Genomic DNA, 230,686 nt, shown 5'->3' with positions numbered 1-230,686 from the left:
GGATTCGGCCGTACCGTTCCGTTGGCGGGCTGCACGAAAATATCCGGAACCCCAACCGTGGCCAGACTGGCCGGCCGGCCGCCACGGTCAAGGTCATTACCCAGTACCGCAATCGTTACCGGCGTTCCGGAGGCCGTCGTCGCTGCATCCGGAACGGCCAGCGGCGGGGCTGAACCCACCACAACAACAACCAGTGCCGAATCGCACAGACTACCATCGACCGGGTCGCAGATGCGGTATACCAGCGTATCCGGTCCGGCAAAGGCGTCCAGCGGATCGTACACCACCGTACCGTTTGGCCGGACAATCACCGTGGCGCTCGCCGGTTGCCGTACAATTACCGGCCCCGTAACGGTTGACACACTGGCCGGCTGACCGGCGCGGTCGAGGTCATTGGCCAGCACGTCGATGGCAACTGTACTGTTAAAAGGCGCAGTCACGACATCCGTATTGGCCACGGGCGGCGCCGAACCGACAAAAACAACGACCAGTGCCGAGTCGCACAGCGTCGTATTCACGCCGTCGCAGATGCGGTATACCAGCGTATCCGGTCCGGCAAAGGCACCAATCGGGTCGTAGACGACCGTACCGTTCGGCCGGACAATCACCGTGGCGCTGGCCGGTTGGGAAATAATGACCGGCAGGGTCACCGCCCCGACCGTCGCGGGCTGGCCGTTACGGTCAAGGTCATTTGCCAGTACATTAATGGCTACGGTTGTGTTAAACGGCGTTGTAGCCTGATCGGGATTGGCTACCGGTGGTGCCGATCCGACATTGATCACCACGATGGCCGTGTCGCACAGAATCGGATTCACCCGGTCACAGATGCGGTAGCGCAGGGTATCGGTTCCGGCGAAACCGGTCGTTGGCGCATACGTGATGCTGCCGTCGGCATTGACCTGCGCACTGCCGTTGACCGGTCCGCTGACCAGGATCGGCGCCGTTACAAACGACAGACTCGCCTGACCCGACGTACGGTCGGTATCGTTGTTCAGCACATTGACCGTTACCGTCGTATTGAACGGGGTCGATGCTACATCCTGAATAGCATTCGGCGCTACCGACCCGACGTTGAACGTTACCGTAGTTGAGCTGCATTGTGTGGGATCAACTACATCGCAGATCCGGTACTGGAGCCGGTCAATACCGGCAAACGCGGTGGCCGGCGTGTAGGTAATACGCCCGTCTGCGTTAATTACCGCCGTTCCGTTGGCTGGTGGAACGATAATCTGCGGCAGGGTTACCGTCAGCAGATTGGCCGGTTGGCCGGCTTTGTCGGCGTCGTTGGCCAGAATGGATGCCGTAATCGTGCTGTTAAACGAAACATTGACCGCATCCGGTGTCGCTACCGGCGGGGCCGACAGCACAAGGATGGTAACCAGTGTCGTATCACACAGCGTCGCATCGTCAATGTCGCAGAGGCGGTACATCAGCGTGTCGCGGCCGGCAAACGTATTGTTCGGATTGTACAGGATACGTCCGTCCGGCTGAACCGAGGCAATGCCGGAAGCGGGTTGTTGCAGGATAACCGGCGCCACTACATTGGTCAGATTCGCCGGCTGACCGGTTTTTGCCGTGTCGTTCGCCAGAACCACAATCTGCACATCCGTATTAAATGTGGTCGTCACTGCATCCGGACTGGCGACCGGCGGGGCCGAGTTCACCCGGATGGTTACCAGCGCCGTATCACAAAGGGAGGTGTTTACCCCGTCGCAGATGCGGTAGGTCAGCGTGTCGGTTCCCGTAAACGTATCATTCGGGTTATAGAGCAGGGAACCATCCGGATTGATACCGGCGGTTCCGCGTGTTGGCGGTACCAGAATCTGCGGCAGCGTAACGCCGCCCGTCGGTGTAAGCGTCAGGCTCGCGGGCCGGCCGCCACGGTCAAGGTCATTGGCCAGAATCGGGATGAGTACATCGGTGTTGAAGGCCGTTGTGCTGTTATCCTGAATGCTGACCGGCGGTCGGGAGGTTATGGTAATGGCAACAAACGAGGTATCGCACAGCGCCGGATTAATCAGGTCGCAGATGCGGTAGCGCAGCGTGTCGGTGCCTGCGAAGCCCGGCGCGGGTATAAACGTAAGAGTGCCGTCCGGATTGGCAATGGCCGTTCCGCTGGCAGGCTGCTGCACAATTTCCGGTGGACTGACACTGGTCAGCGAGGCCGGATTACCGCCTTTGTCGAGGTCATTGCCCAGAATCGGTACCGTCAGCGGTGAGCCATACCCGGCGTTGTAATTGTTCGGTGTCGCCACCGGCGGGGCCGACAGCACCAGAATCGTAACCAGTGCTGTATCGCAAAGTGCCGGATCAACGATGTCGCATAACCGGTAAATCAGGGTATCACGTCCCGCAAAATTGTCATCCGGATTGTAGAGCAATGAGCCATCTGCCTGAACGGTAGCCACGCCGTTGGCAGGTGTCCTGGTAATAGCCGGCAGGACAACCATGCTGGCCATCGTCGTGCTGAAAACAACCGGATTGCCGTTGCGGTCGGAATCGTTCGCCAGAATCGGGATGATTACGCTAACATTAAAGCCGGTGATGGTATCATTCCGTACAGCCACCGGCGGGGCCGATCCGATCCGGATAATGACCTGTGTTGTATCACAAAGCCCTTGATTGACCCCGTCACAGATGCGGTAGGTTAAGGTATCCGGTCCGGCAAAACCGGTGGCGGGGGTATACGAAAGGATTCCTGATGCATCAATCGTGGCCGTCCCATTCCGCGGGTCGGTTAATTTCTGCGGCACGGTCACCATACCCAGCGTGGCCGGTTGTGCGTTTCGGTCAGTGTCATTGGCCAGCACACTGACCGAAACCGGCGTGTTAAACGGCGTATCGGCCAGATCAGGCAGTGCATTCGGTGCCGACGAGCCAACTACCAGCGCCACCAGTGTAGTATCGCACAGCACTGGGTTAAACAGATCGCAGATGCGGTACCGAACCGTATCCGGACCGGCGTATCCGGCCGTTGGCGTATAACGCAGCGATCCGTCCGTCAGAATGACTGCCGTCCCGTTGAGTGGTACACCGGTTATCTCCGGCAGGGTTACGTTGGTCAGCGATGCCGGGCGTGATGCCTTGTCGCTGTCGTTCAGCAGCACCGGAACGACCACACTGGTATTAAACGGCACGTTAAATCCGTCGGCCACGGCCACCGGCGGGGCCGAGCGCACATTGATCGTTACCAGCGCCGTATCGCACAAGGCCGGATCGTCGATGTCGCACAAGCGGTAAATCAGCGTATCGCGGCCGGCAAAGGTGCTGCCCGGTACGTAGTTCAGCACGGCCACCGATGCACTCACCACCAGCGTTGCCGTACCATTTGTTACCTGCCGGATAATGACCGGTGTTGTGACATTCCGGGCGACGCCGCTGAGGCTGGCCGGGTTACCGTTCTTGTCGACGTCATTGGCCAGAATCGCCAGGCTGACCGGCGTTCTGAAAGCCGTTGTCGTGTCATTCCGGACGGCTACCGGCGGCGCTGAGCCAATCCGGATAATGACCTGTGCCGTGTCGCAGAGTACCGGGTTTACAGCATCGCAGAGGCGGTAAAGCAGGGTGTCGCGCCCGGCATAGCCAGTGGACGGGGTATAGCTCAGCACACCATCCGGCAGGATCGTGGCCGAGCCGTGGCGTGCCGGTTCAACGAGTTGCGGCAGTACCACACTGCCCACCGGTGTCAGCGTCAGCGAAGCGGGCCGGTTGGCGCGGTCCACGTCGTTGGCCAGAATTGTCAGGCTGACCGGGGTGTTGAAGGCTGTTGTGGTCTGGTCGTCAATTGCCACCGGCGGAGCCGACCGGATGATCAGCCGCAGAACGGTGGTGTCGCACAAAACCGGAGTAAACGTGTCACAGATGCGGTACCGCAGCGAGTCCGGTCCGGCATAGCTGTCGTCCGGATTGTAGGTAATCGTCCCGTCCGCATTCACGAGTGCCGTGCCGTTTTGTGGTCCGTCTACGATAGAGGGCAGGGTCACGTTGGTCAGCGCGGCGGGGCGGCTGGCTTTGTCGGTGTCGTTGACCAGTACGGGAACCGTAACCGTCTGATTAAACGAAATGATCCGGCTGTCCGGATTGGCGACCGGCGGCGCTGACCGTATCGTGATGGTAACGAGCGCCGTATCGCAGAGCGTTGGGTTAAACGTATCGCAGAGGCGGTAAATCAGGGAGTCGCGGCCGGCAAAGGTATTGTTCGGATTATAGGTTAACCGGCCGTCCGGCAGAACAGCGACCTGACCGTTGATCGGCTGGGCAATGATCTGCGGGATCGTGACGTTGGCGGTAACACTGGCCGGGCTGCCGGTTTTGTCAATGTCGTTGGCGAGAACAAAAATGTCCAGCGTCGTATTAAACGGCGTACTAACATCCTCCCGGTTCGCGACCGGCGGTGCCGACAGCACGGTGATGATGACGTCCGTGGTGTCGCAGAGAGTCGGGTTAAACGGATCACAGATCCGGTAGCGCACCGTATCCTGACCGGCAAACGTGCTGACCGGCGTAAAGCGCAGCGTTCCGTCGGCGTTGATAATGGCCGTGCCGTTTTCCGGCAGCGTGACCAGTTGCGGAGCCGTCACCAGCGTCAGGTTGGCCGGCCGGTTAGCACGGTCAACGTCATTAGCCAGAATGCTGATCAGCACAGACGTGTTAAACGGCGTGGTCACCTGATCCGGATTGGCGGTCGGGGCGGCTGAACCAACGTTGAGAATAACCCGTGCGGTGTCGCAGAGCGTCGGGTTGTAGCGGTCGCAAATCTGGTAAAACAACGTATCGCTGCCCGCAAAGGCATTATCCGGATTATAGGTGATTGTCCCGTCAGGGTTCACCGTTGCCACGCCGTTGGCCGGTGGCGCGATGAGTTGTGGCAGGGTAATGTTCGCTGATGCACCGGTGGCAGACGCCGGGCGACCGGCTTTGTCGGTATCGTTGGCCAGTACCGGAACCGTTACCGTGATATTGAACCCAACCGAAAACACATCATTAGCGGCTACCGGCGGTGCCGACAGCACATTGATGGTCACCTGCGCCGTGTCGCAGAGAGCCGGATTGACGTTGTCGCAGATTTGGTAAATCAGCGTATCAATACCCGCAAAGGTATTGTCCGGATTATACAGCAGCGTCCCGTCAGGATTCACCGTCGCCACGCCGTTGGCCGGTTGGCGGATAATCGTCGGGGCGTTGACCAGCGTCAGGTTGGCCGAGCGGTTGGCGCGGTCCACGTCATTGGCCAGCACCGGAATCGTCACGTTGATGTTGAACGCCGTTGTCAGGTCATCGGCATTGGCCGTTGGCGGCGCTGATTGCACGAGCAGGCTAACCAGGGCCGTATCGCACAGGGTAGGAGTAATGTTGTCGCAAATCCGGTAGACAAGCGTATCGCGGCCCGCAAAGGTGTTGTCCGGGTTGTACGTAATTGTCCCGTCGGCGTTCACCGTAGCCACGCCGTTGGCCGGTTGGTCAATAACCACAGGTGCCGATACGTTGGTCAGGGCGGCGGGGCGGTTGGCTTTATCAACATCGTTGGTCAGCACCGTGACAGTAACGTCGGTATTGAACGGCGTTGTGGCAGTATCATCCTGTGCTGTTGGCGGCGCCGACTGCACCGTAATGGTTACCTGCGCCGTTGCACATTTATTCTGGTCCACTACATCACAGATGCGATAGGTCAGTATATCAACGCCGGCAAACGTATCATCCGGATTATACACCAGTACCCCGTTCAGAATGATAGCCGAGCCGTTGGCCGGACCGCTGAGAATAACCGGTGCCGTTACCAGCGTCAGGTTAGCCGGTGTGCCCGCCTTGTCGGTATCGTTGGCCAGAACAGAGATGGCTATGTCGGTATTGAACGGCGTACTGCGTACGTCGTTGGTCGCATTAGGAGCGGCCGACCCGACGTTATATGTCACAAGGGCTGTATCGCATTTCGCCGGATCAATCAGATCGCAGATGCGGTATACCAGCTGATCGGTACCGGCAAAGGTATCGTCCGGGTTATAGGTAATTGTCCCGTCGGCATTGACAACAGCGGTCCCGTTGGCCGGTTGGGTCACGATGACCGGTGCCGAGACATTCGTCAGCGCGCCCGGACGGGCTGCCTTATCGACATCGTTAGCTAGTACCGGTGAGGTTATGGTCTGATTGAAGGCGAGGTTAATATTGTCCGGATTCGCCACCGGCGGGGCCGACAGAATCTGCACCACGACCCGGGCCGTGTCGCACTTTGACGGATCAATCAGGTCGCAGATGCGGTAGACAAACACGTCCTGTCCGGCAAAGGTGTCATTCGGGTTGTACGAAATCGTCCCGTCCGCATTCACCGTTACCGCACCATTGGCGGGCTGTACCACAATCACCGGCTGTGATACCAGCGTCAGGTTTGCCGGGCGAGCCGCCTTGTCCACGTCATTGGCCAGCACCGTCATCAGCACGTCGGTATTGAACGCCGTCGTGTAACTATCAGGGTTGGCCACCGGCGGGGCGGACAGAATCTGCACCGTCACGAGCGCCGTGTCACACTTCGAGGGGTCAATGAGGTCGCAAATCTGGTAGATAAAGGAATCCAGCCCGGCAAAGGTATCGTCCGGGTTATAGGTAATTGTCCCGTCGGCATTCACCAGCACGGTCCCGTTGGCTGGCTGACCCGTAACCGTCGGGGCCGAGACATTGGTCAGGGCCGCCGGCCGACCGGCTTTGTCGACGTCATTGGCCAGAATCGGGATGGTAATGTTGGTGTTGAAGGCCGTCGAAACATCGTTGCGGTTGGCTACCGGCGGGGCGGAAAGGATCTGTACCGTCACGAGCGCCGTGTCACACTTCGAGGGGTCGATGAGGTCGCAAATCCGGTAAACAAAGGAATCCAGCCCGGCGAAGGTGTCGTCCGGATTGTAGGTAATGGTCCCGTTGGCGTTGACCAGGACGGTGCCGTTGGCCGGCTGGCTGAAAATAGTTGGTGCCGAGACATTGGTCAGGGCTGCAGGCCGCGCGGCTTTGTCAACGTCATTGCCCAGCACCGTCATCGTCAGGTTTGTGTTAAAGGCTGTCGTATAACTGTCCAGATTCGCCACCGGCGGGGCTGAGCCGATCTGCACGACCACCAGGGCCGTATCACACTTCGAGGGGTCGATGAGGTCGCAGATCCGGTAGACAAACGAGTCCTGCCCCGCAAACGTATCATTCGGGTTATACGTAATCGTTCCGTCGGCGTTAACCAGGACGGTTCCGTTGGCCGGCTGGCTGAAAATGGTTGGTGCCGATACATTGGTCAGGGCCGCCGGCCGACCGGCCTTGTCAGTATCGTTAGCCAGTACCGGAATGGAGATGTCGGTGTTGAAGGCTGTTGTTACGTCGTTGCGGTTCGCCACCGGCGGGGCCGAACCAATCAGTATGGTGGCCAAAGCCGTACTGCAAAGCGATGAGGTAATGTTATCGCAAATGCGGTAGGTCAGCTGGTCTGTCCCTGCGTAGGTATCGTCCGGATTGTACGTAATGGTTCCGTTGGCGTTGACGATGGCAGTCCCGTTGACGGGTTGCACCACAATAACCGGAGCCGAGACGTTGGTCAGCGCGGCAGGTCGGGCAGCCTTATCAACATCATTACCCAGTACGCCCATCGTACTATTCGTGTTAAAGGCCGTCGTATAACTGTCCGGATTGGCCACCGGCGGCGCTGACTGAATCAGAATCCTGACCAGCGCCGTATCGCAAAGCGCATTGTTGATGTTGTCGCAGATGCGGTAAATAAACGTGTCCTGCCCGGCAAAGGTGTCATTCGGATTATAGGTGATGGTCCCGTCGGCATTGACGACAACCACCCCGTTGGCCGGATTCTGGGTGACAACAGGAGCGGTCACATTGGTCAGGGCTGCGGGCCGTGCGGCCTTATCTGCGTCGTTGGTCAGTACCGCAATCGTCATTGTGACATTAAAATTAATGGTCAGGCTCTCCGGATTCGCCACCGGCGGGGCCGACTGAACCGTGATGGTAACGAGATTATTGCTGCACAGGCTGGTATTCACGTTATCGCAGATGCGGTAACGGATGGTATCGACCCCGGCAAAGGTGTCATTCGGGTTATAAGTCAGCGTACCGTTGGCGTTAATAATAGCCGTTCCGTTGACGGGGCCGTACAGAATCTGCGGGAGGGTGACCGTCGACAGGCTGGCCGGTTGCGACGCCCGGTCGGTGTCGTTGGTCAGAATGGTTACCGTCACGTTCTGGTTAAACGGCGTAGACGTGACGTCTGCCCCGGCCGTAGGCGCATTGGAACCCACATTGAACGCAACGTAGGTTGTGGCGCATAGGGTGCCCGAGAACGTATCGCAGATGCGGTAGTACAGCGTATCGAGTCCGGCAAACGTGTCATCGGGGTTAAACGTGAGCGTACCGTTGGCATTGATCATGGCTGAACCATGCTTCGGCTGCACCACAATGACCGGAGCGGTCACGTTGGTCAGCGCCGCGGGCCGTCCGGCTTTATCCACGTCATTGGCCAGGATAGTGACCGTCGTAGTGACGTTAAACGCCAGGTTAACCGTTTCCGGGTTGGCCACCGGCGGGGCCGAGTTCACCCGGATCGTCACCAGCGCCGTATCGCAGAGACTGGAATTGACATTGTCACAGATCCGGTAAATCAGCTGATCGGTGCCGGCAAAGGTGTCGTTCGGGTCATACGTAATCGACCCGTCCGCATTGACAACCACCGCGCCGTTGGCCGGGTTCTGGGTAATGACCGGGGCCGACACATTGGTCAGCGCCGCCGGCCGGCCGGCTTTATCGACGTCATTGGCCAGAATCGGGATGGTAATGTTGGTGTTAAAGGCCGTCGAAACATCGTTGCGGTTGGCCACCGGCGGGGCCGACTGGATGGTGATAAACACGAGCGCCGTATCGCAGAGACTGGTATTGACATTGTCGCAAATCCGGTAAATCAGCTGGTCGGTCCCCGCATAGGTATCATTCGGATTGTAGGTCAATAGCCCGTTGGCGCCGATGGCAATGGTGCCGTTGGCCGGTTGTGTAATCACCGAAAACGAACTGACATTGGCCGATGCACCCGTCAGCGAAGCGGGGCGGTTGGCCTTATCCACGTCATTGGCCAGCGTATTAATCTGGACATTTACGTTAAACGGCGTGGTGACGTTATCGCGGTTGGCCACAGGTGGCACCGACTGAACGGTAATGGCAACCAGGGCGGTATCGCAGAGGCTGGTATTCAGGTTGTCGCACAGCCGGTAAATGACCGTATCCCGGCCCGCAAACGTGCTGCCGGGCCGGTAAACCAGCACGCCGTTGGTCAGCGTGGCCGTCCCGTTTTTAGGTTGGGTGAAAATCGTCGGTGCCGAGACATTAGTCAGTGCGGCCGGCCGGAAAGCACGGTCGGTGTCATTGGTCAGCACATTTACGCTTACACTGGTGTTAAACGGCGTGGTGACAGCCTCGCGGTTGGCCACCGGCGGATAGGCCTGATTGATCGAAATCGTTACCTGGCCGCTGACCTGATCATTGAGGTTATCACTGTAGGTGACACGGTTGGTTACGGTCGCATTAGCCACCAGCGGGCGCTGGGCAACTACCCGGAAAGAAAGCGTATCCCGTTGCGCCAGAATCAGGTCCCCCAGATTATAACCGGTTTCATCCAGCGGGAACACCGTATTGGGGCTGGTCTGGTCGGGGATAACGGTGGTCCGGTTTCGGCGCGTACTGTTCGCAATATACGTAAAGCCCGCAGGGATCGTATCCGTGATCGACACCACATTACGAGAGCGCAGGGATGCATTCTGCACCACAATCCGGTAGGTTACCTCATCGCCGGGGTCCACGATGCCCGGCTGCCCGTTATCCACGGATATAGCGGCGAGTTTGGACACAATAATTTTCCGGTCGGGAGTAACGGTAGTGCCCAGATCGAGAAATGGAAGACCAGGGCCGGCCGTGGCTGCATCCTCGCCCCAGGCTACGGCGATGAGCGTACCATCGAGCGTATACACGCGCATACCGGTCTGGTCACGGTCATTATTGTCGAAAATACGCAACGACTGATCGGCAACAACCTGATAGGCTACATCATATTTTCCGCCGTTGGGGTCGGTCAGCGGGCCGGTAGTCGGATCGCCGTCGAAATCAGCATAGACGGTTGTGGCGTTGATCGCCAGTACCCAGACCGGACTACCATTACCGGTATTGCTGACCGGATCAGAGGTTCCCGGTCCATAGCCCACCACCGCGGCTGTTGTCAGAAAGACTTCCGGCAGGAGCGAAAAACCCCAGTCCCAGGTCGATTGCTCGGTCACGTCAGCGTCATGTACCCCGACGGCAAAGAACCTGTCGCTTTCGTTGGTTGTATAGAAGTGAGCACCGGAGTTATCGGGCATATTGTAGCGGTAGGTGGCTTTCGGGCCAACCGTAAAGCTGGAAACACCGCCGGTGGTGCGGGCGTTGATGGTCAGTGAGGACGGGCCGGGGTTAAAAATAAAGGCATTAACGTCGGCATTGACCGTCGTTCGCCCGACCGGGTTATAGTAGCAGTTGTCCCAGAGCGCCGTCGGATACATGGCAAATGTCCTCGATTCATAGGCAGCGCCGATGTCACCGGTTACCAGATCGACCTGCACCGGTTTATTCGCCCGGACAGCTGCCCCCGCCACCACATCGCCGACACTGCTGCCGTTGAAGTGATAGCTTTCCCCCTGGTTCAGGGTTGCCGTTGTTTCATAGGTGCCATCGGCATTGGCATCAATTTCGATGGTGGTAGCATCTTCGCGGGCCATCACAAAGATGGACGTGTATTCAAACAAGCAACAGTTTGAACCCGCGTTCAGATCAGACGTTTCACCGATCGGCAGCTGAAAAGCGCGGTCGTACACCGTTGTATCGTAGACTTCCACGGATGAGCCAAGCACCGAGCCAGGCGATGTCGGCACGCCGATCCGGGTAACGGAGAGGTATTTGGTAGAGGCAATTTTATCGCGGCCGTCATAAACGATGGTGCTGGTACTGCGGGGAAGCGAAACGTTGTTGACGAGGTTAATCCGGTCACCGGCGTTGATTTTATCAACCGAATACCCGGGAGGCATCCCGTTGGAAGGGTCATTGTCGCCCCAGATCTGGGTACTGCTTTGTTTGGTGCCGGAAAAATTAGCCTGGTACCCATCCTCCCAGTGGTCATAGTAGATCACCGTATTGTTGTTGGTAGAGACAATGGAGATCGTTACCAGAATGGTATTACTGATCACGTTTGTTGTGGCAGGGTTCGTGGTCAGGTTTTTAAAGGCTGTTTGCAGCTGAGGCTCCGGAAGCGGAATATAGTAAACGTTATCGGGTACAACCTGTGCGTAAAGTCCGGCCTGAAAAGTGCAGCAGAGCGCCAGTAAAAAAAGTTTCTGAAATGCTGAGTATAAACGTTTCATTAAAGCAATGTTTACTTTATGCTCTAATGAATGACAATTAATATACCATTTGGCTTAAAATGGTTAAAAGTAGATGGTTGTTATAAGTAACTCTTTGGTAAGGATTGTGAATTTAAGCTGTTTAGATTGTTGGAAAAAAAGTAAGCCGTATGGTATTGTTTACTTATGTGTAAGTATGATAATTGAAATGCAAAAAGCGGGCCATGTTTCTAATGACGGCCCGCTTTTTTAGCCTGAAAAAGCGCTTTACAGCGTTATACGGGCGCCGATAGACACGTAATTAATCCAGGTGAAATTATAAATCTGATCAACATTGGCACCACCCTCCACCACACGGTAACCTGCTTTCAGACTGACTGTAGGATTGATGGTATAGGTTGCACCCAGAAAGATATCTTCTGCCCGGCCTTGTTTCGAGCCCAGTGCGTCGCCTTCCAGCACCGCGTGCCACTGATTGGCCAGCTGGTATCCGGCATAAAAATTCAGCAGCGGAACAAAGCCTACATTGCTGAAATTTGTCGTACGCTGATCACCGCTGATTTTGATATCGGCATCCCGGATTTTAGCCGTGAGGCCGAGACCCAGCCGGAGCTTGTCGGTACGGATAAAATCATAGCGGTAGGTCAGCCGGTAGGAGTTAAAGCGGTATTTTGCCTCAATCGGCTGGCTGGCCAGGAAAAACTCCCCGTTAAACTGCACCGGCTGGCTGAAGGCACCCTTGTAGGTAACGGTCAGCGGCGCATACAGTACCGAAATGGTATGCCGGTCAGCAATGGTATACCCCAGCCGGATCCGGTAAAAAGGCTTTGCGTCCGGTTTCAGGTCTTTGCCAATATCGAAGGTGGTGCCGCCCATGGTAGGCCGGCGGATGGTGTTATAAGGTGTTCCAAGGACCAGACCCGTCTCCAGATCGGCAAAAAACTGGCCGTACGTCGGCATGGTCAGGCCGGATAAGAGGCATAGTAGTGCGATTGTCTTTTTCATAACGTTGTTTTAGGGTAAGTACGCACGTCTGCGGCAGGTTGTTCAGGAAACCTATTTAAGCGGCGGTTGCACGATAGAGGTGGTGCAGACCGGCAGACCGGTATACAGCAGTAAGTGGGAGCAGGTCAGGAAAACGCACACTTGTTCGTAAAACAGTGCCATTTGTTATTTTATGCTGGAAAAAGTGCAGCCTGAACTGTAGATTGCCGGACATGAAATATCTGTGCCGTATTGCCTTATTGCTGATGATTGGGTGTGCCCCCGCATTCGGGCAGCTCTATCCGGTCAGGCACTATACGGTGCGGGAAGGGCTGCCGAATATGCAGATTGCCAGCAGCCTGCTCGACTCAAGAGGCTATCTCTGGCTGGGTACGACCGACGGGCTGGCCAAATTTGACGGCGATCAGTTTGAGCAGTTCGACCGGCATGACCTGTCGCTCGGGTCAGCCTATATACAGGGCATCGGCGAGGACAGCCGAAAACACATCTGGATCATGACCCGGGAGGGCCTTACCTCGCTTGACGGAGCCTCGTTTAAGCACTTCCCCTTTCCGGATCACCTGACGTTAAACAATACCCCGCTACAGATTGACGATCAGGACCGGATTTGGTTTGTGGCTTCAGACCGGCTATACCTGTTTCAGCATGGTACCTACCGGAAGGCGGCTCAAACCGTGGCGGGTGTAGATTCGCTGGTGGTCACAAGCCTGCGGTGGGATAAGACCGGGAAACGGTTGTGGCTTACCGCAGGTCCTGAATCCGGAGGGTTATACTTTATTGTCGCTAACCGGTGCTTCCGGATCAGCGATTATGCGCCGCCTGCGGGGTTTCAGGCCCATCTGATGCAGGGGTATACGCAGGTAATCCTGCGGGAGGCTAATCAGCTTGGAGCGTCCCGGTACCTGACTGCCGAACCAGGACAGACACCTGTCCCTTTTCTGGCAATAAACAGGGGTACCGGACAGGCGCTGGCGCCGTTTTCAGGGGATTTTTACTGCCTGGATAATCCCTCCGGATCTTTTTTCCGGTATTCGGGCGGGAGCCGGACGGTGACCGTCATCCACCGTTCACCCGGAAATCTGGCATACACGGCTCCGGTTGTCCGGAACGGGAAAGTGTATTTCGGGACCGATAAAGGGCTGGTCGAAGTCTTCGATAACGGACTCCGCTATTTCGATGAGCAGCAGGTGCCTTATGTCTGGAGTGTCGCCGAACGGCCGGACGGCAACATATGGCTGCTGAATTACGGTACGCCGCCGCAGCGCTATAGCCGGACCGGCGAGGACAACGGAATGGTCAGTCCGTTACAGGCGCCCTGGCTCCTGAAAGCCTTGTCGGCCGGCCGGCCCGATAAGCAGACGCTCTGGGACCGGTACTATTACCATCCTGTTCAGGATCACAGCGGCTTGCTGTATCTGCCTCACGAAACCGGTCCGTTGGTGTTCGATGGCAGGGACGCTCATTTTCTGACCCGTCCGGAAGACGGTACCGCCCTGTTTTTTTACCATGATCCCCGCACGGACCGCGTTTTCGTTGGGATGCCCGGTGGCTTCCGGGTGTACCGGCAAGGCCGGCTGATCCGGAAAATTACGGCAAAACAGGGGCTGCACTCCTGTCTGTACGGCCTTAGTGCGATTGCCGCCAATGAGCCTGATGTGTACTGGCTGGGTACAGGAATGGGACTGGCCCGATATCACTTCGGCACGCAGCAGGTGGTTAATTATACGGAAACGCAGGGGGTAAAACCGGCTATGGCCGTCACCGACCTGTGTGAAGATACCCGCGGAACCATCTGGCTGGCAACACGCGACGGATTTGGCTACATTGACCGTTCGACACGGCAGGTTGTCCGGATAGCCGCCGGGACATTCCGCAGCAAGGCAGCGTTTGTCGGCATGCTGACCGACTCGGTGCTGGCCATCGGGGAAACCAGGGGTGTTTTTCTGTTCGATCTGGCAACCTGGTACCGGCAGAAGAAGGTTGTTTTACAGTTGCTGAATCACCGGACAGGGTATCCGGGAATTCAGCCCGGGCAGGCCGGATTTTATAAGGACCGGCAAGGCAGGGCCTGGATCACGTCGGGAACCGTGCTGTGTTATATTGACACCAAACGCTTTGCCCGGCGTCCGGAACCGCTGCTGCCGGTAATCCGGAAGCTGAACGGACAGCGTTTGCCGTTTTCGTACGGCGACACCGTGTTTTCCCTTACCGGCAGGCAGCATGGGCTTACCGCAGAACTGGAAGTACTGGGTGATAACCGGCCGGCACAGACGCAGTATGCCTGGCAGCTGGATGACCAGCCGTGGTCAGACTGGCAGACGGCTCCGGTTATTCAGCTTCATGAGTACGGCAGCGGAGCGCATACACTGCGGGTAAAGGCGAGAACGGGCGGTCTCCATGAGGTTCATGAACAACTGACTGCCCTGCATTTCCAGGCAGACATGGCATTTTATGAAACGCCCGTGTTCCGGAAAATCATACCGTATCTTCTGGCCGGGGCTTTACTGACAGGTGGCCTGCTGCTCTGGTTTGTTATCCGCGGGCGGCAACAGGTGAGTCTGGCAAACCGGCAACTGCGTGAACGGGAAAAGGAAAGCCTGTTTCTGAGCGTTCAGACCATACAGGCCCAGCTCAATACCCATTTTATGTTCAATGTGCTGGTACCTTTGCAAAACCTGATTCTTAAAAATAAGCCTGACGAAGCGGCCGGCCTGCTGGTTGAGTTTTCGAACCTGGTCCGTGGGTTTCTGAATACGTCGGCGGTAACCGGCAGCCGGCGGCGGAACCAGCGCCTGGCCGAACGGGAAATAACGCTGGCCGAAGAAATGAACCTGCTCAGCAGCTATGTGCGCTTCGAACAGTTGTTGTACCGTGATAAAATTACCGTACATTTCGACGCCGGCAGCCTCGACGGGAAGCTGAATCCGGAAACGGTAACCCTACCGCCAATGCTGATCCAGCCGTTTGTCGAAAATGCAATCAAACATGGTCTGGTCCATAAAACGGGCCCCGGTAATCTGTGGATCCGGTTCATTGGCCTCGGTGAAACCCTGGTTTGTATTGTGGAAGACGATGGCATCGGCCGCGAACAGATGCGGCAGATTCATCAGTATTCACAGAGAGCCTACCGCTCGCTCGGGGCCACGCTTGTGCAGCAGCGCGTTGATACGCTCAACCTGCTGGGGTACAGCATTAAGGTGCAGACTGATGACCGGCTGGCAGGCGGAACGGTTGTGACGATAACCATTGCCCGGAGTGAAGACCGATGAATCGCATAGTATTAACCTGTTATCCGCATGAAAACTGTTGCTGTAGTTGAAGATACTATTGATAGTCTGGAGGTTATCCGGTATTTTCTGGAAAGGGATTATCCGCACCTTCAGCTTGCCGGTGAAGCAAGAAGCGTAGACGAAGCCTATGCGTTGCTGGTGCGCCGGCAGCCCGATATTGTACTGCTCGATATTCAGATTATGGGCGGTACCTCGTTTGATGTGCTGGCGCGGCTGGATGCAGCCGGTCATCCGTTGCCGCAGCTGATCTTTATCACAGCCCACGGCGTACTCGAAAATGCAACGAAAGCCCTGCGCTATACAGCCCTTGATTTTATCATGAAACCCGTCAATGAAAGCCAGTTACGGGCGGCGATCGACACGGCTGTTCAGCGACTGGAAGCGCATGATACCATGCTGGAAGAGGTCAGGGCCATGCTGGAGCAGCAACGGCAGGGTGACCGGTTCGACCGGATTGCCATCCGGTTGCTGGGCGGTGTCCGGCGATTGGTGGCCGTACAGGAAATCGTCTATTTTCAGGCCGACCGGGAAATAACAAAAGTATTTCTGAAAGGGGAAAAGGAGCCGCTGACCGCCACAATCAACATCGGTCATTTTACGCGCACCCTTCAGGATGACTATGATTTTCTGCTGATCCATCAGAGTTTACTCGTCAATGCAATGTATATCCGTGAGTTTAATCAGCGTGCCAGCGAAGTCACGCTGACCACAGGGCACCGGCTGGCTACCTCACAGCGCGGAAACATGCTGATGAAAGAGTATGTCAGGCAGCGCGAAAACGGTACGGTAATGTCCTCCGGTCTGCGCCGGAATCTGCGGGGACTGCTGAATGCCTGGCTGCGGGGAATGCGTGGTACCGGTATCCACCTATATTAAACGAACCTGTGTATTTGTGCGAAATAACCGCCGGGTTGTTAGTTTTTGATTGGTAAGATATTGTGAACTACCTAGTTTGGTCATGCAGAAAGACGACTTTCCGACATATCCCCGAACGTATTTTTTATTCACGATGCCGAGCACTACCACTGACGAATTCATCATGTTTGACAAACGGCAGATCTTTGCCGATGCCATTTTGTGGATGGAGGGTGACTGGAATTACACCCGCATTCATACGGTTGATAACGTGACCCTGTTAAGCAGCTATACCCTGAAATGCTACCAGCAGCAGCTGCCAGGTTTCTGGCGAATCCGGAAAGATGCCATGGTGAATGCTGCGTACGTATTTTCGATAAAGCGCGTAGCCAATGATCCGAAAAAACTACAGGTGACGTTAACAAACGGCGTACAGATTATGGTGGCGCGGCGCCGTCAGTTTCAGCTCCGCCACCACTGGGCACAGCATACCGGACGGTTTCGGTTCGAGCGGGAAGCGCCGGTTTCGTAGCCAGGCAAATCCGGAACTGCCCCGGGGAGCGTATCGTCCGGTTAGCGGGATTTTTGCAAATTGCGCCCGAACCAGTTTGCACTTCATCCCATGCTATCTGAAAACAACACACAGATTCCGGCCGATCTGGCCGAAAAGCTACAGCAGCTTTCCCAAAAATATGCCGCGATGGGGCAGGACATGGCGTCCTACCTTGAAGGCCTGCTGCAGGCCGACTACCTGACCTACTGGGACTATATTCACCTGGAAACCTTGCTTTCCCTGCAAAATCCGCGCACGGCCTATCCCGACGAGCTGATTTTTATTACCTATCACCAGATCACCGAATTATACTTTAAGCTCGTCAAACACGAAATCGCCCAGATTGCCGGCCGCGTACCGGAAGGCTCATCCGCCGGTTTTATTGAATTCTTCACGCAACGCGTGGCGCGAATTAACCGGTATTTTGAGATACTGGAAAACTCGTTTACGGTCATGGTCGAAGGCATGGACAAAGACCAGTTCCTCAAATTCCGGATGGCGCTTTTGCCGTCGAGCGGGTTTCAATCAGTGCAGTTCCGCGAAATTGAGATCATGGCCACCGATTTTTCCCTGCTGCTCGATGATCCGCAGGGGGAGGTCGCCGACGCGCCGGTCAGCCGGCAATACGATCGGATTTACTGGAAGCGGGGCGCTACTGAGCTGTCCAGCCAGCAGAAAACCCTGACCTTACGGCAGTTTGAAGCGCAGTATTCAGACCGGCTCGTGCGGCTGGCAACAGACTATCAGCGTACCAACCTGCGGCAGGCTATGCTGATGCTCCGGGAGCAGGGGCTGCTGACCGGTGAGCTTACTGCCGGTTTACGGGCCTTCGACCAGCGGGTCAATGTACGCTGGAAGCTGATGCACCTGCGGTCGGCAGTACGGTATCTGCACAAGTCGCCCGAGGCCATTGAGGCGACCGGCGGTACAAACTGGCAGCGCTACCTGCCGCCTGCCGGTCAGAAGCGGGTGTTCTTCCCGGAGCTTTGGGCAGATACTGAGATTGATAGCTGGGGAAGGGAAGTATAACGTATTACAATTCATTCCGTAAAATAGGCAGTTAAACCACATAAGCCGGCATTTCCGTGCTCATACCAGTGGTTTACCTGTAGTTATGCCTCGTAAACACCAGTGAAAAACAATGCTATAATTGGTAATCGGGTAAATAACGGAACCATTTAGCCATCAATCAAACCTTTTAACTACAAAAAAGTGGGCTGAATAGTAGGTTGGGTTATATTTGTTTATCGCCAAAACCGTACCCAACTACATGCAACTAACTATTCAAAACCTTTCCAAGACGTATTCAAACGGGGTAAAAGCCCTTGACAATGTTTCTCTGACTATACCGACCGGTATGTACGGCCTGCTAGGGCAGAACGGTGCCGGTAAGTCAACGCTGATGCGGACACTGGCTACTTTACAGGATGCCGACAGCGGAACCGCTTTTCTGGGAAATTCCGAGGTCGACAGCATCGATGTCCTGAACGATAAGGAAGGTATCCGGCAGGTGCTTGGGTATCTGCCGCAGGAGTTCGGGGTGTACCCGAAAGTGGCCGCCACTGACCTGCTCGATTACCTGGCCGTGCTGAAAGGCATTACCAGCAGCAAGGAGCGGAAGGAACTGGTGGATGCCCTGCTGCAGCGGGTAAACCTCTACGAACACCGCAAAAAGGCAGTCAGCAGCTATTCGGGTGGGATGAAACAACGCTTTGGCATCGCTCAGGCCCTGATCGGCAACCCGAAACTGATTATTGTGGATGAACCAACGGCCGGCCTCGATCCGGGCGAACGCAACCGGTTCTACAACCTGCTGTCTGAAATCGGAGAAAATGTGATCGTTATCCTGTCGACGCACATCGTACAGGATGTCATGGAACTGTGCCGGAACATGGCCATTATTCACCGTGGCAATGTGCTCTACAGCGGCTCTCCGCTCGACTCGGTTACGATGCTGGACGGTAAAATCTGGCAGAAATCCATCGAAAAAGCCGAACTCGCCGGATATGCTGAACAGTATTCGCTGATTTCGAACAAGCTGGTTGCCGGCAAACCGCTGATTCACATCTACAGTGAAGATGTACCCGCAAATGGCTTCGAACTGGCTCAGCCTGACCTCGAAGACGTCTTCTTCTCGACTATTTCTAATCATGCGTAATCCATAACCCGCTCTGGAACAACATGTTTAGATATCTATTTACCTTTGAGTTGCGCTACTGGCTGCGACAGCCGATGGTGTACGTGTTCATGCTGGTTAACGTGCTGATGTTCGCCTGGGCATCGGCGTCCGATGATGTGTCGATTGGCGGGTCGTTCGGCAATATCTACAAAAATGCGCCGTATGTCGTTCAGAATCAGTTTGGTGTGTGGTGCCTGTTCGCCCTGCTGATGACAACGGCCTTTATTCAGAACGCTGCCATCCGCGATTTCAATTACAAAACCAACCAGATCGTCTTTTCGTCGCCGATTAAAAAGCTGGATTATCTGGCCGGGCGGTTTCTGGGTTCGTTTATCGTGTCGCTCATTCCGTTTTTAGGGATCTCGCTGGGTATCATGCTGGGGACGCTCATCGGGCAGACAACCGGTTCGGTGGATGCCGAGCGGTACGGGCCGACGGAGCTGATGTCGCACGTAAACAGCTTTCTGGTGTTTGCCATTCCGAATACCTTCATCAGCGGGGCCATCATTTTTGCGCTGGCAGCCCTAACGCGTTCTACCATTATTTCGTTTGTCGGTGCCATTCTGCTGCTGGTAGCCTACGGGATTTCGAGCAGCTTCCTGAGCGACGTGGAAAATGAGCGGCTGGCGTTCTTCGTTGATGCCTTCGGTGCCCGCCCGTTTGAACTAATCACCAAATACTGGACCGTCAGCGAAAAAAATACCCTGTCGGTGGGCCTCAGTAACCCGGACATGCTCATGAACCGGCTGATCTGGACGGGCGTCGGGGTCGGTATACTGGTCTTTACCTATTTCCGGTTCTCGTTTGCCGAGCGCAACGCCGTCAACCGGAAAAAGAAAAAAGACCATATTCAGGAGGACAGCCCGCGGCCATTGTTTATTCCGTTGCAGCCGCTACCGGTCATACATCCGCAAAAAGGCACTTCGGTTGCCTGGCAGCAGATGATCCGCATCGCCCGGCTGGAGTTTTGGGGCATTATCACCGGCACGGCGTTCATCGTCATCCTGCTGGCGGGGATGCTCAACATGGGGTTCTCGCTGCAATATTCAGATCGCTTCTACGGGTTGATGTCCTACCCGGTAACCTATCAGGTGATTTCCACGATCCGCGGAACGATGTATGTCTTCCTGATTGCGATTATCGTCTTTTACTCGGGCTCAGTCATCTGGAAGGAGCGGGAGGCGGATATGGATCAGATTTATGATGCCATGCCGAACCGGACATGGACCGTTTTTATGGGTAAGCTGCTGGGCCTGATTGGCATGGTGGCCGTGATTCAGGCGGTCTGTATTCTGGCCGGTATCGTAACCCAGTTGCTGAAGGGGTACACGACGCTTGAACTGGACCAGTACCTGATTGAGTTTTTTGCCATTGACCTGATCCGGTTTATTCCCCTGATCGTACTGTCGATGCTGGTGCATACGCTGGTGAATCAGAAGTATGTCGCATTTTTTGCCTTCATCGTGGTATTGATTACCAACGCCTACATCTGGGGACCATTGGACGTAAGCAGCAATATGGTTCAATTCAACGCCTCACCGGATTATACCTATTCGGATATGAACGGCTTCGGCCCGTTTGTGAAGTCGTTTGTCTGGTTCCGGATTTACTGGACGCTGGTAGCCGCCCTGCTGGGGATGAAAGCGATCCTGTTCTGGGTACGCGGCCGTGACAGCAGCTGGGCCAGCCGGTTCCGGACGGCACGGCTCCATTTTTCGGGCACCAACGCAGCCATCACAACAGGGTTGTCCGGTGCGCTGATTCTGTGCGGCGGTTTTATTTTCTACAACACGAAGGTGATTAATAGCTTCGAGTCGGACGATGACCAGGAAGAGCGGCAGGTCAGCTATGAGCAGAAGTATAAAAAATACCAGGGCATTCCGCAGCCGCGCATCAGCAATGTTAAGTACACCATTGATGTGTATCCGGAAGAGCGTAACCTGTCCGTGAAAGGCGATTTTGTGCTCGTAAACCGGTCGAGCTTCCCGATTGATTCGGTGCACATTGTGTATCCAAACGAACGGAAATACACACTGTCGATTGACCGGGCCAAACTGGCCATGAACGATTCGGTGCTGCAGTACCAGATTTACAAACTCAGTCCGGCGCTTGCTCCCGGGGACTCGGTACACCTGCGGTACACCATGCTGAAAGAAACCAACGGGTTTGAAAACGAGGTTACGTTTACCAAACAGATTAACCAGAACGGTTCGTTTTTCGACAACAGCGACATTGCGCCCATGATCGGCTATCAGGATGGCTTTGAGATCGGGGATAAGAATAAGCGGAAAGAACATGGCCTGAAGGAAAAAGACCGGATGCCGCAGTTAGCCCGCAACTGTACGGATAAGTGCATGAACACCTACATCAGCAATAACTCTGACTGGGTGATGGTGGAAACGGTGATCAGTACGTCCGGTGATCAGATGGCAGTGGCCCCGGGCTCGCTGCTGAAAGAATGGACAAAAACCGAAAACGGCCAGACGCGGAAGTATTACCACTACAAACTCGATCATCCGTCGCTGAATTTTTACTCCTTTATTTCGGCGCGTTACGAAGTCGCCCGTGAGAAATGGAACGGCATAGATGTCGAGGTGTATTACGATAAGAAACACCCGTACAACGTCAAAAACATGCTGTCGTCGGTGAAAAAATCGCTGGCCTACTACACGCAGAATTTCGGCCCGTATTACCACAAGCAGGCCCGGATCATTGAGTTTCCGCGCTACGCCAGTTTCGCCCAGGCCTTTCCCGGAACCATGCCGTACTCAGAAGGTATCGGCTTTATCGCCAAAATTGATCCGGAAAAGGATATTGATATGGTGTATTACGTGGTTGCGCACGAGATGGGGCATCAGTGGTGGGCGCATCAGGTCGTGGGGGCTGACATGCAGGGAGCCACGATGCTATCCGAAACCATGGCCCAGTATTCGGCGCTGATGGTGATGGAAAAGGAATACGGCAAAGACCGCATGAAAAAGTTCCTGAAGTACGAAATGGACCGCTACCTCGGGGATCGCGGAACGGAGTCGGTGAAGGAAGTGCCGCTGGAAAAGGTCGAAAATCAGGGCTATATCCATTACCGGAAGGGTAGTGTAGTCATGTACTATCTGAAGGAGATGATCGGCGAAAAGGCGGTAAATAACGCCCTCCATGAGCTGGTGCAGAACTACGCCTACCGCCGGCCGCCGTACCCGAATGCCTATGCGCTGGTGGATTTGTTCAAGAAAAATACGCCGGATTCGCTGCAGTACGTCATCACGGACCTGTTCGAGGAAATGACGGTTTTCAATAACCGTGCCCTATCGGCGTCATACAAAAAACGGCCCGACGGACAGTTTGAGGTGACGGTAGCGGTCCAGAGCGAGAAATTCCGTGCCGACCAGTACGGGAACGAAAAGCCGGTGACGCTCAATGACTGGATTGATGTCGGCGTCTATGGGCGTCCGGCCGACGGAAAGGATCAGGGCAAGTTGCTGGCGATCCGCCGCGAGAAAATGAAGAAAAAGGATAGCACCTATACCTTTGTCGTGAAGGAAGAACCCTATCAGGCCGGTATCGACCCGATCAGCTTCCTCGTTGACCGCGTACCGGACGACAACCTGAAAAAAGTAGAGAAGCTATAATTGTTTACAGGACAAGGAGGTTTTACCACATAGTTACATAGAATACAAAGATTGTTAATCATCTTTGTTTCTCTATGTGGCTATGTGGTATTTTTTAATAGGTAATGCTGAAATAGCTGAACAAGGCCGGTTCGCTGCCCTGTTGCAGCAAGCCCGGACGCGGGCTGCGGTCCCATGGCGGGAGGAAATCGGCATTATAGGTAGCCCCCTGTGTTTTTACTTCTGTCCAGCCGCCCTTGCCGTCGCCCCGGAAAAAGCGGCACAGATACCCTTTCTCCACCTGAATTTTGAGTGTCAGCGGCTTTGTCGTGCCGACGGCTTCTTCATGAGCAACGGTCGTCTTGTTATTTTTAACCTCCTGGATTTGCAGCATGGTACCTTTCACCCCGATGCTAACCGACTGGCCGGCATCGCCGTACAGCACCAGCCCTTTCAGCGATTCGTTGTGATTGGCGACTTCAGTGGTAATGGTATAATCACCGCTCAGCGGCCGGACCGTAAGGGCGGTGCCGGTGGAGTTTTTCGCATCCGGTGTGCCCGACAGCGCCAGGTTACCGCCGGATAGTTTCCAGGCCGGTTTGGTATGGCGGAAATCCCATTGCCAGTCGCCGGCGAGTGCCGGTTTCGTAAAGTCGTCGCGGAAATTCTGAATGGCAGCGGCTTTAGCCCCCATCGGGTGGAGCGAAGGCCAGCCTCCTGGCTGGTCCCAGCGCAGTTCACTCAGCATGCCCTGCCGGCCGGTATACACATTGTCTGCTTTGTTGTAGGCGTGATACAGATAATAGTCCTTGCCGTCTTTGCCGGTAACGACGGTGCCGTGGCCGGCGCATTTCCATTCGTCCGTTTCAGCCAGTACCGGGTTACCGGTGAAGCGGGTATAGGGTCCCTGGATAGCCGTTGCTCTGGCAACTTCAACCTGATAGGTACAGCCCCGGCCACAGCAGGCACCTAGCGAATACAGCAGGTAGAAGTAATTTCCTTTCTTAACAATGCACTGGCCTTCAATGCCTTTTTTGTCGTCGTCGCGCAGCAGCATGAAGGGTTCACCCTCCAGTTTCATGCCATCTGTCGACAGGCGGCTGCCCAGGATTTCGATAGGTCGTTTGTCGAGGCCATAGGCTTTCCAGGTCATGTATAGCTGCCCGTCGACGTCAATTACGAACGGGTCGATGGCTTCCTTACCGAATTCGAGCATGACCCCGTGATCAGTGAAACCTTTGGCCGGGTCTTTCGCGGTGGCCACACCGATGCAGGAAATGCCGTCGCTTTTCCGGCGGGCGACGTAATACACAAAGTAGGTACCGTTGCGGTAGAACAGCTCCGGTGCCCAGAAGGAGGCCGAGGCCCACGAAGGTGTCTGGTTAAATACGTATCCGAGGGGCTTCCAGTGGATCAGATCCGTTGAGGTGAAAAGCGGGTAATGCGGTGCCCATTCGGAGGAGGTACCGGTTGCATAGTAGGTGTTGCCGCGTCTGATCAGCGAAGGGTCGGCGAAATCGCCGGGAATGACCGGGTTCTCCTTAACCGAACCGGAATGGGCTGTCCGGGTAACAACAGCTGTCGTTTCATGGACCACAGGTTTATTTATGGTACTGAACGCATAAAGTCCGGACAGAAACAGGAGTGCGTTTGTAAATTTAATCATGTCAGGTTTGGGTGAAAATGAGTAGCGCATGGCTTGCTGCACTACTAATAGAGTCAGAAAAGGGCATGTAACCCCTGACCTGAAAAGAAAATTTACGTTGGTTATACTTTTATAAACGCTTGTTATGAAGCTATAACTGGCCGTTATCAGCTCCTATGGCTTTTTCTGCCACCTTTGTATAACCCAAACGGCAGAAAGACAACCCATCCGGGACGTACGATGACGGATGGGGCGCGGCAGCCGAAAAGCGTATCGAGTAGGCAATTAACTCAACCATTTATTGTTATGAAAACGCTGAATCTGGATCAACTCGAAGTACAGGAAATGAATAATCAGGAAATGATTGATGCACAAGGTGGCAGTTTCCTGAACCTGGCAAATGTGACTGAAATTTTTGACTTCGCGGCCATTGGCACAAGCCTGTCAATTGGTGGCAATAATGATTGATAATAAGTAAAAGCCATCGCCGGTTCTTTAACTCCCGCGACTGTGCTTGACCAAAGAAGCCCGGCAATTTGCCGGGCTTCTGTTTTTTGTGCCTAGTTGAGCCGGAGTCCGTAAAGTGGTACACACTGTGGCCTGATTTCCTGAATAATGAGCGGACAGCACGATGGATAACTACAGTCAGGACTGGCCGAAACCGGCAGAACCTGGTCTGGTATGACCTGGTCTGGTATGACCCGGTCTGGTATGACCCGATACGTGCCGGGGGATGTGGCTGTGTACGTACGTTGCGGACCCTGGTAGATGACCTCGTTGCCGCGATAAAACGTATAGGAGGAAAAGCCTGTCGGACCTTCCACGGAGATGGCATATTGTTGGCCGGCACAAACCACGTATGGAATGGTGGTGCAGACCCGTGCAGTATCGTCCGGGATGGTGGCTGTATTGATCGCCAGACCCGCTCCGATAACACTAACGGAGTAAGTTAATGTGGCCGTTGCATTGGCCGGCAGACTGGCAATGGTCCAGGTAGATGGATTGCCGGTCACGAACGTCCCGGAAGAGGTTTGGGCGGTACCGGCAAAGTAGGAAAGGTTGGTACTCAATACGTCCTGCACGACAATACCAAAGGCATTCCCCTGACCGGTATTGCTGATCGTGACTGTATAGGTAAGTACCTCTCCGACGCGTGCCTGGGTGGTACTGACTTGCTTTGACAGGGCAAGGAGCGGGGCGGGTGCAAAGCCGATGTCGATCGTATGATCACTTTCGCCGGAGTTGCCGGTTAGCACGTTAGCGACGATTAAGCCATTAGCCATCACGCCGTTATTATCCCTGATCTGGTTTTCGCCGAGCGGGGCGTCCACGAACGCCCGTGCCTGAGAGGGAGTCGGTATTGTCATGCCGGTCAGTGGCCCGAATCCCTTTTTATTGAACTGACTGGCAGCCACGCGGATGGTGTAGGCCGTTTCAATCTGGGGGCCTGGCCGGTTGGGCCGGTTCACGCCGACTGTATCCAACACGTTTATACTATTAAACACATAGTGGCCGGATGCATTGGTGGTCGAACGGCCAACCAGTTGCCCGTCAGCATTGTACAGCTCAAGCTGAACGCCCTGGATAGGCGGTTCACCGGCATCCTGAATGCGGTTCAGGTTTTGGTCGAGCCAGACCAGATTGCCGATCTCAATCGGTTTGGGTAAACACAGGACCTCAACGCCACCCAGACCGGATGCTTTGCCGAACTCATTATTCCCGTTGTTTGCCGGGATATCATTCAGGAGCGAGAAGCCACGTAGTTCTTTACCGGTTGTGTTAGACAATACCTTAAACCCGTTGGTAAACACTTTGCCGTTATTTCGCTCGCTGATCGGATCGAAAGCCGCCACGATGAGCTCGCCACTACCCGGTACCAGCCCCAGCGAACCGATGGCGGTTTCAGTATGGCTGTCGTTATTATAATTGTCACCGGTATAGTATTCATATTCAGGATTTTCGTAGGTGGCTTCCACAAACTGACCACCGCCCGGAGAACCGCATTTTCCGAGCGATTCGACGGCATAAACGGGCCTCGAGAGGGTGCCGGTATTACAGATACGGATAACGTCGCCGGCTGCCCGCGGATCAATTTTGACAAAGTGCCCGTCAACGGCTGAGCCAGCCGGGTCGGGGCCGTGATAAATCGACTGATGCCCGAACCGGTCCATGAACCCCAATACCAATGCACCGTCGTCGTCAAAGACAATATCAGACAGCAGTGGTTGCGAACACAGCACCTCAGGTCTGGTACTGAAACTGAACACCTCCCCAATGGCCGAATTATCGTTGTGCCAGTCGGGATCGCTCGTCCACGGTTGCCAGCTATTCATCTCCCTGGTAAACGTCATACCGGCGACATTACCCCGCTGATAATCCAGCGGAAAATTAATGACTTCAGAAAAGCTGTTAGTCAGTGTGTTAAGCTTATAGACAAACGCCCGGAGGTCAGACCGGTTTTTGGACGTACCGGCATCACAGGTGACCCCGACAAATACATCATCGCCCCGGACACCGAGCCCGAAAGGACGCGCCTGTCCGCCACTACAGCGTGGATCAGGGATGTCAAACGCCAGAACATCGGCCGCCGTGGGGTTGGTCAGGGGGTTCTTGTCGCTGTCGATGAGGATGCGGTACAGGCGTTTATCGTACAGGTTAACCACATACAATGCTTTGCCGTCGCTGCTCATGTCCATGTCGCCAAGTGAAATTTTTCCCACTGAATCGGCGGGGTTTAGTCCATCGTGGATAATATCGGCAGTGTAGTTGGTTGTCAGGTGCGGGTCTTGTCCTGTGCGGATAGTGATCTTCCCGCCTGCAACGTGGTTTACGGTCAGTCCGTTGAGGTTAATAAACTGGTAGGAAGCTGATTTGGCTGCATCGCGCGGACTGGTCGTCACGTAGATGGCGCCCGTTCCGGCGGTACCAAATGCCGTATGCCGCCGCATGAACGAAGCGAGAAAAAGCCGGTCTGTTTCGTTCTGGTACGAAGAGCCCCAGACCGCGCCGACACTGGCACCTGGTGCTTCGGGATGGCCGACCACCGACCCGTCGACCCCGGTTGCGTTGACCGGAACCGTGGCCAGCAGGTTACTGCCAATGGTGGTGCCACTGCCGATGATAAAGCAGACAATTGAAACCGGTGGCCCGGCTTCGCAAAAGTCAATGGCCCGGTTGATGCCGAAATTAAGGCTGGTGGCCGCTCCGGTAGCGAATTGAACAGATGTCCCGTTGTTGCCTGCACCGTCAGCCATTGCCGCCGGGAAAAATGCCTTCAGCGAGTCAGGGATAGAAAACTCGACCCGAACCGGTTCATTGGCAGCAGGGGCCGGCGACAGGGTATACTGCCCCTGGGCATTGGTCACGGCTGTTCCGAAGACCACACTCCCCGATTTAAACGACTGAACGGTAATGCCGGCAACGCCTGATTCTCCCTTATCCCGGATGCCGTTATTATTAAAATCGCGGAATACTGTGCCGGATTTTGCCAGAACGCACGTAACATTGACTGTAAAAAAGACCGTAATGATGAGTTTAGCAGCGCATTTGTAAAGGTAATTTTCCATACACTATTCCTTGTTGACAGTAAGATGCCGGAACGTATGGCAAAAAAGATACCTGTGCTGTAAACTGTAGCTGGTTATGAATAAGATGATACGTTAGAGTCTATAAACGTTTCATTGGTGTAAATGGTAAAGGATACTAATCCGTTTACCGGTAACCACTCATTGGCAGGGTCAAAAGATATGCCAACACAGATTAAATACTATCGAACGGTTGCGTACAAAACAAGAAAAAGCTATCCTCAGCCTGATGTGAGAATAGCCTTACTACTTTGCTACGAAAAAGCTTATTGATCCGCTTCAGCTGGTAAAACCAGCCGGATGGGCGGAAGCGGGGTAGCCGGACTGTACTGGGCGTCCAGCGCTTCCTGGATTGATTCCTGTAACTCCGGAATTGTGTCTCCCTGGGTCAGAATACCTTCTTCAAGGGAGTAGGCCTGAAATCCTCCGGACGTATCAGACTCCACATAAAATACTATTTCGGTTAACATACCGGTAAAATTATCGGGCTGATTCGGGTTTGTCAACACATCCTGTAAAACTTAATATTAGGATGGTACGATAGCCGGAAATTATAACACAATGCGGGGTTTAGCCTGTTTATTGACCTTTTTTGACCGGAAATGGTAGTATCTGATCCTAAGCTGGCCATTTGTTCAGGGGATAATAATAGCCTGTCGGGCATTATCCGTATGTTAACGGGTTTTTGCTATCATTGCAGTATGACGAGCAAAAGCTTTACTCCATCAGCAAATCGCCGGACTGAAATGCTGGCGGGTGTTTCGACGTTCCTGGCGACGATGTACATCATCGTGGTCAATCCGGCCATTCTGAGTCAGGCCGGTTTGCCGTTTAACGGTGTGCTGACCGCTACCATTCTGCTGTCATTTTTCTGTAGCCTGATGATGGGGCTGTATGCAAAGAACCCGATCGTCGTGGCACCTGGCATGGGGCTGAATGCGTTTTTTACCTTTACGGCCGTAAAAGGCATGGGGTTATCGCCTGAAGTAGCGCTGGGCGCGGTATTCTGGGCGGGTATTCTGTTTCTGATACTGTCGGTCCTGAACCTGCGGGCGGCTATTGTACAGGCCATTCCGAAGCCCGTCCGCTATGCTGTTTCTGCCGGCATCGGCTTGTTTATTACACTTATCGGTTTCGAAAATGCCCGGTTTATCGTGGCCCATCCGGCAACGCTGGTCAGCATGGCGTCGCTGCATGATCCGGTTATGATAACCTTTGTGGCCGGGCTGTTGCTGACGGCTGTTCTGGTGGTGCGTCAGGTGCCGGGCGGGATCATTATCGGCATTATGCTGACTACCCTCGCGGCCATTCCCATTGGCCGGTGGTGGGGCGATGCCTCGGCGGTTAACATGGGGCTGAAAACGCTCGTCAATTTTCAGGGAGTACTGGCGGCTCCGGATTTCAGTCTGATTGGTAAACTGGATCTTGTCAATTCCTTCCGCTGGTCGTTGTGGCCGGTAATCTTTGCGTTTGCCTTCACCGATCTGTTTGATAGTTTGTCCACATTTGTGGGGGTAGCCGAAGCCGGTGGGCTGCACGATGACGCCGGTGAACCCCGCAACCTGAAACAATCCTTACTGACCGATGCCGTAGCGACGACGCTGGCCGGCATGCTGGGGACCAGCCCCGGTACCGCCTACATCGAATCCGCAGTGGGCATTGCACAGGGCGGGCGTACGGGACTGACCGCTATCGTAGCCGGGAGTCTTTTCCTGCCGTTTCTGTTTCTATCCCCCTTGTTGTCGGTAATTCCGGCGGTTGCAACGGCCCCCGCCCTGGTGCTGGTCGGGGCGTTTATGATGCAGCCCGTCACTAAAATCTGCTGGGAGCAGCTGGACGATGCCATTCCGGCCTTTCTGGCGCTGGTGCTGATTCCGTTCAGCTATTCCATTACCCACGGCATTATCTGGGGCTTTCTGTCCTGGACGGTTATTAAACTGGCCGTTGGAAAATCAAACGAAGTGCCGGCAGGGTTATGGGTGGTCGACGGCTTTTGCCTGCTTTCGCTGGTATCTTCCTGATGTTTGGCCGGTGGTTTACCAAACTACTGTATTCCGGTTCAGGACTGAGCTTTTTTACAAAGTAACATTGAGCTTTTTTACAAAGTCAGTTCGTTTTGACGCCTTTACCTTTGCTGCATAAAACAGGAAAGCAATGAGAAAGGTAAATAAGATTTATAGTAATGGTGAATTTATAACACCACATGGTACTGAGGTTTTTACATTGATAAATCCGGCTACCAATAACGTGATCGGCGAATTAACGCTTGCGGATGAAACAGATACCCGGGTTGCGATTGCAGCGGCCAAAGACGCATTCCGGCTGTTTTCCCTGACAACTGTACAGCAGCGGATACAGTATCTGGAAAAACTTAGGGATGCCGTTCAAAACCGGGAGCAGGACTTTATCGACACCATGATCGAAGAATACGGTGGAACGTACCGGTTTTCAACGTTAAGTAATAAGTATACGGGAAGCTGGTTCGACAGCATGATCGAAACGCTTCGTCATTTTGAATTCGAAAAAACAATTAACACCTCGCGGGTAAGGTTACAGCCGGTTGGTGTGGTCGGTATCATTACGCCCTGGAATGCAAGTAACAGTTCGGTCTGTAGCAAAGTAGCAACGGCAATTGCTGCCGGGTGTACGGTTGTTATTAAACCGAGTGAGCTGAGTGGTTTGCAGACACAGGTCCTGATGGAGGCGTTTCACGATGCAGGTTTACCCAAAGGTGTCATCAATGTTGTGACAGGGTTGGGAACTGTTGTGGGTACTGAACTTACGGATAATCCTGATGTGGCTAAGATTTCCTTTACCGGCTCGACAGCGGTAGGCAAATTAATCGCGAAAAAGGCAGCAGACAGCATGAAGCGTGTAACGCTGGAATTGGGCGGGAAATCACCGAATATTATTCTGGACGATGCTGATCTGGCGCAGGCCGTTCCGATGGCTGTCTACGGAGCATATATGAATAACGGCCAGGCTTGTATTGCTCCGACAAGGCTTTTGGTACCGGAGAGTAAGCTGGAGGAGGTCAATGCCATCGCTAAGGCAGTTGCCGGACAAATTGTTGTGGGCCCGCCTTTGCAGGAGCTCACCGACGTAGGGCCGATGGTCAGTATAAGGCAGTTTGAGAAGGTTCAGGGGTACATTGAATCCGGGCTTCAGGAAGGGGCCACGTTATTGACCGGCGGGACTGGAAAACCCGCCGGACTGGAAGCCGGAAACTTTGTAAAACCGACTATTTTTACGAATGTACGGAACGATATGCGGATTGCCAGAGAGGAAATTTTTGGCCCTGTGTTAGCCATTATTCCCTATAAAACGGACGAAGAAGCCATTGCGATCGCCAATGATACACCCTATGGCCTGGCTGCCTATATCAGCACATCGAACCCTGACCGTGCGCAGTATGTTGCCGAACGGATCGACGCGGGAAGGGTTTGTATCAACGGTTTCAGCCATGATCCGATGGTGCCGTTCGGAGGCTTTAAACAGTCTGGCATCGGAAGGGAGTACGGAGCCTTTGGTCTGGAAGAGTACCTCGAAACGAAAGCAATTCTGAAGTAATGATGATATTGGAAAGTGCTGTAAGGACAAGACAGCGCTTTCCGAATAAAAATTATGGACAGCGCAGAAACGTCTGATATCGTTTATTCCTGCTATCATAGCATTAGCCGAAAAGGCGAAAATTTTATTCCTCAGCACATTCTGTCGTATCAGATGGCGGGGAGTTTTATGCTGGCAGATGGCAGGGAGATTTATAAGGCTGAAGCAGGCGCTCTTACCCTGTTACGGAAAAATCAACTGGTAAAGTTTACCAAGTTCCCTCCGGAAAACGGCCGTTTTGAAAGTCTGAATATCTATGTAAGCGAACGTAATTTACAGCAGATGGCCGGCGAATATAGTATACAAGCTGATCATAGAAGTAGCCTGGCATCGATGATTCCTGTCGGGATGACCATGCTTCTCCGGAATTATATTGATTCCTTAAAAGCGCTCATTGATAGTAATAGCCTTGGGAATAAGCCGTTGATTGATTTGAAAATAAAGGAACTGATTCTGATTCTGCTGGATGCGCAACCCGGTTTAAAACAGGCTTTATTTGACTTCTCAGCGCCGCACAAATCGGATCTGGAAGCATTTATGAACCAAAATTACCGGTACAATGTCAAACTCGACCGTTTTGCGTATCTCACGGGAAGAAGCCTGGCTACATTCAAACGGGATTTTGAGAAGGTATTTCATACATCACCCCACAAATGGCTATTACAGAAGCGCCTTGACGAAGCTTATTTTCTGCTTAAAGAGCAAGGGAAATCTGCATCGGACATCTACGTTGATCTTGGTTTTGAAGATCTTTCCCATTTTTCATATACGTTTAAACGGCAATTTGGGTACAGCCCCGCCAAACTTAAGGCGTTCTGAAAACTGTCCGTGATGCCGGCTTACTTCCGAGGGATGAGGCACATGCATTATTTCGGCAGTTTCAGGTCCCAGTCATCGGTACGGAAAGGGATAAGGGGTAATCCTTCCTTGCTGAATACGTTCGGCTCCGGCGCATCCCGGAAGGCAAACCGAACGGCATAGGGGACCTTTACCTCGTCAGACCAGACATCGATCATATTGCCGCGGATGCGGGCTTTGGCCGGTACAAATACCTTGTCGGCGCCGGCGATGGTGAATTCGCTGAGTTCTTTACCCTTACTGATCAGTCCTTTAGGGGCGTTCAGGAAGCTTAAGCGGAGGATATGGCCTTTTTTGCCGGTTACCTTCATCGACTGATATTGCGGACTTTTTGCCGCAATCGTTTTCTGCTCATACGTGGCTGCCAGTACCAGATTGGCTAACCTGTTGCCTACTTCATGCTTATAGGCCGGATGAATATCTTTCAGATTATCGACCAGATCGGTGGTCACCACCATGCCTGATTTAGGGATGTCCATGGCCTGTGTCTGGGCTTCGCGGACTGCCGCTGTCTGGTGTTCACCATTGTAGATAAACGGTGCAATCTGAACATAGTAGAACGGAAAATCTTTTTGCCACATCCCCCGCCAGTGATCAACCAGCAGGTGCATCAGGTGGTAATATGCCTGCGGGTAATGCCGGTTCGACTCCCCCTGATACCAGATAGCGCCCGCAATGGTATAGTGAATAACCGGTGCAATCATGGCGTTGTAAATGGAGCCGGGCTTGCTTGGCCAATGGGCCGCTTTGGTCATACGGGCCGCTGAGGTGCGGGTATCCGGATAAAGCTGCGTCACTGTCACCGGCAGCCAGCTGTCGATGTAGGAGCCACCCCAGGCTACATCGATCAGACCAATGGGCACATTCAGCGTCTGCTGAATTTTCTTGCCGAAAAAATAGCCGACTGCACTGAAGGTCCGCAAACTGGCGGAATCACACAGGACCCAGCTGCCCTTGGTGTCTGTCTGGGGAGCATCAGCCGTTAATTTGGGCATTTTAAAAAAACGGATCAGGTTATTCTTTGCCGTTGGCAGTTCAGCAAGAGCATCTTTAACACCCCTGTTGGCACTCCATTCCATATTTGACTGCCCCGCACAGACCCAGACTTCGCCAACCAGTACGTCGGTCAGCACAATGGTGTTCCGGCCGGAAATCGTGATGGAGTAGGGGCCACCGGCGGCGGGCGTCGGCATGGTCAGTTTCCAGACCGCATGATCGGTTGTTGTCGTTGAAACCGGCTGGTTATCCCATCCGGGGGTTACGGTAACTACCTCGCCGGGTTCGGCCCAGCCCCAGACCCTGACGGACTCCTGTTGTTGTAAAACCATGTGATTGGCGACAAGGGCGGGCAAAATAACGTCGGCGTAAGCGGGTAAGGCACAAAGGAAAAAGAAAACGTAAACCAGTTTTTTCATGAACAACAACCAAATCAGCTAATCTGAATACGAAAAATACGGCAATCCCGATGTACCGCCAAGCAGAAACCGTCATGTTAGACCGGAACAGGTAATCCCGAAGACAGAATACCTTCATTATCAGTAATAAAGCCTGTTGCCGGTTACTAAAAGAAACTTTTCCGGTGCAATTTACCCTTTGCCAGTAAACGATTGCGTGATAAGTACGCGGGAGCGAACAGCGGAGGTAAATTATGAAACAGTGGATTCTTGTAACAGGATTAATGATCGGGCAGCTGGCCGGTTGTAAGGGGCAGTCGGTTCCGTCTGCGGTCGCTGACCGGTTTGCAAAGGGAGCCGATGTGAGCTGGATCACACAGCAGGAAAAAGAAGGCTTCCGCTTTTATCAGTCAGACGGAAAACCGGCTGATATTTTCAGTGTCCTGAAAGAGAAGGGCATGAATACCATCCGGCTGCGGGTCTGGGTAAATCCGCAGGGTGGCTGGAACGGAATAGATGACGTATTGAGTAAAGCAAAACGCGTTCAGGCGGCGGGTATGCGGCTGATGATTGACTTTCACTACAGCGACAACTGGGCCGACCCCGGCAAGCAGACAAAACCGGCGGCGTGGCAGGGCCTGTCGTTTGACGATCTTAAAAAAGCGCTCAGTAGCCATACGACCACGGTATTAACCCGTTTAAAAGAGAATGGGATTACGCCGGAATGGGTGCAGATCGGTAATGAAACAAACGACGGCATGCTCTGGCCTGATGGGCGGGCATCGACCAGCATGGCGAACTTTGCCGCACTGGTCAATGCCGGCTACGATGCGGTTAAGGCGGTCAGCCCGGCCTCACAGGTGATTGTGCACATTTCGAACGGCTATGACCGGACGTTATTCCAGTGGATGTTTGGCGGACTGGCCGCGCAGCAGGCGAAATTTGATATGATCGGCATGTCATTATATCCGTCTGCCGCCGACTGGGAGACAAAAAACAGCCAGTGTATTGCCACCATTCAGGATATGATCGCACAGTATCACAAACCGGTAATGGTGGTAGAAGTCGGGATGCCGGCCAATGATCCGGTAACAGCAAACGCCTTTATCTCCGATCTGATCCGCAAAATGCGCAGTGTACCAGACCAGATGGGGAAAGGCGTGTTATACTGGGAGCCGCAGTCTTATGGTAAATGGCAGGGCTACGATTTGGGGGCGTTCGATGAAACCGGCAAACCAACCGCTGCCATGGACGCTTTCCGCAACTAAAGCGACCGCCATTCTCTGGCAGCGTCTTCCTCGTCTTCCGGTCCGGCACCGGTAACGCCTTCGGTAATGACTTTATGCGCCTCACCCTTAACCCGACTGGATGGTCCCGGACCATCCAGTCCCGGACTGTTGGAAGGGCCGGGGCCTGAGCCGTCGAGGGCATAGGCAATGGAGTTGGCAAGTTCATCTGCATCGGCCGCGTCATCGGCGTGTTGAACGGCATCGGGCGTCTGTTGTCCGGTTTGCTGGTCAATAACCTGTTCATCGGCTTTCGGATCGTGTTCCATACCAGTCGGAATCGTAGCCAGTTTGTTGTCGCCGGTTGTTTCACCGGTTTCAGGGCTGTTGGTTTTCATAGTACGTTGAGGTTTATGCAGATAAAACCCGTTGGTATGGCAGATGTTCCGGCGAGGCAAAAAAAAACCTGACCGTACGGTCAGGTTTTTCGGGTTATATGATTCAGCCTACGGCTTCGAGTTCACGTTCGGAGCGACGAGCCCGTGGACGTTCTTTGAGCCGGAAGAGAATACGCTCTTTCAGCTTCATCCAGCGCTCATACAGTTTAGATTCCTTCAGGAAATTCCATTTTTCCTGTTTTTCATGTTCATTCTTTTTCGGTTCTTCCGGATCGTACAGCATACCCGTACACAGGCAGTGCTTGCGGTTGGTCCGTGTCAGAATATCGTAGTTTACGCAGCTTGAACACCCTTTCCAGAAGGCTTCATCGGCCGGTAATTCGCTTAGCGTAACCGGTTGGTAGCCAAGGTCAGAATTGATTTTCATGACGGCCAGACTGGTCGTCAGGCCGATGATTTTCGCATTCGGAAACTTAGACCGTGACAGTTCAAACGCTTTCTGTTTGATGTTCGTTGCCAGACCACTTTTGCGGTGATCAGGATGCACAATAAGGCCGGAATTTGCCACGAACTTACCGTGCTCCCACGTTTCGACATAGCAGAAACCGACCCACTCACCGGCAACGGTGGTAGCAATAACGGCTTTGCCTTCAAGCATTTTCTCCATCAGGTACACCGGAGAGCGTTTGGCTATACCGGTTCCGCGGGCTTTCGCACTTTGCTCCATTTCATTGCAAATAGTCTCAGCCATTTGCAGATGGTTTTCATTAGCTACCTGAACGATGTATTGGTCGTTAATTATGTCTTGTTGAATCATCGCAGTAATTGGGTAACGAAAAAAACGTCGAACGTTTACCTCAACCAGACGACAGATGTCTGTTGCCCGTACGATTATTAGATTGAAATGAATAAAAAAGGATTAACAGACGAGAAAGTTTTGCCACGTAGGCAAAAAAGATTATATGGCCCTTTCGGACCTGAACCGGAAGGGCGTAGTATGATAGAACGTAGGTATGTATGCTGTCTGTTCCATGTACTGTACTGATCGCGTCTGTAGCGTAAGAGCTGTTTCAAAAACGCGGACAATGTTAATGATATTGTCCGGGTTGTGCAATGAAATAACGGTATTTTTTTAGGATAGTTCCGCCATTACGAAAATATTAAGTCCGGAACCGATGGAATCATTCCAGTGTTTTTTCTATACATTTGTTATTGTAAGTAATTGCTTCCACTTTTCATGACAAAACTAACCGCCGATGATCTGATTTATGGGTACATGAATGGCATATTTCCAATGGCCGATTCTGATGGTACCTTATATTGGTATTCGCCGGACCCGCGGGCTATCATTCCGCTTGAGACGTACAAGCCTGCCCGTTCGTTACGTCCGGTCCTGAACAAAAAAACATTTGATGTACGGGTCAACGGTAACTTTGAGCAGGTGATGCGCTACTGTTCGCTGCCACGTTCTGACGATGACAGTACCTGGATTTCGGAAGAGATCATTGATGCGTATACGACGCTGCACCAGATGGGACTAGCCCACAGTGTGGAGACGTATATAGATGGCCGTTTAGTTGGCGGGTTATATGGCGTTGCGCTCGGGTCAGTCTTTTTCGGGGAGTCCATGTTCCATTTAGCCGATAATGCCTCCAAGGTTGCATTCCATTATCTCATCATGATTCTGCGCCAGCAGCGGTTTGATTTGCTTGATACCCAGTTTATTAATGATAACGTCCGGCGCTATGGAGCCATTGAGATTCCGAAGGCAGACTATTTGCGGCAACTGAAGAGTGCGTTGTTTAAAAAAGCCCGGTTTACGGAACCTACGCTTGAACATTTATTCCGTAACCATGCCGCTGACTGATTCCGGTCCGCGTGTTTGCCCGTCTGCGTAAACGGTATGGTCTGATTTCTTCCCGCTGTTTTTACCGCTGAATCCCAGGTGATTAATAAGGAGACTATACATATTGGCCTGTTTTGTGTAGCGTCTTGACCAATACGGGTTACAGAATAGCCTTTTCTGGTTCAGATACGGTATATTTTTTATATTTGGTCTTTTATATACATCAGCAAATAAAGTATACAACCTGAAGGGCTTGCGGGCCTGTAAATTATAGTATGAAGCAAACTATACCGTTATTTTTTCTGGGGATAAGTCTGTATACGCAGGCGCAGAATACACCCTCGCCCGGGGCGCCGGCGGCGGTTCCTGCGCAAGCCGTAAACGAGTCGAGGGCGGGGCAGCAAAAAGGGATGAAGATTTCGGGGACGATTATGGACGGAACAGCCAACAAACCGGTAGAGTTTGCAACGGTGGCGCTCATTAACCCCCTTACCGACAAACCAATCGGCGGAACAACGACGGATGAACGGGGCCGGTTTTCGATCAATAATGTGGCGGCCGGCACCTACCGGGTGACCGTCAGTTTTATGGGCTACGAGAACAAAACGATCAATAATATTGTCGTTAAGGGTGCTGATATTGCACTGGGTACCGTCCAGATGCAGGCTGATACCCGCATGTTGAATGAAGTGGTTGTGACGGGTGAAAAACCGCTGATCGAGGATAAGGATGACCGGCTCGTTTACAACGCCGATAAGGACCTGACCAATGCCGGTGGTACAGCGGTAGACGTACTGAAAAAAGTCCCCTTACTGACCATTGACCCTGACGGCAATGTGCAGCTGAAAGGCAGCAGCAGCATTAAGGTTCTGATTAACAACAAGCCATCGAGTATCATGGCGCGTAGTATCAGCGAGGCCCTCCAGATGATTCCGGCCGAGCTGATTAAGTCGGTGGAAGTCATTACGGCTCCGTCGGCAAAATACGATGCGGAAGGGACGGCAGGGGTTATCAACATCATTACGAAAAATCAGTTACAGGGCCTGACCGGCGGGCTTAATGCCTCGGCAGGCAGTCGCCGGAATAACCTGGGTGGCAATATTAACTATAAACGCGGCAAGCTGAGCGTGACCGGTTACGGCGGGACCAACTGGAACAATTACTTCGGCGGGTCACAGACGGTGCGGCAAAACCTGCGTAACGGACAGGTATTCAGCAAAATCGAACAGCAGAGTAATTACCGCAACCGGGGCCAGTCACAGTTCGGGTCGTTCAGCGTTGATTATGATCTGGATACGTTGAACCGGATCGGGATCGATGCCAACTTCGGCGGCGATTCCCCGACAACGCGGTCGGTGCGGGATACGCGGCAAAGCCTGGATACGCTGCGGGAATTCCGGCGCTATAACAACAGCCAGAACCAGAACCGGAATATGGACCTGAACTTTAACTATAACCGTACCTCGCGGCGTAGTTCGGAACAGGAGTTTACGTTTCTGGCGCAGTATAACCGGAATAACGGCCAGAGTGGCTATGCGCTGAACCAATACCCGCTGCCCGAAAGCGAGGTGATTGACTATCGGGAACGCAACGAAAATACCAACAGCCAGAGTGAACTGACCTTACAGACTGACTATGCCTATCCGTTTTCGACGGTCAAACGCCGGCTACTGGAAGTAGGTAGTAAGCTGATTGTGCGGGATGTGAACAGTTTTTACAAACTCGAAAACGCTACCGACGGATCACTTGATTTTCAGGAAGACCCGCGGCGGGCCAACACCTTTGACTATGAGCAGATGGTCTGGTCGTCGTATGCGTCGTTCCGGATGCGGACCGAAACCAAATGGGGCTTTAACATTGGCGGCCGCTTTGAGCTGACGGCCATCGACGCCAACTTTATTTCGACCAAAACGCGGTTCACCGATCGTTACCAGAAAATCCTGCCGAACATTACGGTGTCGAAACGCCTCGACGATAACCGCCGCTTCCGGGCCAACTATAGCCAGCGGATTCAGCGGCCGTCGATTATGTTCCTGAACCCGTACGTGAACTATTCGGACCCGAAAAACATCCAGCAGGGCAACCCGTATCTGTCGCCGGAGCTGGCGCACTCGGTTGAATTGTCGTACAGTACCTTCAGCAACAGCGGCACAACGATCAACGTCATGGTTTTCGGGCGGCAGACCAACAATGCCATTGAGCGTATTACAACGGTGGATGCTTCCGGGATTTCGAACAGCACCTACCGCAACATCGCCCGGAACGCTACGTACGGTATGAACTGGTTCACCTCGGTGAAGCCGGTGAAAGCCTGGAACATCAGCGGGTCGGTTACCATTAACTACAACCTGCTGAACAGCCCGGCCTTGCAGACCAGCAACCGGAACTGGAGTTATCAGGGGAATATGAATACCTCGCTGCAATTGCCGGCTAACTTCAGCTTACAGGCAAACGGTTCCTACAATTCGCGCCGGGTGCAGTTACAGGGACAGTCATCGGGTTTCTATTACTATGGCTTTTCGGGCCGCAAAGAGTTTAAAAAACAGAACCTGACGCTGACGGCCAATTTTGAAAACCCGTTCCGGAAGTACAACACCATCGTTACCCTGCTCCGGACCACCACCTTCCTGACCGACGGCTCAAACTACAACGTGATCCGGAATATCCGGTTATCGGTAAACTGGCGGTTCGGTAAGATGAGCGCCGCCCCTGAGCGGTCAAAGAAAAAGGTGAATAACGACGACCGGAAGTAGGTGCAGGGATTCGTCTGTCTTTTGGGTAAAATAATGTCCTCAAAGGCAGACGAATGAAAATACGTTTATTGCTCGCATTGTGGTGTGCGGTCACGTCCGTACTGGCCCAGACACCGGCCGAAACCTATCCCGATGATCCGGCTTCTGTCGAACAGGCGGGTGTTCCGAAAGGGGAGGTGCTGAAATTTACGTTTGAAAAGTCTGCCGTTTACCCCGGTACCTGGCGGGAGTACTGGGTCTATGTGCCGGCGCAGTACTCGCCCGATAAACCCGCCTGCGTTTATGTCAATCAGGATGGGATTCAGTGGAAAGCCCCGACTGTGTTTGATAACCTGATCCATCAGGGCAAGATGCCGGTGACCATCGGGGTCTTTGTTACGCCTGGTCGTGTGCGGGCGGCTAACCCCGATAAAGCGCTTGACCGGTTTAACCGGAGTTTTGAATACGACGGCCTCGGGGACGCCTATGCCCGCTTTATCCTTAACGAGTTGTTACCGGAGGTCGAAAAGCAAAAGACCAGTGATGGCAGGGCTATCAGGCTCTCGACATCCGGCAATGACCGGGCCATCGGCGGGTCGAGTAGCGGGGCAGTCTGTGCCTTTACCGCTGCCTGGGAGCGGCCGGATGCGTTTTCGCGGGTCTTCAGCGCTATCGGGACGTATGTCGGCCTTCGTGGCGGCGACCGGTACAGCACTCTGGTGCGGAAAACAGAGTCTAAACCCATCCGCGTCTTCTTGCAGGACGGTGCCCATGACCTGAATATCTACGCCGGTGACTGGTGGAAGGCCAATGAAGCCATGGAGCGCGCGCTAACGTTTTCCGGTTATGCGGTTCAGCACGTCTGGGGCGAAGGCGGGCATAACGGGAAACACGGCACAGCGGTTTTTCCGGAAGCCATGCGCTGGCTCTGGAAGGACTGGCCGGCACCGGTTGCCACCGGCAAGACAAAAAATCAGTTTCTGAGCGACATCCTGCTACCTGGTGAAGGCTGGCAACCCGTTCCGGCAGCTGTGCAACCGGTAACCCGCAGCAAGCGTACCGGCAAGCTGGTGCCGGGTGCTGATCAGCAACAGTATCTGCTGGCGGGCAGCGAAGTAATTTCGTATGACCGGAGCGGGAAAGCGCAGGTACTGGTAAAGGGTCTTCGGGGTAATGATCTGGTGGCGGCCCATAGCGGCGACCTCTACATGACGGTTACCGGGCCGTCGGATGCCGGTGTTTATCTGGTACGTAACAAACGCGTTCAGCAGGTAGACACGGGGCTGCGAAGTGCTTCCGGCCTCGCCCTGACACCGGATCAGACACAGCTTTATGTGCTGGAACCGACAACGCACTGGATCTGGCTCTACACGATTCTGCCCGACGGCCGGCTGACGAACAGGCAGCAGTATGGCTGGCTGCATGTACCGGATACGGCCGAAAACGCAGGGGCCACTTCCCTGGCATGTGATAAAGACGGTCGGGTGTATGTGGCTACGAGCCTGGGCATACAGGTGCTGGACCAGGTCGGCCGTGTCAATGCCATTCTGCCGCTACCTGCCGGTCAACCGCAGCAGCTCTATTTCGGCGGCCCCGACCATAATCGCCTGCATATCGTGTGCGGGGACAAAACCTACGCCCGCAAACTGAATGTTCAGGGGGTAAAAACCTACGAAGCACCGGTAAAGCCGGGGACGCCGAAGTTGTGATGGGGGCGTTATTTGTAAGTCCTGAGCTTTGCGCCATCACTTAATAAGAGAACGCCGCCATTACCAATGGTGATTTTGGCAGCCGGCGCTGTGTGATTTGCAGGGATGGTAATTCGATGTAAGAGTTGAACACTATCATGCTCACCTGGAACTCTGTTACATGACCATATTCCCGGATCAGTCCAGTTTCCGGATTTGAGAGTATAAAAAAGCAGACAATCAGTTGGCAGCTTGTATTTAATCTGAGAAAAAGGCCAGTTTGTATCATCGTTTTCGGCGAGCAGGATGCTCCTGTCTGCGTTATATAGAAGCAGGTAAGTATCTGTTTGCGAGCCATTGACGGATTGCGTTTCCACTGTTAATGTATCGTTGTTAACATTCAGATATAACCTGTAACTGCCGGTATTATTCCCGGTATTTGCGGAACTGTCCCATGGCATAACCAGGATATAGTAATCTTGTCCGCGAAAAGACCACTTGAACCAGTCTTTATCGATGGGGGTATCCAGACACACAGAGGCGCTGCTAAACGTCGTTGAAGCAACAGGAGTTGCTGTAGCTGGTGTATTATTCGGTTCCAGAGGATCGCAATCGATAGCAATAAAGGTAAACGAGGTAACCGGAGAAAAGGCAGACTCGTTATCGTCGCTGCATAATGTCTGCACCTGCCATTCATAGGCCTGACCGGCGGCCAGGTCGTACAACTGAAGCTGACTATTGGGAAGATTATCGGCAATGGTCCATGTCTGACTACCTGTCATTCGCCAGCGAAGCCGGTAATGTGCTGCGGGCCCGAAGCTTTGCCACGTAAGTACAGATGAACGGGTTGAATTAAAACTCTTTGTACAGCAAGGTATTGAACACTGCGTTGTAAACTCATTTGCCTGGCCATACTCAGTGCTTGATTGATCCTGACAGATAGCACGAAGCTGCCATTCATAGGTTGTGGAATTGGCCAGATTTGGGAGGGACAAGGAATTAGTCCTCAGGACTTCGCTTATGATCCAGTCCTGTGTTCCCTGCACACGCCAGCGGACCTGAAACCGCTGACCCTGTAACGGTGCAGACCAACGGACACGCGCTGCGTTAGAGGTAATATTATCCGTGTATGCAAAAGTATCAAAATAACAGCCGGTTGTGAATTGTTGAATAGTTGTATAGGCAGAGCTGATTTCGCTTGTGCAGATACTTTGTAAGCGGTACTGATAGGTGGTCTCTGGTTGGAGGTTGCTTAACGTGATATTATTTGACAGAGTAGTAAGGCTATTCCACGTTGTTTCACCGGCTTTTCTCCAGTCAACTTTGTAGGTAAGACCGCTTAAACCTGGCCATGCCAGATTAGCGGAGGTAGGGGATGTCGCCTCAATGGACGTATATGGCAGGGGAGCACAATCGGTTTGAAATGGGTGAAGGTCTGAAAATTCAGACAGGCTGCCGTCTTCACAGATAGATTGTATCTGCCACTGATAACGGGTTTTATTCGTAAGGCCTGTAAGTTGATATCGTTGACCGGATAGGTTAAATACTGTGCTCCATTGAGTTGAGCCCACTTGTCGCCAGCGAAGATTATAGGTATTTGCTTCGCCGCTGAGGCTCCAGCCAAGTAAAGTTTCATCAGGCTTAACCCATAAGACCGATGTGTTCGGAGGTGGTTTACAGGCTGCTGTGAATACGAGCGCATCGGAGTATTCACCGAAAACGGATCCGTTGCATAGTGCCCGTACCTGCCATTCATACTGCTTGCCGGTTTTTAACCCATTGATTTTAACTACATTTTCTTTTACATCAGACTGGCTATTCCATTCCGAAGTACCTGTCTCTCTCCACCTGTACTCGAATATTGTCCTATTATCAATAGGGCTCCAGGATAAATAGGCTGATGAGGGCGTGATCCAAAACGATCCGGTGGATGTGACTTTCTGACATTGAGTTGTGAAGCTGGACATCGGTGAGAAAAGCGAACTGACAGTGTCCTTACAAATTGATTTGACCTGCCATTCGTAGGCCTTTCCGGGAACTAAGCCGGTTAAACTACAGGAAGTAGTGATAACGGGATGAGTAACTGTCCAGACAGGATCACCGACAGCTCGCCAGCGGACAACATAAGCATTTCCGTTTGTATTATTCCAACTCAGGACTGCTGATGTTAAGGCAAGTTTCTGACTTGTGCTAGTAGGAAATTGACAGGCTCCTTGTGCTATAAATGTGCGTACGTTTTCAAAGCCGGAACTTATTTTGTCAGAACAAACGGCTTCAACCTGCCATTTGTATTGTTCGCCCGGAGTAAGTCCGGTTACGTGACAAAGAGTACCCGATAAAACCTGACTGGTAAATGCAATTGTATCATTCAGCTTCCGGACGAACACACGAAAACGGCTCGTACCATTTTTAGCTATCCAATATAAGGTGATGCCGCCATCAGAGGTAGTTTCTTCATAGTAAGCGGTCGGTTTAGAACAGGTTAATGAAAAAGATCTTGGTACAGTGAATAGTGATCTGCTCTCATCAGCACAAACATTCTGAACCCGCCATTCATAGGTTGAGTCAATGGAAAGGCGGGATAATGCAAAGGTATTTATTGACAATAGTGTAGTATTCCAGGGTTGGGTTTCAGAGCTTCTCCACTGTAATTGATAACGGGATCCGCTGAATGAATCCCAGTATACTAAAGCGCTGGTCGGAGAGATACCGTATTCCTGAGTACCTGAAAGTACGTCGCAAGCCGATGTTGAAAAGGAGCGGGGTAATGAATAATCTCCGCCAACACCATCTGCGCAAACTGCCTGTACTGCCCATTCATATCGGGTACTGCTTTCCAGTAAACTTAAACTTAACGAATTGGTCGTCAACACGCCGGACGTTATCCATGTGCCTGTTCCTGTTTTTCTCCATCGGACCCTGTAAGCTAAGCTGTCAATCCTATTCCAGAACAAGTTATTACTGAGGTGCGAACTAAAAATTTCATAAAGTCCCTGTGGGGTTGGACAAGGTATTGTGAACGATCTGATCTGAGTGAAATCTGAAGCTTGGCCCTGACTACATTTACTTCTGATCTGCCATTCATAGGTGATGCCGCGTTTTAAACCGCCCAACGTATAACCTGGTGTGGTTAATGTGTCAACCGTAGACCAGTTCACTGACCCTGATACTCTCCATCTTAATTCATACCGCACACCATAACCAATAGTTCTCCAGTATATTCGCTCGGTTGACGGGCTAAGATTAGCCTCAGCGGTATTATCAGGAGGAGTACATTCGATACGGACAGGCATCGTTAGTGAAAATGCGGAGTGTAGGTTTGGGGAACAAACACTTTCCACTTTAACGTAATACAAAGTCCCTGCTACCAGCTTGTCCAGAAGAAAGTTACTTTCGGATAAAGGCGTACTGATCTGCCATTCAGCAGATTGTTCATTCCTCCAGTGTAGATTCCAGAGGATTCCCGGATCTGATTCCCAGCTAATCGATAATCCGCTGTTTAAGTAGGTATATTGAAATGCATCGGGTGGAAGACAGGGTTGTTTGAATGAGCGGATAGCCGTATAGGCCGAATACTGGTTATCAGTGCACTTCAGTCGTAATTGATATTCATAGTCCGCTCCGGGTGTTAAGCCGGTAAATGAAAATGCGTTGGTCATCAGGTTGGATTCCATGCTCCAGACTGCACTGCCGTTTTTTCGCCAGCGTACTTCATACTGTAAATCAGGGTTTTCATAAACCCATGTTAGTCTGGAAGTGGTTGACGTAAGGTTGCTCAGACTAACGATGACAGGATTAGAACATAGGGCCGTGAATGAGCGGATCGAACTGAAATCAGACATAAGGTTTTCATCGCACACTGTTTTTACCCGCCATTCATATTCTTTACTATAGGTTAAGCCTGTCAGCGTGTAGGTGTGATCTGTAATGACATTGCTTGCCTGCCATTCGGATGTGTTCAATTCTCTCCATTGAACAATAAATTTAGTCGCAGAGGAAGCATTCCAGAATAAAGTTGCAGCACTGGATAAAACTTTCTCTGAAAGAGGTTCGGGGATAATACAGTGGGGTAGAAAAGTATTAATGGCAGTGTAATCAGAGTAATCATTTTCACCACAGACAGCTCTGACCTGCCATTCATAGGTAACTTCCGGCGTTAGACCAGAAAGGGAAACCGATGTTGAGGAAAGATTACTGATGGTTGTCCACTCCGTTTGCCCTGCTTTACGCCATCTAATATCACTTTTAATATTTTCGCCTCTGTTAAACCAGTTTAATTGAATAGAAGCAGGTTTTATCTGGCTTGCAGGTGCCAATGTTGGCAGGCGGCAGGTAGTATTAAAGTAGGCTGATTGGGAATAATCGGAAGAGTCTGCATCGGAACAGAACGCCTTTACCTGCCATTCATAAGTCTTGTTATTAACCAGGTTGCTTACATTGTAATACCATAAAGACGTCTTGTTGCCTTCAGTCCAAATTGTCGAGCCTGAAAGCCTCCATCGGGTACGATACATTTTGGTCTCTCCTGGAGCAGGCCATTCCCACACGATTTGTGCGGTATTGGAGGTCGCTTCCTGCAAGGCGAGTGAACCCGGAATTTTACATATAGCAGCTTGTGGATAAATAGTGGCCGAGGTATCAGAGGGGCTTATTCTGGCTGCAAAAAGTGATGGGAATGAAAACGTGAAAATTATGATGAGAAAAAAGGGGGTCAGTAAACGCCTCATAAATGGTGATATAAGAATGCAGTAATTATAAGGTTATTTTTTGAAATTATATGGATAAATAAACAAAAAATCCCGGCCAGCGGTCATGCCGCTAGCCGGGATAGTATACCGAAGCCCAGGCGATTACGCCTGCTTCATCTTGATCAGGTTCAGGGCCGCACCGGCTTTGAACCACTCAATCTGACCTTCGTTGTAAGTATGATTTACCGGGAACTCGTCAACAGATCCGTCGGCGTGCGTCAGCCGGACGGTCAGTGGCTGACCCGGGGCAAACGTTGTCAGACCCAGGATGTCGATCGAATCGTCTTCCTGTACCTTGTCATAGTCGGCCGGGTTAGCGAAGGTCAGGCCCAGCATACCCTGCTTTTTCAGGTTTGTTTCGTGAATACGTGCGAATGAACGAACCAGGATCGCACGGACACCCAGGTGACGTGGCTCCATCGCCGCGTGCTCGCGTGATGAACCTTCACCGTAGTTTTCGTCACCGACAACTACCGTACCGATGCCGGCAGCTTTGTAGGCCCGCTGTGTGGCCGGTACTTCGCCGTACTCGCCTGTCAGCTGGTTTTTCACGCTGTTGGTCTGGTCGTTGAAATAGTTCACCGCACCGATCAGCATGTTGTTTGAGATGTTGTCGAGGTGACCACGGAATTTCAGCCATGGACCGGCCATCGAAATGTGGTCAGTCGTACACTTGCCTTTTGCCTTGATCAGCAGTTTCAGACCCGACAGGTCGGTGCCTTCCCATGCCGGGAATGACTCCAGCAACTGCAGACGGTCTGACGTCGGGCTGACGAGTACGTTAACACCTGAACCATCAGCGGCTGGTGCCTGGTAACCGGCATCTTCAACGGCATAGCCTTTTACCGGCTGCTGCAGGCCCTGCGGCTCGTCGAGCATTACTTCTTCACCGTCTTCGTTAACCAGCTTGTCGGTCATCGGGTTGAATGTCAGGCTTCCGGCAATGGCCAGTGCCGTAACAATCTCCGGCGACGCCACAAACGCGTGGGTGCTGGCGAAACCGTCGTTACGCTTCGCGAAGTTCCGGTTGAATGAGGTAATGATTGAGTTCTGGCGGCTCGGGTCGTCCATGTGACGCGCCCACTGACCGATACATGGTCCGCAGGCATTTGCCAGTACCACACCACCCATCTGGCCGAATGTATCCAGCAGACCGTCGCGCTCGGCAGTGTAGCGTACCAGCTCAGAACCCGGCGTTACCGTGAACTCAGCTTTTACTTTCAGTTTTTTCTTCGTGGCCTGCTCAGCGATAGACGCCGAACGGGTCATGTCTTCGTACGACGAGTTCGTACATGAGCCGATCAGACCAACGTCCAGTTTTTCCGGCCAGCCGTTTTCTTTAACCGCTTTGGCGAAGTTAGACAGCGGCCATGCCAGATCCGGCGTGAACGGACCGTTTACGTGCGGCTCCAGTTCAGACAGGTTGATTTCGATCAGCTGGTCGAAGTAAGACGCCGGATCAGCGTATACTTCATCGTCGGAGCGCAGGTCGGCAGCAACCACGTCGGCTGCGTCGGCGATGTCCGCACGGTTGGTTGACCGCAGGTAGTCGGCCATTTTCTCGTCGTATGCAAAGATCGATGTTGTCGCCCCGATTTCAGCACCCATGTTACAGATAGTGCCTTTTCCGGTAGCTGACAAGCTTTCAGCACCTTCGCCGAAGTATTCAACGATACAGCCCGTACCGCCTTTTACCGTCAGGATACCGGCAACCTGCAGGATTACGTCTTTGGCAGAAGCCCAGCCGCTCAGTTTACCGGTCAGTTTAACACCGATCAGTTTAGGCATTTTAAGCTCCCATGGCAGACCGGCCATCACGTCGCAGGCATCTGCACCACCGACACCGATAGCGATCATACCCAGACCACCCGCGTTTGGCGTGTGCGAATCCGTACCGATCATCATACCGCCCGGGAAAGCGTAGTTTTCAATCACTACCTGGTGGATGATACCGGCACCCGGCTTCCAGAAACCGATGCCGTATTTGTTCGACACCGACGCCAGGAAGTCATATACTTCTTTGTTTTTATCGTTGGCAATGGCCAAATCCTCTACAGCACCAACTTTAGCCTGAATCAGGTGGTCACAGTGTACAGTTGACGGTACGGCTACTTTTGACCGGCCAGCCTGCATGAACTGTAACAGCGCCATCTGGGCTGTTGCATCCTGCATCGCAACACGGTCAGGGGCAAAATCAACGTATGATTTTCCGCGCTCATTAGCTTGAGTCGGAGTACCGGCTGACAGGTGAGCGTATAAAATTTTCTCCGACAATGTCAGAGGACGGCCTACTACCTTGCGGGCAGCTTCGACGCGTTCGCCCAAACCAGCGTAAACGCGTTGAATCATGTCAAAATCAAATGCCATAGCAAATAATTAACTGGGTCTAAAGTTGCGCCTACATTTTGTTCTGAGTTACTGAATACTGAGCTGCTGTGATCAGCGTAAACCTGAAACACAGCACACAGAACCCGGAACGCTGAACCAAAGATTGATTAACGCAGATTGGTTTTCCGGCCCAAAATTAAGGCATTTTTGGCAATACGGACTTTATACTGATTACAAATACTGAAATAATTGGTAATCAGTATAGATTCAGGGGCTTTCCGGATGGTTTTACCGGAATTTCAGAAAGCCGTAACGGGGCCGTTGGCTCAATTTGAAAAACGACTGACAATAATGTTGGGTTAAATGTCATTGTAATAGTGACAAGCAGATTAGTCCGATGGGATATAGTATTCTGCTAGTATACAACCATAAAACTCAACAGCGAATGAACTCGAAATGGATTGGAGGGGCGGCCTTTTTGGCAGTGATGACAGTTTTTGCAGCCTGTAACAACGACGACGATAACAATAACAACCCCACACCGACAAACAATGTCGTTAACATAAAAGCAGATATTAACGGCTTACAGGAAAAACCAACGTCGACAACCTCAACCGCTACCGGTACCATGACCGGCATGATCGATACAACGACGAACGTTATGAGCTATACTGTGACGTATCAGGGTATCACTCCGACGGCGGGACATATTCACCGGATCGACAGCACAAACGGCACCGGCGCACCGGTCATTCCGTTTGCCAGCCTGACGTCACCGATCAGCGGCACCACGTCGCTGCGCCGTACGCAGCGGGACAGCATCCTGAACGGGCAGTATTACGTTAACTTCCATACGGCGGTCTACCCGAACGGCGAAATCCGGGGCGACATTAAAAAGCAATAGAAAACAAAGGATTACCATAAAAAGGGGCTGGTGTTTCTGAACGCAGCCCCTTTTTCTGTTTATTTACCCTGCTGGGCGGGTGGGTTCACCATAATATGTGCCCGGTGTGTGCCGGGGTCCATGATCCAGGGCATGCCCGGAGCCGCCGGCGAGGTCGGCAGGCCGGTGCTTTCGGCCGTGGCATAAGGGATATAAACCACACCCCGCTGGTACCCGTCTTTTACCTCACCGGTGGTCAGGTCCACATTTTCCTCTTTTGCGGTATAAACGAACAATGAAGACGGGTGCTTCGGCATCGCCCACTTACCGCTTTTCACTTCAGACTCCCGGATTTTCAGAATCTCATCCGGCTTTTTGCCTTCCTGTTTCAGTTCACGGCCCCGTTTCATAAACGGCTCAAGATCGCGGTGATAACACGATACGCTGAAGCCTTTCTGCGCCGGATCATCGGCCAGACAAATCATTTCGTTTGTGCCTTTCCTGAGTTCAACAAGCTGGTTAGTAGTATTATAGCCCATAACCGTTGCGCCGTCGCGCTTATCGGCCGGCGCAGCAAGGGTGGCCAGTTTAATCTGAATAGCGGCCGGCGGAACGGGTGTCTGGGCAATCGTACGGAGTGCCATAACGGTAAGCGGCAGGATAAAGAATCGTTTCATGCTGATTATGCGGTTTAGTTTTGTATGCCTGCAAGTTACAGGTTAAGAAATGGAAAACGGATAATTAAACAGTAAATCGGAAAGTAGTCAAAAAACGTATTTTGTGTTAACGGAAAGAGCAGAAACGGTTTCCGTATCCGGTATTCGCTAAAAAAATACGCAGATGAAAGATAATTCAATTAACTTCGGTGTAGTTACGTGTAAAACGTACATATTTACTCACGTTAAAGTATAAAACGAGTTTCCTGGAATATGATTCTCATTGTTGATGATAGGCCAGAAAATATTCTTCCCCTTAAAAAGATTCTTGAACTGCATCAGTTTCCGGTCGACAGTGCGGAATCCGGTGAAGAAGCTTTAAAAAAGGTACTGAAGAATAACTATTCTGTTATCATTTTAGACGTTCAGATGCCGGGTATGGACGGCTTTGAGGTTGCCAATGCTATTGCGGGCTTCAGTAAGGCTCGCGATACGTCCATTATCTTTCTGTCGGCGGTAAATACCGAGAAAAAATTTATTACCAAAGGCTACAGCTCAGGCGGTATTGATTACCTTACGAAACCGGTTGATCCGGATATTCTGGTGCTGAAAGTGAAGACCCTGCACCGTTTATACAAACAGCAGGAGGAGCTGAGAGAAGCCCAGAAGGCATTACAGAAGGAAGTGGAGGTCCGGAAACGGGCGCAGGAAGCCCTGGCCGACCGGATGCAGGAACTACAGTCTGTCATGGAGTCATTACCGCAGATCGCGTTTACTGTCACTACGGAAGGCCGGATTGAATACGTGAATAACCACTGGTTTCTGTATTCGCAGGATGAAAACACATTTCCTGAACTCCATCCCGACGATCATCATATTTGCGAAGACTGGGAAATTGCCCGTGCCGCCGGGGAGGAGTTTTTCAGGGAGGTCAGGCTGCGGGATCTGCACACAAAAGCGTACCGGTTTTACCTGCTCCGGATTGTGCCCGTACGCCAGCAGGACACTGTTGTGCGCTGGGTCGGTACGTTTTCCGACATTCATGCCCAGAAAGTAACGGCTGAAATGCTGGAACAGGAAGTCAGCAAGCGGACACAGGAGTTACTGGCCAAAAACAATGAGCTTGAGCGGACTAACCACGAACTGCAGCAGTTTGCGTGGGTGGTGTCGCACGATTTAAAGGAGCCGCTGCGGAAAATTCAGGTTTTCAACGACATGGTCAAGGAAAATTACCTGAAAGATAATCCGGAGGCAGTGTCGTACCTGGATCGTTCTATCCGGGCATCGGCCCGCATGGCGCGGCTTATTAAAGACTTGCTGGCCTACTCGCAGCTGACGATGCCTGCCCCGTTTGTGCCGACAAACCTGAATGAGCTGATGCAGGAGCTGATGACCGATTTTGAAGAGACAATCAGCCGCAAGAAAGCACGGATCACGATCGAAACCTTACCGGTTGTGGAGATTGTGCCCGGCCGGATCCGGCAGGTGTTCCAGAACCTGATCAGCAATGCCCTGAAATTTTCCCGGACCGATCAGGCGCCTGATATCCGGATCCGTGCAGAACTCATCCGCGATAAAGACATTGACAGTCCGGCTTCGGATACGGGTGACTTTTGCCGGATTGTTGTGGAGGATAACGGCATCGGCTTCGATGAAAAGTTTCTGGACCGGATTTTTGTGATTTTTCAGCGCCTGGAAACGCAGGGAAATTACGAGGGTACCGGCATCGGACTAGCCATTGCCAAAAAGAATATTGATAAACATGGCGGCCTGATCTGGGCACGCAGCAAGGTAAGCGAGGGGTCTCAGTTTATCATTGTGCTGCCGCTGGTACAGAGCCCTGAACCGGCCGTGATTCTTACTCCGTAAACCGGAACTACTGCCGTGTGGCCAACCGGCTGCCTTTACCAACTTCGTATACTGACGAAATTTTACGCCCAACGTTCACGCATTCAATGACATCAGCCGCTACTACTGTCATCCGACAGTTACAGATTGTTTTCTCAGCGTCAATCCTGATTCTGATCCTGAGCTTATTTGCTTCCTATTACAGCACGCAGAAGCTAATCGATAACTCGAAGCTTGTTAACCATACCAATCAGGTATTGCTGGAAGCCGAGAATGTTATCTCGTTTATGAAAGACGCCGAAACCGGACAGCGGGGCTATCTGGTGACGCTCGATGAACGCTTTTTAAAGCCATATACGGGAGCTTATGAGAAAGTAACAAATTCTTATGAGACACTTCAGACGCTGACAGTGGAAAGTCAAACGCAAAACCGTAATCTGGAGCTGGTTAAAAGCCTGTATGAAAACAAGTTTGCGCAGATGCAGCGGGTTGTTGATCTGGTGCGGCGCTCGAAACGGTCAGCACAGGATACGCTGGCCCGCCATCAGGAGATGCTGAAGGGCATGAAGATCATGGATGATCTGCGGCTTGTCGTTAACCGGATAAAAAAAGATGAAAACGCATTACTGAAACGGCGCCTTGAGCAGCAACAGTTTTATATTACCTATACGCCGTATCTGCTGGCACTGGCGGCCATTATTTCCATCCTGATTACGGTCAGTACCTATCTCCGTATCAAGCGGGATCTTGACGAACGCATTGCCCGGCAACGGGAAGCAGAGGCCCTCTACCGCGAAACAACCGGCCGGATAACGGCGATGGAACAGGTGACTTCGGCTATTGCCGGTGGTGATTATACGGTCCGGTCGCAGGATGAAAAAGAGGATGAGCTGGGCCGGATCGCGAGAGCGCTCAACAGCATGGCCGGATCGCTGGAGCAAACATTCAATGATCTGAAAGACAGAGACTGGCTACAGACAGGCACGGTCTCCCTCAGTGAGGCTATGCGTGGCCAGCGGGAGCTTAAACGGCTGGCGGCGAGTCTGATTGATAAACTGGCTAACTATGTGAAAGCCCCGCTGGGGACGATGTACATCATCAACGAAGATGGTACCTATTCACTGATGGCAGGGTATGCCGCCAAGAACGCTCCGGTCCGGATATTGCCCGGTGAGGGGCTGGTCGGACAGGTTATTTCGACGAAGAAAACGATGGTCGTATCAGACTTTCCGGAGACCTATTTTGACATTAATTCGTCTCTGGGCTCAGTGCGGCCGACTGCCGTTGTCATTCTGCCGCTGATTTACGATCAGGTTTGCATCGGGGTAATTGAACTGGGCTTACTGAAAGCGCCTTCTGCGCTGGAACTCACGTTTCTGGAGAGTAATACCGAGGCACTGTCCATCGGGGTCAACTCGGCGCTGGATTACATCAAGCTACAGAATTTCCTCGAAGAAACACAGGCCCAGTCGGAAGAGCTTCAGGCGCAGCATACCGAGCTGGAAAACCTGAACGCCGAGCTGGAAATGCAGGCCCAGAAACTACAGGCGTCGGAAGAAGAACTCCGCGTGCAGCAGGAGGAGTTGCAGCAGACCAATGCCGAGCTGGAAGAACGAAGCTTCCTGCTGGAGGAAAAAAATGCCGAAATCCAGCGCAAAGCCGAAGAACTGGAAATCAGCACCCGCTACAAATCGGAGTTCCTCGCCAATATGTCGCACGAACTCCGGACGCCGCTGAACTCAATCCTGCTGCTGAGCCGGCTGCTGTCTGAAAACGACGAAGAAAACCTGACCCTCGATCAGGTAGAATACGCGAAGGTCATTCAATCGTCGGGGAACGGTCTGCTGGGGCTGATCGACGAAATTCTGGACCTGTCGAAAATCGAAGCCGGCCAGATGAAGCTGGAATACCTGGATGTGGCCGTCAATGATATTACCTCGGAGTTATCGGCCCTGTTCACGCCGCTGGCACGGGAGAAAAAACTCGACTTTTCGATCAGTGTGGCGCCGAATGTGCCGCCAATGATTGAAACCGATAAGATGCGGCTTGGCCAGATTCTGAAAAACCTTATTTCGAATGCCCTGAAATTCACGGCAAAAGGTAGCGTTACGATTGCCGTACAGCGACATCCGAAACAGAAGGACGTCGTTTGTTTTGCCGTAAAGGATACCGGTATCGGCATTGCCGCCGATAAGCAGCACCTGATCTTTGAAGCCTTCCAGCAGGCCGACGGATCGACAAAGCGCAAATACGGCGGAACGGGCCTGGGCCTGTCGATCAGCCGCGAGCTGGCCAAACTGCTGGGCGGCGAAATCCTGCTGACCAGTACGCCGGACAAGGGCAGTGAGTTTACGGTCTGTATACCGGTGGCACCCGATAAGGAACTGCTGTTGCCCGAAAAAGCCCCGGTGATTACGAAGGCTATTGAGCCGGTTGTGGTCCCCGCCATTCCGGTGGTTGTAGAAACGAAAGAGCATCAATACATTAGTACCATTATACCGGCCGCTATTCCGGATGACCGGAAAGACATTACTGAACATGATAAAACCATCCTGATCATTGAAGATGACACCGGTTTTGCCCGCTCGCTGCTGGATTATTCGCGGAAACGCGGGTACAAAGGCATCGTGTCGGTCCGGGGGGACGAAGGGCTCGAACTGGCCGGTATCTACCAGCCGCATGGCATTCTGCTTGATATCCAGCTGCCGGTCATGAGTGGCTGGGAGGTGATGGATGCCCTGAAGGCCAACCCGCGGACACGCCATATTCCGGTCCATATCATGTCATCGCACCGGCTGAAAAAAGAAAGTATCCTGAAAGGCGCCATTGACTTTGTGAACAAACCAATGGCCTTTGAGCAGATGCAGGATGTCTTCAAAAAAATCGAGTGTGTGCTCGACCGGAAGGCGAAAAAGGTGCTCATTATTGAAGATAATCCGAAACACGCGAAGGCACTGGCCTATTTCCTTGAAACATTCAGCATTAATTCGGAGCTGGAAAGCGATGTGAACGCCGGCATCGATGCGCTCAAGCGGAAGGAGGTCGATTGTGTGATTCTGGATATGGGCATCCCCGACTCGAAGGCCTATGAAATGCTTGAAGAGGCGCGGAGAACGCCGGGGCTCGAAAACTTACCGATCATTATCTTTACCGGCAAGAGTCTGTCGATGGCCGAAGAGCTGAAAATCAGGAAGTACGCTGATTCGATCATTGTGAAAACGGCTCATTCATACCAGCGTATGCTGGATGAAGTATCCCTGTTCCTGCATCTGGTTGAGAATAACAAAGGGTCGGGAAGCCCCGGTCTGGAAGAACGTAAGCTGGGGGCGCTGAGTCAGGTACTACAAAACCGGACGGTGCTGGTAGCCGACGACGATGTGCGGAATATCTTCTCGCTGTCGAAAGCGCTGGAAACCTATAAGATGAGTGTCGTGACGGCCCTCGACGGGAAGGAGGCGTTGCAGAAACTGACCGAAAATCCGGCAATTGATGTGGTTTTGCTCGATATGATGATGCCGAAAATGGACGGGTACGAAACCGCCCGGAAGATCCGCGAAAACAGCCGCTGGAAGAACCTGCCGGTAATTGCCGTAACGGCCAAGGCCATGACCGGCGACCGGGAGAAATGCATTCAGGCCGGAGCGTCTGATTATATTACCAAACCGGTTGATATCGATCAGCTGATGTCATTACTCCGCGTCTGGCTGTACGAACGGTAAGCGGATAGTTAACAAACGAAATGAGCAGCTAAAGGGATAAAAATCAAACAAGATGCGTAAAAAACGAGTATTAATAATCGACGACGATGCCAGAAATATATTTGCACTCAAGGCAATTCTGAAATCAAAATCATTTGATTGCCTGTCGTGCCTGCACGCCGAAGAGGCCCTTGCGCTTTTGCAGACGGAGGAGGAGGTTGATGTAATATTACTCGATATGATGATGCCCGACATTGACGGGTACGAGGCCATACCACGAATCAGAAGCATCAGCACACGCCGGGAAACCCCGATCTTCGCCGTAACCGCGCAGGCGATGGTGGGCGACCGCGAAAAATGCCTCGAAGCCGGTGCTGATGACTATATTTCCAAGCCCATTGACGTCGATAAATTGTTGACATTACTTGCGCGACTTTAACTTGTGTATTGATGATTGAGGAGCATGATCTTGATCTTTTACTAAATGATCTATTTGAACTATACGGATACGATTTTACCAATTATGCCCGTGCTTCGCTGAAACGGCGGGTGCAGCGGATTCTTACGCTCGATAAATTTCCCAGCTTTGCCGAGCTCCGCTACCGGCTGAGGTCCGATGAACCGTTTCTGAAGCATTTTGTGGAAGAACTGACGGTCAACGTTACGGAAATGTTCCGCGATCCGGGCTTCTATAAAGTGTTGCGGCAGGAGGTAATTGATAACCTGCGGGCAAAACCCTTTATCCGTATCTGGCATGCCGGCTGCTCGACCGGTGAGGAGGTGTATTCTATGGCTATTCTGCTGAAAGAAGCCAACCTGCTGCATAAATCGCTGCTGTATGCCACCGACCTGAACCCGACGGTGCTGGAGAAGGCACGGCGCGGCTTTTTCTCGCTCAGTGAGATGAAGCAGAACTCCGAAAACTACATTGCGTCCGGGGGTGTGCAGGATTTTTCTTCGTACTATACCGCCCATTACGGTCAGGTGAAATTTGATGAGTCGCTGAGCGAAAAAATGATTTTTTCGACACACAACCTCGTCTCCGACAGTTCGTTCAATGAATTTGACCTGATACTTTGCCGTAATGTGCTGATTTACTTCGATAAGGCATTGCAGGAGCGGGTGCTGCGGTTATTTTACGATAGCCTGGCACAACTGGGTTTTCTGGCGCTCGGCACCCGTGAAACACTCCGTTTCTCCAGTGTCGAACCGAAGTTTAAACAGTTTTCACAGGAAAAAATATGGAGAAAAGTAAGTTAACCCATTCCTGTAAGGCTGTGATTATCGGTGGTTCGGCGGGGAGCATCGAAGTGCTCCTGAAACTGCTGCCGGCGTTACCCGAAACGCTTACCTATGCCCTGATCATTGTCCTGCACCGGAAACACACGGCTGAATCGGCCCTGGCGGAGCTGCTGACCAGTAAATCCCGCCTGATTATCCATGAGGTAGACGATAAGGAACCGCTGAAAACCGGAAAGGTTTACCTGGCACCTGCTGATTATCATCTGCTGATTGAGCACAGCCTGGTTTTCTCCCTGGATGCATCGGAAAAGATTAACTATAGCCGCCCCTCGCTCGACGTCTCGTTTGAATCTGCCGCCGAAGTATTTGGTCCGGAACTGGTTGGTATTCTGTTGTCAGGCGCCAATGCCGACGGTACTGCGGGACTGAAAGCCATCAAGCGGGCAGGGGGGCTGATTGTTGTCCAGAAGCCGGAAACGGCGCGGGTAGCCTACATGCCGCAACAGGCCATTCAGGAAGCGAATGTGGATTATGTGCTGGATATCTTTGAATTAGCCAGGCTGCTCAACTTGCTAAATAATTAGCCCGTTTTACTACGGGCTTGTCAAAATAATGCAGCAGAGTTATTACATTTAGCTCCCTAAATTATTGCTAAACAAATACACATGAAAAAGGTACTCGCCTTCTTTTTTTCGCTGCTCGCCGTGACTGCCATGGCACAACAGGACAAAGCCAGCCGCCCAAGCCCGCCGGCACAGGCACAGGCAACCGTTGGTGGCAAAACCATTACCATTGATTACAGCCAGCCATCGGTGAAAGGCCGTAATGTCTGGGATCCGGCCGGTAAAATCGCTCCGTATGGTCAGGTATGGCGGACCGGTGCCAATGAAACCACATCCATTGAATTTTCCGATGATGTAAAACTGGAAGGTAAGCCGGTAGCAAAGGGCAAATATGCCTTGTTTACCATTCCGGGGGAAAAGGAGTGGACGATCATTATTAACAAAACCACAAAGTGGGGTGCATTTTCCTATAAGCAGGATGAAGACGTGCTGCGCGTAATGGTACCGGCTAAAAAAGCAAAATCGTTTACCGAGAAATTCACCATCGACGTTACGCCGAAAGGAGTCGTATCGCTGACGTGGGCCGATGCAACGGCTTCATTTACGGTGAAGTAATTACTTTTCGGATTTTTGTCATGCTGACGCAGGAAGCATCCAGGGCTCATGACCTGAAAGTAACCATGGGAGGCCTGCTGCGTCAGCATAATAAACGTAAAAAATCAGTACCTTCGGCGTATGGATGCTGCACATACGCTGTCTGTTTCGTCGTTTAATCTGATTCTTTTCGGGGCCCGTCTGCGCGGAGCCGACACCGAAGCCCTGCTCAGGGCAGTCGGCATATCTGCGGATCAACTCAAAGATCCCGACGGCCGTATCCCGATTCCGGTGGTGCAGCAGCTTTGGCGCGAAGCCATCGAAGCCACTAATGATATCCATCTGTCGCTCCATCTCTGCGAATTAATCAATCCGGTTGCCGTGGGCGTGCTTGCCTACGTAATGATGCATTGCCCGACCCTCGGCAAAGCGTTTGATAAACTCTGTCAGTATCAGGATATTGTCTGCGAAGGCGTAGTGACCGAAGGAGAGCGTTTGCCCGATAACCGGTTTGCGCTCAGTCTGAGGATAATCAGCCCGTACATTATTTATCCGGAACATGCGCTGAATTCAGAATTGAGTATTTATCAGGCTGCCATGCGGGCGCTGACCGGTTTGCACGTAACAGCCCTCGAAGTGCATTTTGCCTATCCCCGACCGCTGGATATAACCGAGCATACCCGGATTTTTGCGCCTGCCCGGCTGGTGTTCGATGCACCGGTTACCCAAATGATCCTCAGCGCTGACTGGCTCGATACACCGGTACTGAATGCTAATCCGGCCCTGTTCCCGATTTTTGAACAACATGCCGGCGAACTCATGGCAAAACTGCGGCAACCCAGCCTGTCGGCCCGGGTAAAGCAGGAGATTCTGGGCCTGCTGAAGGGCGAAGAACCTGCCCTCGCGCTGGTCGCTGACCGGCTGGCCATGGGTGTCCGGACACTTCAGCTGCACCTGAAAGACGAAGGCGTTACCTACCAGCAATTGCTCGATGAGGTACGGCGGGAGCTGGCGGTGCGTCATCTGCGGGAGCCGCACCTGAGCACAACGGATATCGCCTATCTGCTTGGCTTTTCCGAACCCAGTGTCTTTTTCCGGTCGTTTAAACGCTGGACGGGCCAGACACCGGGCGCTTACCGGACAGTCGCTGCCTGAGGTTCAGGCGTAAACGGCAGGTTCTTCTGACTGGCAAACCAGCTCAGTGTCTGCGTCAACGCTTCCGTCAGCGGGGTTTCGGTGAAGTCCGGAAACAGCAACCGGATACGGCTGTCGTCCAGCAACACGGTATTTTCGTACAGATAGCCCATCTCTTTGACCTCACGCAGCACCGGAATAAACAAACCCATCACCCTGACAAACAACTTGCTGTATACCTTCATTGTCAACGGTTTACGGGTTATACCGGTCAGTTGTGTAAATAAACTCCGCATGCTTTCAAACGTGTGTCCGCCATAGTTCCAGACAGTGTAGGGAGCCGAAAGGGCAGGGTGTCTTTCCATAGAGCGTGTCATTAACCGGCCGATGATCGTGGCCGCATCCGGCGTATAAACGGTCTGGTGCGGAATGTCAGCGTTGTAAAGCCACGGAATGGCCTTACCCGTCAGGGCATTTTCAAATATCGGCCGAACCCCGTCGTTCATCACATTCGGACCCCAGAAATCCGGCAGCCGCACATTGATTACCCTGCATGTTCCGGCTTGCGCGGCTTGTTCGAGTTGTTGCTCTATCGCCAGCCGGAGCGCTCCCTTGCGGCTGCATGGGGCCGGCTGCGAGTCTTCGCGGATCGGCGTTTTCATCAGTCCGAAACTGTAAATGTTACCGGGAAATACAATCGTCGTCTCCGGACTGACAGCCCTGATCAGCTTCTGCGTGACAACATCCATGTTGCCGAACCATTGGTGGTAAGGATAATTCACCCCGTGAAAGACAAAGTCTTTATTATGTGCCAGCGTCTTGAGAAGATCTGTGTCCTGCGCATCACCGTCAATAATCGTCAGGTTAGCCGCCTGACCGAAAAGCGCTTCAGCCTTTGCGGAGTTGCGTACCAGAATCGTTACGCGGTATTGCTGCCGGAGCAGGTGTTTGGTGACGGCATAGCCAATGCTGCCGGTTGAGCCGAGAATCAGAACAGAAGGGTTCATAAGGCGTATTGTTCAGTGATTAAGCGTGTACTGTTTTTCCGGTTTTACCTAAATGCGTATGCTGGAAGCTGTCGGCATACTTAAAGCCATACCCCATCGCGCGGTCCATACTTGAATGGCCGAACAGGATCAGACCGGTAAGCATCAGTACCGGTGATGCCAGCAGAAAACCGGCCATGCCAACGGCGACCGCCAGCCCTTTGTGATGGCCGATGTTATACCCGATTGCACCGGCTTTCGGACTGATCAGGTAGCCGAGCATGCTGACGTCGGGCAGTAGCAGCAGGGCAGGGTATACCCACCATGCATAAGGCAGGTATGAGAAAAGGACAATGGTTAAGGCAAACTGGGCCAGTTCTTCGGTTTTCAGGAGCGTTTTCATGTAGTTTTTCTGTTGCGTTTTGATAAGACAAAGGTCGGTGGCGGGACGCGGACCAGAACTGACACAATGTGCAAGCTGACTGACGGATTACGAAAAAAATGCCTGACGGGCTAAAGAATGGGTTTCTGAAATAGCAGAAGCTATAACTAAAGTATTAGTTATAATGTGTAGTTTTGCCGGTGCACAAGAATGTGATGTATGATACGGCTTTTGATTTGTATACTTCTTTTTGTTTCATGGGAGAGTCTGGCGCAGCGGACCATTCGTGGTCAGGTGGTAAATGGCGAAACGGAAGAACCTTTACCTTTTTCGACGATTTTTCTGGCAAACACCACGAAAGGTACCACGGCTGATGAGCATGGCCGGTTTATCCTGACGAATGTACAGCCCGGCCGGTATGATATGGTTGTGTCGTTTGTCGGCTATGAAACGTTTGCGTTTCCGGTGCAGGCAGACAGCGCGCGTACGTATAAGGTCAGGTTGAAACCGATGGCCAACCAACTGGCTGAGGTGCATGTAAAAGCAAAACGGGATGCCGAGTGGGAAGAGCATCTGCAGTTTTTCAAAAAGAACTTTATCGGCTTAAGTGAGCATGCAAAAGACTGCCGGCTGCTGAATCCCGAAGTACTGTGGTTTGATTTTAAGCCGGACATTCCGTTTCTGACGGCCGGCGCGCGGGAGGCGTTAAAAATTGAAAATAAAGCACTGGGGTATACGATTACCTACCTGCTCGAATCGTTTACGTTTGATTACAGGCATCATTACCTCACTTACATGGGTTATCCGGTATTGCAGGAAATGAAAGCAAGAAACCAGCGCCAGCAGAAGCGCTGGGAGACGAACCGGCAAAAGGCGTTTTATGGCTCACCCATGCATTTTATGCGGTCGGTACATGAACGCCGTCTGGGTGAGGAGGGATTTGAACTGCGGCGGATTATTGAGAAGGAAGACACCATCCGGATGAGTGGTATGCCCGTCCGGACCAAAAAAACGCGCATGCTCATCCGGACGCCGCTGCCCAATGATTACCTCGTGCTTGCCGATTCATCCGATGCAGGCCATTCCGTGCTGAAATTCAGCGACATAATTCAGGTCACCTACACCAAAGAAAATGAATCGCAGGAATACCTGCGTGCGCAGAACCCGTTTTCGCAGCAGTCTGGCCGGGGCGGTCCGCAATCGTCGGTTATACAACTTAAAGGGCCCGTAATCCGTGTGGAACCGAACGGAAACTATTATGAACCGCTCGACATCCTGTTTGAAGGCTACTGGAGCTGGGAGAAGGTGGCCGAGCTGTTGCCGTTAAGCTACAAACCCTGAACCACCCCTGAACCCTTAACCCCACGCTCTAAGCCCTACGCCCCACGCCGAGGGGCGCCAGCCGGTCGGGTTTTCCAGCTCACGTACTGCTTTCTGAAGCAGGTTCCTGTATTTCTGCCGGCCAACCTGCATCATGCGCGGATGCTGGTTCATATCCACCACATAGACATGGTACGGCCGCTGTTTCTGAAGACCGATGAAATACACATTGTTATGCAGCGACTGGTCCAGTTTCAGGCTAAGGGCATCGAGGTAAAAAGCGGCCTGCCGGTCGTAATCGTATTTATCGAAGCATTTCACAAACTCCTTCAGCGAAGCTGCTGAAGTGGTTTTCAAATCAATAACCCACGGCTGGTCCTGATAGAGGCCGACAGCATCCAGTTTGGCTTTGCAGGCTACGGTTCCGGCCGGTGTTGACTGATCAAAAAGCAGTATTTGCTCGGTTGATGAAAAGCTGAATGGCCCTTTCTGCTGATAAAGCGACAAAAAATGCTGCCACGCCCGCTGCATGTGCATCAGGTCATGGCGTTGCTTTTCGGTATGTAAATCCCAGTTGACCGGCTTTTCCGGCTCCAGAATCAGCTGGTGATAGGAGGTGCCAAACTGTGCCGTTGACGGATAGATTGGCCGGACAGCGTAGCCCATCTGCAAAAAATGCAGTTCAGTAAGATCCGAGTTAGCTATTCTGGGCAGAGACCGGTATTCCGTCTCCGACAGGTTTATTGGTTCGAGCATGGACGATTAACGAAGGGCAGGGGCAATGTGTTTTCCGATCAGTTCGATAGCGTCCAGCAGCTGCCGGTGCGACAGGCCCGCGTTATCCATCTGAAAGGTAACGCGTGAAATTCCGCCCAGTGCTTCGCTGTGGCGCAGGATTTTTTCGGCTACCTCATCGGGGCTACCAATCAATAAGGCTCCTTTTTCCAGCGTTTGTGCTTCGAAATGCGTACGGGTGACCGGAGGCCAGCCGCGCTCGCGGCCGATACGGGTAAACGTTTCGGCATATCCAGGAAAATAGGCATCCAGTGCCGCCTGACGGGTAGGGGCAACGTAGCCCAGCGAGTGCAGACCAACTTTCAGGCTTTCCGGCGCATGCCCCGCCCGCTTACCGGCCTCGCGGTACAGATCAACCAGGGGTTTAAACCGGTGCGTTTCGCCGCCGATAACGGCCACCATTAACGGCAGGCCCAGAATACCGGCGCGAACGAACGATTGCGGCGTACCGCCAACCCCTAACCAGACCGGTAGTTTTTCCTGCACCGGCCTTGGGTATACCGTTTGATTCACCAGTGGGGGCCGGAATTCGCCCTGCCAGTTTACCGTTTCATTGTTGCGGAGCGTCAGCAGCAGGTCCAGTTTTTCGGCAAACAGGGCATCATAGTCATCCAGATTGAACCCGAACAGCGGGAACGCCTCAATAAACGAGCCTCGTCCGGCAACAATTTCGGCCCGTCCGCCTGAAATAATATCGAGGGTCGCGAAATTCTGGAACACACGCACCGGATCGGCGGCACTCAGCACCGTAACGGCACTGGCGAGTCGTATATTTTTGGTGCGGGCCGCAGCTGCCCCCATGATTACCGTCGGGGCAGAATCCATAAACTCCTTGCGGTGGTGCTCGCCCATCCCGAACACATCGAGGCCCGCTTCGTCGGCGTGCTGAATGCGGTCGAGCAGGTTGGCCATTTCCTGCATGTATTGTGCCGGTGTCGGCCGTATGTCGTGGGCATTTGTCCCGGCAAAGCTATCGATACCTGTTTCCATGTGATCAGCGGTAAGACGTTAAGGCGGCATTGATACCGCCAGTCTGTTTGTTTTTGTAGGGTAACACAGCCTGTTGCCTAACGGTTCTCTGCCGGAACAGCGATCGCGGAAGCCGGAATCTATAGTACCGGACCCGGTTGCAGCCGTAAGTCTACTGAATCAGAAGATAATTTAAGCGATTGACAGACAGCTGGATATTGGTAGTTTATTGCCGTAATAAGCGGCATTATTTAGGAGAAAATACCGGAAAGACATCCGGAAAAATCAGCAGGTTTTATCCCATTTTCCGGCGATTTATTTACTGATTTTATCACCATTTTATAGCTGTTTTCCTGATATTTTTTTTAACCAGTAATACAGATTTTTATCTTTATTAAGATAAAGAGGTGATTATCAGGTGGAGAAATAAAAAAAGCAAAACCACCGTCAGATGATTTTGCTTTCAGAAATGTGATCCCGTTTGGATTCGAACCAAAGACCGCCTTCTTAGAAGGAAGAATTTGCTCTCTGAAAATCAATGAGTTAGCAATAGAAAAGCAAGGTTATTTACAATCATGTTTTACAAATGTTACACTCATGAACGCTTCTATCAAGTTCGTGCTTCGTTCTGATTCGGTTAATTCGAAGGAACAAACAATCATGATGCGTATCACGCAGAACCGAAAGCACACGTATCTTACAACAAAACACAAGGTTTTACCCGGTCATTGGGATGAAAAAGCGGGTAAACTTAAATCTCATCACCCCATGTACAAGGGGATAATGGAAGATTTAACGAACACGTGGAGTAAGATTATGCGGTTTCTGAATGACGGTCATTCTCCGAAAGATGCAATTAAGCTCCTCAAAATCAAGACAAACGATTCTTCTCCCGCAGAGTTAATACCCTTGTTCCCCTACTTATCCGCACATATCCAGCATTTGCGGAAAACCGGTAAGGTTAAGTATGCAGGAAACTTTGAAACCATACTATCACAGCTGAAGAAATTCAGGGATGAAAAGGTAACATTTCAGGAGATCAATCTGAAGTTTGTTCAGGAATGGGAGTATCATCTGGTAAAACAGGGTGTATCACCCAACAGCATCCATACGTATCTGAGGAACCTGCGTACGTTGTGCAACAACCTCATCAAAGAGCGTAAAATCTCACGTGACTGGTATCCGTTTACAGATTATTCGTTCAGCAAGTTTCACAAGATTGAAACAGCAAAACGGGCAATCACCTATGAAGAAATCCAGAAGTTTGAAGCATATCAATCAAAATCCTATCTGGAAGAGCTGGCCCAGAATGTATTTCTGTTCAGTTTTTACTGCAGAGGGATAAACCTGAAAGATATTGCGCTGCTTACTGATGAGAACATTCATAACGGCAGGTTAATCTACCAGCGTTCAAAAACACAGAAGCATTATTCAATGAAGCTGATTCCACCTGCTGAAGCCATTATCCAGCGGTACGAAAAAGAACGTTTCGGGAATAAGTACCTGTTTCCGCTGCTGGATTCCCGGTCACATACAGATGAAGAAGCAATTCATTTCCGGATTAACCGGATGATCCGTAAACTCAACCAGCGGATTCAGGCTATCGGAAGAAAGCAGGGGATTACCGAACATCTTACTACCTACGTAGCACGGCATTCATTTGCTACGATCCTTTACAGGAAAGGTATCAGCATATCAGTAATCAGCGAAATGTTGGGGCATGATACAGAACTTACCACAAAGATTTATCTGAAATCATTCTCGAACAATGAGCTGGATGATGTGATTGATCAGGTGTTATAAAGAAAGGGGAGTTTTACTCCCTTTTTTTCATTTCCAGCTGTCTTTACAATCCTGATACAAACGCAACAATTCACTATCCTTTAATTTTGACACACTTACAGCATCCCACAACCATCCCTGTTGTGTGTACTTACCTGCTTTAGATAACATCAAACGATCAAAGATGGTAAAATTTGGTGTTTCCCGTAAAAGCAATTTAACTAAATCGTCATGTTCAATTTTTCCTGCGTTAGTAGCCGGATTAAAATTACCATACCTACATTTTAAAGTTTTTAAACCTAATTTACCCATGTAAATAATATGCATGGATTTACGGATTAGTTCTTTATTTAGTCCGGTACCGGTAAAATGATACAAAGTGAGTTCATTTATATTACCCTTAAACTCAGTTCGTTGATCAAAATCATTATCAGTTAAGATAATAACTGATAGTTGATTTTCATTGTAGTATATATCCATTACTGATTGATTAGATGTAAAACGCTATCACAGGGAACACAGGTAAAACTATAGCTTTTTCCTGATCCCCGTTCAGCAAAACACAGGTTTGTACGTTTGTCCATTACATAATCAAACCGAACCTGATCTGATGAATCAGGAATCCTGACATTCACATTACGGGATCCGCAACTACTGATTAGCAGGATTGTTAACAAAAGCAGGATTTTTTTCATTGTTTTTACTGATGCGTTGTTGGATTGTATACTCGTACATTTTTTCCAGACTACGTAAGTATGCAGCGTGTTCGAATTGATGTTTGTGAACAAATCTTCGTTTCTGATGAATTGCTTCAGCATGTAGTTCGATCAGTTTATCGGTAGATAACGATGCTTTTTCGGTTACAAACTGATCATACCTATCGGTTTTATCCGCAATTTTTTCATACGGAATACCTGTGATTTTTTCCAGATCAGCAAACAGTTCCTCAACAGTCTTGCGGATTGTTTCGATGGTTAGTAGTTCCTGACTCATAAAATTAACGTGCGAAGTACATCTACTTTAGGTGTACGGTGTTTACGACAGTGGTTTTCCTGAAATTTCAGAGAATTTTTTTCAACTAATTTTTTCCCGAACGCATACTGTTTGAGAATCTGAAAAAGAAGTAACCAGAGTGTTGGTGCTGTTACGTACCGTTTGTTTTTCCGTAGTGGTTTTGCGAAAAATTCTTGAAACGAACCTCTATCACGATCTGTTGGTGGAAGAATTTTCCAGTCTTTGCGAATTCGGGTAAGTAATCTGGTTTTCATTTGGTGGTCGAATTAAAGGTTTCATTCAGATTAATCCGTTTAATACGAAATGTCTTTTAGATTTCCTTTTGAATCATAAACACGTTGTTCGTAAATAAATCCATGATCAATAACGGCTTTTCGTTTCATTAAAATAAGATTTGGATTTAATGTGACAGTGAAAGTTGATTTTATTTCCAAAATTTTATTTTCTTTTGGTATAAAAATATCAGGAAAATATCTTTTCTTTTTGTTTTCGTAATTATAAAATATTTTACCTGTCAACTTCTCTATTTCTTGATTTCCAATTATTAATTCATTTTCTGTAAAATTTTTAAGTAAGTCCCAAATTGCAAAATTTTCATATCCTTGATATTTTATTGTTTTACCACTGGGTAAAGTGATTTCTTTAGTTTTAATAGCTGATGTAATTTTTTTGTCTTGAATGTGAGATAGTTGTGATACATTTTCTACACCATACTTATTTATTAGAGTATTTTGAATTTTTTTCTTAACGATTAAAGAAGTAATAGGATACTCAGAGTTAAATTTTTCTAAAGAATTAATTTTTTTCTTTTCGATTACTTCTGGAATTGACGATACGTTAGATACGTTATATTTTTCGTTTAAAGTTTTTATTATTTTTTGTCTAACTTGAACTGATTGAGAAATATTATTAACACCATACCGAATAGTGTTTGATTTTTTTCAAGCAATCTTTACTTTGTCTAGTTGAGAAATGTTTAATATTCCTTGTGTTTCAAATAATTTATCAGAGTTACGTTTATGTCTACATTTACTAGAACAAACAAAACCTAATTTACAATTATTATATTGACGAAATGGAATCTTACAAATTTTTTTGCATATCTGACAAGATGCTGTAACAATTTGTAAAGATTTTGTAGGCAATAAACTGCTGTTTATCGTAAGAGTATCTCCGGTATTACATTGAAAACCTTTGTTACGATAATAATTAATATTTTGATTTACAATTTTTACTTCAACTATTTCGTCAATCAGACCAATCATAAATTAGGTTTTGTTTTAATCATTTCATTTGTATATGTCTCCTGATTTAGTGGAAACATTACCGTTAACCGTAACCACGTGTACATCTCCTGAAGCTGTTGATACATCTCCGGAGACGTTATTGCAGCGCACGTTACCACTTGCTGTTCCAAGCATGTTTACGTTTCCGTTCACAATTATATCTCCGGAACTGGTTGATAACATTTTTACGTCACCCGTAACCCTGATGTTTAAAGGACTACCTTCAGTTACAACAGAAACAACCTTACCGTTTACAGTAACATTACGTCCTGCTACACTGGCATCCGTAACATCATTGTAATGAATTCCGTTAACAGTAAGATCTCCTTTGGATTCAAATGTAAGTTTCATGTTTTATTAAATTTATGACAACCACAACTCCAGCTATCTCTGAATACTACAGGAACTATATCCCAATCCCACCCTACAGGTCTTAATGCTACCACAGGATTCAAATCAGGAGACGGGTTCTTTAAAACTGAATATGGTTTTCCCAATTCCTGTTTACCACAAAAAGAACAAGTATACAACTGAGGTTCTTTCGGGTGTGTACTCATACGTTTTCCAGTTCAAATTCTTCCTTGCGTACGGGTTGTCCGAGCAACGTGGTGAACCGTGTAAGATTAAATGAAGGTTCAACCATCATTACACCACCCATTACAGGATGCTTGTACGGTATTTCGGGATTCTGTATTTCGTTAAGCAGAATACCGGTTCGTCCATCTACAGCGTTTTTGCGGATTTCACGTACCGTATAGATTTTATCTTTTATAGGTGTAGTCACACCGTGTTCACGGTAGAACTCAGCATATCCTGCGGGATATGTATCATTAATGCAGATTATTTCCATTATTTCAGAAATTTATTGTTAATGTTATAATCAGGGTTATCCCAATTAAGAAAAACCCCGTCTTTATTCCATCGAGCTGAAATATTTTGTAAATGTTGATTAGCAATGCGAGGATTATAAATGATTCCCAAATATTCACCCGTATGTTTTTCAGGCCACAGTTTAGGAATTACTTTATGTTTTCCTGTTGTTGTTATTTTCATTGTTTTTTATTTCATCCCACAGATCAACAGTCCATTGATACTTTGATGCATCAACTACCTTGTTGTTCATCACGTAATAATGAGCCAGTGGGAGTGTGTTTTGTAGCAGAAGTTGGTGTATCCGGGGATTTTCCAACAGTTTTTGTTTGTATACAATGGTAAGACGAGCTTTATCAGGCTGTAAACCGTAACATTGATATTTATCGTTTAAAGCTCTTCCAAACGTTTTTGCATCAGCACCATGCAATACCCTCAACTTATCGAGATCGTTCAGCAGATCGTCTTTTTGAAGGGGATTATAACAAAGTACGGTATACAGTCCACAGTAATACCAGTATGCTTCTACAGAAGCAAATCGTACATTACGATAGGTAAACGGAGTATGAGCAAAATTACTGAGTAACCGGCCCAACTCCGTTTTCGCTTTAGAGTATACGTTTACGTGAGTGATACCATCCTGTGAAGGATCTATCATTTAATTTTACGTACAATAGTTAAGACGTTATCCAGCAATTCACAAATTTCACCCTCTGTGCGTAATGCATCAGATGTTGCTTCCGGAAAATATTTTTCCTGTAATAATTGTGCTTTAATGCTGTTTTCACTCCAGTGTGAAGGAGAATTCAAATCATTTCCATCTTTATAAAAGTTCAGATGGTCTGTGATTTCCTGTAGAAATTCCTGTTGCTTCGGAGTTGCTTTTCTTGATTCGGAGTTCATGGTTCATTACCCGGAAAATTGCATACGTGGTAATTAAACCACCAAAGGCAGCAGATACCATGAATATGAAATCAAACGAGTTGGGGATTTTGTATTCACAAAGAAATTCAAACGCTGATAATATGGATACAAATCCAATTACCCACCAGATAATCAGGAATGTAATCATGCTAATTGTGCTATTCCGTCTAATATCCGTTGTTCTGCCCGTAACAAAGAGGATTCCTGAGTTTCGTATTCAGTTACCGTTACCGGAAGTTGAACAGGTTTTACGTAATACACGTTAAGTATTTCGTAAACATATGAATTTTTTTTACTTACAACTATTTCAATAAATTCATCATCAATTGCATACACAAATCTGCGGGTTGACGATACACTTGAACTGAAAAATTGTTCTGATTTAACCGGTTTTAATCCGTAACGAACTTTTTCGAATAAAAACTCCGGTAAATTTTCTTCATTAAGCGGATAATAAACCGAAAGCCATTCCGGATCCAGTTTCTGCTGTAGAAAATCTTTGAAAACGTTTAGTGCGATAGGATCAATCATGGAAAGTTTTCTTTGTAAAATTGACGGATGTTTCTTCGTTGCTGTCGTATAACAGCTTCATTTCTAACGTTTTGTAATCTTAATCGTTGTGCTTCAGTACACCGGAATGCAATTCCGTTTGTGTGCGTGTAACTAAACACATATCCATGAGCGTTGAGTACTTTTTCGTGGATAGCTAACACTACTGCGTGATACACCGGCTTTTTCTGATGAATAAGATATTTTACAACATTATCCTTTTCATCTTCTGATAAAGCGTAGAGCAGTGAGTTTTCCAGTTTATCGGTACGAGATGCTTTATCGAGGATTGCTTTAAACTGAGATTCAGTAATCATCCTTCCTACTTGTATAGTTATTTGTATGTAAGTTTAGTATCTTTTCTATTAGAAACAAAACTTTTTTAATAGGGGAGAGCTAACCCTCCCCTATATACGTTTTATTCTGTTCGTATCCATTCTGCGGATTCAATCAATCCGGCAGCAATCAATGAAGGAACTGTAAGTGTCACATCTTTATGATTAACGTGATGCAGTACTACATTTGATTGTAATTCATATTGACGATTGAGAACGATTTGATAAGGTTCTTCTAAATGGGGGTTTGATGCTCTGTGGTCGTACAGAAAATATCCCCATTCGTTTATTGTTTCTTCGGAAACGTTGGGGTCATGGATAGAAATATTATTAATACGCCATTCACCATCAATACGTAAGACCTGCATTGTGATTAAAATTTAAACGAGTTCAACAATTTTTTCCTCCTTGTAAACAAAGTGTGAAATCTTTTCTGGTACAAGGCTCCAGAAACCTGAACGAATTAACTGATTTGCTATGGTACCGGGTACGTTGATCGGAGAAACTGTTTCAGGATACTGCGTATTGTACAGCTTAACAACCGGTGCCGTTTCATGATACCGCTGTTTAAGTTCTGCCACCATCGCACGCATCGCATAAAGCTTGTTCTCAGAATTCTGCATAGCAATTTTCAGATCTTCAATCTTACGTTCCTGATCCGGAATCATCAGATTTTCCACTTTCGCCAGCAGTTTCTTACTGAATTCGTGGGATAAATCGTCAATTGAGTACGCAGTACCATTCACGTTCCATTTTTTTTCGTCAAGCTTAGAAATTTTAGTGAGCATGATTAGTTAGTGTAAAAAATGTTTCAGTAAGTGGGTTTTATCTTTTACTTGCTAGTATCATATTCCCAGAAATATACATACAAATGCGCCAAACCTACTTAAAAAAGATAAAATATTGTTGGAATCCTACAAAATGTTTACTTGGAAAACAGATTTGTAAATATTAAGTAACCAAAAATACTTTTTAGGTTTACTGTAAACACGGTACCGTTTAATAAACATTTAATGACGAATGGAACCAACAAATAAATCTTTCTGTTAGGTTTGCATTCGAGTTAGCTGAGAGGTTTTAATCTCTGCCAGAAGAGCTGGTCGATCACCTGATGCAAGAGTAGCAGAATCAGGAACTCGGTATGATAAAAGTTCGAAAGCTAATATCACTTCAATATTGGTCCCTCACTGAGTAAAACCGGTGGGGGATTTTTTATTCCTTATCTTTTATCTCGATTTTAGTAGCACCCGCACGTGCGGTCATGATTGCTTTACCTACATCAGCTAATCCATTGCTGCTGTAAATCTTGTTTGCTGTAGCAACGTCAATAGCTTGCGATGTTTGTTCTCCATAAATAGGAACCAGTGAAATAGCTGTGATTTGAATCCCTAATTTACGCAATAATTCGTTTATTTTCGGTGTAATCTTATCTTCAAAATCAGACGGAGAAAAATCAATTACATTTTCGTGTCCTACCAGATTACGAACAATTTCTTTGATCCGTTTATCAATCACATTGTTTTCTGCCATTTCAAATGCAGTACTGTTTGTACTGTCTCCACCATCGGTGTTCGCTTTCCCCAGATATTTAGCTTCTCCGATAAACGCAACAGGATCAATGATTTCATAATCGTACGCAATATCCAGCTCTGTAAGCACACTACCGGCAAACATTCCTTTGAATTTAGTTTCACCCTGCATCGGATAATCCGGAATGGTTACTTTGTAGTGACAGGCACCTACTACAGATTTTGGAATTGATTCTCCGGCACGAATTACTTTCCATGTAACACCACAATTATCAGTGATAAGTGTAGTGACGTTTGCGTGTGCATAATCACACGATTGAAATACAGCAGCACCAATTAGCAGACAGATTGCTAAAAACAGATTTTTCATAAAAATAAAAAGTTTGAAATGTGTTGAAAATGAGAAAATTAAAAAAAAGTGCGTTTGATCATCTTGTAAATAAGATAACTAACCCACAGATTGAAGGTGAGTACCCCGATTAATGCGATTACAGTACCGATAGACGTTTGGTAGTAAGCGTAATTACCTGCTGTGAAAGCGGTGTATACATGACTGTCAATAAACCATAATAATGTAACTGCAATAATGGTTAACATCACTGTAAGATACCCGCTAAGAATCTTGTTTGACATTGTTGCGTGATTTTAAAGGATTGGTTGAAAAAATAATAGTTAAACAAAAGATGAGAATACCGAATACACCCGTATGTTTTTCCTGTTCCGCGATACCTGCATAAATCATGTACAATGCTATCAGAAACAGAATAGATATACTGATGAATTTGAGAGGGTGTCTACGAATAAATTCCATTTTTAATGTTAGTAAAACAAAGTTCCATGTAATCCCACATTGGTTTAAGTTCTTCTGTATACACCTGAGATTTAAATGCTTCATGCTCAGATCTATACATATCAATTTTTCCCCAATTTTCCATTCGGCATGAATGCTGGATATTTGCAATTCTGTCACACAGTTTTACAAATACAGCACCTGGTGTATTTTTCAACACATCAAAATAATCACCACCGTGTCGTTCTTTACGGTTTCTCCCCCGTACATCGGTACACGCAAAGCATATTTCTGCAACATCTTTATCAGATTTATCAAACACTTCTGCGTAGTTGGCACAACTATCTTCAATAAGATCATGACCATAACATGCTGCGAAAATTACATCTGCAGTGTTGTCTTCTACTTCACGTGAATAATGATCGTATACAACCGTTTCATAAAGATTTGGTGGCAGCAGATAAAAGAAATCTTCAGCTACTTGTTTTACCATTCGCAGATGAAAGGAATACGGAAGATTATCTCCATAATTTTTCATATATTTTGCGTGTGCTGAACAGGCAAACACTGCAAAATCCGGATATGTGTTCCGTGTTTTAATTCGTTGTTGTTTCAATTTGATGTTCAGGTAAATGTTTGAAGAAATTATTGAATTTACGCCACCAGAAATACTGTACCGGATCAAATAGCAGGTTGGGGTAGCTTGGCATAGATCCGCCGTAATCCAGATGACCGCATTTGAGTTTACTATCCCAGAAAAATAAACTCCGGTGATCTTTTGCGTTTAGTGGTTGTAACAACAGGAAATCTCCGTCTTTGTAGAACTTTTTTTTGTTGCGGATTACGTAGTACATATCCTGATACCTTGAATAGTACCGCACATTGTAAATCATGCTTACTACCAGATAAAAAAATGTACAGGACGCAATCCAGATCAATCCAGTATTTAGATAATAATTACTGAACATGTGTAATTTGGGTTTTAATTAAACAAAAAAAAGAGGGTAGCACCCGCTACCCCCTTACCAACGTAGCTCTTCTACGAGTATCCCTGTTTTGATCTCTGGTTCACATAAACAGTTGTTGGATTTATTTGGTGACTGATGAGAAATCCATATCGGTTTCTGCTTTTACAAACATAAAGCAATCATAATCAGATGTTGACGATAAATGAACAAGATATATATCTTCCGTTATGTGAATAATCTGTTCAATATTATCGGTTTCAAACCGTTCTTCATCATCATTTTTAATCCATCCGTTTAAGGCGGAATAATAACTCAGAACCTGAAATTGCGGAGCCGGTTTTACGTATTGAAGTTCTTCCTGAACCTGTTCGATATTCTTCGTAGTCATCTTTGGAAATTTTGCGGATAAAGTAAATGTATCTGTAGCTTAACTGGGATATAGCATGAGTCATTCCGTACGCACAAACAGGAGTTATTTTAACTGATCCTGAAGGATCTTCATATTTTGCGAGATAATACATGATTATGAAGAAAATTTGTGAAGCGAAGAAGAAATTTCCCACCGGCATTACCAGTGGGAAATCTAACTATATCCACACCATTAAATACTACCTGAGAGATAGCACTTGTGAGAGTAACAGGATTCGAACCTGTAACAATTCGCTTAGAAGGCGAACATTCTATCCAGTTGAATTATACCCCCGGATTGTTAGTCAAAAGTAAAGAAAAATTACCATATATCAAAGGTGCACATGGTAATTTAATTATGATCAAAAATGTAATATTTTAAGCAGGAATTTCGGTTACTGCAAGAAAATTACGCATGGATTCAAAACAATCTTCATACGTTTTATATGCTGCAAGAAATCCTGAATTGTGCCGGAACGTCTGCGTTTCATCAACAGGAACCTGATTCTCCTGTGAGTTTCTTGAAATCACCTGATAACCACCACGTTGACTCGGTGTGATAAGGTAAATAATGTCATCCCGATAGGCATATTCCTTCCAGTTAAGCAGTACATCAGTACCGTGATATACGCATGTATTCGGTAAAACACGTTCCAGTGAATCCCACGTTTCCTTATCTTTTTCTGCTTTTTCAGCATTACTCATATACGTAGCAATTACGCTCGCAGACAGTGCAACTGCATCATAAAATCCCTGATCTCCGTAAATATTAAATGAACGGATAACCGAATTAAATGACGCTTCCGGACACTGTACTTTTCCTGTATCTATATCTGAAATCGGCAGAAATAAATGTTTTTCCACCTGTTCACGTAAAAAACAATCAGGAAGCGTATTCCGTAACAAAAGTACGTTCGATGCCGGTAATTCAGGATCGTGATGATGATCAAAATTCATCAGTTCCGGATTATACTGACGGCCAATATCCAGAATAAGAATTTCCGGATCATTCAGTTCTTCTTCCGTAACGGTGTTTTTCCGTTCAACAAACGAAAAATCAATATTCAGCATCAGCAACAGATAAGCAACGGCGGTTACTTCATCCGCATGGAACTGACCGGCATGGGTAATAATTTTTGAAATTGTCTTCATACGGGTTATAAAAAAAGTGTACGTACCGGATGATACGTACACCGTGAAACATTAATTAAGCAAATGCAGCTACCCGTTCTGGTGCTGTAATAACGTACCGCTTTGATTTCGCGTTATAGGCCACTTCGTGATCACGCAAACGTGTTTCAATCCGGTGATACATTTCAGCAGGAACAGGTACAGGATACCCGTAAAAGATGTGATCATTGATCATCGTTACCAGTGCATTGTAATTTACTTCTGCACAATACTGATCAACCAGTTGTGAAAGGGTTGAATACTGACGGATTGCGGGTGTTGCTGTGGTTGCCTGTACGTTTTGCATAGTGTTGAAATTTAAAAGGGTTGTAAACTTGCTTTAGTTGTACTATTAGAATAAATAGAGATGACCGTTTAATATTCTGTCTTTCAGGGATACTCCCTTAGCTACAAGAATGCTCAACAGCAGACAGATATACAAACTGATTTGTTTGTAAACGGGTAAATCTCCTTCCAGAAACTGACCTGCTGTGAAAATGTAAATGATCAGAATAAAAAGATGTGCGAAATTGTTGTTACGGAGTAACCAGTTATTGATGAGTTTCATTCTGTTCGCATGTGATATGATCTATTGGTAGTTTTTACGCTTTTACTGATTGTGGTTTGCGTTCGCACAATAGCCTGTACGTAGTAGGAACCATCTACGATCATCGTACCGTGAAGAGTAAATCCCTCATTGAGGGATTTATTCACCTTTTCAATAAATAAATCCAGTTCCTGATCCCGGATTACATCAAACGAGGACATACATCAGCACCGAAAAATGATGTAGCTGAATCTAAACTTACCACCATTAATGCAAGCGGTGATTCGGGCTGCGGAGCAGGTTCCAGTTTGTAATTAACATCTTCCAGATTAACCAGAATCATTCCGCGTGATCTGCCGTCAGGATTCGGTGAATGTCTGGCGAACAGATTTCCGAAAGCAGGAATTCCCGCAAAATGCAGTTCTTTAATTACATTGGAGAAATCTTCTTCGTCAACAACAATGAGGTTGGTTGACAGTGTTTCATCGTCATACCGGAATGTTTCACAGGTTTCAAATGAAATAACAGGAATGGAAGTACATCCGAAAGTGCCGGTAAGTGATAGAATGTTCATAAAATTGTTTGATTGTTGCGTAATGACGCGAAGATTGGATTGATTAGATAGGAACCACGCGAAATCCTTTTGATTGCGTTGTTTTCCCTGAGAGATTTGAGAGATTGATATACTGTGCTGTTTCCTACAAACACATGTGTACGGGCCGCTGAATGAGAGATAAACCGCTTTATTATCCCTGCATTGATGATGACTGTGTTATCGTCATTCATCCGGTTGCAAAGATACAATAATAACCGAATATCCATCAAACAATCTTTTTCAGAAAACAAGAAAAAATCAGAAATAATGCTTGACAATACAGATGTAACTCCTAGTGAGTAACATGTAAATTTCAGGTTTTGTAATAAATTGAAAATCAACCGGTTAAAAAGGGGTTCCTATAGAGCATTTTTTCTCGCGTTCCAAGCCCCGTATTATACTGGTATTACCAGATAATCCAGATATACTAATTAAATTTCAGGAGATGAAACAATGATTAACTGATTAATCCGGATATACTGCTATATCTGCTATAGCTACACGTGCGCGTGAATCAGAAAACAATGGTCAGAAAATGCAGCACATGTACATTGTATTCCAGAATAACTCTGAAAACCAGTTGTTTAACGTTTACGTTTTTCATACAGATCAGCCAGCAGAATTTTCATTGGTTCAGGACGTTTATGTACCGGATTATCTACATATCCGTGGATACCATCGGGATCTTTCCGTACCAGTCTGAAGTGGGCTGCTTTGAATGCCCACGAAAGATGATAGATTTTACCAATCTGAGGGACTGTAGCTGCATTAAACGTACCATCTACACGTATTGGTGTATACTTTCCGTTAATCTCTCCTGTCTGACATTTACGGAAGTATTCCTGCTGTCGTTGTTTTTCTTCGATTTCAGCACGTTTCTGCTGTTGCGGTATAAACACATCAATAAAATACGAAAGTTCTTCTACGGCAAGAGGAAACCCCATAGAACGAATGATACCAAGCACGTGCCGTGGTTTCTTTTCCCAGTTATCTGTTTCAATCAACAGCGTTCTGAGCTGCTTTCTGGTCAGATCTTTCATTGAGATACGTTTGGGTTACAACAAATACAGCGATAACACACATCGCAAAAAATAAACAGGATTCAATTAACGTCATGGTATATACGTTTGTTTGGTAAAAAGAAACACAACCGGTTTCCCGATTGTGTTCCCGTCAGGTAATTTATTCTTCCTTATCCAGAGCTTCCAACGCTTTTTCCAGCTCTTCGAGCGATTTTGCGTTGTATTGTTCGTTCTGTTTTTCTGCGATTTTTTCCAGCAGACGTTTACGTTCCTGACGTTTAACCGCTGCTTTCGCATTTTTAAACTGTGTTACCATATTCAGGAATTCATTTCCCCGGTATACTGAATTCTGCTGAATCAGATCAATTACGGTATCAACCGTATCGACTGAAATATCATCCAGCCCCCGTTTGAACACATTCCGCTTATCACGTGCAGTACCCCGCATCGCATCCAGTGAATTATTGTAACTGGCAGAGCTTACGTAAGCAGCAGGTAATTTGAAATAAAAGTGGTTCCACGTAACAACAGAACCATCTTCCTGCTGTGCTACGTTGAAATCTGTTCCCAAACCTGCAAAATCAATAAAGAAACGATCACGGATACCGTATGAAGATACCAGCGTATTCATTTCTTTCGCTACATGATCAAATTCGGCAATACCGGTTTCAACATCCCAGAGTGTTTCAATTGCGTAGGTTTCGGGATTTACCGTTACAATAATCCCGTAATGACGGATAAATGATTTACAGCAGTTACAGTTGTAACCCTGACGTTCTTCTTCAGGGAACGAATCTAGATACAGATCAAACAGAAAGTTTCCTTCTGCTTTCGAAATAAACAACGGACGGTTTTGTGAAACAAACATTGTAAAGCGATCCTGCACCGCTTTCTTGAAGCTTTTAAATTCTGACATGTGATTGTTGTAATTAATTGTGAGTGAGAGATTTAAGAAAAAAAGAAACCACATCCACATGGCAAATGTGGTTTACTACATTACAGTAAATACAATGCAATTTTAAATGGTTATCAGAGCAGCACCATTGACGTATTCCGGTTGTGGTCTGTAAACTTTATTGAATTCTGCAATTCCAAATTCGAGAGCTTCCTGTGGTGTTTCAAAATTATGTGAAATACATGTTCTGAAACGATACCGTCCTACTTGTGTACCCCACACCGGAGTGAAGTTTTCTCCCAATAATTTAACGTCATCCTGTCGGAATACTTCTAAAATTCTTTCATTAATCGTAGGTATTCCGATTTTAATAGTGTATCTGACAACCGGGAGTGAAGCCAGATGTACCTGTGGAAAAATAACAACTTTAGTATCCTTCATCTTCCAGATCTTGTGCGAGTTTTAATAAATCATTGATAAATGGTTGTGGATTGTTTTTATCAAATTCCGCCATTTCCTGATCAAACAAACTTCCTTCATCAGAATCCAAACCCATTTCGGCAAACATGGCAGCAATATGTCCGATTCTTGCGCAATCTAATGATCGTTCGTAACTTCCTATTGAACTGTTAAATACGTTCAGGGAATCGGTGAAACGTATGCTGTGATCATATTCTTCAATATGCTTTTCCAGTAAAACCAAATCAAGATTATACCGTTTAATAGCAGCAATTCCACCCAAACATGAATAACAAGTACATGGTTCACCAAAAAAACTATGAAACATTACCATACACGGTTTTACATTCGGAACTTTACCGTCAAGTACTTCCTGTAAGGCTTCAACAGCATACCGGATACGTTCACTGGGTTTCTCGTTTTCAATCATTAGTCTTCGGAAATAAAAGGATTGTAACAATCGTAATCCATAAGTGCTTCTTCGGATTCCTGTTGATATACATCAATCTGAATCTCTAAACGCTGCATTTCTGAAAGTTCTGCAAGCGATAACGTGTTGATCTTTTTGAGAAGATCTTCATACCGGTTAAGTGCATCTGTGTATTGCTGATGAGTCCGGATCATACCCACACTTCACGAACAACATTTTTAACCGTGTCAAACAGTTGTGCTTTACTTACGGTGTTATCCATTGAGGATACATACGTACGGGCTTCTTTAAGTGTTTTTGCGGGTTCTTCAATATCCCACACCTGAAAGGAATTCTTAAACCGAATCTGAATAATGTAACGCATACGTTTAAAAAGTTAATATTCAAGCCATTTCCACATATCCCAGTTTTCACCAATCTGGAAAACTTCCGGAGAAACTTCTGTAGGATTTTTTACCCATAAAACAAACATGTGTTTGTACCGTCGTGATGTATGGATTTCTGTAAACTGTACAGTATCCACATCAAACCGTGCAACTCCCGAGAATTCAACAACATCTTTTTCAAGCTGTCTTATGAATTCTTTAATAAGCGAATGTGATCTGTAACCAACCACGTAAAACAGAACATTTTCTGCTTTACTAAAGAAAACATTCTGAGGGAAACAACTTTTTATTGCGGACATAATACAAACTTTTCTCGTCCATAATTTCCTGAAGAAAATAAGGTATTCTGTTATCCTGAAAAAAAGGATCCAGCGGAGTAGCGCGTATTTTTTCAGCAAGCTGCGGATGACGGATCCAGAGTGTATTGAACATGGTTTGACCTGTTCGCAGATACGGTCGTTGCTGCAGTATTTCGTTTACCTGATTGCTGAAGAGAATACTATCAGTCAGTGATAACTTTTTCATCCCCAGTATTTATGTTCGATAATCTGAATGTCAATAATTTTACCGGGGAACCGGTCTTCCATCTGATGTTTGAGTTTATCAAGATCCTCACCGTAACTACCAATCAGTAAACTCGGACGTTTTGTAGTAATTTTTACTGAGAATACACTAGGAGTATACTTCACACGAACATCAACAAAAAAACGCATTGCGCACGTGTCCTGCATATAATATTCATAAAAATTACGCAGCCACGTATTAAAGGAAGGATCAATGTAATGATCTTCCGTTAATACTTTCCATGTTTCGGTTAACCGTACGATTAACCAGTGACGGGATAAACGAAGTTTAAATGTTCTGTAGCTCATGATTGTGAAAGCGTTGGTGTAATCTGTTTACGAACCTGTTCAGGTAACTGACTGATTATCTGCTCATTAATATCCTTGTATTCATCTATACCCAATGGTTGACTGTGATGAATCAGATACAGGAAAGGACGTTCAACCCAATTCGGAATGAATTTTCCGTTTGCCAGCATTAGTTTGATATTCGATACCAGTGCTTCTCTGCAATCATGATCACCAATCCACACTTTTCGTTTACCGGCTGCAATAATTGTATTGTATTTTTCTGTAAGATTTTTGATGTAAATCTGATGCCGGTTTGAATATGTTTCCCAATCTTCATCTTCACCTAATGTTACAAACTCAGGTAAATCTTCAGGGAAATATTCAGTGAGTAAATCCTCATTCAGAAAACGAAGATGACCTTTGTTCATCCAGTAACTTCCTGAAGAAGAATTAAGAAACGTTTCGCCCGGAGAATAATTGTAATAGAAATGACCCCCGTTAACTGATTCCTGACCCCAGAACGTATCAAATTTCAACAGAATACCATATTCATAATGAAACCAGATATAAAAAGCTTCATCTTTTTTTGAACTTGATGAATAGAACTCTTTTTTGTAAATCTGTTGAAATCCGATTGCAGAGATAATTTCAATATATTCGTCAACTGTAGTCCGTAAACGAGTATCACCTGCTTTAGCAAGCACCTCATCGAGATATTTACCATGATGAATGTGCATGGACATACCCAGAAAGGATGTGAATTCATCCTGCTTATAGGATTTACCGGTAACACTTTCAGCCTGTGAAAGCGGATCTACCTGTGTGAGTTTTACAATTTCTTCGGGATTCATATTAATTCGTATTTAACAACAGCCTGAATGAATTGAATTTTATCGTGAAGAACTACTGCAGCAAGACCTCCACACGGTTCATAACCGTAGGAAATATATTTTTTAACCTGTGCGTTTAGTTCATACGCATTGTCATACTTTAAAATCTCGTACGCTACTGCTTTTCTGTTCACTATTTCTTCAGATAAAAGTGGCAGGAAAATGTTACTTTCCCCACCAACGGTTTGTTATTTAATTCCGTAAATTGTGATTGATTAATTGTTAAAAAGAACCGTACCCGTAATACGAATACGGTTACTTATACTATACACGATATATAACTTAGATTTGATTATGCGTTACCTTGTACATCTCTGTTGTTAGAATGGGTTTACGCCACATTCCGTTTTCTTTGAGTGTTTGTACAGCATCGGAAATAAATACAGGTACGTCAGGATGCTTCAGTGAATACGAACGCATTTTCCTTTCGTTTCTGGACACATTACACTTTGTGTAACAGTTATCCGGATACGCTTTGAACATTGTTAATTTATAATCCAGCTCATCATACGTATCAACAGGAACACTTGTTGCGGCCAGTGCAAATCGTGAAAACTGTAACTGATTGTATATATTTTCTTCAGTAAGTTTAATATAGTCGTTTTCGAGAACTTCCGCAGAGATTGAATACCAGTGAGATACAGTTGAAAATACATCCTGTATGAACATGGTAAATCCTTTCACATAGAAATAACCCATATACGGTTCTGCGTTTATCTGCACAATTAAAAATCCAAGTTGTTTGTGTTTGTACACATTTTTCATGTTGATCGGAAAGTTAAACGTGAACGAATAGGAAAAAGGAACAGTATCAGTAATACCGGTACTGTTACCCGTAATACGGCATTTGAAGTAAGCTATTATGGATTATACCATTCGGTAATATCGTTGGGAATTGCAACCAAATGCTCCCACATGTGATGATCAGATACCTGTGTATCAAATTCTTCACCATTCTTATTCCTGCAGCGGTATTCAGTATACCCCTGAATAAAATCACACGCTAACCATTGCGGTAAATGATCTTTAACGGAAACCCATCCTTTAGGGATAACCGGTCCCATCATTTCCCGGATTTCTTCAGGAGTCATGTTTTTCAGCGCGTTTTTAAACTTTTCAATATCCAGCATATCAGTGAAAACAGATAGCACATCCGTACAATACAAGAGCATCCAGCAACATGACCAGCAGTAATCCTGCGAGTAATCGGAAAAACTTTCTCATGATAACGAAAGGGTATATACGTTATTCGGTTTCTTCAAGCAGTGCGTTGAGCCACACATGAATCTGATGCATCGGTGAAACAATGTGTTCTTTTAGAGAATCGTTTATTTCAGCTTTAAGAAGCTGTTGTAAACGTTGTTCTGACGTAACTCTACATGCAATTACTTCTGTATCTATTTCTAACTGAACTACCGATTTTGAGGTAAGTTCTGTTAAAAGAACTTTAATCTGACGTAAAGCTAATAATTGTAATGCGTTCATAATCAGAAGAATAAGGTTTAGGAAAATAGGATACAACCACAAGTTGTACCCTATCTGGCACCACTTTGCGATAACTACAACTAAGGTTTACGACTCCTCCTGCTCATCCGGCAGTTTATTGTAGTTATCAGAAACAGCAGTACCTGCTTTTTCCTGTAAAAATTTTAATGAGTGATACAATACGGGAAAACTCATGCACAATACATAATAATAAAACAGAAGAGACAAACTGCTGTATTCCTCAAACCAGAGTAACGGAAAGAGAATCGTGAAACTGATATTAGAAATAACCACGATAATACTAAGGATTATCCGTGCAGCGTTGATTAGTTTAATCAACTTTTCTAAAGTCATACGGTTCTCCATTAACTTTGATACTGTAATCACTGATATTGTGAAAGTTTAAAAGAAACTGGCTCTGGATAACCCTGTATTTGATGTAATAGTGGTATCCGTTAATACTGATGAAAAAGGGAGTTAAATTGTCCGGAAGTGATTTTTTAAATTCCGGAAAATTTGTGATGATGGAAAGTCTTTTTTCTTCCGGATAATCTCCGATATGTTTAAAGACCACACCCTGTAATAATTGGGGAAATGTTTCGTACAACGTAGTACCGTACTCAAAGAGTTTTTTCATAGTTCTGTGATTCCGAATGCGTCAAACAAAATTCTCATAGTTGGAATGATTTCCGTAGATACTTCAGCAAACGTGGGGAATGTCAATGTTTTTGCATTTTCATCTGCTGTTACATACTTCCATTCCGTAAACTTCTGATTTTCAATATGTGTATACAACAGATTATCCTGACTTGGTATGTAGATTGAAAAAAATACCGTTGTCAGGTATTTTCCTGCTTCGGCGACAAGCTTATCAATCATTTTACCTACACATTCTTTTGTGAACGATCCGGTATATACGAACTTGTATTCTGTTACGTTACTGTGATTTTGTACCGGTAAAGGCATGAGGTAATTTACAGCTCCGAAACCTATACATTCAGCGTAAGGCCATACATTTCCGGGTTTACCACAAATAGTTACTTCAACGCGTTGTGCGCCAAATACATCACGAATCATAATAGGAAAGTTTTGGTTTGAGCATCGCAAAGGATCTAAACGTATGTTGTACATACACCAAACAGCATTACCTGTTTTGCACCAAAAAGAAAAGTTCAACTTCAGTAAATGCCGGTTATCTGTTTACTAATCAGGAAACATGTTACCGAAGCTGAACTTTTATTTAATTGTTTTTCTGATTCTAGGTAGATAACCGCTACCATCAGCTTTTCAGGCGTTTTCAGCGAATTACTTCATGATTGATAATTGATTGAATAAATACCGGTTTATGCTGTTATCAGGGGAAAATAATCGACCGGTAATAAACCCTGAGAAAATTAAAACAAGGAAATGTAATAATCCGTTAAGTTGCTTATTTACATTGTTGCAAATTCACGATTAACAGACTATTACATTATTTCGCTTTGTGTATCAGCACGATAGCATAAAGATAAAAATAAAGATAAAGGTGCTTTTCATCAGTAAAGTCAAAATCAAAGGTAAAGGTAACTTTACTCTCAATTGCTTAATTGCGTGAGATTGATGAAAAGCAGAGGGATGGTGATCTGAAGAAAGATCTGTTATCTGATTTATCTTTTATAGTGTGCAGATTACACAGAATATATCTTTTTGATGGTTATGTGATACCAACAAACAATATCGTTAAGCGTCTCCTTTTTGTTTAATCAGGTCGTATACGTTACGTGCTTTTTCAGGTAGCCATACACGAAGCTTAAAAAAATCAGATTGCATTCGTTTCTGGTTGGTTAAGACAGCGTTTCTGTACTGATTTTCGTGTTGCTGAAGGAGTTGCTGTTTTTCCATTGAAAGAGCTGTATATTTCTGATCCAGCTCCTTGTATTCACTTATCCACTGATCCATTGCGAATTCGTGTGCACGTGTATGGAAATTCTGATCATCATCACGTGCGATTGTCGCTTGGGAATACAAAAATGCTTCTTTCTCTTCGAATTCCAAAACATATGCTTTATATTTTGCCGAAAATTGATTTTTCTGCTTTTCATATGTTCGGTGAAGTGCCTGAATTTCGAAAAACTTATCTGTATATTTTGTAAGTTCTTCAGCATTCAGTGCGGGAACATATAACGTATCCCCTTTCACAAAACCACTGTAGTCCTGCACAAAAATCTGATACAGGAAATTACGAGGATTGTGGGAATGTTCCGGTTGTGAAAGAATCAGATTTCCGATTGCGGATGCCGTTTGATTGAATACCATGTATTCAAACGTCTGCGTTTTATCCAGCCATTCCATGAATGAAAGCGGAGCTTGCTGTTGAGCAACCGCAGGTACCTGTACGCAAACAGGTTTTTTACGGTTATGCTCATGTACGGCTTTGGTAAAGTTTTTAAACTCTTCCTCACGTTCGTACACAAATTCTGTTTTATCCAGATATGCATCAAACGGAGAGTTCTGCAATGCCGTACGTTCAGCATTATACGCATCCATGATCAGCGTTGCGAATTCATTGAAGGCATTCAGTTTACCTTCCAGAATCAGGTTATCATCCAGATTGTTTAATTCCGGAATAAACGCAGGTGTACGCTGTTCGTTTGTAAAACCTGCCGGTTTAAACACACGGTCGTATACGTTTACTTTCATATACGGTAAACGGAGTTGTTGTACCCAGTTAGTAGCAACATCTTTCGCAAATGAAAGTTCAGTGATAGTAATACCACTTTTACCCATGAACCGTAAGAACGGGTTAACTGTAAGAAATTCTTTCATATTATTTTCGTTTGGCTGATTTGACAGCAATTTTGTAAGTTAAAGTTCCGAAGATTGATGACAGGAAAAGATACACTAACGCAAGTACAAAGTTATTCTCAACGTTTTCAGGGATTTTGAATAACCAAAACAACGCCAGAAAATAACACGTGAAACCCGGAATTACGTACATTGCCGTACTTTTGAATTCATTCCAGAATATTCTTTTTCGGTTTGTTTTTTTGTACTGCTGAATCAGATAATTATCCATATCATCCGGTTGATGATATACACGTTTCTGCTTCCGGAGTTCGTGTTCTAGCTTTTGCTGAAATTTACTTTTTCTGGCAGCAACAGCAGAGGTTGTCATCATCTGAATAATCTGATTAACTGACATAGTAAGTGCTGGAAAAAAGTGAAAAGGAACAGTATCTGTATGACAAATACTGTTACCTATATTACTAACTTTTATGATTGTTCCATTTTGATCAACTTATGTTCCATTCCATAAGGAATTGAATTAATAGGTTGATTTTCAAGTGTTTGTAGCATTGCATTTACGTTTGTTTCTGTATCTGTTACGAACAGACAACCGTAACGGTTTGCTTCAATACAAATCCCTATTGTTTCTGCGTACTGTTCCAGTTTCTGCAGTTTTTGCATTAACGGATGATGTTCGGTTAATTGTACCGGTTTCCACGACATGATCTTCGAGGGTTTTAATACGTTTGTTTAATTCATCAAACATATAATCTGAATAATCTGCATCTCTTCCTTGAGCAACGGCAAGAAAATAAACAGAGATTGTAACAACCACTGCAATTTTCCAGTCTACAAAAAATACGAGCATTGCGGGAAGAGTTGCAGTTTGTAAGGCCCAGATGAAATTGAATGCTGCAAAATCAGTGCGTTTCTTCATTGTGATCTCAGGAAAAGTTGCTGAATAATCTTTAACGTAATATTTCCACCAAAACGAGATGAAAGTTTACGTTCTACGTGATTAGAAAATGCACTGTAAAACTGAGAACATTGTTTTCTCAATTTTCCAACCGGAAGAACTTTTATCCAATCTACATAATCTTCCGGATCCATATTCACACTATCAATAATGCGCAACTGAGATATATCGGTGTAGCGCGAAAAACGAGAAGCGTAAGCTTCGTTTTGAGCGCGAAACATTTCCTCTGATTCATCCTTCTGATTTTCCGGATACACCCACGTTCGCGTAGTGATACAGTTATCAACCATATCAAACGCTTCTACTATGTACATTACAATCATATTGAGAATAGTTTTGATTGTGAAAGAAAAAAGGAACGATACCGGTAATACCAATATCGTTACCCGGATAACCGACGTATTTTTTCTCTATGGAAAAAAGTTCTTTAATTTTTCTGCTGATTGTAAAACCATCAATGCAGAAACACGTTCTTTTTTCATTTTGCTAAAGCTTCCTGAATTCGTGAACATTTAATCCACAACTCGTCTTTATCAGATTCTAAACAAAATTCGCAATGTTGGCAAGCTACTGAACCGATATAAATATCATCGTGTTTTTGTATCTGACATAAATCCATACATTCTTTATCGTATTCTCCGTGAACTGTAAAGAAGTATTTATCCGTGATAGTTTCCAGTATCATATTCATTTGTGCTCCGTGATCTTCTTTAGTTGCACAAGTGATAATTTTGAATGATACTACCTGTTCTTTTTTGCGTTGATTGATAAATGCTGTCAGTTCATCTTTACTATTTGTAGTACTGTAAATATGCAAAACATGTTCTTCTTGATCTGCGGTAGTAAACAGTACTGTAAAAATGTGCGTGTATTCATTAAATTTTACATTAGAAAAGGATTGCATGATTTGACATGGTTTTTTAAGATGGGAAAGTTGAGAATTTCCGGATAAGTGAAGGCAATAGGAGAGAAGGAACGGTATCGAAAGATTCAATACCGTTACCTGTAATACAAACTAATGTTTCCGCTTATGGGAAGTTTTTACCGCTGAGGGAAGGTTTGCTCGAATTCAATTACTAACGGATCATTCCGCTGGATGTTTGGTAAGATGAAATCTGTACCTAAATCGTTGGGAAGACCCCAAGCGATTACATCTGCTCTTGACCGATCAAAGAAAATACGTGCTTGTGCAATCAATTCCGGATCTGTAATCCGAATGATTGTGTGAAAATCAAAATCTGCGATGATGTAGTTCATGATTAAATAACGTTATAACGTTTTTCTTCATACCATGTAGCTACAACATCTTTACGATTAAGTTGCAGATTAAGAATTTCATGACCATCCTGAGTATCGTAAACGTTTTCAGTTGGTTCAAGATCACCTTCCTCGTTGAATGTGAATTCATTATGAGAATAGAACATAAGCCCCGTTCGTAACTGCAGATAATACTTTGTCATATTTGGTATGATATTTTATAATTATGTGAATCAATAAAACATCATACGAAACTGATTAGTTCACTGCTTATCCGGTGTTTTCCATAAACTAACGAGAGCGTCTATACGTTGCTGATCCAGATACCCTTTCTGTACACAGATTCCGTTTACGAAATATGCACAACCCCAACGTTTATCCATATTGTATGGCGGATCCTGCATTACTTCTTCCGAAGATCCATACAGGAATTCACGCTGTTCACCGTTGTTATACACTCTGGTTATGGTGTACATACGTTGCGAGAGTGATCGTTTCGTTGTTTTTTACAGCTTCTGGTAGTGTTTTACCGTATTTAGCTGCTTTTTCTGTGACTTCTTTTTTACTCAGAACTTGACTAAAGAATTCATGGGTATTTTCTGCTGTAGTTAACTTACAGCTTAAAAACCAGAATGAATGATTATACTTTAAGAAAAGTGTTGTCATAATAACGGTTATGATTATACGTTATTCGTTATCCGTTTACTGTCTCTCCAGTTGAAATATCGCCGTATACAATATCCACGTAGTATGGAAACTATCGTGAACAACAAGGTTACGCTGCCCATTTGCATTGCTTTCATCTCTACACCACAGATGTAGTAGATCACTGGTGAAAATACCAATGTAGTGATGAAACCAATGAATGTGTTGCTGATTGTTTCCAGCACACTTTCTTTTTTACTTTGGATCTGTTTGATAATCTCAAAAAGTTTTGTAGGTTTGACCATCAGATCTGAAACTCCCGATCCATTATAACAAGGTGTCAAGGGAGAACCCTCTTCTTCACAGGAGAGGGTTTTTTATTGACTACTGCTTATCCCACTCAAACGCACGTACCCATCCAAAATATCTCCAGACATGTGCGTTCAAATAACCAAGAGCAAAAAACATGGTACGACTATTACAATTTTCCCACCTGAATGAGAATTTGTAATCTATCTCGTAATTTCGGTATGTCCATCCATACCGGTACTGTTTGTGCTGTGTTACCAGCAGAATAATACCAGCAATACATGCTAGTATCAAACCTGCTAAAAAATACGCATCAACTCCTGTGGTAAAGAATACCGAAATGCAAATAAGGGAAATCAATCCCATTGTTACGCAAATTGATTTTGTGAACGTCGTCATTTTGTTTGAGATTAAATTGTTGAAAATCTTTATTCTATTAGTTATTCTTCATCGGAATAATGATACACGTAATTATCGAGTGTATCAGCAATTGATACTTGCATTCCCGGTAATACGAAGTTGAACAACTTCGATAAGTGGTAATCTTTAAAAGTATCACTTGCTAAATGATGTACTCCACACCACATGTAATTAGGAATGGAACTTAATACTTGTTTTACCTTTTCCAATCCGTAAATCCGGATACAATATTGCATCGCATTTTCATACGTATGCGAATCAATATTCTTGTGTCTTGCTTTAAAATCAGCAATTGTTTCTTTCTCAGACTTTTCTGTCCAAAAATCTTTGACATGATATAAACCATCTAAGATATATGTTCCTGAAAAATAATATATTTTTTTTGTTTCATCCGTAGTCATAACCCAATATTTTAAGGAGTTAGTAATAGCATCATTCACCTATGATGTTTTGAGGATTAATTGTATACTACAACTAATAAAAGTGGTTGTTCTGTTTCCAAGTAACCATCTCAGAATCTTATTCATTAACTGCAAGCTTTTCATTCCAGCTTTCAAGCAGAAGAATATGTGCTCTTGATAAAAACCAAGATTTCTCTGCTATTCTTGTAGCTTCTGCATGAGCTGATTTAGGATCAGATGCAAATAGTAACAAGTTAAACACTGGATTATGATCCCAATTAAGCATCACAGTTGTTAAAGGATAATACCTTTTACAAGGCTTATACTTTTTTAAACTGGTTTTAATTGAACCATTATTATGCAGCCATACAGTAACTTGATAAAGTTTCTGCATAATGCATGTTTCATCCTTTAAATTAAAATTTTAATTGACAAGAATCCAAGAAATATTCATAATAGGTAATCCTTGAATATTTCCTTGTATTCTTAATACGTACTCATTACCATACTGTATTATTCTAGTATCAGTATGCTGGATCAAACTTACAAATAGTTTAATTCTAAGCCTTTCTTCAAGGCTTAAATCAGTGTACTCACCTAATAGATGGTGAATACTCTGTACCATTTGTTGATACATATTTCCGCTTGAGTATTTTTGTTTAGAATTTTTTTCATATAACCTTTTAAACTCTTCTATAGACATATAAAATAGAGGTTAAAGTAAAATTTCTAACTATATAAAAAAGTTGCACCATCCCACAACTTTGCAGTTACCATTTTAACCTTATTACTAAGAATGCACTGAAAATCCCGCTATTGGATTAAGCAGTAGGTAATCTGAATAATATGGAAGCTTTAAGGTTTACCAACCTAGAATTACAGAGAGATTATATTCTCTCTTTTAATCCTTGCACTGTCATTCCGGAATACCTGAAGATCCAGAATTGAATCCTCTGTTGGAATGAATGATCCATCCGGTTGCCGCACTAATGCGACAATGCTCGGGAATTGCCCCGTCAACCCATGTATTGCGGTAATCGCAACACCAGCTAACGTACTCATTCCCGGAAGAGCACAGATTACAGCATCCCCTGATCCAATACCTAATCCTACCAAGAAATCGCGGTATTTCTCCGCAGTTTCCCGCAGAGGTGCTGTAGGATTAACTTGTACAGTTCCTGGAAATAAGAATCCCTGAGCATCTAACGCTGCATTCTGATGACCTGATAAGTTCAGTTTAATTTGCATAGTAATGTTTATGGTTAACCTATACACCAAAAGGTTAAGTACTCCGGAATTTTACGGGAGCAATTGTAAATGCACTGTATCGTAGTGTTTTAACGCTGGTTGTTCTTCCTCTCCTAAGTATACCAGAACTAAAGGAGCTGTATGAGAATTTTACAATTCCTCTTTTGTAGCTGTTGCTGCTACAATTGAAGAGTTGTTGATTCTTTTTTCCACATCAGCTTCCAATGCTGTGTGGAATTGGTCTGCTTCTTCCTCACATTGAGGAGAGCAGTAGTATGGATTCTGATTTGATCTCATTTGATCAGAACCACACCATGTACAGTAAGCCATATGTGTGTAATAGTTTTGGTTTGAGCTTCTAACGTATACATATATACGCTGATCTAACATAGAGCTTTTAGTAAAATAGACAATTGTTCATCCGTGTATTTTTTGAACAGGTTTTTGAGTAGTTTTTTAGATTCAGGAAATTTAGTATGTCTCTTTTTCATACTATTTTCCTTGTTAGTTACCCATTCAAGATTACTCAAATCGTTGTTTTGTCGATTACAATCAATATGATTAACTTGTAAATTTTCCCAACCTTCTATTGGTTTAAACGTGGATAATACAAGTCTGTGATATTGATACCCTTTCTTAACACCTTTAAACTTCACCCAAAACATTTGATACCCACGATTGTCTACTACAGGTTTCAATATGGTTCCGGTTCTATTATTTTTAACTCTTCCCTTAGTAGACACTGAGTATCTATCTTCCAGTTGTGTTAAGTTTTTCCAGTTTTCCATGTGGATGAATTAAGCACACCAATGCTATACTTATTACTAGTGAAATCATTTGTTTTGAGAAGTGTGATGATGGTGAAAAGTGGGTGATTGGTACTGTCCCGAGTTCTCCACCACATCATCACATTTCTCTGACGGAATTAAAAATCAGTGTACCATCCTCTCCCGAATAGTACACTGAGTAGCTACTTATTTGATCATTAAGCACTAAGTTTGTAATAAAACTTAATTACATTATCACCGATTTCAACCTTAGTGATAGGAACAGAAATAATACCCTCTTTGGTAGTCGGTATTGTTTGCGGTTCTGGTTCAGCTATTTGTGTAGGATACCCGATTAATTGATTAAATAGATTAGGGTTTCTACGATATACTTGTGTAACTCTTGCTTTACAAGAAACAGCACTTCTTCCTAATAATTTAGATGCTTTAATATACCAGTGTTTTACACCAATACGGGAAAAGTTGAAATCAGAGTAAGATTTACTGTTGGGATTAATTACACTCATCAACGTGGCATCTTCATCGGCAGACCACTGATTACGATTTACGTTCATATTGAATTGAATGTTAGAAATAAAACAATATCTTTCGTATCAATTTTGATTACGTGATGAGTTATTTCGTAGCTGTTGTATCGTTCTCGTTATCAATAACGATCACGATCACATCACCATGCTTATACATACAAATGTAGCAATAGTAATGTTGGTATGCATTTGTGTAGGTAGCACACATCACCTACCAGTTGTGTATAGTGAACTGATACACAGTTGATTACTTTACAGCAATCAAAACGTTCCACTCGTTAGATGAGTGGTGAATGCGGAGCGATTGAATACGGACCACCATTTTCATCAGCGATGATGGTGTATTCATACCCTGCTACTGATCTGAGTGTAGTACACGGACCACACATTGTGTTCAGATCACTCAGGTAGAACAAGATACCTTGTATCGCTGCTACCTTGCTCAGATTGATTGTCATCCTAGTTAGATGATTGGAGTGAACGGACTATCCTAGTTAGATGGTTGGATTAGCCCTACAATAAAAAAAGGTTGGAGGTTTCCCCCCAACCCATCAGTACGCAAATACCCGAACGGTACCCTTCTTCACGACGTTACCGTTCCACTCAATGTCCATCGACGCTTCGAAATGCCCGATGCGGTAAACCTCTTTATCCGAAGAAACCCCGTTCCGGATCGGGATGTAGAAGTTCTGCCCATCCTCGGTGTAGTACACCGAAGATCCGTTCTCGTTCGTGCGAACCTCGCACGATTCGTCCACTACCAACGTAGCAAGCACCTCAATGAGTGTGTAACGCCCTTCGTAGGTGCGTACACCTAACGCTAGGAGTTTGCCAGCTAACCCTGTTGTTGCTGGAGCACCGATTACTGCAGTTTGATCTGCCATGATTGTTGGAACACGGGGGGTTATGATCCCGCGCAACGGTAGATGGGGGAGAAACTCTGAACAACCTTAGAAACACAGGTATATAATGAAAAAAATAATATAAAAAAATTTGTGAAAATACTGAAAATGAGCACATTAAATAATCTCTTTTCTCTTTAAGAGATTATTGTAATAAAAGGATGGGGGAGATAAATTTGTAAAATAAATTTAACCTTTATACTCAAATGTTAACTCAAAAAATCTGCAGCACTTGTAAAGAAGAAAAACCTATTGATCAATATTTAAAATATTACAGTAAAACTGAAAATCGTTTGAAATATAATTCAAGATGTAAAAAATGTGATAATGCTTACCGATACGAAAAACGTAAACGAGATCCCGCATATAAAGAAAAACTACAACAAAAATATATTCGGAAAATTGAAAGATTAGATAACAATCAAGAACTACCTAAATATAAAGCCAGAAACAAATTTTCTCGAATTAAAAGATTGTATAATTTAACTGAAGAAGAATATATTCAAAAGTTAGATCTGAATAACGATTGTTGTCATATATGTGGTTTATCTGCTGATCAAAATACAGCAGGTAAACTGTGTATAGATCATTGCCATACTACAGGTAAAGTGAGGGGATTACTTTGTAATAAGTGCAATATGGCACTAGGATTACTGAATGAAAACATTAATACATTAACAGCAATGATCAACTATTTGGAACAACATCATGAAAATCCTAAATTAGAAAGTATCAATTCACTCTACTTAACCGAAGAATAACTATACACACATAGCTATATAATATAAGTACGGGGGTAGCATCCACCGGGGTACCCGTTAACAAACTCCTAACATATACCAGATAAAAATAAAAAATTTGCAAAAAAAAGATTAATATGTTGCGTATCTTGAAATTTAACTATATATTTGTACATCTAATCAAGAGATAATCTCTCCACAGGGAATCCTCCCGCACATTATTTCAATACATACATGTTAGATTACGTATCATTTAGGGATGAAGATCATTCCTATACACGGATACGAATTGATGAAAAGGGTGAACGCTACTCCAAACCCTACATATCAGTAACAACCGTTATAGGAAAATTCAAAAAACCATTCAGAGGTGCATTCTGGTCCCGCTATAAAGCATTCGAAGAATTCCTGATTGCAAACAAAAAAGCAAAATTCTGGCGCAGTATCTACAAAAGAGAGCTGCTGGCTATACCGGAAAACCGGCAACTCAAACAGGTAATTCAGGATTACATCAGAGCAATTAATCCGATATGGCTACCTTACGTTGAAGGGATCGCACCCAAATACAAAACACAGTGGGATAACAAGCGCGATCTGGCCTGTGCGAAAGGAACAGCTTACCACAAATACCGTGAAATTGAATCGTACGAAAAAGGGTACGAAATGCACGAAGGAACCGGTAATTTCGGTTTAACCCAATCCAGTTACAATTTTGATTTATCAGAACTTGCTGATGGATACCACGCTGAGTTACTGTTGTTTAATGATTACTACGAAATAGCAGGACAAGCAGATAAAGTATGGATTACTACAATACCGATTGATATACATGCTGTCTGGCAGTATAATGAAAATCAGATAACGTGGATAGACGATAAACCACACATCCGGGTAGTTGATATTGACGATTACAAAACAAACGAAAAGATCACTACCGAAAATAAATACCGCACCTTCGATTCTCCCCTCCAGCATATCCCTGAATCTAAATTTCACACCTACAGCTTACAGTTATCAATGTATTGCTGGATGCTCGAACAACATGGATATGTTATCCGGTCACTTCAGTTCTCCCACATTAAAGATACTCTTATTGTTAATGCAGATGGTGAAGAAGAGCTGGTAAAAGAAACTATCCCGTACATCGTAACTTATCTTCGTGATGATGTATTATTACTGCTAAATGCTTATCGTGCAGGTGAATACGAAGAATATATCCTTGAAGATGATTAACCCTACCCACTCACTGATACCAAATGATTCTTACTCAAATTGTAAAACGATCCGATAAATTAAGTGTAGCTAAGAAATTCCTCGAATTATACCTTACCATCAAGGATACCAAATACAATGATCGTTTGCTAACGGTTCTTGCTTACTATTGTCTGCACGGAATTAATGCAGAAACAGATGCTAAAATCCGTGAAGAGTATTTTAAACATCAGGAATACAAATGGGCACGTCACTCAATATACGATGTGCGTACACAGCTCAGGAAACTGCGGTTGATGTACAAGGATGAAAGCCTGATGGTTGACCGGTTAACGGAAGATCTACGAAAAACATTTGCAGCAGGTGATATAGCGTACGCAATTCAATTTGTAGCATCAGATGAAAACAATAACCGAAGTCAACCAGCTAACAGCTAAAAAACTTAACCTGCCACTCTCTACTGTCGAAGAGGTTAATAAGCAGTATTGGGATCACATACGGAAGAATCTTTCTGATCCTGATCACTACGTATATAACATACCGTTTGTAGGATTTTTCTACACTGAACCCAAACTGCTTATTAAATCTCTTGCCTATCATCTGCGGTTAATCCGTGCAGCACGATCTGCCAAAAAGATCCGGAACCGGTTACAAACAGAAGGAGAGGGGATAACGGGATTCAGGAAACTATGGAAACTCAAACAGAAACTGGGCTGGAGATTAAGCAAAGGAGCGAAGAGTTTGGTAAAGTAATGAAAGCTTATCATCTCTATCAGGGTGTTCCGTTAATACGGGATACAATACCCGCATTTCCGATTTGTTGCGCGGATCACCGTGTTTCCGAACCTAACTTCAGTGTTGTCTCCGGAGATCACACTACGGAAAACCGGATTACCGGTAAATCTAAACCGGTGCAATCACTTAATCAATTCATCCGTACATGTATCAGGAAACTGAAATTACATATCAAGAGCTGATTCAGAAACTGAAAAGTGCTGATACACCGCTTGTTATCGTAGGTAAAAAGAAAATGTGGGTGCCTAAAAAACTTTTCAACGCACTTGCATCAGCAAAACATCAACCCCACATAGATAATGATTTTGCCGTAAGTTATAACCCATCACATCACGTAATCATTTCCTATGATCCTGATGCTTCAGAACAAACATTGATGGAAGGGTTATTCCGTGATTTTCACGTAGAAGATATAATGACACAACTGGTAGAAGTTCCGGATTTTGAATCCTGATAAAACACAATGCAAGATATACCTAAACCACAGCTTGTAGAAAACATCACAGAAGATGAATTGCAGTTTGCAAAAAACTTTATAGACAACAACTGCAGATTACCAAAACCATTATATCTGGAAGCAATCATTGCCTATAACCGGATATACCAGAAACAAAATTATAAAACAGGTAAACCATTGTTTTCGGAAGTGCTTGTTTCTCAGAATGTTACAAACGTAATTATCAAATAAAACCGTGACAGATCAAACAATACGTAACGCTGTTAAAGCCGCTTATCAGGAATTGGATAATGAACTTACCCGAATTAAAGAAGAAGGGGAAATAATCATTATCGGAAATAAAAACGGTACAATTTGTACAGATGAGGAAACTTTTCGAAACGCTGTAGAAAAAACTAAAGCAGAAACCGGTAAATCATGGATCGACGCAATTGCTGATACGGTAAAAGATCTATACGACAATAACAAACAAAAAACTTTCCTTGAACAATTATTGTATTGTCCCTCAAAATTTCATCCAAACAATATAAATAAAAATGCAGAAAATCAGTAAATTTGAAGAAAAATGGAACTACTTCAAAAGTGGTGTCAAACATCTCCCACAGGTAATTGAATCACGCATCAATAAAGTTAAAGATGACTTTGGTGTGTTATCTCCTGCAAAAAAAGCTGAAGCAGAACGCAGATTAGAGATCTGCATGGACTGTCCTTTCAATTCCAATAAAGCTCCTTTTTCCAAAGAATACAAAGACCTGATAGGTAAACCCTATTATTCTCACAGGGAACAGGCAGATATTCACTGCTCACTTTGCGGATGTGATCTGGATTACAAAGTACTCTCATTTGAAAGTGCCTGTGGATTATTTGATTACAATAAAGCTAATCCTCATAAACCGCAGCAACCGGTTAAGTGGGGTTCCTTCTACGATGAAGACGAAACAACCGAAACAGAATCTGTATCAGGATCTGATCAAACCTCAGCTACAACAAACTAAATTAACTGCTCCCCAAAATTTAACAGATGAAATACGTAAAAAAACCAATCCCTGTTGAGGGGATTCTGATTCCTCCGGTAAACACAGAAGGTATGTTTGTAGATAGCGAAGGTGAACTGCAAACCGGACTTGTGTTTGTATTTGAAAGTGAAAAAGCATGTGTGCTTACTCCGGATGTAGAAAACGACAGATGGAAAGTAAAAACAATGGAAGGAGTAATGTCAGGTAAACCGGGTGATTATCTCATGCAGGGAATCCGTGGTGAATTTTACATTTGCGATGCTCAGGTTCACAGAGAATCATACGTGCCGTACATTAACACAGGAATTTAATAATCATGCAGAAAACAAAAGTTACCAGTGAAATTCTCCGGGAACTCGGATTTGTAGAAGAATACAATTGCTGGAAATTATTCGAAAAAGGAAATCTGGTTAATCTTATTTATAAAAACCAGCTCAGAAACAAAACGCTGAATGATCTGGTCAAAATTCTTACCGGTACAGCGCACAACATCGGTTTCAAAAAAGGAATGGAACATCATGCGCTGCCTGTAGTTCCGGTAGCTCCTGTTTCAGATCATTTTGCATTAAGCTACAGTTTTAAACCCACATCAACTACCTGTACTACTGAATAATTATGCCTGTTAAAAAACGTAATGCGTTTAGTGGCGTTGATTATCAGCAACTTAAAATTGAACTTGATTCAATTGTTGATTATCTGGATACACAGGTAATTGAAAAAATCACTGATGAAATAGAATATAAACCAACAGCAAAAGGGGGGCTTGCTCCCCTTATTATCGCCACTATTGAAGATTCAATTACTACGCTGCTGGATACGATTAAAACTGCTTCGGAACTACTGTTGTCAATGCAGCAGAAAGATGGTATGACTCCGTATATCGCTGAGAAGGTAACTGCACTTTCTGATAAACTGCGGGAAGTACAGGCATACTATGAAAAAACTCCGATTGGTCAGATCGAACACCGCAGAGTTACCTACGTGGGTGGAAAGGATAAAAAAGGAAATCCGCGTACGGTTACATTTATTGCACAAACACAACAACGTCAGATTACGATACGCACCCGTATTCTGAAAAAAGTATTTGAAACATTACCGAATATCAAACAGCTTGAAGATCTTAAAGAGCAGGTAAATATTAAAGGTAATATGAAAATGCCACCCTCCCTTATAATTTTAGGTTTTAAATAATGTCACACAATGCTATAATTACTAATCTTGATGAACTCCCCGTAAAACAAACACAGCGTGATTCGGATTTTTTCAATGTAGGATCTCCGGAAATGTATGTAAACATGAAACCAAAGGACATACCTTCTTTTGATTCAGAAGAATTTATTCCTTTCGGTTTGGAACAAAAGCGGAAAGTACAGGAAGGAGTTAATATAAACGGTGAATATGTCTGTGGTAATCTATACTATCATCTCAATTTTCATACACTGCAGATTGATACGTATAATCCCAGAACCAAACGGATTGACCGTCCTGCTACACGTGCTCCCCTGCGGGATAACGAATGGATTATTCATAACAGTTATCATAATGCGTATCTGCAGAAGAAACTGTATATGATCGGGGGATCCCGTCAGATTTCAAAATCAGATTCCATTGTATCTCTTTCCTGCAGGGAACTGTTTTGTTTTCAGGGTGCTGAAGTGATGGGATTGTTTTCCATCAGTGAAGATAAAGACACATTCAACAAAAAATTACAGGTTGCTCTTTCTGATGGTGAAGAAACTATTGATCTTGCGCGGCAGTATTTTCCGGATTCTCCGCGTCCTGATACCCATCCCAATTTTCTGATTCTTCCCAACATTGATAAGGATTTAACCAAAAAATACATCCGGTTCGGTATTACCCAGAAAGACAACGAACCGCTTGTATTTTCAAAGTTATATACCTACTTAACAAAGGAAGGATTGAATACGCAGGTAGGTGCCGGTAAATCACTTACCTTTTTCTTCTACGAAGAGATTGCGAAAGCTCCGATGCGTCAGGTATGGGAAGCTGTAAAACCCGCACTCTGGTCTGAATTCGGTTATCGCTGTGCATCGTTTATGGCCTTTACCGGTGGTAACGTACAGAAAAGCGAAGATGCACTGAACATGTTTTTCTCTCCTGCTGCAAATGATGTACTGGAGTTTGAAAACGAAGGGTTGAAAACCGGTATGTTCATGGGTGGCTGGTACCGGCAGGGATACAAATACAAAACCAATCTTGCAAAATATCTGGGAAAACCGGAAGAAGGTGAACTTGCACAGATTCCGATTCAGGTAACTGATTTTGATCTGGCCAACGAACGGCTGGATGCAGAGCTGGAAGCCAAGAAGCACGATAAGGATCCTAACGCAACTGTACAGCACCGGATGTTCTATCCGCGAACGCTCAAAGAAATGAGCTTAACCGCGAAAGAATCTCCTTTCAAGAAGTACGAGGAAGAACTGAAACGGCAGAAGGATTTTCTGCTGGAAACCAAACCCGGAAGACGCGTACGGTTATACAAGTTCGATAATGAAGTAAAAGCGGTAGATACAGATACAGATGCTGACATTTACAATTTTCCGCACAACGAAACGGATAATCTCAATGCTCCGGTAGTCATCTACGAGGAACCTAAGTTTAAGGAAGCCTACAAGCTCTACATTGCGGGGATGGACCCCTATAACATCACCATGACCAATACCTCTCCTTCACTGGGTGCATTTTACCTGATGAAACGGAAGTATGGTTCACTCACGGATCCGTATCAGGATACAATGGTGTGTAAATATGTTGCGCGTCCTACCGATACAATCAATACGTTTCTGGAAACAATTCAGCTGATTCTGGAATTCTACGGAGCTACCATGCTTTATGAAGTCAGTAACGATAACGTTCTGCCGTTTTTCGATAAACAGCATCTGGCTGAAATATATCTGGCTAAATCATGGACACTTCAGAAAACTATTAATCCGAAAACATCTTCACTTAACGCATACGGTTTAACGGCAACAGTAAAAAACCAGACATTCTGGATGAACTGTATTCTGGAATATATCAGTGAAGTAATCGGAATTGATCAGTATAACCGTCCGATTCTGGGATTAACCCGCATTCTTGATCCGCTGTTGATTCAGGAAATGCTGGATTGGAAAGAAGATCTCAACGTCGATAGAATTGTGGGATTCGGTCACATGCTCGCGTATTGTTCCCATCTGGATAAGTTTGAAAAACCTGAAGTACCTCCTGAAGAAAAGGAAGAAAAACCTAAAGTAAAGTTTCACCGGAGAAATCCGTGGGGTATGGGAAAAAATGATTCAAAATATTCTGAAAAAAAGAAACGTTCTGTTTTTAAATTATGAGTAAAACTATTATTTTTAATGCCGCATTAAGTATTGAATCTGTCGAAGAACTGGTTTCTAAAATAGAAACGCTTCTGGATACTAATTCAGCTGATATTGATTTATACTTCTCCTGTTCCGGCGGATTATGTTCCGCAACACATATTCTCCTTGATTTTCTTCATAAGTACCAGAATCGCATTACATTGATCGGTGTAGATGCACTGGGTTCAAACGGGTTCAATATATTCTTTGCTTATAAAGGAAAAAAACGCTTGCTGGCCGATGTAATCGGAATTATTCATTCTATTTCTTTTCGTGCTGAAGTAAGAGAACTTGCGAATACGCAGTCGTTAGGTGTTTACGAACTTGCTGAAGTAACCCGTACCAATCATAAATATCTGCAGGAGTACAAATCATTTCTTAGTGAAGAAGAACAAAAACGGTTTGCATTAGGTGAAAACGTTATTTTATCTTCTGAAAGAATGAATAATCTTTTTAAAACACAGTAATGGAAAATTACGAATTATCAAATCAGGAAACCGAACCTGTTATTTCCGGAGACAATGTTCAGCAACAACCGATGATAACACTGGAAGATGCCATTGTTACATTTACATCGTATGAAGAAATTGTTGATTATGTAGATAATCTTCAGTTTTTTGATCACAACTGTTCAATGATCCGCAGTGAAATTGATAAAATCACACTGCAGTCACCTATTGAATTGCTTAATAAATTTCAGCAGGAACTATACGTAGTTAACCGGATCAGTACAATCCACAAACATAAGAATGTGTTTAAGGATGAGTATTCTTCTAAATGGCTGAAAAAGATTATTACCAATCCAAATCCTGAATACAGAAGCGAACAGGATGAAGTACTTGGTATTCTTCCTAACGGATTCGGAGCACACATGAGTCCGGAAGAGTTTGATATGTATGTAAAAGCATTTGATGAACTCTATTCACTCGAAGAAGTTCCGGAAGAAAAAGAACATTTCATTCTGCCGTTTGATGCAGGTACTACCGGATTCCGGGAATATTACTGTACAGAACGTGAACTGATCAGAGTTATCCGCAAAGACAGATATTCCGGAATACGTGTAACAGATCTGCTTATCAAAGCTAAAAAACTTACTCCTAAATTTACCAATAAGGAGTTACTGAAATTAGTTACCAGACAGGTTAACAATGCTAATTAACGCCACAATACCGTTTGATGGCAGGGGTATTCATATCACCTGCCCGATAACTGAAGTAGTTGAAAACATTGAGAAACGTTTACCCAAAGGGTTATTTTCTACAGAATACATTTTTAAACTGGTAATGCCACAGCTTGTAAAATTTATAAACACCACTACACTTGATGAACTGGAAATAAAATACTTAGGTAAACTGGTTCCTAACCGCAGTCTGTATTATCTGACAGATGAACAACATCAGAAGTTACGGAAAGCTATCGAAAAAGCTGAAAAAAGAGAATCCCGTACTTATGAAGGAGATCATGTAATTCAACGATCAAATAATTAACCTATGCACTCAAAAGAACAAACCTCCAGCACAACATTTGCCAACCCGATTACGGAAAACAAAATGCAGGTAAATGAAATGAAGTATTCCCTTCGTGGTCTTCGGAACAAGGGCATACGTACCAAACCACTTAAAAACCGATTTGCTTCCAAACTCCGGATCACACAGTAATGGGAAAAGAATTCGAAAAGGAAATAAAGGAATCCTTATTTGAAAAACTCGCTAAACCTAGCAGATTTAATGTAATAGACGATACGGATGAAACACGAACATCACCGTATATCACCCCCTCAGAAACTCCTGTTATTCCGTTACATCCTGATTTACCTGCGTGTGCTCCACATCTGACAGAACCCTGTGAGGTAACAGATTCTTATCTGGATGAGCTGGAAGTACTTACAGCACTGCTGAAAACCATGAGCCGGGTGATTCTGGCAAACGAAACCATAGATACAATTGAAAAACGTATCCGTCAGTTAATCAATGACAAAATAACCAACCACAAACATGTTTAATCTCGAATCAAACGAAAAACAATTTACTGCTGCGGATATGGTATCGTTCGGTAAATACCTGCTGAGTAAAGAACGCCGCAATAAGCTAACACCAACTCCGGAAGAACTGGAAGAAAAATTTGCTACAGTACATCATACTGATATGACCAACTGGATTGATGGAAATAAACGAGCTAAGTAATGCAATCCTGCAACTGAAATGGATAAAATATCATTATCCTGATTCTCCTGATAACTGTTGCCTGATTGAACCCTACAGGGCTTCAAAGGGAGAAATAGATTTTCATTTTTACGGATACGGGTCCGCTTTCTGGAATGCAGATAAAGTATTCCGGAAAATTTTTCATGAACCTGACAGGTTTGAACTGCATCTGGACAATAAAGGTGTTTCTGTTGATTTGACAACTTGTAATTCTTTTACTATTCAGGAAAAACTTTCAGGAAAAACGACAATTCTTTCTAACTCAGATTTTTTAAAAGATCTTCATAGATACTTATCAGATGCTGAAAATGAATCTGTATTCTACATCAATCAGTTTACTGCTGCAGAATTAACATCCGTTCGGGGTAATTTTGCTAAGATGGATGATAAAATTGTTTTAGAAACCGTTTACAATATCGGTGAAGATAAACTTTATTTTTATCCGGGTTTACGATTAGGAACAATAATCGAAGAACAGGATTCATCTGATGCAACATTTTCACAGTCGTTTTACACAGATTATAATAAAGATCTTTATTATTTGATTTTTGTGGTTAAAGCGGATGGATCTAAAAAGGTATTTCAGCTTATTGAAAAACATGGGTATACCGTTATGACTACTGCTGTTTCCGGTGAAATTACCTATACTTCCGAAGATCATGCTGCAGAAGGGCTGAATATTTGCGGATATGCAGGAAAATGGAGCAAAGCTAAATTAACTTATCCTCCGGATACACATAACTACTGGAATAAAGTTCGACAGCACTTTCTGGAATTAGGTGGAGAATATCTTCATCAACAATAATTATAGCAATGATTAATTGTAGCACTTGCAAAAAATCCGCATTGACAACACCTCTTTACCGTACAGAACCTAAAGGTGCTCCGAAAGCAAAATGGATGTGTCTGCGATGCATTGAAAAAGAACATCCTGAACTGGCAGTTAATATTCAGGAAGAAGAGGAAGAATCCTTAAATCTCAAAGAAACTTTTTATCCGGAAAAGGATAAACGCAATACAACAAAAAACAAAAAACACTAACATGGCAAAACGCTCAAAAACTCAGGAAACACAATCAGCACCGGTACTACCTCAATCAATTCTGACAGCTCAGAATCAGGCTACCGGTCAATGGAATGTTCTTATCGGATTCGGTGATGATGTAGAACCGGATGTTGAAACATTTGACACAATGGATGAAGCATTTATCCGTGCTGCTGAACTTACAGAGCAATATTTTCCGGAAACTCCTCAACCTGAACCCGCACCTGTAACGGAACCGGCTGAACCACAAACAGATGAATCCCCTGTTGTCAGCGAACCATAATATCCGTTCGTATATTGACAAACGTTCAGGAGAGCTGACAGATGCTTTGCAGTTACCGGATAATCCGCAGGTATTGTTCAGCGAAATCCAACCGGATCATCAGTATGTGCTGCAACACGGCAACGCCGTATGTAAACTTAAATACGAAGCAAATTGTCGTATATGGGATAATAAACCCGCATGGATCGTAAGTCAACCGACAAAATATCAATATACCGGATCACCCGGAGCTTACATTCTATGGATTAACGGGACTATTTCACTTCTTCCCCGGTTTACATTTGAATCATTATATCAGTTAGTTTAGTAAAATCTCGGAAAAATTAAGAGAAAAACTCCTGTTCCCACAGGAGTTTTTTTATTTATCTCTTTTGCAGAAAAGTGATATTCTCTTGAACATTTATATAGTATAGATTTTAGTTTTTTTCTTATATATCATTGCATCACCGATTTAATAAAAAAAGTACTTTTTGTGTCCTCTCTCAATTACTCACTTCATCCTCTTCTGAACACTTCTATTGGTATGCCAATTGGTGCTCTTCCTCCCCAACTCCTTCCTTTGAAGGAGAAGGGTGAGGAATGGCAGCATCGTGTTATGGATGCACTTGAACAGATCGGACGACACCAGTATTACGAAAACACAAAGCTGCTGGAAAATTACCGGATGCTTAACGGTGAATTTATTCGGGAACATTACGAAGATGTAGATGAAAACGAATATCTTTCCCTGCTTGAAATGGCTGCAGAACATTTTAATAAAAAATTGCATCTGCAGCATTTTGATTTTATTTCTCAGGGAATTAATACACTGATCGGAGAGCTTGAAGCACATCCGAATACCTTTAAGGCAAAAGCAATCGGAAGCAGTGTAATTTCTCAGATTGAGGAAGAAAAAGCACGTATGCTGCTGGAATATGTAAAGGAACAGATTAACAAAAATATTGATCTCGCTTTACAGAAACAGGGAGTAGATACCAACAAACAGGATTTTCAGTCTCAACAGGAACAACAGCAATATCAGCAACAGCTTGATGAACAGCGTACAGCACTGACACCTGTTGAAATTCAGCGGTATTTTTCAACCAAATGGCAGCATATTGGTGAACGCTGGTCTAATATTCAGCTTCAGAATGATCGTTTTGAACACCGCCGTGATAAACTTGAATCAACGGAATTCCGTGATTCTCTTGCGGTTGCCCGGTGTTTCCGTCACTTCTGGATAACACCTACCGGTTACAGGGAAGAAACGTGGAACCCGCGTGATGTATTCTTTCATCTTTCTCCGGATGTTACCGAAATTGAAAAGGGAAATTTTGTAGGAAGAACCTTTATCCGTTCATTACCCGATGTAATTGATACAGACGGGCATCTACTTACCGGTGAACAGCTTGAACAGCTGCAGGGTGAGTACAGTGCTCAGGCGGGTAGTAAGTACGGAAAGGACTGGTGGGGAAATCCAATCTCATACCTGTCTCCGGAAGGTGTTCCCTACGGAGTACGATTACCTACAACAAACCGTGATATACTGGATCTGATTCCGGATGTTGCGCAAACTACACAGTTAAATCATCCTTTACTGAGTTCGATGCCTGACCGGTTCTCATCGAACTACAGATATTATATAAACAACCTTTTTCAGGTTACACAGGCGTACTGGAAATCAGCACGTAAGGTAGGTAAACTCACGTGGATTAATCCGGAAACAGAACTGTTTGAAATTGTTCCGGTTGATGAAACAACAATCTTTCCGGAAGGTACAAAACACATCGACGGTAATCTGGCACAGGATGCTGAATTTGATGGTACTCCGGTAGTACAGTGGACATGGATTACCGAAATATGGAAAGGTAAAAAGATTACCCCGCTTGCCGGATCGCACAAATCCCGCAAACCAATCTATTACGATATTGGTCCGCTGGAATTTCAGGGAAGACCCGAATCCAATTATGCAGATGCGGAATTACCCGTAATCGGTGAAATTTTCAACGCACGTAATGCGGAATCGAAATCACTGGTTGATATAATCAAACCTTTTCAGATTATGGTAAACCTGTGTATGAATCAGGCCCGTATCATTGCTGAAGAGGAAATTCTTCCGTTTGTTATCATGGATAACAACGCAATCCCGAACATTAAGGATTGGTCTGATAAGGAAAACGGATTTGAAAAGTGGTGGGCTTCCATACGTGAATTACACGTAGCACAGCTCGATACACGACCTTCCAACACACTTAATGCAAATACAGGTGGTCAGTTACCGAAAGTAATTGATCTCGATGCTACATCACGGATGCTCAGTCGTATTGAAATGGCTGAACGGTTTAAAATCATCGGATTAGCAATGGTGGGATTAAATCCTCAGCGGCTGGCTGCGATTAAACCACAGGAAACAGCTACCGGTGTGGAAACTGCAATGCAGCAATCCTACACACAAACTGCATCCTACTTTACCCGTTTCTACGATTATGTACAGCGGTGTCTGCAGAAGGGGCTGGATTTTGCTCAGTACGTACAATCCCGCAACATTGACATTACGATTGCTTCTATCCACGATGATTACTCTAAAGAGCTGTTACGGTTAAATAGTACAGATCTGCTGATGGTTCAGCTTAAAGTATTTGTCAGCAATGCACAGGAAGAACAGCGTAACCTGCAGATCGCTAAACAGCTTGCACTGGAAAACAATACCGTATTAACGTCTATGGGGGACCGTTTGGAAATGGCCACCTCTAATTCACTCCAGTTCATTAAAGATACATTACGTGATTCTGAGCTGAAACAGGAAAAACAACAGCAACAGGCGCAGCAGCTTGAACAGCAGAAGTTACAGCAAGCAACTGAAGAAGCGGATAAGCAACGTGCATTTGATGCTGAACAAAATCAGCTCGACCGCGAAAACCGTCTGGAAGAACGCTACATACAAACGTTCGGATACGGAAATAATGCCACACTTGACAGTGATTCTTCGGGAACTCCGGATGCACTGGAATACGATAAACTCTCCCAGAAATCACAGTCAGATTCTGAAAAGAATGCCATACAGCGGGAAAAGCTGATGCAGGACCGGCTGAAAATAGCAAACGATAATCAAAAGCATACGGATAATATAAAACTGCAGCGTGATAAAATGAAAAGCGATAGAGAACTGCAGGAAAAGAAAATACAGCAAGCCCGTATTCAGGGTGATAAATCCAAATAAATAATACCACTTACACACTATGGCAGTACAATCTTTTATCGAAACAAATGATGCAGAATGGTTTAATAATCTCGTAGAACGTGCTACAAATGGCTCGGGAATTACCGATACACCATCTTTTGCCGATATTGTTACCAAGAAACCCGAAACACCTGATGCTACGGTTAATACACCGGATGCAACAGTAACTGAAATTCAGCAAACGCAGAATCATCCGGATCCATTACCGGAAATGGGTAAGGATGCACTGGATAAACTTTTGTTCAATCCGGATGCTCCTGAAGTCAAAAATGATTCAGCAAAACCACAGAATACATCCGATACGGCACCGGATCAATCACAGGTAACTGACGATGCAGATCCGGAAGAAGTTATTGAACTAACTCCCGAAGAATACAAATCGGATCTGATTAAAACAACCGTTCTCAAACTGATCGAAGACGGTAAATGGGCTGCAATGGAAGGTCTGGATGAATTTGAATTTACAGAAGAATCATTCATTCAGCTTACGTTAATGCAAGCACAACACGCTGCTAATCAGCATGTTCAGCAGGTTGCTCAGTCTAACGAAATTATTTCAGGAATTTTTAACGCATACAACGAAGGTGTGAATCTTGATACAGTTCTTGATTTATTCAAGGAACAGAAACAGATCAGTGAAATCGACACACAAACACCTGAAGGTAAGCTGCTTAAAATTCAGCGTTTTCTGGAAGACGTAGAGGGTTTACCGAAAGAAACGGTTAAGAAAAAACTCAAACAGCTTGATGTTGATGCAGATGCGCTGGAAGTAGAATTTGAAATTGTAGAGGGAAAATTCCAGAAACATTTTCATAATGAACAGCAACGTCTGATTCAGGAAAAGCAGGAAGAAAACCGTATCAAAACGCAGCAGCGTAATGCAAATGTCCGTACCAGATTTAACTCATTGATTGAAGCAGGATATAAAGAATCTGATGCAAAGAAATTACTGAGTCAGGTTTATGTAGATGATATGAAACTGGATGATGGTACTGCCATTTCAAAGTTTGATTATCAGTTACTGCAGATTCAGCAGGATCCCAAAAAACATCTTGATCTGATTGAATTTGTACTTGATCCTGAAAAATATAAAAAGAAATTACTGCAGACCGGTGAGAATAACGGTGTTGTCAAAACAGCACGTAAAATCGCAGTTATTCCTGCACGCACTGCAACTGTATCCACACCAAATCCATCAGTATCCGCCAAAAAGGATCCTCTGCAATACGGTCAGAGTTTACTCAAAACTTTGTCGTAATTAATTACACACACACTTCATAATTAACCCACCTTTCTACACATGGTAAAACAAGGAAATCCTCTTGATCAGGTTCACAGAGGTGTAGCGATGACCACTACTGCGCTGGAAATCGGTACAAAACACACCGAAAAAAATACCATTGATGCACTCATGGGCGGTTCCAAAGATATGTTTTTGGGATTGATCAAACTGTGGCAGCAATACGGTATTGTTAACCTTCCGATTTTTGATATGACCGAATTATCCAACAACGTAATTTATACGAACGGATTCGGTCAGGGTTTTCAGTATATGATTCCGGGTAAATTCTCGTTACCTATCGTTCTTGAAGATATTAATGATCCTTCACTGGAACGTCTGGGCGAACGCGGTGAACCGTTCTATCTGGTACTGAATACCAACAACTACACCAAAACGGATATTCTTACTCCGGATTATTTCTCGGAAGATCAGGCATACGTTGATCCTACTGCTGAAGTAACACCATACGGTGACGGTTGGTTGTATACAATGCGGTTAACCAACCCGCTTGGTTATATTTCCCGTAAATATGTACGTCCGGGTCAGGAATGGATGAAGCTGACCAACTTCGAAACTGAATTCAGCACAGAAGCATCTTCAATCACCAAAAGTGCAGATACGCTTACTACTTTCCGTTTTGAAGCAGGTCAGACCAAACAATCTATCGAACACTGGATTACCGGTGAAGCTGATCAGATGGAATACGGTACCAATGCTCCTATGGGACCAATGGGTATCAATAAGGGTCTGATTCAGCAACATGCTGATCCGCATACGGCAGCTTTGCTGTATTTCTTTGAAACGTTGGGTGATCCGCGTGATCCTAACAACCCGGATCGTGTAAAGAATGCTATTCCTAATACCGGTTTCTGGATGCCTGTCATTCTGAAAATGCTGATGCAGGAACAAGCTAAAATGCAGGAAATGAACCTGATGTATAACCGTGGTGGTGTTGTGCATGATGCACGTGGTACGATGCGCCGGTTAGGTATGGGTTACTATCCGCAGATCCGTGAACTGGGTATCTACCGTTCATATTCAGATACCCGTCAGATCGGTCAGCTGATGAAAACAATGGTGGGTGAACTGTTCTACGGACGTACCGATCTTCCTATGCACAAACGCAAAGTTAAGTTTGAGATGGGTATGGGTGCGTTGATTGAAGCACAGAAATACTTTGCCGAACAGTTTAAGCAGCACATGGTATTCCCGATGATCAACCACAACGTTGTGAATCAGGTGCTGACCGGTGATAACATGAACCTGCAGTACAACGGGTTCCGGTTTACAAGCTTTAACTTCCCTGAAGCCGGTTACGTTGAAATCGAGCACAACCCTGCACTGGATTGGGAAGGTATGAAAAATCAGCAATCGTATAAGGGTGGTCGTTCGTACCGTTCGTACACGATCATGATTAAGGATATTACCGATCAGAAAGTATCAAACGCACTGCAGGGTACTACAAACGATGTGAAGGAAGGATACAACAACGGTCCGAATGTGGTGATGATTAAACCGAAAGGTTTTGAATCTACCCGCATGTGGTACGAAGTTGGCCGTTACTGTCCGGATTTCCTGAAAGCATATGTTGGTGCAGGTCCGAATGCACACATCTCATCATCTCCGTTTGATGGTTTCAAGGTAGGTGCGAAATGGGCCGGCGAAGTCTGGGTGAAAGACCCTTCACGTACTGTACTCATGGAGCTTGAAGATCCGATGAGAAATATGTAATACCGTAACGGTAGGGGGTTACGTATACTCTCTACCGTTCTTTTTAATAACCACTTACACTTATTCATGAAAAATATTTTTGTAAAACAGGAATCTACGGGAGCTGCCCGTTATTTTAACTACTACGGAACGGAACAATCACCCAATATCACAGTACACCCGAATGCTGATCACAAACGCTACGTGCGTAAGGAAGCAGACGGACGTACATGGGTAACAGGATTTAATGAAAACTCTCCGCGTGTTCGCTCTATTACAGATGATGCGAGACGTAAAAAAGTGCAGAAAGAAATCAACGAACGCAGAAACCGTCTGGAAAATGCACTCGGTGTAAATCTTTCAGCAAACCCAAATCCGAATGATTCGGAAGATTTCTGGCTTAATCATTCGATTCTGCTGGTTCCTCGCGGAGGTGGTGATATTGTATGGGATCTGGATGATCCGCTGACGGAAGTATTCTATCATGCGTCTATTGAAAACCGGTTTATTGCACCGGATTACGATAAACTCAAATTACCTGAATACAAGGAATCACAGTGTTTTCTGTATTTCTTTAATCCGCTTAACGAAACCTCACGTCAGAATACCCTGCAGGATCTTAAAGATGAAATTGCAGCTCTCATTTATACGCATAAAGAGAATAAGGAAAAAATGTATATGTGGTGCTCAGTTCTTAAAATTACTGTGAACCGCAATATGGATAAGGATTCTATCCAGCGATTATTTACACAATTCCGCAACAAACTTAAATCAGAAGCAGAGTTTACTACATTCCACAACACGCTTACACTGGATAACGAACATTTACTGGTTCGTCACCTTGTTATGTGGGGTTCACGTTATCGTAAAATTATTAAAAACGGTAATTTCTATACATTCAATGATATTGATTTAGGTAAAACACTTACAGAAGTTGAAGAGTCATTGTTATCCGGAAATTTTGACGATGTTCTTGAAAGTTTAATAAAACTTGAAAACCCTTCTAAATAATGAATATTGTACAACTTTATCTGGAGTTTTTAACGAAAATAAATAAACTCGGTACGTACGAAGGTCGTTATTTTTCTCCGGATAAATTTGTGCTGTTATGGAATGATCAGCAGCAACGCTGGCTGGAACATTCTTTGCAGAAAAAAGGAGATTCAAACGAGCTGCAGGATTTACAGTTTCTCTTCGTTACTGAAGAACCCGTAACCCGTAGCGGACAGACAGATCGTACCGTACAGTTTTCCTTACCGGAATTTCATCAGTTGGGCGGTATTCATATCACAGGAAGATTAGATTCATGTGTAAGTAGTCTGATTACCAGACCGTTAAAGCATCCTGCAAATCTGGAAGAACTCTGGAATGACTGGTGTAATGAACCAAACTGGGAATATCGTGAAACCTTTTACACAATCTCCGGAGATAAGTTACTGGTTTACCGGAAAGGATTTGATATTGAAAGTGCTTTTATTTCATACTGGCGACCGTTGAAACCGGTAGATCTTGCAGGATACGAAACACTTACGGGAGAAATGTCTGTAACTATTGATCCGGAACCAATCGGTGATTTTTATCTGCGTGAAATACTTGATCTTGTTGTAGCAGAATATTACCGGATTACGCCTGTACAGGGTGGTCTGGAAGCTGCAAAAGATCGTATTGCTACATCAGAAAAAGAGAACTTCTGATTTAATTATATCAGATAATCTCTTCTGATTTTCTACACCATATTTTTTGAATAATTCATCCATTAATTTTCCACCCTTAACACACTAACGTCACAGCAATGGCGCAAGCAGGAAAACTTCATCAGGCGAACCGTATCGCGTTCGTATCAAATGTACCCACATTACTTCCTTCAGGAAAGCGGGAAGATCTGGCTACAGAACAAATCGGATTGTTTTACCGTGATTTAGGTAAACAATCTGTTGCTACCACTTCACCAACAGATTCAAAAGGTCGCAAATTCAAACTCATTCAGGGTACTGTTCCTGTTGATCCGGAAGATTATACAGCACTTAAATACGCAGGTATTCCTTTCTGGCAGCATGAAACAATTGAATTTGAAGCGGATGATATTGTTGAATTCAAGGGTATCAAGGGTAAACCCTACACAAAGGAAGAAATTGTAGCTATCGGTTACGACGGGGTAGATATTAAGAAAACACTCAAAGCACCTAAACACGATAGTGTAAACTACTTTGTGCATTTGTTTGGTTTCCCTGCTCACATGGTAGCTAACAGTACTTCACGTTCTCTCAAACGTCAGTATTACATTGAACCGGATCCTGCTCCGTGCAGTGATTGTGAAGATCAGAACTGTTCAGGTCAGTGTGAATATCAGAAATGTCAGGTTATTGCGGATAAACTTATTGCTCAGATTAAAGCAGATAAGTTCCACAAAATTCCGATGACACGGCTCATCAAACCTACTAAGATTACAAAATGTGTAACACCGGAAGAAGCTCCGGAAGGTTTGGTCAGCTACAAAACGTTTGAAATTGAAATTCCCGATGATCAGTCAGATGCAGCTTTCGGTAAGCTTCAGGCTGCTTATCCGGGTGAAGCAATCAAACGGGTTCGCAAAGGTGCCGTATATACAACTTACCGTGTTACCCGTTTAGCATCTGCTAATGCACTGGCTGATTTCACTACCAGCGGTTTGAAAAAACTAACTGATTGCGAAGATTGTCCGTGCAACTACACAAAGGTTCCGGGTGCTGCTGTTTATGAACTTACAGTACCGGCAGGTAAAAGTGTACCAAACGTACCGGATCAGATCAGCCGGATTAAGCTGGCAGGTAATGATGACCGGGATGTGTATCAGTACATTGTTCCTGCATCAAAACCGGAAGCAGATGTGATGACCATATTTGCAAATGCTAACCTGACAAACGTATTCTCTCTGGGTATTCAGCGTGATCTGTGTGTTCCGGAAGAATCAGCAACCTATTCATGGTGTGAAGTTGAAACAGGTAAGAAAGCACCGAAATTCTATTACATTACTGTAATGGATACCAAGTGCGGTGAATCACGTTTACCTGAACTGCAGGCTGCTTATCCGGGTTCAGATGTTGCTGAACACATTGTGGGTACATGCGTACGTCAGTACAAAATGACGGTAATGAGTAATCTGGTAACAGATGAAGATTGTACTACTGACAGCTTCACATGGACAACTCCGGAACCGTTTGCATTCAACAACTGGGAAACACCGAAAGATCCGGAACCACAATCAGGTTGTGCCTGTGGTGTGTGGCTGGAAGGTGCCCGTTTTGAAGAAATTTACACACCGGAAACATTCCCGTATCTGGGTTATGATTCACGTATGAATGATCCGGTACACATCCGTGTATCGCGTCACTCAGAAGATTTCACGCAACCGCTGGCGTACTCGGAAGATGATCCGTTTACTATTCTGCAGGAAGCAGATATGCCGATCAATCAGGGTCGTGCTGTTGTGGAAATCGAACGGGAATCAATGGGTTACTTCCTGAAAACATATGATTTTCATCCGGTAATCCGTGAGAAATTCGGTAAGAAATTCAACACTAAACTTGATGTGTATTACGATGAATACCAGCTGCGTATCCGTCATAATCACCGCGCAGACGGTTTCTTCGGATTTACCGGTCCACAGGAAATCATCTATCGTTTCTTCTTCCCTGTAGGTGAAGGAAAACAGTTTGAAAGTACAATTAACAAGCTTGTTGCTGCATCTGATGCAACACGTAAAAACAAGCAGGTAGTACTATAATACATATATACCTGATTATCTGGTATAAGTGAGTGGTAGGTTGGTATAGGGTGGTCCGCTTTGAGATCACCCTATTTTAAATTAATAGCTATGAAAAAACTGACAAGACACGAATTATCCATTAAAGTTGTTCCACTGAACGATCCGTTTTCACTGGTTGTACAGGATACATCCGTATACCGGAAAGATGGTGCAGAATCTCCCTTGCTGGAAATTTCAGCTCCTGATGTAACCGAACCGCTTATTATTCCATTTAATCCCGAAACTTCCAATCTCATTACATCGTATGACTTCGGTGCAACCATGCGGAGTGAAATTAAGGACGGGTTGTATAAACTTACCTATTCGGTTGCTCCCAACTGCTACGTATACACCTGTCTGAATTACTTCCGTACGGATCAGCTGCAATGCCGGTTTATGAACTGGATGACAACAATTAACTGGAAAACAGAAGAACCCTGTTCAGCAAACTTTCAGAAGTTTTTCCGTATCCATGCATTGATCTTCGGAATTGAAGCTAATACAGCTGCCGGTGAAACGGAGCTTGCACAGGAGCAATACGATTTAGCCCACTCACTACTATGTACACAAGAACTCAAATCACAGCACTAATCAAAGAACTGAATGAACTCAGAAAGCAGGGATCAGATGATCCGAAAATTCAGACCTTTCTCGATGTACTGACCCACGCAACGATTCATCCGGTTGATTTTTTCCAATACGAAATCAAGGAAGCTACACGCTATGTTGAACAGCAAAAAACCATTTCAGTACCTGGCTAATCAGATTACAGGGGAATTACGATACGATTTTAAAGCGGCAGATGCTTCTAAAATCGTATTGTTGTATTGGAGCAATCTCGGATTAAGTGTGAACTGTAAATGTGAACCTGATTTGAATTATGACCGCTTAAACCGAATTCTCAATGAACGATAAAAGAAAACCTTGCGGAAAACCGGAATGTGCAGAAGAAACCAAAGTTTGTTGTGAAAAACGATATGACAGTTCCTGCATTTACTACCACAGCTGCGCAACCACATCATCCAAATTACGGTGTCTCAACATCAAAAACGGAACGTCACTTGAAACGATTCTGGAAAAAATAGATGAAAAACTCTGCACACATGTAATTCCCTCAACAAACTGGAACCTGCCCTGTTTACGCAATCATTATCATTATCAGATTACAGATCAGAAATCATTTGCGGAAGCAGTAGATGACCGGCTTTGTAAACTGCCTAATGAAACTATCAATCAGATTATTAACAATCAAACACTGATTACACAGCTTATTACGAAAATTACAACAAATCAGACGTTCATCAATAATATAATCAATATTGTTCAGAACAACTGTTGTAAGGAAACGGAAGAAGAATGTAAAACAACCATCACTGTTTCAGACGCTTCATGTAACGATGCTCCAGCAATCCCATAACATACCTGTTCAATCCGTACTTTTATCAGGAAAAAGTAATGTAACGGAAAACGAAAAAACCGTATATCGTGCAAATGCTGAAAATGCTGCCGGATATATCTGGGAAGTTTCCGGTGGTATTATTTTATCAGGACAGGGTACTGATCAGATCAGTGTTGCGTGGGGTAACGGTATATCCGGAACGGTTATGTGTACTGCAACAGGCTTTGCAAACAGTTCTGTACGCGGGGTAAAAGCGGTAACGATCCGTACTTCAGATACCTGTATTTCTGCCAGTGGTATATCTCTGACAGGAACCGGTACGGTTTCTGCTTATCAGACGGTAATCTATACTGTCGTAAGCACAGGAACTGTACTGAGTTACCAGTGGAAAGTACAGGGCGGGTATATCCGTGAATCCGCTAATGCAGCACAAGTGAAAATTATCTGGGGACCAACAGGTTCGGGCAGGGTTTTTCTTACGGTAACAACCTGTAACGGTGAACAGATAAGTATTCAGAAATCCGTTATTATCGGAATTGATCTCAGTAGCTGTATTCCCGTTACACTTCCGGAAATACAGGGAAACGCTGTTGTTGCAGCAGGAAGTGTACAATACTATAGCATTGTTCCTCTTACAGGTACTGATCCGGTCAGATATGAATGGAGTATTACCGGTGGTACACTTATCACACAACCTGCATCAACGGATGCGTATATAGGTGTGCGGTGGAATACCGCATCTCTTCCCGGATCTGTAACTGTAAAGGTATTTAATTGTACAGATGCTGTAGCTGTCAAAACCAAAACCGTTAACATTACCACAACACCTGTGTATACATGTGGTAGTATTATCAGTGATTCCTACACACCAACATCAGAATATATTTATCCGGTCTACACACTGGACGTAAGTGAATCCGCAGGTAAGAACGTATTCCTGAGATACGATGTTAAGAATCGTCCGAATGCGTTTAAACTATACGAAAACGGATCTTTACTGATTGATTCAGGATGGAAAGGAAAGGCTAATTATTCCGGATCGTGGGGAACATCACTCGATACTGAACTGACAGGATCAATTGATTTTACACCAAAAGAAGAAGCATTCTACACCTTACAGGTATTTGCCGGTAATTCACAGGGAATTGCAGATACCTTTGACATAACTATCAGTTGTTCTGATCTGCACATTATCAGCGTAAGTAATCAGGATAATATCTACACACTCATTACAGCAGGTGAAGACGCTGTATCATGGGAACTCACCGATTTAAACAACTCTACCGTAGCATCCGGAATTTTTTAATCATGGCTACCAAAGTAATCACATTACCTAAAAATCTGGCAGCAGGTGTGTATACACTTACGCTACTGTGTGCTGCCGGTTGCAGGGATTCCATTACCATTACCATTCCGGAAAAACCGGTAACTGAATCTACTATTAACGGTGGATTTGCTGAAGGATCTTTTGATCAACTTGTTCAATATGCACCATTCATTCCTACAGAAAATCAAAAAGATCAATGGGTGTGGAATACGTACCAGAATATCACAAACGGTAAAATCGAATTCGGGATACTTAACTCGATTGGCGGAATTGGAGCTGTGCTTCGATCTGTTGCAGATATTACTGTTCTTCCTTCCCTGAGTGAAAACCTCATCAATACCTATAAAGTAGGGGGAGATCTCAACAATCCCGATACGGGAAGAAGCTTTTTCTTCTCCGTATACGGAACACCCGGAGTAGGATACCGGGGTGTTACTACATCGGAAGCAGGACGCGATACAGGATTTAATCCCAATCCGGGAGGTGATGTATACCTTAACCGGCCACCGGTATTATTCTTTCAGAAAAAAGATAACATGCTATACGTAAAGGTGCAGGGATATATCTGGTTTCCTTCACTTGGATACGGACTTCCTAAATCTGAACCGGTATACTATCACTTCTGGTTTTCACTGGTTGATAATGCTGTAAAATTCTATACTATTATTGATAATCAGCGGAATGACGGTGAAATGACATTTCGCGGACGGGAACAGGAGTTTCCGGGTTGTTATTCAATTGCAAATCTGTGGAATCAGAAAGTGTATACCGGAAATCTTCCGTTTACCGATCAGCCTTCCCGCAGAGTGGATAACTCGGTACCCGGTCAGCAAACTGATACCGGTGAATTTCTGACAAGTGAATGCTGGATGGGTACTACTTATGAAAACAGTGATCGTGGTGTATTTCTGTTTACTCCCTATAATTCACGCTTCCGTGGTAAACAGTTTATTTCCAGAGCTGGCGGAGCTGATGATAATGACAGCGGATACATGAACTCAGCTGTTGTTACCGATATGGATAATCAATCCACCACTGGCTACGAAGGGTATCTCTATGTTGGTACTGAATCAGCATTCCGTTCCTTTATTAAGAATATTCCGTTACGACCGCTTGCGTTTGATTTTTCAGACGGAAAATTACAGGGATGGTACGGAATCAATTCACGTTTCAAACGTGAAAACAGGGAAATGATTTTTCATGCGGGAGATTCCCACACGGATAACAATAACACTACGCAGCAGGGAAAAATAGCTTCTCCGCAAGGAGCATGGAAAGCATCTGAAATCCAGACTATTTACCTCAACGCAACCGTAACCGGATTAACGAAAACAAAATTAATGTGGTTAAAATCCGGTCAATATGATAGTGATTTTGTAGATGGTAAACTGGCAATTATTGCACAGTCGATGGATGTAGTACTTTCCGGAAACGGTACTCCGCAGACCTACGCTATTCCCGTAAGTTCCCATCCGTTCTGGAATGATATTATCTGTCAGCTTCAGATCGGTAACGGATATGACTGGAACAGTGGTAGTTACCCATCTGTAAATACTGAAGCCACCATAAAACCACACTGGATTAATACTGTAAATTCCAAACCATAATGTGCAACTGTAATCAGCAAATCCCTCAACCGGTCGAGCAGAATTGCGGAAAACCAATTCCACCTCAACCAAACTGTGACGGATGTATTGATCAGTTATCTTCTGAATGCATTCAGTATCTGGATGATCCTGATGCAGTATCCGGATTAACTTTCCTCAATCTTTCGCCTACGGCAACGCTGAGAGAAATTCTTGAAGCAATTGACCGCGCTTTTCACACCCTAAATTCTAAAATCTAACATGGCAAAACTCACCGCAACTTTATCCAGTGCAACCGGTAGCTTTTCACTGAGCATCAAACGAAAAGATACCAACGCAGCTATTACCTGTAACTCGGGATGTACGGCAGGTACAGCAACAACCAGAAACATTGATTTCAACGCTGATGACGGTTATTTTACGTACGTGTTTACCGTAACGGATGCCAGTGGATGTACGTCTACGGTTGATGTTCCTTTTTCTGATATTGACTGTAAATGCCCTACAATCAGTTCATCCTGCAGCGGTACACCTAACTACGCAAACGTAACGACAAGCATTCATTCACACAGTGGTGCCAATACCTACGTGGCTCAACTGGTTAACAGTTCAAACGTGGTTGTATCCGGTTCTGCACAGAACATTCCTGCGGGTGGATTAAACTACACTTATCAGGTTGCTCACAATCAGCAGTATACGATGCAGATTCTGAAAAACGGTTCGGTTATCTGTTCATCAAACACCATTACCGCTGCAAACTGTCCTTGTACATTATCAATTTCAGTTAACACACCATCCTGCGTTTAATTAACCGGGGAGATTAATTTCTCCCCTTTTCCTACCTCTCTTATGTCACAAATTACCTTAACCGGTGCATCCCCGCCGTTTACCTCTGTATCTGTAAAAGCAACCGGAGATACTACAGAACGCTTTCAGAGTATCAGTGGAAATACCGTATATTTTGCAGGTATTATTGACAATGCCTCACACAGCTATACGGTAACTGTTGTAAAGGATGGTTGTGAAACATCCCGGTCTTTTACGCTCCAGTGCGAAACCACCTATAACGGATCATTTGATGAAGCTACCTGTGATATTATCCGGGGATGGGTGGCTGATACAACAAATAAATCTACACTGGCCGTAGATATTTATATTGATGATAATCTTGTTGTATCAAATTATCCGGCTACCGTTTCGCGTCCTGATGTAGCTGCAGCTATCGGTTCCGGATCCAATACAGCGTTCGGTTTTGAATATACGGTTCCTGCCCAGTATAAAACAGGCGGAACACATACGGTAAAAGTATATTATTCAGGTACACCGACGCAGATCCCTGCTTCACCTAAAAGTTATACCTGTGCAGCAGCCAATACGGTTTCGGTACAATGTATCAACAGCAACACGGTACGGGTAAGCGGTACGTTTACACCTACCGGTAATTTATACGTTGAATTACGTGATGGTAGTGCCAGCGGACCGGTAGTAACCAGTAAGGATGGTGTTCCCAATACATCCGGAAGCTATACGTGGGATTTTGATGTAAGTACATACGGTCAGAAAACCTATTACGCATTTGTACGGCTCAATGATCAGACTACGCTTACTTCATCAACGGGTACTCCGTGTGGGGTAAACCAGTCAGCATGTACGGCAATCTCTGCAGCTAATATCAGCATCAGCAATTCTGCACCGGCAAATACAGCAGGATCAACCATTACCTTAACAGCATCCGGTGGTGCATCGGGAGCTGTTTACCAGTGGAATGACGGTTCTACCGGAAATACCAAAACCGTAACGTTGGGAAGCGCGGGAACTACTGCAACGTATACCGTAATTGTTACCAATCCCGGATCAGGTTCAAACTGCAGTGCATCAAAATCCATTACCATTACCGCGCAGGGAAGTACACCAAACTGTACAGCATTACAGAATCCGCTGAATGTAAGCAGCTCGAACAATAATCCTTCACAAGGATCAACCGTTACATTAAGCGTCTCCGGAACGGGTATTAACCAGAATACAACGTACATGTGGAGTGGACCTGCCGGATTCAGCTCCGTTTCTGCGTCACCTTCGGTAACATTACCATCTTCAACGGGAACGTTTACCTACAGCGTAATTGCTACTAACAGTGACGGTACGGGAACCTGTACGGCAGCAGGAAGTATCAGTTTTACCTTTAACCCTTCAGCGGGTAACAGTATTACTGCAAACATCAGCTGTAATTCAGTAAATATCAGTGAAGGTCAGATTCCGGGTGCCGGTTCGGTAAGTGCATGGTTAATGAAAAGTGACGGTACTACTATCGGTCAGCTTTATGATAACCGTTCAGGTAGTTCATTAACCGGTACGTTTACTTCCTTTACCAACGGTAATCCGATCAATCTTACATCGGGAACCTATTATGTATTTGCACGGCAAACCGGAAATGACAGCAATACGGTTACATCCTCATCCGTAACCGTAACGTGTGGTACACCACCACCAACCTGTACAGCTCCGCAAGCATCCATTAGTGTTGCCCAGAACGGAAATGCTACCAGCGGATATGACCGGTACACATTTACAGCAAATGCATCCGGTGGTAATCCTGACACATACACGTATAGTGGCTGGAGTTATCCCAATGGTGTGCTTATCTCGGGGGGTGGCAGTTCCAATACAGCCGTGATTGAATTTCCGGTACCTTCATCGGGAAGTGCTGATTACACGGTTTCCGTTACAGTAAGCAACGGATGTAATCCTAATGCAACACCAACCCGTACGATTACCATTGCCAATACCCCGTCAAGTTATGCAAACGTAAACTGTAATAATAATACACTCAGTATCAGCGGTTATCTGGCAGGTGCTACAGCTGTTACCATTCTGATGTACAAACCGGACGGATCAAATGTACAGATTGCCGATAACAACTCTTCTATTGTATCCGGTGGTAATTTCAGCACAACATTCAGTTTGAACGGATATACTGCGGGAAGTTATTATGTTGTTGTAAAACAGGGTGATAACAATGTTGTTACCTCAAACGTAGTTACTTGTGGAAACGGATCAACCGGTGGTGGTTGTACAGCTCCTTCCAATCTGAGTGTATCGGCTAATCCGGCATCTTTAAGCTCTGCGGGTAATACGGTACTCACTGTAAACGGAAATAATATTACGGCAGGATCTTCATTTACGTGGAAGGTTTCCGGAGACAATACAGTAATCGGAACAACGCAAACCATTACTGTAAACCTCTCACAATCAACTACGTATGAAGTAACGGTTTCTAACGGTGCGGGTTGTTCTGCTTCAGCTTCAACAACTGTTCTGGTTGGTTCAGGATGCGTCCCTGTAAGTGGTGCTTCTATTACTTCCGGTACATCAACGTACACAACCGGTACTACCTATACGTTCACCGCAAATGCAAACGGAACCGGAATTTCTTACAGTAACTGGGATTTGAACGGTGGTAACTATCAGGGTGGTGGCGGATCATCAAATCAGATTCAGGCAAAGTTTGATACGGCAGGTACATATACTATTAAAGTAAATGTTACCGGATCATGTGGCAGTGCTCAACCGCAGCTTACCATTAATGTGTCTCCGGGAGGATGTGTACCGGTGGCAGAAACAAATACCGGAAATACCCGTTGTTTTGCGTCCGGTGGATCGTGTGTATCTCAGGTAGAAAAAACAAATGGTTGCTCAACATACTGGGTAAATGAAGGTAATCACTGTGCGTGTCCTGCCGGACAGGTACGGGATGGAAACTGTAACTGTTATACTCCGAATTCATGTACAGCACCTGCTCCTAATACAAATGCTACGCTGAACGCATCAGCAAATAACGCTCCGGTAAGTTCTGTTACCAGAAATACTGAAGTTGCATTTGCCTTCAATAACGTAGGTGCCACCAACGGTGACAGTGGTTCCTATAGCTGGAGCATTCAGAAAGACGGTGCTGCTACAACCGCATATACCGGTTCGTTTACGAATTCATGGAATGCGTTCATTACCCTTACCGAATGCGGTACGTATACAATTTCTACTTCATACGTCAACTGTGCCGGATCAACAGGAGTTAAAACTGCTACAGTAACTGTTACCGGTTGTGAACCTGTTACTTGTTCTTCTTTAGTTACAGTTAATCAACCACAGGTTGTAGCTGCAGGATGTGTAAATAATCGACTTACTAATCCGATTCTGAATTTCAACAGCATGACAGGAACTCCAAACAGAGTTTATCGGGTTAAAGGTGCTGTATTTAACGTAGATCATTGTTCTGTTACAGGAATAAATATTAATGGTTCAAGTTATTCAGATTCAACAATAACAGCTCCAATTACGGAAACGTCAGAACAATATACCTATCGTTTCTGGAATACTAATAATTGTGCAAGCTGTTATGCAGATGTAACAGTAACCGTTGATTCTCCACCATGTTGTATTAAGGATTTTACTACCAATTATTACTTTGTACAAGCTCCCGACGGTACTCCGTTTAACTCACATAGCGAAGCAGCTTCTACTGTTATTGCGGCAGATATAAACGGAAGTTCAGTATCAAGTCTTGCTACTACGGTTTCATCATTTTCAATAAATGGTCATGTTGCTACGGGGAGTGTAACAAATAATAACTGTACTTACAATCAAGGGTATTATGTACTTAACCAAAATACTGTAAAAGTAGAATACAAAGGGCAGTTCAGAAAAATCATAACTGAAATTGAATCAATATGTCCAAGTACATATTTTGATAATATTTCAATTGCGGGATATTCATCAACAGTTAATGATTATAATGAGATTTACTCAATTCCGAATTACAGTAATTATGTAAATGCATCTTACAACTGGTCTGTAGATTCAAATTCTCAGAATGTTACAATTTCTCAGGTTTTCTCTAATTCGAAAAAGTTTATGTATTTCAATTTTAAAACAATTGGTACATATACGATTAGATTAACCGTTACTAATAATTGTACAGGACAAGTTTTTAACCATACAAAAGTTGTAACAGTAGAGTAAATTAAGAGATTATCTCGTTAAAAATCAGAGAGGTTACTATTCATGGTAATCTCTCTTTATTTTTATATCCCCAAACCTTCACACTATGAAAATCTTCGATAAAATCGCTAAAGGCGATGCGCACTACACAATAAAGCTCTGGCTCCCTCCAACACAACGCGATGTATTTTACAATGATTACAAACGTCCGGGTATTGTAAAACAATCTGAATTTACAGATGCTCAGAATCTGCAGATTGAAATGTATGACGGTGGTATTAAGCAGCGTCTCCGTGATGAGTTTCAGTATTCCTGTAATTGTAAAGTTACATCTATCACTATTCATAATATCGCTCCGGGAAAACAAAAACCAAACACTTATAATATTCCCTATTCAAGCGGAACACTGGTCGTTATCAATACCAAAAACGGTGAATTTCTGGCAACAAAGGATCCGGGTGGTATTACCTATATTGATCTGGAACCGTACAATTGGGATCAGTTTATTGTAATTCACTTATCAATATGATTCAGAAAGAATTAAACTACCGCTACGTAACAGTTGAGGAACTAGAACCCGGTTTCTCCTGTGAAAAAAAATTGAAATCTACAGGTGAATGGGTTCCTGTTACTGTTGCAGAAAAACTTACCGAACTCGAACAGGACCACTATCTCGAACTTATTCAGGAAAAACGGTTGAGGGTTTCTTACTATGAATTTGTTGAATATCCTGATGAAAGCGAAGAAGTCAGCTTAACATGGTACCAGCAGAACATTGAACCATATCTGGAAAAAATAAAGGAGTACGGACCCAAAATTGATAAAGCGGGTAAATACATTTATTCATCACTTTTCTCCGTTGCTCACGGTGTTTTATGGTGGTTCTGTACAATCTGGCTTAATATGCTGGAACAGAAATATCCGCATAACATTGATTCAAATGTAATGGGTATCGGAACTACTCAGGTTCAGCTTTCCCTTACCGTGCTTGCCGTGCATTTATCTTCCGTGTTCATTGCTTCTCTTGTAGACTGGACGCAATCAGGTATGCAGTCATATTTATACCAGAACCCCTACATTCTCAAAAACCGGTATGATTTACGGACTGATTTAACTCTTGCAGCTACCGATACTGCAGCTAAAATAAGATTAGAATGGCACCAAAAAAGATACTATACGTTTTATTTTGTTTCTGTTGTTTTACAAATCCTGTATTATATGGGCAATCTAATAATAACCAAAATGTAATTCCCGTTTCGGCTACGGAACGGTTTAAGGAAATCTGGAAAAAGTACGATGGTGTACTGGAAAATCCGAAACTCAACAACAGCAATCCGGTGATTACCCGCATTAATCAGACAATGGGAATCTGGAGCAGATCACACTACTGCGGAACCACGATCTACGTTCTGGGAAAAGAAGCGGGTTTTCACTGGGATATTCCCAAATCAGCAGCTCCACGCGCAGCAAGCTGGAAAAAATACGGTGATGTAGTCTGGAATAAATTCAGCGGATGGGATAAAGATGCAACCAAAACTCCTGCGTGGGATGAAGTATATATTCTGTTTTTTAACTGGAACGGACAAAACCACGTAGGAGTTGCTCTGGAGTTTCACGGCGGACTTAATTTTATTTCAGGTGAAGGAAACACCAGCGGAATCGGTGTACGTGTACTGACCGAAGCAATCAGCAATTATGTAGGAAAACCTAAACCCAAATCAATTTATATTCCTAATACCGGTGCAGAAGGAATCTGGATGCGTAAGGAACGCTACGAGACTTCTGCACTGGTTGCTGTGGTAAAATATAAAGTATTATGAAAACGCTTCGTGAAATTATATCTACCATCCGTAATGTACTCAGAACAGTAAATCTGGATGACCGGATTTCAAACCGGATGATTGCTCATTTACTGTATACGTACGCTACCCTGTTTATCCGCAGAGAATCTGACAGCAGAAAAATCTTTAAGGAACCATATCTTTTTCAAACGGTATGTTTTGATTTTATTCCGTATCACCCTGAACTTAACTGTCATCCGCTGCTTGCGTATCAATGTGATGAATGGGTGATCAGTACCAACACTGTTCCGGAATATCTGACCAATATTTACAGCGTGTTTATGAAAGGATATTCACTGGATGAAGAACATTCATATACATTCAAAACAATTGATGGTATTCAGCAAGCTTCCAAACGGCAATTCGGACAGCACCGGTATTTTACCATTGAAAACAACAGGATTCTGATTAAAAGCAAAACACTCCGTAAACTGAAATTTCGCGGGTTGTTCGTAGAACCGCAGAATTTGGGAGCATGTCAGTCAAAACTGGATGTACCGCTGTATGTTCCGAAACATCTTCTGGGTGATATTGAACGTACCGTAATCAGCGATTTACTGAAAATGAATAAACAGATACCTGAAGATGAATACCCTAACCTCAACACCTTCGAAAAGACAACCCAACAGGTTTCGTGATTATGAAACACTGAATAAAAAACTGTACAGGGAAATTAATCCTGATGTGGATTTTGCTACATGGAAATCAATTATTCAGGAATCCAATAAACAGATAGGTGAATTTGTTCTGACAAACCCACTTGGTTTCGTACTTCCGAACCGATTGGGTTTGTTGATTATTATTAAACGTAAACGGAATACATCAGAAGAGTATTATGATAGAAAACACTTCTGTAAAACCGGAATTAAAAAAACTCAGTTAAATTTACACTCGCTTGGTTTCAGTTATAAAATCTGCTGGAAACCACAGGTGAGTACTATTTTCAGTTTACGGAAAATTTATAAATTCAGTGCTGTTCGCACACTTAACCGTAAACTTGCTTCCCTTATTTTCTCCGGTAAGGATATATTTTTTGAATCCACATCCAAATACGATTTTACTGCAATATGCTGACTTTTGTTCCTTCCGATGTAATTATTAACCGTGTTAAGGATGAACTCCCTTCCTACAATGATGCCGGTCTGATTGATGAAGATATTTGTCTGGGATATATTGTAAGTGAATATGCAAAACTCGGAGGTTCGGTATACGAAGAACTTGTAGCAGAACTTACCATAAATGACTATAAAGCTAAATTACCGGATCATACCAAAATCATTGATGAAGTATGGTTCAAACCCTTTTGTGAAAATAAACCGTATGCGAATGTCAAAAAAATCCCACTCTACTCCGAAGATATTATCAAACCTCAGAGATTTTCCCGCATACGTAACGGGCATCCTTTTAGTAATACTGTACATCATCATTCTGCTTCCGTCGAGCATAATCTACCGAATGTATATAAGCTTGAAAAATCTTTCATCAAAACTTATCACGAACGCGGAAATCTACTACTGGTTTATCGTGGTATCCGTGTTGAAGATGGTATCCCTTTTGTCAGCGAAGATGACCAGATTCAGCGGTTTCTGGTTACGGCTGTAAAACACAAGCTTTTTGAAAACTGGTACTTTGATAACATCGTACCCGATATACAGCAGCGTTATAAGGAAATGGCAGCTAAATATCAGTTTGAACTGGCCGATACCATCAGTTATATCAAAACACCAACCTTTGCTTCACTTGTCCGCATTAAACTGGATGGAAAATACAATAATCTCCCCTTCTGGAAATAAAGGCGTAAACACGGATGTACATCCTCTGCAGATAGGAGAATCCGATCTGATTTATGCACTCAACGCTATGATCGAAGATCGTGGTGGTAACGGTTATTTTGTAGGAAACGAATACGGTACTGAATTAGGGTTACGGTTTCCGCCCGGAAAACAAGTAACCGGTTTTCTGCGTATTCCCGAACTGCAGCGTATTATTGTATTTCTCAGTGCATTACCTGTATCACAGTCATTAAGTTCTTGTGGTACAGGTAATCCGTTTATTGAGATTCCGGGAGAAATCGGAGAGATCCGGACTACGGCAGCATCATCTGCCCCGTATTACCGGTATGCTCCGCTGATTCAGTCTCCGTGTTTATCGTTTAATGTGCATCATCCTGTATCTGCTACCTATCAGCTGACTGCATCGGAACTGCGGATTTATTTTGCTGACGGATACAATTACGATAAACGGATCTATTTTGAATTTACGGAAGATACCGTAACACGCGGATTAATCATTCACCCTGATTTTGTCTCCGGAGATCAGCTTAACTGTGAAGCACTGAAGGATAATCCCTCGGTTTCCCGTTTACGTGTAACTGCGGACAGCATCTCAAACGGTGGTTCACTGGCAGCAGGACTGTATCAGTTCTGGGGAGCCTATTGTGATGAAGCAGGTAATGAACGTACAGATTATCAGGCAAAAACCGGGATGGTTTCAATCGGTGATCGTAAGGTATATACCCAACAGGGATATACAACCAATCAGGCTGTAAAACTAAAAATCAGTGCAGACCGGAGTATTTATAAATACTACACCCTGCAGGTACTCTATATTGTAAACGGTCAGACCGAAATCAAGCGTATCGGTACATTTCCCGTATCGCAGACGGAATATCTGTATACCGGATCAGGTACGTATCAATCCGGAGGATTAACCGAACTGCTGGCAAAAAAAGTGTATTACGATCACAGCAGCGGGGTTATTTCGGCAGGAGATAAACTCATCAAATGGGGTGTGACCGAAAAGGTTAAAACAAACTTTCAGCGTTGTTTTGTGGATCTTCCCCTGCAGTGGGTAACAACACAGTTACCGGAAGGAGCCTACACCGATGGTATTACAGCAGAAAAATACAAAGGATATGTACGCGATGAAGTATATCCTGTGGGTATTGTGCTGGAATTTGACGATGGTGATGATTCAAGTGTAATTCATTTACCCGGACGCATATTCCGTTCATCGGATATTGTACCGGTAAACAATAAGGATGCTACGGCCTACACCAATCAGGGTGGTTGTGAAGATGCAGTGGTACCTTACTGGAAAATCTACAATACCGCAACGGTAACGGGAAAACCCCGTCAGCCCTATAAACCATGTACCGATACGGTATGGGAATACGGTGATATGGGTTACTGGGAATCGGCCGAACACTATCCGGAAGATCCGGTTGTATGGGGAGAGCTGGCAGGTAAACCCATCCGGCACCATAAATTTCCGGACAGTACCATTTCACATATTCATGACGGAGCAACAACAGGATCAACGGTAATTAAGAAATTCGGGGAAGTAAATTACATATATCCGCTTGGTATCCGTATTGATCCGGATAATGTACGGCTTGCTCTTGATAAAGGTGTACAGAACTGCTGGATTACTCCCGAAATCCGCAAACGTATTACCGGATTCCGGATTGTACGCGGTGATCGTGTGGGAAATGCATCGGTACTGGGTAAAGGTCAGCTTTACGATGTAAACACCTATACCAAATTCAATAAAACCTATTACTACCCAAACTATCCGCTGAATGATGTACGGGATGATCCGTTTCTGACGAAGGAAGGTTTGAGTACACAAAACCTCAATGAAACTATTAGTACTCAGGGTGCTCCTTACTTTGTGTATCCACCTGATAACAGTGGCGGGACTAACGTGGTTCGTTATCAGTTCGATACGCTCCAGGAAGCTAACGCTATGGTCCCTGATCCACCAAATGATGAAGGTTGGCGGGTAGAACCTACAATTTATACACAGGAAAATAATCTTGCAGCTCAGAAACTTACATTTACCCCAACGGGCCGGTATACATTCCATTCTCCCGAAGTGCATTTTACCAGTTCGGGAAAACCCACTATTCTTAAACTGGAAACGGAAGAGTTCGGTGAAGCCGAAGGATATTTTACTCAGGCAGAAGATCAGGCAAAACAAAAGCTGCTGAATCAGCTGGCTATTGATTTTGTGTATAATGCTGTACGGGTAAGTTTAGCTAAGGATTTTATCGGTGATATTTTTCAGGGTACAATCTTCAGCAGCATTATTCCTACATCTACCGTTCCGGTAACTCCGCTGCAAACCGATATGTACAGTTACGTGGTAACACCCGGAGATAGTCTGGGAGTAAGCAATAAAACGGTTCCTGTAGAAGACGTATATACTACAGCGTATAATAACGCACACGTAAATGAACCATACGCATCTACCTATACGGCAAGCTTCAGTTTAACGACAACGGATTTTAATAATATTCTCAGTGCATTCAAGCGTAACAACTCATGGGAACGATTCTTCAAACATGTAAAATATTCGGAAATCTTCCGGAAAATGATTGAAGCAATTGCACCGTGGTTTAACTATAACCTGCAGTTTCAAACCGTTGGCTGGTATAATAACTACAAAACCATTCCCAATATCGGGAACAAGGTACGTGCACTTGAATCTGTAACCATGCTGGAACCAACCATTCAGACAGTAATTGATGATGGTACAAATTCCACACTGTTCAACAACAGAGATCGGGAAAAAAGCATGTATCTTAAACTGAAACCTGCAGCAAAACCCGTTGTTACAGAAACTGCCGCGCAAAAAACAGCACGGTTAACATCCATGCTTTTACCGCGCTGCAGCGTTACGGATACTACCCGTTATCTTGCATCACAGGTAACAACCGCAGATGATCTGAGCAAACGGATTTACCGGCCTACATCATCATATTACGGTTCCATTAAAGTTGATCGTCCGGATCAGTACGGATCTGTTGATTCCGTATTTTATCTGGAAACCGGTGGTAGATCCATTCTGCTTTCCGATACAGAATCTGTCAATCAGTTCGGGGGTGATACCTTTATCGGACGGTTTGCCATAAAGCGTAAACATTCATTTTTTACGCAGCACCGGTACAACCAGCCAAACGGATCACAGGTAGTATACAGCAAACTGGGTAACGTAGGTGAACCGGTTTATTTCTACAATACCTTTGAAGGGTTACTCGGGGGAGAAGGTATTGATCTTTCCCTGCTTCCTGACAGATTGATTGAATCGCTGTACCGGTTATCAAAATTCCGGCTTGATTTCCGCAGTCATAAGGTATTGTACGATGAAGGATACATTTATTTATTCTCCTACGGTATTCCTTATTTTCTCTGTGAAAGCAGTGTGAATCTTGATATGCGCTACGCGAATGAAACCGCATCGGGTCAATTCTACCCGCTGGTAGGTGATCTTGATGAATGGCTGCAGGAACGTAGTGTACCCATCAAACGGGATAACGAATATTATTACGACGAAACCTACAGCAGAGCTGACCGGCATAATCTGCTGATCGTTTTACCCAAATACTTTAAACCAAACCAGTATCTGAAAGCATTACACCCTAACCGTGTGATTTATTCAGAACAGCGTGCCGATGGTTTATCCGGTGACAGATGGTTGATATTCAAACCATTGAATTACTACGATTTCCGTCTGGAAAACGGAAAGCTTATTTCATTGCATGATCTGGAAGCTGACCGGGTACTGGCACGGTTTGAACGGGGTTCCAAAATGTTCAACGCGTATTCAACCCTGCAGCTTGATAATCAGACGGTACAACTTGGTAACGGGGGATTATTTGCACAGAAACCACAGGAGTTTTCCCGTACCGATGGTGGTTACGTAGGTACGCAGCACAAAGCGTTTGTACGCACTCCGTACGGTCATGTGGGTGTAGATGCTCAGGAAGGAAAGGTTTTTCTGTATGGTGCCAGCGGATCGGGTCTGGATGAAATCAGCAGATACGGACAGTACAACTGGTTTAAAGAGAATTTACCCTTTAAGATCAAGAGATATTTACCTGAAGTTCCGGTAGATAATGCCTGTTGGGGTGCAGGGTTGACAATCGGTTATGATGAACGGTTTCACCGGATTCTGATCACAAAACGTGACTGGAATATTCTACACGAAAATATCTGGTATGATATTGTCTATCAGAGGTTTATGTTGAATGATCAACCGGTGACACTGCAGGATACGCGTTATTTTGAAGATTGTAGCTGGACTGCCAGTTATAATCTGTACACAAAAACATGGATTTACCATTCCTATACACCGGACTGGTATCTTGGTTTACCGGATGTAATGCTGCACGGATACAACAGTAAGTCCGTACAGAATTCGGATATATGGGTACAGGGTAAAACGGTTCAGCTGTATCAGCAATTCCGGGGTAATAATTACCCGTATATTCTGGAGATGCAGAATCAAAACACAGGGATTGATACGTATCTTTGGGGGATTACGTATAAACATGAGATACGTAATTATATCACACCACAGGAATATCGTGCCGTTGAAGGAGTTACCTACAATAAGGCAGTGATCTGGAATGAATATCAGTCCAGCGGATTACTTACCCTGAAGATTGCAAATCCAAAATCGCAGCGGGACCGGATCATGCAGATGATTCAGCGGAATGATCAGACCGATAGTATGGTACATCCTGATCTGCAGGGAAAATGGAATCTGAATCAGTTTGAAGACCGTGCCAGATACGGATATACACAGTTCTGGGATTACGCTCCCGGAATGCATGTGAAAGCTCCTGATCCGGATTCAATTGAACTGAGAACTTCTCCCTTTAACCGGCACGGTGATTTCCGTTCTCATCAGCACCGGATTGCATTTATCAATGATAAGTACACGCAGTACCGGTTTATCCATCTTTTCACATCATTAAATTGTAAACCATAATGAATTACAGCTTTTCACACTCTGATGCAGATTCGTTATATCTGGATGAATTACTGGATTCTGTACGCTCACGTGAGGATGAAGCTGAACCAGCTTATACACCGGAAGAATATAATGATCCTGACGATCATGATTATGATGAAGAAGATGAAACAGATGCACTGGCAATGGATCTGTTGGGGTATAATTCCCGGAGATCACAAAGCAGAACACCTCTCAGAAACGGTTACGCTGCAACGGGATCTCCGGAAACCTACTCTTCTTCTTCTGATGCAACTATTCAGCGTACCATTGCAAAGGAATCCGGCGGAAATCCCTACGCTGTTTCTCCGAAAGGAGCAAGAGGATTAATGCAGATCATGCCTGTTGCATTACAGGAATTCAATCGTTTTAACCGTACCGGTTACACGATGGATGATATGTTTGATTCCCGCAAAAACATTCAGGTGGGTAGCTGGTACAAACAACAGCGTATTCCCCAGATGCTCCGCAGCTACGGGCTTGATGTAAACGATTTCAATATCGAAGCTGCCTATAACGGGGGAATCGGACGCGTGGTAGATTATCACAAACGAGGTAAAGCATTACCTTCTGAAACACAGGCATATGTAACCAAACAGTTCGGAGGTGCAGGAGATCCTGTAACAATGGCTGTCAGTGAAGGTGTAAAGCTGATCGGAGAGTTGGGTAATTCTTTTTCAGCCCAACGGAAAAAACAAACAAAACTGGTAGAAGACGGAGTTGATTTTCTCAATAATTTAACTGCTGATACCCTGACTGATGTGTATAACATGGATAACCCCGAATACGCACAGCAGGGATTCAGCAATCCGTATCAACAACAGCAGTTTGTACTCAATACTACTCAGCAACAGTCAGTTATTCCTCAGTTTGTTCCTTCCGGAGGGGGTACTCCACAATCAGCGGAAGGGTTAAAACCTCAACCGAACCAGCAATTGTGGCAGGATGCTTCCATGAGCTTTCTTAATACCAGAGAAGCACAACCGGAAAAAACAGGAAATTTTCTGGCAACACCTCTTAAAATACTCGGAAATCTTGCGGGTAAACTCATACCTAAAACCAATTCTCTTCCGGTAGCTGCCGGAATTGCTACATCGGTATTCGGAGCAAAAAATGCAGCAGAACAAAAAAATGAACTGATGGATAAAATCGCTAAACGGGATAATCAGTCAAAGTTTGTTAACAGCGGAAGAGGATTGGACTATAAACCACTTTATGTAAAACATGGCGGAAAATCAAAATATAAGTTTGGAGTTTGATGATCAGAGCGATCCTGTTTTAACACAGTTTGCCGAATCATTACAGTTTTCTCAGGAACCGCAGAACCCGCAGATGGAACGGTTAAACTTCCTTAAAAAACGGGATGAATTACTGCGTCAGAATATTCTCATCTGTTTAAGCAGTCTGGGAATGGGAAATCCTACAGGAGGTGAATATAATAAGGATATTAGCTATTGTATTGACGATCCGGATAACCGTAAATATGTAGAAAAACGTACAATTGAATTTATCAGACAATTAAGTAATTATGCCACTGAAAGACCAGCTTGATATATCCTCTGTTCTGAATGTACTCTTTTATGTTACCGGTGTAGGGATTGTCACATGGATGTTTAATTCCTTTACCAAAAAAGTAGATAAGGTGGAAGAACTTGAAAAGAGAATTTCTAAGCTGGAATGGATCGAAGAACACCTGAATAAAGTACATCGGGAACAAAAATCATAATTGAAATGAAACATCCACACATCAGACAATCCGGTGGTCCTGTAATCTCAAAACCATCTTCTACATCAAAACCTGTTACAAAAAAACAAAACGGTACACGCGGAATTATCCGTGATTTTTTGTTTTCGGCAATTGATCCTGCAGGAAGTGATGATGGTTTTCAGAGTGAGGTGGAAAACCGTTTCCGCAGGTATCAGGAAGGATTTCTTGATGACCGGATAAAACAAATGGGTAAATCTGAAAAATCCGGTTATGCCGATGATGCATACTGGGCAAAATATCTGGGTTTACCCTACAATGAAAAATTCCTGCAACCATCAAAATATAAACCGGGTTCAGCTAAGAATCCCAATGCTCAGTATTTTACAATACCTCACGAATATATTGATACGGATTACCTTATCCGTGAATACGGAAATAAACCTGTAGGGTTTAAAACCGTGGATTTTTTCCATCACAATGTAAAGAAGGAAAATGAAATCATGGATCCGTTTCAGAATATTACCGTATCAAGAGGTAAGGATAAACAGGGTGATTATATCAGTATTTATGATAAATACGATCTTGCCAGTAATCCGCTGGAAGGTACTCTGGGAAATCCCTATGAAATTTACGACCGGATTTATCTTACACCACAAACAGCTAATAAAGTGAAAATCAGACAGCAGGGTGGTATGAACACATCTCCCGTAGCCGTTGAGCAGGGAGAGATCATGCGGGATATGAACGGAAACCTGCAGGAAGTTGCACAGGACGCACCATCGCATGATGATCCGATGCTGTCTACTGATCAGGGAAATATGTCCGTACCGAAAGGAAAAGGGGGTATTGTTGTTGATGGTGTTGAATCGGTATTATCGGATTCACAGTCACAGATTAACTCCGGTAAACGCAGCAACAGTCCGAAAGATGATCTGATCAAAATCAAACCAAAGGATGCAAAGGGAATTGCATCTGATCTGGGGTTATCCATCAATACAAAAGTATCGGTTTCTCCCAGTGAACTGTTCCGTAAACTGAAGGTAGCCAGAGATAAAAAAAGTGAAAAACTGCTGGCGGTACTGGATGATAAACGGGATGATAAAATCAGTGAATCATCAAAGGCCGTAGTTTCCGCGCAGGTTTCATCGCTTCCGGATGATGATCAGCTGTATGATCTGGTATTCGGAATTCAGGAAGATGCTAAGGTTGGTGAACCTGAATTTGATGATGAGGAGTCCATGCAGTATGGTGGTGTTTCCATTGAAGGATATAAACGGGATTCTCCTGACAGAAACCGTTCCTTTAATATCATTCCGTCTAATCATATTACAATGGACGGTGTAGATCGTCCGCTGATTCTGATGGGTGACGGGGGAGAAGTAATGCATGTAGCACCCGATAGCGGAGATTATATTCTTCCGGACAGCAGTTCTGTTCTGGAAATTCCGTATGCTCAGGTAGGCGGATATAATGCTCAGGGTTATTACGCAGATGCATTACGCGGACAGGCATATCTGGAAGAAAAAGAAACAGAACTAAAACAATTACAGAATGATTTAGTGCTTGCAAAAGAACGCGGATTCAACAAATCCGTAATCCGTGAAATTGAAAATAATATCCGTCAGCAGGAAGAATTTGTAAAGTATGCGTATAACGATCAGTTGTACCGCAACCGGAAAGCACTGGATACCGGTAACTTACCGATTATTCAGAAAATTCTCAAACAACCGGTTATTTCAAATCCGGCCAGTAATCAGACAACCAGTGTTGCTACCAGTGATCTCCGTAAGGGAAGAGAAACCGGTTCTGCAGCTCAGATTCCGAAAGGTCTGCAGATTACTTCACCGTCAAGTACCCAGTATACTATCGGAGGTGATCTGGTGAAACGCAGACCTGTGGTTACTCCGGAAGAAATACCTGATGTGTTAAGTGCAAGCTCTCCGCAAAGTTTGCGGATTGCGTCAGCACATCAGGATCCGGCGCAGAAAATGATTGATCAGGTACTTGCTGACCGTACAAATCAACCTGCTGTATCATCTCCGGAAAGTGTTCGTACTGTTTCAGGCAGCACCGGAAATTTCCCGCAGCAGGTAACGGTAAACACTCCGGCTGCAATAAGCAGATCCGGTCCGTCAATCAGTGCACCGCAAAGTTTCCGTACTGTATCAGGTATGACTCCCGCGAGTACACCTGAAAAGATTCTTACCTATTTTGGTGGTACGCTTCCGGAAGTAACGGTTCGTGCGCAAAAAAATGAAACTCCGGTAACAGGTAAGGGATCGTCCGCAAAATCACCGGGCAGATATAAAACACATATTCCCCGCAAAGGAAAAGATCCTGTCATTAACACACCGAACGGTGTTACGGTTACTCCTGAAACTTTCCTTCGTGCAATGGAAAACGATGAGCAGATTCCGCAGAACGTTGTTTTACCGAAAGAACAGATTGCACAGGCACCTTCACCGGATATTTCACGGATTGAACAGGCACTGGAGTATACACCAGCTTCTTACGAACCTTCACAACAATCATCGGTTTCGTCAGGAAATGCGGTAAATACCGTTGCAAAAATTGCACAGCAGACTGCTGATAAATACGGTAATCTGGATCCGAAATGGTATGATGTACTTCCGGACATGCTCAATATTGCAGAATCCTTTAATCAGGCTCCCGTAATGCATCAGCAGATTGATCTTCCTCAGATCAGCTTACAGCGCATGAATCCGGGTAATCAGTTACAGGCTGCACGTGAAGCGTTTCTTTCCAGCAGAGGACTGGTAGCTGATCCGGGCAGTTCAGCGGGACAGGCTGTTATCGGTAATCTCAACAGGAATTACATGAGTTCACTGGATGAAATTCTGGGAAACGCACAGCAGCAGAATGCACAGATTGCCAATCAGGAAACCCTGCAGAATGCACAGTATCAGATGCAGGAAGATCAGATGAATCTTCAGTTTGATAAACAGGCTTATCTGGAACAACTGCAGACAGAAGAAGCAGCACGTCAGCAACGGGATGTATCAACAAAAAATCTTACAAAACTATTTGCAGAACGCAACGCATTAAAAAACAGGTTACAGATGTTTGATGATGTATTTGCTGAAAACTTTGATTTTGTAAACGGTGAAGTTGTACATAACGGAAAACAGGCTGTATTTTTTAATAATGCTCCGTCTGTTTATCAGAATGATATTACTACTACGCAGAAAACAAAAACAGATAAGGAAGGAAATCAATCTTCCGAATCTATTATAAAACAGAACCCGAAAACACCATTACTCAAATCACTGTTACCCAAACAGCACGGTGGTTCTGTAAAGAAAAAATCAAAATACGGTATGACTAAATGTTAAGAGATAAACTCTTTAGAAACATTTAATGTGGTCGTAATCAATCAAAGAGGGTGTATCTTGTGGGATATTCCCTCTCTTTTATTTTAAGGATATTATCTCTCAATGGCTATCTCACATCTTTCAAAAGTTTTAACTCCGCAGGAGCATGTAGCTCCGGTAGATGAATCACTTGTATATAAATCATTATTGTATAAACAGGAACAATATAATCAGGGGGTTCAGGCAGTAAATACACAATACGATAAACTTGAAAATTACGATATTTTACACCCTGAACACCGTAAGTATTATGAGGAAAAACTTCAGAATGTTGCGAATGAAGTTAATAAAATGGGTGGGTTGAATTTTGCTGACCGGTCAGCTGTTCAGAAAACCAACGCAATTATTGATGAAGTTTCCAAAGATGAACGTATCCGTACCGCAATTGACGATACACGTAAAATCAGAGACGGATGGAAACAGTTACAGGCGTGGAAAAATGATCCGAAAAAATTTGCAGGAATGTATAACCCCGCAAATGAATGGTATTTCAATAAGGAAATTTCTGAGTATCTGAATACTACCGGTGAGAGTGCAAAATATAACGGTAGTGGTCCTGTTCCCTATACATCGGATGATAAGCTGCATAAGTTTCTGAAGGAAACACGTGACAGTTACATGAAAAATAATTACATCGAACATGTTACCAGTGACGGACGTGTTGTACGGGAAACCAGTTTTGATCCGGTGATTATTTCACGGCTTACCCAACAGGAAATCCAGAAGGATCCTGCACTGGCCACGCAGCTTGGTATCAATGCAGCTTACAGGGGAAGTTCGATTAAAAATGAACAGTCATTCCGGAATGTATATTATACCGCAGCAAAATCCGAAGCAGATGTACTGGCAAAACAAATTGAGAAATTTGAGAAAGACCGCAAAGCTACGCTTGCTGTAGTACCAAAAGATAAGCTGCAGGAATATACCGCTTCATACGATGAGAATATCCGGCACCTGAAAGGAGAACTGGAAAAGAAACGGACTTACGCGGAAAGTGTAAATACCGTTCCGCTGAATCAGCTTATTCAGTCAACTTATATGGACGGGTACGTAAACGAATTTGCTCAGGCGTATCAGGGGAAAAACAAATCCTACAAAACTGATCAGGCATACTGGAATGCACAGAATCTGAACTTCAACATGAGTAAGGAAAACAATGATCAGAAACGTTGGGAATTTGAAATGCAACAGAAAATGCTGAATGAGCAGCGTGATTACGAATTAGCAGCCCGTAAACAGGAGTTTGAAGAAAATAAGCTTGGATTAACTACCGATGCAAACGGAAATAAAGTTCCAGTACAACCGGGTTTTGTACCGTTTACAGAAACTATTACAGAAGTAGGAAAAAGCTCATTTGATGAAATGCACGGACAGGTACAGACACTTTCTGATGGTTTGATGGATAACTATAAAAAAGTGGTGTTAGGTGCTATTGCTACGGCAGGTAATCAGGAGCTTGTAGATCGTCTGGTACAGGATAAAATCTTCAAACCCGTTATGAATGAAGACGGTAGCTTGAAAGGATTTCAGTTTAAAGGACACATACCACCACAGTTTGTGAATATCATGGTGGGTGTAAAAAATAACATCAATCAGATTCTGAAAGGGAAACCGGTAGATCAGCAGTTTCTGCGGTTGATGACACCACAGATGCAGGGAGCACTCAACAGTGTAGATCAACAGGCATTTTTTCTCAATGCACAGAAAGAAAAAGTGGATAAACTCGATAAGGCTGTTATGAAGGAATCCGGATTAACACTCGAACAGTTTACCAAAATGCAGGAACTCGAAAACGGATTTGCATCCGGAAAATATAAGCGTAAGTCATTTACAGGTGTTCCTGCGGGTGGGGGTATGGCATATACACCATCACCGGAAGAAACAATCTACAATAGTTTAAAATCACGGTATGAATCTTCGAAAGAACGGGTATTACCGATCATTCGTCGTGAAGCTACGCAGACATACGGATTAATTAATACCAATATCGAAAAAGATGTAGCGTCACAGCAGCTCATCAAAAATATGGTAAACAACGGAAGTATTCCTTCAGATGGTGCAACTAATGAAGAAATGCAGCGTAAGCTTACCTTACTCAGCGGTAAAAACTATACAATGGATAATGTGCGGGTACATCCGCATACTAAACGTGTAACATTTGATGCGATCATAAAAGGGGGTAAGGAAGGAGAACCTGACCGGTTACAGGATATTACCGTTGATTTTACTAACCGTGATCAGGAATGGAACAGGATTCTCCCTTCCGGTCAGCAGTACGAACAATCCATTATTCAAACGGAAATGCGTAACATGCTGAAAACCAAAGGATCACTTCAAACAAACGGATCGTATCACTATTTCAGTAATTACACCGGTATTCCTATGAAAGCTACACCGGTACGTGATCAGTTAAGTGGCGGATATAATCTGATGATTGATACAGAAAAAGGTGCTGTTGTTATTCCGGGAGAAAAACTCGGACCATCTTTTCAGGATCCCCTCACGTGGTTACAGACTAAATTTCCGGAATGGGCGAACATGATGAAAACTGAATTGCAGAAACAGCACACCTACAAGAACAAGGGAAAAACAGATCCGTCATACAAACCAACAGCTACGGATTTTTACGATTTCTACTACTCTACACTTCTTCCTAATTTTAATCAATAATGCTTCCACAAATTAATCCGGAATTGTTAAACGGAACATCATCCGTGATTCCCATTGAATCGTCTCCGGAACCTACGCAACTTACAATTAATCCGCTGCCTGAATTCCACACACCCCAAGTACCTTCGCTCAGTTCATCGGAAACACGACCCGGATCTGAATGGGATAAGTGGTTAGTGAATGAAAAGCGTTCGTGGAAAAAGGATTCGTCAAAACAGTTAGCAATTGATATACTTCCGGAAAAACTCTCAGCGTCTGAAGCTGAACAGGCTGCACGGTATACCGATAGTGGTTTCAGTTACCTGCGCGGAAGAGATAACGAAGAATATGCTGCTGCACAACAGGGATTCTGGACACGAACACTTAATGATGTAAAGGTTACAGGAGTAAACGCTATCGGTAGCTTTACCGCAGGTTTCTTTGCTATTCCTCAGTTACTGAAAGCATCTGCAGATATTATGCAGGGTAAGAGTGCTGATGAAGTATGGCAGACTATGCAGGGTGAAGAAGGTTCTGCATTACGGGCCATTAATAAGGGGATGGATGAATACAATCAATCCCACACAAATTTTCAATCCGGATGGGCAAAAGCTAATCCGTGGAAAAACCTTATTCCTCTATATGGTGGTGAAGGTGGAAGTGATTTTGGTAGTTTAGCCCGTTCTGCAGGATACCTGATCGGTGGAGCCGGACAAGCAATGGTAGAATCACTGGTACTGGAAACAATATCGGCAGGGATTGCTACACCGGTTGTAGGAATGAGTCTTGCATCAAAAGTAGGTAAGGTTGTAAAAGGATTAGAAAGTTTTGGTGAAGCGTTAAATGTAATCAACAAAACAGCAAAACAGGTACAGTATGTAGATGATACGGTACGGGGTGCTCAGGTATTACGTAACGCAGGTAGGATCTTCAGCAACATTGATACACCCATCGGGCCGTTAGGGATTCGTACCGTAGCACACGGTTTTCTTTCATCCAACGCAGAAGCGTCGATGGAAGGATATTCAGCAGAGCAGGAACTTACCCGTACACTGGTTGATAAATACCGTCAGGAAAACAACGATCAGGATCCGGATTATGATACCATGAAGCAAATCCTGGAAGCAGCTAAAAAAGCCGGTAATGCCAGCTATCTGCTGAATCAGGTGTTACTGGGAGTATCCAACAATTTTCAGATGAGTAACCTGCTGAAGAACTTTCCCGGAGCAAAACGAATCTGGGGAGAATCGGAAGATGTACTGCAGCTTATCAACAAAAAAGGGAAATACGAAGTAGGTAAACCTGAACTGACATACAAATACGGGAATAATGAAAAATGGTTTGAAAAAGCATTTACGAAAGCAGGACGTACCGGTGAATGGTTGGGTAAATCCACAGTAGCCAACGCATCGGAAGCTCTTGAAGAAAGTATGCAGGGAGCGATCTCAACCGGTACGCAGCAATACTATCAGCTTGCTTACGCGAACGGTGGAAAAACCGATGGTATTTCCATGCTCGATGCAGGGCTGAAAGGATTAGAACACGCATTCGGAACACGTGAAGGATGGACTGAATTTTTGGGTGGTCTGGTAATCAGTACATTGGGTGGAAACGGAATTAGAAAGCTTACAGATGTATTCAATGAACCGCGTGTACGGAAAGCACTGGAACAACAGGCTAAGTGGATGAATGTTTCACCGGAAGCACTTGCAAATGCAATTTCGTATCAGAACAAGCGCGGTACCGTAGGTTTATCACTCGAAGATAAACAGAAGAATGTACAGGCAATTCTACAGGCATCCGGTGTTCAGAATCAGGCTGCATGGAACGGAGATCAGTGGGTACACCAGAACATGAAAAATACAGGTCAGTTCCTGTATCTTATTCCGTGGGTAAGATCCGGTTCCGGAGATGCATTGAAGGAACAGTTTGATTCATGGAGTACCGATATTCGGGAAAACAAGGACGCGTTTGTTGAACAGTTCGGGTTACAGGAGCTTACGAAAGAAGAGCTGGAAAACCTTCCGCGTGAGTACGAACGCCAGTTACGGATGCTGGAAGATATTCATAAGAATTATTCAATCCTGATAAAGAATCCGTTTGATTTTAAAGAAGATGCTGAAAACCATGTACTATGGAATGAGTATTACGATCACCTGCTTTATAATGAATTTCTGCGTCAATCCTACGGAAAGCGGATTAACTCACTTACCGGTGATGTAAGTAAGGTAATTACACCGGATACCATCAAACCGTTTCTGTCTGTTGAAGGACTTGATTCGTTAATTCAGAAGCATCAGAAAGAATTATCAGATCTGGAAAAAACAATTACGGGTACTGATACGCTGCTGCTCGACGGAGAAGAAAAACCGGTTAAGGAAGAAAAAGAAACATCAGATGAATTTCAGAGCCGGTTAAACGGATACAACTCACGGCTGGATAGTTTCCGTAAAAACGAACGTATCCGGTTAGAGAAAGAAACAAAGGAACAAAGGGAACAATCCCGGAAAGTTATTGATGCTCTGCAGAAGCTGAAAGAAAACGATTACGAAGTTATTGATGACGTAGTAGATACATTCAGGGAAATACTCAATGATCCGCAGGGAGAATATAAGCTTAATCTGACTACCAACGATCTTAAATCATTGATGCAGCGCGGATATGATCTGGAACGGTTAAAAGAAGCAGAAAAGAATGTACAATCCATACTTGACGGATTAAACCGTAAAGACGGGTTTGATACCTACGTTAAAACAACTACCCAGTATAAACTCCGTGTTGAGGAACATGAACAGAAAGTCAGGGAGTTAATTAAACAGCAGCTGGAAGAAGCTAAAAAACAGGACCGTAAATTATTTTTCAACAGGTTTAAGGAAGTTTATAATGATGAGTTCAAGGATCATCCCAATGTAATTAATGCGTTTACTGCACAAACCTTAAAGCGTAACGAGTTTTCTAAACGCTGGTTTGATATGTATGAAGCATTACTGGAAGCGGGAAAAACTGGAGATGAAGCATTCAGTGAAACCGAACTTCAATTCAGGGATTGGCTGACTAAAACAAACGATAAGGGATTGACAAATAAGCAATCTATTATTCAAAAGGTTGATATTCAGATAGATCAGATCGCTCAGATCATGCAGATGCTTCAGCAGGAATACAAATTTGATGCTAAGGATCAGGGAAAAATAAATACAATTCTGTTAGCACGGATTCAGACTTCAGGAAAAACTCCGGTAGAACTACTTACATCTAGTAAGGAACAGATTCTGAAAGAATTTGAAAACGAAGGAATTACGTTTACTAAAATTGTAAAACAACAACAAGCTCCGCAGCAGTCTGTTTCACAACAACCCGCAGCAGCAACTACAAAAGCAACATATACGTTACAGGAAGTTGAAGCTTTAGAAAAAGAATTAAATGATGCAGATCCTAAATTAGGAAATACTGTATTGATTCCGATCCGTACAAAACTCATGAACTTACTGGGTATAACGGATGTGGAAAAATTTGCAGAATATTCCCGTCCTTTTAAAACAGCTGTAGATAAATCATTACCATTAATTCAGCGGGGTATGGAAACATTCCGGAATATTCTGACAGATATGAAAACAAAACTGTCTGCTGTTCCGGAACCGGTTAAACCAGTTACAGTACAACCGGTACAATCTTCTGATGATCTCCGGAAATTAATTACAGATAACATTAATGCTTCTTCACTGCCAACACCACAGATGCTGGAAGATGTTTATCAGAAAGTTGGTAAAAAAATCAATAAATCAGCCGAAGAAGTAAAAGCAGAAGTTAAAGAAATCCGTAAAACAATTACCGATGTTGATTCTCCGGCTGCAAAAACAGGAAAAGCATTGGTATTACTTTTAGATAAATACGAAAGTAATTCCGCTGCAGGAGCCACATCATCAACAACTCAACCTCCGGTAGTACCACCGGTATCAGAACAATCACAATCTGCAGCTTTACCCAAAACATATTATCCGGTAAACGTGGCTGAACTGCTGCGCTCTCTGAATTTATTTGTACGGGATAATAACGGAGTATTACAACCGGCATCTAAAAGTGTACTGGAAAGTTCTCCTCATCTGATTAGTGAACATTATGCACGAATGCAGAAACTCTCACAGTTACTCAAATCCGGATCATTATCTGAACTTGGTGGGTGGAGCAAAATTCAGGGAACAAAAAATGATGACGGTACTTTTCCGAATGTACAGATTGGTGAGGTAATGTATCGTACTGCAATTAAGGAGTACTATGTATTTACTGTAACAGGTGATTCACTTCCCTCAATTGTATTTCCCGTAGAAGATACGTTTCAGATTGATTTTTCAAAAATTCCGGATGATCTCAAAAATGCTACGAAGACAGAAAGTTATAAAGAAAAAATTCCGCTGAATGTAGTACTTACTTTACCTAAAGGGAAAGAATTGTTTGATGAATTACAAAAGCGGAAACTCATTAATGTAACGAGCAGTTTTGCAGAAATTCAGGATAAATACAAACAGCTTATTGAACTCAAAGCATCAATGTTTACAAAGGATTTTTCTGTTGTATTAAACGATCTGAATTTCCAACTTATTAAAAATCAGATGGTTAATCGTAGTGAAAAAAAATATCCACTGCGCGAATTACCATTTGCTGTTATGCCCGGATTTACAAAACCTGTAGTAATCCGTATTCCGAATAAAGGTAATCTGACAAACATCATGTATTCAGATACTGAATATTCTCAAAACGAACAGGTCAAAATCCGTACTATCTTACCGGCTGTAGTTAAGGAGTTTGATAAACAGAAAATTGCAGCTACAGCTCATGGTGAATATCTGATTGTTCAGAAAAATGATACAGATGAATTTAATATTATCGGTATTCACGCACAAGAAGGAAACGATGAATTAACTACAATACTTCAATCGAGAGATGAAGATGCTATTGAGAATATTTATAGAAACTATTTTGTGAACATTGATTACGCATTACAACCTGAAACAATTAAAGAATCATTTATTGAGTTTAGTGGTGGGTATGAACGTAAAAATAATCTAAAAAGATATAAAGGGGTTAGTGTAAAAATTACATTAATAAACGGAGAAATTTATTATTCTGAAAAAAGTTTTCAATTAGGAAAAAGTGTTGACGAAGCAGAAGCGCAGATGCGTAAAATTCTGACGGGAACCTTTAAGTCGGCAGATGGTTCAAAAACAACTACGTTCTTTAATCAGGAACAGGCGAAAATAGCACACATCGGTAAGAAAAGTATGTCTTTTACCGATAAATACGTAAAACTCGAAAAGCCATACATGTATAATAATGTTACATGGAAATGGAGTTTCGCAACAAAAACAGATGATTCTGCTGCCGGTAAACAGGATGAACCGAAACCACCGGTTCCGGAAACGGTTGTACTGGTAGATGCAATTTCAGATGAAGAATACAAGGATTTTATTGATAAGGGTATTGTTTCCGAAGATACATTAAGACGGATTGCGTTAAAAGTTAAAAATTCCGAAACCATAACGGTTAGAGAAACTGAAATCTTTACGGATAAAACCGGGCAAATCAACGATATTATTATAAATGAATTTCCCGCAGAAACCGAAGATGACGGAACAAAAGAAGCTGAGGAATTGTTGCAGGGAGAAACAAACCCTTCTGATACTGTAATGAATCCAACATTCGAAGTGCTTGAAAAATTAGGTATACACAATACAAAAGTTGGTGAATACCTGTTAAAAAATCCTAAGAAATGGTTTACAAACGCTGATGCCGGGTACGAAGTATACCTTGATCTGGATTTACTGGAAAAAATGAATCCGAAAATGGTAGATAAGCTTAAACAGAAACCGGATGCCAATCCTGAAACTGAACCACAGTTGCTTAAAAATCTGCAGAATCTTTATTCTTCGAATCCGGTACGTTCACTGAAAAATGCTCCTGCTACGCGACTATTGCAATCTAAGCAATCTATTAATGAAGAAGCCGAACGTTTATATAAACTTTGTGAATAAAATATATCTATGAAAAAACTATTCATATTATGCATATTGCTTCCTTATATTGGATTTTCACAAAAACGTTATATACCTAGAGAGCCATTTCAATCTTATAATGATTCGATTGAAATGGCAAAACAAGGTTTACCGTGGTTGCTTTTTGGGATTTTTTTGGTTTTTATAAGCACACAAGTTAAGAATTTAAATTTTTCTAGTGTACTATTATTTATTGGTGGAATATTAGTAATTGTAGGAGGGTTATCATTTGCTCCTTTAATATCAAATATTTTTTTTACATTGTTACTGATAGGGGGAGTTCTATATATTCTTGCTTCAATTTATTCAGTTTTCATTAAAAGATAATCAATAAATAAAATCCCTTCATTTATTGATCAATAAATGAAGGGATTTTATTTATTGATTACGTAGTTGTAAATTAATATTAGATTGTGAAATCAATGACAACTACTTTATAACTGATATTTTTAAATTCATTATTTATTTTAATATTATTTATAACAACTTCATACGTTTGATCCTGAACAGGTTTTGTTTGTGAGGGCATTTCCCAGACAATTTGATTCCACCCTAATGTTACATCGGTCATTAATTTCCCGTTTACAGTAACTGTTGCTTTTGTAACATCTGCATCAATGTAAGAAAATGACCAGCGGGGAAATACTATATTGTATATATTATATCCTTCCGTAGGGTAAGCTATTAGTTTATTTCTTACCTCTGATAATTTACTTGAACTCCAGAATGAATTATTTACATAGAAAGCATTAGCTCCGACTGAATAACCGTTTCTGCTGTAACTGTAACATCCTAACCCAATGTGTTTTAACTGACGTTGGATAATCCATGCACGATGACCTGCTGCTTTGTTACCTGAACCACCATCTTCCATATACAAGGTAACAAAATCATGATCAACACTTCCCATTGCCAGATTAGAGTGACTGCACGAATAATACGCTTTATCTGAAAAACAACTCCACGTTGGGGGAGGATAATGATTAAGCTGCCTGTTTTTAACACACAGCATGGCTCCCCAGTTAGCAGTTTCATTTAATGAGTCTACTGTTATTAATTTTTCCTGTAAACCAACTACAGCTCTGTAATAATTGAATCTGCTCAGTAACGCATTTGAAAAATCTTTTGAATGTGATCCGGGGGTGCATGATGAAGTATCTCCGGTCCAGTTCATTTTATATAAGGATGAATTAAACTCTTTTTTATACGCTTGCAATACTTCTGTCCGGTTCCACGTATCAATCCAGTTACGTGACGTAGCAGTTGTAGTACTTGATCCGGGAGTGACCGTTATAGTTGAAGGAATCACCGGATCAACTACAGGTTCTTTTGGTGAACATGACGCAAAAAACAATGTGATAATTAAAAATAAATAAATGATGTTTAGTTTATTATTCATTGGTAGATTGAGGGTGTTGGTTTGCTAGGATACTGAGAATATTATCATCAAAAGTTACCTTGAATATATCTTTGGTAACTCTTACGATAAAGTTGTTTTCAATGAGACTCTTTAATGATTTGGAAAGCTGTGACGGATAAAAATCAAGTTCTTCACAAAACTTCTCTCTGAGTTCTGTAAGATCAATTTCACCTGTTTTCGAATCGACGCGTTCAAGCATCAATATTAAAACCTTTATGTCTAAAGGAGCACGCAGCACTAACATTTTTTTAAATAGCTTACGGGATAGCATAAATCCTGATGTTTCATATTGTGTCTTGATTTTACCCGCAAAGTAAAAAAAAAAAGATCGTACCAGCTGTTGATACGATCTTTTCGATTTGAGTTCAGTACCGGAATTGAACCGGTTCGGGCGGGTTTGCAGTCCACTACTCCACCGTAGAGCTTACTGAACCTGCAGTGAGGGTGTTAGATGGGATTTGAACCCATGACCTTCAGAACCACAATCTGATGCTTTACCAACTAAGCTACTAACACAATCTTTAGAGATTAATAATCCCCATGTCGAGCATTACGTGATGATTAGGACACAAGTAAACAAGATTATTTAAATCGTTTACTACACGTAATGGAGTATCTTCTGAAAATGAACTTATAGCTTTTATATGACAAACATCTACGGCATAATCAAATTGACAAATTTTACATTTTTTCTCAATTTTTGATTGTTCAATTCGATAACGAGCTAATGCACGTATATAAACAAATTTATGTTGATTTTTTGATTTTGAAAGAACTTCTTTTATAGTTCTTGAATCAGAACGATTTTTGCAAGAATTACTTCTGCAATTTTTACAAAGTTCAGCCCATTTTGATTTTTTCCCACCACATACACAAATTGAATTTCTAAAAGCTTTTGTTCGTTCTTTGGTTTTTATTTTTTGAGCAATACCACAATAATAGCTAACTGTACTTTTACTACAGTTCAGCTCTTCACATATTTGTTTATATGTCTTACCCTGATTTCTTAATTCTAATATTTTTTCTTCCATATTTATACATGTTCCGGAAAAAGGATTCGAACCTCTGCGTTCAGAACCAAAATCTGACATACTACCTCTATATGATTCCGGAATAAAAATAGTGGGGATGGAAGGATTCGAACCTTCAAAATCCGAAGACTCCGGTTTTACAGACCGGTGCAACTCTCCAACGTTACCGCAACCCCGATATGGTTATTTTGTGATTTTTGATCTTCTATTTACAATATTGTTTATTGTACTTCTTGATGTAATTGAATATTTAGACATTATTTCCTTATAGCTTAATCCTGACTTTTTATCTTTAATAATGTTGATTTCTTCATCTGTAAGATCTCTGGGTACGTGAACTTTATATCTTTTAACATGTTCCGTGAAAGCATCAGTGTATCTGTCAGAATGTTCAATTGTATGACAATTTGCACAAAGTAAAATACATTTATGTACTTCAGCTTCAACTACTTCCCACGCTTTATTACAAAACCTACTGATTTCAAATTCTTTTATACTAGGATCTAAATGATGAAAATGTAATGCTTCAGGATGCTCATTAAATCCACAGCGAGAACAAGCACCTCCTAAGATTTCAATAGCTTTTAATTTAGCACGTACTCTTCTTATTTTTGTATTACACGCGTTGCATTTTGATCGGTTTTTATTTTGTAGCTGTTTAAATACTTTGTTACATATAGTGCAAACATTAATCATGTAGTTGGTTATTTTAAGAATTTATTGCATAAATATAGTAGTACTCTACCTGCTGAGTTATGAAACCAAAATAAAAAACCCCTTCGATTGGTATCAAAGGGGTTGAATGATTATAGTAAAACTACACATACTATATCCACCCCTCTTCTTTCATGAAGAAATGATAACAATATTGTTGCTGGATGTGTAGTTGCATTTTCATAATTAAAGAACCACGGTGCTTAGAGGATATGCAATCCGATGCCCTATGGTTTTGCAAATGTATGAAAAATAAAATACGCTTGTCAAGTATTATCTTATATTTTTTGTTTATTAATATCTCTTTCAAAATCCTACACCATTTCTACAGCTATTTACATAGCGTATCTTTGATTTCTCATACTCACTCATCATTTATTATTTATGGCATGTTTAAATCCTAACGATAAGGATGTTAAGCAATTCTACCAGAAATACGGAGTTGCTGAAACCTACCGTATTTATGTACAGGAAGGATACCATTTACCTTCTTTTGCAGCATACGAAAAAGTTAAAAAAATCCGGGATCTTTCTCTCGAACAAGCTAAATCACTGTTAGGTCAATACGTTGATCTCAACTTATTTAATTTTGAAGATATAGCCGATCTGCAGAAGGATTTACCACCATCTGCCGTTGCTGCTTTTGCGTGGGATACGTTTTATTTCGGATCACGCATTAAACAGGAAGACGTACACGAAGAAGCTTTTCACGCAATTTTTCAGCGGTTAATTAAACCGGAAGAACAGGAAGAACTGCTCCGGACCGGGCTTGCTTTGCTTAAAAATGAACTTAAAAAATCCGGTATTGCTTCCGTAAAATCTTATTACGAACAGATGCGCAGGGCGTATCCGCAGACGTATGAAAAATTAAGTGAAGAGGATGGATATAACCGGTTATATGAAGAACAGCTTGCAAAGGAATTTGTACGGTACATGAAGTACGGGAAAGATAATCCCGCGAGGTACCGGAAAGATCTGACGGCATCCCTTAAACCTGTCTTCGGAAATAAAGCTGCTAACTTTGTACAGAAACTTGTTGATGTACTGTATAACCTGCTCATGCGCTTAACCCGGAACTACGAAAAGAATCAGGCGTTTGCTGATATGTTTTTTGAACGGATCAAAAAGGGAAATTTCTTCTATTCAAAAATTGTAGATCCGGGAGATTATACAACTGTTCCTACAACTCGGTTGATAAGTATAGATAATGAAAATAACTTAACTGTTACTGAAACACAGGAAGTTATCAGGAACGTTGGCGGGTTAGCCCTGCAGCTTAAATACGATGAAAACACAGAACATCTTGATCTGGATGAGCGTATTGAGCTGGCCATGAAAGCATTCGAAACCTACTACAGAAACAGCAGCAATCCACGGCTGCAGCGGTTAGGCGAAGTATTTACTGCTGAGATCGTTGATGAGTGGACCGATGAAGTTACACCGGTCGAAGAATATTCCCGCATTGTAAAGGACATTGAAAGCTATCTGGAAAATCTGCAGGATTATGAAGATTTTCAGGATGAACTGGAAGAAGATGAAAACGGATCGGCCCAGATTGCGGATTTCAATAAGGAAGCAAACGAAAAGGGGGGATTTGATGGAATGTCCACATGGCTGAAAAACTACATTGCTACTACAGGACGGGTTGTGCGGGACGATTCAGGTAATGAGATCAAACACACTATTCTGGTAAACGGTAAACCCTTTGAAATTCCTGTACTGGAAATCGTTGATCCCAATAAGGTATATTATGGTCTGGCACGTGGTTTAGGTAATACCGGTGATTTTATTTCACGGTTACGCAAACTGATTACCTACGGTGATCTGGACGGTAATAATGCTACACAGGCATTTGTTATGAAAATGCTGCGTGATATTGCGTTTAAGGATGAAGCCGGAAAACGCGTTACTGATTCACAGGTATTGTATGAACAGGCGAAAGTGTTGTTTTCCAAATCGGATAAGGAAGTACTTGATACCTTAAATGAAAAGCTGAAAACACCTCAGAAAATTCTGCTTACCCGCGTAATCAACGGTTTTGATTTATGGAACCGTACAAATATGCGTATGCTGTTTGATAACAAAAACGGTTTATCGCAGGTACTCAATCCCAATGACAACAACGCAATTGATAATCAGATCGACGGATGGTTCCGTAACTTTACCAATGTCCGGTTTGATAAAAATGCAGTTACACAGGAACTTCAGAATGCAGGTCATATCGGAGGATTTTATCAAGAACTATTAGGTATTCCCTACGATCTGGCAGATGCTTTCAGCAGAACGTTATCAAGGGATGAAGTTGAACAGTACATTAATGATTACGTTAATTTTATCTATCGAATTACTAACGATAACGGTCTTTCTCTTTCCAGAGAATATATTAAATACAGTACATTCCGTAAAATACAGGAACAATACACTGAAGATGAAGTAACGTATATTCAGGATATTCTTCAGGAAATTGATACAAATAATATTCTGAAAACATTTGATATTGAAAAAGATAATCTGCTGTTTTCAAATAATAGCTTAAAAACAATTTTTGATTTACTGAGTGAGGGAAAAAACCCTGCTGATAAACAGAACAAGGATGATGCTGCTGTAACCCGTCTGAAAGCAATTGCGGAAGGGAATGCTGTATTTGACGAATCCGTATTTGAATCTTCGTATAAAAACGCGGAAAATAAAACCATCTACGCTCACCAGAGCAAAACATTCCATCTCCAGTTTTTCAACATGTTTAAAACGGAATGGGATAAATCGGAACTGAAGCAGATTAAGGAAGGAAAACGTACCGTGTTCCGTCTGGATGAAGAAGGTAATCCTGAATATCTTACGGAAGACCGTGATTTCTATATCAACAACAAACTGCTCGGGTGGATGGAATCCGATCCGCTGTATAAAAAATACTACAACCGGTTCCGTACATTCAGTGTAGACGGTTCACAGCAGGTAGATATGGAACAAACCGATAACCGTCCGGCTCCCAAAAAAGATGGTGATCAGCAGGATGGTGTTACGTTTGGTGGTATGGATGCCCGTACGTTTGCACTGTTCCGGTTGAATTCACTTTTCCAGCTTGAAAATGCACTCTATGAATCAGAAAATTCGGCAAACGGGAAAACAGTAAAACATACGGAAGCATGGTTACAACCGGTATATATGGGAAACCTTGAAGCATCCCGTACGGCTGATTTTATTGCTGTACCGTTTATCAGGGATCTCTACGATACCCGTACCGGATTAACTCCGAAAGCAGTAGCTCTGATTACAGAAGAAATCCGTAAGGAGTACGACCGTATCCGGAAAGTATCAGCACAGATTCAGGCTGGTACGATAACAGATGTATTTGAGAAATACAATAACGGTAAATCTGTAATCCGTACCGTACAACAGGAACGTGTGGATGAAAACGGAAATACTTACATGGCTGATGTACAATATGTTATTCCTAAAGAAGGTAACTCGTATCGTGCATTATCATTTTCTGATTCAATCCGTTCACTGGCGGGAAGTATCATGGATATTCCTAAAGATGATGATACACCGGAAACCAATCTGATTCTTCATGCAATTATTAGCGGAAAACCCTTATCTGAATTTAAAGGTTTGGATCAGGCAATCCGTCAGGCAGTAAATGATACCTTAACAGATCATTACAATCAGCTTGTAAATCAAGGAGTTGTGTACGTAAATCCTAAATCGGGAAAAAACGCAAACATGCTTGATCCGCGTTTTAGCGGTAATACGGTAAAAACACCTGCCAACAACAAGCTTGATTTTCAGAAACTTCTCGGATTTGACAAGGATCTGAAAGCAAACCTGAACCGGTATTTTCTCTCCTCCTTTCTCAATACCCTGTATCTTAATCAGGCAGCTCACGGTGATCCGGCACTGCTTTATAAAAATGATGGCGGGGATATGTTCAAGCGTTTTAAGGCACGGAACGCTGCAATTAAATCGTTTACCAATCCGTTCTCACTTCCTGAATACGGAATCAATACACCAACCCGGTATTTCCGTTATGTACTGTTTGATGATATTGAGGTTGATGCGGATGTACCGGATAAGGGTGATGTAAACCCGTTTGATGCCCAGAACTGGATTTCAAATAAAGGATATATGCGTTCTTTGCTTGGTATGGGTAAGCTTGACCGCTACGTTGCCCATATTATGCAGAAAGAAGAAGCTGGTGTGGCGATCACAGATGAAGAAGCTCAGTGGCTCAGAGATACAAAAAATCAGTTAGGATCGCTTAAAACCGTTGGTGGTACCGGACAGATTTATCTTAAAAAATCGGATTCACGGTTAACTAAACAGCTTACTTCATTATCGGAACAAATCAGCAGGGAAGAATACATGCGTCTGGGTGGTGATATTCATCCGCAGTTCGGCTACTACGTGCTTAACCAATCTGCTTCTCCTGTAAGTGCGTACACCGATCCGGATACCGGAATTACTACCTATTACAAATGGAGTCCACGTCCGGGTATGGATCAGCTGCATAACATGCGGTTGTTCATGGAAGGATTCCGGTATGATAAAACTGAAGCATCATGGAAGTATGTAGGTGAACAGGCTGAAGTGGAATTGTTCATGCCGATCTCAGCATCCAAAATGTTAAACCCGAATGTGTTTAAGGGTCGTCATCTGACCGTAGATTCTGAGGGTAGAGAGCAGGAAGATAAAAACAGTGATTTTGATTTTACCCGCGTAAGTGACCGGAATGTTAATGCAATTGATCTGGATTTTTACGGATTGCAAACTGAAAACCCATCCGGTAAAACAAAGGTTGTTGATCCTACACAAAAGCTGGAAATTATTCTCAATGAGCTGGATAATGCAGAAATCTGGGTAAACGGGAAAAAAGTTGATCAGCACGATTTCCTTAACCGCTATCAGGATCATTTAACTAACCGGGATCAGATTAACTACAATATTGCAAAACAATCGCTTTACGATGAAAACGATAACATCAAGCTTGATGTGTTGTATGAGAAAATCTTTATGAATTTTCTGGAAAGTAAAGCAGATCAGCAAACCATTGATTTTGCTAATCCGGATCAGGAAGGGGGGCCGTTTAACCTGAATATTCCGTTAATGCGGGAAGCATTCATTAAACAGTATTTTGCTCATTTCACCAAAGAAATTCTTTCACACAAACGGGCCGGTGATGCGTTTACCCACGTTACTTCGTACGGACATTCGCTGGTTAAACAGCTTGATTACGTACGGGACAACAAGGGTAATGTTATAAAAGATGCAAAAGGTAATCCGCACGTAACATGGAAAGTAATCCGCAGGGATACACCGGAGTATCTGAGTGCAGCAAAAGATCAGTCACTCAAAACGCGCAATCTTGCAAACCTTCACTATCATGGTACGGTAGAAAACAATACGCTTACCGAAGATTCTGAATGGCATCAACAGGCACGTGCATTACTGGAAGCATCCGGTGGTAATCCGGTTTACATTCTGGATAACGTACGGCACCTTAAACCCCGCTGGCAAAACGGAACTGTAACCGGATATTTTACCGAAGCGATGGTTCCCCGTTGGGATAACAACATTACGGATCTTACCGATGAGCTGAAATATATGTTCGGTGTACGGATTCCCTCGCAGGATAAGCACTCATTTATTAATCTGGAATGGGTGGATACCTTACCGGATTCATTCGGATCATCTATCGTTACAGCAAAAGAAGTTGTTTATCTTTCGGGTTCAGATTTTGACGTTGATAAACTTTTCGTAGTTAAACCGGAAGTATACTGGGATGGTGGTAAGTGGGTAAAGTATGGTAGCGGAGTAACTGCTGAGGAAAAATTCGAACAGTGGTTAACCTATCTCACCAAGTACAACAAAACGTATAGTGCTGCCGTTCATAAGCAAACCAAAAAGTTTTTAAAATCAGAAACACCTGCCACTGCAGAATACAAAGCAAAAGCTGACGAACTGAAAGCGATCACCAACGAAATCAGATCACTTAAACGTGCCCGTAAAGAATTCTTTGCACAGAATCAGAATATGATTCAATCACTCAAATCGCAGCGTGATGCACTGAAAGATATTACAAAAGAAAAATCACTGGAGCTTAATGATGTTGATCAGGCAATAAATGAACTGGTTGGTCAATTAGCTGAACGTGATACTATCGCGGAAATTCAGGTACTTACCGGTAAGAAAGATAAGGTTAAGGAACGGCTTCAGCAGAAACAGATCGCACTTGATGTGATCCGTGAGAGGATAGACGGATTGTTCGGGAATTTACCGGCAGGTGATCTGGCGCAGAAACTGAAAGATCGTGACAGGGTAACTACAGAACTTGCCGAACTGAAAGCTGCAAACATTACCGTACCCGTACTTCATTCATTAAAACTACCCGCTACAGTTGATGAATATACCGCACAGGGAAATGATATGAACGTAGGTTCTATTCACAACCAGATGCTTGAAATTGAGCAGGGCGCATTGAATAACAATAAAACACTCGATAAAGCGTACGGTCAGATTTCACATACTCCTGCGGATTTAAAAGCACTGCAGGATCTGAAAAAAGAAACGTACGACGGGGTTTCTCTTTTTGGTGCTGCAGCTAAACGAATGAGTCTGCACTGGTTTTATTCACACAGTAACGTTCATGAAAAAAACACAGTAGGTAAATCGCTGATCGGGGTGGGTGTAAATGCTAACCTGTTTATGATCAATGCAATCCGGTACGGTTTTAGAATTAATCCTGATTTCTTACCAAGTTTTGTTAAAAACTGGTCAACACAGAAAGATGGAAAAGAAAAAGGATTAAGCTCCGGAGAATATCGTACGTTCGCGGTTGACGGTTCACGTAATTTCAACGTATTTTCTACGATCATTACAGCGGATACCGATGAAGCAAAAGAACAGCTTAATGCGTTTTTCCAGATGGATGAACAGGGTCAGGCTGTAGTATTTCACTTGGTTGGTATCGGATATTCTCTCAAAGAAGCGATGCTGTTTATCAATCAACCTATTATCCAGCAGTACGTTAAAAAGGTAAACGGTAAAGATGCAGCGATTAAGAATCTGGCAGAAGAAGATTATTATCGTGCAAATAACAGCGATGAACTTATCGCAGCAAAAGTACTTAACTTACCATCTGTAGAAGACTGGTATAATCTGAAATCAAGTACCGCTACTTACAATGAAGAAATTCTTCAGCAGCTTATTGTTAACGGGAAAAATTCATCAAAGAAATATTCTGTTAACAATCAACAAGCTATCGAACAAAAACTACTGTTTGACTTTACACAGATTCTTGCTGTAAATAAGTTTGCCAGTAATTTTGTGCGGTTTATCAAACTTAAAAAAGGATTTGGTTCAGAACTTCAGCAGTTTGATTCGTTACTCGAAGCAATTGAAGCATTAGGATTTAATAATCCTACATATTCAGGTGATCTGGTCCCCATTGATATACGCGGAAAAATTCTGAAAAATGCAAACGGTAGTGCGAAACAGATTTACAATTATCTGAAAGAAGATGGAATTATTTACAATAATTTATCTATCCAGAAAAATCTGTTTATAGAACGAAGTCGGATTTTCACCGGTCTTGGAAAATTATTTGATGAACAGTTTGCTGTACGATCAAGAGACGCAAAAGAAGTTTCTAAAAAAGCAGCGGAAACTTATTTGTTCAGTGCATTATACAGAAGCGTATTGAAAGAAACACATCCGGAATGGCTTAACCGGTTGGATGTAAATGAGTTGTATCCGGAAAAACTGGTAGGAAGGTTTAAGGAAGCTGTGAAAAAACACCAGAGTGATGTAAACTCACCTCTGCATAATAATCCGTTGTTCAGTAAACTGGTTCCGTATCAGCGGGATGGTCTGGAATTACTCCGGTTAAATACTACTAAAAAGCTTTTACCGGAAGAGCAGACAGCTCTCATTGACGGGTTTCATCAATTGATGCTTAACAAGGAAACGGTAGAACTTGCGGTTGATCTGTTTCATTACTTTATTCTTAAAGACGGATGGATGTTTAAAATGGGAAACATCAGTAAAATCTTTACCACAAAACTGTTCAGGAATTTATCAAATGCACTGAGTAATTACATGGAAAATCCTGATTTACTTGTTTCCAGTGCATTTTACAGTAAAGCAATATATGATTTGGGGAATGATATAAATTATGCTACGTTAATCAAACGGGTTAAACTTCCTGATAAAAATCCGTATGTTGAAAAAACAACGTACGATGGTAAATCTGAGGGACAGCAGTTACTTTTATTTAAAGTAGATAAACTTTCCGAAGATAAAGCAAAAGAAGCTTCTGTTATGACAGGATTAAATGTAGTATCAAATGAAGATAACCAGTCATTTGCAACATTTCCCAAGTTTATCAAACAGCTTGTTAATGTGAGTGATGATCCTGATCGTACATCATACGAGGAATTTTATTATGAACTCATAAAAATGTACGGAAAGAACGGAGAAACAATAAATCATGATCAGATTAAACTGCAGCTTAAACACGAAGGAATAAAAGGAGTTTATGTACGCATGATTCCTACCGGATCAAAACTGGTTTCCCCGATGACAATCTCCGGAAAAGTTGTTACAAAATCTCAGAATGAAAAATTGGATCAATTGATTAATAATGCAGCATTACCGGAAACAGTACGTGAGTATTATGCTGGTAAAAAAACTGCGGAAGATCTTGTTAATCAGGGTCTTAATTTGTATCTTGCACGTGAAATCATCACCCCGGATTCTCCGTCCGAAATAAATGCTACCACTTCTTCAGGTGATGACGTATCCCAAATGGTTCTCCAGTCTTCTTCCAATCGAATTGATAACGATTTAACTGAACTTGTTACAAAAGATGTAAAACCTGTAGCAAAAGAAGAAAAACTCAACGAACAACAACGTGCTGCTGTTGAGAAAGCAATGCAGGTTATTGCACGTGAACAATCCGAAAATATTCTTGATGATAGTTTTCTGTTATCCGGAAAAGGGGGTACCGGTAAAACGTACACTTCAGAAGTTATCATTGAAAAGATTCTTAAATCAGACCGGTATGCCAGTATTGTTATTGCAGCTCCAACATGGAATGCGGTAAACGAACTGGCTGGTGCGGGAATTGATGAACCGGTAACATTTGCATCACTGGTGGGTACTAAACTGGGTGATCCTGATGAAAACGGTGTACAGGAATTTGAATTGTTTGATGATCAGAAAATTCAGATGATGATTAATTACGGTATGCCACCACTTGTGTTTACTGCTGATTATCTGGTTATTGATGAAAGTTCAATGATTGGTGGTAACGGTAAAGCTCCACATCAAAAGGGTACTGTTTATAATTCATCATTGAAACGGAATGTTCCCCGTTTTGTATCAACTGATGCATGGGAAACATTAAAATACCGGTTGAAGCAGCGGGAAGAATGGGGATATGGAAAACCTAAGAAAATTATTTTCATGGGTGATTATGCTCAGATTTCTCCGGTAGGTACTGCAGAAGATAAAGATTCTCCGATTATTGAATATCTGATGAATCGTCCCGATCAGCACCATGTACTGCTGCAAAACATGCGTACTAAAAAAGATGATTTACATGCACTGCATGAAAAATACCGTACCAATATTGACGCTGCAAATGCGGCATTAAAACAAGGTAAAATTTCAAATGAATCTATTATCCGGAATCCAAACGAAATTGCAACCCGTAAAGATTCGGAAAATATAAAGTATACCAATTCTGATAAAGAACTGGTTGATCTGTTTACGTATTACTATACACTGAATCCGGGTGATGTTAAATCGGCTGTAATTGTAAACTATAACAATTACAACAAACCTGCTACGCAGCAACTGATCGCTAAGGTTCGCAGAGCATTGTTTGGTTTGAATGACGTAAACGAATACAATCCGGGTGAGCTGATTATTCTGAAAGGGAATATGAAAGCACAGTTGCTGATAGACGGGAGAACATCAGAAATGGAATTTCATAATGAAACCCGTTTTTATGTGGAAAATGTCAAAGCTTTTCGTAAACCGATTCAGCATACACACACTGTGAATAAACAGCGGGTTACTTTTTACTTTGATGTTGAAGGATATGATCTGAAATTAACTACGGATGTTGCCGGTGAAAAAGTAACATTTACCCAGTTTGTTCCTAAAAAAGGAGAACTTGACCGGATTTTTGGTTCGTATGATTCAAACGTTCGCGGATTTATCACGCAGGATGGACAGACAGTACCATACGGTGCGTTTCTTGCCATTAAGGAAAAACTTCCGGAAATGCAGTACGGATATGTAGTTAATTCTCATAAAGTGCAGGGTAGTAGTTACGTAACTACACTGGTTGATGAGAGCAATATTGCAGCAGCTCCTGTCAGCAATAAAGAATTCAACCAGCTAATTTACACAGCAGCATCCCGCCCGAAACAAAAACTTGTAATCTTTAACCGGAGTAATCCTTCACAAGCAACTTCACAGTTTGTTAAAGAAATCAGCAATACTGTGGAAATCCCACCTCAGCAACCTGATGATCTGCAGATTGCAAATCAGGATTGTACTAAACCCTCTTAATAAATGGCTTGCAAAATCCCTTACATTGATGATTATTATCAAGGTGCTCAACTTACGTCAGCACGTGCTTTACACATTGAAATCGGAAAGCATTTAAGGGAAGCTACAGATACAGACGGAGATCGGTTGTTTCCTGTCCGGAACGGATATATTGTTTTGAACAACAAAGCAGATATTCGTTCCGAGCAGGAACAATTTATTGGTAAAATAAAAAACGCGTACGGGGATCGTACCGTTCAGGTTTTACCCGCACATCATCAGGGTCTGGATGTAGTTTCTATTGATGTTCGTCATAACATCGGTTTAATCAACACACAACAGAATGAGTTAACCGATAATGACATTCGTATCTTCGGAACTGATACCGTACAAGGTAATATTCAGGAAACGATTGCCAGTGGATATGATGAATATCTGCGTGATGATCCGTCCGCTTCACAGGAACGTACTTCTTTTTTTGAAGGTGTACTTGAACGGATCCGTGATAATCTGCGCCAGTACGGTAAACTACTCAAAGAAGGTGTTGTTGATTCTCCGGATTTCCGGGTAAAAGCAAACAAGATTCAGCAGCAGATTATGAATCTGAACGATGATGATCTGACCACCGGAGCTGCTTTGGGTAATTACGTAGTACAAACTTCACAGTGGCTCGATAGTGTGTACAATTCATTCTTCCGGGATAATAACAACGTAGAAAAAGTACACAAGGAGATTAAAGAACTTAATCAGCGGAGAGATCAGCTTACGGCTGAAGAACTGGAAGAACTTGACGAGAAAATCCGGTGGGTTTCCAAACAGATCAACAAGAGCACACATTACATGTATCTGTTTAATGATCTGCTGGATTTTAATAAGCAGCTTAAAGCACAGCGGTATACTTATCCGGAAAACAATTCGGTTATCCGGTCAAAAGAATTTTACAATGATCTCAACAATTTACTGAACCACAATTATGAATCAGATGTAACTGCTGTACTGAAAACCATTGAATTTACCGAATTATCCAAACAGCAAATACAGGATCTTGTTGATAGTGAAGGTGTTACTGCTTCATCATTGATTAACCTCATTGAACGGTTAGCTGTACGTGATAATCCCTCGCTCACTGCAGAGGGATTGTTTTCTTTCCAGCTTGCAGTAAATTCAATGGTGAATAAACATAAACGGGCATCTGTTGAGGATATATTATCAGATGCTGCCGATAAAGCGGAACAACTGAAAACACAGCTTCAGAAACTTCATTACGATGTAATAGAAGAATGGTTGTGGCCTGTTGTGGAAAACAAACAGAAAAATTATACCGGTGATCTCAAACTAACCAAAGAGCAGTTCAGCACACTGCTTCGTACCGGTGATAAGGATGAACCTGTACTGAAACATTTACTGGATGCTACTGTACAATCCGGTGATCCGTTAACGGCTGCTGTTGCACTCATGATCGGAAACAAGATGTATGATGCTCACCAGCAAACAATCGTAGAAGGACAGAAAGTAACAGATGTGAGGGAAGATCTCAAACTGGAAAAGAACATGTCCCGCGATGAGATTAACCGTTACCACAATGAAATGACGCATCAGCAGTTATATGCTGAGAAAGATAGTTACGGAAATCTGCAGGAAGTAGCTGCTGATTATGATGGTGATAAGATTGAGATTAATGTATTCGGACGGAGCATCTGGTTAAAAGCTGCGAAAAAGAAAGCATTTCTTTCTGAATACAACGATGCATTGTATGATGCACATCAATCGTATTTTTATCAGCACGTGAATAAAGAAATCCGTAAGCTGTACGATCTGCTTCCTTACAAAGAAGGGAAACCGGATCTCACGCAAGCTCCGATGGATCTGGTAAACTTTCTTGCTTCATCATCTGATCCGGTTCATAAAGTGATTCTGGACCGTTTATTTTATATCCACAGAAACGGAGCGATCAGCTATAATAAGTTTACCGTAGATCCTAATCGTCCTTATGGATTATGGAATGAAATTAAAAGTATCTATCAATCAGACTTTTATAAAACTAACCGTACGATTTTAAAAGGAGCTGAACGTAACCGGAAACTAAAAGAACTGGGATTTGACAGTGTATCGGGAAAGAAAAAAATTCCGAAAGAACTTCAGAAACATGTAAGTACCCGTTACATGACAAAAGATGATAATCCGGCACACCTGCGGGAGCAGCTACTGAAAGGTAAGTATGAGCACATTACCAGTTACGAAGAGGGGGAAAACGTATTTGTACTGGTGATGAAGAACGGAGAGCTTAAATGGCTCAATATCACCAAAGAACCGATGGATGATATTGACGCGTATTATACGCTGCGTGGTGCATTTACTCCGTTATCTGATAAATATCATTACTCTAAAGCGTATGATCAGTCTGTGGTTGATAAGTGGAATACACTTAATGCGGATACCCGTAAGAAAGCTTATTTTACTTCTTTGTTATCTCACTACAATACTGCGAATAACCGGTTAGGTAAAAGTGCATTACAATATAATATTCTTCCACAGGTTGAAAAATTAAAGCAGACGGGAGATTATATTCCTGATAAATCCACACTGGAAAAAATTGTAAGCTGGTTTAAGAGAGTATTGCTTGGTGAGCAGCAATCTCCGGAGACAAACAATGAGAAAGAAACCACGTATCAGGAAGAATACATTAACGGAGATCCTGTTCTGAAAATTCCGGTACGGTTTATTACACACATCAGCGATGATGTTCTTGAAGAAGATTTGTACCGGTCTGTACTTATGTACGGGGCTTCGGCAAACACGTACGCAAATTTCCGTGAAATCGAACCTCAGATTCAGGTACTCAAACGAATTATTAAACCGGATGTAGTTCTTGGAATGCAGGGACGTATGGTAAAGGATTATGATGCGTTTGACCGGGTGCTGATCCGGTTTGGTAAAAAACATAACGATGCGGTAGCTGAACGGTTAAATCAGAAGCTCACTGAATTCATCAACGATACAATGTATGGTCAGGATAGTTTTGATGCATCTGTTTCTGTACTGGGCAACCGGATTGATATGCAGAAACTTACCGGTAAAATCAGTGGATATACTGCTTTCAGTAATCTTGCGTGGAACGTCAGCTCCATGTTTCAGAACGTAGCAATCGGTAATCTGCAGAACTATGCAGAAACAATCGGTAGGGGAATGTACTCTAAGGAAGATTACGCATCAGCACAAAAAGAGTATTGGGCAAATATCGGTGGGTTTATGAAAGATCTCAAACAACCCAATTACGGTAAGAAATCCCTGATCAATCAGTTGGCCGTTTATTTTGATGCTATTCAGGGTGAATTTATTGATGAGAACGGCGATGTATCCCGTACCGGTAATGCGGAAAAAATGATGGAACGTGCAATGTTCTGGACGCAATCTGCACCGGAACATCAGATTCAGATTACCCTGATGATTGCCGCAATGAAAGGATATAAACTGCCATCGGGTAAATCCCTGTGGGAATCTGTAGAACACAAACCGGGTGAACTGTTTCAGTTTCCTTCTGAAGTGTCTCCGGAAATATTGCGTGATTTCCGTAATAAGCTGCACAGCACGAATAAGAAGCTGCACGGTCATTACTCCAAATTTGATAAAGCACTTATTCAGCGAAGATACTGGGGTAAGTTATTGATGATGTTCAAGAAATACCTGTACTCATCGGTACGTCACCGGTTCGGTGATAAACGGTTTGACTGGGAAGCAGGACAGGAAACCAGCGGATATTTACGGGATTACTTCAAAATGCTGCTTGATGAAACAAAAACACAGAAAGGATTGCTCGCAAAAACGTTGTTTGGTTTACGGAATTTTGTAGTAAAACCTTACGCAGGGGTATTAGATCAGCTTACATTCGGACAGCTTTCTAAAAACTCAGCAGCGTTTTCAGCGTTTGCATATGGTACACCGGAGCAACAGGATGCGGCTAAACGTGCATCATTTGATATGATGATGCTCACAATGATCTCATTATTCATCATCGGTATTGAAGCTGCACTGGATGATGACGATGAAGAAGGAGATAAGGTGCTGAAAAACATTGAGGTGTTTTTACTGCGCATGGAAGGTGATCTGGGTATGTATCTTCCGTTTTTTGTATCACCGAGAGGTCCGCAAATATTCACTACCGTTGATAAGGCAATGCAGCTCGTTAAATCACCGTTAGCACAGCTCAGAGCGTACGATGCATCTGTGAAGGTATTATCTCAGTTGTGGGAAGATGTTGGTCCCTACGGTCACGTATGGTGGGATAGCGGATTTGAACAGTATGATCGTGGTGGTGCCGGATACGAAAAAGGAGATTATAAAATTGCACGGAATATTAAAAAATCTGTTTTCGCTCCTTTCTGGCAGGTTGGACGGTTATTTAATCCGGATGAACAGTTACAGTATATGAATCTCTCTCGTAAAAACTCCCGTTAATCTCCTCCCAAATCAAGAGATTATACTTTTAAAGAATTACGTGTTATATATTTGATGCTGTAATTCTACCGCACCGTGAACAGAAATAAATTCTTAGGTAATAATCATATTCCGGGGTTTGATAACGGGGTGGCGTTTCCCGCACAGCAATTCGATGAAGTGAAATGTTTACTTCGTGAAGTTGAAGATGCATTACAGAAATGTAAATGTTCGTGTAAAAACCGTACAGAAGGATCGTCAAATTTACCCGTTACCACTACATCGTTAGCTGAATTGTCTAGTTCAAAACAATCATCTATCGGTGCAGGAACAATTGTAGTTACTGATGAATACCTGTATATGTATATGGGAGAAGGTGACAAACGTGAATCTTCATCATACACGTATATGGGTAAACGTTCGGATGAGGAAACTGATCCGGGAAACATTGCGGAGATATTCCAGAGCCATTTAACCTTTTAATAATCATGAAATGTTCACTTACCCCCAAAGCGGGAGTAATGTATATTGAAAAGAAACAGTGGGATAAAACGCAATGTAAATTACAGGAACTTCAGAAACGTCTCGATGATCTGGAAGCAGATGAAGCGAATAACGTAGAACCTGATGAAGTCCCCGGATTACTTGATGATAATCTCTCTGATGCATTCAATAACCCCTTAACCCCATGACAGTAGTTACTCCTCTCAGTAAACGAGTTGTAGCTCCCGCAAACTTAGGAAAAACGATTGTCAGCAATCTGTTTTCCTCAAACAAGTACGATGTTAACATTGATAGAGATACGTTAATTGCTGATTTGCAAGGTGTTATTTCTCTCAATGTTAACTCCGTAACAGTCCGGAATTTAATTCGCTCTGTTGAAACAGCAACTACTTTTGAGTATTCTCCGGTTACAAGAATTATCCGGTACACCAATGAAAAAGGAGTTGTTACGGTAGTTGATCTTTCTGAGTTTGCATCACGTGTTGATACGGAAGAAAGTGAAACCATTGCGTTTTCAGAAACGGATAACAAGCTTTCAGCTAACGTAAAGGTTTCTGCCAAATCAGGAAATGCGTTAACCGTTGACGAGCAGGGACTGTATGTATCTCCGGGAGCTGTACAGGGAGCTGTAGAAGTACAGGATGCTTTCGGAACAGTTTTAGGATTCATGATTTAATATACAAAACTCAACGCAATGTTAACACCTGACGATGCCAGCACTTCAAGTTATAACCGTACAAAATGTTGGAAAAACATTCAAAGCATCCCACGTTGAACAGCAAAAAATTGATGTAAACGTGGATAAGGATACTTTGGTTGTAAATGAAGACGGTACTATTTCTGTTAACATTGATTCAGAAACAATTCAGAATCTGTTTGATTTTGAAGATTCATACACACCAAACCGAGGAAGTTTAATTTAATTACCCATCGTAAATGACAACAGCACAAAAACTACAGGCAGTACTAGCTCAGATTGGTACTGACATTGCGTTTGTAAACGGTAAAGCGGGTGCGCTTTCCGCACTTACAACAACTCAGAAATCAAACCTTGTTGCAGCAATTAACGAACTCAAATCGTTGATTGACGGTTTGGGTGCTTCTGCACTGCAAATTGATGATACAACTCCTTCTGCTACGAAAGTATTCAGTTCGGAGAAAGTAAGTTCACTGGTTAACGAATCCATCAGTGCACTGATTGCCGGTGCTCCAACTGCACTGGATACCCTTAACGAACTGGCAACAGCTCTGCAGAACGCTGACAGCGAAATTGCTGCTTTGCTGGAAGCTCTGGGGAACCGTGTTCGTTTTGATGCCCCCCAAACGCTGACTGATGCACAGAAAGCACAGGCGCGTACGAACATTGGTGCGGTAAGTGCTGCTGATTTCAGTACACTTTCTGCAGGGATGCAGTCAGAAATTGATACGCTTGAAACAGCTCAATCAACTTTAGCTGGCCGTGTTACTACTGCTGAAGGTGAAATTGATACCCTGCAGTCAGATCTTACAGCTCTGAGTGGTGTAGTTGATACCAAAGCTTCACAAGCAAGCGTAACTACTCTTGCTGGTCGGGTAACTACAGCAGAAGGTGACATTGATGCACTGGAAACTGCCGTAGCCGGTAAGGTTTCACAAGCTGCATACGATGCTAAAGTAGCTTCTCTGGAATCTGATATTCAGGCTCTGGAAGATATTTCAGCAAAACAGGTTCGTGTAGATGTTGCTCAATCATTCAGCACAGGTGAAAAAGCTCAGGGTCGTGATAACATCGGTGCTGCTTCTGCTGCTGCTGTTACTTCACTGGAAGGTCGTGTAAGCACTACCGAAAGTGATATTGACGCGCTGGAAACAAGTGTAGCTACAAAAGCTTCTCAATCAAGTGTTGATACACTGGCCGGTCGTGTTACAACTGCTGAATCGGATATTGATTCACTGGAAACACGTGTTGGTGCTGTTGAAACAGTTAACGGTACACAAAATACACGGTTAACTGATCTGGAAGCCGGTTTATCTGCTGTACAATCAAGCAACGCCGGTAAAGCTTCTGCAAGTTCAGTAACTGCACTTGAAGGTCGCGTAAGTACTGCTGAATCAGAAATTGATGCATTACAGGCTGCTGCTGATGCAACTGAAGATATTCTGGCTAAAGTTGTACGGGTTGATATTGATCAGACCGGTACGTTTACTTCAGTTGAGAAAGGTCAGGCCCGTAGCAACATTGGTGCTGCTGCACAAACTGATCTGAATGCTACCAACGCACGTGTAACCACTGCTGAAAGCAATATTTCAACACTGCAGTCAGATGTTGATGCTGTTGAAAATGCGGTTATTTCTGCTCAGTCAGATATTGATGCACTGGTATCAACACTGGGTGATCTGGATGTAAACTTCCTGTCAGCATACACTACAGCTCGCGGTACACTTGCTTAATTTTTATTAACAGCTATATCCACCGTAGGGGAGGGGAATAACATTTCTCTCCCCTTTTTAACAACACCACATTATGTCACAAAATACAACTTCCATTAACCTTCAGCAAGCCCTTCAGCTGATCGGATCTGATATGCAGAAGGTTTATTCTAAACTGGATATTACACCTGCTAAAGTAACCGGATATACCGGTCCGTTTGAAGCATTGATTACCAGTACCGGTGACGTATATGATTATGATGCTGCAAGTTCTGAACCTGTTGACGGAGTAAATGTACTGAGTGCTACCGGAAAAGGTACAGGTCGATGGGTAAAACGTGATCTGGTTGTCTCCGGAGATTTTACCGGGCTTATCAGTAATTATGATCCGGGTAACATTGCAGAAGTATTCACATCTAACACCAATTTTTAATTATGGCTTCATTAACCCAACGTTTAACTGATTTTGCTGTTTCGGTAGCAAATAAACATAATCTGCTTAATATCCTCAAACAGGATAAACTGATTCCCGGATCCGGTATTCATATTGCTGACGATGGTAAAACGATTTCGTCAACTGTTGAAGCGGGTGGTGCCGTTGATTCAGTAGCGGGAAAAACCGGTGATGTAACGCTTGATGCTTCAGATATTTCCGGTCTGGCAAACGTAGCGAAAACAGGTCACTACAATGATTTGTCCGGTAAACCTGCTATTCCTGCAAAAGTATCAGATCTTACCAATGATTCGGGTTTCCAGACTTCAGCTCAGGTTGATGCGCGGGTACAACAAGTTGTTGGTGCTGCCCCTGCAGCATTGGATACATTGCAGGAAATCGCAACTCAATTAGAAAATGATCAGGATGCTGTTGCTGCACTTACTACTACAGTATCAGGTAAAGCTGATAAAACCTATGTTGATAGTCAGTTAGCAAATAAAGCATCGTATACAGATGTAGATTCTAGTATTAATGCTGAGTTAGGTCATACTGATACAAGTTATCAGATTATTGCTGATAACGGAACCCAACCTATAGCTCATTACCTTGATTTACTGTATAATGGTAAAGTAGATAAAGTTGCAGGTAAACAGTTATCAACAGAAGATTATACTACCGGTGAAAAAACTAAACTGGCAGGTATTTCAGGTACAAATACCGGAGATGAAACCGCAACTACAATCAGAACGAAAGTAGGTAATGCTTCAGCATCTAATACCGGTGTACTTACCAGCACAGACTGGAGTACTTTTAATAACAAACAGGCTGCATTAGGATATACTCCGGCAAATAAAGCAGGTGATACCTTTACCGGTAATATTGGTGCTCCTAACCTGAGTGGCACTAATACAGGTGACGAAACCGCTACAGGTATCCGTACCAAGCTTGGTATTACAACCCTGAGTGGTTCAAATACAGGTGATCAGACTATTACTTTAACAGGTGATGTTACCGGTTCAGGTACAGGGTCTTTTGCAGCAACACTGGCTAACAGTGGTGTAAGTGCAGGCTCTTATGTAAATGCAAAAATTACTGTTGATGCAAAAGGTAGAGTAACAAGTGCTTCCAGTAACCGTGTAACAATCAGTAACACAACTGCTACCGGAGCTATAACGGTAGATCTTGCAAATGCTGATGATACTTATCTGTTTTTAACACTTACAGGTAACGTAACACTTACCATTAATAATGCAGCTCAGGGTAAAGCACTTTACATCCGTGCAGTACAAGGTGGTTCAGGTTCTTATACAATTACTTTTCCAGGTAGTGTAACATTTGCTTCTACACCAAGCTGGAACACTGCTGTAGGTAAAGTAAACACGTTTGCAATGGTTGGCTCCGGAACAACTTCACTGGATGCTAACAGCACTAAATATCCGTAATTAAATCAGAAAGCACTTGTATAAATTATTTTATATGAGTGCTTTTTTATCTCACAAAAAAGCTATGATCGGAATAATCAAAGAGATGCAAAATGTTGTAAAAAGTTTAAATAGTGTAATATTAAGTACACCTAACTGGACATTTACTATAAATTACTCTGGAAATGCCTCAACTTTTACAATTATGTTTTATCAAACAATTGGTGGTGGTTTACAGGCTCAAAGAGGTCCGGTATCTTTATCTGGTAGCCCTAGAGTATGGTTTGAAAATAATGCGGGTTATAATCCTGCAATTGTAAAATATGCAGTAGTACGTATTACATTTAGTGACGGGACAACAGCAGATTCAAATTATATTTCATTACCATACTAATTTGTTTGTTTATTGAAAATTGCGTTTTCAAATATAGCACTTATATAAATCATTGAAATTTATATAAGTGCTATATTTATATCACAACAAGCTATGATTGGAATAATTAAAGAAATGATGAAGGTGGTTGAAATACCATTAACAGCTCCCTCAAACTTTTCGGGTTATGCGAATAGTTACAGTAGTGCTTATTTTACGTGGACAAATATCAGCCAAAATGCTGAATTAATTGTAGTTGAAGCGTATGATCCGAATACCGGAGATTATATACCGATGAACTGGACTGGTGGTAATGCCAATGCTATTCAAGTTGATAGTCTGGAAGAAAATACCGGTTATTCATTCAGATTACGGGTTGATAAAAACGGACAATCCGTGTATACAGATTCAATTTATATTCAGACTCCTGCTTCACCTCCGAATATTATTGGTTGGGATATTGTTGAACAACATACAATGAACGGGCAAACGTATGTTATCAGTGAAGTTACTTTAGATAAAGGACAGAACGGATACAGCTTTACATTAATTGTCAATCCTCAGTATGGTGCAGTATTCAGCTATAATGAAGTTGATTCGAGCGAAGATACAACGGTAAGAGTAACCAGCATTATTCCTGCTACAAGCGGTACCTATAATGTACGCATTAACGGTTACACGCCGGGTGGTACGGTGTATACAACAACAGGCTGGACTTCTATTACGTTGGGATAATTTCAGGTTGAAAAAACATCTCTTTGCAATTCAAGAGAGGTTTGGTTCCGCCAGACCTCTTTTTTATTTTTACATCATTAACACGATCCTGTTATTCCACAGAAAATCCTATCGTAATGTAGATCGTTCGTTAATATGAAATAAGGGGGTTTGGGGTCAACACAAACTCCCGCTTTTCCTTCTCATTTATGCAGAAATCACAACAAATTTACGAGTGGAAACCTGATATTGAACTTACCGTTACCGGTTTTGAACTCAATGTTCTTTCACAGGGTTTAATGGCAGCAACTTCAGCGAATCAAATGTTACAGGATATTTTAACGCGAGGAGTACTGGAAGGTAAAATTCAAACAAAATATATCGGGGAAGACGGAAGTGAACTTTCCGAAGATCAAGTGAATCAGTTAGCGGAAGCGTTAACGAGTGAACTCGAAAAAGAATTACCTCAAATGGGTTGATGTAATCATCTATATATTTGTTTAGTTTCAGTTGTTAATCCTCTGCTCGCATTGAAGCAGGGGATTTTTTTTTTGGAAAAATAAAAAAGCAGGACGGGGTTTTCCCATCCTGCTTTTTTTATTTGATGAACTCCTGCATCGGAATTATTGTGAATCCTTCAGCTACATCATCTGTATAATTAATCTGTACAAGTCTCCAGAATACATCCGGTCCCCATTCAGCATTAAGATCGGCATGAGCATTTATTGCTGCATCCATTGTTTCATACTTTTTCCAAAGCTGCCAGAACAAAGGTAATTTTCCGAATGCATAAGCGGATGGAATTGCCATTTGTAATCCCCATTTCTTTGAAAGATTGTGGGTTTTTTTATTTGCAGAAGTATGAAATTTTGGTTTAGCTGGTGGTGGTAACGATTTGATGATCTGATCATAATAAGAAAGATTACGATAATAAACCTGTAATTCTTCTTCGGAAATCTGTCTCATGGTACGTAAAGGATAGTAGGATTGTCCTTTTGAATATCAATTGCAGGGTAGAACTTTTTGAATTGTTCTACATTAAACGGAGATGTAATGAGATGGTATCCGTTTTTGGTTTCCAGTTCAGCATACACTTTATCCTGACGCAGATTCGGTTCACAATTCTTGATTGTATTCCGGATCATTGTCCGCAGCTTCTCATCCTTTACATCAATATCAACAATCCACTTTTTATTTGGTTCGTTGCTGTATGCACCGGCTACGGATTCGTACGCTTTTCGGCTGGAACGGAAATCACGGTTTATAATCTGATCTGCAATTTTCCGCAGTGCATGGAACGAAAGTCTTTCGAATGATCTCCGGTTGAGATTGATACACGCACGTGCATTATGAAACTCACACAATCTGCATATTTCTGCAAATTTATCTTCCAGATAGTTGACACTGGTAATATAGTAAGTTTTGATTACCTGTGAGTTGGAACCAAGTTCGGGATGCTCTTTCTTGCGTTTCAGAATCTGCAGATGATACATGTCATCATCAGATTCAAAGGTGAGCAGTTGAATAATATCAACAAGATTATTGATCATAACAGAAATTCAGGATCTACTTTAAGGTCAAACGCTTTGATGCAGAATTCGAACGGATTACCCGGAATCTTCATAACCAGATCCAGCATGGTATTGGCAATCTGATGGATTTCCCGCTGTGCATGAGCATCATTACGGAGCATCTGAATATTGATGAAACTACGGAAGTTCATCTGCCAGTCGTAGTTGAGCTGTGTCGTGTATCCCAGAAAATACCGTGAAGATTCTTTTGCACGTTTAGCACCAAGAATTTTCCGGAGATCTTCACACGACTGATGATATAGCTCATAACCCAGATTAGCATACAGTTCAAGCACGTTAAGTAATCTGTCACCGGTATATGCAAAGGTTGCACCGTTCATATCCTGTACGTCACGTGTAAACACAATATCTTTCCAATCATCAGGAAGATAAAACTTATCTGTAACGAATTCTTTATACCGTGCTGATTCGCCGTTGATATGTGAAATCCGGTGTTTCAGTGAATGAATGTGCGATGCCAGATCACCTTTGATCTGAAAATCCAGATGTGATTTTTCAAACGGTGTACCGTGACCGTGATCAGCAAGAAACTTAATCAGATCTGCTGCTGATTTTGCTTTTGATTGTGCAATGTGATGAAAGATTACATCAACGCGATCCTGAATGTTCTCCGGAAGTGTAATTCCAAGTTCTTCAGTAGTTGATTGCCATGCAGAAACACAAGAACGTTTATCTCCACCATAATATCCGATCAGCTCTACGCTGTTGCTGTGATTTGTCATGTTTTAAATTTGAAGAAGTTTTAAAATCTGTTCCAGTTGTTCAACGGAACTACAGGGGCCATCGTAAATAGTGTGATAAATATCACCTTCGTAACGACTACCAAATCCATTATCGTTTTCGATAGAATAACAAATGTGAATCCATTTATCTTTTTCGATAGAACCACTTAACTCAAGCTTTTTGTGAATGTAATGCGCCGGGCCTGTTTTATGATATTCGTTACCGAAATTTCGGATTGGAATCCAATCCTGAGCAATTAATAATTCATGCATAAGAAAAAACCCTTTCAGGAGATTACACTGAAAGGGTTTTGAATTTTAGCACTTAATAAACTGTGAAAGATTTGCAGGACGGTAATTAATATTTTTCATTACCTTATTATCTGCTGTACGGAAAATGACGAACTTACTTTCAATTTCTTCGTAATGACAAGCAATACCTTTCTTTGCATAATCTGCAATAGTCAGTTCTGCTTCTTCAATTGAAGAACAAGGTTTTGTCATGTTGGAACTGTGTACTTCGTTGAATGCTTTCGGAAATACTTCTTTCATTCCGAATTCCAGCACTCCACCCATTGCAATATATTCAATATCACAAAATGCATCAAGAATTTCTACTTCATCTTTTGCTTCACACGCAGCTTCCAGTTCATCAATTTCTTCACGAAGTAGTTTGAGTCTTAATAGTACCCGATCTTTCGCAGGAATGCAGGGTGATTCCGGAATTGGTACTTTATTTTGTCGTGAAAATTCAGCTACGGATTCTAGTGTATGCATAATATTTATCGGAAAGAATCTTTAATTCTTTCGTTAAATTTTCCAAATGTTCTGGTATTAAATTTTGACCAACATGTTTAAGGATTACCGAAATATTTTCGAATTCCTTTGCATGTTTTTTTCTCATCAAGGTTTTGGAAATCAGATCGTTAGTGTCTAATGTTACGTAATAGAGCAATTTCTTGCAGTACGTTTCATATCCTAACGGTAAGTTCCGTGGTAGCCGGAGTAGTGATGTTCCGGTCTTACAAATTGCTAAATTATGAGGGAGTAACTCAGTAACTGTACAAGTTAAAATTTCAGAAGAATTAATAAGGTAAACGGTATCGTTTACATTAAGCAATCTTTTGTTTTTCATTTGTTCCGGCCTGTTCCAAACCTTCCTGTAATCCTAACTGATAAACCGCTTCAAGAATTACTTCAAGAGTACTTTTTCCTTTTTGTACTTCTTTTTGTAAACCTTGTTTACTTAATCGTGAACGGATGGATGAAAGCCCCATTTTGCGGAGTTGCCGGTTAGTTAATTCGATACCACGATATTCGTAACCTTTACCATTCGGCTCCCATCCTTCATGTGTGTGCAGTAAGATGTTAGTGAACCGGTGAACAACAGCGGATTGTGAAGTATTAGACATATTTCTCGATCAAAAGATTAGTTGGTTCGATTTTGGTTATATCGAAAATTGCATTTCTCATTATTAGTAAAACTTCTTCGTGTGTGTACACACGTTTGTTGTTCCTAATATTATCGAGGATTAATGCAAAATTACAAAAATCTCCGTAACTACGAAACAAATACAGGTGAATAAAATCGTGAATTGCTTTCAGTTGAGTATTAATCTCATCTGTAAAGATTTCCGTGTCTATATTTTCTTCCTGTTCAATGTTTTCCAGTCCCGGATGTGTCAGCTTGCGAAGTGATTCCGCTTTAGCAAGTAATCCGGAATTTTCATGAATAAGTCCATCAATGTAATACTTGTTTTTACGCGAATAATATTCATTATTATTCACGAAAGTACGGCAGATGTAATCATGTAGATATGCTGTTATCATTGCAACTCCACACGCATGAATAACGGCATCAGCCGATACAGGTTTATCCTTGTTGGTTTTCTTAAATTCTTTAACTACCTGTTGCGGGGTTTTCTTCGCAAGAACCATTGTTTTAATGTGTTAGGTTGTAATTGAAATTTCCGAAGGTTTGTACTGCGGAAGATTTTCTTCGTTCAGCAGTGCAGCATTTACACTGGTGAATGGTTTTAATTTTGATCGTTCAACGATTACGGTACCACTGCTGTGATGAATGTGTCCGTATACGTGAAGCTTTAAAGCAGGTAACTTATCAACCACAGATCGTAACGATTTGCATCCTGCGTGTACTGATCCGTATTTAGGACCGGTTTGATCCTGTATTCCGAATGCGGGAGTATGTGTAATGAGCACATTAGTGATCGGCGGAATCAGTGACCAGACCGTATCCGCTTCATTTTCCCCGTACTGATTAAACCAGTTTCCATACCTGAGTGATAAACTGCTTCCGTAAAAATGTAATCCATCAAACATGACACAACGGTTGTGCATATACGTGACCCCCAGATCTTCACAGAAGAGAATAAAATTTATGTACGCCGATCTGGAATGGTTGATTGTCTGGATATGCTTATCGTGATTACCACCAATAAACAGTTTATGCTTATGGGGAAACGATGCAAGCCAGCGTACTACACTATACAGTTCATCCGGTTTACCATGTTTAGTCAGATCACCTGCGTGAATCAGCATATCGGCATCTGCGCGATGAATCTCTTCTGTAAACGGATCCGTTAATCCGTGCAGATCACTAATGGTAAGTATCTTCATAAAAAAAAGAAAACACCCGTTACGGTTAATAACGGGTGTGTGTATACGTTACGCTGCAACCTGAGCGTATCCCTGTTGAACACCAATAGTTCGTTTCATCACACCTTCCAGAAGAATCATGTAATTACGAACATCACCACACTTTTCTTCAATCAAACCAATTGAAGGAAGTTTACCACGTTCAATATCCTGAATCAGATCCAGACAACCGGTAATCTGCTTGGAAACCATACCCCACAATGCGCGTTCCGGAATCTGACGGTTCATTTGTGCGGTGCTGTCAAAATTGTGATACGGGTTTCCGTTGCGATGATATTCCAACCCTTTTGTAATCAGCGTCTGACGAATGCGGGTCAGTACATTTTCAACGTGTAGCTGATATTCTTCCGAAGCTGAACTGAACTGAACGGGAGAGCCGCTTTCGTATAACGGTAAAACTTTTGTTTCTTCTTCGAAATGCGGCTGGTTATACACCGGTTCAGGAGCAGGTGTTGTTGCCGGTGGTGTATAGGAACGTGCATTCTGCAGCAGCATATCAATGTATTCTACTGTTACCGGAGCAAAGTTTGCTGACAAAAATTCGTATTTGCATACTTTGGTTTTGCTCGTTCCTTCCTGAAACAGTTCCGCATTTTTATGTTTGAGGTGAAATATGCGGTGTCCCAGTGAAATAAATACCCATCCTGCGTATTTTACTTCACTTTCAAATAACCGTACACGGTTATATTCCTTGCTGTAAAAATGACCTGTGTTAAGGTTGAATGAAGGAAGTTTTTTTGCAAGATGATTTTCAAAATAACTTACATGTACTGCTGCTGACTGATCAATGTCAGTGTTAATGTTCAACATTTAGATTAATATTTAACTGATTGAAGAACTTACAGAACGAATCTGTAAGCATGGGTTTTTCGGCCCTTGCGTAATGCGAAGGATGATAACACTCGTAGCGTGTATGTGTTTCATTGGAAATCAGTGGGGAATACTTCTGCGCTTCCTTACCGAAAATCATCCATGATAAATCTGGTACTTTATTCAGAACACTTACTACTTTTTCAGTAAATGGTTTCCATACAGCAACGTGTGAGGATGAATCATTACCATTAGTAGTTAATGCTATATTGAGCAGCAAGATACCATTTTTCCGCAAATCCAGCAAATCATTACGCAATCCGGACCATAGAAAATCATATCCGCAGGAATCACGGATACCCGCTTCAAGAATATTAAGTGAAGGTGGTTTTACAAGACGTTCTGTAGCGAATGCGTACCCGTTAGCGATCTTATCTCCGATATAGGGAGATAATCCCAACCATACACCCCGAACGCGTCTGAGATCGGTTAAAAACACGCGGAACATGATTTCCTTTTCCGGAAACACCTGCTGTTTTAACCGGTCCATGTGAACAGTTCTCAGAATATTTGCAAACGCATCCGTGTACAGAAAATCTTTCAGTTCATTATACCATGTCCAGTGAAAGGTCTGCAGAAACTTAAACATCAGATCATCCACTATCCATTTATCGTACTGTTCAAAATAAGCTAAACTAACCTGTTTGTACGATTCATCTTCACTTTCTCCGAGCAGTTCTTCCAGTGCCTGTTTAGGGTAAAGAGAACAGCGTTTACTGCTGGTATCTACAAGCAATACATCTTCATCACGTGCCATTGCTTCACGTAACGGTACCAGCGGAACGTATTTCCATTCTTTATTCCCCAAGAGATCACAGCAGATCACAAACGTTTCTCTGGGGTTCTTTTTGAGTTCCTGTACGGGAATTTCAAGAGAAGTTGTTGCTACCATTGTTATATAGGTTTCGCAGTCCATTTAATCGCTCCAACTGACGGGAATGCTTCCCGGAGACGATCTAATGCTTCCATTTCTGTTATAGCTCTTACCGAACCGATTATATCAGCTTACAATCTGAAGTGTACACCGACCGATACTTTCCGCAGCAAGTGATGCTTCATTATGATGAAGTGTCACATCATAGTCTCCGGAACTTTCGTTGTATTTCACATTTACGTGATACCCCAGAACCGGTGCTTTAAGTGTAATAACATCAGCAAGTGTACATTGCTTTGCTTCAAAATCACCTTTGAACGTATTGACGTTCAGTTGTTTATTGGTAAGATTATAAATTGCGTTCATGTTAAAGGATTAAGAAACTGATAATTGTTGATCTGAATTATTATCAAATTCGCAATATATATCAGTTTTTATTGAAAAAATTTAAGCGTTGGTGAGTATCGCTACACCACCCGGATAATGTTCATCAAACCAGTGCCAGATGTCGAAACGATTTGTACCCTTTTGCCAGTGATAGAAATCAATATCAATATCTTCATTTTCATCAATCGGAACATCTCCGAATTCATGCCAGATCGTTTCGAGTTCCTGTTTACTCAATTTCTTCCGGATCAATGTATTGTTCATCATCTTCTTCGTCAATGTGTTCGTATTTACAATCCTTACAGTATTGATTTCCGGTACTTTCACCTATGTGCCATCCATCATCCCGCATTGCTTCCAGCAACTGACCTTCATCAGTAAAAATCGTAAATCCGGTACATGATTGTTCGTAAGAAACATTACAGTGATCACACGATGCTGCGTAAGATTCTACAGGTGTTATCATGATTCCTGTGTATCTGATGTAATAAAGGTTTTTACAACAAATTCATCTACTACAAAATAGCCGGATGAAAACATAAGATTACCGCTGCCGAATGCTTTTACAGCTTCTTCTTCCAGTTGTAGCTTAACTTGTCTGCGGATTTCTTCAATATCAAGATTAAACTGCCGTTCCAGATACCGCAGAATTGCATGATCTGTAATTTTCAGTTCAAGCGTACGGGCCTGTTCCAGCATTGTTCTGCGAATCTTTTCCAGATTCTCGATTTCACGGTCACACGAATTAATCTTTAATCGTGTTGCGTTCTGTGCATCTTCAAGTACAAGCTTTTCCTGCTTTAACTTGTTGATCTTTGTGTTAATGGCACGATCATCAATATGCGCTACGGGTAACATAAGGGTAGGGAAACATAATTAAAACAATCTCACAGGAAGATCTTTGTTAAAAGCAGCATATTGTTTTGCAAAATGCTCATGATCAACAGGATCCAGAAATTCAAGCAATTTGGAAAGCGGTACATCATCAAGCACCTGTTTAACCAGATGCTGATTTCCTGACATAATTTCCACTTCAATTTTATGAACTACCTCATCTTTAAGATTATCCAGCAGTTTTGTCAGATCATTGATAGATTTCATATAATGTTGGTTTGAAAAGGTGTATTGTTCTGCTGGTAATACGTGTCAATCTCATCAGTTAATTTCCACAGTTGCCGACGCTGATCATCATTCAGCAACCGGCGATAATTATAAAACAGGTATGCTGTTTTTTTCGCATAAAAATCAGCCAGCTCATGCATATCTTTATTATCACCGTGAGTTACATGCGTATCATCTGTAAGTTGATGAGGTAACTTAACAACGCTTTTGTGGTATTCTACTGCTTTTCTGGCGCATTCCCACGCTTTTTGTTCCAGCTTCGCAAACGAATGTTGCTGCCAGAATTCATCAGTTAGTTTCTGCTGCTCTGGTGTTTTCATTTTGTTCTTTTTCCCAATCAATAAGGAATGAGGTTATAGATTCCCATGCTGCATGAACCATTGTCGATCCTTCTGTAAATCCAATCCATTTAGCTGTTAAATAATCGTCTCCCTCTTTTGCATCTTTCCAGTCCCAGATAGATGTTGCAAAATGACCGATCTGGTATTGAAAACGATCATTTCCTATCAAATCTATTTTTTCGAGTGCATCAATAAACAGATCCCACTGCTTTACGGGTTGCGCCAGATCTATTGTAAATTCCGGAACATTTGTTTTACCGTATGTTGCCAGTGTACCTTCAAGTTTTATCTGTACATATTCCATAAATACGTACAGTAATGTATTACGACGGATTATCTCCTGTATTTCCATTTGTTTTTTGATTTAATTGTGAGAGACAAAAATCAGAAAGAGTTAACCACATGATGTTGTGAATGGTATACTCTTTTGATTCAAGAAGCGTATGAAACCAGTTTGCCAGTGATTTACCCGGAACCAGTGTACCGTCAGCTAATACATCCGGTTTAATGGTATCAAAAATCGAACATGTAGCTTTGGTAATCCGAAAGGTAAACCGTTCCGGTAATGAAATCAGTGCACGCATTACCCATTCGGTATGATAATAAAAAATGAGTTCAGGTTCGGTAAATCGCTGATAGTAATTCTGATAATACAGATTATACCCTACAATTTTACGTTTACCCCCACGACCTTCTTTTACAGGTTCAAAAAATATGTCGAAATACCTGAATATTGCTCCTTCCCGTTTAAGAATTTCATGCTGTGTCATAATTTAAGATTCAATAACGCTTGTTTATCAATCTGATAAATTTCATCCAGCATATTTACCTGATAATCAATATCATGTGAATCAATTACTTTTTGTGTAATTTCATCAGTGACATTAATTCTGATGTTTTCTATAACCGTATTCACCGCCATATTCCACACGTGTTTTGTGTATTGCGTAGTAATTTCCCGCAATAAATTCACTCGGGTCTGAGCATATTCAGCATTATACATTACATCATCAAAATCATCCCAGTCTTTGTGCTGTACAATTTCATCAGCAATCCGTTTATGATCTTCTTCAAGATCGTTAAGTGTAATCATATGGTTATCAGGCTTTTATGAAGTTCAACGTAATCGTGAGAATATTCCACAATTTCATCATCAGTAATGCTGCAGCAATCACATCTACCTAAATTGCTGTTCATGTTTCCGATTAATTTTATGGACCCGTCCCGCAGTTTAAGATATGTTCCTGGAATCAGAATTTTATCTCTGAGATCCCAGTCTTTTTCAAATTCATCAATCATCAAATTACAGGGTTGCCAGTTTAATACCGGTTTCACTGGTTGTTCAGATGCTAATAAATTATCTGATTCTGTGAGATAACACCACGCAATTAAACGACGGTTTTCATCTTTTCTGAATCGTACGTAATGAGATTTTGTTTCATTACTTTCGAAACCGTACGGACAAATTAAATAACTTAACCGGTTATCCGGGTACTGTTCTATAAACCAACCCGGATAACGTGATGCAAACAATGTTTCTGTTTGTTTATTCGGTGGTGTTATTTTTGGATTCTGTGAGTTTTCGTTCAACATATTCAACCACAGCTTCTAATGTTGCAGCTTTGTGTTTACTGACAGGTTTTTTATTTAGATATTTCCACACATTCCACCCCCGCGCATCAGTAGTACCTTCAGATACCATATACGGACCTTTTATGAACCGTAAACCTTCATGAGGAACGGGTCTGAGAGGGTTTCCTTTATGATCAACATCTTTTGGATGATATTCAACAATAAACCCTTGTTTGTACATGTAATAAGCCATTGCACAATCTTCCCGTTTATATTTTTGAAACTCAATAAGTTTCTCTTCTGATACGATCATGTTTTAATGACAAAATCATTTTCAAGTGCTTTATTCCCCTTCACTTTCTTGTATTTCAATCCGATAATATGACCTGCGGGATCTTCATACCGTTCATCGGAAAGATCTCCGTTGAAAACAGGATACCCCTTGTATGTCTCCGGAAGTTGAGGATGAAATACTACGGCAACTGTACCACCCGCGTTCAATACTTCTTCACACTGATTCCAGTTATTTTCTGCTGCAGAAAAGGTGATGTGAAAAGAAGAGTTGCGGTGTTGTCTCCAGATACGGATTGATTTCGTATAATCGTAAAACTGCAGATGTTTCAGCGAATATAAATCAAATCCCAGAAATGCTTTAAAGTTTTTATACCAATCCAGATCACTCGTACCGTTGAGCCGTACGTTAATGATTGTACCCTTCAATTGTGCATGAAGATTCAATCCTTCGAGTTCCTGACGCAATTTACGATAAAATAACAATCGTTCTTTAAAGTAAATATCCGTTAACAGTTTTCTTCGTTTCTGTGCAGGTGCGTATTTTGCATATCCTGCAAGATTGAGACAGCTCTGGATGCAACCGGGAGTAGCAAACGGACAAACGTTATATCCGAACGAGTTACCATCAGCAGGTAAAAGATTAAGAATATATGATTCTCTGCTGTTTTTCGCAAGTTTGGCGTTCTCTGTACCCGGTTTAAGAATGGTATGTTTTCCTGTCAGTAAATCTGCCAGAAATGTAAGTGCTTCCGTACTCAGTACGCGATCCATTATTCAGGTATTTGTTGTAGAAACACCCGGCGTTCGACCAGATGTTCTTTAATAATTGTTGCAATTTCAACTATCTTGAAATGCCTTGTATCACTCCAGAACTCAATTGTTTCGTGAAGTACGTGCGGAAAAATCCCGTTTTCATCGTGATATAATGTATCAGGATAATCCGCCAGATAATAGGTTGTGATAAACTGTTTCATTCCAAATGAAAGATGTAGAGAATCAGGGGATTACGCTTACTTCGTTTACAGGCAAGCTGAAATCTTCCGAATTCATTCCTCAGCAACTGTTCTACATTTTTAACTTTTCGTTCCAGCATCATCTGCTGGATTTTTGATGCACAGGTAATTTTATAGCAATCCCCGTCATTCATGGATACAAAGAAATCCTTCATTGAATCCGTACCGGAAATTTCTGTATAGGTAGTTTCGTAAACCATAAAAAAATATCCCCTCCGGAATGAACCGAAGGGGATGGATATATTAAACCATTACGTAAGGGCTGATGAGTTTAACTGCATTTTCCTGCATTTCCAGACCTGATCCGAACAGCAGTGAATGTGTTGTTTTTTCTCCATCACCTTTTTCTTTTGTGTGTGACGTATAGTACGTTACACCTTCCAGAAAACCAAGTGCAGTTCCTAAGATACCTTGCTGGGAAGCGGGAGCAAAGATGTTATCCAGTAATTTGAAATACTGGTTTCGCTTGCGTGTGCTCAGTACTTCATCAATAGGTTCATTATCAGCGAGACGATCCCATTCAGCAGCATCACACAGTAACTGCAGCGCAAGATCACGTGTAACATCATCTGATAGTTTGGTTTTTACTGCTGCTTGTAAGTATTCTTTCTGATCTTCGAATACCCGATCAGCGAGTGCAAGCACCCGTTTTGCTTCATCTAAGCGATCTTTCCAGTTACCGGTATGTTTTACCGATACGTACACACCTTTCTTTCCCAGTGCCGTATTTAACCCCGCTGTGAGGGTATTATTACAAACCGGACGAATAGATGTGAAATACACCCGCAGTTCTGCGGATCCGTCATGGCTATTGGTTACAACCAGATAATTATCCCGTTGTGAATCCCCGTCAATCATTACACTGTCAGCTAACGCTGATATATATACGACGCGTCCCTCTTTGAGTGAACCTGCTGTTGCAAACTCCACTCCCTGTTTACCGATGTTTCCGTAGAAATCGAAAAGATCCGAATTCTGCATGATGGTGTAACGGGATTTCACCACACCCAGACTACGGTTAGTATCTGTACGTGTAGTGGAAAAATACCCCGGAACTTCAATTTCTACTCCGTTAAACGTAGTGGTCAGCGGAGTTTTCTCCACTTTCCAGTCTAATCCGGATTCTTTAATAATTACCGCAGGATCATTTGTATCCAGTGTAGATCCTAATCCGTGCCAGCTTTTCTGATTACGGTTCCATGCAGCAGCAACTCCGGTTGTAGTGTCAATTAAGTGACCCATTTTTAAACGTGATGTTAAAAGTTGTAAAATGATTCACTGTGATGTTTTTCTGATTGCAGAATGCAATACTTAACGGTGCAGTGATTTGATTGTAACTGATTAATTTTTAGGTAAGTAACTTCCTTTGAGAATTTCTTTTGTGAAATCTTCTACTAAATCCGTACCTGTCTGACTCAAACCGGTTGTGTGTGACCAGTTTTTACGTTCATCGTGAAGATGCTGTAATTTAGTAAGATAATCTAAACCGTATTTCTGAACATCATCCGGTAGCTGATCAAACACAACATGGATGTATCCTTCAAGCGATTTACGCTTATACAGATTACCGTTGATTTTCCACCGCTTAGGAAGTAATCTTCCAACGGCGCAGCAGCGTCCGTCAGTAGTTTCATAATCACAACTCTGACATGCAGAATCCTGTGCTCTGCGGGAAATATCGTTACTGTAGTATTCAACAGTTTCTTTCAAAAGACTTAACTGTGCATCAATCAGTGATTGTTCAATATGTTCCATATATTGACATAATGTGGTTTTTCTTTACCAACCCTTTTTCGGTTAACCCTCCGGTATCCCAGAAGTCATTATCATCATGAAGTTCCTGTATTTCTTTCAGGAAAAAATATCCCAACACACGAATGTTATCCGGTAATACTGACATCACATCTCCTACAGAATTTCCTTCATAAACGGGATCGTAATGTTCATCCGGAATAAATCTGCCGATTGCACATTTTTTATCTCCGCAACGATAAAAACAAAGTTCCTGTTCATTTACTGATCTTCTGGAAACATCTTCACTGTAGTAAGTAACCATTTCTTCCAGAAATGCAATGCATTTTTGAGCTAATTCAACAGGTTCCATCTATCGTAAATATCTTTTTTCCGTTGTTCTCCCCGCATGGATAAACCGGACGTATTCCAATTATCATTATTGTCGTGAAAAGATTGCATTTCACGTAAGAAACCAGCTTTTAACATCTGAATTTCCAATGGTAATGTGCTGATGATATGCTCTGCAGTAATTGCACCTCCTTCAAACGCTGCATCGTATTTATCATCTGGAATAAACCGTCCGAGTGCACAGCGTTTATCACCACATCTGTACAGACACTGATTACGATCATTTACTGATCTGCGGGAAGTATCTTCCGAGTAATACGCAATCATTTCATCAAAAAAATCCTTGCGTAGTTTGTTTAGATTAGGATCAGTTACCATTCAGTTCGTGAGTTTCAATTAATGTGTTAACACGTATTTTACCCAAATCAGTTAATCCACTTTGATTCCAGTGGTGATCAGTATCATGTAAATCCTGCAGATCCGCAAGAAATGATATGGGTAATTTTGTGATGTATGAAGGAAGCATGTCCCATACAGAATAAACATCGGTTTTATTTTCAAAATCAAACTTATCTATTTCTGGATTGTAATCCGCATCATGGATGAACCGACCTATTGCACAACAATTCCCGTTATCAGAACGGTAATAACACGTTCCGTTATGTGTTGTTGACCTTTTTAAAGGATCTGCCGAATAATACGCTACCGTATCATCAAGCACTTCACGCATTAGTTTCCTCAGCTCCTGTCCGTGCAGAGGAGTATTCAATCGGGAGAATAATGTTTTCAGGTCGGTCATGTTCGTGTTTTTGAAAAAGAGCTGCAATTTCTTTTAAAGTAAAACCACCCAGATTGGATCCGATTTTGGTTACATAAAAATGTAATTCGGACCGGAACTGAGCATATTTGTACAGCGTTTCTATCTGTAAATCAATCAGTTTAAGCATTTTTACACGATACCCGGCTGATCCGAACGCATTGAAATCCTTTGTAATGATTGCATAGGTTCGTTTGCACATTCCCATAGAATGTCCCTGTGGTACACCGTAACATTTCACCGCTGTAAGTGCACTACCGGAACCGGAGTTACCTTCTGTATTGGAACCCCACACAAATACTTCATGTGATTGATGTAACACACGGTTATCACAGTATTCAGGAGTGTATGCAAATCGTGGTTTTTCGGGGTATTCTGACAAATTATTTTCAAATAATGAAATCATACTAATTGGGTTGAGTTGTAATCATTTGCATGACGCTCTTTCCACAGTTTCTGTAACGTTCCTGCAGTAATTGATGCTCTCAGCACTTTTTTCATAAAACGGATTTCATCCATTTCAGATATGTGTTTCTGAAGTGCTTTCCATTCTGGTAAATCTGTTATATCAAATGAGTTGTCATCTTCAGAATTAGGTACTAAACTGAAAAAAGTATTACGAGGTCCGTTTGAAAACTCATCATATTTGTAAACATAATATACCTTAACTCCCTTGTACTGTGTAAATACAGGGGCATTGAAATATATTGATCTATACGGCATGTTCTACAGTGTTTGTTTCGTCCCAGAATAATTCTTCAGCTTCTTCAATTAAATCGTGAAAGCTTTTTTGTGTTTCATGTGCCAGATGAAATGCATTAACCAGCAGATCACGGACAGTCATGTTATTTTCTTTTGCAAATGTGCGTACTTTATTAAGTTGCTGTGCAGGGTTAAATAATCTTGCCATTGTTTTCGGTACTTGCGTGATAGGATATTAAATCAGGATGAATAAAACCATCATCATCCAGACACAACCACTGACACTGGTTGATACGTGCTTTTTCCAGTACAGTTTTCAATGAAGGAGACAGCTCATTTTCAATGTCATTCCATGATTCATCGTCAAGGTCCACATTTACGAAAAATCCGCAATCTTTTTTGTAAACAATCAGGGTGAGATTTGATTCTGCAGCGGATTGCTCATTGAGAAAATCAACATCTTCCGTAGTAATATGAAGAATATTACAATCCAGATAGGTATACACACCTTTTGTAAAATCAGGTACTGCCGGTTTTACCGGTGCGTTTAAAACAGATCTGTTTTTAGTACGTCCTAACCGGATTGCCAGATTGTAATAGATTTTAGCATAATCCCGGTCAATCCGTTTAAACATAATCGCTTTCATTACTCTCCAGCGGTACTCATCCAGAGAAACTTTTATCGTATTGAGTATTTCGGCCATATCTTTTTCACCTCCAAACTTCAATAACTCCCCGTCATCAATAGCAAACGCATTTTCTTTCTGATGATCAATCAGAACAGGAAATCCTTTTTTGTTGATAAACCAGTCAAACCGTCTGCGGATTTTTTTAAGCAGTTTTACTTTCATGTGAAAAAAAATAAGATCAGGAGCTTATATCGTACTGGTATAAGCTCCTGATTTAATGAGGTTTAGAGTTGCAATTCCAGTATTTCACGGATTTCTTTCAGTGAATAAATGTTCGGATAGTAAAAATATCCTTCCTCATACATGAGCTTTAGTTCTCCCTGCATTTCTTCTTCCAGCGAAACGTTATCTTTCAGTACGAGCGTATCATTTTCCCTTACTACTTTCAGCAATCCTGTTGCTGATTTTTTCGTCCCGTTATCTGTAACCGGATTTTTCTGGATCGCACGACCAACACCATCAACAACTATATAGGTAGCTTTTACGGCAAATCCGAATGTATCGCGTGTGTTGTACTGATAGGTAAAGCTACCTACACCAAACACTACGTTGGTTGATGCAAATCCTTTTGCTTCCAGACGTTCACAGATCTGCTGTGCCCGCTGCAAAGTGATGCTATCTCCGTAAATAACACCGATATGCGGATCAAGTACCTTGTATCCCTGTGCATTTACGGTTCCACCAAACACATTCCACAACAGTTGAACTACACCTTCCTCTTGTGGTGTCATTTTTTCCCAATCTTCACCTTCTACACCGTCTGTTTCCATAGTTGAATTTTTACCATTGAAACGTTCCCATTCTTCTTTATTTTTCCAGATATGGGTACCACAGATAATATCAACCGGATCACCTGAATCAGGCCGGATTACCAGTTTACCATCACGTGCCAGAATCTGATCTTTCAGTGTTACCACGTGTTCGGTGCAGACTTTCCAGAGATCCCATGTATCGGAAACAACCGATAAAATCCCTTTCGGATATGTGTTAAGCAATCTGCGGAATGTACCTACCTCATCTTCTTTTGTACCTGCGCACATTACAGAGTGTTCGGTAGCTGGTACAGATCCTCCTACAAATCCATGTTCACGGTAATAATACCGTGCTGCCTGAAGGGTAGGAAGTGAATCCGTTCCTTTAAATGAAGTAAGGTGGCCCAATCCGGATGAAATAGCAGCTTCTACACTATCCAGTCCACGCATAGAAAAATCGTGTGCCTGAAAATCAACAAATGCTGTATTTCCTGCATCTGTTTTTAATGCCCATTCCCGCAGCAGCTTTTTGTATTCAAATGCAATAGTTGCTGATGTGACCGGTTTCCATGCGAGATTGCTGATAATGGTTTCCAGATAATTTGTAATCCAGTAAAACTCTTTTTTAGTATTACACATGGTCATGATCGGAACCTTTGCGGGACACCGTGTACCTTCCGGAAGGGTTTTGATCCGTATCGGAAGGTATCCCAGATCATGCAGGGCTTCAAAACGAGATGTATCGTATTCATATCCCAGATACATGCTGAGTTCCTGACGAATTTCACGAATTACTTCTTCTTTAGGAATGTTGAAGAAATTCTCCTGAAAATGATCGTGAATATACCGAACCGTATACGCAAGTCCGAACACAACGATTTTATCACATCCATTGGGGCCGTATTTAAAATCACGTGCTGTAAGATTGCTGTAAACGATTTCTGTTTTATCCGGATACTGATCCGCGTGACCGGTTTTATACCCGTCTGAAAGAAATGCACTGTTTAGTGAAAACATGGGAATGATTTTTAAAGATTGAAAATTCTAAGCTTATCTGACTGGGGTAGTGTGCAGATACTATCTGTCGTATAAATGCAGTCGAAATGCACCAGCAACTGATTTATACCGTTGTTAAAAACCCCGTGAGAAACTACCAGATACAGTTTCCCGCAGTTCTTTTCCCGCAGTTTTTCCGCAATCTGAATAAAGGTTCTTCCTCCCAGACAAATATCATCGACAATAAAGCAGTCCTTACCCTGCAGATCATCGGTTTGTACCGTTGTGATAATATCTCCTGTGCGGTGATCCCTGTCTTTTAAGCAGGTTACGTACTGCTGATCGTTCAGCTGTTTAATAAGCTTAAACTGTGATTTATACGCACCCTGATCCGGAATTACCCACACATCATTCCGGTGATTAACCTTACTGTCAGCTGAATAAAACCACGATAAAAACCCTGAATTATCCACAATACGACAACGATCAATCATTTCCACTTTATCACTGTGCGGGTGAAAAATTGCTACTGTTCTGAAATTCAATGAGTTAATATAATTGGCGATTACCTTTAACCCGAATGATTCAGTAGGTGCAAACATCCGGTCATCTTGCTGATACATCATGTAATGAATGTTCAGATGTACCGGAATACTGTAATAATCCAGTATATTCTTTACCAATCCAAGCATAACAATATCATCATTGGATCGCAGGGAAGTAATAATTAATACTTCTTCAGCTTTAGCTATGTAGGGAGCTAATGTAATTTTTAACGAACCGTCAGGAAACTTCGTTGTTGTGTACGAAGGTGGACCATATTGATCCGGTTTACGTAAATCGAGAGTTTTCAGCATGTTGTAAAAAGAGGGGAGTAGTCAGCTCCCCGTTTTTGTTAATTATTTTGGTTCAGTATCTTTTAATTCTACAGAACATGTACAATCATTGTATTCACGATCATTAATGTTGTATATCTCTGCGAGATTTTCAGAATACAACTCATCCGCAATTAATCGTAAAGCGTCTGCGAGTTCTTTACGTGTTCCTGCTCCTTCTATTCTAAGTTTTAAAACTGATGCTGCCATAAGATTAATAATCACCACCACCGTAATCAAAATCCGGTGTGCTGTCTGTTGTTATGGTATCGGAATTCCATGAAAAACTGCTGTCATCTGTTACCTGAACAGATTCTGTCACATTGGTTGATCTCCGGAAATAATCATCATCATCTGAGTTTGAGTAAGATGATGGTGTCTGAGAAGAAATTACATACGGACGGTAAAACCGTTGTTCGTTTGGTGATAACGTACGGTATTTCCACTGATCAATGATATTCTGTGTATGAATGTGCTGATACTGCATATTAAGCAACGAGTTGTAAGCGTGAGTTTAAAATGTTCTGAATTTCATCCTTAGACAGGTGATGCAATGCTTCCCCTTTAATATTTTTAGGGTTTTCTACCACAACTTTCCGGAGAACAGATTTCATGGATTTTTTCTGTTCCTTGATCTTTGCGTCCAGATTTTTCAGTTCATCTTTTGAAGAATCAGGGTAATTGGTTAAATCACTTTCAACTTCTTTCACCATTTCCTTGATGGATTCGAAATCAACTTTTGCGTAATCGTCATCGAATACCTTGTATTCATCTTTCCAGATGTTTTCCATTTTACTGCGGTTTACTTCCGCAACCGGGAAATATTCGCAGCACCGGAATTTATCCTCATACGGTACGGAAACAATATCGGCAGGATTAACCAGACACATTAATGATACTCCACCATATCCCTGATCTGACCAGGAACTCAGGTTGTTGAAGTTAGTGATGTGCAAACCTGTACTGCAGGATGCTTTTGATGAATCACAGTCGCTGCGATTCATCTTTACCGGTTCACCAAGCTTGATCCGGAACGTTTTTGTGTGCTGATCCGTGTAAATAGTAGGATCAACCGTTTTTCCTTTGGTGAACAGATCCTGCAGATTACCAACCGCATTTTCTTTCTGAAGTTCCGAACGGGTGTGTTTATACGTTCCGTCTTCACCTTTCACAATCCAGTAACGGGAAGGTGATTTCTTCTGCATTTTAGCAACAACAAGTGTTTCCTGTATGAATGCCCATAATGCATCATCTATAGATGATTTTTCTCCTTTCTTGTGAATGTGTACATTACGGAATCCCACAATATATCCGTTTGGTGTAAGCAGATATTTGTGCTGACGGATAAACTTGAAGAGATCTTCCCGTACGTGTTTTACCGGATTAGAGGACAGCAGCAGGATAAAGTTGATCAGTGGCTGGATATTTTCACCTTTAGTGTACCAATCTTTAACTTCCCGTACAAAATCACTGGGCAGATCAAAGTTATATCCTTCCATCCGTACACCGGTAGGACTGTTCACAAACCCCGGAACATCTACAATGGTTGTAAGATCGACCTTTTTCTTTTCAGTTTCCAGTGCTTCAACCTTTTCCTCAATCTTCAGTTTTTCGATTTTTTTCTGAATCCGGTTTTCTGCAATTTCCTTCGGTTTCTTTGTTTTCTCAATATCTGCCAGTAATTCGCGGATTGTGGTGAGATAAACCGTCCGGTTAAATTTGTTGTAGGATTCAACACAGGAAACAATTTCTTCGTAAAATTTCTGGATTTCCGGTTTTTTGTAGAGTGTTACCGGTTTGGTTTCTCCCGGAAGAAGAATTGAAATAGTATTACCTATTGCTTTAAGCCTGATACTGCTTTCGTTTGCCATTTGTTAACTAATTTCTGGAGATTCACTGTTTTGAGATACAATTCTTCGGAGTACGTTGATGAATTGCGATAAAAGGATTCTTTGATTGATTTGTACTTCATGTATAATGGTGTGTATCGTTTACGGATACGTTCCATTTCGTGTACTTCAAACGGAAGTTCAAGTGTGTCCGGTTTACCGTATTTACTGATCAGATCAGAAAAACGAATAGAATCATACCGGGCATGAAACACTTTATTTTCCAGTTTTCTGCAGAAGGTGCGATAAGGCTGTAAAAATGATTTGTGAAAATACCGGAGTATTTCCCAATCCTTATCTATTGTCTGGTTAATGTAATCCAGTAACAGATAGGAATGCACTGAACGCTGATAAAATGTACTTTTCCAGAGATTATCAAAAAAGATAACGGAATCATTATTTTCAAACAGTTTCCGGTACTTTTTAGGAACATTCAATACTGCACAGACTTTATCTGTGTTTTTGTTCTTAGATGCTTTGTGAACATAATGTTCAAGTAAAAGTTTTGCATCTTTTACCTGTTCATCTGATTCACAGACAATTAGATGTTCTGCTTTCCTGAAAATGTATGATAGGCGAAGATATTCACGCTTCTGTCCGTTAATGCTGACAGTAATCTGATCATCTGCTTTCCGGTTAAAATTACCACCGGTTTGCCGTATTACTTCAACACTATCGTAGTCCTGCGTTTTTGCTTTTATCTGTTCATTAAAAATACGGTAAAACTCTTTGATTTCCGCAACATAATCAATGTTTTTAGGGTTTTTGATTATGGTTTGAAGTACACCGTTAGTATCTTTTTCCGTTTCGACCGATATTATAGGTTTGTCATAAAACATCGGAATAAACGCATGAGTAATATCGGGTTCTTTTTTACTGAATGTAATCGTTCCCGAAAAACGAGTACTCAGATTACACAGATACCGGTTTTTCGGTACTGAAGGACCGGTTTCAGTATAGTAGTAATTATACGGAGCACTTAACAAACCACCCAGACCACCATCATTCCTGTATCCTCCGCGTGCGTATGAATACTGTGTAAATAAACGACCCATATCACCGTGATCTTTTGTTGTGGGAACTTTCAGATTCAGATGTTTAATAGGGGTAAACACCATTTTCTGTAAATTACCCAACCCTTTCAGACTCAACCGGAATTGTCCGAACAGGAGTTCAGGATCACGGTCTACGTTTTTGTAATACTCGAAAATGTTATCTGTTTCAACAACTTCCTGTTCGTATTTTGATCTCAGTTCTTTCCGGAAAAGCTCAATTTTTTCTTTTACCAGCGTGATGATTTCATCATCGTAAATAAGCTGTTCACGGTTTGGTGTCACGCGGAGTTCACCGATCTGGAAATACAATGCCGCATTACAGTGAATTACAGGAACACCAAGCAGATTGAAATCAATAGGGTACACATTCTGACCAAAACAGATTTCAAGTGTATCAACGGAAAGATCCGGACGACTGATGTAATGCTCTCCCTTAAACAGCGTATAGTTGTTGTTGACGGATAAACCATCGTAAATTACTGTAGGAAAATATTTGAGCTGATGTTTGAACGCATTTGTAAATGCTTCCAGCTCAGTATCTTTCCATGAATATTTAGATGGTTTAAGGTAAAACCATACATCTGTACCGTTCGGATAGTCTGTAGGTTCTTCACACAGCAGATCAAGCTCAGGGAGTTTACCCGGTAGTTTGGAAAACAGATACTGATATTCAACACCACCGTAACGGGTATTGATATAGAACGATTCCGTGTAACTCAGCGGAGATTTAGACCCCATACCAAACGCACCGGTTGTTGTGTTGTCTTCCCGTTTGGTTGATTCACCAAATGAAAGATACACCTGCTCCATTAATTCGGGAGAAAGACCGGTTCCTTCATCAATAAAATGCAGAATACGTTCTTTAGCATCAAACTTAATCATCGGAACAGCATCAGGTTTTCCTGCCTGAATATGTGCATCAACCAGATTGTTTGCCAGCTCCCTGCAGATACTACCAATCGGATCCGAATAGAAGTTACGGGTAAGTGAATCAAAGATCAATCCCATATTCGCATCTGTGATGTATGCTTTGCGGGTATTTCCAAAACCACCGCCGTATTCTGCGGTTTCAACAACATGTTTAGTTAACTGCATGATTTAGAGTTTATTGATTTTTTGTGATGTGATATAACCAAAAATAAAATATCCGGCCCGTTCCAGAACTTTTACCCACGTAGGGGTAGGTTTCTGTGAAACGGACCGGATATTGGTATTTACCTGTTCCATCCGGTCAGCCGTAATTTTCTGCTGATCACTGATTATCTGCTGTTTTGCAGCAATCACCTGAATTTTACCGGTTGCATCTTTTGTTACAACTGCCAATCCTTCGATTATTTTAGTTAATCGTGAGACTTCTGCATCATAACCTGTAAAAAGTGCCTGAGCTTCATACGCTGATTGTTCAAGCACCAGTAAGCGGTTCATTTCCTGTTTTGTGATACAGGTATCTCCTTCTGCGTTGAGGAGCGCGAGAATTGCGAGACTTTTAAGTTCCATGCTTTCACCTGTTGTTGTAATGAATCAATTCTGGTTTTGACTGATTCATAGTTTTTAAGATGCTTATCTACATTCGTATTCATCTGCGTAAGAATTTCAAGTAATGTACCTGTGCTTTCTTTTTGCAGTTCAATAAGCTTGCGGATTTCATCAATGTTGGTACGCTGCTGTTCTGTCTGAAATTTCCGGAGATCATTCTGCAGACGGGTTATCTGATTATTAGAATAAATCCACATTCCAATACCACCCGCAATACTGAGCAAAATAATACAAAGCAGAACAACAATTATACGTAACTGATTAACAGATAGCCAGTTACGAAAATAATCCACCATATGCTGATTTTTGTTTTTCATCTTTCAGTTTCGAAAGAATGCTGCGTAACGCATCAATTCCGTAACTGAGTGATTTACTGAGCTGATCAGCGTAGGTAAACAGTGCCTTAAACTCATTTACTTTCGGATTATCGTATTTGAGTTTTTCAGCAGATGCTACTACGTGACCTGCGGTAGCTCTGAGTGCTACAAACTTAGCTAACCGTTGAGCTACTTCATCACCATTTGTTTCATCAAACGGTGCTGCGATTTGTTCGGCCAGAAACAGAATCTGTTCCTGAACATTTTCAGATGAAAGAAGGAAACCAGATGCTAACATGCTCCTGCTGCAATTGATTTGTTTCTGATTTTCAATGCTTTATTTAGAAAATACCACACGTGGTATACTAAATTCCAGAATCCGTGAGTCATGGTTACGTTTGGTTTTTTGCAGCTTCATACTGCGTAATAGCCTGTATTAATTCAGCTAACTGCTGATTCTGTTCTGCTGTGCGTAACGGATTACGTTCCAGCCAGAATCGTTTTTCAAGATATTGATGGTATGTATCGTAGGTTATATTCATATAATCGTATCCGGATTTTTGTTAACTACTTCCATAAGAACCGGTGTAGCTGTATCCGGCTTTAAACGAATGTTGGAAAAATCGTTTAACACATGTAAAATTCCGGATTTGTTGTTACTGATAATTTCAACAAATCCATCGCATTCATTATCGAACAATACATTGTTGTCAGTAAGCTCTTCCAGCACATCTTCCGGTACATCAACTTCAATTACTTTTTCTGCGGTAACGGTGTATACTATACGTACCGTTTGTCTGATTACGGTTTCACTCATCTCTATGTTGTTACTGACAAACCTCACATGTTTTCTTCGGAACTATATCCGAAGGAAAAAACTTGTTGAGAATGTTCCGGTTGAAGCTGTTGTTCTGCTGTTCCAGTACCTGATATTTAATCTGGTGTTTCATTTCCAGATAAGTGAGCTGCTTTTTGTGAGAAGCAAACTGCAGAATCATCCGTACAAACATGTATTGCGGGTTTTTTGCTAATTCTTTCAGTTCTTTTGATGAGCTGAGATAGTTAACCCAATCGCTTTCGGTTGTTGTTGCTACACGTTTTGTACGTTTTGCTGCAGGAGAAAGAGGTACTTTCTTTGTACGGGTACTGTAAAACTGTTTTTTTCCGATATAATGACCTAATTTCTGATTAGTAGTAAGATCAATCACATTAATCAGATAAATAAAACCGAATGCTCCTTCAGGAACTTCAGTAAAGAGCTTACCATTATAGGTCCACGGTAAGATCTGTGCAGTTGTTACTTTTTTGTTACTGGTTCTAGTGCTTGCCATAGGAAATCTGAAACATGTTGAACGCCATGCTTCCGCATAGCATCATACGTATCCTTAATCTCCCATTCTAACGGATACAGTATATAACTGCAATCGTACTGCTCTGAACGTATTTTGCTCATTTTCACCCCTGTTTCATCGTTATCATAGAGTAAAATAAGCTTGCGTCCGTTTGCTTTCAGATTAGCTATTTCCTGATCAGTAAATACCTTTTCCTCTGAAAGAACACATACAGCATTGAAACCTGCAATTTTTAAACAAAACCAATCTTTGTAACTTTTTGTACAGATCACATAGTCAGCAGCAGGATCAATTTCTGATAAACCGATAACCCATGTGGAAGAAGACTGGCGGAATTTATACCGTTTGTTTTTTGCGTACGGACGGTAAATCTGCCATTTGTCCGGATACCCTAAATGATACCCGAATGTGTATTTTAAATCTTCTCCTGATAATCTCCCGTTAAACCAGTAATGGGAGATGCTGAATATCCGGTACCGCTGCAGTAAATCTTCTGTTACCTTAAAATCACGGAAATTCCAGAATTCCAGTTCTTTAGGTAAAAAAAGTTTACGTTTAACCTGTATCGGAGTATATTCAGCATTTTCGCGCCGGTTATGCAATACCTTGAAATCACGCGGAATCCGCTTAACTTCAAACATAACCTGTGTTCCGATTCCGAAATCGGCAGCAACAAGCTGTAATGCTTCCTGAAAAGAAAGATTATACAACCCCTGCACCATATCGAAACAATCGTAGTTCTTGTGACCCCAATCTTTAAATAACACCTTACCGTTATCACACCAGAAAAAATTGCAGCCCGGAAAGCGATCCCCCCGAAGCGGATTACAATACTTGGTGTACTTTTCGCAACGTACTTCCATGTACCGTTCAAAGATTTCTTCCTGTGATATGCGGTCAAGAATGTATTTTCGGTCAATTAAATGTTCCAGCATACATCTTCAGCAATAAATCAAGTAATGGTGTAGCGAAAAAAAGAGAGAAGGGATTGCTCCCTGCTCTCTCAGTCGTTGATAATCAATCAATTAAAACATTGCCTGTGTCGGTGTATTCGCAACCATTCCCAGAATAGGATCCGGTTGTACACCCGCATCAGTACGCTGCGGAGATTCCGGCAGTGTTTTATCGTAACGGTCATCCCATTTGAATGCACTGGCACCCAACGCAACAAACGGTTTGTACTTAGGAAGAGAAAGAATATCTTTCTTGTAAATCAGCTTCCAGGTGGATACCTTATCGCTGAATCCCTGCGGAAGTGCTGCAATAGCTGCTTTCGCAAAAACACTCCAATCGTTTGGCACATACGTTCCGGCATCCCGTAGCTTCACCAGCTCTGCACGGATCATTTCGTTTGTCACACCGAAAACATTCAGCGTGTGTACCAGATTTTCAGTAGCAACGCGAATATCCTCTGTTCTTTCTTCCGGTGTACGCGGATAAGAAGGATTTTCTGCCTGTGGATCCCAGATCGACGGATAACTTACCCGTTTTGAACCATCCGCCTGTTTCTGCGTGATAGTAAGAACAACGCGGGGATTTTTACCTTCTTCTTTTTTATAATCAATAGCGGTAAGATAACAACCTTGTGTACCGCCACGGGTAGGATTAATACCTTCTGCGCGATCTTCTAAAACATCAAGAAATGATTCAAATTCGAATGTAGATTCCATAAAATAATCAGTAATTAAAAAAAATGAGAAAATGTGAAGAAAAAAGAGGGAAGATGTTAAGCTGCAGGGATTGCCGGTGCTGTTAATTCTTCTTTTTGTTTCCGTAATGCAGCAAGGAATTCCTCGTTCGTTTTCAGCGAACCGTATTTAACGAAAATCGCATTGAGGTCATTGATTGTCAGTGCATTTAAAATATCAATTTTTGCACTTACAAGCAGTGTTGCAGAATCATCCTTCTGTGACCACTTATACAGACTTTCACCTACTTTTTCATCCAGAATAAACAAATCTGCTGTATTGAACAGGTTTGTCCGGTCCTTGTTTGCTTTTGCGTAATGGTTCTGTTCGATTTCGAAGTTTACAGTTACTTCGTAATCCCAACCTTCACGCGTCTGCTCTTTGGTACCAAGTTTCTGAACGGTAGTTTTACCCTTTTCATCCTTAGCTAATTCGTATTCCTGTTTTCTGCGGACAGTGGTAAAAATATGGCAGGGAGATTGCAGGATTTTCTGCTTAAACGCAGTGTGACGCGGAGTGATTTGTCCCCAGTTGCTGAAAGAATTACCACTCATTTTCGAATGAGCATCAACAAGAAACTCCCATTCGTGCGTAATTGAATCAATGATGATTACTTCAATTCCTGCTTCTTCACAGGCAGTGATTGCTTTAATATAAAGCTCGGGTGCAAAGTTAGTTAAAGCAATGTAATTATACTCACCGATTTTGAAATTTTTTCCATCCGATGTACCTTCCATTCCGGTATATAATTCACCGGAACCGTTTTCGGTATCAATTACGGCAATTTTATCCCAATTCCCCGTTAAACCATACGCTACACGAAGCGCACTTAACGTTTTACCTGAACCGGATGGACCGGAAAAACCAATTTTGAGCTTTACTGCCTGTCTGCTTGCTTTTCTTAATTGCATGGGTGTTGTTAATTTGATTGTTGCTGCTGATTGATAAATGAAAAATATTCTGTAGTATCCGTTACCGGATTGGGAATTGTTTCAAAGTGTTTGGATACGGGACGAACCCACAAACCAACACCTACATTCTTTTTCCCTCTCCGGTTTTTATGAACCATCAGATATAAGAAATTATCTTTCAGTCTTCGCAAACCCTTGAACTGTTTGTATTCATCCAGATCGTAGTTTGCAGGGTTAAAAAGTGAAATTACGTGCGTTGCTGCACGTGCTGTTCCTTTATTATCAGCAAGTTCCGATAATGAAGGAGCTAATTTATCCGCCAGTGTTTCACCTTTGGAACTTACAACCAGCGTATCACCGGTCATGGTCTGCTGCTGTACCAGTATGGGAATTACCCTGAAAAGATTTTTCAGTGCCATACAGTATTTTTTCCGGAGATCATCGAGAATATCAAAAAGTGATTCTCCCTTTTCCGGTTCCATTTCCGAAACGTGATCAATAATAAAGAACACGTACGTATTGGGATCATCCGGAATGTATTCTTTCGGAATCTGATTAGCGTTTTTACTAATGTAGGTTAATGTTCCGTTCTGCAGCATAAAATCCCGCATGTATTCGTACATCTTAAACGGATGTTTGTACTGCGTAAGAATTTCAACATGTTCATTGAAAAAATCAATGGCAGGTTGAACCTGACGGATCATATCCATCTCATCATCAGTCAGTTTTTCACCTCTACCGTGTAAACGGTCTTCGGAAATCTCTACCTTGAATTTCGAGTAAAGCAGATAGCTGATGATCTGAATAATAAAATCCCGTTCATTTTCTTCCAGCAGAAAAACTTTCAGTTTCACCGTAACGGTAGGTGTAGCAGCAGCGTAATTGAGAATGGGAATGATCAGCTTCGACCGGAGAAATGCTGATTTATAACATGATGTTTGCGCAGTCACAATCCACAAATCACCTTTATCAATACAGTTAAGTACTTCTCCGAATCTACCTTTAAATCCCAACGGAATGCCTATAAATTCATTATTACGGCATTCATCAATGTAATCATAAATTTCCCCGAACATAAAAATCAATACGTTTCATGAGCTGTTTCAGTCTGCAATGATTTCTTCTCTATCATTGTCTCAATCAACGTATTGTAATTGTCAAGGAAATTGGTAATCTTGTAATTGTTACCGAACATTTCCACATATTGCTGTGTCATATCCAGTACTTTCTCACAAGTTGCTAAATTACCGTAATCGCATATTTTCCAGAACTTGCGTTTTACATCGGCTAAATCTTCACCCTTAGTTGTATTGGGCAGCATGGTGGAAACCATCTGTCCGTTGCTGAGTTTCATGATTTTACCGTACGCATTAACAAATTCCTCCCAGTACATTTCGAGCGTATCGTCCGTACCAAATACTGTATCACGGAATTTATCTGTAACCATTAAGCGGGATAACTGCAGTAAAAGTTTACCGTCCTTATCCTGTTTTGCGTGACCTCCTCCGGATTGCAGATACCCCTTTTTAATCAGACTATCTGCAATATCTACCCATCCGATATTGACGGGTACCTTACCTGATTCAAAAAACGTATGTTTCTGAAAATACGTGGTTATGGATTTGCGTAATTTGGAATCACCTAAATCTGTTTCCAGTGCCTGTATGATCAGACACAGATTCAGTTCTTCCATCATCAAACCCGTACGATTCAGGTAATCCAGAGTTTTTTGCAATTCGATCATATCGCTACCTCGATCTCTCTCGTTATAATGTTTAAGTGTTCAAGTTCATCCCATAAATCGTTTATTGATTCAAGCCACTGAACAAACGGCTGACCGAATTGTGCAGAACGTAACCATTTTTTTTCCTGTGATAATATTTGGTGTGATGCTACATCAAAATCCTCGACATAGATATTCATCATCACGGCTATTTTTTCAGGATTTGTTTTCTCGTAACGCAGAATTCTACCCATCATCTGAATAAGATCCTTTGCCTGAGAATTAATAGCAACATTTACACCATATGAGATGTTGGAAATATTAACTCCTTCTTTCAGCTTTCCACAGCTAATCAAATGATTAAATAACTCAGCATCAAAGAAATCCAGTGTTTGTTTTGCTTTCTTTGCACTTAGTTTTGAGTGGTATGCTGCTCCTGAAGAAGAATATTTTTTTGCAATCCGTTCCGCTGTATCTATAAGCGGAGCGAACACCAGTACCCGTTTTGAATCAAGTACATTGAGGATTTCTTCAATTGCGTGTTCTTTTGCTATTGCACGTTGAAGAATTAATTTACGTCTGGTGGTTGCTTGCTGCCATTTTACAGCATCCCCCATAATTGTACCGGCACTCCGGTTTAGTTTACCTCCGATTAATTCAGAAACCTGTTTACCTGTTAACTGTTTACCGTTTATAAGAACAGTGTTTCCTTTTTTAGTTAAACAGGCATTTGCGTAAAATACAGCCTGTTCAGGATCAAACAGCAGGAATGTGGAAAGTGCTTTGTTGTACTGGTTCTGCGTTTCCAGATACTCAGCTTTTTCATCCATGTCAAGCTGAACCGGAATATTGAACTGATAGTACGTGGGAAGAATACCTAACCGGATACCTGTAGACAGCGGAATTTTAAACGTATTGTGAATTCCTACTGATTCAAGATAATCCCGCTGATCCTTACGGAGTGTAGCACTTAACAGCAGTATTCTGGAAGTAGTGGTAATCGGTATTGCCGTAGAAAAAAACCTGCTTTGCTCTCCCGCTGCCCAGTGACCTTCATCCAGAATGAGAACACCACATCTGCGTTCTTCTTCAGAAATACTGCGGGTATAAGAGTTGATAACAAAATTACGGACAAACTGCTGATGTTTCAGCTCTTCTTCCCACATTTCATAAATAGAAATTTTGGGAGAAACCACATTTACATAATCATTGAATTTTACCCGGTATCTGCGTAACATGTCCCTGCAGAGGAAACCCTTACCGAATCCGGTAAAGGCTTCCACAATCAGATTACCTGTTTTTGCAAAATGATCAATGATAATGGTTTGCAGAAATGCTTTCCGCTGGTTAATATCCGTAATGGTCAACGCTTCACGGATTTCACTTTCCGTGAATTGCCGTACATGCATTACCGTTTGATTTTATATACCTGATTTCCGATCTGCAGCTCGTAAATTGTTTGCAGATTAATCTGACGAACCGGATCCGGTTCTTTTTTTGCCAGCAGTGCTGCATCCCGTACTTTTACATATCCTTGCGTAAGATCCTGATTGGCAATGTAGGAACAACTGATCTGACGATCTTCCCCTTTCTTTTTGGTAAACCGTGCCTTAAAAAACTTACCCTTGTTGTTCTGCATCAGTTCAAGGGCTTTTTTAACGGAAATCCGCTGTATTGCAGGAACTGTGGTTACGGTTACTACCGATGCAGTTGTAGCAGAAGTTACTACAGGAGCTACCGGAATCTGTGGCTGCTGAGGTAACGACCCCCCTGTATACGTCCGGTAGGTACCGTTATCGGTAAACATAAATTTACCTTCCTGTTCAAACTGAATCATTGCAGCTGATATAGCATCCTGATTCCATACTTCATTAGGATACAGCTGACGCAGATGATTTTTGATTTCCAGCGTTGTTACCTGATTGTTTACCCGCAGCAGATTTTCTGCAGCCTGAAGAATTTTGTTGTTCATGTTACTTAATTTTCGACTGAAATGCAGACAGAACGTTTGAAGTAAATTGATAACATTCTGTAAATCCTGTAATTAAGTGATTAGGAGCGTATTTAAATTGTTGATTTTCTAAATGAAACTCCTTTTCAAGTTCCCAAAGAATTCCCACATCTTCATTTTTAAACAAAGTACTTATTACTTCGTATTGGTATTTTTTCAAATAACGAAATCTCTCTACAATGTTATTTGTAATACCTACCTTGTAAAAAATCTCATTTTCATTGTACATTTTCACAAGATACAAATATCCAGATTTTGTTATTTTAATCCATCTATCTTTTGTGAAATTGTAAAATGATTCATTATCCAGTTTTTGTTCAATAGAACATTTTCTGCATTTCTTTCCTTTGCAATGAGATTGAACAGATTGTATAAATTTACCATGTCGATTACAAATAATCGTAATCTTATCATGTTGATTCAAAAATTTGACTAAAGAGTAATTATATACATTGTTGTGAACTAAGTTACAACGTTCTACAAACTCATCCCTTGTCATTCTTAATGAATCAGAAGCTCTTTGTTCAGCACATTTTCTACATCCTCTACCTTGATGAAGATGTTTTGATGCTGTTTGTGAAAAGCTTCCGTGAACAGGACACACGATTTCTATTTTTGATTTTAAATCGGTATAATTAACCCAGTCGTAATTATAAAAATGATTATGAATCTTATTAGCTCGTCTAATGAATTCATTTTGATCAATTTTTATCTTACTCTTTGTGATTAATTGTCCTTTACACTTACTACAACCGCATTTGTAGTGGGTATCTGGGGCTTGCAAAAAATCGCCATGAATAGGACAAATAATGCAAACTTTAGTAAAAGCATCAACGTATTCAACTTTTGAATAATCGTATTTATCCCCGTGCTTTAGTTTAGACCTTCTAATAAATTCGATGGTAGTAAGTTTTACCGGCATTCTCATTTTAAGTGAATAATCCCCCGAATCCGGTATTGTCGTTCATCATAAATAACAATTTCCGAATTCAATAATCCATTTCCAGCGTTGACGTAAGTACTATCAAATCCCCGTTTTTTTAATTCAGAATAACAAAGTTTGAAACTGTTTCCTGTATACCAACCCTGATATACAAATGGATTACCTACGTGTACTTCATAAACGAGCAAGATTTTATCATCATCATATCCTGTATAATTTAATGATTTTGATACAACCTCACTGAAATAGCTGGCATCTCCGTACACTTTACCTGAAAACTGAAAATTACCGGAAGGACGGATTTTTAATCCCTGTTCCAGAATCGGAATCACTGAAGTACAGCGCGTACCGTGAATAAGAATACGGGTATTCTTGTTTTCCTGACCGGATAACCATGTGTTAAACCAGTTATCTTCTTCTGCCTTACGGATTGCGTAAATTCCTTCGATTTTCCGGTGATTGGTTGTAATCTGATCTATCAGATACTGAATTTCAGGTGTAACCTGTGATTCTTCGATAATCAGACCTAACGTATCTGCAATGGTTTGATGTGTTTTTTCTTCAGCAGGTGTATCCGCAGGTTTATTTTTCAGCAGTAACGCTACCTGTGAGCGCATTGCATCCAGATTATCCTGTTCGTCCTGAAACCGTTTACCCGGATCAATGGAAGGGTAGAGGTGATCACGTACATTCCCCATATAGCGGGGAATAACAGTGTACAAGTTAATGAGTTTTTTGTTGATTTCCGAGATAATCTGAGGATTTTTTTCAAGATCCTTCTGATTACCCAGATTGACTAACTCATTGATAATCAACTGTGCTTCATCAACCTGTGCCTGTGTTACACTGACAGCCTTTACCGAATATGTACTCGATACGAGCTTGTTTGTGTAGTTCTGCATTAACTGCAGAAACCGTTCAGCTTTGGTTAATGCAACCTGCACCTGTTTCACAACAGTGTCTCCGGAAACCTGTTCTGTTTTCTCTGAAACGGTATGCGTTACATCTACATAACCCTTATTGAGTTTTTCACTGCGGATTTTATTCCATTGTGAATAGGGTTTTGTAATTTTTGTAGCTGTAGAATCCACCCGTCCGTATGTAACATCAAACGTGGATCCACCTGCCCATTTCATTTCATAAAACTTATTGTTGTTATTTTCGGTAACACAGATAAGTTTACAGTAATTAGAAGAAGCACTCATTATCGTTCAAATACAAGTGTTACTGTGCAGAAATATCCCTGCCCACGACATGTTTCGATAGATTCTTTTAATACCCATCCTGCTTCATACTTTTCACGTAATGCTTTCCGCAATTCATCGTGATCGTATTCAATTCCGTATGTAATTGCCCACATTTGTTTATTAGCGGGTACTCCTGCTGATAAAAGCATGATCAGTGCTATCAGCAAAAATCCTGAAATCTTTTTCATTTTTTAAGCAGCGATTTGAGAAGCAGATGATCCGAATAAACTCATCTGTTTTGGTTCAAAAACATCAATTATCTCATTACATTTGGAGATATACCACTGATAATTAATGGGAAAATCTTCTATCGGTTTTGTGACCTCTCCGTTAATAATACATATCGGAGTATCTTTCAAAACGTTTTCCATCGTTTTTTTACCTTTTTTCTGCTTATAGAGGTATTTACCTTTATTTGCAGTTGCTACAAAATACCGGTTTAACTGCTGCTGCAGTTTTCCGTCAAAGTACACATTATAGTTCCTGTCAATTTTCTGCGCTTTGCAAAAATCATAAATATTTGTGGACAGTTCTATCGTTTTTTCAACAGGAATACCTTTTGCAAAGTAATTTATTAATGCTTTGGCAATAATGTTGAATTCGTTAGAACCATCTACAATTGGTTCAGCGTGCAGAACATCTTCATCATCTTTGAATTTACCCGGTAAAAAACAACCCTTTACCTTAATTTTCCCCTGCTCTGTAATTGCGATATAATCATTTACGGTCAGGTAACGGATGGAGCTATACGTATCCGATTCGAATACCACACTAAACTCATTTTCGATTTCTGCAAGCAGTTTGTCGTAAGTTTCGAGTTGGGATTCGTGTAAACGCACTTCCACACCGTCCGTATTTACAGAGACTACATCAATACCGCCTAATCCGCATTCTTCAACAACACGTGAAAGCAGAAGCTGACCATGTAAGCGTAATGCGAGAGCTTGTTCCGGTGCATACAACCATGAATGCTGATTATCTAAAAGACCCAATTTGTTATCCTATCAGCTTTTTATCTGATAGTTCTTACACTTTACCATTGTGTAAGTTCGGCATACATTTTCACCTTCAGCATTATCTGTTCAGGTGCGGGAGACTCTTGGAAGTATTTTTTCTGAGATGATCAACTTCTATGCTCTACAAGGAATCCTGTTTTATTATTTCTCTACAGAACCCCTCTCGGTATTATCCTCACTGTGGCGGACTTCACCGATTTTCCCCCGTTTTTCAATCAGAATTTCTTCTGAAAGTAGCAGTTCATTTATCTCTTAATTTCAAAAGAGATTTTTCTACTAAAGCTATTAAGTACAAGTTTGAGGAACGCATCCTTAACCTTATCCTTATTTTTCTTGGCAATTAAACGTTCAGCTTTAATGGATTTGTATACATCAAGGATCGCTGTACCTAACGCAGGAGACACATACCCGAATCCGATAATGAAGGTAGGGTAAAGTGATGCAACATCGGATGTTTTTACAATCCAGCCATTACCGGTAAAATACTTCTGGTTTTTATTAATACTGTGCCAAGTTTGTTATCCTATCAGCTTTTTATCTGATAGTTCTATATCTTCTTGCCAGTTGATATAGTTCAGCATACATTTTCACCTTCAGCGTTATCTGTTCAGGTGATGGATACTCTTGGAAGAATTATTGTTAGAACTCATCTTCTATGCGTTACGGTACTATTACACCTTTCCAGTAATAGTTACCTCGGTATTGTCTTTCCGTTAATTAAGAATTTATTTCGTTTTCGTTCTAAGTAAATAGTTGCGTTTTCATATAAAAAATCGTACAAAGACTTACTTAAAAGAATGTTATTATTTAAGTCGCTTCCTTTTTTAGTTTCATTAAATTTAGTATGTAATATAGCATAATCTACAGTTTTTCCTTTTATTGTTTTTACACTAAAAAGTACTCCTGTTTCAGATTTTATTACATTACCCACTTGATTTAAAAAAGTAACAGAACTTGAAATAATTGAAATATTACTGTTTGTTGAAAATTTATTTTGCTTTAAATTTCCATCTCCATCAAATAGACCTCTAATAAAATGACGTTGAAGATTTCCCGGTATTTTTTCAAAAGGAAAATTAAATAACGTATCATTTGTTTTTTGTGGGAAAATATTGTAAATATCAATTAATGTGTTTACAATATTTTTACTGTTTATTCGAAGGCTAATTTGTGGTTTACGATTTAATGCTCCTTTTTTATTTATTATCTCTTTAATAGGAGATTCTGGTGAAATTTCAGATTGAATTTTTTCAATTATTTCTTTATCATCAATACTGTTACAAAATGATATACGTTTTGTGTAAGAATATATTTTGTTGTTTTTCTTTTTTGGTTCGATAATAATACATCCATCCGCAATTAAAAAACCCATTATATATGCTTTTTCTTCAGTATTAATACTATCAAAATAATGATGATTTACTGTTTTTGTATATCCGTGATTATCTTGTTTTGGTAAATTATTTACCAATCTAATATCTCGGATCTGTCGAACAGATAGTCCAGTTTTTTCTGAAATTTCTAAATAAGAAACATTATTTAAAAGCAAATGTTTAACGGAATCTTTAACTTGATTAGAAATAAACGTGCGAGTTTTCATATATTATAAACTTACAAGTATTATTACTAATTTACAAGTTAAAGTGGCAAAAGATTTTACCGATTTTACCCATTTTATTACTTTGTGATTTCTCACAAAGAGGCCACTTATTTATCTAGCCCACCAACACCGTAGCTGAGTTTTAACCGTTCTCCGCTAGGGTTCCGGTATATGTACTCTGCCTTAAACGAATCTACCGAATTGCAAATATCGCTGTAGATCTGTTTGAAGAACTCCGTTTTGAATCCGATATGCGGTACAACATCTTTCAGCGGAATAACAGGCCGGATGTATTTGCGTTTTTTGGTTTCGTACGGATCAGCACCGGTTTTTTCACAATACGATTTTAACAGCAGTTCTGATGCAATCTTAGGAGCATCCCACGATAAACACGGAATATCGTAGGTTCCTAAAATCCAGACACGCAGATTGATTTCTTCCCTTTGTTCCTGTGCAAGTCGTTTTGTTACACGAACATCATTGATATTGTAGGTAATAACCATATCAATTTCTTCATCCGCAAGGTATTCCTGTGTATGGTGTATAGGCATTTCCTGTACATTCATACCCAGATTTACCGCGAAGAATTTCAGGGATAATTTCTTACTGATACGCAGCATTTTGCTCCAGTGAAGAAATACATCCACAATCATGATATTTCCTAACTTCCCGTATTTTTTGAAATCCCTCGTAAGATCAAAATCATCAGAATTAATCAGCAACTGAGCAACCTTGTAGGCTCTTTGTGCAATATATTCCGGATCATCAAATTCTGTGAACGGCTGTGCAAGCAACCATCCTATTACAGGGTTATCAAAATGAATGCAGTTAAAACCGATGAGTACTCGTACTCTGGTATATAAAAAATCCCGCAACGCTTCTAAATCATTGCGTCTGCGGGATATTTCAAATACGTGTACTTCATCGGTATCGTAATCAATAAAAGTTGCGGTAAACACTTTAGCCAAAGTTTCTACGTCATACACAAATCTGTTACTACTCGTCACGACCTCTCTCCTCAAATTGTAAAAACATTATCCCTGCCAGTTTGCAGGGATAATTCCTGTATGTGGTGTGGGATAACTGTAATTACGCTCTCATTGCAGCGTAGTTCTGCTGCGGAAGAAGTGTTTGTACAGCTTTTTCAAACACTTGTTTTGTAATCTGTAATGCTCCTACAGCAACATGTTCATTACCAACCGGAAAGAATTTTGCGGATTTTTCTTCTCTTGCGGGTTTACCTGAAGAATCATTCACTTTGTAATCACATGTCCGGGTAAGTAAATTAATATTACTGATCAGCAGCGAGCAGGTGGGAAATTGTAATCTAAACCAGTGTGTCATTTTTTTTAATTGAAAACAGGTACAATTGCATCAGGAACTCTATTGTAATCCCTGATACCGCATTCATCAATCAGTTGTTGAAGTCTGTACATAAATTCAAGACGTTTTTCGTTCCGGATAGATAATGAAGAACTTGCGTCTGATATAAGCTGACGCATTTCATCGTGCGTCTGGTTGTTAATATACGTAGGTTTTGCAGGAGCTACGTGAGTGCTGATCATTACCATAATTATAAAACAGTTTCTAATTGTTTTGCTTTTTTCGGTTTTACATTCGTGAACGCAGGATCTTCGTTAAAAAGCTTCAACTGTGTTTCTGTAGGTTGAAATGTACATACAACACCATAAAACGTTTTCCCGAACCATTTTCCATAATGCACATCCAGCACTTCCCGATCTTTTACGATCATAATCTCACATTGAGCACCTAATCGTGAAATCAGGCTCATACGGGTACCTTTATTATCGTTACCCATGAACATCGCAAACCAGTTATACTGCTTACCGGTCTGACAATCCGTTACCTGCTGATCTATAGTGAATTTCTTCATTACAATCTTCCGGTAAGGGAATAACTTAGCGATAATCAATGTGACCGTATACCAAAAACGGGAAAACTTAAAAGACTCCCACGTGCTTGCAGTGACTCCTTTAAGTGCAAACTCACTTCCGATGAAGCGTTCACACTGGTCGAGAAAACTTCCGGGTGTAATTTCAGAAGACGCGTTTTGATTTGAGTTAAACATGATGAATACGAACGTTTTTTTTCCTGTGAATAAATGTTGTTGAGGTAAGCTAAATAATCCTTTTCGGATCGGATGTGATACTTGGAGATGGCAATTTTCTGTAGTGTTTCGTAGTGATCAATTGATCGGTCGATTGTAGTATATCCACCATACGCACTACCGGAGATTTTATAATCAGCGTATTTTTTGCGGTACTTGAATCCAAAACAATTGTTGTGTTTGAATACATCAGAAGTACCCCACTGAGTTTCCCAAAGAAACTGGAGTATTGCAATTTCCTTGTACTTAATTTGACGTTGTTTTATTTTTTCAATTACCAAACCATAATTCAATAAAACAGTTACGATTAGACATTTTAACATTAAATTGGATTTACATGGTGTAAAGTACAAATATACTATATCAACCCACTGGAAATCAACAATCTATGATTTTGAAAGAGATCAGAGATTTTCGCAGATATACCGTTTAACCAATAATTTAACATCAGTTTCGGTAGCGAATTCGTTCATGAAAACATATTCGATAATATGCTCTGTAATTAATTTACCATCAGATGCTTTCTGACCGATAACGGCAGAATTATCCTGAATAGCTGTAAATATCCACTGAATGTTCCGGGGAGTTGACTTGTACATTAAAACAGGGAGAATTTTTCCTGCGTTTTTGTAAACTGCAGGAGTTGAGAAAGTGCAAAAAACAATACGGAAGTAATATATTTAACCTGTACAGTGGACAGTTTCGAACCTCTGTTTCCTGCTACGTTAAGAATATTGATTTGATTATCAATAACCCAGTCCCGTAATTGTTCTGCTGAAGGATTGCAAATATAAGGTTTTTGTTCAACCTCACAAATAGCTATTGTCTGGGATGTTCCCGGACTACCGGTATTTCCGAAAATTACAGTACCTGATCCCAACAATACGTTACGTCGTGTGCGAACATAATAATTTGTTTCAGGTAATTCAACCAGACCATACTCTGTTTTTAGTTCTATACACGGACCGTTTTCTGGTTTAAATCCTTTAGGTGCATATCCGGTTGTTGCAAATCCAAGTGATTTTGCAACTTTCAGACCAATCTGATCAACTCCGGTTTGTCCTCCCGAAATAACCGTATGTAGTGACATAACGTTAGGGTTTATACGTTTACAAATTGAATTTCATTTATGTTTCTGTAGGTTTTCACAAACCCGTTGGTAAACTTAACCCTGTACTCCGTCCATGTTTCCTGCGGGGGCCACCAATCATTTTCGCGGGTAGCCGGTGCAAGATCCTTACTGCGGGGAACCGTTTCGATGGATTCAACGATGAGATTGACATGCACTTTTGCATCAGTAAGTACCCGTACTGTTTTTCCTTTTGCTAAATCAAGCAGGTTCATTGTGATCAATAAAAGAGTGAACAAACTGTTCAAGGATCTTCTGAACATTATCCATAGCTTCCTGTTCCGTTTCAAACGTATAGATATTTACAAACGGAATTTTGATGTGCCATTTGTTGAGGTACTGATATACCTGAATATCATAGTTATCCGGTACATCACAAACGTAGAGCGAATCGTTTACCTTACGGAATTGTAAGGTTTTAATGGTTGGCTGGTATACGTGAATTTTTTTCAGTTCAGCTTTTACCATCGGAATTACCGCATTGGCGATCTGCTGACATACCGTGTAAGATATATGCGGGTAAGGTGTATATCCTTCCTTAAAACTGGTATATTGAATGGTAATGTTTTCCGGTAATTTCTTTACCAGATAATCTGTAACGAGTTTACTGATTGGTTTCATAGTCAGAATCCTGCAAGTTTTAATAAATCCCGTACTTCACTGAATGAGGGTTTCTGATACAGATCATTTACCGGAACTGTGGTCAGATCACGTTTACTGTAACAAACAGACTGATACAGTGCATCTTCCTTACCTTCAAACACAATCCACGCACTACATACAGTTTGAGGGATTGCCACGGTATGAATCTGATGTGCCAGCATATACATACCTGTTCCCATATCCAGTATATCAGACCGGATTTCCGTAAACACGTTTTTACCGGTTTTGACAAATCCACCTTCCCCATGCAGAATTTTGCTCTTATATTCAAACATGTCCAGATGCATTGTTCCGAAATAATCAACTGAAATGATTTTGTTGAGAATAGATCCCTTAACTACCTGCAGCTCCAGATTACAATGATGCGCATGAAATGCCAGTGAATGTTCAGGATCTGTATAATCAAAGTTGTGGTACAGCTGATGATCCGGTGTTGTAATGAACATCCGTATCCGGTGCTCGGGTGTATCAAGCAGCATGATACTGTGCATTCCCTTTACGTGACAGTTAAGAATGCTTTTTTCAACAATTTCCTGTGAATGCTCACGCCACAGGTGATTTATTAGTAAGTGCATGGTTACATACCGAAGATGTGGTATCCGTAAGCGGATTCCTGATTGTTGACTTTGTAGTTGCAGTATTTGTTGTACGCAAGCTCAGGAGATGTACGACCCCACCCTTTCCACCAAAGAGTGTAAAAATCCCAGAATGCCGCACGATATGCGTTTTCTTCGGTTCCGGTATAGGTATAGCGTTTTCCCATCAAATACCTTCTGCGGAAGATATTAATTATCCATTCCTGTGTAGGTACCGGATGTTTATTATCAGACCAATCCGTTATGTTTTGTATGGAAACCCACTGTTTGAAATCTTCATTAAAGTGTAGCTGATACGGAAAATTCCGGTACCATTCTTCCGCTTCTGCCGCATACATTTTGTACGCGATTTCATATTGCGATAATCCCATTTCTGAAAAATAGAAGAAGTCGTACTGATTGCATGATCAATACAATTGAGAAGGAAACATGAAATGTAAACAGGAGAAATTGCCGGTCCGGTGTAGTGGTGAACCTGTTCAATCAGGTGTTCCGTCCGGTTAACAATTGTAGGGAGATTTTACAGAAATAATAAATCAGCTACCTTTGTTTTCGATAGCTGATTTATTGTGTTTTACGAGTGTTTTACAAATACTAAAAAATCCCGTTTGTAAAACACTTCTAACTCATTGAGTTTCTTAGTGATCCCGTTTGGATTCGAACCAAAGACCGCCTTCTTAGAAGGAAGATGCTCTATCCAGCTGAGCTACGGGACCTTTTGGATTAAGAGCCAGTGAAGCCGGCCGTTTTTCCGGCCACAAAGATACGAAAAATATAAGCCGAAGCAAAGAATAGGGCGTTACGATTCAGATTTAGCCGTTCCGGAACTGTCGGGAACAAACCGGTACGGGCTAAGCGGAATGGCTATAAAAACAAAAAGCCGCCAAATTCAGAGAATTTGACGGCTTAGTCGGGGTGGTAGGATTCGAACCTACGACCACCTGGTCCCAAACCAGGTACGCTAACCGGACTGCGCTACACCCCGTTGTTGATATTGAGAACCCTGTTAATAACTAAATGTTGTGTTAAAAGCTCTGTAAGCAATTAATTGGTCGGGGTGGTAGGATTCGAACCTACGACCACCTGGTCCCAAACCAGGTACGCTAACCGGACTGCGCTACACCCCGAATTGCTTAGTTATCTAAGAGTATGATCTCTTTATCAGTTTGTCAAGTATCTCGGAAACCTGTTGTTTCCGGGCGGAGAGAGAGGGATTCGAACCCTCGGTACCCTTACGGGTACGGCAGTTTAGCAAACTGCTGGTTTCAGCCACTCACCCATCTCTCCGTTTTCGCGATTGGCTTATTGCTGATCGGGACACAAAAGTAGAACGGATTTTGGCGTTTGTCAAGCTTTTTCTGAAAAAATATTTGAAGAAACAGTAAATTCGCAAAAACAAACTAAGGCTAAATTATAAACAATTCGCTTGTTTTCAGGTGAATATACCCAAAAAATGACCTGGCTTTATTCGTTAACTTTTTTAGAAATTTTTTTTGTCGGATTGTTTTTAGTGCTCTATACCGGATTCTTTTTCCGGACTTTTTATTTAGCCAGACAATTACAGACAACCGCATGGGCCGTAATTCCAAAGTTTTTTATCCGGTCCGGGTATTTTATTTTATTATTAATTGCCTTACTCGGTCCTTCTTTTGGTGAAGCAGATCAATCTGTCAACTCCCGTATCCGTGATATATTTTTACTGGTGGATGTCTCGAAGTCAATGGATGCGTCCGACATTGCACCGACGCGGCTCGAACGGATTAAGTACGATATCCGCCAGCTGACTGATTCGCTGGCTGCTGACCGCTTCGGCCTCATGGCCGTTGCCGATGAAGCGATTGTACTCTCGCCGCTTACTGCCGACCATGATGCTGTCAAACGCTTTACCCTCGACCTGCAGACAACAATATCGCCTTCGGGCGGGACAAATCTGTGCAGTGCACTGGAAGGAGCCCTGCAGAAATTTACCGGCGATAGTTCGACGCGGCAGAGTTCAAAGGCCATCGTCTTGTTTTCCGATGGTGAAAACTTCGGGCCGTGCAGCCAGGTTATGGTCCGGCGCTTAAAGGCATTCGGCGTCTCCTTGTTTACGGTCGGGGTGGGTACCGAAGGGGGCAGTACCATCCGGAATGGTAGTGATTTTGTGCGCGACGACCGCCGGCAGATTGTACGCACAAGGCTGAATCGTTCGTTTTTACAGCAACTGGTAACCGCCACCGACGGGAAATATATTGAGGCTGATGCGAACGCAACGTATCTGACGGAACTTGTGAGCCAGCTACGGGCTGTACGCGGACAGGTCGTTGACCAGCAGCGGGTAGCGGTGAGCACCAATAAGTATTATTATTTTCTTGCTGCGGCACTGGCACTTATAATCTTTGATCTGATCTTTACCTTACGGACCTTCCGGCTGTAATACGGGTATTTCAAATCAAAGTTTCGTACTAATTTTGGGCGGGGCATTCATAGATATATGCGTTTTTTCGTACTTATAGCGGGGGTTTGGCTTTGGAACTGGCAGGGTTTTGACCAGATCTCGGTCCGTAATTTGGCCTTAAAACAGGCCGAAGAAGCGTATGCGGCCAAAAACTATGCTCGGGCAGCCGAACATTATGGCTTTCTGGTGAAAACTGAGCAGAAGATTAATCCGGATATTCATCTGAATTTCGGTCACGCGCTTTTTCACACCAGACAGTATCCGCTGGCCCGTCAGGAGTATATGAAGGTGCTGAGGTACAGTGATCAGGCTGTGGCCGCTACGGCAACAAACCAGCTGGGTGTGATTGCCTGCCTGGAGCGTGATAGTGCGGTGGCCCTGTCGTTTTTCCGCGAGGCTATGCTGAATAATCCGGCCGATAAATCAGCCCGTTATAATTACGAATTGATTAAACGATTATATTCCGGAAAGCCAAAAGGGTTGCCGCCGGCGCAGCAGCACAAAAAGCCGAAACCTCAGCCGAAGCCGCAACAGGCTAATCCTGAGGCTGAGCAGTCGGAAGAACAAAAGGATGTGTTGCGGAAACTTCGGAATCTGAACATGTCTGAAGAGCAGGCCATGCAGATCCTGAATGCCATGCGTGACGATGACCTGCCCTATGAACTGGCTCGGCGCCGGCGTCAGGGCGGACAGAAAAAGGAAAGCCAGTCGAAACACTGGTAGGTTTACACTTCATACAGAAACCATACATGAACGAGGTAGTCATTGTTTCGGCCGTTCGTACCCCAATCGGCAGTTTCGGCGGGGTCCTGGCCAGCTTATCAGCAGTCGACCTGGGAGCGGCCGCTATCAAGGGAGCGCTGGCGCGGGCCGGTGTTTCGCCGGATCTGGTGCAGGAGGTATACATGGGGAATGTCGTATCGGCGAATGTCGGCCAGGCGCCTGCCAAACAGGCTGCCCTGCAAGCCGGTATACCGGCTCAGGCCGCCTGCACGACGATCAATAAAGTCTGTGCTTCGGGAACCAAGGCCATTATGCTCGCAGCGCAATCCATTCAGTTGGGGCTGGCGGACGTTGTGGTTGCCGGGGGCATGGAAAGCATGTCAAATATCCCGTACTATATCCCGAAAGCACGGTTTGGCTATAAATACGGCAATGGTGAACTGGTCGACGGACTGGCCAGAGACGGGCTGACGGATGTATACGACCAGTGTGCCATGGGCGTTTTTGCGGACCGTACAGCGGAAAAATACGGAATATCGCGTCAAAAACAGGATGAATACGCAATTCAGTCGTATCGTCGGGCGGAAAATGCCACGGCGAGCGGTACCTTTGCGGCTGAAATCGTCCCTGTAGACGTGACAGGCCGTAAAGGCATCGTTACTATCAGCGAAGACGAAGAGTTCCGGAATGTGATTTACGACAAAATTCCGTCGCTGAAGCCGGCTTTTACAAAAGAAGGAACCGTGACGGCGGCAAATGCCTCAACCATCAACGACGGTGCGTCGGCACTGGTGGTGATGAGCCGGAAAAAGGCAGATGAGCTGGGTTTGAAGCCACTCGCCCGGATTCTGGGTTATGCCGATGCCGAACAGGAGCCGGAATGGTTTACCACGGCTCCGGTAAAAGCGGTACCGGTGGCCGTTGAGCGGGCGGGACTGGCGCTGTCGGACATCGATTTTTTTGAGGTAAACGAGGCCTTTTCGGTAGTGCCGCTGGCCTTTGGTCAATTGCTGGACGTACCGCAGGAAAAAATGAATGTCCTGGGGGGAGCCGTTTCGATCGGCCATCCGCTGGGCGCATCCGGTGCCCGGATTGTCACGACGCTGACCAACGTACTGCAACAGCAAAACGGACGGTATGGTGCGGTAGGCATCTGTAACGGAGGCGGGGGCGCGTCGGCACTCGTCATTGAAAAGCTATAATACGTTCCGGTAAGGGCAATCGGCCTGCCGGAACTACCTATAACCATGACTGCAATTAGCGAAACCAAGTTTTCTTTTCCCGGTCAGACGGGGTATTACCGCGGTAAAGTGCGGGATGTGTACAGTTTTGATAACCTGAACGGCGAATCCCGGCTGGTGATGATTGCGTCAGACCGGATTTCAGCGTTTGACGTCGTGTTGCCAAGACCGATTCCCTATAAAGGACAGGTGCTGAACCAGACGGCTGAACATTTTCTGCGGGCAACGGCCGATATTGTGCCGAACTGGTTGCTGGCGGTGCCGGATCCGAACGTGAGTATCGGGTTGAAATGCCAGCCATATGCCGTCGAGATGGTCGTACGTGGCTACCTGGCAGGTCATGCCTGGCGGCAGTACCGTGCCGGTTACCGCGTGCTTTGCGGGGTGACTTTGCCGGAAGGGCTTAAGGAAAATGACCGGTTACCGCAGCCGATCATCACCCCGACCACGAAGGCCCACGAAGGCCACGACGAAGACATTTCCCGCGAAGAAATTCTGGCCCGGGGAATCGTACCGGAAGCGGAATACGTACAGTTAGAGACCTATGCCCTCGCATTGTTCGCCCGCGGAACCGAAATGGCCGCCAGCCGGGGCCTGATTCTGGTAGACACAAAATATGAATTCGGCAATCTGGACGGTCAGATCTATCTGATCGATGAAGTACATACGCCGGATTCGTCCCGTTATTTCTATGCCGATGTGTATGCCGAAAACCTGGAAAAGGATCAGCCGCAGAAGCAACTATCAAAAGAGTTTGTCCGCGAATGGCTGATTGCCAGCGGCTTTCAGGGCAAAGACGGACAAACGGTTCCGGATATGTCGGATGAATGGATCGGCCAGATTTCGTCACGCTACATCGAGTTGTACGAAACCGTGACCGGAAAGACATTTGTGCCGGCTGAAGGAGGCGATCCGCTGAACCGGATTGACGCAGCGATACGGAAAGCCCTGGGCTAAAGGCCCCGCGCAGGGCCGGAAAGGTACTTTTAACTAAATTTATCTATCCCAAACCACTGGTTTATGAATTTTACGAAAGAAACAACAGAGCAGTACGCCCTTGTCCGACTGGATGAAAATGAAATTGCAGGGGATATTGCAACCTCACTGGAAACCTTGTCCCGCAATTTTTTCCGGGATGGCTACAGTAATATAATTTACGATCTGGCCGCTGTGCAGACAATTGCTGCGGATGGGGTAATGGTGATCCGGAAAGTGAATCGCCAGTGTACCAACGAGCAGGGGTTGCTGGTACTGGTGACTAAAGACGAAGACATGATTGAATTCCTGGATTCGTCGCGCATCCCTGATCTGACCATTTTACCTACCGTCGAAGAAGCGATTGATGCTGTTTTTATGAACGAACTGGAAAATGACTTCCGGGGAGAAGACGACGATGAGTATGACGGAGGATTTGGCGGCGGACGCGAAAGCGAATACTAAACCGGAAGGACACTTTACTGTAACGATTCTGGGGGCAGGCTCGGCCACACCCATGCTGGGACGACATCCGACAGCACAGGTAGTTACGTATGATCACGACCATTTTCTGATCGATTGCGGCGAAGGTACGCAGTTCAGACTGATCGAGCGGAAAATAAAACCGGGACGGCTCCAGCATATTTTTATCAGTCACCTGCATGGCGACCACTACTTCGGGCTGGCTCCGTTGCTGTCAAGCCTGAACCTGAGCGGCCGTACCGAACCGATGTACCTGTACGGACCGCGTGGTCTCGATGAAGTGCTCACGACCATGTTCAGGGTATCGGATACGCGACTGGGGTTTCCGCTCCACTTTACGGTGGTGGATCCGGCAACGCCGACGGTGCTGGTGGATCTGCCCCAGCTGACGGTTGAAAGTATTCCGCTCGAACACCGCATTACCTGTTCGGGGTACCTGTTTCGGGAAAAGCGTGGAAAGCGTAAATTACTCCGCGAAAAACTACCGGCCGACGTTTCGGTGGCGCACATGAAGCAGCTGAAAGCAGGGCATGATGTAATTGAAGAGGATGGAACGCTCTTGTACGACGTAGCGACCTACACTACACCGGGGCCTGAACCGGGCAGTTATGCATTCTGCTCGGATACCCGGTTCAGCGAACCGCTGATCGAATGGGTAAAAGGGGTGGATGTGCTCTATCACGAAGCCACATTCCTCGATACGCATGCCGAACGGGCTGGTGAGGTATTTCATTCAACTGCCCGGCAGGCGGCTTCGGTTGCCCGTCAGGCGGGTGTCGGGCGATTGATTATCGGCCATTTTTCATCGCGGTACAAAGAGTTCAGTGCATTTCTGGAAGAGGCACGGACCGTATTTGAACAAACGATGCTGGCCGAAGAAGGCAGGACATATACCATTGATTAGACGGCGTACCGGTTACGTTCCGGTGTACCGGTACCATTGATTCATTCATAAGGACTAGGAAAGAACATGATTCGGATTGGGTTTCTGGAGGTTGGCTGGCTGGATATTCTCGACGTCGGACTCGTCGCACTGCTGTTATATCAGATTTATAATGTGGTGCGGGGTAGCGTTGCCAGCCGTGTATTTGCGGGCTATTTACTGGTGTATCTGGTATACCTGCTGGTGAAAGCGTTACAACTGCATTTGCTGACCACGATCCTTGGTTACTTCATCAGTGTGGGCGCGCTGGCCCTGATCATTATTTTCCAACAGGAAATCAGGCGTTTCCTGATGCTGATCGGGAAGGGCACCAACGTGATGAACAACCGCTACCTCCGGAAGTGGTTGTTCCGGCAGCCGATACAGCCTGAGCCGGTCATGTCGCTGAAACCCGTTCTGGAGGCCTGCAAAACGCTGGCGGCAGAGTTTGCCGGCGGGCTGATTGTGCTCCGCAAAAACGACGATCTGGAAAAGTACGCCCAGTCGGGGGAGGCCATCAATGCTACCCTGTCGCGCCCGTTGCTGCTGGCAATTTTTAATCAGTACAGCCCGCTGCACGACGGAGCCGTTGTTATCAGTGATGAAAAAATCCGGGCGGCCCGCTGCATCCTGCCTGTGTCTGACGACAGTGAGCTGCCCACCTCCCTTGGTTTCCGGCATCGGGCAGCCATTGGCATGAGCGAAGCAACGGATGCCGCAGTCATTGCCATTTCGGAAGAGACCGGCCGCTTATCGCTGGCCATCAACGGGCAGTTTTATATGGGGCTTGGACTGGCCGAACTCGAAGAGCGTTTGGCCGTTTACCTCACAGAGCCCGTATCGGATAAAAAAGCATAGGCTTACCGTGTTGATAAACAAAAAGGGAGTACAGCCGGACTGTACTCCCTTTTTGTGTTATATGATCGGGCACTAAGCGTCGTATCCTGCATTCCCAAGCAATTTGTTGGCAAACTGTTCGTCTGCTAACAGCTTCCGGAGTAATTCAGCCGAGTTTTTATCCAGTAATTCGCTGATGGTAATCTGATACAAACTGGCTAAATCCTGTAATTTATCTATTGACGGTCTTGTTTGTCCACTTTCCCACTTGCAGTACGCTGGCTGCGTCATACCAATGTTAAAGGCCACGTATTCCTGCGAATACCCGAATAAATGACGCAACCGGCGGAGTTTCTCTGAGATGATTGCCATAGCTCAAAAGGTTGTTACTAATTGTACATAAAAACTAAAGAGTACATTATTTCCGCATAGCGTTTTATAGGTTTTAAGAATATTTGCGCTGTAGACTAAGTTCTAAACTAGTTCACGTGATTAACATACGCAAGTGAAATATGTTTTGGATTGCGAGTTAGTGTGGCAATTGAGCGAATGGCCCTAGGTTATACTTTTATAACCGCCCGCTATGAAGCTATAAAGGCCCGTTATCAGACCGTGAGGTAAAACCGGCAACCTTTGTATTGTCCAAACGGCAGAACCGTCACCTTTCCGGGAAACAATCTGAAGGGTGGGCAGCACATGCCGGGCAGCGGATGCCGAAAAGCTTATAGAGTAGGCAGTTTTAAACAATGATTCGTTATGAAAACGCTGAATCTTGCTCAACTGAACGTAGAAGAGCTCTCAACACAGGAAATGACACAAACACAAGGTGGTAGCTTCTTAGATTTTGCCAACCTGACGGTAATCAATGACTTACTGGCGATCGGCACCTCGTTATCAATCGGTGGCGGTAGTTCAAACAGTGGCTCCGGCTCGGGCAATAGCGGCGGCCTGCTGGGCGGTTTGTTCTAAGCCGGTCATCACAGAATAAATACATAAATAAAGCTGGCGCAGTAGCCGGGTCTGAAGCACTGCTTCGGGCGCGGTTACTGCGTTTCGCTTGTAGGAGGGAGCAAAATAAAGAAATCTAACCATGCTGCTACGGAAGAGTTAAGGATGGAGCAACCGTTGAATTATGAGCGAATTTGATCTTTCATCGAGTCTGATTACGTATCTGCCGCGGGTAACGGTCCGTAGTCAGCGTATCTATATGACTGTACTGGGCGCTGTTGCCCTTTGCCTGATATCGCTGCCGTTCATCTACGTAGATGTATCGGCACAGGCGGGCGGTCTTGTCCGGCCTGTCACCGAACGGGGGGATGTAAAAGCCACAATGGGCGGACTGGTAACGGGCGTATTCGTGCGCGAAGGCCAAGCCATCCGGCAGGGCCAGGTTATGTTCAGGCTGCAATCCGATGCACTGGATACCAAAGTTCAGCTGCTGAACAAACAACTGAATGAACGCCGGTCATTTATCCGCGACCTGGAAAAACTGTCGAAAAGGGATTGGTCGGTAATCGGCACACTTGAATCGCCATTGTACCGGCAACAGGTTGAACAGTTCCGGTCGATGGTGTCGGAAGCGCAGCAGACACTTCAGAAACGGTCCCGTGAGTTGCAGACCAGCAAAAAACTCTACAACGAAAAAGTCATCGCCCGGCTCGACTTTGAAGATGCACAGTTTGCCTATCAGAGTGTGGCTGCCCGCTATAACTCGCTGGTGCAGCAGCAACGCAGCAGCTGGCAGGCCGATCTGACGCAACAGCGGCTGGCCCTGACTGAGCTGGAAGCGGAGGCAAAGCAGCTGGGTGAGCAACGGGCCCTGTATGAGCTGAAAGCGCCCGTTGGCGGAACCGTTAGTCAGGTGCAGGGCCGGTACGTGGGCAGCTTTGTGCAGCCCGGCGAAACGCTTGGGGTTGTCTCTCCGGACTCATCACTGGTGGTAGAAACCTATGTTGAGCCTAAAGACATCGGGTTAATCAAGGTCAAACAGGCAGTCCGGTTCCAGATTGATGCCTTTGATTATAACCAGTGGGGTTTGCTGACAGGGCATGTACTGGATATTGCCAACGATTTTACCCTGATGAGCAATAAACCGATGTTTAAGGTACGCTGTCTGCTGGACAAACCGTACCTGATGCTCGAAAACGGATACCGGGGCTACCTGAAAAAGGGAATGACGGTGCAGGCCCGTTTTATTGTAACCCGTCGTTCGCTCTATCAGTTGCTATACGACAAGGCCGATGACTGGTTGAATCCATCGACGCAGACCCGTCGCCTGTAAACGCTAACGACTCAGACACAACGTTATGAACACCATTCAGACGCGTATTCAACAACTAAAGGAAACCGGCAGGTCACTACTGGGGAAATTCTCCGGTGGCGGGCCCAAAGCAAACGTCCGGATTAAACAGCGGGATATTACCGATTGCGGGGCGGCCTGTCTGGCATCGGTGGCGGCCCACTATAATTTTCTGATGCCGGTTGCCCGTATCCGGCAGCTGGCAGCGACCGACCAGAAAGGAACCAATGTGCTGGGTATGGTTGAGGCAGCCCAAAAGCTTGGTTTTCAGGCAAAAGGCGTAAAGGCTTCGTACGAAAATCTGGCTAAGCTGCCCTTGCCGGCCATCGCGCACGTTGCCATCCGGAACGGTATGTTTCACCACTATGTGGTCATTTATCAGATTACGCCGGCGTATGTGCTGGTAATGGATCCGGCGGACGGACTCATGCACAAAAAAACGCCGGAAGCGTTTAAGGAGGAATGGACCGGGTTACTGGTCCTGTTGATTCCTGACGAGACATTTACGGTAGGGGGAGAGGATGCCTCGGTTTTGCAGCGATTCCGGCAACTGATGCAGCCGCACCGTTCCGTAATGCTACAGGCGTTATTCGGGGCGTTGATGTACACCATCTTAGGCCTGTCTACGGCAATTTATGTCCAGAAGCTGGTTGATAATGTACTGGTAGATGGGAACCGGAATCTGCTGAACCTCCTGAGTACCATCATGATCGGACTGTTGCTGCTGCAACTGTTTATCAACTCCACCAAGAGTATTTTTAACCTGAAAACGGGGCAGCGGATCGATGCGGCGCTGATTCTGGGGTATTACAAACACCTCATGCGGTTGCCGCAGTCGTTTTTCGATACGATGCGGGTCGGCGAGATCATCTCCCGGGTCAATGACGCCGTTAAAATCAGGGCCTTTATCAATGAAGTCGGGCTGGGACTGATTGTAAACGTGATGATCGTCATTTTCTCGTTTGGCCTGATGTTTACCTATTACTGGAAACTGGCCCTGATTATGCTGCTGGTGCTACCCTTGTATGCGGGTTTGTATTGGGTGGTGAACCGGTTCAACCAGCAGTATCAGCGGAAACTGATGGAAAATTCGGCCGATCTGGAGTCGCAGCTGGTTGAGTCCCTGAATGCCATGTCGACCATCAAGCGGTTTGGTCTGGAACAGTATACGAGTGAAAAAACAGAAGTGCGCTTTGTCCGGCTGTTGCAGACCGTGTTCAAAACCGGTACCGCATCCATATACGTCAGTAATGCCTCAGAGCTGATTACCAGACTGTTTACGATTATTCTGCTTTGGGCAGGAGCGGGTTACGTCCTCGACAATGAACTTACCCCCGGCGAATTACTCTCATTTTATGCGTTGATCGGGTACTTTACCTCACCCGCCGCCTCGCTGATCGGAGCCAACAAAAGCATTCAGGATGCGCTGATTGCGGCCGACCGGTTGTTTGAGATCATGGATCTGGAACGGGAAACGGGTGAGAATAAAATACAACTGCAGCCAGCCATGGTGGGCGATATTCGGTTTCAGGATGTGACGTTCCGCTATGGGACCCGTGCGGTCATTTTTGATAACCTGACGCTGACCATGCCGAAAGGCCGGATAACGGCTGTGGTAGGAGAAAGTGGTTCGGGTAAATCAACGCTGCTGTCGCTGCTGCAAGGGCTGTATCCGTTACAGAACGGCTCTATTTTTATCGGTGATTATGACATCAAACACCTGCATCCGGATAGCCTGCGGCAGGTGGTCAGTGTAGTGCCGCAGAAAATAGATTTGTTTTCCGGTAACGTAATCGAAAATATTGCGGTCGGTGAAGCCGAGCCGGATATGGGACGGATTCTGGAGATTTGCCGGCAGCTGGGCATTGCCGATTTTATTGAGCGCATGCCAAACGGATTTAACACCTATCTGGGCGAAAACGGAACGGGTCTGTCGGGGGGGCAGCGGCAGCGCCTTGCCATTGCCAGGGCACTCTACCGCGATCCGCAGATTCTGATCCTTGACGAAGCGACGTCAGCCCTGGATTCAGTATCTGAACAGTTTGTACAGCAGACCGTGCAGCAACTCCGGAAAGACGGAAAAACGATTATCATTATTGCGCACCGGTTAAGTACGGTGCGGAAAGCTGACAAGATCGTGGTGCTTGAACAAGGGAAGGTCGTAGAAGAAGGCAAGCATACCACGCTGATTAAAAAAGGAACCGTCTACGCGCAGTTCTGGCAGCAGCAAACCGAATCGGTATAAAAAAAGCCCCGTGAGGGGCTTTTTGGTATGATTAATACTCTAACGTTGCCGGTAAGGTTTTGGCCTGCTCGATGAACTCGGCAATCTGATCAAGTGACGGCGGACGGTGCGTCAGCTGGCGCTTTCTGTTGATCTGGATCAGTTTGCTGTGGAGATTCGGCGCTACCCGGTGCGAAAGTTCTTTCACTGTATCAACGCCGGCTTCTTCCAGTAATTCGCTGTATACGCGGCCGATTCCTTTGATGCGTGACAAATCAGCCCGATTAGCGATTTCAAGAATAATCGTGGCATCTACACCGGCGGCACGGGCAATTTCTTTGCGGCCTTCCGGTGTTTTAGTCGCTTCGAGAAGTGATTCGCTGTCACCTAAGCCTTTGGCTTTAAGGGTGTTAAGAATGGCATCGCTGATGCCTTTCAGTTCAGTTACGTGAATGCTCATGATTAAGATTAGAAAGATTAGTATAAACTATTCGCAAAATAAGATATTTTGAGCTAAAGTCAATAACCGGCGTATTTCCTGCGTTTATTATTAATCAAAAATTTTTTTTGTGCTGTAAAGCTTTCAGGATGCATTTGGTCAAAAAGGCGCTGCCATTCTGCAAATTCTGCTGGTTCGGCTGTTTTAAACCGTTCAGGATTGATCTTTTTCTGTAGGAGGTATTCGTCGAATGTCATACGGGATCGTCTTATGCAGTGAATGCCGTTTACCGGAACTGCCGGCGTCAGGCAACGGTAGGTGTACCGGCCGGTAAAGAAACTAAAAAACTGAATACATGCCGGAAAAGGTACCTGCCGGTAACGGGATTAACTCTACCGGAGTATACAAAAAGAACCGGATTACCGATAAATAAACCGAAGCCGTCAGGATAACTGACAGTAGATCAGATGCTCAGCGGAGATACGCCAAACCGGTTGAAAAAAAGCGCAGAAATATAAGGGCAAAAAAAAACCTGCACGCACTTTATTGCCCGCAGGTTTTCGTCAGACAGCTAAAGGTGTAATGCCTATTGCATTCACTATGACAAAGTTACAGAAATTTTTTGTCAACGAATACAAAGAAATTTATTTTTTCGTAAATTCCCGGTGATAGGCAGCCTTGTAAAGCTCTTCTTCTGGTAAATTCTTAAAGTATTCGTACGTTATTTTAAGCCCTTCGGCCCGTGAAACTTTCGGCTCCCAGCCCAGAATTTCCTTTGCTTTGGTAATGTCAGGCTGGCGTTGCTTCGGATCATCCTTCGGCAGTTCCTTGTAAATCACCTTCTGGTCCGTACCGGTCAGTTTGATGATCTCTTCCGCAAACTGACCGATCGTAATTTCGCTCGGGTTACCAACGTTAACCGGATACGGGTAATCGCTCATTAACAACCGGTAAATTCCTTCAATCAGATCATCAACGTAGCAGAATGACCGTGTCTGTGAACCATCACCGAACACCGTTAAATCTTCGCCGCGCAGGGCCTGACCGATAAAAGCAGGGAGTACCCGGCCGTCGTTCAGCCGCATCCGCGGGCCGTAGGTGTTAAAAATCCGGACGATCCGGGTTTCTACGTTGTGGTACGTGTGATATGCCATGGTCATGGCTTCCTGGAAACGCTTGGCTTCGTCGTATACACCACGCGGGCCAACCGGGTTTACATTGCCCCAGTAGTCTTCGTTCTGCGGGTGTACGGTCGGGTCGCCGTATACTTCCGAGGTCGAAGCGATCAGCACGCGGGCGTTTTTCACCCGTGCCAGGCCCAGACAGTTATGAATACCCAGTGAACCCACTTTCAGGGTCTGAATCGGGATTTTCAGGTAATCAATCGGGCTCGCCGGCGACGCAAAGTGCAGGATATAATCCAATTCACCCGGTACATGTATGAATTTTGAGACATCGTGGTGATAAAACTCAAAATTGGGCAGCTTAAACAGGTGCTCGATATTGCGGATGTCACCCGTGATCAGGTTATCCATCGCAATAACGTGGAAGCCCTCTTTGATAAACCGGTCGCAGAGGTGCGATCCTAGAAAGCCTGCCCCACCGGTGATTAGAATTCGTTTCATAGTATGACGTTCAACTGACTTATTACTGTTGACTTTTTACGGCCTGACGGCCAATGCTATAATAGGTATAGCCCATTTCTTCCATTGTCTCAAGTTCGTAGACGTTGCGGCCGTCGAAAATGACTTTGTTTTTCAGCAACAGGTTCATTTTCTCAAAGTCCGGCGTACGGAACAGCGGCCACTCGGTCATGATGATCAGCGCATCCGCATCGTCGAGGGCAGCATACTGCGTGTGCGCATAATTGATCTGCGTACCCACAATATTACGGACATTGTCCATCGCTTCCGGATCGTAAGCCGTTACTTTGGCGCCTTCGGCCAGCAAAGCCCTGATATTATCAAGGGCCGGTGCCTCGCGGATGTCGTCGGTGTATGGTTTAAAGGCCAGCCCCCAGACCGCAAACGTTTTGCCCTTCAGGTCATCACCGAAATAGTCTTTGATCTGAGGCAGCAGTTTTGTTTTCTGCAGGTTGTTCACCGTCATCACCGACTCCAGTACCTTGAAGTCGTAATCATATTCCTGCGCGGTTTTTGCCAGTGCCTGTACATCTTTCGGGAAGCAGCTACCGCCATACCCGATGCCGGCAAACAGGAAACGCTTGCCGATACGGCTGTCGGTACCGATGCCCCGGCGAATGTCATCAACGTTGGCGCCTACCTTTTCGCACAGGTTGGCAATCTCGTTCATGAACGTGATTTTGGTAGCGAGAAACGCGTTGGCGGCATACTTGGTCATTTCGGCCGAGCGCTCATCCATAAAAATCACCGGATTGCCCTGACGTACCAGCGGGGCATACAGTTTGTTCATCACCGACTTGGCCTTATCCGAACGTGTCCCGATAACGACGCGGTCCGGTTTCATAAAGTCCTCAACCGCAACGCCTTCGCGCAGGAATTCAGGATTGGAAACCACATCGAAGTCAATCTGTGCGCCCTCAGCAATGTGTGCTCGTACCTTTTCGGCGGTACCAACCGGCACGGTGCTTTTATCAACAACAACTACATATTGTGACAGAATCGGACCCAGATCCGATGCTACTTTCAGGATGTATTTCAGATCGGCTGAGCCATCTTCGCCCGGAGGGGTCGGCAGTGCCAGGAAAATTACTTCCGCTCCTTTAATGCCGTCGATAAGGCTCGTCGTAAATTTTAAGCGGCCTTCTTCAACATTGCGATAGAATAAAACGTCAAGTCCAGGCTCATAAATTGGGATAATACCGTTATTTAATTTTTCTACTTTACGTTCGTCAATGTCTACACAGATAACCTGATTGCCCGTTTCTGCAAAGCAAGTGCCTGTTACAAGCCCTACATAACCGGTTCCTACTACAGCAATTTTCATGATTATTTAGTTTAAGATAATTCTGGCGGTTGATAGCAATGACGGCGAATTTGTACTTTTCTGATGAGTACGTTTTGCGCCGCCACAAAAATAGAACATTTGTTTGAAAGCATGTTGGTCTGCTGAATCACCTTTCGATAACAAGCCGTTGGGATCAGGCGTTTATTCGGTATATTTTACGTCACAACACTTCATCTGAAGGCTTAAACTACCACTTTATGGTTACTACACTCGAAGAAAATCAGGCAGGGTTGATCCGGCAGACCGTTCGTGACTTTGCGGACCGGCACATACGTCCATATGTACGGAAATGGGATGAAGAACAACATTTTCCGGTTGAAATCATGCACCAGCTGGGCGAATTGGGCTTGTTAGGGATGCTGGTACCAGAGTTATATGGCGGTGCCGGATTCGGTTATCAGGAATATGTGGCGGCCATTGTGGAGCTGTCGAAAGTGGACGGAGCTATTGGATTGTCAATGGCAGCCCATAACTCGCTTTGCACGAACCATATTTTATTATTCGGTAACGAAGAGCAGAAACAAACTTATTTACCGCGCCTTGCCTCCGGCGAATGGATTGGTGCCTGGGGGCTGACTGAGCCGAATACCGGCTCCGATGCGGGCAATATGCGTACTGTCGCCACGCAGCAGGACGACGGCAGCTGGTTGCTGAATGGTGCCAAAAACTTTATTACGCACGGCAAATCCGGGCATGTAGCGGTAGTGATTGCCCGGACCGGCGAACCGAATACTCCACGCAACGCGACAGCTTTTATTGTGGAACGGAACACTGCCGGATTTGCGGCAGGTAAAAAAGAAGATAAACTAGGCATGCGCGCCTCCGAAACGGCGGAAATGATTTTTCAGGATTGCCGGATTCCGGACGGGCAGCGGCTGGGCGAAGTCGGAGACGGGTTTGTGCAGGCGCTGAAAGTACTGGACGGCGGCCGGATCTCGATTGCGGCCCTGAGCTTAGGCATCGCGCAGGGGGCATACGAGGCGGCGCTGCAATACGCTAAAGAACGGCAGCAGTTCGGGCAGCCGATTGCGTCGTTTCAGGGCATCAGCTTTAAACTCGCCGATATGGCAACGGATATCGATGCCGCCCAACTGCTGATCGAGCGCGCTGCTGACCTTAAAAACGCCGGTCGTCCGGTGACGAAAGAGTCGGCAATGGCCAAGCTCTTTGCATCGGAAGTGGCGGTGCGGGTCGCCAATGATGCGGTGCAGGTTTTCGGCGGATACGGCTACATCAAGGATTTTCCGGTCGAAAAGTTTTACCGCGACGCAAAATTGTGTACCATTGGCGAAGGAACCAGTGAGATCCAGAAACTGGTCATTTCGCGGCAGATACTTAAGTAATGTAAGTAATGAGTGAAAGAGCGAATGAGTGAAAGAGTGACCGCTGACGCGGCTAAAGAGTAAAAGGGGGCAACAGTATAAACAGACTGACAAGCAGTTAATATTTGCACTGTTGCCTGCCTCCAATCCCTGGATGAGCATTGATTCAGGGGCTTTTCCCCCTTTGGAGGGGGGAGGGGGAGGAAAATCAGGATAAACAATAATTAGACCTCGTTGCCGGAGTGTAACATGACAGCCTATGAACCGGTTAATTTACCCATGTCTGCTACTTTGTTTCTCACTTGCCGGCCAGCCGGTGCAGGCGCAGACCGGTGTTCCGGTGCGGGTCAGGCCACCCGACGGTGAACTGGAGCAAAATCCGCGCTATGCCCCGTTACTGAAACGAAACCGGTACCTGGCTCTCGACGTGATCGGGCCCTTCGGTTTTAAGCGATACCGTTTTCATGAGGGCGACGAAATCCGGTTTAAGGCCCGTGGCGAAGTATACCGTGAGACGCTTTATGCCGTCACGGATACGACCTTCAGCATTCTGGTCGACAATGAGGTAATGAACCGGATGGAAACGCTTTCATTCCGGTTTGATGAAATACGCTGGATAAAAATAGACCGTAGCATCCCGTTTGTGTCGGCAGGGGCCGTGATGCTGCCTTTGGCGGGCGGAGTATTTGCCGTGGCCGACTTCGTCAACCCGAAAGCACTTGACGGCCGGTCAGGGCGTTTCCGGTTTGACCCGAGCTCATTAATTCCGGCCGGTGCGCTGGTGGCTGGCGGCGTGCTGTGTTATAAACTGGCCCATGCCCGATTCCGCATCAACAAAAACCACCGCCTGAAAGCCATGTGATTTATTGTTGGCTGTGTTGACCTACATAGTTTTGGGTAAATGCATACGTATAAAAAAACTTTGTGCCGCTTTGGTTCTTACCGCCTTTGTGGTTTAATACAATCAGCTAAGCGTAACCGACAGCGCGGCTTCACCCCCAAGCTCGATCTGATCGCCGTCCTGTAAAGGGTAACCCATGCCCATAATGTCGACGCGGATAACGCTATCGTCGGCGCGGAAAATCTTGGTTTTATTGCCGCTCATGGGCAGACCGCCCTCTTCCGCAAACAGGAAAAAGCCTTTTTTCGTCGGATCAAACGTGATTTTAGCGTGACTTCGGCTCACCGATCCGTTCTCTTTGCCCGCTATCGGGTCAAAGCCAGGGTCACTTTTTTCCAGAAAAACAATGTCATTGCTCCGGATACGGCCACTGGGTAAGGCCGGTTTGAACCCACGCCCGATCAGCAACGTCGTCTGGCCTTCGGGCTGGATAATGTATGCCGCCTGATTAGTCTGTCCCCGCAGCACACTGATAATGGCTTGAGAAGCCGGTCCGGTTGCCGTGTACGTACGGTGTAGCTGAAGCCCCAAATTGCCTTGCCGGAACCGGCAATCGGGCAGGTGATCGTGCACCAGCTGAATGCTGAACGTCCAGATTCGGGGCAGCCGGATGTAGTGATTCGCCAGTTCGCGGTTGAGCTCCTCTTCCTTAAACTTATCCGGAACGGCCGTATACAGCGCGACATTCGCCAGTTCTTCTTCGGCTGCGGTCGGACAGCAGATGTACAGCGTCAATCCCTGGATATCAGCCTGTGCTTCGTCGCGGTAGGGGTGCAGGCTGTTGATAATAAACGCCAGGACCTCTGCCCGTTTCTGCGGAGCCGCCGGCAGGCCATCGGCGGGAGCGGCCTGAAGGGGAGCGGTGGGGCTAGCCGAAGCGGGCTGAACGGGTTCAGGATCAACCAGGCCAAGGAGTTTTTTAAGTCGGGGAATCATGTCGAAAAGGCGTTAAAAGGATCCGAAATAACCAAATTTCTGCAACACCGGAACGATGTAGTCATCGGCCAGTTTCACCGCATTACCCGACGCTTCGCCGAGTTCAATGCGGATACAGACTACTGTGTGTGAGTGCTTATCGGGTGTCGGGGCAAAAAAGACGTACCAGCCGTCGAACCGGTTTTTTCCGTTATACCGTCGTTCCGGCGTTCCCGATTTACCGGCCACGCGGCTACTGCTGATTTTAGGGGAACCACCTGCCGGATTCGACTGGTCGATCATAAACGACGTCAGCTGACCGGCATCAGCGGGCTGATTCAGGAGCGTGGTTCCTTTTTCGAGCGGTATCCGGTTGCCGCTTAGCTTGATGGCGTAGCGGGTCGGTGCCAGCAGGCCACCGTTGGCGATGGCGGCGGCCATGCGGGCCATAGAGGCGGGTGTGGCGGTCAGCTGCCCCTGCCCCCAGGCAAGTCCCGAAAATTCACTGTTGTAGCGGTTGCGCTTCGTGCCCCGCCATTTGGTATAAAACTGCCGGTTCACAGTGAACGAGGAGTCGCGCCAATGCGTCAGGATACGGGCTTGCTGCTGCGGTGTCAGCGACGGCACGAAGGAGTACCCGCCCACATAATCGACATTCATACCGGTAGCCAGATACAGCTTCGCCATGTCGTCGTCGAGTTTTTGCTCATTGGCTAGCCGTATAAAGTACACATTACTCGAACGGACAATGGCTTTCCGCATATCAATCGGTTCGTTATACGGCTCACTCTCGCGGCTCCCTTTCCGGATAATTTCGTAGAATGTAATGTCGGTATAGGTCTCGTCGGCGGCGGCACTACCCAGTTTGTTAAACGCAGCGGCGGCCGTCAGGATTTTGGCTGTCGATCCCGGGGCTGTCGGATATGTCAGCCCCAGGTCGCGGTCGGTGACGGGATAAGGCAGTGTTAGTTTATCCTTTTCGCTGAGCAGGAGTTCGTCGGGAGCGTTCAGGTTCGGCAGCGGATAAACGGCCGAGGCCAGCAAATCGCCCGATGCTGCGTCGAGCACCACAACCGATGTCCGCTTCGAAGCCGCATCTGACCGCCCGATGGCTTGCTGCAAGGCCACCTGTAAACCGGCATCGACACTCAAAGCAACGTCGCGGTTTCTGGCTTTCAGGGCGGCAACCTCCTTACTGTCCAGACCCGCCCGCAACAGCGGGGAAAGGGCGCTGTAGTCGTAGGCCACCAGGGTAACCTGCTGCGTGATCGGCTTGGCAAACCGGTCGGTTTTAAACCGGGTCGTGATAAAGCTGGTTTTTCGCGGGCGGGTGTCAAAGCCCCGTAGCTGGCTGAGGTGGGCTGCTTCGGCAAAATAGCCGTTCTCCTGATTCCAGAACAACCGCGTATTGGCATCGCCTACCCAGAAAAAAAGCTGGTTATCAAACGGATAGTACCGGCGTTGATGCCTGCGGGCTAATTGTGTGATGCCGGTTGGTTCGAG

Annotated in this window: 237 protein-coding genes, 8 tRNA genes and 1 pseudogene (2 of these 246 cut by a window edge); 96 read left to right on the top strand and 150 right to left on the bottom strand. The window is 43.9% G+C overall.

Annotated features, from left to right (window positions below):
- Together AC23NW_RS11510 and AC23NW_RS11505 are read right to left on the bottom strand one after the other, a co-directional pair.
- Window positions 1-11,411: the 5' portion of an Ig-like domain-containing protein gene (locus AC23NW_RS11510; RefSeq protein ID WP_487449630.1), read on the bottom strand. It extends 187 nt beyond the left edge of the window; only the first 11,411 of its 11,598 coding nucleotides appear in the window; its start codon is at window positions 11,409-11,411; its stop codon lies beyond the left edge, outside the window.
- 246 nt (window positions 11,412-11,657) lie between these two features.
- The gene (locus AC23NW_RS11505) at window positions 11,658-12,395 is read right to left on the bottom strand and encodes a porin family protein (protein WP_487449628.1); all 738 of its coding nucleotides are present in this window, start codon (window positions 12,393-12,395) and stop codon (window positions 11,658-11,660) included.
- A gap of 212 nt (window positions 12,396-12,607) precedes the next feature.
- On the opposite strand from AC23NW_RS11505, the gene AC23NW_RS11500 reads away from it, so the two are divergent.
- From AC23NW_RS11500 to AC23NW_RS11475, 6 genes are all read left to right on the top strand, one after another.
- Window positions 12,608-15,664 (top strand): sensor histidine kinase, encoded by a 3,057-nt coding sequence (locus AC23NW_RS11500; protein ID WP_487449627.1) that lies wholly within the window; start codon window positions 12,608-12,610, stop codon window positions 15,662-15,664.
- 27 nt (window positions 15,665-15,691) lie between these two features.
- Complete coding sequence (locus AC23NW_RS11495; protein WP_487449625.1) at window positions 15,692-16,561, top strand: LytR/AlgR family response regulator transcription factor; 870 nt, start codon at window positions 15,692-15,694, stop codon at window positions 16,559-16,561.
- A gap of 82 nt (window positions 16,562-16,643) precedes the next feature.
- On the top strand, window positions 16,644-17,072 hold the full coding sequence (locus AC23NW_RS11490) for a LytTR family transcriptional regulator DNA-binding domain-containing protein (RefSeq protein ID WP_487449623.1): 429 nt from the start codon (window positions 16,644-16,646) through the stop codon (window positions 17,070-17,072).
- 90 nt (window positions 17,073-17,162) lie between these two features.
- A complete protein-coding gene (locus AC23NW_RS11485) occupies window positions 17,163-18,122 on the top strand; it encodes a tryptophan 2,3-dioxygenase family protein (RefSeq protein ID WP_487449622.1) in 960 nt (319 codons plus the stop codon).
- A 241-nt stretch (window positions 18,123-18,363) separates the two neighbouring features.
- Window positions 18,364-19,251, top strand: a complete 888-nt coding sequence (locus AC23NW_RS11480; RefSeq protein WP_487449621.1) for an ABC transporter ATP-binding protein — start codon at window positions 18,364-18,366, stop codon at window positions 19,249-19,251.
- Window positions 19,252-19,274: 23 nt separating this feature from the next.
- Window positions 19,275-22,898 carry a M1 family aminopeptidase gene (locus tag AC23NW_RS11475; protein WP_487449620.1) on the top strand — a complete coding sequence of 1,208 codons (3,624 nt, stop codon included), beginning with the start codon at window positions 19,275-19,277 and terminating at the stop codon, window positions 22,896-22,898.
- 94 nt (window positions 22,899-22,992) lie between these two features.
- Here the strand turns inward: AC23NW_RS11475 and AC23NW_RS11470 are convergent, their stop codons facing one another.
- Window positions 22,993-24,543: a family 43 glycosylhydrolase gene (locus AC23NW_RS11470; RefSeq protein ID WP_487449619.1), complete on the bottom strand. Its 1,551-nt coding sequence runs from the start codon at window positions 24,541-24,543 to the stop codon at window positions 22,993-22,995.
- A 285-nt stretch (window positions 24,544-24,828) separates the two neighbouring features.
- Between AC23NW_RS11470 and AC23NW_RS11465 the strand changes: the two genes are divergently transcribed.
- A complete protein-coding gene (locus tag AC23NW_RS11465) occupies window positions 24,829-24,990 on the top strand; it encodes a hypothetical protein (protein WP_293836434.1) in 162 nt (53 codons plus the stop codon).
- Between the two features lie 92 nt (window positions 24,991-25,082).
- Here the strand turns inward: AC23NW_RS11465 and AC23NW_RS11460 are convergent, their stop codons facing one another.
- Together AC23NW_RS11460 and AC23NW_RS11455 are read right to left on the bottom strand one after the other, a co-directional pair.
- Entirely contained in the window at window positions 25,083-28,088 is a 3,006-nt protein-coding gene (locus AC23NW_RS11460) for an SdrD B-like domain-containing protein (RefSeq protein WP_487449617.1), read from the bottom strand.
- 284 nt (window positions 28,089-28,372) lie between these two features.
- Window positions 28,373-28,576 (bottom strand): type II toxin-antitoxin system HicB family antitoxin, encoded by a 204-nt coding sequence (locus tag AC23NW_RS11455; protein ID WP_487449615.1) that lies wholly within the window; start codon window positions 28,574-28,576, stop codon window positions 28,373-28,375.
- A 231-nt stretch (window positions 28,577-28,807) separates the two neighbouring features.
- Between AC23NW_RS11455 and AC23NW_RS11450 the strand changes: the two genes are divergently transcribed.
- The 3 genes from AC23NW_RS11450 (at window position 28,808) to AC23NW_RS11440 (ending at window position 32,534) form a co-directional block, all read left to right on the top strand.
- Complete coding sequence (locus AC23NW_RS11450) at window positions 28,808-30,127, top strand: NCS2 family permease (protein WP_487449613.1); 1,320 nt, start codon at window positions 28,808-28,810, stop codon at window positions 30,125-30,127.
- A gap of 133 nt (window positions 30,128-30,260) precedes the next feature.
- Window positions 30,261-31,676 (top strand): aldehyde dehydrogenase family protein, encoded by a 1,416-nt coding sequence (locus tag AC23NW_RS11445; RefSeq protein WP_487449612.1) that lies wholly within the window; start codon window positions 30,261-30,263, stop codon window positions 31,674-31,676.
- Window positions 31,677-31,730: 54 nt separating this feature from the next.
- On the top strand, window positions 31,731-32,534 hold the full coding sequence (locus AC23NW_RS11440; RefSeq protein ID WP_487449610.1) for a helix-turn-helix domain-containing protein: 804 nt from the start codon (window positions 31,731-31,733) through the stop codon (window positions 32,532-32,534).
- 47 nt (window positions 32,535-32,581) lie between these two features.
- On the opposite strand, the gene AC23NW_RS11435 is transcribed toward AC23NW_RS11440, so the two are convergent.
- Window positions 32,582-33,988: a sialate O-acetylesterase gene (locus AC23NW_RS11435; RefSeq protein ID WP_487449608.1), complete on the bottom strand. Its 1,407-nt coding sequence runs from the start codon at window positions 33,986-33,988 to the stop codon at window positions 32,582-32,584.
- 233 nt (window positions 33,989-34,221) lie between these two features.
- On the opposite strand from AC23NW_RS11435, the gene AC23NW_RS11430 reads away from it, so the two are divergent.
- The gene (locus AC23NW_RS11430) at window positions 34,222-35,235 is read left to right on the top strand and encodes a glycoside hydrolase family 53 protein (protein WP_487449606.1); all 1,014 of its coding nucleotides are present in this window, start codon (window positions 34,222-34,224) and stop codon (window positions 35,233-35,235) included.
- Here AC23NW_RS11430 and AC23NW_RS11425 read toward each other — a convergent pair.
- Together AC23NW_RS11425 and AC23NW_RS11420 are read right to left on the bottom strand one after the other, a co-directional pair.
- Window positions 35,232-35,591: a hypothetical protein gene (locus AC23NW_RS11425; RefSeq protein WP_487449604.1), complete on the bottom strand. Its 360-nt coding sequence runs from the start codon at window positions 35,589-35,591 to the stop codon at window positions 35,232-35,234. The two genes, AC23NW_RS11430 and AC23NW_RS11425, sit on opposite strands and share 4 nt — an antisense overlap.
- 103 nt (window positions 35,592-35,694) lie before the next feature.
- A complete protein-coding gene (locus tag AC23NW_RS11420; RefSeq protein WP_487449602.1) occupies window positions 35,695-36,408 on the bottom strand; it encodes a GNAT family N-acetyltransferase in 714 nt (237 codons plus the stop codon).
- Window positions 36,409-36,828: 420 nt separating this feature from the next.
- Between AC23NW_RS11420 and aat the strand changes: the two genes are divergently transcribed.
- The 3 genes from aat to AC23NW_RS11405 all read left to right on the top strand — a co-directional run bounded on the left by aat (window position 36,829) and on the right by AC23NW_RS11405 (window position 41,878).
- Window positions 36,829-37,458, top strand: a complete 630-nt coding sequence (gene aat / locus AC23NW_RS11415; RefSeq protein ID WP_293836418.1) for a leucyl/phenylalanyl-tRNA--protein transferase — start codon at window positions 36,829-36,831, stop codon at window positions 37,456-37,458.
- Window positions 37,459-37,712: 254 nt separating this feature from the next.
- Window positions 37,713-40,190 carry a TonB-dependent receptor gene (locus AC23NW_RS11410; RefSeq protein WP_487449600.1) on the top strand — a complete coding sequence of 826 codons (2,478 nt, stop codon included), beginning with the start codon at window positions 37,713-37,715 and terminating at the stop codon, window positions 40,188-40,190.
- A 53-nt stretch (window positions 40,191-40,243) separates the two neighbouring features.
- Complete coding sequence (locus tag AC23NW_RS11405) at window positions 40,244-41,878, top strand: SMP-30/gluconolactonase/LRE family protein (protein WP_487449598.1); 1,635 nt, start codon at window positions 40,244-40,246, stop codon at window positions 41,876-41,878.
- Between the two features lie 8 nt (window positions 41,879-41,886).
- Here the strand turns inward: AC23NW_RS11405 and AC23NW_RS11400 are convergent, their stop codons facing one another.
- A complete protein-coding gene (locus AC23NW_RS11400; protein ID WP_487449597.1) occupies window positions 41,887-46,584 on the bottom strand; it encodes a fibronectin type III domain-containing protein in 4,698 nt (1,565 codons plus the stop codon).
- 123 nt (window positions 46,585-46,707) lie between these two features.
- A complete protein-coding gene (locus AC23NW_RS11395) occupies window positions 46,708-48,972 on the bottom strand; it encodes an aconitate hydratase (RefSeq protein ID WP_487449595.1) in 2,265 nt (754 codons plus the stop codon).
- 406 nt (window positions 48,973-49,378) lie between these two features.
- On the opposite strand from AC23NW_RS11395, the gene AC23NW_RS11390 reads away from it, so the two are divergent.
- Complete coding sequence (locus tag AC23NW_RS11390) at window positions 49,379-49,837, top strand: CHRD domain-containing protein (protein ID WP_487449593.1); 459 nt, start codon at window positions 49,379-49,381, stop codon at window positions 49,835-49,837.
- A 59-nt stretch (window positions 49,838-49,896) separates the two neighbouring features.
- Here AC23NW_RS11390 and AC23NW_RS11385 read toward each other — a convergent pair whose 3' ends face one another.
- Window positions 49,897-50,493, bottom strand: coding sequence for a hypothetical protein (locus AC23NW_RS11385; protein WP_487449591.1), 597 nt, complete (start codon window positions 50,491-50,493; stop codon window positions 49,897-49,899).
- A 252-nt stretch (window positions 50,494-50,745) separates the two neighbouring features.
- On the opposite strand from AC23NW_RS11385, the gene AC23NW_RS11380 reads away from it, so the two are divergent.
- From AC23NW_RS11380 to AC23NW_RS11350, 7 genes are all read left to right on the top strand, one after another.
- Entirely contained in the window at window positions 50,746-52,341 is a 1,596-nt protein-coding gene (locus AC23NW_RS11380) for a hybrid sensor histidine kinase/response regulator (RefSeq protein WP_487449590.1), read from the top strand.
- Between the two features lie 86 nt (window positions 52,342-52,427).
- Complete coding sequence (locus AC23NW_RS11375) at window positions 52,428-56,039, top strand: response regulator (RefSeq protein ID WP_487449588.1); 3,612 nt, start codon at window positions 52,428-52,430, stop codon at window positions 56,037-56,039.
- Between the two features lie 52 nt (window positions 56,040-56,091).
- A complete protein-coding gene (locus tag AC23NW_RS11370) occupies window positions 56,092-56,457 on the top strand; it encodes a response regulator (RefSeq protein ID WP_293835320.1) in 366 nt (121 codons plus the stop codon).
- A gap of 11 nt (window positions 56,458-56,468) precedes the next feature.
- Complete coding sequence (locus tag AC23NW_RS11365) at window positions 56,469-57,278, top strand: CheR family methyltransferase (RefSeq protein WP_487449587.1); 810 nt, start codon at window positions 56,469-56,471, stop codon at window positions 57,276-57,278.
- Complete coding sequence (locus AC23NW_RS11360) at window positions 57,260-57,844, top strand: chemotaxis protein CheB (RefSeq protein ID WP_293835324.1); 585 nt, start codon at window positions 57,260-57,262, stop codon at window positions 57,842-57,844. Before AC23NW_RS11365 ends, AC23NW_RS11360 begins: the two co-directional genes overlap by 19 nt.
- An 81-nt stretch (window positions 57,845-57,925) precedes the next feature.
- Window positions 57,926-58,438, top strand: a complete 513-nt coding sequence (locus tag AC23NW_RS11355; protein WP_487449586.1) for a DUF2911 domain-containing protein — start codon at window positions 57,926-57,928, stop codon at window positions 58,436-58,438.
- Window positions 58,439-58,558: 120 nt separating this feature from the next.
- On the top strand, window positions 58,559-59,572 hold the full coding sequence (locus tag AC23NW_RS11350; RefSeq protein WP_487449584.1) for an AraC family transcriptional regulator: 1,014 nt from the start codon (window positions 58,559-58,561) through the stop codon (window positions 59,570-59,572).
- Here the strand turns inward: AC23NW_RS11350 and AC23NW_RS11345 are convergent.
- Entirely contained in the window at window positions 59,551-60,558 is a 1,008-nt protein-coding gene (locus AC23NW_RS11345) for an NAD-dependent epimerase/dehydratase family protein (RefSeq protein ID WP_487449582.1), read from the bottom strand. The two genes, AC23NW_RS11350 and AC23NW_RS11345, sit on opposite strands and share 22 nt — an antisense overlap.
- Window positions 60,559-60,577: 19 nt before the next feature.
- The gene (locus AC23NW_RS11340; RefSeq protein ID WP_487449581.1) at window positions 60,578-60,940 is read right to left on the bottom strand and encodes a DUF4260 domain-containing protein; all 363 of its coding nucleotides are present in this window, start codon (window positions 60,938-60,940) and stop codon (window positions 60,578-60,580) included.
- 198 nt (window positions 60,941-61,138) lie between these two features.
- On the opposite strand from AC23NW_RS11340, the gene AC23NW_RS11335 reads away from it, so the two are divergent.
- Entirely contained in the window at window positions 61,139-62,260 is a 1,122-nt protein-coding gene (locus AC23NW_RS11335; protein ID WP_487449579.1) for a carboxypeptidase-like regulatory domain-containing protein, read from the top strand.
- A 15-nt stretch (window positions 62,261-62,275) separates the two neighbouring features.
- On the opposite strand, the gene AC23NW_RS11330 is transcribed toward AC23NW_RS11335, so the two are convergent.
- The gene (locus tag AC23NW_RS11330) at window positions 62,276-62,995 is read right to left on the bottom strand and encodes a PD-(D/E)XK nuclease-like domain-containing protein (RefSeq protein WP_487449578.1); all 720 of its coding nucleotides are present in this window, start codon (window positions 62,993-62,995) and stop codon (window positions 62,276-62,278) included.
- A gap of 6 nt (window positions 62,996-63,001) precedes the next feature.
- Window positions 63,002-64,024: an LLM class flavin-dependent oxidoreductase gene (locus AC23NW_RS11325; protein WP_487449576.1), complete on the bottom strand. Its 1,023-nt coding sequence runs from the start codon at window positions 64,022-64,024 to the stop codon at window positions 63,002-63,004.
- Window positions 64,025-64,600: 576 nt separating this feature from the next.
- Between AC23NW_RS11325 and AC23NW_RS11320 the strand changes: the two genes are divergently transcribed.
- Window positions 64,601-65,806 (top strand): phage integrase SAM-like domain-containing protein, encoded by a 1,206-nt coding sequence (locus AC23NW_RS11320; RefSeq protein ID WP_487449575.1) that lies wholly within the window; start codon window positions 64,601-64,603, stop codon window positions 65,804-65,806.
- A gap of 27 nt (window positions 65,807-65,833) precedes the next feature.
- Here AC23NW_RS11320 and AC23NW_RS11315 read toward each other — a convergent pair whose 3' ends face one another.
- The 52 genes from AC23NW_RS11315 to AC23NW_RS11060 form a co-directional block, all read right to left on the bottom strand.
- On the bottom strand, window positions 65,834-66,265 hold the full coding sequence (locus AC23NW_RS11315) for a hypothetical protein (RefSeq protein WP_487449574.1): 432 nt from the start codon (window positions 66,263-66,265) through the stop codon (window positions 65,834-65,836).
- Between the two features lie 171 nt (window positions 66,266-66,436).
- The gene (locus AC23NW_RS11310) at window positions 66,437-66,778 is read right to left on the bottom strand and encodes a hypothetical protein (RefSeq protein ID WP_487449573.1); all 342 of its coding nucleotides are present in this window, start codon (window positions 66,776-66,778) and stop codon (window positions 66,437-66,439) included.
- A 314-nt stretch (window positions 66,779-67,092) separates the two neighbouring features.
- Window positions 67,093-67,725, bottom strand: a complete 633-nt coding sequence (locus AC23NW_RS11305) for a DUF7487 domain-containing protein (protein ID WP_487449652.1) — start codon at window positions 67,723-67,725, stop codon at window positions 67,093-67,095.
- Window positions 67,726-67,740: 15 nt separating this feature from the next.
- Window positions 67,741-68,064 (bottom strand): hypothetical protein, encoded by a 324-nt coding sequence (locus AC23NW_RS11300; RefSeq protein WP_487449571.1) that lies wholly within the window; start codon window positions 68,062-68,064, stop codon window positions 67,741-67,743.
- A gap of 24 nt (window positions 68,065-68,088) precedes the next feature.
- Window positions 68,089-68,436, bottom strand: coding sequence for a hypothetical protein (locus tag AC23NW_RS11295; protein WP_487449569.1), 348 nt, complete (start codon window positions 68,434-68,436; stop codon window positions 68,089-68,091).
- A gap of 202 nt (window positions 68,437-68,638) precedes the next feature.
- Window positions 68,639-68,935, bottom strand: a complete 297-nt coding sequence (locus tag AC23NW_RS11290; RefSeq protein WP_487449568.1) for a hypothetical protein — start codon at window positions 68,933-68,935, stop codon at window positions 68,639-68,641.
- Window positions 68,935-69,138: a hypothetical protein gene (locus tag AC23NW_RS11285; protein WP_487449567.1), complete on the bottom strand. Its 204-nt coding sequence runs from the start codon at window positions 69,136-69,138 to the stop codon at window positions 68,935-68,937. Before AC23NW_RS11285 ends, AC23NW_RS11290 begins: the two co-directional genes overlap by 1 nt.
- On the bottom strand, window positions 69,110-69,613 hold the full coding sequence (locus AC23NW_RS11280; protein WP_487449566.1) for an NADAR family protein: 504 nt from the start codon (window positions 69,611-69,613) through the stop codon (window positions 69,110-69,112). The genes AC23NW_RS11285 and AC23NW_RS11280 overlap by 29 nt, the downstream gene beginning before the upstream one ends.
- Complete coding sequence (locus AC23NW_RS11275; protein ID WP_487449564.1) at window positions 69,610-69,858, bottom strand: hypothetical protein; 249 nt, start codon at window positions 69,856-69,858, stop codon at window positions 69,610-69,612. Before AC23NW_RS11275 ends, AC23NW_RS11280 begins: the two co-directional genes overlap by 4 nt.
- Window positions 69,859-70,023: 165 nt before the next feature.
- Window positions 70,024-70,410: a hypothetical protein gene (locus AC23NW_RS11270; protein ID WP_487449562.1), complete on the bottom strand. Its 387-nt coding sequence runs from the start codon at window positions 70,408-70,410 to the stop codon at window positions 70,024-70,026.
- Entirely contained in the window at window positions 70,407-70,745 is a 339-nt protein-coding gene (locus tag AC23NW_RS11265) for a hypothetical protein (protein WP_487449560.1), read from the bottom strand. The genes AC23NW_RS11270 and AC23NW_RS11265 overlap by 4 nt, the downstream gene beginning before the upstream one ends.
- Before the next feature lie 101 nt (window positions 70,746-70,846).
- Complete coding sequence (locus tag AC23NW_RS11260; RefSeq protein WP_487449559.1) at window positions 70,847-71,131, bottom strand: hypothetical protein; 285 nt, start codon at window positions 71,129-71,131, stop codon at window positions 70,847-70,849.
- A 12-nt stretch (window positions 71,132-71,143) separates the two neighbouring features.
- A complete protein-coding gene (locus tag AC23NW_RS11255) occupies window positions 71,144-71,551 on the bottom strand; it encodes a hypothetical protein (protein ID WP_487449558.1) in 408 nt (135 codons plus the stop codon).
- A 424-nt stretch (window positions 71,552-71,975) separates the two neighbouring features.
- Window positions 71,976-72,662, bottom strand: coding sequence for an SPFH domain-containing protein (locus tag AC23NW_RS11250; protein ID WP_487449557.1), 687 nt, complete (start codon window positions 72,660-72,662; stop codon window positions 71,976-71,978).
- Between the two features lie 424 nt (window positions 72,663-73,086).
- Window positions 73,087-73,698: a hypothetical protein gene (locus AC23NW_RS11245; protein ID WP_487449555.1), complete on the bottom strand. Its 612-nt coding sequence runs from the start codon at window positions 73,696-73,698 to the stop codon at window positions 73,087-73,089.
- A gap of 473 nt (window positions 73,699-74,171) precedes the next feature.
- Complete coding sequence (locus tag AC23NW_RS11240) at window positions 74,172-74,438, bottom strand: hypothetical protein (protein WP_487449553.1); 267 nt, start codon at window positions 74,436-74,438, stop codon at window positions 74,172-74,174.
- 241 nt (window positions 74,439-74,679) lie between these two features.
- A tRNA-Arg gene (locus AC23NW_RS11235) sits at window positions 74,680-74,753 on the bottom strand.
- An 83-nt stretch (window positions 74,754-74,836) separates the two neighbouring features.
- Entirely contained in the window at window positions 74,837-75,610 is a 774-nt protein-coding gene (locus AC23NW_RS11230) for an MYG1 family protein (protein WP_487449552.1), read from the bottom strand.
- Between the two features lie 55 nt (window positions 75,611-75,665).
- The gene (locus AC23NW_RS11225; protein ID WP_487449550.1) at window positions 75,666-75,935 is read right to left on the bottom strand and encodes a hypothetical protein; all 270 of its coding nucleotides are present in this window, start codon (window positions 75,933-75,935) and stop codon (window positions 75,666-75,668) included.
- Window positions 75,936-76,377: 442 nt separating this feature from the next.
- Complete coding sequence (locus tag AC23NW_RS11220; RefSeq protein ID WP_487449549.1) at window positions 76,378-76,749, bottom strand: hypothetical protein; 372 nt, start codon at window positions 76,747-76,749, stop codon at window positions 76,378-76,380.
- Complete coding sequence (locus AC23NW_RS11215; RefSeq protein ID WP_487449650.1) at window positions 76,746-76,997, bottom strand: replication/maintenance protein RepL; 252 nt, start codon at window positions 76,995-76,997, stop codon at window positions 76,746-76,748. Before AC23NW_RS11215 ends, AC23NW_RS11220 begins: the two co-directional genes overlap by 4 nt.
- 357 nt (window positions 76,998-77,354) lie before the next feature.
- Window positions 77,355-77,810, bottom strand: coding sequence for a hypothetical protein (locus AC23NW_RS11210; RefSeq protein ID WP_487449548.1), 456 nt, complete (start codon window positions 77,808-77,810; stop codon window positions 77,355-77,357).
- 142 nt (window positions 77,811-77,952) lie between these two features.
- The gene (locus tag AC23NW_RS11205) at window positions 77,953-78,708 is read right to left on the bottom strand and encodes a hypothetical protein (protein WP_487449547.1); all 756 of its coding nucleotides are present in this window, start codon (window positions 78,706-78,708) and stop codon (window positions 77,953-77,955) included.
- 102 nt (window positions 78,709-78,810) lie between these two features.
- Window positions 78,811-79,128, bottom strand: a complete 318-nt coding sequence (locus AC23NW_RS11200; protein WP_487449545.1) for a hypothetical protein — start codon at window positions 79,126-79,128, stop codon at window positions 78,811-78,813.
- Window positions 79,115-79,576, bottom strand: coding sequence for a hypothetical protein (locus AC23NW_RS11195; RefSeq protein WP_487449543.1), 462 nt, complete (start codon window positions 79,574-79,576; stop codon window positions 79,115-79,117). The genes AC23NW_RS11200 and AC23NW_RS11195 overlap by 14 nt, the downstream gene beginning before the upstream one ends.
- Before the next feature lie 190 nt (window positions 79,577-79,766).
- Window positions 79,767-79,940 carry a hypothetical protein gene (locus AC23NW_RS11190; protein ID WP_487449541.1) on the bottom strand — a complete coding sequence of 58 codons (174 nt, stop codon included), beginning with the start codon at window positions 79,938-79,940 and terminating at the stop codon, window positions 79,767-79,769.
- A 12-nt stretch (window positions 79,941-79,952) separates the two neighbouring features.
- Window positions 79,953-80,261 carry a hypothetical protein gene (locus AC23NW_RS11185; protein WP_487449540.1) on the bottom strand — a complete coding sequence of 103 codons (309 nt, stop codon included), beginning with the start codon at window positions 80,259-80,261 and terminating at the stop codon, window positions 79,953-79,955.
- Between the two features lie 222 nt (window positions 80,262-80,483).
- A complete protein-coding gene (locus AC23NW_RS11180) occupies window positions 80,484-80,834 on the bottom strand; it encodes a KH domain-containing protein (RefSeq protein WP_487449538.1) in 351 nt (116 codons plus the stop codon).
- On the bottom strand, window positions 80,831-81,667 hold the full coding sequence (locus tag AC23NW_RS11175) for a hypothetical protein (RefSeq protein WP_487449536.1): 837 nt from the start codon (window positions 81,665-81,667) through the stop codon (window positions 80,831-80,833). The genes AC23NW_RS11180 and AC23NW_RS11175 overlap by 4 nt, the downstream gene beginning before the upstream one ends.
- Window positions 81,664-81,840: a DUF1737 domain-containing protein gene (locus AC23NW_RS11170; RefSeq protein WP_487449534.1), complete on the bottom strand. Its 177-nt coding sequence runs from the start codon at window positions 81,838-81,840 to the stop codon at window positions 81,664-81,666. Before AC23NW_RS11170 ends, AC23NW_RS11175 begins: the two co-directional genes overlap by 4 nt.
- A gap of 148 nt (window positions 81,841-81,988) precedes the next feature.
- Complete coding sequence (locus AC23NW_RS11165; protein WP_487449532.1) at window positions 81,989-82,471, bottom strand: hypothetical protein; 483 nt, start codon at window positions 82,469-82,471, stop codon at window positions 81,989-81,991.
- A gap of 95 nt (window positions 82,472-82,566) precedes the next feature.
- Entirely contained in the window at window positions 82,567-82,836 is a 270-nt protein-coding gene (locus AC23NW_RS11160; protein ID WP_487449530.1) for a hypothetical protein, read from the bottom strand.
- 115 nt (window positions 82,837-82,951) lie between these two features.
- Complete coding sequence (locus AC23NW_RS11155) at window positions 82,952-83,191, bottom strand: hypothetical protein (RefSeq protein ID WP_487449528.1); 240 nt, start codon at window positions 83,189-83,191, stop codon at window positions 82,952-82,954.
- 331 nt (window positions 83,192-83,522) lie between these two features.
- On the bottom strand, window positions 83,523-83,828 hold the full coding sequence (locus AC23NW_RS11150) for a hypothetical protein (RefSeq protein WP_487449526.1): 306 nt from the start codon (window positions 83,826-83,828) through the stop codon (window positions 83,523-83,525).
- Window positions 83,825-84,268 (bottom strand): hypothetical protein, encoded by a 444-nt coding sequence (locus tag AC23NW_RS11145; RefSeq protein ID WP_487449525.1) that lies wholly within the window; start codon window positions 84,266-84,268, stop codon window positions 83,825-83,827. The genes AC23NW_RS11150 and AC23NW_RS11145 overlap by 4 nt, the downstream gene beginning before the upstream one ends.
- Window positions 84,269-84,910: 642 nt before the next feature.
- Window positions 84,911-85,996, bottom strand: a complete 1,086-nt coding sequence (locus tag AC23NW_RS11140) for a hypothetical protein (protein WP_487449524.1) — start codon at window positions 85,994-85,996, stop codon at window positions 84,911-84,913.
- A 1-nt stretch (window position 85,997) separates the two neighbouring features.
- The gene (locus AC23NW_RS11135; RefSeq protein ID WP_487449523.1) at window positions 85,998-86,348 is read right to left on the bottom strand and encodes a hypothetical protein; all 351 of its coding nucleotides are present in this window, start codon (window positions 86,346-86,348) and stop codon (window positions 85,998-86,000) included.
- 234 nt (window positions 86,349-86,582) lie between these two features.
- A complete protein-coding gene (locus AC23NW_RS11130) occupies window positions 86,583-86,894 on the bottom strand; it encodes a hypothetical protein (RefSeq protein WP_487449521.1) in 312 nt (103 codons plus the stop codon).
- Complete coding sequence (locus AC23NW_RS11125) at window positions 86,891-87,256, bottom strand: hypothetical protein (RefSeq protein WP_487449520.1); 366 nt, start codon at window positions 87,254-87,256, stop codon at window positions 86,891-86,893. The genes AC23NW_RS11130 and AC23NW_RS11125 overlap by 4 nt, the downstream gene beginning before the upstream one ends.
- Window positions 87,257-87,411: 155 nt before the next feature.
- Window positions 87,412-87,837 (bottom strand): hypothetical protein, encoded by a 426-nt coding sequence (locus tag AC23NW_RS11120; protein WP_487449519.1) that lies wholly within the window; start codon window positions 87,835-87,837, stop codon window positions 87,412-87,414.
- 137 nt (window positions 87,838-87,974) lie between these two features.
- Window positions 87,975-88,190 carry a hypothetical protein gene (locus tag AC23NW_RS11115; RefSeq protein WP_487449517.1) on the bottom strand — a complete coding sequence of 72 codons (216 nt, stop codon included), beginning with the start codon at window positions 88,188-88,190 and terminating at the stop codon, window positions 87,975-87,977.
- 263 nt (window positions 88,191-88,453) lie between these two features.
- The gene (locus AC23NW_RS11110; protein ID WP_487449515.1) at window positions 88,454-88,666 is read right to left on the bottom strand and encodes a hypothetical protein; all 213 of its coding nucleotides are present in this window, start codon (window positions 88,664-88,666) and stop codon (window positions 88,454-88,456) included.
- On the bottom strand, window positions 88,641-88,856 hold the full coding sequence (locus AC23NW_RS11105; protein WP_487449513.1) for a hypothetical protein: 216 nt from the start codon (window positions 88,854-88,856) through the stop codon (window positions 88,641-88,643). Before AC23NW_RS11105 ends, AC23NW_RS11110 begins: the two co-directional genes overlap by 26 nt.
- A 14-nt stretch (window positions 88,857-88,870) precedes the next feature.
- Window positions 88,871-89,140, bottom strand: a complete 270-nt coding sequence (locus tag AC23NW_RS11100) for a DUF7220 family protein (RefSeq protein WP_487449511.1) — start codon at window positions 89,138-89,140, stop codon at window positions 88,871-88,873.
- 444 nt (window positions 89,141-89,584) lie between these two features.
- Entirely contained in the window at window positions 89,585-89,965 is a 381-nt protein-coding gene (locus AC23NW_RS11095) for a hypothetical protein (protein WP_487449509.1), read from the bottom strand.
- A gap of 118 nt (window positions 89,966-90,083) precedes the next feature.
- Entirely contained in the window at window positions 90,084-90,359 is a 276-nt protein-coding gene (locus AC23NW_RS11090; RefSeq protein WP_487449508.1) for a hypothetical protein, read from the bottom strand.
- A 30-nt stretch (window positions 90,360-90,389) separates the two neighbouring features.
- Complete coding sequence (locus tag AC23NW_RS11085; RefSeq protein ID WP_487449506.1) at window positions 90,390-90,668, bottom strand: hypothetical protein; 279 nt, start codon at window positions 90,666-90,668, stop codon at window positions 90,390-90,392.
- A 173-nt stretch (window positions 90,669-90,841) separates the two neighbouring features.
- Window positions 90,842-91,213, bottom strand: a complete 372-nt coding sequence (gene csx15 / locus AC23NW_RS11080; RefSeq protein WP_487449504.1) for a CRISPR-associated protein Csx15 — start codon at window positions 91,211-91,213, stop codon at window positions 90,842-90,844.
- 150 nt (window positions 91,214-91,363) lie between these two features.
- A complete protein-coding gene (locus AC23NW_RS11075; RefSeq protein WP_487449503.1) occupies window positions 91,364-91,543 on the bottom strand; it encodes a hypothetical protein in 180 nt (59 codons plus the stop codon).
- Window positions 91,544-91,596: 53 nt separating this feature from the next.
- On the bottom strand, window positions 91,597-92,001 hold the full coding sequence (locus AC23NW_RS11070; protein WP_487449501.1) for an HNH endonuclease: 405 nt from the start codon (window positions 91,999-92,001) through the stop codon (window positions 91,597-91,599).
- A gap of 197 nt (window positions 92,002-92,198) precedes the next feature.
- Window positions 92,199-92,555 carry a hypothetical protein gene (locus AC23NW_RS11065; protein ID WP_487449500.1) on the bottom strand — a complete coding sequence of 119 codons (357 nt, stop codon included), beginning with the start codon at window positions 92,553-92,555 and terminating at the stop codon, window positions 92,199-92,201.
- Between the two features lie 524 nt (window positions 92,556-93,079).
- Window positions 93,080-93,412 carry a hypothetical protein gene (locus AC23NW_RS11060; protein ID WP_487449499.1) on the bottom strand — a complete coding sequence of 111 codons (333 nt, stop codon included), beginning with the start codon at window positions 93,410-93,412 and terminating at the stop codon, window positions 93,080-93,082.
- A gap of 224 nt (window positions 93,413-93,636) precedes the next feature.
- Between AC23NW_RS11060 and AC23NW_RS11055 the strand changes: the two genes are divergently transcribed.
- From AC23NW_RS11055 to AC23NW_RS10825, 47 genes are all read left to right on the top strand, one after another.
- Window positions 93,637-94,191, top strand: a complete 555-nt coding sequence (locus AC23NW_RS11055) for an endonuclease VII domain-containing protein (protein ID WP_487449497.1) — start codon at window positions 93,637-93,639, stop codon at window positions 94,189-94,191.
- A gap of 213 nt (window positions 94,192-94,404) precedes the next feature.
- Window positions 94,405-95,403 (top strand): hypothetical protein, encoded by a 999-nt coding sequence (locus AC23NW_RS11050; RefSeq protein ID WP_487449496.1) that lies wholly within the window; start codon window positions 94,405-94,407, stop codon window positions 95,401-95,403.
- A gap of 23 nt (window positions 95,404-95,426) precedes the next feature.
- Complete coding sequence (locus AC23NW_RS11045; protein WP_487449495.1) at window positions 95,427-95,819, top strand: hypothetical protein; 393 nt, start codon at window positions 95,427-95,429, stop codon at window positions 95,817-95,819.
- A gap of 503 nt (window positions 95,820-96,322) precedes the next feature.
- On the top strand, window positions 96,323-96,631 hold the full coding sequence (locus tag AC23NW_RS11040; protein WP_487449493.1) for a hypothetical protein: 309 nt from the start codon (window positions 96,323-96,325) through the stop codon (window positions 96,629-96,631).
- Window positions 96,632-96,640: 9 nt separating this feature from the next.
- On the top strand, window positions 96,641-96,865 hold the full coding sequence (locus AC23NW_RS11035; RefSeq protein WP_487449492.1) for a hypothetical protein: 225 nt from the start codon (window positions 96,641-96,643) through the stop codon (window positions 96,863-96,865).
- Window positions 96,866-96,869: 4 nt separating this feature from the next.
- Entirely contained in the window at window positions 96,870-97,187 is a 318-nt protein-coding gene (locus tag AC23NW_RS11030; RefSeq protein WP_487449491.1) for a hypothetical protein, read from the top strand.
- Window positions 97,171-97,629, top strand: a complete 459-nt coding sequence (locus tag AC23NW_RS11025) for a hypothetical protein (protein WP_487449490.1) — start codon at window positions 97,171-97,173, stop codon at window positions 97,627-97,629. Before AC23NW_RS11030 ends, AC23NW_RS11025 begins: the two co-directional genes overlap by 17 nt.
- Before the next feature lie 26 nt (window positions 97,630-97,655).
- Complete coding sequence (locus AC23NW_RS11020) at window positions 97,656-97,961, top strand: hypothetical protein (protein ID WP_487449489.1); 306 nt, start codon at window positions 97,656-97,658, stop codon at window positions 97,959-97,961.
- A 5-nt stretch (window positions 97,962-97,966) separates the two neighbouring features.
- The gene (locus AC23NW_RS11015; protein WP_487449488.1) at window positions 97,967-98,263 is read left to right on the top strand and encodes a hypothetical protein; all 297 of its coding nucleotides are present in this window, start codon (window positions 97,967-97,969) and stop codon (window positions 98,261-98,263) included.
- A 2-nt stretch (window positions 98,264-98,265) separates the two neighbouring features.
- A complete protein-coding gene (locus AC23NW_RS11010) occupies window positions 98,266-98,841 on the top strand; it encodes a hypothetical protein (protein ID WP_487449487.1) in 576 nt (191 codons plus the stop codon).
- Window positions 98,842-98,945: 104 nt separating this feature from the next.
- Window positions 98,946-100,991, top strand: coding sequence for a hypothetical protein (locus AC23NW_RS11005; protein WP_487449486.1), 2,046 nt, complete (start codon window positions 98,946-98,948; stop codon window positions 100,989-100,991).
- A complete protein-coding gene (locus AC23NW_RS11000; RefSeq protein ID WP_487449485.1) occupies window positions 100,988-101,482 on the top strand; it encodes a hypothetical protein in 495 nt (164 codons plus the stop codon). The genes AC23NW_RS11005 and AC23NW_RS11000 overlap by 4 nt, the downstream gene beginning before the upstream one ends.
- Window positions 101,482-102,174: a hypothetical protein gene (locus AC23NW_RS10995; protein ID WP_487449484.1), complete on the top strand. Its 693-nt coding sequence runs from the start codon at window positions 101,482-101,484 to the stop codon at window positions 102,172-102,174. Before AC23NW_RS11000 ends, AC23NW_RS10995 begins: the two co-directional genes overlap by 1 nt.
- Entirely contained in the window at window positions 102,164-102,502 is a 339-nt protein-coding gene (locus AC23NW_RS10990; RefSeq protein ID WP_487449483.1) for a hypothetical protein, read from the top strand. Before AC23NW_RS10995 ends, AC23NW_RS10990 begins: the two co-directional genes overlap by 11 nt.
- A gap of 3 nt (window positions 102,503-102,505) precedes the next feature.
- Window positions 102,506-102,673 carry a hypothetical protein gene (locus AC23NW_RS10985; protein ID WP_487449481.1) on the top strand — a complete coding sequence of 56 codons (168 nt, stop codon included), beginning with the start codon at window positions 102,506-102,508 and terminating at the stop codon, window positions 102,671-102,673.
- Window positions 102,673-103,017 carry a hypothetical protein gene (locus AC23NW_RS10980; RefSeq protein WP_487449480.1) on the top strand — a complete coding sequence of 115 codons (345 nt, stop codon included), beginning with the start codon at window positions 102,673-102,675 and terminating at the stop codon, window positions 103,015-103,017. Before AC23NW_RS10985 ends, AC23NW_RS10980 begins: the two co-directional genes overlap by 1 nt.
- Window positions 103,010-103,198, top strand: coding sequence for a hypothetical protein (locus tag AC23NW_RS10975; RefSeq protein ID WP_487449479.1), 189 nt, complete (start codon window positions 103,010-103,012; stop codon window positions 103,196-103,198). The genes AC23NW_RS10980 and AC23NW_RS10975 overlap by 8 nt, the downstream gene beginning before the upstream one ends.
- Window positions 103,176-104,024: a hypothetical protein gene (locus AC23NW_RS10970; RefSeq protein WP_487449477.1), complete on the top strand. Its 849-nt coding sequence runs from the start codon at window positions 103,176-103,178 to the stop codon at window positions 104,022-104,024. The genes AC23NW_RS10975 and AC23NW_RS10970 overlap by 23 nt, the downstream gene beginning before the upstream one ends.
- 41 nt (window positions 104,025-104,065) lie before the next feature.
- The gene (locus AC23NW_RS10965) at window positions 104,066-104,260 is read left to right on the top strand and encodes a hypothetical protein (RefSeq protein WP_487449475.1); all 195 of its coding nucleotides are present in this window, start codon (window positions 104,066-104,068) and stop codon (window positions 104,258-104,260) included.
- A gap of 1 nt (window position 104,261) precedes the next feature.
- On the top strand, window positions 104,262-104,546 hold the full coding sequence (locus AC23NW_RS10960) for a hypothetical protein (protein WP_487449474.1): 285 nt from the start codon (window positions 104,262-104,264) through the stop codon (window positions 104,544-104,546).
- Between the two features lie 523 nt (window positions 104,547-105,069).
- A complete protein-coding gene (locus AC23NW_RS10955) occupies window positions 105,070-107,745 on the top strand; it encodes a hypothetical protein (protein ID WP_487449473.1) in 2,676 nt (891 codons plus the stop codon).
- 19 nt (window positions 107,746-107,764) lie between these two features.
- Window positions 107,765-109,024 (top strand): hypothetical protein, encoded by a 1,260-nt coding sequence (locus AC23NW_RS10950; RefSeq protein WP_487449472.1) that lies wholly within the window; start codon window positions 107,765-107,767, stop codon window positions 109,022-109,024.
- Between the two features lie 42 nt (window positions 109,025-109,066).
- Entirely contained in the window at window positions 109,067-110,779 is a 1,713-nt protein-coding gene (locus tag AC23NW_RS10945) for a hypothetical protein (protein ID WP_487449471.1), read from the top strand.
- A gap of 66 nt (window positions 110,780-110,845) precedes the next feature.
- Window positions 110,846-111,769: a hypothetical protein gene (locus AC23NW_RS10940; RefSeq protein WP_487449470.1), complete on the top strand. Its 924-nt coding sequence runs from the start codon at window positions 110,846-110,848 to the stop codon at window positions 111,767-111,769.
- Window positions 111,769-112,452, top strand: a complete 684-nt coding sequence (locus AC23NW_RS10935; RefSeq protein WP_487449469.1) for a hypothetical protein — start codon at window positions 111,769-111,771, stop codon at window positions 112,450-112,452. The genes AC23NW_RS10940 and AC23NW_RS10935 overlap by 1 nt, the downstream gene beginning before the upstream one ends.
- Window positions 112,453-112,550: 98 nt before the next feature.
- Window positions 112,551-114,521, top strand: coding sequence for a hypothetical protein (locus AC23NW_RS10930; RefSeq protein WP_487449467.1), 1,971 nt, complete (start codon window positions 112,551-112,553; stop codon window positions 114,519-114,521).
- 90 nt (window positions 114,522-114,611) lie between these two features.
- Entirely contained in the window at window positions 114,612-115,133 is a 522-nt protein-coding gene (locus AC23NW_RS10925) for a hypothetical protein (RefSeq protein WP_487449465.1), read from the top strand.
- Window positions 115,103-115,303: a hypothetical protein gene (locus AC23NW_RS10920; protein ID WP_487449464.1), complete on the top strand. Its 201-nt coding sequence runs from the start codon at window positions 115,103-115,105 to the stop codon at window positions 115,301-115,303. The genes AC23NW_RS10925 and AC23NW_RS10920 overlap by 31 nt, the downstream gene beginning before the upstream one ends.
- 143 nt (window positions 115,304-115,446) lie before the next feature.
- A complete protein-coding gene (locus tag AC23NW_RS10915; protein ID WP_487449463.1) occupies window positions 115,447-115,959 on the top strand; it encodes a hypothetical protein in 513 nt (170 codons plus the stop codon).
- Complete coding sequence (locus AC23NW_RS10910; RefSeq protein ID WP_487449461.1) at window positions 115,862-117,247, top strand: hypothetical protein; 1,386 nt, start codon at window positions 115,862-115,864, stop codon at window positions 117,245-117,247. The genes AC23NW_RS10915 and AC23NW_RS10910 overlap by 98 nt, the downstream gene beginning before the upstream one ends.
- A 2-nt stretch (window positions 117,248-117,249) precedes the next feature.
- The gene (locus AC23NW_RS10905) at window positions 117,250-118,875 is read left to right on the top strand and encodes a hypothetical protein (RefSeq protein ID WP_487449459.1); all 1,626 of its coding nucleotides are present in this window, start codon (window positions 117,250-117,252) and stop codon (window positions 118,873-118,875) included.
- A gap of 240 nt (window positions 118,876-119,115) precedes the next feature.
- Window positions 119,116-119,661, top strand: coding sequence for a hypothetical protein (locus AC23NW_RS10900; protein ID WP_487449458.1), 546 nt, complete (start codon window positions 119,116-119,118; stop codon window positions 119,659-119,661).
- Window positions 119,662-119,703: 42 nt separating this feature from the next.
- Window positions 119,704-123,870 carry a PKD domain-containing protein gene (locus AC23NW_RS10895; protein WP_487449457.1) on the top strand — a complete coding sequence of 1,389 codons (4,167 nt, stop codon included), beginning with the start codon at window positions 119,704-119,706 and terminating at the stop codon, window positions 123,868-123,870.
- An 85-nt stretch (window positions 123,871-123,955) separates the two neighbouring features.
- The gene (locus AC23NW_RS10890) at window positions 123,956-124,378 is read left to right on the top strand and encodes a hypothetical protein (RefSeq protein WP_487449456.1); all 423 of its coding nucleotides are present in this window, start codon (window positions 123,956-123,958) and stop codon (window positions 124,376-124,378) included.
- Entirely contained in the window at window positions 124,375-125,097 is a 723-nt protein-coding gene (locus AC23NW_RS10885; protein ID WP_487449455.1) for a hypothetical protein, read from the top strand. The genes AC23NW_RS10890 and AC23NW_RS10885 overlap by 4 nt, the downstream gene beginning before the upstream one ends.
- A gap of 89 nt (window positions 125,098-125,186) precedes the next feature.
- Window positions 125,187-125,669, top strand: a complete 483-nt coding sequence (locus AC23NW_RS10880; RefSeq protein ID WP_487449454.1) for a hypothetical protein — start codon at window positions 125,187-125,189, stop codon at window positions 125,667-125,669.
- Complete coding sequence (locus AC23NW_RS10875; RefSeq protein ID WP_487449453.1) at window positions 125,666-126,328, top strand: hypothetical protein; 663 nt, start codon at window positions 125,666-125,668, stop codon at window positions 126,326-126,328. The genes AC23NW_RS10880 and AC23NW_RS10875 overlap by 4 nt, the downstream gene beginning before the upstream one ends.
- Window positions 126,276-126,764, top strand: coding sequence for a hypothetical protein (locus AC23NW_RS10870; RefSeq protein ID WP_487449654.1), 489 nt, complete (start codon window positions 126,276-126,278; stop codon window positions 126,762-126,764). The genes AC23NW_RS10875 and AC23NW_RS10870 overlap by 53 nt, the downstream gene beginning before the upstream one ends.
- Window positions 126,758-127,483 carry a hypothetical protein gene (locus AC23NW_RS10865; protein ID WP_487449451.1) on the top strand — a complete coding sequence of 242 codons (726 nt, stop codon included), beginning with the start codon at window positions 126,758-126,760 and terminating at the stop codon, window positions 127,481-127,483. Before AC23NW_RS10870 ends, AC23NW_RS10865 begins: the two co-directional genes overlap by 7 nt.
- A 67-nt stretch (window positions 127,484-127,550) precedes the next feature.
- On the top strand, window positions 127,551-132,467 hold the full coding sequence (locus AC23NW_RS10860) for a hypothetical protein (protein ID WP_487449450.1): 4,917 nt from the start codon (window positions 127,551-127,553) through the stop codon (window positions 132,465-132,467).
- A complete protein-coding gene (locus tag AC23NW_RS10855) occupies window positions 132,467-133,747 on the top strand; it encodes a lytic transglycosylase domain-containing protein (protein WP_487449448.1) in 1,281 nt (426 codons plus the stop codon). The genes AC23NW_RS10860 and AC23NW_RS10855 overlap by 1 nt, the downstream gene beginning before the upstream one ends.
- Window positions 133,713-134,039 carry a hypothetical protein gene (locus AC23NW_RS10850; RefSeq protein WP_487449446.1) on the top strand — a complete coding sequence of 109 codons (327 nt, stop codon included), beginning with the start codon at window positions 133,713-133,715 and terminating at the stop codon, window positions 134,037-134,039. Before AC23NW_RS10855 ends, AC23NW_RS10850 begins: the two co-directional genes overlap by 35 nt.
- On the top strand, window positions 134,017-134,214 hold the full coding sequence (locus tag AC23NW_RS10845; protein ID WP_487449444.1) for a hypothetical protein: 198 nt from the start codon (window positions 134,017-134,019) through the stop codon (window positions 134,212-134,214). Before AC23NW_RS10850 ends, AC23NW_RS10845 begins: the two co-directional genes overlap by 23 nt.
- A gap of 5 nt (window positions 134,215-134,219) precedes the next feature.
- Window positions 134,220-137,549: a hypothetical protein gene (locus AC23NW_RS10840; protein ID WP_487449443.1), complete on the top strand. Its 3,330-nt coding sequence runs from the start codon at window positions 134,220-134,222 to the stop codon at window positions 137,547-137,549.
- Between the two features lie 330 nt (window positions 137,550-137,879).
- Window positions 137,880-140,258: a hypothetical protein gene (locus AC23NW_RS10835; RefSeq protein ID WP_487449442.1), complete on the top strand. Its 2,379-nt coding sequence runs from the start codon at window positions 137,880-137,882 to the stop codon at window positions 140,256-140,258.
- Window positions 140,258-146,263, top strand: a complete 6,006-nt coding sequence (locus tag AC23NW_RS10830; RefSeq protein WP_487449441.1) for a hypothetical protein — start codon at window positions 140,258-140,260, stop codon at window positions 146,261-146,263. Before AC23NW_RS10835 ends, AC23NW_RS10830 begins: the two co-directional genes overlap by 1 nt.
- A gap of 9 nt (window positions 146,264-146,272) precedes the next feature.
- A complete protein-coding gene (locus tag AC23NW_RS10825; protein ID WP_487449440.1) occupies window positions 146,273-146,611 on the top strand; it encodes a hypothetical protein in 339 nt (112 codons plus the stop codon).
- Between the two features lie 79 nt (window positions 146,612-146,690).
- Here AC23NW_RS10825 and AC23NW_RS10820 read toward each other — a convergent pair whose 3' ends face one another.
- From AC23NW_RS10820 to AC23NW_RS10790, 7 genes are all read right to left on the bottom strand, one after another.
- Window positions 146,691-147,683, bottom strand: coding sequence for a CAP domain-containing protein (locus AC23NW_RS10820; RefSeq protein ID WP_487449439.1), 993 nt, complete (start codon window positions 147,681-147,683; stop codon window positions 146,691-146,693).
- The gene (locus AC23NW_RS10815) at window positions 147,676-147,975 is read right to left on the bottom strand and encodes a hypothetical protein (RefSeq protein WP_487449438.1); all 300 of its coding nucleotides are present in this window, start codon (window positions 147,973-147,975) and stop codon (window positions 147,676-147,678) included. Before AC23NW_RS10815 ends, AC23NW_RS10820 begins: the two co-directional genes overlap by 8 nt.
- Window positions 147,976-148,147: 172 nt before the next feature.
- Window positions 148,148-148,220: transfer RNA gene (locus tag AC23NW_RS10810), tRNA-His, on the bottom strand.
- Between the two features lie 5 nt (window positions 148,221-148,225).
- Window positions 148,226-148,735, bottom strand: coding sequence for a LuxR C-terminal-related transcriptional regulator (locus AC23NW_RS10805; protein WP_487449437.1), 510 nt, complete (start codon window positions 148,733-148,735; stop codon window positions 148,226-148,228).
- 11 nt (window positions 148,736-148,746) lie between these two features.
- Window positions 148,747-148,817 (bottom strand) — tRNA-Gln (locus tag AC23NW_RS10800).
- A gap of 10 nt (window positions 148,818-148,827) precedes the next feature.
- Window positions 148,828-148,911: transfer RNA gene (locus AC23NW_RS10795), tRNA-Tyr, on the bottom strand.
- Between the two features lie 7 nt (window positions 148,912-148,918).
- Complete coding sequence (locus AC23NW_RS10790; RefSeq protein ID WP_487449435.1) at window positions 148,919-149,431, bottom strand: hypothetical protein; 513 nt, start codon at window positions 149,429-149,431, stop codon at window positions 148,919-148,921.
- Between the two features lie 402 nt (window positions 149,432-149,833).
- Between AC23NW_RS10790 and AC23NW_RS10785 the strand changes: the two genes are divergently transcribed.
- The 12 genes from AC23NW_RS10785 (at window position 149,834) to AC23NW_RS10730 (ending at window position 170,776) form a co-directional block, all read left to right on the top strand.
- Window positions 149,834-160,027 carry an AAA family ATPase gene (locus AC23NW_RS10785; protein ID WP_487449433.1) on the top strand — a complete coding sequence of 3,398 codons (10,194 nt, stop codon included), beginning with the start codon at window positions 149,834-149,836 and terminating at the stop codon, window positions 160,025-160,027.
- Window positions 160,028-160,030: 3 nt separating this feature from the next.
- Window positions 160,031-164,461 (top strand): hypothetical protein, encoded by a 4,431-nt coding sequence (locus AC23NW_RS10780; protein WP_487449431.1) that lies wholly within the window; start codon window positions 160,031-160,033, stop codon window positions 164,459-164,461.
- Window positions 164,462-164,536: 75 nt separating this feature from the next.
- On the top strand, window positions 164,537-164,923 hold the full coding sequence (locus AC23NW_RS10775; protein ID WP_487449430.1) for a hypothetical protein: 387 nt from the start codon (window positions 164,537-164,539) through the stop codon (window positions 164,921-164,923).
- 5 nt (window positions 164,924-164,928) lie between these two features.
- Window positions 164,929-165,132: a hypothetical protein gene (locus AC23NW_RS10770; RefSeq protein ID WP_487449428.1), complete on the top strand. Its 204-nt coding sequence runs from the start codon at window positions 164,929-164,931 to the stop codon at window positions 165,130-165,132.
- Complete coding sequence (locus AC23NW_RS10765; RefSeq protein WP_487449427.1) at window positions 165,129-165,620, top strand: hypothetical protein; 492 nt, start codon at window positions 165,129-165,131, stop codon at window positions 165,618-165,620. Before AC23NW_RS10770 ends, AC23NW_RS10765 begins: the two co-directional genes overlap by 4 nt.
- 34 nt (window positions 165,621-165,654) lie before the next feature.
- Window positions 165,655-165,867 carry a hypothetical protein gene (locus tag AC23NW_RS10760; protein WP_487449426.1) on the top strand — a complete coding sequence of 71 codons (213 nt, stop codon included), beginning with the start codon at window positions 165,655-165,657 and terminating at the stop codon, window positions 165,865-165,867.
- A 13-nt stretch (window positions 165,868-165,880) separates the two neighbouring features.
- Complete coding sequence (locus AC23NW_RS10755; RefSeq protein WP_487449425.1) at window positions 165,881-167,374, top strand: coiled-coil domain-containing protein; 1,494 nt, start codon at window positions 165,881-165,883, stop codon at window positions 167,372-167,374.
- Window positions 167,375-167,507: 133 nt separating this feature from the next.
- Window positions 167,508-167,786, top strand: coding sequence for a hypothetical protein (locus tag AC23NW_RS10750; RefSeq protein WP_487449424.1), 279 nt, complete (start codon window positions 167,508-167,510; stop codon window positions 167,784-167,786).
- A gap of 2 nt (window positions 167,787-167,788) precedes the next feature.
- Window positions 167,789-169,231, top strand: a complete 1,443-nt coding sequence (locus tag AC23NW_RS10745; protein WP_487449422.1) for a hypothetical protein — start codon at window positions 167,789-167,791, stop codon at window positions 169,229-169,231.
- Between the two features lie 34 nt (window positions 169,232-169,265).
- Window positions 169,266-169,604: a hypothetical protein gene (locus tag AC23NW_RS10740; RefSeq protein WP_487449420.1), complete on the top strand. Its 339-nt coding sequence runs from the start codon at window positions 169,266-169,268 to the stop codon at window positions 169,602-169,604.
- A 93-nt stretch (window positions 169,605-169,697) separates the two neighbouring features.
- Window positions 169,698-170,318 carry a fibronectin type III domain-containing protein gene (locus AC23NW_RS10735; protein ID WP_487449419.1) on the top strand — a complete coding sequence of 207 codons (621 nt, stop codon included), beginning with the start codon at window positions 169,698-169,700 and terminating at the stop codon, window positions 170,316-170,318.
- A 188-nt stretch (window positions 170,319-170,506) separates the two neighbouring features.
- Complete coding sequence (locus AC23NW_RS10730; protein WP_487449417.1) at window positions 170,507-170,776, top strand: hypothetical protein; 270 nt, start codon at window positions 170,507-170,509, stop codon at window positions 170,774-170,776.
- A 118-nt stretch (window positions 170,777-170,894) separates the two neighbouring features.
- Here the strand turns inward: AC23NW_RS10730 and AC23NW_RS10725 are convergent, their stop codons facing one another.
- From AC23NW_RS10725 to AC23NW_RS10615, 23 genes are all read right to left on the bottom strand, one after another.
- Window positions 170,895-171,263, bottom strand: coding sequence for a hypothetical protein (locus AC23NW_RS10725; protein WP_487449415.1), 369 nt, complete (start codon window positions 171,261-171,263; stop codon window positions 170,895-170,897).
- A complete protein-coding gene (locus tag AC23NW_RS10720; RefSeq protein WP_487449413.1) occupies window positions 171,260-171,847 on the bottom strand; it encodes a hypothetical protein in 588 nt (195 codons plus the stop codon). The genes AC23NW_RS10725 and AC23NW_RS10720 overlap by 4 nt, the downstream gene beginning before the upstream one ends.
- Complete coding sequence (gene thyX, locus AC23NW_RS10715; protein WP_487449412.1) at window positions 171,844-172,611, bottom strand: FAD-dependent thymidylate synthase; 768 nt, start codon at window positions 172,609-172,611, stop codon at window positions 171,844-171,846. The genes AC23NW_RS10720 and thyX overlap by 4 nt, the downstream gene beginning before the upstream one ends.
- A gap of 3 nt (window positions 172,612-172,614) precedes the next feature.
- Window positions 172,615-172,884, bottom strand: a complete 270-nt coding sequence (locus AC23NW_RS10710; protein ID WP_487449410.1) for a hypothetical protein — start codon at window positions 172,882-172,884, stop codon at window positions 172,615-172,617.
- Between the two features lie 45 nt (window positions 172,885-172,929).
- The gene (locus tag AC23NW_RS10705; protein WP_487449408.1) at window positions 172,930-173,388 is read right to left on the bottom strand and encodes a pyrophosphohydrolase domain-containing protein; all 459 of its coding nucleotides are present in this window, start codon (window positions 173,386-173,388) and stop codon (window positions 172,930-172,932) included.
- 335 nt (window positions 173,389-173,723) lie between these two features.
- Complete coding sequence (locus tag AC23NW_RS10700; protein WP_487449407.1) at window positions 173,724-174,023, bottom strand: hypothetical protein; 300 nt, start codon at window positions 174,021-174,023, stop codon at window positions 173,724-173,726.
- On the bottom strand, window positions 174,016-174,549 hold the full coding sequence (locus tag AC23NW_RS10695; protein WP_487449405.1) for a hypothetical protein: 534 nt from the start codon (window positions 174,547-174,549) through the stop codon (window positions 174,016-174,018). Before AC23NW_RS10695 ends, AC23NW_RS10700 begins: the two co-directional genes overlap by 8 nt.
- 12 nt (window positions 174,550-174,561) lie before the next feature.
- Window positions 174,562-175,248, bottom strand: a complete 687-nt coding sequence (locus tag AC23NW_RS10690; RefSeq protein WP_487449404.1) for a metallophosphoesterase family protein — start codon at window positions 175,246-175,248, stop codon at window positions 174,562-174,564.
- Between the two features lie 48 nt (window positions 175,249-175,296).
- Window positions 175,297-176,097, bottom strand: coding sequence for a hypothetical protein (locus AC23NW_RS10685; RefSeq protein WP_487449402.1), 801 nt, complete (start codon window positions 176,095-176,097; stop codon window positions 175,297-175,299).
- Window positions 176,084-177,049, bottom strand: a complete 966-nt coding sequence (locus AC23NW_RS10680; RefSeq protein WP_487449400.1) for a uracil-DNA glycosylase family protein — start codon at window positions 177,047-177,049, stop codon at window positions 176,084-176,086. Before AC23NW_RS10680 ends, AC23NW_RS10685 begins: the two co-directional genes overlap by 14 nt.
- A gap of 108 nt (window positions 177,050-177,157) precedes the next feature.
- Entirely contained in the window at window positions 177,158-177,397 is a 240-nt protein-coding gene (locus AC23NW_RS10675) for a hypothetical protein (protein ID WP_487449398.1), read from the bottom strand.
- An 81-nt stretch (window positions 177,398-177,478) separates the two neighbouring features.
- Window positions 177,479-177,655 carry a hypothetical protein gene (locus tag AC23NW_RS10670; RefSeq protein WP_487449396.1) on the bottom strand — a complete coding sequence of 59 codons (177 nt, stop codon included), beginning with the start codon at window positions 177,653-177,655 and terminating at the stop codon, window positions 177,479-177,481.
- Window positions 177,648-177,884 (bottom strand): hypothetical protein, encoded by a 237-nt coding sequence (locus AC23NW_RS10665; RefSeq protein WP_487449395.1) that lies wholly within the window; start codon window positions 177,882-177,884, stop codon window positions 177,648-177,650. Before AC23NW_RS10665 ends, AC23NW_RS10670 begins: the two co-directional genes overlap by 8 nt.
- Window positions 177,881-178,276: a hypothetical protein gene (locus tag AC23NW_RS10660; protein ID WP_487449393.1), complete on the bottom strand. Its 396-nt coding sequence runs from the start codon at window positions 178,274-178,276 to the stop codon at window positions 177,881-177,883. The genes AC23NW_RS10665 and AC23NW_RS10660 overlap by 4 nt, the downstream gene beginning before the upstream one ends.
- A gap of 18 nt (window positions 178,277-178,294) precedes the next feature.
- The gene (locus tag AC23NW_RS10655; RefSeq protein ID WP_487449391.1) at window positions 178,295-178,519 is read right to left on the bottom strand and encodes a hypothetical protein; all 225 of its coding nucleotides are present in this window, start codon (window positions 178,517-178,519) and stop codon (window positions 178,295-178,297) included.
- Window positions 178,516-178,860: a hypothetical protein gene (locus AC23NW_RS10650; RefSeq protein ID WP_487449389.1), complete on the bottom strand. Its 345-nt coding sequence runs from the start codon at window positions 178,858-178,860 to the stop codon at window positions 178,516-178,518. The genes AC23NW_RS10655 and AC23NW_RS10650 overlap by 4 nt, the downstream gene beginning before the upstream one ends.
- Window positions 178,829-179,185 carry a hypothetical protein gene (locus AC23NW_RS10645; protein ID WP_487449387.1) on the bottom strand — a complete coding sequence of 119 codons (357 nt, stop codon included), beginning with the start codon at window positions 179,183-179,185 and terminating at the stop codon, window positions 178,829-178,831. Before AC23NW_RS10645 ends, AC23NW_RS10650 begins: the two co-directional genes overlap by 32 nt.
- A gap of 19 nt (window positions 179,186-179,204) precedes the next feature.
- Window positions 179,205-179,651, bottom strand: a complete 447-nt coding sequence (locus tag AC23NW_RS10640; protein WP_487449385.1) for a hypothetical protein — start codon at window positions 179,649-179,651, stop codon at window positions 179,205-179,207.
- A complete protein-coding gene (locus AC23NW_RS10635) occupies window positions 179,648-179,974 on the bottom strand; it encodes a hypothetical protein (RefSeq protein WP_487449383.1) in 327 nt (108 codons plus the stop codon). The genes AC23NW_RS10640 and AC23NW_RS10635 overlap by 4 nt, the downstream gene beginning before the upstream one ends.
- The gene (locus AC23NW_RS10630; RefSeq protein WP_487449382.1) at window positions 179,971-180,474 is read right to left on the bottom strand and encodes a hypothetical protein; all 504 of its coding nucleotides are present in this window, start codon (window positions 180,472-180,474) and stop codon (window positions 179,971-179,973) included. Before AC23NW_RS10630 ends, AC23NW_RS10635 begins: the two co-directional genes overlap by 4 nt.
- Entirely contained in the window at window positions 180,428-180,766 is a 339-nt protein-coding gene (locus AC23NW_RS10625; RefSeq protein WP_487449381.1) for a hypothetical protein, read from the bottom strand. The genes AC23NW_RS10630 and AC23NW_RS10625 overlap by 47 nt, the downstream gene beginning before the upstream one ends.
- Entirely contained in the window at window positions 180,763-181,518 is a 756-nt protein-coding gene (locus AC23NW_RS10620; protein WP_487449380.1) for a GP88 family protein, read from the bottom strand. The genes AC23NW_RS10625 and AC23NW_RS10620 overlap by 4 nt, the downstream gene beginning before the upstream one ends.
- Entirely contained in the window at window positions 181,518-181,721 is a 204-nt protein-coding gene (locus AC23NW_RS10615; RefSeq protein WP_487449378.1) for a hypothetical protein, read from the bottom strand. The genes AC23NW_RS10620 and AC23NW_RS10615 overlap by 1 nt, the downstream gene beginning before the upstream one ends.
- A gap of 5 nt (window positions 181,722-181,726) precedes the next feature.
- Here AC23NW_RS10615 and AC23NW_RS10610 point away from each other — a divergent pair, with 5 nt between their 5' ends.
- A complete protein-coding gene (locus AC23NW_RS10610; protein ID WP_487449377.1) occupies window positions 181,727-181,858 on the top strand; it encodes a hypothetical protein in 132 nt (43 codons plus the stop codon).
- A gap of 145 nt (window positions 181,859-182,003) precedes the next feature.
- On the opposite strand, the gene AC23NW_RS10605 is transcribed toward AC23NW_RS10610, so the two are convergent.
- The 46 genes and pseudogenes from AC23NW_RS10605 to AC23NW_RS10380 all read right to left on the bottom strand — a co-directional run bounded on the left by AC23NW_RS10605 (window position 182,004) and on the right by AC23NW_RS10380 (window position 211,764).
- Window positions 182,004-183,002 (bottom strand): DUF932 domain-containing protein, encoded by a 999-nt coding sequence (locus AC23NW_RS10605; protein ID WP_487449375.1) that lies wholly within the window; start codon window positions 183,000-183,002, stop codon window positions 182,004-182,006.
- A 99-nt stretch (window positions 183,003-183,101) separates the two neighbouring features.
- Complete coding sequence (locus AC23NW_RS10600; protein WP_487449373.1) at window positions 183,102-183,515, bottom strand: hypothetical protein; 414 nt, start codon at window positions 183,513-183,515, stop codon at window positions 183,102-183,104.
- Complete coding sequence (locus AC23NW_RS10595; protein ID WP_487449372.1) at window positions 183,502-183,864, bottom strand: hypothetical protein; 363 nt, start codon at window positions 183,862-183,864, stop codon at window positions 183,502-183,504. The genes AC23NW_RS10600 and AC23NW_RS10595 overlap by 14 nt, the downstream gene beginning before the upstream one ends.
- The gene (locus AC23NW_RS10590; protein WP_487449370.1) at window positions 183,846-184,220 is read right to left on the bottom strand and encodes a hypothetical protein; all 375 of its coding nucleotides are present in this window, start codon (window positions 184,218-184,220) and stop codon (window positions 183,846-183,848) included. The genes AC23NW_RS10595 and AC23NW_RS10590 overlap by 19 nt, the downstream gene beginning before the upstream one ends.
- Window positions 184,210-184,572, bottom strand: coding sequence for a hypothetical protein (locus AC23NW_RS10585; protein ID WP_487449369.1), 363 nt, complete (start codon window positions 184,570-184,572; stop codon window positions 184,210-184,212). The genes AC23NW_RS10590 and AC23NW_RS10585 overlap by 11 nt, the downstream gene beginning before the upstream one ends.
- Window positions 184,565-185,065, bottom strand: coding sequence for an A1S_2505 family phage non-structural protein (locus AC23NW_RS10580; protein WP_487449367.1), 501 nt, complete (start codon window positions 185,063-185,065; stop codon window positions 184,565-184,567). The genes AC23NW_RS10585 and AC23NW_RS10580 overlap by 8 nt, the downstream gene beginning before the upstream one ends.
- A complete protein-coding gene (locus tag AC23NW_RS10575) occupies window positions 185,062-185,382 on the bottom strand; it encodes a hypothetical protein (RefSeq protein WP_487449366.1) in 321 nt (106 codons plus the stop codon). Before AC23NW_RS10575 ends, AC23NW_RS10580 begins: the two co-directional genes overlap by 4 nt.
- On the bottom strand, window positions 185,372-185,569 hold the full coding sequence (locus AC23NW_RS10570; RefSeq protein ID WP_487449364.1) for a hypothetical protein: 198 nt from the start codon (window positions 185,567-185,569) through the stop codon (window positions 185,372-185,374). Before AC23NW_RS10570 ends, AC23NW_RS10575 begins: the two co-directional genes overlap by 11 nt.
- The gene (locus tag AC23NW_RS10565; RefSeq protein ID WP_487449362.1) at window positions 185,553-186,212 is read right to left on the bottom strand and encodes a DUF5983 family protein; all 660 of its coding nucleotides are present in this window, start codon (window positions 186,210-186,212) and stop codon (window positions 185,553-185,555) included. Before AC23NW_RS10565 ends, AC23NW_RS10570 begins: the two co-directional genes overlap by 17 nt.
- Window positions 186,213-186,274: 62 nt before the next feature.
- Entirely contained in the window at window positions 186,275-187,819 is a 1,545-nt protein-coding gene (locus AC23NW_RS10560) for a nicotinate phosphoribosyltransferase (protein WP_487449361.1), read from the bottom strand.
- Window positions 187,820-187,830: 11 nt separating this feature from the next.
- Complete coding sequence (locus AC23NW_RS10555) at window positions 187,831-188,655, bottom strand: hypothetical protein (RefSeq protein WP_487449359.1); 825 nt, start codon at window positions 188,653-188,655, stop codon at window positions 187,831-187,833.
- A 42-nt stretch (window positions 188,656-188,697) separates the two neighbouring features.
- The gene (locus tag AC23NW_RS10550; RefSeq protein WP_487449357.1) at window positions 188,698-188,883 is read right to left on the bottom strand and encodes a hypothetical protein; all 186 of its coding nucleotides are present in this window, start codon (window positions 188,881-188,883) and stop codon (window positions 188,698-188,700) included.
- A gap of 4 nt (window positions 188,884-188,887) precedes the next feature.
- Complete coding sequence (locus tag AC23NW_RS10545; protein ID WP_487449355.1) at window positions 188,888-189,160, bottom strand: hypothetical protein; 273 nt, start codon at window positions 189,158-189,160, stop codon at window positions 188,888-188,890.
- 1 nt (window position 189,161) lies between these two features.
- Entirely contained in the window at window positions 189,162-190,544 is a 1,383-nt protein-coding gene (locus tag AC23NW_RS10540; RefSeq protein WP_487449353.1) for a hypothetical protein, read from the bottom strand.
- On the bottom strand, window positions 190,508-192,712 hold the full coding sequence (locus AC23NW_RS10535; RefSeq protein ID WP_487449351.1) for a hypothetical protein: 2,205 nt from the start codon (window positions 192,710-192,712) through the stop codon (window positions 190,508-190,510). The genes AC23NW_RS10540 and AC23NW_RS10535 overlap by 37 nt, the downstream gene beginning before the upstream one ends.
- A gap of 3 nt (window positions 192,713-192,715) precedes the next feature.
- A complete protein-coding gene (locus AC23NW_RS10530; RefSeq protein WP_487449350.1) occupies window positions 192,716-193,042 on the bottom strand; it encodes a hypothetical protein in 327 nt (108 codons plus the stop codon).
- Complete coding sequence (locus AC23NW_RS10525; protein ID WP_487449348.1) at window positions 193,039-193,470, bottom strand: hypothetical protein; 432 nt, start codon at window positions 193,468-193,470, stop codon at window positions 193,039-193,041. The genes AC23NW_RS10530 and AC23NW_RS10525 overlap by 4 nt, the downstream gene beginning before the upstream one ends.
- Window positions 193,430-193,768 carry a hypothetical protein gene (locus tag AC23NW_RS10520; RefSeq protein WP_487449347.1) on the bottom strand — a complete coding sequence of 113 codons (339 nt, stop codon included), beginning with the start codon at window positions 193,766-193,768 and terminating at the stop codon, window positions 193,430-193,432. The genes AC23NW_RS10525 and AC23NW_RS10520 overlap by 41 nt, the downstream gene beginning before the upstream one ends.
- A 94-nt stretch (window positions 193,769-193,862) precedes the next feature.
- A complete protein-coding gene (locus AC23NW_RS10515; protein ID WP_487449345.1) occupies window positions 193,863-194,012 on the bottom strand; it encodes a hypothetical protein in 150 nt (49 codons plus the stop codon).
- The gene (locus AC23NW_RS10510; protein ID WP_487449343.1) at window positions 194,009-194,287 is read right to left on the bottom strand and encodes a hypothetical protein; all 279 of its coding nucleotides are present in this window, start codon (window positions 194,285-194,287) and stop codon (window positions 194,009-194,011) included. Before AC23NW_RS10510 ends, AC23NW_RS10515 begins: the two co-directional genes overlap by 4 nt.
- Window positions 194,288-194,297: 10 nt before the next feature.
- Window positions 194,298-194,801 carry a hypothetical protein gene (locus tag AC23NW_RS10505; RefSeq protein ID WP_487449342.1) on the bottom strand — a complete coding sequence of 168 codons (504 nt, stop codon included), beginning with the start codon at window positions 194,799-194,801 and terminating at the stop codon, window positions 194,298-194,300.
- On the bottom strand, window positions 194,768-195,757 hold the full coding sequence (locus tag AC23NW_RS10500) for a toprim domain-containing protein (protein WP_487449340.1): 990 nt from the start codon (window positions 195,755-195,757) through the stop codon (window positions 194,768-194,770). The genes AC23NW_RS10505 and AC23NW_RS10500 overlap by 34 nt, the downstream gene beginning before the upstream one ends.
- Window positions 195,758-195,847: 90 nt before the next feature.
- Window positions 195,848-196,492: a hypothetical protein gene (locus AC23NW_RS10495; RefSeq protein ID WP_487449339.1), complete on the bottom strand. Its 645-nt coding sequence runs from the start codon at window positions 196,490-196,492 to the stop codon at window positions 195,848-195,850.
- Window positions 196,493-196,548: 56 nt separating this feature from the next.
- Entirely contained in the window at window positions 196,549-197,421 is an 873-nt protein-coding gene (locus tag AC23NW_RS10490) for an AAA family ATPase (protein ID WP_487449337.1), read from the bottom strand.
- A gap of 8 nt (window positions 197,422-197,429) precedes the next feature.
- The gene (locus tag AC23NW_RS10485; protein WP_487449335.1) at window positions 197,430-198,497 is read right to left on the bottom strand and encodes a hypothetical protein; all 1,068 of its coding nucleotides are present in this window, start codon (window positions 198,495-198,497) and stop codon (window positions 197,430-197,432) included.
- 5 nt (window positions 198,498-198,502) lie between these two features.
- A complete protein-coding gene (locus AC23NW_RS10480) occupies window positions 198,503-199,165 on the bottom strand; it encodes a hypothetical protein (protein ID WP_487449334.1) in 663 nt (220 codons plus the stop codon).
- On the bottom strand, window positions 199,162-200,553 hold the full coding sequence (locus AC23NW_RS10475; protein WP_487449332.1) for a DEAD/DEAH box helicase: 1,392 nt from the start codon (window positions 200,551-200,553) through the stop codon (window positions 199,162-199,164). The genes AC23NW_RS10480 and AC23NW_RS10475 overlap by 4 nt, the downstream gene beginning before the upstream one ends.
- Complete coding sequence (locus AC23NW_RS10470; RefSeq protein ID WP_487449331.1) at window positions 200,553-201,116, bottom strand: hypothetical protein; 564 nt, start codon at window positions 201,114-201,116, stop codon at window positions 200,553-200,555. The genes AC23NW_RS10475 and AC23NW_RS10470 overlap by 1 nt, the downstream gene beginning before the upstream one ends.
- Window position 201,117: 1 nt before the next feature.
- Window positions 201,118-202,077 (bottom strand): DUF723 domain-containing protein, encoded by a 960-nt coding sequence (locus tag AC23NW_RS10465; RefSeq protein ID WP_487449329.1) that lies wholly within the window; start codon window positions 202,075-202,077, stop codon window positions 201,118-201,120.
- 2 nt (window positions 202,078-202,079) lie between these two features.
- A complete protein-coding gene (locus AC23NW_RS10460; protein ID WP_487449328.1) occupies window positions 202,080-203,303 on the bottom strand; it encodes a hypothetical protein in 1,224 nt (407 codons plus the stop codon).
- Window positions 203,303-203,533, bottom strand: coding sequence for a hypothetical protein (locus AC23NW_RS10455; protein ID WP_487449327.1), 231 nt, complete (start codon window positions 203,531-203,533; stop codon window positions 203,303-203,305). The genes AC23NW_RS10460 and AC23NW_RS10455 overlap by 1 nt, the downstream gene beginning before the upstream one ends.
- A 3-nt stretch (window positions 203,534-203,536) precedes the next feature.
- A complete protein-coding gene (locus AC23NW_RS10450) occupies window positions 203,537-204,337 on the bottom strand; it encodes a hypothetical protein (RefSeq protein WP_487449325.1) in 801 nt (266 codons plus the stop codon).
- A 715-nt stretch (window positions 204,338-205,052) separates the two neighbouring features.
- Window positions 205,053-205,961: an LAGLIDADG family homing endonuclease gene (locus AC23NW_RS10445; protein WP_487449324.1), complete on the bottom strand. Its 909-nt coding sequence runs from the start codon at window positions 205,959-205,961 to the stop codon at window positions 205,053-205,055.
- A gap of 107 nt (window positions 205,962-206,068) precedes the next feature.
- Window positions 206,069-206,947, bottom strand: coding sequence for a hypothetical protein (locus tag AC23NW_RS10440; RefSeq protein ID WP_487449322.1), 879 nt, complete (start codon window positions 206,945-206,947; stop codon window positions 206,069-206,071).
- 103 nt (window positions 206,948-207,050) lie between these two features.
- The gene (locus AC23NW_RS10435; RefSeq protein WP_487449321.1) at window positions 207,051-207,305 is read right to left on the bottom strand and encodes a hypothetical protein; all 255 of its coding nucleotides are present in this window, start codon (window positions 207,303-207,305) and stop codon (window positions 207,051-207,053) included.
- 229 nt (window positions 207,306-207,534) lie between these two features.
- Window positions 207,535-208,050, bottom strand: a complete 516-nt coding sequence (locus AC23NW_RS10430; protein ID WP_487449653.1) for a hypothetical protein — start codon at window positions 208,048-208,050, stop codon at window positions 207,535-207,537.
- 50 nt (window positions 208,051-208,100) lie between these two features.
- Window positions 208,101-208,412: pseudogene (locus AC23NW_RS10425) on the bottom strand (glucosaminidase domain-containing protein); the annotation flags it as partial.
- A 275-nt stretch (window positions 208,413-208,687) separates the two neighbouring features.
- Window positions 208,688-209,179: a YpsA SLOG family protein gene (locus AC23NW_RS10420; RefSeq protein WP_487449319.1), complete on the bottom strand. Its 492-nt coding sequence runs from the start codon at window positions 209,177-209,179 to the stop codon at window positions 208,688-208,690.
- Between the two features lie 11 nt (window positions 209,180-209,190).
- Window positions 209,191-209,433, bottom strand: a complete 243-nt coding sequence (locus tag AC23NW_RS10415) for a hypothetical protein (protein WP_487449318.1) — start codon at window positions 209,431-209,433, stop codon at window positions 209,191-209,193.
- Complete coding sequence (locus tag AC23NW_RS10410) at window positions 209,420-209,839, bottom strand: hypothetical protein (RefSeq protein ID WP_487449317.1); 420 nt, start codon at window positions 209,837-209,839, stop codon at window positions 209,420-209,422. The genes AC23NW_RS10415 and AC23NW_RS10410 overlap by 14 nt, the downstream gene beginning before the upstream one ends.
- A gap of 2 nt (window positions 209,840-209,841) precedes the next feature.
- Window positions 209,842-210,456 carry a hypothetical protein gene (locus AC23NW_RS10405; RefSeq protein ID WP_487449316.1) on the bottom strand — a complete coding sequence of 205 codons (615 nt, stop codon included), beginning with the start codon at window positions 210,454-210,456 and terminating at the stop codon, window positions 209,842-209,844.
- A gap of 2 nt (window positions 210,457-210,458) precedes the next feature.
- The gene (locus AC23NW_RS10400) at window positions 210,459-210,848 is read right to left on the bottom strand and encodes a hypothetical protein (RefSeq protein WP_487449315.1); all 390 of its coding nucleotides are present in this window, start codon (window positions 210,846-210,848) and stop codon (window positions 210,459-210,461) included.
- 271 nt (window positions 210,849-211,119) lie between these two features.
- Window positions 211,120-211,193, bottom strand: a tRNA-Arg gene (locus AC23NW_RS10395).
- A 194-nt stretch (window positions 211,194-211,387) separates the two neighbouring features.
- Window positions 211,388-211,462: transfer RNA gene (locus AC23NW_RS10390), tRNA-Pro, on the bottom strand.
- A 64-nt stretch (window positions 211,463-211,526) separates the two neighbouring features.
- Window positions 211,527-211,604: transfer RNA gene (locus AC23NW_RS10385), tRNA-Pro, on the bottom strand.
- A gap of 73 nt (window positions 211,605-211,677) precedes the next feature.
- Window positions 211,678-211,764, bottom strand: a tRNA-Ser gene (locus AC23NW_RS10380).
- 166 nt (window positions 211,765-211,930) lie between these two features.
- On the opposite strand from AC23NW_RS10380, the gene AC23NW_RS10375 reads away from it, so the two are divergent.
- The 7 genes from AC23NW_RS10375 to cdaA all read left to right on the top strand — a co-directional run bounded on the left by AC23NW_RS10375 (window position 211,931) and on the right by cdaA (window position 218,116).
- Complete coding sequence (locus AC23NW_RS10375; protein WP_487449313.1) at window positions 211,931-212,893, top strand: vWA domain-containing protein; 963 nt, start codon at window positions 211,931-211,933, stop codon at window positions 212,891-212,893.
- 57 nt (window positions 212,894-212,950) lie between these two features.
- Window positions 212,951-213,637 (top strand): tetratricopeptide repeat protein, encoded by a 687-nt coding sequence (locus AC23NW_RS10370; RefSeq protein WP_487449312.1) that lies wholly within the window; start codon window positions 212,951-212,953, stop codon window positions 213,635-213,637.
- Between the two features lie 26 nt (window positions 213,638-213,663).
- Window positions 213,664-214,839: an acetyl-CoA C-acyltransferase gene (locus AC23NW_RS10365; RefSeq protein WP_487449310.1), complete on the top strand. Its 1,176-nt coding sequence runs from the start codon at window positions 213,664-213,666 to the stop codon at window positions 214,837-214,839.
- Between the two features lie 45 nt (window positions 214,840-214,884).
- Window positions 214,885-215,835, top strand: coding sequence for a phosphoribosylaminoimidazolesuccinocarboxamide synthase (locus AC23NW_RS10360; RefSeq protein WP_487449309.1), 951 nt, complete (start codon window positions 214,885-214,887; stop codon window positions 215,833-215,835).
- A gap of 63 nt (window positions 215,836-215,898) precedes the next feature.
- Window positions 215,899-216,318: an STAS domain-containing protein gene (locus AC23NW_RS10355; RefSeq protein WP_487449308.1), complete on the top strand. Its 420-nt coding sequence runs from the start codon at window positions 215,899-215,901 to the stop codon at window positions 216,316-216,318.
- Complete coding sequence (locus AC23NW_RS10350) at window positions 216,278-217,240, top strand: ribonuclease Z (protein WP_487449306.1); 963 nt, start codon at window positions 216,278-216,280, stop codon at window positions 217,238-217,240. The genes AC23NW_RS10355 and AC23NW_RS10350 overlap by 41 nt, the downstream gene beginning before the upstream one ends.
- A 66-nt stretch (window positions 217,241-217,306) precedes the next feature.
- Window positions 217,307-218,116: a diadenylate cyclase CdaA gene (cdaA, locus tag AC23NW_RS10345; protein WP_487449305.1), complete on the top strand. Its 810-nt coding sequence runs from the start codon at window positions 217,307-217,309 to the stop codon at window positions 218,114-218,116.
- Window positions 218,117-218,188: 72 nt separating this feature from the next.
- Here cdaA and AC23NW_RS10340 read toward each other — a convergent pair whose 3' ends face one another.
- Complete coding sequence (locus tag AC23NW_RS10340) at window positions 218,189-218,467, bottom strand: helix-turn-helix domain-containing protein (protein WP_487449304.1); 279 nt, start codon at window positions 218,465-218,467, stop codon at window positions 218,189-218,191.
- A 384-nt stretch (window positions 218,468-218,851) separates the two neighbouring features.
- Between AC23NW_RS10340 and AC23NW_RS10335 the strand changes: the two genes are divergently transcribed.
- From AC23NW_RS10335 to AC23NW_RS10325, 3 genes are all read left to right on the top strand, one after another.
- Window positions 218,852-219,064, top strand: coding sequence for a hypothetical protein (locus AC23NW_RS10335; protein ID WP_487449303.1), 213 nt, complete (start codon window positions 218,852-218,854; stop codon window positions 219,062-219,064).
- A gap of 163 nt (window positions 219,065-219,227) precedes the next feature.
- Window positions 219,228-220,376, top strand: a complete 1,149-nt coding sequence (locus AC23NW_RS10330) for an HlyD family secretion protein (RefSeq protein WP_487449301.1) — start codon at window positions 219,228-219,230, stop codon at window positions 220,374-220,376.
- Between the two features lie 25 nt (window positions 220,377-220,401).
- Window positions 220,402-222,639 (top strand): peptidase domain-containing ABC transporter, encoded by a 2,238-nt coding sequence (locus AC23NW_RS10325; RefSeq protein WP_487449299.1) that lies wholly within the window; start codon window positions 220,402-220,404, stop codon window positions 222,637-222,639.
- Between the two features lie 31 nt (window positions 222,640-222,670).
- On the opposite strand, the gene AC23NW_RS10320 is transcribed toward AC23NW_RS10325, so the two are convergent.
- From AC23NW_RS10320 to AC23NW_RS10305, 4 genes are all read right to left on the bottom strand, one after another.
- The gene (locus AC23NW_RS10320) at window positions 222,671-223,078 is read right to left on the bottom strand and encodes a DUF4332 domain-containing protein (RefSeq protein ID WP_293835374.1); all 408 of its coding nucleotides are present in this window, start codon (window positions 223,076-223,078) and stop codon (window positions 222,671-222,673) included.
- Between the two features lie 59 nt (window positions 223,079-223,137).
- The gene (locus AC23NW_RS10315) at window positions 223,138-223,314 is read right to left on the bottom strand and encodes a hypothetical protein (RefSeq protein WP_293835376.1); all 177 of its coding nucleotides are present in this window, start codon (window positions 223,312-223,314) and stop codon (window positions 223,138-223,140) included.
- Between the two features lie 387 nt (window positions 223,315-223,701).
- A complete protein-coding gene (locus AC23NW_RS10310) occupies window positions 223,702-224,682 on the bottom strand; it encodes a UDP-glucuronic acid decarboxylase family protein (RefSeq protein ID WP_293835378.1) in 981 nt (326 codons plus the stop codon).
- A gap of 22 nt (window positions 224,683-224,704) precedes the next feature.
- Window positions 224,705-226,024 carry a UDP-glucose dehydrogenase family protein gene (locus AC23NW_RS10305; RefSeq protein ID WP_293835381.1) on the bottom strand — a complete coding sequence of 440 codons (1,320 nt, stop codon included), beginning with the start codon at window positions 226,022-226,024 and terminating at the stop codon, window positions 224,705-224,707.
- A gap of 218 nt (window positions 226,025-226,242) precedes the next feature.
- On the opposite strand from AC23NW_RS10305, the gene AC23NW_RS10300 reads away from it, so the two are divergent.
- On the top strand, window positions 226,243-227,388 hold the full coding sequence (locus AC23NW_RS10300) for an acyl-CoA dehydrogenase family protein (protein ID WP_487449297.1): 1,146 nt from the start codon (window positions 226,243-226,245) through the stop codon (window positions 227,386-227,388).
- 238 nt (window positions 227,389-227,626) lie between these two features.
- Window positions 227,627-228,229 carry a hypothetical protein gene (locus AC23NW_RS10295; RefSeq protein ID WP_293835385.1) on the top strand — a complete coding sequence of 201 codons (603 nt, stop codon included), beginning with the start codon at window positions 227,627-227,629 and terminating at the stop codon, window positions 228,227-228,229.
- 102 nt (window positions 228,230-228,331) lie between these two features.
- Here the strand turns inward: AC23NW_RS10295 and AC23NW_RS10290 are convergent, their stop codons facing one another.
- Together AC23NW_RS10290 and AC23NW_RS10285 are read right to left on the bottom strand one after the other, a co-directional pair.
- Window positions 228,332-229,204 carry an FHA domain-containing protein gene (locus tag AC23NW_RS10290; protein WP_487449295.1) on the bottom strand — a complete coding sequence of 291 codons (873 nt, stop codon included), beginning with the start codon at window positions 229,202-229,204 and terminating at the stop codon, window positions 228,332-228,334.
- Window positions 229,205-229,216: 12 nt separating this feature from the next.
- A protein-coding gene (locus AC23NW_RS10285; protein ID WP_487449294.1) for an FtsW/RodA/SpoVE family cell cycle protein crosses the window boundary here: on the bottom strand, window positions 229,217-230,686 show its 3' end. Its footprint extends 2,523 nt past the window's final position; only the last 1,470 of its 3,993 coding nucleotides appear in the window; its start codon lies off the right edge, out of view; the stop codon is at window positions 229,217-229,219.

Source organism: Arsenicibacter sp. R0_47, from assembly GCF_057652235.1.
Note: the sequence above shows the minus strand (reverse complement) of the source record. Positions and strands in the feature narration are given on the sequence as shown.

Coding starts and splice junctions, on each gene's coding strand:
- AC23NW_RS11505 (WP_487449628.1), bottom strand. CDS start 12,395: ATGAAAAAGACAATCGCACTACTATGCCTCTTATCCGGCCTGACCATG.
- AC23NW_RS11500 (WP_487449627.1), top strand. CDS start 12,608: ATGAAATATCTGTGCCGTATTGCCTTATTGCTGATGATTGGGTGTGCC.
- AC23NW_RS11495 (WP_487449625.1), top strand. CDS start 15,692: ATGAAAACTGTTGCTGTAGTTGAAGATACTATTGATAGTCTGGAGGTT.
- AC23NW_RS11490 (WP_487449623.1), top strand. CDS start 16,644: ATGCAGAAAGACGACTTTCCGACATATCCCCGAACGTATTTTTTATTC.
- AC23NW_RS11485 (WP_487449622.1), top strand. CDS start 17,163: ATGCTATCTGAAAACAACACACAGATTCCGGCCGATCTGGCCGAAAAG.
- AC23NW_RS11480 (WP_487449621.1), top strand. CDS start 18,364: ATGCAACTAACTATTCAAAACCTTTCCAAGACGTATTCAAACGGGGTA.
- AC23NW_RS11475 (WP_487449620.1), top strand. CDS start 19,275: ATGTTTAGATATCTATTTACCTTTGAGTTGCGCTACTGGCTGCGACAG.
- AC23NW_RS11470 (WP_487449619.1), bottom strand. CDS start 24,543: ATGATTAAATTTACAAACGCACTCCTGTTTCTGTCCGGACTTTATGCG.
- AC23NW_RS11465 (WP_293836434.1), top strand. CDS start 24,829: ATGAAAACGCTGAATCTGGATCAACTCGAAGTACAGGAAATGAATAAT.
- AC23NW_RS11460 (WP_487449617.1), bottom strand. CDS start 28,088: ATGGAAAATTACCTTTACAAATGCGCTGCTAAACTCATCATTACGGTC.
- AC23NW_RS11455 (WP_487449615.1), bottom strand. CDS start 28,576: ATGTTAACCGAAATAGTATTTTATGTGGAGTCTGATACGTCCGGAGGA.
- AC23NW_RS11450 (WP_487449613.1), top strand. CDS start 28,808: ATGACGAGCAAAAGCTTTACTCCATCAGCAAATCGCCGGACTGAAATG.
- AC23NW_RS11445 (WP_487449612.1), top strand. CDS start 30,261: ATGAGAAAGGTAAATAAGATTTATAGTAATGGTGAATTTATAACACCA.
- AC23NW_RS11440 (WP_487449610.1), top strand. CDS start 31,731: ATGGACAGCGCAGAAACGTCTGATATCGTTTATTCCTGCTATCATAGC.
- AC23NW_RS11435 (WP_487449608.1), bottom strand. CDS start 33,988: ATGAAAAAACTGGTTTACGTTTTCTTTTTCCTTTGTGCCTTACCCGCT.
- AC23NW_RS11430 (WP_487449606.1), top strand. CDS start 34,222: ATGAAACAGTGGATTCTTGTAACAGGATTAATGATCGGGCAGCTGGCC.
- AC23NW_RS11425 (WP_487449604.1), bottom strand. CDS start 35,591: ATGAAAACCAACAGCCCTGAAACCGGTGAAACAACCGGCGACAACAAA.
- AC23NW_RS11420 (WP_487449602.1), bottom strand. CDS start 36,408: ATGATTCAACAAGACATAATTAACGACCAATACATCGTTCAGGTAGCT.
- aat (WP_293836418.1), top strand. CDS start 36,829: ATGACAAAACTAACCGCCGATGATCTGATTTATGGGTACATGAATGGC.
- AC23NW_RS11410 (WP_487449600.1), top strand. CDS start 37,713: ATGAAGCAAACTATACCGTTATTTTTTCTGGGGATAAGTCTGTATACG.
- AC23NW_RS11405 (WP_487449598.1), top strand. CDS start 40,244: ATGAAAATACGTTTATTGCTCGCATTGTGGTGTGCGGTCACGTCCGTA.
- AC23NW_RS11400 (WP_487449597.1), bottom strand. CDS start 46,584: ATGAGGCGTTTACTGACCCCCTTTTTTCTCATCATAATTTTCACGTTT.
- AC23NW_RS11395 (WP_487449595.1), bottom strand. CDS start 48,972: ATGGCATTTGATTTTGACATGATTCAACGCGTTTACGCTGGTTTGGGC.
- AC23NW_RS11390 (WP_487449593.1), top strand. CDS start 49,379: ATGAACTCGAAATGGATTGGAGGGGCGGCCTTTTTGGCAGTGATGACA.
- AC23NW_RS11385 (WP_487449591.1), bottom strand. CDS start 50,493: ATGAAACGATTCTTTATCCTGCCGCTTACCGTTATGGCACTCCGTACG.
- AC23NW_RS11380 (WP_487449590.1), top strand. CDS start 50,746: ATGATTCTCATTGTTGATGATAGGCCAGAAAATATTCTTCCCCTTAAA.
- AC23NW_RS11375 (WP_487449588.1), top strand. CDS start 52,428: ATGACATCAGCCGCTACTACTGTCATCCGACAGTTACAGATTGTTTTC.
- AC23NW_RS11370 (WP_293835320.1), top strand. CDS start 56,092: ATGCGTAAAAAACGAGTATTAATAATCGACGACGATGCCAGAAATATA.
- AC23NW_RS11365 (WP_487449587.1), top strand. CDS start 56,469: ATGATTGAGGAGCATGATCTTGATCTTTTACTAAATGATCTATTTGAA.
- AC23NW_RS11360 (WP_293835324.1), top strand. CDS start 57,260: ATGGAGAAAAGTAAGTTAACCCATTCCTGTAAGGCTGTGATTATCGGT.
- AC23NW_RS11355 (WP_487449586.1), top strand. CDS start 57,926: ATGAAAAAGGTACTCGCCTTCTTTTTTTCGCTGCTCGCCGTGACTGCC.
- AC23NW_RS11350 (WP_487449584.1), top strand. CDS start 58,559: ATGGATGCTGCACATACGCTGTCTGTTTCGTCGTTTAATCTGATTCTT.
- AC23NW_RS11345 (WP_487449582.1), bottom strand. CDS start 60,558: ATGAACCCTTCTGTTCTGATTCTCGGCTCAACCGGCAGCATTGGCTAT.
- AC23NW_RS11340 (WP_487449581.1), bottom strand. CDS start 60,940: ATGAAAACGCTCCTGAAAACCGAAGAACTGGCCCAGTTTGCCTTAACC.
- AC23NW_RS11335 (WP_487449579.1), top strand. CDS start 61,139: ATGATACGGCTTTTGATTTGTATACTTCTTTTTGTTTCATGGGAGAGT.
- AC23NW_RS11330 (WP_487449578.1), bottom strand. CDS start 62,995: ATGCTCGAACCAATAAACCTGTCGGAGACGGAATACCGGTCTCTGCCC.
- AC23NW_RS11325 (WP_487449576.1), bottom strand. CDS start 64,024: ATGGAAACAGGTATCGATAGCTTTGCCGGGACAAATGCCCACGACATA.
- AC23NW_RS11320 (WP_487449575.1), top strand. CDS start 64,601: ATGAACGCTTCTATCAAGTTCGTGCTTCGTTCTGATTCGGTTAATTCG.
- AC23NW_RS11315 (WP_487449574.1), bottom strand. CDS start 66,265: ATGGATATATACTACAATGAAAATCAACTATCAGTTATTATCTTAACT.
- AC23NW_RS11310 (WP_487449573.1), bottom strand. CDS start 66,778: ATGAGTCAGGAACTACTAACCATCGAAACAATCCGCAAGACTGTTGAG.
- AC23NW_RS11300 (WP_487449571.1), bottom strand. CDS start 68,064: ATGATTGGTCTGATTGACGAAATAGTTGAAGTAAAAATTGTAAATCAA.
- AC23NW_RS11295 (WP_487449569.1), bottom strand. CDS start 68,436: ATGAAACTTACATTTGAATCCAAAGGAGATCTTACTGTTAACGGAATT.
- AC23NW_RS11290 (WP_487449568.1), bottom strand. CDS start 68,935: ATGGAAATAATCTGCATTAATGATACATATCCCGCAGGATATGCTGAG.
- AC23NW_RS11285 (WP_487449567.1), bottom strand. CDS start 69,138: ATGAAAATAACAACAACAGGAAAACATAAAGTAATTCCTAAACTGTGG.
- AC23NW_RS11280 (WP_487449566.1), bottom strand. CDS start 69,613: ATGATAGATCCTTCACAGGATGGTATCACTCACGTAAACGTATACTCT.
- AC23NW_RS11275 (WP_487449564.1), bottom strand. CDS start 69,858: ATGAACTCCGAATCAAGAAAAGCAACTCCGAAGCAACAGGAATTTCTA.
- AC23NW_RS11270 (WP_487449562.1), bottom strand. CDS start 70,410: ATGATTGATCCTATCGCACTAAACGTTTTCAAAGATTTTCTACAGCAG.
- AC23NW_RS11265 (WP_487449560.1), bottom strand. CDS start 70,745: ATGATTACTGAATCTCAGTTTAAAGCAATCCTCGATAAAGCATCTCGT.
- AC23NW_RS11260 (WP_487449559.1), bottom strand. CDS start 71,131: ATGCAGGTCTTACGTATTGATGGTGAATGGCGTATTAATAATATTTCT.
- AC23NW_RS11255 (WP_487449558.1), bottom strand. CDS start 71,551: ATGCTCACTAAAATTTCTAAGCTTGACGAAAAAAAATGGAACGTGAAT.
- AC23NW_RS11250 (WP_487449557.1), bottom strand. CDS start 72,662: ATGAAAAATCTGTTTTTAGCAATCTGTCTGCTAATTGGTGCTGCTGTA.
- AC23NW_RS11240 (WP_487449553.1), bottom strand. CDS start 74,438: ATGACTACGAAGAATATCGAACAGGTTCAGGAAGAACTTCAATACGTA.
- AC23NW_RS11230 (WP_487449552.1), bottom strand. CDS start 75,610: ATGAAGACAATTTCAAAAATTATTACCCATGCCGGTCAGTTCCATGCG.
- AC23NW_RS11225 (WP_487449550.1), bottom strand. CDS start 75,935: ATGCAAAACGTACAGGCAACCACAGCAACACCCGCAATCCGTCAGTAT.
- AC23NW_RS11220 (WP_487449549.1), bottom strand. CDS start 76,749: ATGAACATTCTATCACTTACCGGCACTTTCGGATGTACTTCCATTCCT.
- AC23NW_RS11215 (WP_487449650.1), bottom strand. CDS start 76,997: ATGGATATTCGGTTATTATTGTATCTTTGCAACCGGATGAATGACGAT.
- AC23NW_RS11210 (WP_487449548.1), bottom strand. CDS start 77,810: ATGAAAGATCTGACCAGAAAGCAGCTCAGAACGCTGTTGATTGAAACA.
- AC23NW_RS11205 (WP_487449547.1), bottom strand. CDS start 78,708: ATGTCAGAATTTAAAAGCTTCAAGAAAGCGGTGCAGGATCGCTTTACA.
- AC23NW_RS11200 (WP_487449545.1), bottom strand. CDS start 79,128: ATGAAGGATACTAAAGTTGTTATTTTTCCACAGGTACATCTGGCTTCA.
- AC23NW_RS11195 (WP_487449543.1), bottom strand. CDS start 79,576: ATGATTGAAAACGAGAAACCCAGTGAACGTATCCGGTATGCTGTTGAA.
- AC23NW_RS11190 (WP_487449541.1), bottom strand. CDS start 79,940: ATGCGTTACATTATTCAGATTCGGTTTAAGAATTCCTTTCAGGTGTGG.
- AC23NW_RS11185 (WP_487449540.1), bottom strand. CDS start 80,261: ATGTCCGCAATAAAAAGTTGTTTCCCTCAGAATGTTTTCTTTAGTAAA.
- AC23NW_RS11180 (WP_487449538.1), bottom strand. CDS start 80,834: ATGAGCTACAGAACATTTAAACTTCGTTTATCCCGTCACTGGTTAATC.
- AC23NW_RS11175 (WP_487449536.1), bottom strand. CDS start 81,667: ATGAATCCCGAAGAAATTGTAAAACTCACACAGGTAGATCCGCTTTCA.
- AC23NW_RS11165 (WP_487449532.1), bottom strand. CDS start 82,471: ATGAAAAATGTGTACAAACACAAACAACTTGGATTTTTAATTGTGCAG.
- AC23NW_RS11160 (WP_487449530.1), bottom strand. CDS start 82,836: ATGCTGGATATTGAAAAGTTTAAAAACGCGCTGAAAAACATGACTCCT.
- AC23NW_RS11155 (WP_487449528.1), bottom strand. CDS start 83,191: ATGAACGCATTACAATTATTAGCTTTACGTCAGATTAAAGTTCTTTTA.
- AC23NW_RS11150 (WP_487449526.1), bottom strand. CDS start 83,828: ATGAAAAAACTCTTTGAGTACGGTACTACGTTGTACGAAACATTTCCC.
- AC23NW_RS11145 (WP_487449525.1), bottom strand. CDS start 84,268: ATGATTCGTGATGTATTTGGCGCACAACGCGTTGAAGTAACTATTTGT.
- AC23NW_RS11140 (WP_487449524.1), bottom strand. CDS start 85,996: ATGAAAGAATTTCTTACAGTTAACCCGTTCTTACGGTTCATGGGTAAA.
- AC23NW_RS11135 (WP_487449523.1), bottom strand. CDS start 86,348: ATGATGACAACCTCTGCTGTTGCTGCCAGAAAAAGTAAATTTCAGCAA.
- AC23NW_RS11130 (WP_487449521.1), bottom strand. CDS start 86,894: ATGAAGAAACGCACTGATTTTGCAGCATTCAATTTCATCTGGGCCTTA.
- AC23NW_RS11125 (WP_487449520.1), bottom strand. CDS start 87,256: ATGATTGTAATGTACATAGTAGAAGCGTTTGATATGGTTGATAACTGT.
- AC23NW_RS11120 (WP_487449519.1), bottom strand. CDS start 87,837: ATGCAATCCTTTTCTAATGTAAAATTTAATGAATACACGCACATTTTT.
- AC23NW_RS11115 (WP_487449517.1), bottom strand. CDS start 88,190: ATGAACTACATCATCGCAGATTTTGATTTTCACACAATCATTCGGATT.
- AC23NW_RS11110 (WP_487449515.1), bottom strand. CDS start 88,666: ATGTACACCATAACCAGAGTGTATAACAACGGTGAACAGCGTGAATTC.
- AC23NW_RS11105 (WP_487449513.1), bottom strand. CDS start 88,856: ATGACAACACTTTTCTTAAAGTATAATCATTCATTCTGGTTTTTAAGC.
- AC23NW_RS11100 (WP_487449511.1), bottom strand. CDS start 89,140: ATGGTCAAACCTACAAAACTTTTTGAGATTATCAAACAGATCCAAAGT.
- AC23NW_RS11095 (WP_487449509.1), bottom strand. CDS start 89,965: ATGACTACGGATGAAACAAAAAAAATATATTATTTTTCAGGAACATAT.
- AC23NW_RS11090 (WP_487449508.1), bottom strand. CDS start 90,359: ATGCAGAAACTTTATCAAGTTACTGTATGGCTGCATAATAATGGTTCA.
- AC23NW_RS11085 (WP_487449506.1), bottom strand. CDS start 90,668: ATGTCTATAGAAGAGTTTAAAAGGTTATATGAAAAAAATTCTAAACAA.
- csx15 (WP_487449504.1), bottom strand. CDS start 91,213: ATGCAAATTAAACTGAACTTATCAGGTCATCAGAATGCAGCGTTAGAT.
- AC23NW_RS11075 (WP_487449503.1), bottom strand. CDS start 91,543: ATGGCTTACTGTACATGGTGTGGTTCTGATCAAATGAGATCAAATCAG.
- AC23NW_RS11070 (WP_487449501.1), bottom strand. CDS start 92,001: ATGGAAAACTGGAAAAACTTAACACAACTGGAAGATAGATACTCAGTG.
- AC23NW_RS11065 (WP_487449500.1), bottom strand. CDS start 92,555: ATGAACGTAAATCGTAATCAGTGGTCTGCCGATGAAGATGCCACGTTG.
- AC23NW_RS11060 (WP_487449499.1), bottom strand. CDS start 93,412: ATGGCAGATCAAACTGCAGTAATCGGTGCTCCAGCAACAACAGGGTTA.
- AC23NW_RS11055 (WP_487449497.1), top strand. CDS start 93,637: ATGTTAACTCAAAAAATCTGCAGCACTTGTAAAGAAGAAAAACCTATT.
- AC23NW_RS11050 (WP_487449496.1), top strand. CDS start 94,405: ATGTTAGATTACGTATCATTTAGGGATGAAGATCATTCCTATACACGG.
- AC23NW_RS11045 (WP_487449495.1), top strand. CDS start 95,427: ATGATTCTTACTCAAATTGTAAAACGATCCGATAAATTAAGTGTAGCT.
- AC23NW_RS11040 (WP_487449493.1), top strand. CDS start 96,323: ATGTATCAGGAAACTGAAATTACATATCAAGAGCTGATTCAGAAACTG.
- AC23NW_RS11035 (WP_487449492.1), top strand. CDS start 96,641: ATGCAAGATATACCTAAACCACAGCTTGTAGAAAACATCACAGAAGAT.
- AC23NW_RS11025 (WP_487449490.1), top strand. CDS start 97,171: ATGCAGAAAATCAGTAAATTTGAAGAAAAATGGAACTACTTCAAAAGT.
- AC23NW_RS11020 (WP_487449489.1), top strand. CDS start 97,656: ATGAAATACGTAAAAAAACCAATCCCTGTTGAGGGGATTCTGATTCCT.
- AC23NW_RS11015 (WP_487449488.1), top strand. CDS start 97,967: ATGCAGAAAACAAAAGTTACCAGTGAAATTCTCCGGGAACTCGGATTT.
- AC23NW_RS11010 (WP_487449487.1), top strand. CDS start 98,266: ATGCCTGTTAAAAAACGTAATGCGTTTAGTGGCGTTGATTATCAGCAA.
- AC23NW_RS11005 (WP_487449486.1), top strand. CDS start 98,946: ATGAAACCAAAGGACATACCTTCTTTTGATTCAGAAGAATTTATTCCT.
- AC23NW_RS11000 (WP_487449485.1), top strand. CDS start 100,988: ATGAGTAAAACTATTATTTTTAATGCCGCATTAAGTATTGAATCTGTC.
- AC23NW_RS10995 (WP_487449484.1), top strand. CDS start 101,482: ATGGAAAATTACGAATTATCAAATCAGGAAACCGAACCTGTTATTTCC.
- AC23NW_RS10990 (WP_487449483.1), top strand. CDS start 102,164: ATGCTAATTAACGCCACAATACCGTTTGATGGCAGGGGTATTCATATC.
- AC23NW_RS10985 (WP_487449481.1), top strand. CDS start 102,506: ATGCACTCAAAAGAACAAACCTCCAGCACAACATTTGCCAACCCGATT.
- AC23NW_RS10980 (WP_487449480.1), top strand. CDS start 102,673: ATGGGAAAAGAATTCGAAAAGGAAATAAAGGAATCCTTATTTGAAAAA.
- AC23NW_RS10975 (WP_487449479.1), top strand. CDS start 103,010: ATGTTTAATCTCGAATCAAACGAAAAACAATTTACTGCTGCGGATATG.
- AC23NW_RS10970 (WP_487449477.1), top strand. CDS start 103,176: ATGGAAATAAACGAGCTAAGTAATGCAATCCTGCAACTGAAATGGATA.
- AC23NW_RS10960 (WP_487449474.1), top strand. CDS start 104,262: ATGGCAAAACGCTCAAAAACTCAGGAAACACAATCAGCACCGGTACTA.
- AC23NW_RS10955 (WP_487449473.1), top strand. CDS start 105,070: ATGCCAATTGGTGCTCTTCCTCCCCAACTCCTTCCTTTGAAGGAGAAG.
- AC23NW_RS10950 (WP_487449472.1), top strand. CDS start 107,765: ATGGCAGTACAATCTTTTATCGAAACAAATGATGCAGAATGGTTTAAT.
- AC23NW_RS10945 (WP_487449471.1), top strand. CDS start 109,067: ATGGTAAAACAAGGAAATCCTCTTGATCAGGTTCACAGAGGTGTAGCG.
- AC23NW_RS10940 (WP_487449470.1), top strand. CDS start 110,846: ATGAAAAATATTTTTGTAAAACAGGAATCTACGGGAGCTGCCCGTTAT.
- AC23NW_RS10935 (WP_487449469.1), top strand. CDS start 111,769: ATGAATATTGTACAACTTTATCTGGAGTTTTTAACGAAAATAAATAAA.
- AC23NW_RS10930 (WP_487449467.1), top strand. CDS start 112,551: ATGGCGCAAGCAGGAAAACTTCATCAGGCGAACCGTATCGCGTTCGTA.
- AC23NW_RS10925 (WP_487449465.1), top strand. CDS start 114,612: ATGAAAAAACTGACAAGACACGAATTATCCATTAAAGTTGTTCCACTG.
- AC23NW_RS10920 (WP_487449464.1), top strand. CDS start 115,103: ATGTACACAAGAACTCAAATCACAGCACTAATCAAAGAACTGAATGAA.
- AC23NW_RS10915 (WP_487449463.1), top strand. CDS start 115,447: ATGAACGATAAAAGAAAACCTTGCGGAAAACCGGAATGTGCAGAAGAA.
- AC23NW_RS10905 (WP_487449459.1), top strand. CDS start 117,250: ATGGCTACCAAAGTAATCACATTACCTAAAAATCTGGCAGCAGGTGTG.
- AC23NW_RS10900 (WP_487449458.1), top strand. CDS start 119,116: ATGGCAAAACTCACCGCAACTTTATCCAGTGCAACCGGTAGCTTTTCA.
- AC23NW_RS10895 (WP_487449457.1), top strand. CDS start 119,704: ATGTCACAAATTACCTTAACCGGTGCATCCCCGCCGTTTACCTCTGTA.
- AC23NW_RS10890 (WP_487449456.1), top strand. CDS start 123,956: ATGAAAATCTTCGATAAAATCGCTAAAGGCGATGCGCACTACACAATA.
- AC23NW_RS10885 (WP_487449455.1), top strand. CDS start 124,375: ATGATTCAGAAAGAATTAAACTACCGCTACGTAACAGTTGAGGAACTA.
- AC23NW_RS10875 (WP_487449453.1), top strand. CDS start 125,666: ATGAAAACGCTTCGTGAAATTATATCTACCATCCGTAATGTACTCAGA.
- AC23NW_RS10870 (WP_487449654.1), top strand. CDS start 126,276: ATGAATACCCTAACCTCAACACCTTCGAAAAGACAACCCAACAGGTTT.
- AC23NW_RS10865 (WP_487449451.1), top strand. CDS start 126,758: ATGCTGACTTTTGTTCCTTCCGATGTAATTATTAACCGTGTTAAGGAT.
- AC23NW_RS10860 (WP_487449450.1), top strand. CDS start 127,551: ATGATCGAAGATCGTGGTGGTAACGGTTATTTTGTAGGAAACGAATAC.
- AC23NW_RS10855 (WP_487449448.1), top strand. CDS start 132,467: ATGAATTACAGCTTTTCACACTCTGATGCAGATTCGTTATATCTGGAT.
- AC23NW_RS10850 (WP_487449446.1), top strand. CDS start 133,713: ATGGCGGAAAATCAAAATATAAGTTTGGAGTTTGATGATCAGAGCGAT.
- AC23NW_RS10845 (WP_487449444.1), top strand. CDS start 134,017: ATGCCACTGAAAGACCAGCTTGATATATCCTCTGTTCTGAATGTACTC.
- AC23NW_RS10840 (WP_487449443.1), top strand. CDS start 134,220: ATGAAACATCCACACATCAGACAATCCGGTGGTCCTGTAATCTCAAAA.
- AC23NW_RS10835 (WP_487449442.1), top strand. CDS start 137,880: ATGGGTGGGTTGAATTTTGCTGACCGGTCAGCTGTTCAGAAAACCAAC.
- AC23NW_RS10830 (WP_487449441.1), top strand. CDS start 140,258: ATGCTTCCACAAATTAATCCGGAATTGTTAAACGGAACATCATCCGTG.
- AC23NW_RS10825 (WP_487449440.1), top strand. CDS start 146,273: ATGAAAAAACTATTCATATTATGCATATTGCTTCCTTATATTGGATTT.
- AC23NW_RS10820 (WP_487449439.1), bottom strand. CDS start 147,683: ATGAATAATAAACTAAACATCATTTATTTATTTTTAATTATCACATTG.
- AC23NW_RS10815 (WP_487449438.1), bottom strand. CDS start 147,975: ATGCTATCCCGTAAGCTATTTAAAAAAATGTTAGTGCTGCGTGCTCCT.
- AC23NW_RS10805 (WP_487449437.1), bottom strand. CDS start 148,735: ATGGAAGAAAAAATATTAGAATTAAGAAATCAGGGTAAGACATATAAA.
- AC23NW_RS10790 (WP_487449435.1), bottom strand. CDS start 149,431: ATGATTAATGTTTGCACTATATGTAACAAAGTATTTAAACAGCTACAA.
- AC23NW_RS10785 (WP_487449433.1), top strand. CDS start 149,834: ATGGCATGTTTAAATCCTAACGATAAGGATGTTAAGCAATTCTACCAG.
- AC23NW_RS10780 (WP_487449431.1), top strand. CDS start 160,031: ATGGCTTGCAAAATCCCTTACATTGATGATTATTATCAAGGTGCTCAA.
- AC23NW_RS10770 (WP_487449428.1), top strand. CDS start 164,929: ATGAAATGTTCACTTACCCCCAAAGCGGGAGTAATGTATATTGAAAAG.
- AC23NW_RS10765 (WP_487449427.1), top strand. CDS start 165,129: ATGACAGTAGTTACTCCTCTCAGTAAACGAGTTGTAGCTCCCGCAAAC.
- AC23NW_RS10760 (WP_487449426.1), top strand. CDS start 165,655: ATGCCAGCACTTCAAGTTATAACCGTACAAAATGTTGGAAAAACATTC.
- AC23NW_RS10755 (WP_487449425.1), top strand. CDS start 165,881: ATGACAACAGCACAAAAACTACAGGCAGTACTAGCTCAGATTGGTACT.
- AC23NW_RS10750 (WP_487449424.1), top strand. CDS start 167,508: ATGCAGAAGGTTTATTCTAAACTGGATATTACACCTGCTAAAGTAACC.
- AC23NW_RS10745 (WP_487449422.1), top strand. CDS start 167,789: ATGGCTTCATTAACCCAACGTTTAACTGATTTTGCTGTTTCGGTAGCA.
- AC23NW_RS10740 (WP_487449420.1), top strand. CDS start 169,266: ATGAGTGCTTTTTTATCTCACAAAAAAGCTATGATCGGAATAATCAAA.
- AC23NW_RS10735 (WP_487449419.1), top strand. CDS start 169,698: ATGATTGGAATAATTAAAGAAATGATGAAGGTGGTTGAAATACCATTA.
- AC23NW_RS10730 (WP_487449417.1), top strand. CDS start 170,507: ATGCAGAAATCACAACAAATTTACGAGTGGAAACCTGATATTGAACTT.
- AC23NW_RS10725 (WP_487449415.1), bottom strand. CDS start 171,263: ATGAGACAGATTTCCGAAGAAGAATTACAGGTTTATTATCGTAATCTT.
- AC23NW_RS10720 (WP_487449413.1), bottom strand. CDS start 171,847: ATGATCAATAATCTTGTTGATATTATTCAACTGCTCACCTTTGAATCT.
- thyX (WP_487449412.1), bottom strand. CDS start 172,611: ATGACAAATCACAGCAACAGCGTAGAGCTGATCGGATATTATGGTGGA.
- AC23NW_RS10710 (WP_487449410.1), bottom strand. CDS start 172,884: ATGCATGAATTATTAATTGCTCAGGATTGGATTCCAATCCGAAATTTC.
- AC23NW_RS10705 (WP_487449408.1), bottom strand. CDS start 173,388: ATGCATACACTAGAATCCGTAGCTGAATTTTCACGACAAAATAAAGTA.
- AC23NW_RS10700 (WP_487449407.1), bottom strand. CDS start 174,023: ATGTCTAATACTTCACAATCCGCTGTTGTTCACCGGTTCACTAACATC.
- AC23NW_RS10695 (WP_487449405.1), bottom strand. CDS start 174,549: ATGGTTCTTGCGAAGAAAACCCCGCAACAGGTAGTTAAAGAATTTAAG.
- AC23NW_RS10690 (WP_487449404.1), bottom strand. CDS start 175,248: ATGAAGATACTTACCATTAGTGATCTGCACGGATTAACGGATCCGTTT.
- AC23NW_RS10685 (WP_487449402.1), bottom strand. CDS start 176,097: ATGTTGAACATTAACACTGACATTGATCAGTCAGCAGCAGTACATGTA.
- AC23NW_RS10680 (WP_487449400.1), bottom strand. CDS start 177,049: ATGGTAGCAACAACTTCTCTTGAAATTCCCGTACAGGAACTCAAAAAG.
- AC23NW_RS10675 (WP_487449398.1), bottom strand. CDS start 177,397: ATGAACGCAATTTATAATCTTACCAATAAACAACTGAACGTCAATACG.
- AC23NW_RS10665 (WP_487449395.1), bottom strand. CDS start 177,884: ATGATAACACCTGTAGAATCTTACGCAGCATCGTGTGATCACTGTAAT.
- AC23NW_RS10660 (WP_487449393.1), bottom strand. CDS start 178,276: ATGTTACCCGTAGCGCATATTGATGATCGTGCCATTAACACAAAGATC.
- AC23NW_RS10655 (WP_487449391.1), bottom strand. CDS start 178,519: ATGAAATCTATCAATGATCTGACAAAACTGCTGGATAATCTTAAAGAT.
- AC23NW_RS10650 (WP_487449389.1), bottom strand. CDS start 178,860: ATGAAAACACCAGAGCAGCAGAAACTAACTGATGAATTCTGGCAGCAA.
- AC23NW_RS10645 (WP_487449387.1), bottom strand. CDS start 179,185: ATGGAATATGTACAGATAAAACTTGAAGGTACACTGGCAACATACGGT.
- AC23NW_RS10640 (WP_487449385.1), bottom strand. CDS start 179,651: ATGACACAGCATGAAATTCTTAAACGGGAAGGAGCAATATTCAGGTAT.
- AC23NW_RS10635 (WP_487449383.1), bottom strand. CDS start 179,974: ATGATTACACTTAACGATCTTGAAGAAGATCATAAACGGATTGCTGAT.
- AC23NW_RS10630 (WP_487449382.1), bottom strand. CDS start 180,474: ATGTTGAACGAAAACTCACAGAATCCAAAAATAACACCACCGAATAAA.
- AC23NW_RS10625 (WP_487449381.1), bottom strand. CDS start 180,766: ATGATCGTATCAGAAGAGAAACTTATTGAGTTTCAAAAATATAAACGG.
- AC23NW_RS10620 (WP_487449380.1), bottom strand. CDS start 181,518: ATGGATCGCGTACTGAGTACGGAAGCACTTACATTTCTGGCAGATTTA.
- AC23NW_RS10615 (WP_487449378.1), bottom strand. CDS start 181,721: ATGAAACAGTTTATCACAACCTATTATCTGGCGGATTATCCTGATACA.
- AC23NW_RS10610 (WP_487449377.1), top strand. CDS start 181,727: ATGAAAGATGTAGAGAATCAGGGGATTACGCTTACTTCGTTTACAGGC.
- AC23NW_RS10605 (WP_487449375.1), bottom strand. CDS start 183,002: ATGGGTCACTTAATTGACACTACAACCGGAGTTGCTGCTGCATGGAAC.
- AC23NW_RS10600 (WP_487449373.1), bottom strand. CDS start 183,515: ATGGAACATATTGAACAATCACTGATTGATGCACAGTTAAGTCTTTTG.
- AC23NW_RS10595 (WP_487449372.1), bottom strand. CDS start 183,864: ATGGAACCTGTTGAATTAGCTCAAAAATGCATTGCATTTCTGGAAGAA.
- AC23NW_RS10590 (WP_487449370.1), bottom strand. CDS start 184,220: ATGGTAACTGATCCTAATCTAAACAAACTACGCAAGGATTTTTTTGAT.
- AC23NW_RS10585 (WP_487449369.1), bottom strand. CDS start 184,572: ATGCGTGAAGTGCTTGATGATACGGTAGCGTATTATTCGGCAGATCCT.
- AC23NW_RS10580 (WP_487449367.1), bottom strand. CDS start 185,065: ATGATTTCATTATTTGAAAATAATTTGTCAGAATACCCCGAAAAACCA.
- AC23NW_RS10575 (WP_487449366.1), bottom strand. CDS start 185,382: ATGCCGTATAGATCAATATATTTCAATGCCCCTGTATTTACACAGTAC.
- AC23NW_RS10570 (WP_487449364.1), bottom strand. CDS start 185,569: ATGGCAAGATTATTTAACCCTGCACAGCAACTTAATAAAGTACGCACA.
- AC23NW_RS10565 (WP_487449362.1), bottom strand. CDS start 186,212: ATGAAAGTAAAACTGCTTAAAAAAATCCGCAGACGGTTTGACTGGTTT.
- AC23NW_RS10560 (WP_487449361.1), bottom strand. CDS start 187,819: ATGTTTTCACTAAACAGTGCATTTCTTTCAGACGGGTATAAAACCGGT.
- AC23NW_RS10555 (WP_487449359.1), bottom strand. CDS start 188,655: ATGCTGAAAACTCTCGATTTACGTAAACCGGATCAATATGGTCCACCT.
- AC23NW_RS10550 (WP_487449357.1), bottom strand. CDS start 188,883: ATGGCAGCATCAGTTTTAAAACTTAGAATAGAAGGAGCAGGAACACGT.
- AC23NW_RS10545 (WP_487449355.1), bottom strand. CDS start 189,160: ATGCAGTATCAGCACATTCATACACAGAATATCATTGATCAGTGGAAA.
- AC23NW_RS10540 (WP_487449353.1), bottom strand. CDS start 190,544: ATGGCAAACGAAAGCAGTATCAGGCTTAAAGCAATAGGTAATACTATT.
- AC23NW_RS10535 (WP_487449351.1), bottom strand. CDS start 192,712: ATGCAGTTAACTAAACATGTTGTTGAAACCGCAGAATACGGCGGTGGT.
- AC23NW_RS10530 (WP_487449350.1), bottom strand. CDS start 193,042: ATGAACCGCTTACTGGTGCTTGAACAATCAGCGTATGAAGCTCAGGCA.
- AC23NW_RS10525 (WP_487449348.1), bottom strand. CDS start 193,470: ATGAAAAACAAAAATCAGCATATGGTGGATTATTTTCGTAACTGGCTA.
- AC23NW_RS10520 (WP_487449347.1), bottom strand. CDS start 193,768: ATGTTAGCATCTGGTTTCCTTCTTTCATCTGAAAATGTTCAGGAACAG.
- AC23NW_RS10515 (WP_487449345.1), bottom strand. CDS start 194,012: ATGAATATAACCTACGATACATACCATCAATATCTTGAAAAACGATTC.
- AC23NW_RS10510 (WP_487449343.1), bottom strand. CDS start 194,287: ATGAGTGAAACCGTAATCAGACAAACGGTACGTATAGTATACACCGTT.
- AC23NW_RS10505 (WP_487449342.1), bottom strand. CDS start 194,801: ATGGCAAGCACTAGAACCAGTAACAAAAAAGTAACAACTGCACAGATC.
- AC23NW_RS10500 (WP_487449340.1), bottom strand. CDS start 195,757: ATGCTGGAACATTTAATTGACCGAAAATACATTCTTGACCGCATATCA.
- AC23NW_RS10495 (WP_487449339.1), bottom strand. CDS start 196,492: ATGGAATCTACATTCGAATTTGAATCATTTCTTGATGTTTTAGAAGAT.
- AC23NW_RS10490 (WP_487449337.1), bottom strand. CDS start 197,421: ATGCAATTAAGAAAAGCAAGCAGACAGGCAGTAAAGCTCAAAATTGGT.
- AC23NW_RS10485 (WP_487449335.1), bottom strand. CDS start 198,497: ATGTTCGGGGAAATTTATGATTACATTGATGAATGCCGTAATAATGAA.
- AC23NW_RS10480 (WP_487449334.1), bottom strand. CDS start 199,165: ATGATCGAATTGCAAAAAACTCTGGATTACCTGAATCGTACGGGTTTG.
- AC23NW_RS10475 (WP_487449332.1), bottom strand. CDS start 200,553: ATGCATGTACGGCAATTCACGGAAAGTGAAATCCGTGAAGCGTTGACC.
- AC23NW_RS10470 (WP_487449331.1), bottom strand. CDS start 201,116: ATGAACAACAAAATTCTTCAGGCTGCAGAAAATCTGCTGCGGGTAAAC.
- AC23NW_RS10465 (WP_487449329.1), bottom strand. CDS start 202,077: ATGCCGGTAAAACTTACTACCATCGAATTTATTAGAAGGTCTAAACTA.
- AC23NW_RS10460 (WP_487449328.1), bottom strand. CDS start 203,303: ATGAGTGCTTCTTCTAATTACTGTAAACTTATCTGTGTTACCGAAAAT.
- AC23NW_RS10455 (WP_487449327.1), bottom strand. CDS start 203,533: ATGAAAAAGATTTCAGGATTTTTGCTGATAGCACTGATCATGCTTTTA.
- AC23NW_RS10445 (WP_487449324.1), bottom strand. CDS start 205,961: ATGAAAACTCGCACGTTTATTTCTAATCAAGTTAAAGATTCCGTTAAA.
- AC23NW_RS10435 (WP_487449321.1), bottom strand. CDS start 207,305: ATGACACACTGGTTTAGATTACAATTTCCCACCTGCTCGCTGCTGATC.
- AC23NW_RS10430 (WP_487449653.1), bottom strand. CDS start 208,050: ATGTTTAACTCAAATCAAAACGCGTCTTCTGAAATTACACCCGGAAGT.
- AC23NW_RS10420 (WP_487449319.1), bottom strand. CDS start 209,179: ATGTCACTACATACGGTTATTTCGGGAGGACAAACCGGAGTTGATCAG.
- AC23NW_RS10415 (WP_487449318.1), bottom strand. CDS start 209,433: ATGAACCTGCTTGATTTAGCAAAAGGAAAAACAGTACGGGTACTTACT.
- AC23NW_RS10410 (WP_487449317.1), bottom strand. CDS start 209,839: ATGAAACCAATCAGTAAACTCGTTACAGATTATCTGGTAAAGAAATTA.
- AC23NW_RS10405 (WP_487449316.1), bottom strand. CDS start 210,456: ATGCACTTACTAATAAATCACCTGTGGCGTGAGCATTCACAGGAAATT.
- AC23NW_RS10400 (WP_487449315.1), bottom strand. CDS start 210,848: ATGGGATTATCGCAATATGAAATCGCGTACAAAATGTATGCGGCAGAA.
- AC23NW_RS10375 (WP_487449313.1), top strand. CDS start 211,931: ATGACCTGGCTTTATTCGTTAACTTTTTTAGAAATTTTTTTTGTCGGA.
- AC23NW_RS10370 (WP_487449312.1), top strand. CDS start 212,951: ATGCGTTTTTTCGTACTTATAGCGGGGGTTTGGCTTTGGAACTGGCAG.
- AC23NW_RS10365 (WP_487449310.1), top strand. CDS start 213,664: ATGAACGAGGTAGTCATTGTTTCGGCCGTTCGTACCCCAATCGGCAGT.
- AC23NW_RS10360 (WP_487449309.1), top strand. CDS start 214,885: ATGACTGCAATTAGCGAAACCAAGTTTTCTTTTCCCGGTCAGACGGGG.
- AC23NW_RS10355 (WP_487449308.1), top strand. CDS start 215,899: ATGAATTTTACGAAAGAAACAACAGAGCAGTACGCCCTTGTCCGACTG.
- AC23NW_RS10350 (WP_487449306.1), top strand. CDS start 216,278: ATGACGGAGGATTTGGCGGCGGACGCGAAAGCGAATACTAAACCGGAA.
- cdaA (WP_487449305.1), top strand. CDS start 217,307: ATGATTCGGATTGGGTTTCTGGAGGTTGGCTGGCTGGATATTCTCGAC.
- AC23NW_RS10340 (WP_487449304.1), bottom strand. CDS start 218,467: ATGGCAATCATCTCAGAGAAACTCCGCCGGTTGCGTCATTTATTCGGG.
- AC23NW_RS10335 (WP_487449303.1), top strand. CDS start 218,852: ATGAAAACGCTGAATCTTGCTCAACTGAACGTAGAAGAGCTCTCAACA.
- AC23NW_RS10330 (WP_487449301.1), top strand. CDS start 219,228: ATGAGCGAATTTGATCTTTCATCGAGTCTGATTACGTATCTGCCGCGG.
- AC23NW_RS10325 (WP_487449299.1), top strand. CDS start 220,402: ATGAACACCATTCAGACGCGTATTCAACAACTAAAGGAAACCGGCAGG.
- AC23NW_RS10320 (WP_293835374.1), bottom strand. CDS start 223,078: ATGAGCATTCACGTAACTGAACTGAAAGGCATCAGCGATGCCATTCTT.
- AC23NW_RS10315 (WP_293835376.1), bottom strand. CDS start 223,314: ATGACATTCGACGAATACCTCCTACAGAAAAAGATCAATCCTGAACGG.
- AC23NW_RS10310 (WP_293835378.1), bottom strand. CDS start 224,682: ATGAAACGAATTCTAATCACCGGTGGGGCAGGCTTTCTAGGATCGCAC.
- AC23NW_RS10305 (WP_293835381.1), bottom strand. CDS start 226,024: ATGAAAATTGCTGTAGTAGGAACCGGTTATGTAGGGCTTGTAACAGGC.
- AC23NW_RS10300 (WP_487449297.1), top strand. CDS start 226,243: ATGGTTACTACACTCGAAGAAAATCAGGCAGGGTTGATCCGGCAGACC.
- AC23NW_RS10295 (WP_293835385.1), top strand. CDS start 227,627: ATGAACCGGTTAATTTACCCATGTCTGCTACTTTGTTTCTCACTTGCC.
- AC23NW_RS10290 (WP_487449295.1), bottom strand. CDS start 229,204: ATGATTCCCCGACTTAAAAAACTCCTTGGCCTGGTTGATCCTGAACCC.